Source organism: Arthrobacter sp. CDRTa11, assembly GCF_026427775.1.
GTDB lineage: Bacteria > Actinomycetota > Actinomycetes > Actinomycetales > Micrococcaceae > Arthrobacter.
In genome coordinates this window covers 2,575,417-2,803,870 of sequence record NZ_CP044532.1, presented here as the reverse complement: position 1 = coordinate 2,803,870, position 228,454 = coordinate 2,575,417, and the positions used below count along the sequence as shown (strand labels likewise).

General features: G+C 64.0%; 201 protein-coding genes and 2 pseudogenes (1 of these 203 cut by a window edge). 103 read left to right on the top strand and 100 right to left on the bottom strand.

Going from position 1 to position 228,454, the window contains the following annotated elements; translation table 11 throughout:
• Positions 1-16 carry the start of a VOC family protein gene (locus F8G81_RS12525; protein WP_267275067.1) on the bottom strand. It extends 419 nt beyond the left edge of the window, so 16 of the gene's 435 nt are visible here — the first part of the coding sequence; it begins with the start codon at positions 14-16; the stop codon falls past the left edge of the window.
• A gap of 118 nt (positions 17-134) precedes the next feature.
• Here F8G81_RS12525 and F8G81_RS12520 point away from each other — a divergent pair, with 118 nt between their 5' ends.
• The gene (locus F8G81_RS12520) at positions 135-755 is read left to right on the top strand and encodes an L-threonylcarbamoyladenylate synthase (RefSeq protein WP_267275066.1); all 621 of its coding nucleotides are present in this window, start codon (positions 135-137) and stop codon (positions 753-755) included.
• Between the two features lie 5 nt (positions 756-760).
• Here the strand turns inward: F8G81_RS12520 and ligD are convergent, their stop codons facing one another.
• A complete protein-coding gene (ligD, locus tag F8G81_RS12515; protein WP_267275065.1) occupies positions 761-1,783 on the bottom strand; it encodes a non-homologous end-joining DNA ligase in 1,023 nt (340 codons plus the stop codon).
• A gap of 129 nt (positions 1,784-1,912) precedes the next feature.
• Here ligD and F8G81_RS12510 point away from each other — a divergent pair, with 129 nt between their 5' ends.
• Positions 1,913-2,578 carry an alpha/beta family hydrolase gene (locus F8G81_RS12510; RefSeq protein ID WP_267275064.1) on the top strand — a complete coding sequence of 222 codons (666 nt, stop codon included), beginning with the start codon at positions 1,913-1,915 and terminating at the stop codon, positions 2,576-2,578.
• An 11-nt stretch (positions 2,579-2,589) separates the two neighbouring features.
• Here F8G81_RS12510 and F8G81_RS12505 read toward each other — a convergent pair whose 3' ends face one another.
• The 4 genes from F8G81_RS12505 to F8G81_RS12490 form a co-directional block, all read right to left on the bottom strand.
• Complete coding sequence (locus F8G81_RS12505) at positions 2,590-4,770, bottom strand: elongation factor G-like protein EF-G2 (RefSeq protein WP_267275063.1); 2,181 nt, start codon at positions 4,768-4,770, stop codon at positions 2,590-2,592.
• Positions 4,771-4,897: 127 nt separating this feature from the next.
• Positions 4,898-6,394, bottom strand: coding sequence for an HNH endonuclease signature motif containing protein (locus tag F8G81_RS12500; RefSeq protein WP_267275062.1), 1,497 nt, complete (start codon positions 6,392-6,394; stop codon positions 4,898-4,900).
• 160 nt (positions 6,395-6,554) lie between these two features.
• A complete protein-coding gene (locus tag F8G81_RS12495; protein WP_267275061.1) occupies positions 6,555-6,704 on the bottom strand; it encodes a hypothetical protein in 150 nt (49 codons plus the stop codon).
• Positions 6,705-6,891: 187 nt separating this feature from the next.
• A complete protein-coding gene (locus F8G81_RS12490) occupies positions 6,892-9,678 on the bottom strand; it encodes an ATP-dependent RNA helicase (RefSeq protein WP_416377049.1) in 2,787 nt (928 codons plus the stop codon).
• Between the two features lie 96 nt (positions 9,679-9,774).
• On the opposite strand from F8G81_RS12490, the gene F8G81_RS12485 reads away from it, so the two are divergent.
• Positions 9,775-10,035 (top strand): hypothetical protein, encoded by a 261-nt coding sequence (locus F8G81_RS12485; RefSeq protein WP_267275060.1) that lies wholly within the window; start codon positions 9,775-9,777, stop codon positions 10,033-10,035.
• A gap of 3 nt (positions 10,036-10,038) precedes the next feature.
• Here F8G81_RS12485 and F8G81_RS12480 read toward each other — a convergent pair whose 3' ends face one another.
• The 4 genes from F8G81_RS12480 to F8G81_RS12465 all read right to left on the bottom strand — a co-directional run bounded on the left by F8G81_RS12480 (position 10,039) and on the right by F8G81_RS12465 (position 14,660).
• Positions 10,039-11,139: a hypothetical protein gene (locus F8G81_RS12480; RefSeq protein ID WP_267275059.1), complete on the bottom strand. Its 1,101-nt coding sequence runs from the start codon at positions 11,137-11,139 to the stop codon at positions 10,039-10,041.
• Positions 11,140-11,213: 74 nt separating this feature from the next.
• Positions 11,214-12,182, bottom strand: coding sequence for an alpha/beta hydrolase (locus F8G81_RS12475; protein ID WP_267275058.1), 969 nt, complete (start codon positions 12,180-12,182; stop codon positions 11,214-11,216).
• Positions 12,183-12,366: 184 nt separating this feature from the next.
• Positions 12,367-14,187 carry a DUF5671 domain-containing protein gene (locus F8G81_RS12470; protein WP_267275057.1) on the bottom strand — a complete coding sequence of 607 codons (1,821 nt, stop codon included), beginning with the start codon at positions 14,185-14,187 and terminating at the stop codon, positions 12,367-12,369.
• Positions 14,184-14,660, bottom strand: coding sequence for a hypothetical protein (locus tag F8G81_RS12465; RefSeq protein ID WP_267275056.1), 477 nt, complete (start codon positions 14,658-14,660; stop codon positions 14,184-14,186). Before F8G81_RS12465 ends, F8G81_RS12470 begins: the two co-directional genes overlap by 4 nt.
• Before the next feature lie 249 nt (positions 14,661-14,909).
• On the opposite strand from F8G81_RS12465, the gene F8G81_RS12460 reads away from it, so the two are divergent.
• Complete coding sequence (locus tag F8G81_RS12460) at positions 14,910-20,201, top strand: family 43 glycosylhydrolase (protein WP_267275055.1); 5,292 nt, start codon at positions 14,910-14,912, stop codon at positions 20,199-20,201.
• Positions 20,202-20,290: 89 nt separating this feature from the next.
• On the opposite strand, the gene F8G81_RS12455 is transcribed toward F8G81_RS12460, so the two are convergent.
• From F8G81_RS12455 to F8G81_RS12435, 5 genes are all read right to left on the bottom strand, one after another.
• Positions 20,291-21,955: an ATP-binding cassette domain-containing protein gene (locus tag F8G81_RS12455; protein WP_267275054.1), complete on the bottom strand. Its 1,665-nt coding sequence runs from the start codon at positions 21,953-21,955 to the stop codon at positions 20,291-20,293.
• A complete protein-coding gene (locus tag F8G81_RS12450; RefSeq protein ID WP_267275053.1) occupies positions 21,955-22,785 on the bottom strand; it encodes an ABC transporter permease in 831 nt (276 codons plus the stop codon). The genes F8G81_RS12455 and F8G81_RS12450 overlap by 1 nt, the downstream gene beginning before the upstream one ends.
• Positions 22,778-23,719: an ABC transporter permease gene (locus F8G81_RS12445; RefSeq protein WP_267275052.1), complete on the bottom strand. Its 942-nt coding sequence runs from the start codon at positions 23,717-23,719 to the stop codon at positions 22,778-22,780. The genes F8G81_RS12450 and F8G81_RS12445 overlap by 8 nt, the downstream gene beginning before the upstream one ends.
• Positions 23,720-23,738: 19 nt before the next feature.
• On the bottom strand, positions 23,739-25,217 hold the full coding sequence (locus F8G81_RS12440) for an ABC transporter substrate-binding protein (protein WP_267279200.1): 1,479 nt from the start codon (positions 25,215-25,217) through the stop codon (positions 23,739-23,741).
• Positions 25,218-25,448: 231 nt separating this feature from the next.
• Complete coding sequence (locus tag F8G81_RS12435) at positions 25,449-25,739, bottom strand: hypothetical protein (protein ID WP_267275051.1); 291 nt, start codon at positions 25,737-25,739, stop codon at positions 25,449-25,451.
• A 132-nt stretch (positions 25,740-25,871) separates the two neighbouring features.
• Between F8G81_RS12435 and F8G81_RS12430 the strand changes: the two genes are divergently transcribed.
• Positions 25,872-26,348: a hypothetical protein gene (locus F8G81_RS12430; protein WP_267275050.1), complete on the top strand. Its 477-nt coding sequence runs from the start codon at positions 25,872-25,874 to the stop codon at positions 26,346-26,348.
• The gene (locus tag F8G81_RS12425) at positions 26,345-28,246 is read left to right on the top strand and encodes a glycoside hydrolase family 15 protein (RefSeq protein WP_267275049.1); all 1,902 of its coding nucleotides are present in this window, start codon (positions 26,345-26,347) and stop codon (positions 28,244-28,246) included. The genes F8G81_RS12430 and F8G81_RS12425 overlap by 4 nt, the downstream gene beginning before the upstream one ends.
• Here F8G81_RS12425 and ggt read toward each other — a convergent pair.
• The gene (gene ggt, locus F8G81_RS12420; RefSeq protein ID WP_267275048.1) at positions 28,243-30,072 is read right to left on the bottom strand and encodes a gamma-glutamyltransferase; all 1,830 of its coding nucleotides are present in this window, start codon (positions 30,070-30,072) and stop codon (positions 28,243-28,245) included. The two genes, F8G81_RS12425 and ggt, sit on opposite strands and share 4 nt — an antisense overlap.
• 206 nt (positions 30,073-30,278) lie before the next feature.
• On the opposite strand from ggt, the gene F8G81_RS12415 reads away from it, so the two are divergent.
• Entirely contained in the window at positions 30,279-31,655 is a 1,377-nt protein-coding gene (locus tag F8G81_RS12415; RefSeq protein ID WP_267275047.1) for a dihydrolipoyl dehydrogenase family protein, read from the top strand.
• A 43-nt stretch (positions 31,656-31,698) separates the two neighbouring features.
• On the opposite strand, the gene F8G81_RS12410 is transcribed toward F8G81_RS12415, so the two are convergent.
• A complete protein-coding gene (locus F8G81_RS12410) occupies positions 31,699-32,358 on the bottom strand; it encodes a GntR family transcriptional regulator (protein ID WP_267275046.1) in 660 nt (219 codons plus the stop codon).
• 206 nt (positions 32,359-32,564) lie between these two features.
• Here F8G81_RS12410 and F8G81_RS12405 point away from each other — a divergent pair, with 206 nt between their 5' ends.
• The gene (locus F8G81_RS12405; RefSeq protein ID WP_267275045.1) at positions 32,565-33,146 is read left to right on the top strand and encodes a hypothetical protein; all 582 of its coding nucleotides are present in this window, start codon (positions 32,565-32,567) and stop codon (positions 33,144-33,146) included.
• A gap of 39 nt (positions 33,147-33,185) precedes the next feature.
• Here the strand turns inward: F8G81_RS12405 and F8G81_RS12400 are convergent, their stop codons facing one another.
• Both F8G81_RS12400 and F8G81_RS12395 read right to left on the bottom strand, forming a co-directional pair.
• A complete protein-coding gene (locus tag F8G81_RS12400) occupies positions 33,186-33,611 on the bottom strand; it encodes a ChaB family protein (RefSeq protein ID WP_267275044.1) in 426 nt (141 codons plus the stop codon).
• Positions 33,612-33,739: 128 nt separating this feature from the next.
• On the bottom strand, positions 33,740-34,507 hold the full coding sequence (locus tag F8G81_RS12395) for a cation diffusion facilitator family transporter (protein WP_267275043.1): 768 nt from the start codon (positions 34,505-34,507) through the stop codon (positions 33,740-33,742).
• Positions 34,508-34,752: 245 nt separating this feature from the next.
• Between F8G81_RS12395 and F8G81_RS12390 the strand changes: the two genes are divergently transcribed.
• Positions 34,753-35,652: an SDR family NAD(P)-dependent oxidoreductase gene (locus F8G81_RS12390; RefSeq protein WP_267279199.1), complete on the top strand. Its 900-nt coding sequence runs from the start codon at positions 34,753-34,755 to the stop codon at positions 35,650-35,652.
• A 122-nt stretch (positions 35,653-35,774) separates the two neighbouring features.
• Entirely contained in the window at positions 35,775-37,931 is a 2,157-nt protein-coding gene (locus F8G81_RS12385; protein WP_267275042.1) for a glycogen debranching N-terminal domain-containing protein, read from the top strand.
• 29 nt (positions 37,932-37,960) lie between these two features.
• Here F8G81_RS12385 and F8G81_RS12380 read toward each other — a convergent pair whose 3' ends face one another.
• From F8G81_RS12380 to F8G81_RS12370, 3 genes are all read right to left on the bottom strand, one after another.
• A complete protein-coding gene (locus tag F8G81_RS12380) occupies positions 37,961-38,758 on the bottom strand; it encodes an IclR family transcriptional regulator (RefSeq protein WP_267275041.1) in 798 nt (265 codons plus the stop codon).
• 139 nt (positions 38,759-38,897) lie between these two features.
• Positions 38,898-40,259: an MFS transporter gene (locus F8G81_RS12375; RefSeq protein WP_267275040.1), complete on the bottom strand. Its 1,362-nt coding sequence runs from the start codon at positions 40,257-40,259 to the stop codon at positions 38,898-38,900.
• A gap of 3 nt (positions 40,260-40,262) precedes the next feature.
• Positions 40,263-41,822, bottom strand: a complete 1,560-nt coding sequence (locus F8G81_RS12370; protein ID WP_267275039.1) for a bifunctional 3-(3-hydroxy-phenyl)propionate/3-hydroxycinnamic acid hydroxylase — start codon at positions 41,820-41,822, stop codon at positions 40,263-40,265.
• 121 nt (positions 41,823-41,943) lie between these two features.
• Here F8G81_RS12370 and F8G81_RS12365 point away from each other — a divergent pair, with 121 nt between their 5' ends.
• From F8G81_RS12365 to F8G81_RS12355, 3 genes are all read left to right on the top strand, one after another.
• Positions 41,944-42,948, top strand: coding sequence for an amidohydrolase family protein (locus F8G81_RS12365; protein WP_267275038.1), 1,005 nt, complete (start codon positions 41,944-41,946; stop codon positions 42,946-42,948).
• A gap of 103 nt (positions 42,949-43,051) precedes the next feature.
• Positions 43,052-44,149 carry a maleylacetate reductase gene (locus F8G81_RS12360; protein ID WP_267275037.1) on the top strand — a complete coding sequence of 366 codons (1,098 nt, stop codon included), beginning with the start codon at positions 43,052-43,054 and terminating at the stop codon, positions 44,147-44,149.
• Positions 44,142-45,068, top strand: coding sequence for a dioxygenase (locus tag F8G81_RS12355; RefSeq protein WP_267275036.1), 927 nt, complete (start codon positions 44,142-44,144; stop codon positions 45,066-45,068). Before F8G81_RS12360 ends, F8G81_RS12355 begins: the two co-directional genes overlap by 8 nt.
• A 19-nt stretch (positions 45,069-45,087) precedes the next feature.
• Here F8G81_RS12355 and F8G81_RS12350 read toward each other — a convergent pair whose 3' ends face one another.
• Entirely contained in the window at positions 45,088-46,026 is a 939-nt protein-coding gene (locus tag F8G81_RS12350) for a 5'-3' exonuclease (protein ID WP_267275035.1), read from the bottom strand.
• 171 nt (positions 46,027-46,197) lie between these two features.
• Here F8G81_RS12350 and bioB point away from each other — a divergent pair, with 171 nt between their 5' ends.
• The 7 genes from bioB (at position 46,198) to F8G81_RS12315 (ending at position 52,600) form a co-directional block, all read left to right on the top strand.
• The gene (gene bioB / locus F8G81_RS12345) at positions 46,198-47,292 is read left to right on the top strand and encodes a biotin synthase BioB (protein WP_267275034.1); all 1,095 of its coding nucleotides are present in this window, start codon (positions 46,198-46,200) and stop codon (positions 47,290-47,292) included.
• Positions 47,289-47,579 (top strand): hypothetical protein, encoded by a 291-nt coding sequence (locus tag F8G81_RS12340; protein WP_267275033.1) that lies wholly within the window; start codon positions 47,289-47,291, stop codon positions 47,577-47,579. The genes bioB and F8G81_RS12340 overlap by 4 nt, the downstream gene beginning before the upstream one ends.
• On the top strand, positions 47,576-49,018 hold the full coding sequence (gene bioA, locus F8G81_RS12335; protein ID WP_267275032.1) for an adenosylmethionine--8-amino-7-oxononanoate transaminase: 1,443 nt from the start codon (positions 47,576-47,578) through the stop codon (positions 49,016-49,018). The genes F8G81_RS12340 and bioA overlap by 4 nt, the downstream gene beginning before the upstream one ends.
• An 8-nt stretch (positions 49,019-49,026) precedes the next feature.
• On the top strand, positions 49,027-50,184 hold the full coding sequence (locus F8G81_RS12330; protein WP_267279198.1) for an 8-amino-7-oxononanoate synthase: 1,158 nt from the start codon (positions 49,027-49,029) through the stop codon (positions 50,182-50,184).
• Complete coding sequence (gene bioD, locus F8G81_RS12325) at positions 50,181-50,858, top strand: dethiobiotin synthase (RefSeq protein ID WP_267275031.1); 678 nt, start codon at positions 50,181-50,183, stop codon at positions 50,856-50,858. Before F8G81_RS12330 ends, bioD begins: the two co-directional genes overlap by 4 nt.
• Positions 50,855-52,039, top strand: a complete 1,185-nt coding sequence (locus tag F8G81_RS12320; RefSeq protein ID WP_267275030.1) for a cytochrome P450 — start codon at positions 50,855-50,857, stop codon at positions 52,037-52,039. Before bioD ends, F8G81_RS12320 begins: the two co-directional genes overlap by 4 nt.
• A gap of 84 nt (positions 52,040-52,123) precedes the next feature.
• Positions 52,124-52,600 carry an SRPBCC family protein gene (locus F8G81_RS12315; RefSeq protein ID WP_267275029.1) on the top strand — a complete coding sequence of 159 codons (477 nt, stop codon included), beginning with the start codon at positions 52,124-52,126 and terminating at the stop codon, positions 52,598-52,600.
• 25 nt (positions 52,601-52,625) lie between these two features.
• Here F8G81_RS12315 and F8G81_RS12310 read toward each other — a convergent pair whose 3' ends face one another.
• Entirely contained in the window at positions 52,626-53,255 is a 630-nt protein-coding gene (locus tag F8G81_RS12310) for a dihydrofolate reductase family protein (protein ID WP_267275028.1), read from the bottom strand.
• A 201-nt stretch (positions 53,256-53,456) separates the two neighbouring features.
• Between F8G81_RS12310 and F8G81_RS12305 the strand changes: the two genes are divergently transcribed.
• The 8 genes from F8G81_RS12305 to F8G81_RS12270 are packed head-to-tail and all read left to right on the top strand — an operon-like array spanning position 53,457 to position 62,893.
• The gene (locus F8G81_RS12305; protein WP_267275027.1) at positions 53,457-54,755 is read left to right on the top strand and encodes an SWIM zinc finger family protein; all 1,299 of its coding nucleotides are present in this window, start codon (positions 53,457-53,459) and stop codon (positions 54,753-54,755) included.
• The gene (locus F8G81_RS12300) at positions 54,752-56,206 is read left to right on the top strand and encodes a DUF5691 domain-containing protein (RefSeq protein WP_267275026.1); all 1,455 of its coding nucleotides are present in this window, start codon (positions 54,752-54,754) and stop codon (positions 56,204-56,206) included. The genes F8G81_RS12305 and F8G81_RS12300 overlap by 4 nt, the downstream gene beginning before the upstream one ends.
• Positions 56,203-57,309, top strand: a complete 1,107-nt coding sequence (locus F8G81_RS12295; protein ID WP_267275025.1) for an ATP-binding protein — start codon at positions 56,203-56,205, stop codon at positions 57,307-57,309. The genes F8G81_RS12300 and F8G81_RS12295 overlap by 4 nt, the downstream gene beginning before the upstream one ends.
• Before the next feature lie 9 nt (positions 57,310-57,318).
• Positions 57,319-59,658 carry a DUF5682 family protein gene (locus F8G81_RS12290; RefSeq protein WP_267275024.1) on the top strand — a complete coding sequence of 780 codons (2,340 nt, stop codon included), beginning with the start codon at positions 57,319-57,321 and terminating at the stop codon, positions 59,656-59,658.
• Positions 59,655-60,842, top strand: a complete 1,188-nt coding sequence (locus F8G81_RS12285; RefSeq protein ID WP_267275023.1) for a VWA domain-containing protein — start codon at positions 59,655-59,657, stop codon at positions 60,840-60,842. Before F8G81_RS12290 ends, F8G81_RS12285 begins: the two co-directional genes overlap by 4 nt.
• Before the next feature lie 47 nt (positions 60,843-60,889).
• Positions 60,890-61,315, top strand: coding sequence for a DUF1801 domain-containing protein (locus F8G81_RS12280; RefSeq protein ID WP_267275022.1), 426 nt, complete (start codon positions 60,890-60,892; stop codon positions 61,313-61,315).
• A 22-nt stretch (positions 61,316-61,337) separates the two neighbouring features.
• A complete protein-coding gene (locus tag F8G81_RS12275; protein ID WP_267275021.1) occupies positions 61,338-62,249 on the top strand; it encodes an SDR family oxidoreductase in 912 nt (303 codons plus the stop codon).
• Positions 62,250-62,308: 59 nt separating this feature from the next.
• Positions 62,309-62,893, top strand: coding sequence for a histidine phosphatase family protein (locus F8G81_RS12270; protein WP_267275020.1), 585 nt, complete (start codon positions 62,309-62,311; stop codon positions 62,891-62,893).
• Between the two features lie 26 nt (positions 62,894-62,919).
• On the opposite strand, the gene F8G81_RS12265 is transcribed toward F8G81_RS12270, so the two are convergent.
• From F8G81_RS12265 to F8G81_RS12250, 4 genes are all read right to left on the bottom strand, one after another.
• Positions 62,920-63,837, bottom strand: a complete 918-nt coding sequence (locus F8G81_RS12265; RefSeq protein ID WP_267275019.1) for a carbohydrate ABC transporter permease — start codon at positions 63,835-63,837, stop codon at positions 62,920-62,922.
• A complete protein-coding gene (locus F8G81_RS12260) occupies positions 63,834-64,790 on the bottom strand; it encodes a carbohydrate ABC transporter permease (RefSeq protein ID WP_267275018.1) in 957 nt (318 codons plus the stop codon). The genes F8G81_RS12265 and F8G81_RS12260 overlap by 4 nt, the downstream gene beginning before the upstream one ends.
• A gap of 73 nt (positions 64,791-64,863) precedes the next feature.
• Positions 64,864-66,216 (bottom strand): ABC transporter substrate-binding protein, encoded by a 1,353-nt coding sequence (locus tag F8G81_RS12255; protein WP_267275017.1) that lies wholly within the window; start codon positions 66,214-66,216, stop codon positions 64,864-64,866.
• A gap of 71 nt (positions 66,217-66,287) precedes the next feature.
• On the bottom strand, positions 66,288-68,390 hold the full coding sequence (locus F8G81_RS12250) for a beta-galactosidase (RefSeq protein ID WP_267275016.1): 2,103 nt from the start codon (positions 68,388-68,390) through the stop codon (positions 66,288-66,290).
• 154 nt (positions 68,391-68,544) lie between these two features.
• Here F8G81_RS12250 and F8G81_RS12245 point away from each other — a divergent pair, with 154 nt between their 5' ends.
• The 3 genes from F8G81_RS12245 to F8G81_RS12235 all read left to right on the top strand — a co-directional run bounded on the left by F8G81_RS12245 (position 68,545) and on the right by F8G81_RS12235 (position 70,508).
• Positions 68,545-69,618, top strand: a complete 1,074-nt coding sequence (locus tag F8G81_RS12245; RefSeq protein ID WP_267275015.1) for a LacI family DNA-binding transcriptional regulator — start codon at positions 68,545-68,547, stop codon at positions 69,616-69,618.
• Between the two features lie 102 nt (positions 69,619-69,720).
• Positions 69,721-70,089, top strand: a complete 369-nt coding sequence (locus F8G81_RS12240; protein WP_267275014.1) for a nuclear transport factor 2 family protein — start codon at positions 69,721-69,723, stop codon at positions 70,087-70,089.
• Between the two features lie 17 nt (positions 70,090-70,106).
• The gene (locus tag F8G81_RS12235) at positions 70,107-70,508 is read left to right on the top strand and encodes a RidA family protein (protein WP_267275013.1); all 402 of its coding nucleotides are present in this window, start codon (positions 70,107-70,109) and stop codon (positions 70,506-70,508) included.
• A gap of 28 nt (positions 70,509-70,536) precedes the next feature.
• Here the strand turns inward: F8G81_RS12235 and F8G81_RS12230 are convergent, their stop codons facing one another.
• On the bottom strand, positions 70,537-71,370 hold the full coding sequence (locus F8G81_RS12230; protein ID WP_267275012.1) for an alpha/beta fold hydrolase: 834 nt from the start codon (positions 71,368-71,370) through the stop codon (positions 70,537-70,539).
• Positions 71,371-71,475: 105 nt separating this feature from the next.
• Between F8G81_RS12230 and F8G81_RS12225 the strand changes: the two genes are divergently transcribed.
• From F8G81_RS12225 to F8G81_RS12210, 4 genes are all read left to right on the top strand, one after another.
• Complete coding sequence (locus tag F8G81_RS12225) at positions 71,476-72,099, top strand: TetR/AcrR family transcriptional regulator (protein WP_267275011.1); 624 nt, start codon at positions 71,476-71,478, stop codon at positions 72,097-72,099.
• A gap of 154 nt (positions 72,100-72,253) precedes the next feature.
• On the top strand, positions 72,254-72,613 hold the full coding sequence (locus F8G81_RS12220) for a YciI family protein (RefSeq protein ID WP_267275010.1): 360 nt from the start codon (positions 72,254-72,256) through the stop codon (positions 72,611-72,613).
• A 20-nt stretch (positions 72,614-72,633) separates the two neighbouring features.
• Complete coding sequence (locus F8G81_RS12215; protein ID WP_267275009.1) at positions 72,634-73,905, top strand: RNA polymerase sigma factor; 1,272 nt, start codon at positions 72,634-72,636, stop codon at positions 73,903-73,905.
• Between the two features lie 141 nt (positions 73,906-74,046).
• Positions 74,047-74,934, top strand: a complete 888-nt coding sequence (locus tag F8G81_RS12210; RefSeq protein ID WP_267275008.1) for an oxygenase MpaB family protein — start codon at positions 74,047-74,049, stop codon at positions 74,932-74,934.
• A gap of 20 nt (positions 74,935-74,954) precedes the next feature.
• Here the strand turns inward: F8G81_RS12210 and F8G81_RS12205 are convergent, their stop codons facing one another.
• Together F8G81_RS12205 and F8G81_RS12200 are read right to left on the bottom strand one after the other, a co-directional pair.
• The gene (locus F8G81_RS12205) at positions 74,955-76,211 is read right to left on the bottom strand and encodes an FAD-dependent oxidoreductase (RefSeq protein WP_267275007.1); all 1,257 of its coding nucleotides are present in this window, start codon (positions 76,209-76,211) and stop codon (positions 74,955-74,957) included.
• A complete protein-coding gene (locus tag F8G81_RS12200; protein ID WP_267275006.1) occupies positions 76,204-77,532 on the bottom strand; it encodes an MFS transporter in 1,329 nt (442 codons plus the stop codon). The genes F8G81_RS12205 and F8G81_RS12200 overlap by 8 nt, the downstream gene beginning before the upstream one ends.
• A gap of 114 nt (positions 77,533-77,646) precedes the next feature.
• On the opposite strand from F8G81_RS12200, the gene F8G81_RS12195 reads away from it, so the two are divergent.
• The 7 genes from F8G81_RS12195 (at position 77,647) to F8G81_RS12165 (ending at position 83,217) form a co-directional block, all read left to right on the top strand.
• A complete protein-coding gene (locus F8G81_RS12195) occupies positions 77,647-78,435 on the top strand; it encodes an IclR family transcriptional regulator (protein ID WP_267279197.1) in 789 nt (262 codons plus the stop codon).
• Between the two features lie 111 nt (positions 78,436-78,546).
• A complete protein-coding gene (locus F8G81_RS12190) occupies positions 78,547-79,701 on the top strand; it encodes a cupin domain-containing protein (RefSeq protein WP_267275005.1) in 1,155 nt (384 codons plus the stop codon).
• Positions 79,701-80,540, top strand: coding sequence for a fumarylacetoacetate hydrolase family protein (locus tag F8G81_RS12185; RefSeq protein WP_267275004.1), 840 nt, complete (start codon positions 79,701-79,703; stop codon positions 80,538-80,540). Before F8G81_RS12190 ends, F8G81_RS12185 begins: the two co-directional genes overlap by 1 nt.
• Positions 80,540-81,295: a maleylpyruvate isomerase family mycothiol-dependent enzyme gene (locus tag F8G81_RS12180; protein WP_267275003.1), complete on the top strand. Its 756-nt coding sequence runs from the start codon at positions 80,540-80,542 to the stop codon at positions 81,293-81,295. The genes F8G81_RS12185 and F8G81_RS12180 overlap by 1 nt, the downstream gene beginning before the upstream one ends.
• 34 nt (positions 81,296-81,329) lie before the next feature.
• Entirely contained in the window at positions 81,330-81,752 is a 423-nt protein-coding gene (arfB, locus tag F8G81_RS12175) for an alternative ribosome rescue aminoacyl-tRNA hydrolase ArfB (protein WP_267275002.1), read from the top strand.
• 106 nt (positions 81,753-81,858) lie between these two features.
• Positions 81,859-82,455, top strand: coding sequence for a dihydrofolate reductase family protein (locus tag F8G81_RS12170; protein WP_267275001.1), 597 nt, complete (start codon positions 81,859-81,861; stop codon positions 82,453-82,455).
• Between the two features lie 117 nt (positions 82,456-82,572).
• Complete coding sequence (locus F8G81_RS12165) at positions 82,573-83,217, top strand: GntR family transcriptional regulator (RefSeq protein WP_267275000.1); 645 nt, start codon at positions 82,573-82,575, stop codon at positions 83,215-83,217.
• 48 nt (positions 83,218-83,265) lie between these two features.
• Here F8G81_RS12165 and F8G81_RS12160 read toward each other — a convergent pair whose 3' ends face one another.
• From F8G81_RS12160 to F8G81_RS12100, 13 genes are all read right to left on the bottom strand, one after another.
• Complete coding sequence (locus F8G81_RS12160; protein ID WP_267274999.1) at positions 83,266-83,901, bottom strand: dihydrofolate reductase family protein; 636 nt, start codon at positions 83,899-83,901, stop codon at positions 83,266-83,268.
• A gap of 113 nt (positions 83,902-84,014) precedes the next feature.
• The gene (locus F8G81_RS12155; protein WP_267274998.1) at positions 84,015-84,449 is read right to left on the bottom strand and encodes a DoxX family protein; all 435 of its coding nucleotides are present in this window, start codon (positions 84,447-84,449) and stop codon (positions 84,015-84,017) included.
• 129 nt (positions 84,450-84,578) lie between these two features.
• Complete coding sequence (locus tag F8G81_RS12150) at positions 84,579-85,721, bottom strand: ABC transporter permease (protein ID WP_267274997.1); 1,143 nt, start codon at positions 85,719-85,721, stop codon at positions 84,579-84,581.
• On the bottom strand, positions 85,718-87,313 hold the full coding sequence (locus F8G81_RS12145; RefSeq protein WP_267274996.1) for a sugar ABC transporter ATP-binding protein: 1,596 nt from the start codon (positions 87,311-87,313) through the stop codon (positions 85,718-85,720). Before F8G81_RS12145 ends, F8G81_RS12150 begins: the two co-directional genes overlap by 4 nt.
• Positions 87,310-88,458, bottom strand: a complete 1,149-nt coding sequence (locus tag F8G81_RS12140; protein ID WP_267274995.1) for a sugar ABC transporter substrate-binding protein — start codon at positions 88,456-88,458, stop codon at positions 87,310-87,312. Before F8G81_RS12140 ends, F8G81_RS12145 begins: the two co-directional genes overlap by 4 nt.
• A 248-nt stretch (positions 88,459-88,706) precedes the next feature.
• Complete coding sequence (locus F8G81_RS12135; protein WP_267274994.1) at positions 88,707-89,816, bottom strand: alcohol dehydrogenase catalytic domain-containing protein; 1,110 nt, start codon at positions 89,814-89,816, stop codon at positions 88,707-88,709.
• A 36-nt stretch (positions 89,817-89,852) separates the two neighbouring features.
• Positions 89,853-90,170 (bottom strand): 2Fe-2S iron-sulfur cluster-binding protein, encoded by a 318-nt coding sequence (locus F8G81_RS12130; RefSeq protein ID WP_267274993.1) that lies wholly within the window; start codon positions 90,168-90,170, stop codon positions 89,853-89,855.
• 48 nt (positions 90,171-90,218) lie between these two features.
• A complete protein-coding gene (locus F8G81_RS12125; protein WP_267274992.1) occupies positions 90,219-91,448 on the bottom strand; it encodes an NAD(P)/FAD-dependent oxidoreductase in 1,230 nt (409 codons plus the stop codon).
• A 2-nt stretch (positions 91,449-91,450) separates the two neighbouring features.
• Positions 91,451-92,008, bottom strand: a complete 558-nt coding sequence (locus F8G81_RS12120; protein WP_267274991.1) for a cupin domain-containing protein — start codon at positions 92,006-92,008, stop codon at positions 91,451-91,453.
• Positions 92,001-92,672, bottom strand: a complete 672-nt coding sequence (locus F8G81_RS12115; protein WP_267274990.1) for a 4-carboxy-4-hydroxy-2-oxoadipate aldolase/oxaloacetate decarboxylase — start codon at positions 92,670-92,672, stop codon at positions 92,001-92,003. The genes F8G81_RS12120 and F8G81_RS12115 overlap by 8 nt, the downstream gene beginning before the upstream one ends.
• A gap of 14 nt (positions 92,673-92,686) precedes the next feature.
• Positions 92,687-93,622 carry an ABC transporter substrate-binding protein gene (locus tag F8G81_RS12110; protein ID WP_267274989.1) on the bottom strand — a complete coding sequence of 312 codons (936 nt, stop codon included), beginning with the start codon at positions 93,620-93,622 and terminating at the stop codon, positions 92,687-92,689.
• Positions 93,623-93,658: 36 nt separating this feature from the next.
• Positions 93,659-94,696: an amidohydrolase family protein gene (locus F8G81_RS12105; RefSeq protein WP_267274988.1), complete on the bottom strand. Its 1,038-nt coding sequence runs from the start codon at positions 94,694-94,696 to the stop codon at positions 93,659-93,661.
• The gene (locus tag F8G81_RS12100; protein WP_267274987.1) at positions 94,684-95,865 is read right to left on the bottom strand and encodes a cytochrome P450; all 1,182 of its coding nucleotides are present in this window, start codon (positions 95,863-95,865) and stop codon (positions 94,684-94,686) included. The genes F8G81_RS12105 and F8G81_RS12100 overlap by 13 nt, the downstream gene beginning before the upstream one ends.
• A 260-nt stretch (positions 95,866-96,125) precedes the next feature.
• Between F8G81_RS12100 and F8G81_RS12095 the strand changes: the two genes are divergently transcribed.
• Both F8G81_RS12095 and F8G81_RS12090 read left to right on the top strand, forming a co-directional pair.
• Complete coding sequence (locus F8G81_RS12095) at positions 96,126-97,706, top strand: FAD-binding oxidoreductase (RefSeq protein WP_267274986.1); 1,581 nt, start codon at positions 96,126-96,128, stop codon at positions 97,704-97,706.
• A gap of 93 nt (positions 97,707-97,799) precedes the next feature.
• A complete protein-coding gene (locus F8G81_RS12090) occupies positions 97,800-98,399 on the top strand; it encodes a TetR/AcrR family transcriptional regulator (RefSeq protein WP_267274985.1) in 600 nt (199 codons plus the stop codon).
• A gap of 103 nt (positions 98,400-98,502) precedes the next feature.
• Here the strand turns inward: F8G81_RS12090 and F8G81_RS12085 are convergent, their stop codons facing one another.
• Positions 98,503-99,813, bottom strand: coding sequence for a response regulator transcription factor family protein (locus F8G81_RS12085; RefSeq protein WP_267274984.1), 1,311 nt, complete (start codon positions 99,811-99,813; stop codon positions 98,503-98,505).
• A gap of 139 nt (positions 99,814-99,952) precedes the next feature.
• Between F8G81_RS12085 and hxlB the strand changes: the two genes are divergently transcribed.
• The 4 genes and pseudogenes from hxlB to F8G81_RS12065 all read left to right on the top strand — a co-directional run bounded on the left by hxlB (position 99,953) and on the right by F8G81_RS12065 (position 103,906).
• On the top strand, positions 99,953-100,576 hold the full coding sequence (hxlB, locus tag F8G81_RS12080; RefSeq protein WP_416377048.1) for a 6-phospho-3-hexuloisomerase: 624 nt from the start codon (positions 99,953-99,955) through the stop codon (positions 100,574-100,576).
• Between the two features lie 71 nt (positions 100,577-100,647).
• A complete protein-coding gene (gene hxlA / locus F8G81_RS12075) occupies positions 100,648-101,271 on the top strand; it encodes a 3-hexulose-6-phosphate synthase (RefSeq protein WP_267274982.1) in 624 nt (207 codons plus the stop codon).
• A gap of 214 nt (positions 101,272-101,485) precedes the next feature.
• Positions 101,486-102,995: pseudogene (gene zwf, locus F8G81_RS12070) on the top strand (glucose-6-phosphate dehydrogenase).
• A complete protein-coding gene (locus F8G81_RS12065) occupies positions 102,992-103,906 on the top strand; it encodes a glucose-6-phosphate dehydrogenase assembly protein OpcA (protein ID WP_267274981.1) in 915 nt (304 codons plus the stop codon). Before zwf ends, F8G81_RS12065 begins: the two are co-directional and overlap by 4 nt.
• A 42-nt stretch (positions 103,907-103,948) precedes the next feature.
• Here the strand turns inward: F8G81_RS12065 and F8G81_RS12060 are convergent, their stop codons facing one another.
• Complete coding sequence (locus tag F8G81_RS12060; RefSeq protein ID WP_267274980.1) at positions 103,949-104,194, bottom strand: hypothetical protein; 246 nt, start codon at positions 104,192-104,194, stop codon at positions 103,949-103,951.
• A gap of 257 nt (positions 104,195-104,451) precedes the next feature.
• Between F8G81_RS12060 and F8G81_RS12055 the strand changes: the two genes are divergently transcribed.
• From F8G81_RS12055 to F8G81_RS12035, 5 genes are all read left to right on the top strand, one after another.
• Complete coding sequence (locus tag F8G81_RS12055) at positions 104,452-105,054, top strand: TetR/AcrR family transcriptional regulator (RefSeq protein ID WP_267274979.1); 603 nt, start codon at positions 104,452-104,454, stop codon at positions 105,052-105,054.
• Positions 105,055-105,241: 187 nt separating this feature from the next.
• A complete protein-coding gene (locus F8G81_RS12050) occupies positions 105,242-106,183 on the top strand; it encodes a siderophore ABC transporter substrate-binding protein (RefSeq protein ID WP_267274978.1) in 942 nt (313 codons plus the stop codon).
• A gap of 20 nt (positions 106,184-106,203) precedes the next feature.
• Positions 106,204-107,211 carry an ABC transporter permease gene (locus F8G81_RS12045; protein ID WP_267274977.1) on the top strand — a complete coding sequence of 336 codons (1,008 nt, stop codon included), beginning with the start codon at positions 106,204-106,206 and terminating at the stop codon, positions 107,209-107,211.
• Entirely contained in the window at positions 107,204-108,229 is a 1,026-nt protein-coding gene (locus tag F8G81_RS12040) for an iron chelate uptake ABC transporter family permease subunit (protein WP_267274976.1), read from the top strand. The genes F8G81_RS12045 and F8G81_RS12040 overlap by 8 nt, the downstream gene beginning before the upstream one ends.
• Entirely contained in the window at positions 108,226-108,984 is a 759-nt protein-coding gene (locus F8G81_RS12035) for an ABC transporter ATP-binding protein (protein WP_267274975.1), read from the top strand. The genes F8G81_RS12040 and F8G81_RS12035 overlap by 4 nt, the downstream gene beginning before the upstream one ends.
• A gap of 35 nt (positions 108,985-109,019) precedes the next feature.
• Here the strand turns inward: F8G81_RS12035 and F8G81_RS12030 are convergent, their stop codons facing one another.
• Positions 109,020-109,841 carry an IclR family transcriptional regulator gene (locus F8G81_RS12030; protein WP_267274974.1) on the bottom strand — a complete coding sequence of 274 codons (822 nt, stop codon included), beginning with the start codon at positions 109,839-109,841 and terminating at the stop codon, positions 109,020-109,022.
• A 210-nt stretch (positions 109,842-110,051) separates the two neighbouring features.
• Here F8G81_RS12030 and F8G81_RS12025 point away from each other — a divergent pair, with 210 nt between their 5' ends.
• Entirely contained in the window at positions 110,052-112,223 is a 2,172-nt protein-coding gene (locus tag F8G81_RS12025) for a glycogen debranching N-terminal domain-containing protein (protein WP_267274973.1), read from the top strand.
• A gap of 47 nt (positions 112,224-112,270) precedes the next feature.
• On the opposite strand, the gene F8G81_RS12020 is transcribed toward F8G81_RS12025, so the two are convergent.
• Together F8G81_RS12020 and F8G81_RS12015 are read right to left on the bottom strand one after the other, a co-directional pair.
• Complete coding sequence (locus tag F8G81_RS12020; RefSeq protein WP_267274972.1) at positions 112,271-112,876, bottom strand: cupin domain-containing protein; 606 nt, start codon at positions 112,874-112,876, stop codon at positions 112,271-112,273.
• Positions 112,869-114,002 (bottom strand): alcohol dehydrogenase catalytic domain-containing protein, encoded by a 1,134-nt coding sequence (locus tag F8G81_RS12015; RefSeq protein WP_267274971.1) that lies wholly within the window; start codon positions 114,000-114,002, stop codon positions 112,869-112,871. The genes F8G81_RS12020 and F8G81_RS12015 overlap by 8 nt, the downstream gene beginning before the upstream one ends.
• Before the next feature lie 146 nt (positions 114,003-114,148).
• On the opposite strand from F8G81_RS12015, the gene F8G81_RS12010 reads away from it, so the two are divergent.
• The 10 genes from F8G81_RS12010 to F8G81_RS11965 all read left to right on the top strand — a co-directional run bounded on the left by F8G81_RS12010 (position 114,149) and on the right by F8G81_RS11965 (position 127,497).
• Positions 114,149-114,991, top strand: coding sequence for an IclR family transcriptional regulator (locus F8G81_RS12010; protein ID WP_267274970.1), 843 nt, complete (start codon positions 114,149-114,151; stop codon positions 114,989-114,991).
• Positions 114,992-115,110: 119 nt separating this feature from the next.
• Positions 115,111-116,895: an FAD-dependent monooxygenase gene (locus F8G81_RS12005; protein WP_267274969.1), complete on the top strand. Its 1,785-nt coding sequence runs from the start codon at positions 115,111-115,113 to the stop codon at positions 116,893-116,895.
• The gene (locus F8G81_RS12000) at positions 116,892-118,475 is read left to right on the top strand and encodes an FAD-binding oxidoreductase (protein WP_267274968.1); all 1,584 of its coding nucleotides are present in this window, start codon (positions 116,892-116,894) and stop codon (positions 118,473-118,475) included. The genes F8G81_RS12005 and F8G81_RS12000 overlap by 4 nt, the downstream gene beginning before the upstream one ends.
• Positions 118,472-119,503, top strand: a complete 1,032-nt coding sequence (locus F8G81_RS11995) for an amidohydrolase family protein (RefSeq protein WP_267274967.1) — start codon at positions 118,472-118,474, stop codon at positions 119,501-119,503. Before F8G81_RS12000 ends, F8G81_RS11995 begins: the two co-directional genes overlap by 4 nt.
• A 23-nt stretch (positions 119,504-119,526) precedes the next feature.
• Positions 119,527-120,438 carry an ABC transporter substrate-binding protein gene (locus F8G81_RS11990; protein ID WP_267274966.1) on the top strand — a complete coding sequence of 304 codons (912 nt, stop codon included), beginning with the start codon at positions 119,527-119,529 and terminating at the stop codon, positions 120,436-120,438.
• A gap of 2 nt (positions 120,439-120,440) precedes the next feature.
• On the top strand, positions 120,441-121,118 hold the full coding sequence (locus F8G81_RS11985; RefSeq protein ID WP_267274965.1) for a 4-carboxy-4-hydroxy-2-oxoadipate aldolase/oxaloacetate decarboxylase: 678 nt from the start codon (positions 120,441-120,443) through the stop codon (positions 121,116-121,118).
• A 52-nt stretch (positions 121,119-121,170) separates the two neighbouring features.
• Positions 121,171-122,943 (top strand): thiamine pyrophosphate-dependent enzyme, encoded by a 1,773-nt coding sequence (locus F8G81_RS11980; RefSeq protein ID WP_267274964.1) that lies wholly within the window; start codon positions 121,171-121,173, stop codon positions 122,941-122,943.
• A gap of 71 nt (positions 122,944-123,014) precedes the next feature.
• Positions 123,015-124,496 (top strand): NAD-dependent succinate-semialdehyde dehydrogenase, encoded by a 1,482-nt coding sequence (locus tag F8G81_RS11975; protein WP_267274963.1) that lies wholly within the window; start codon positions 123,015-123,017, stop codon positions 124,494-124,496.
• 282 nt (positions 124,497-124,778) lie between these two features.
• The gene (locus F8G81_RS11970; RefSeq protein WP_267274962.1) at positions 124,779-125,894 is read left to right on the top strand and encodes an alcohol dehydrogenase catalytic domain-containing protein; all 1,116 of its coding nucleotides are present in this window, start codon (positions 124,779-124,781) and stop codon (positions 125,892-125,894) included.
• A gap of 73 nt (positions 125,895-125,967) precedes the next feature.
• On the top strand, positions 125,968-127,497 hold the full coding sequence (locus F8G81_RS11965; protein WP_267274961.1) for an SLC13 family permease: 1,530 nt from the start codon (positions 125,968-125,970) through the stop codon (positions 127,495-127,497).
• A 145-nt stretch (positions 127,498-127,642) separates the two neighbouring features.
• On the opposite strand, the gene F8G81_RS11960 is transcribed toward F8G81_RS11965, so the two are convergent.
• The 3 genes from F8G81_RS11960 to F8G81_RS11950 form a co-directional block, all read right to left on the bottom strand.
• Positions 127,643-129,136 (bottom strand): MFS transporter, encoded by a 1,494-nt coding sequence (locus F8G81_RS11960; RefSeq protein WP_267274960.1) that lies wholly within the window; start codon positions 129,134-129,136, stop codon positions 127,643-127,645.
• A gap of 142 nt (positions 129,137-129,278) precedes the next feature.
• Positions 129,279-129,707, bottom strand: coding sequence for a hypothetical protein (locus tag F8G81_RS11955; protein ID WP_267274959.1), 429 nt, complete (start codon positions 129,705-129,707; stop codon positions 129,279-129,281).
• Between the two features lie 23 nt (positions 129,708-129,730).
• Entirely contained in the window at positions 129,731-131,746 is a 2,016-nt protein-coding gene (locus F8G81_RS11950) for a primary-amine oxidase (RefSeq protein ID WP_267274958.1), read from the bottom strand.
• 120 nt (positions 131,747-131,866) lie between these two features.
• On the opposite strand from F8G81_RS11950, the gene F8G81_RS11945 reads away from it, so the two are divergent.
• The 3 genes from F8G81_RS11945 (at position 131,867) to F8G81_RS11935 (ending at position 134,738) form a co-directional block, all read left to right on the top strand.
• Positions 131,867-132,475 carry a TetR/AcrR family transcriptional regulator gene (locus F8G81_RS11945; protein WP_267279196.1) on the top strand — a complete coding sequence of 203 codons (609 nt, stop codon included), beginning with the start codon at positions 131,867-131,869 and terminating at the stop codon, positions 132,473-132,475.
• A gap of 62 nt (positions 132,476-132,537) precedes the next feature.
• A complete protein-coding gene (locus F8G81_RS11940) occupies positions 132,538-133,599 on the top strand; it encodes an alanine racemase (protein ID WP_416377142.1) in 1,062 nt (353 codons plus the stop codon).
• Positions 133,600-133,781: 182 nt separating this feature from the next.
• Positions 133,782-134,738 (top strand): helix-turn-helix domain-containing protein, encoded by a 957-nt coding sequence (locus F8G81_RS11935; protein ID WP_267274956.1) that lies wholly within the window; start codon positions 133,782-133,784, stop codon positions 134,736-134,738.
• A 166-nt stretch (positions 134,739-134,904) separates the two neighbouring features.
• Here the strand turns inward: F8G81_RS11935 and F8G81_RS11930 are convergent.
• The 5 genes and pseudogenes from F8G81_RS11930 to F8G81_RS11910 form a co-directional block, all read right to left on the bottom strand.
• Positions 134,905-135,340 (bottom strand): annotated as a pseudogene (locus F8G81_RS11930) (integrase core domain-containing protein); the annotation flags it as partial.
• Positions 135,341-135,531: 191 nt separating this feature from the next.
• On the bottom strand, positions 135,532-137,112 hold the full coding sequence (locus F8G81_RS11925; protein WP_267274955.1) for an HNH endonuclease signature motif containing protein: 1,581 nt from the start codon (positions 137,110-137,112) through the stop codon (positions 135,532-135,534).
• A 160-nt stretch (positions 137,113-137,272) separates the two neighbouring features.
• Complete coding sequence (locus tag F8G81_RS11920; RefSeq protein WP_267274954.1) at positions 137,273-138,751, bottom strand: APC family permease; 1,479 nt, start codon at positions 138,749-138,751, stop codon at positions 137,273-137,275.
• 111 nt (positions 138,752-138,862) lie between these two features.
• Positions 138,863-140,167 carry a flavin monoamine oxidase family protein gene (locus tag F8G81_RS11915; protein ID WP_323809182.1) on the bottom strand — a complete coding sequence of 435 codons (1,305 nt, stop codon included), beginning with the start codon at positions 140,165-140,167 and terminating at the stop codon, positions 138,863-138,865.
• Between the two features lie 9 nt (positions 140,168-140,176).
• Entirely contained in the window at positions 140,177-140,521 is a 345-nt protein-coding gene (locus F8G81_RS11910) for a cupin domain-containing protein (RefSeq protein ID WP_267274953.1), read from the bottom strand.
• A 182-nt stretch (positions 140,522-140,703) separates the two neighbouring features.
• Between F8G81_RS11910 and F8G81_RS11905 the strand changes: the two genes are divergently transcribed.
• Together F8G81_RS11905 and F8G81_RS11900 are read left to right on the top strand one after the other, a co-directional pair.
• Positions 140,704-141,291, top strand: a complete 588-nt coding sequence (locus F8G81_RS11905) for a TetR/AcrR family transcriptional regulator (protein WP_267274952.1) — start codon at positions 140,704-140,706, stop codon at positions 141,289-141,291.
• A gap of 145 nt (positions 141,292-141,436) precedes the next feature.
• Positions 141,437-142,846 carry an aldehyde dehydrogenase family protein gene (locus tag F8G81_RS11900; protein ID WP_267274951.1) on the top strand — a complete coding sequence of 470 codons (1,410 nt, stop codon included), beginning with the start codon at positions 141,437-141,439 and terminating at the stop codon, positions 142,844-142,846.
• 88 nt (positions 142,847-142,934) lie between these two features.
• Here F8G81_RS11900 and F8G81_RS11895 read toward each other — a convergent pair whose 3' ends face one another.
• Positions 142,935-143,540, bottom strand: a complete 606-nt coding sequence (locus F8G81_RS11895; protein ID WP_267274950.1) for a TetR/AcrR family transcriptional regulator — start codon at positions 143,538-143,540, stop codon at positions 142,935-142,937.
• Positions 143,541-143,754: 214 nt separating this feature from the next.
• Between F8G81_RS11895 and F8G81_RS11890 the strand changes: the two genes are divergently transcribed.
• Positions 143,755-144,480, top strand: a complete 726-nt coding sequence (locus F8G81_RS11890; RefSeq protein WP_267274949.1) for an SDR family oxidoreductase — start codon at positions 143,755-143,757, stop codon at positions 144,478-144,480.
• Between the two features lie 160 nt (positions 144,481-144,640).
• Here F8G81_RS11890 and F8G81_RS11885 read toward each other — a convergent pair whose 3' ends face one another.
• The 3 genes from F8G81_RS11885 to F8G81_RS11875 are packed head-to-tail and all read right to left on the bottom strand — an operon-like array spanning position 144,641 to position 147,379.
• Complete coding sequence (locus F8G81_RS11885; protein ID WP_267274948.1) at positions 144,641-145,435, bottom strand: strictosidine synthase; 795 nt, start codon at positions 145,433-145,435, stop codon at positions 144,641-144,643.
• 32 nt (positions 145,436-145,467) lie between these two features.
• The gene (locus F8G81_RS11880; protein WP_267274947.1) at positions 145,468-146,334 is read right to left on the bottom strand and encodes an alpha/beta fold hydrolase; all 867 of its coding nucleotides are present in this window, start codon (positions 146,332-146,334) and stop codon (positions 145,468-145,470) included.
• Between the two features lie 49 nt (positions 146,335-146,383).
• Positions 146,384-147,379 carry an NADP-dependent oxidoreductase gene (locus F8G81_RS11875; protein WP_267274946.1) on the bottom strand — a complete coding sequence of 332 codons (996 nt, stop codon included), beginning with the start codon at positions 147,377-147,379 and terminating at the stop codon, positions 146,384-146,386.
• A 78-nt stretch (positions 147,380-147,457) separates the two neighbouring features.
• Here F8G81_RS11875 and F8G81_RS11870 point away from each other — a divergent pair, with 78 nt between their 5' ends.
• A complete protein-coding gene (locus tag F8G81_RS11870) occupies positions 147,458-148,075 on the top strand; it encodes a TetR/AcrR family transcriptional regulator (RefSeq protein WP_267274945.1) in 618 nt (205 codons plus the stop codon).
• A gap of 107 nt (positions 148,076-148,182) precedes the next feature.
• On the opposite strand, the gene F8G81_RS11865 is transcribed toward F8G81_RS11870, so the two are convergent.
• Both F8G81_RS11865 and F8G81_RS11860 read right to left on the bottom strand, forming a co-directional pair.
• Positions 148,183-149,226 (bottom strand): NAD(P)-dependent alcohol dehydrogenase, encoded by a 1,044-nt coding sequence (locus F8G81_RS11865; protein WP_267274944.1) that lies wholly within the window; start codon positions 149,224-149,226, stop codon positions 148,183-148,185.
• A 7-nt stretch (positions 149,227-149,233) separates the two neighbouring features.
• Positions 149,234-150,739, bottom strand: a complete 1,506-nt coding sequence (locus tag F8G81_RS11860; protein WP_267274943.1) for a CoA-acylating methylmalonate-semialdehyde dehydrogenase — start codon at positions 150,737-150,739, stop codon at positions 149,234-149,236.
• 434 nt (positions 150,740-151,173) lie between these two features.
• Between F8G81_RS11860 and F8G81_RS11855 the strand changes: the two genes are divergently transcribed.
• A complete protein-coding gene (locus F8G81_RS11855; RefSeq protein ID WP_267274942.1) occupies positions 151,174-151,674 on the top strand; it encodes a helix-turn-helix domain-containing protein in 501 nt (166 codons plus the stop codon).
• Between the two features lie 3 nt (positions 151,675-151,677).
• Here F8G81_RS11855 and F8G81_RS11850 read toward each other — a convergent pair whose 3' ends face one another.
• Complete coding sequence (locus F8G81_RS11850) at positions 151,678-152,217, bottom strand: CGNR zinc finger domain-containing protein (protein WP_267274941.1); 540 nt, start codon at positions 152,215-152,217, stop codon at positions 151,678-151,680.
• A gap of 52 nt (positions 152,218-152,269) precedes the next feature.
• Here F8G81_RS11850 and F8G81_RS11845 point away from each other — a divergent pair, with 52 nt between their 5' ends.
• From F8G81_RS11845 to F8G81_RS11835, 3 genes are all read left to right on the top strand, one after another.
• Positions 152,270-152,413 carry a hypothetical protein gene (locus F8G81_RS11845; RefSeq protein WP_267274940.1) on the top strand — a complete coding sequence of 48 codons (144 nt, stop codon included), beginning with the start codon at positions 152,270-152,272 and terminating at the stop codon, positions 152,411-152,413.
• A 127-nt stretch (positions 152,414-152,540) separates the two neighbouring features.
• Positions 152,541-153,404 carry an AEC family transporter gene (locus tag F8G81_RS11840; protein WP_267274939.1) on the top strand — a complete coding sequence of 288 codons (864 nt, stop codon included), beginning with the start codon at positions 152,541-152,543 and terminating at the stop codon, positions 153,402-153,404.
• A 181-nt stretch (positions 153,405-153,585) separates the two neighbouring features.
• Positions 153,586-154,956: an MFS transporter gene (locus tag F8G81_RS11835; RefSeq protein ID WP_267274938.1), complete on the top strand. Its 1,371-nt coding sequence runs from the start codon at positions 153,586-153,588 to the stop codon at positions 154,954-154,956.
• An 86-nt stretch (positions 154,957-155,042) separates the two neighbouring features.
• Here F8G81_RS11835 and F8G81_RS11830 read toward each other — a convergent pair whose 3' ends face one another.
• Both F8G81_RS11830 and F8G81_RS11825 read right to left on the bottom strand, forming a co-directional pair.
• On the bottom strand, positions 155,043-155,843 hold the full coding sequence (locus F8G81_RS11830) for an alpha/beta fold hydrolase (RefSeq protein ID WP_267274937.1): 801 nt from the start codon (positions 155,841-155,843) through the stop codon (positions 155,043-155,045).
• 81 nt (positions 155,844-155,924) lie between these two features.
• Positions 155,925-157,286, bottom strand: coding sequence for an MFS transporter (locus F8G81_RS11825; RefSeq protein WP_267274936.1), 1,362 nt, complete (start codon positions 157,284-157,286; stop codon positions 155,925-155,927).
• A 202-nt stretch (positions 157,287-157,488) separates the two neighbouring features.
• On the opposite strand from F8G81_RS11825, the gene F8G81_RS11820 reads away from it, so the two are divergent.
• The 7 genes from F8G81_RS11820 (at position 157,489) to F8G81_RS11790 (ending at position 165,799) form a co-directional block, all read left to right on the top strand.
• The gene (locus F8G81_RS11820) at positions 157,489-158,322 is read left to right on the top strand and encodes a PaaX family transcriptional regulator C-terminal domain-containing protein (protein ID WP_267274935.1); all 834 of its coding nucleotides are present in this window, start codon (positions 157,489-157,491) and stop codon (positions 158,320-158,322) included.
• 121 nt (positions 158,323-158,443) lie between these two features.
• Positions 158,444-160,018, top strand: a complete 1,575-nt coding sequence (locus tag F8G81_RS11815) for an FAD-dependent monooxygenase (RefSeq protein ID WP_267274934.1) — start codon at positions 158,444-158,446, stop codon at positions 160,016-160,018.
• On the top strand, positions 160,011-162,047 hold the full coding sequence (locus F8G81_RS11810; protein ID WP_267274933.1) for an acetate--CoA ligase family protein: 2,037 nt from the start codon (positions 160,011-160,013) through the stop codon (positions 162,045-162,047). The genes F8G81_RS11815 and F8G81_RS11810 overlap by 8 nt, the downstream gene beginning before the upstream one ends.
• Positions 162,044-163,723, top strand: a complete 1,680-nt coding sequence (locus F8G81_RS11805; protein ID WP_267274932.1) for a (2,3-dihydroxybenzoyl)adenylate synthase — start codon at positions 162,044-162,046, stop codon at positions 163,721-163,723. The genes F8G81_RS11810 and F8G81_RS11805 overlap by 4 nt, the downstream gene beginning before the upstream one ends.
• Positions 163,724-163,778: 55 nt before the next feature.
• Entirely contained in the window at positions 163,779-164,348 is a 570-nt protein-coding gene (locus F8G81_RS11800) for a TetR/AcrR family transcriptional regulator (protein WP_267274931.1), read from the top strand.
• Between the two features lie 109 nt (positions 164,349-164,457).
• Complete coding sequence (locus F8G81_RS11795; RefSeq protein ID WP_267274930.1) at positions 164,458-165,273, top strand: oxidoreductase; 816 nt, start codon at positions 164,458-164,460, stop codon at positions 165,271-165,273.
• Between the two features lie 40 nt (positions 165,274-165,313).
• On the top strand, positions 165,314-165,799 hold the full coding sequence (locus F8G81_RS11790) for a GNAT family N-acetyltransferase (RefSeq protein ID WP_267274929.1): 486 nt from the start codon (positions 165,314-165,316) through the stop codon (positions 165,797-165,799).
• Positions 165,800-165,931: 132 nt separating this feature from the next.
• Here the strand turns inward: F8G81_RS11790 and katG are convergent, their stop codons facing one another.
• Positions 165,932-168,226, bottom strand: coding sequence for a catalase/peroxidase HPI (katG, locus tag F8G81_RS11785; RefSeq protein WP_267274928.1), 2,295 nt, complete (start codon positions 168,224-168,226; stop codon positions 165,932-165,934).
• Positions 168,227-168,454: 228 nt separating this feature from the next.
• On the opposite strand from katG, the gene F8G81_RS11780 reads away from it, so the two are divergent.
• Positions 168,455-170,614 carry a glycogen debranching N-terminal domain-containing protein gene (locus F8G81_RS11780; protein ID WP_267274927.1) on the top strand — a complete coding sequence of 720 codons (2,160 nt, stop codon included), beginning with the start codon at positions 168,455-168,457 and terminating at the stop codon, positions 170,612-170,614.
• Here the strand turns inward: F8G81_RS11780 and F8G81_RS11775 are convergent.
• The 8 genes from F8G81_RS11775 to F8G81_RS11740 all read right to left on the bottom strand — a co-directional run bounded on the left by F8G81_RS11775 (position 170,611) and on the right by F8G81_RS11740 (position 179,543).
• Positions 170,611-170,832, bottom strand: a complete 222-nt coding sequence (locus tag F8G81_RS11775; protein WP_267274926.1) for a hypothetical protein — start codon at positions 170,830-170,832, stop codon at positions 170,611-170,613. The two genes, F8G81_RS11780 and F8G81_RS11775, sit on opposite strands and share 4 nt — an antisense overlap.
• 51 nt (positions 170,833-170,883) lie before the next feature.
• Positions 170,884-172,257 (bottom strand): L-serine ammonia-lyase, encoded by a 1,374-nt coding sequence (locus F8G81_RS11770; protein WP_267274925.1) that lies wholly within the window; start codon positions 172,255-172,257, stop codon positions 170,884-170,886.
• The gene (locus F8G81_RS11765; RefSeq protein ID WP_267274924.1) at positions 172,257-172,895 is read right to left on the bottom strand and encodes a sarcosine oxidase subunit gamma; all 639 of its coding nucleotides are present in this window, start codon (positions 172,893-172,895) and stop codon (positions 172,257-172,259) included. The genes F8G81_RS11770 and F8G81_RS11765 overlap by 1 nt, the downstream gene beginning before the upstream one ends.
• Positions 172,888-175,830: a sarcosine oxidase subunit alpha family protein gene (locus F8G81_RS11760; protein ID WP_267274923.1), complete on the bottom strand. Its 2,943-nt coding sequence runs from the start codon at positions 175,828-175,830 to the stop codon at positions 172,888-172,890. Before F8G81_RS11760 ends, F8G81_RS11765 begins: the two co-directional genes overlap by 8 nt.
• Complete coding sequence (locus F8G81_RS11755; protein ID WP_267274922.1) at positions 175,827-176,255, bottom strand: sarcosine oxidase subunit delta; 429 nt, start codon at positions 176,253-176,255, stop codon at positions 175,827-175,829. Before F8G81_RS11755 ends, F8G81_RS11760 begins: the two co-directional genes overlap by 4 nt.
• A 14-nt stretch (positions 176,256-176,269) precedes the next feature.
• Positions 176,270-177,490, bottom strand: coding sequence for a sarcosine oxidase subunit beta family protein (locus F8G81_RS11750; protein WP_416377047.1), 1,221 nt, complete (start codon positions 177,488-177,490; stop codon positions 176,270-176,272).
• Positions 177,487-178,785 carry a serine hydroxymethyltransferase gene (gene glyA / locus F8G81_RS11745; protein WP_267279194.1) on the bottom strand — a complete coding sequence of 433 codons (1,299 nt, stop codon included), beginning with the start codon at positions 178,783-178,785 and terminating at the stop codon, positions 177,487-177,489. Before glyA ends, F8G81_RS11750 begins: the two co-directional genes overlap by 4 nt.
• 170 nt (positions 178,786-178,955) lie before the next feature.
• The gene (locus F8G81_RS11740; protein ID WP_267279193.1) at positions 178,956-179,543 is read right to left on the bottom strand and encodes a GntR family transcriptional regulator; all 588 of its coding nucleotides are present in this window, start codon (positions 179,541-179,543) and stop codon (positions 178,956-178,958) included.
• 226 nt (positions 179,544-179,769) lie between these two features.
• On the opposite strand from F8G81_RS11740, the gene purU reads away from it, so the two are divergent.
• From purU to F8G81_RS11720, 4 genes are all read left to right on the top strand, one after another.
• Complete coding sequence (gene purU / locus F8G81_RS11735) at positions 179,770-180,687, top strand: formyltetrahydrofolate deformylase (protein WP_267274920.1); 918 nt, start codon at positions 179,770-179,772, stop codon at positions 180,685-180,687.
• A 52-nt stretch (positions 180,688-180,739) separates the two neighbouring features.
• Positions 180,740-183,232 (top strand): GcvT family protein, encoded by a 2,493-nt coding sequence (locus tag F8G81_RS11730; RefSeq protein WP_267274919.1) that lies wholly within the window; start codon positions 180,740-180,742, stop codon positions 183,230-183,232.
• A gap of 136 nt (positions 183,233-183,368) precedes the next feature.
• A complete protein-coding gene (locus F8G81_RS11725) occupies positions 183,369-183,995 on the top strand; it encodes a cyclodeaminase/cyclohydrolase family protein (protein ID WP_267274918.1) in 627 nt (208 codons plus the stop codon).
• The gene (locus F8G81_RS11720; RefSeq protein WP_267274917.1) at positions 183,992-184,867 is read left to right on the top strand and encodes a bifunctional 5,10-methylenetetrahydrofolate dehydrogenase/5,10-methenyltetrahydrofolate cyclohydrolase; all 876 of its coding nucleotides are present in this window, start codon (positions 183,992-183,994) and stop codon (positions 184,865-184,867) included. The genes F8G81_RS11725 and F8G81_RS11720 overlap by 4 nt, the downstream gene beginning before the upstream one ends.
• Before the next feature lie 12 nt (positions 184,868-184,879).
• On the opposite strand, the gene F8G81_RS11715 is transcribed toward F8G81_RS11720, so the two are convergent.
• Entirely contained in the window at positions 184,880-185,575 is a 696-nt protein-coding gene (locus F8G81_RS11715; RefSeq protein ID WP_267274916.1) for a GntR family transcriptional regulator, read from the bottom strand.
• A gap of 544 nt (positions 185,576-186,119) precedes the next feature.
• On the opposite strand from F8G81_RS11715, the gene fdhA reads away from it, so the two are divergent.
• The 8 genes from fdhA (at position 186,120) to F8G81_RS11675 (ending at position 194,973) form a co-directional block, all read left to right on the top strand.
• On the top strand, positions 186,120-187,337 hold the full coding sequence (fdhA, locus tag F8G81_RS11710) for a formaldehyde dehydrogenase, glutathione-independent (RefSeq protein WP_267274915.1): 1,218 nt from the start codon (positions 186,120-186,122) through the stop codon (positions 187,335-187,337).
• 135 nt (positions 187,338-187,472) lie between these two features.
• Entirely contained in the window at positions 187,473-188,768 is a 1,296-nt protein-coding gene (locus F8G81_RS11705) for a molybdopterin molybdotransferase MoeA (protein WP_267279192.1), read from the top strand.
• Positions 188,756-189,637 carry a formate dehydrogenase accessory sulfurtransferase FdhD gene (gene fdhD / locus F8G81_RS11700; RefSeq protein ID WP_267274914.1) on the top strand — a complete coding sequence of 294 codons (882 nt, stop codon included), beginning with the start codon at positions 188,756-188,758 and terminating at the stop codon, positions 189,635-189,637. Before F8G81_RS11705 ends, fdhD begins: the two co-directional genes overlap by 13 nt.
• Before the next feature lie 207 nt (positions 189,638-189,844).
• The gene (locus F8G81_RS11695; protein ID WP_267274913.1) at positions 189,845-190,648 is read left to right on the top strand and encodes an IclR family transcriptional regulator; all 804 of its coding nucleotides are present in this window, start codon (positions 189,845-189,847) and stop codon (positions 190,646-190,648) included.
• Between the two features lie 535 nt (positions 190,649-191,183).
• The gene (locus tag F8G81_RS23510) at positions 191,184-191,363 is read left to right on the top strand and encodes a hypothetical protein (RefSeq protein WP_323809181.1); all 180 of its coding nucleotides are present in this window, start codon (positions 191,184-191,186) and stop codon (positions 191,361-191,363) included.
• 39 nt (positions 191,364-191,402) lie between these two features.
• Positions 191,403-193,385, top strand: a complete 1,983-nt coding sequence (locus F8G81_RS11685; protein ID WP_267274912.1) for a BCCT family transporter — start codon at positions 191,403-191,405, stop codon at positions 193,383-193,385.
• A 108-nt stretch (positions 193,386-193,493) separates the two neighbouring features.
• Positions 193,494-194,618: a GTP 3',8-cyclase MoaA gene (gene moaA / locus F8G81_RS11680; RefSeq protein ID WP_416377046.1), complete on the top strand. Its 1,125-nt coding sequence runs from the start codon at positions 193,494-193,496 to the stop codon at positions 194,616-194,618.
• A gap of 130 nt (positions 194,619-194,748) precedes the next feature.
• Positions 194,749-194,973 carry a hypothetical protein gene (locus tag F8G81_RS11675; protein ID WP_267274911.1) on the top strand — a complete coding sequence of 75 codons (225 nt, stop codon included), beginning with the start codon at positions 194,749-194,751 and terminating at the stop codon, positions 194,971-194,973.
• Between the two features lie 394 nt (positions 194,974-195,367).
• Here F8G81_RS11675 and F8G81_RS11670 read toward each other — a convergent pair whose 3' ends face one another.
• Positions 195,368-196,645, bottom strand: a complete 1,278-nt coding sequence (locus F8G81_RS11670; protein WP_267274910.1) for an acyl-CoA dehydrogenase family protein — start codon at positions 196,643-196,645, stop codon at positions 195,368-195,370.
• A gap of 379 nt (positions 196,646-197,024) precedes the next feature.
• Here F8G81_RS11670 and F8G81_RS11665 point away from each other — a divergent pair, with 379 nt between their 5' ends.
• The 4 genes from F8G81_RS11665 (at position 197,025) to F8G81_RS11650 (ending at position 201,058) form a co-directional block, all read left to right on the top strand.
• Positions 197,025-198,893 carry a vWA domain-containing protein gene (locus F8G81_RS11665; protein ID WP_267274909.1) on the top strand — a complete coding sequence of 623 codons (1,869 nt, stop codon included), beginning with the start codon at positions 197,025-197,027 and terminating at the stop codon, positions 198,891-198,893.
• Positions 198,894-198,957: 64 nt separating this feature from the next.
• On the top strand, positions 198,958-199,788 hold the full coding sequence (locus F8G81_RS11660; protein ID WP_267274908.1) for an endonuclease/exonuclease/phosphatase family protein: 831 nt from the start codon (positions 198,958-198,960) through the stop codon (positions 199,786-199,788).
• A gap of 88 nt (positions 199,789-199,876) precedes the next feature.
• Entirely contained in the window at positions 199,877-200,668 is a 792-nt protein-coding gene (locus tag F8G81_RS11655; RefSeq protein ID WP_267274907.1) for a PIG-L deacetylase family protein, read from the top strand.
• Between the two features lie 3 nt (positions 200,669-200,671).
• Positions 200,672-201,058 carry a VOC family protein gene (locus tag F8G81_RS11650; RefSeq protein WP_267274906.1) on the top strand — a complete coding sequence of 129 codons (387 nt, stop codon included), beginning with the start codon at positions 200,672-200,674 and terminating at the stop codon, positions 201,056-201,058.
• Positions 201,059-201,069: 11 nt separating this feature from the next.
• Here F8G81_RS11650 and F8G81_RS11645 read toward each other — a convergent pair whose 3' ends face one another.
• From F8G81_RS11645 to F8G81_RS11635, 3 genes are read right to left on the bottom strand one after another with little or no spacing between them, the layout of a single operon-like run.
• Positions 201,070-202,476 carry an amidase gene (locus F8G81_RS11645; protein WP_267274905.1) on the bottom strand — a complete coding sequence of 469 codons (1,407 nt, stop codon included), beginning with the start codon at positions 202,474-202,476 and terminating at the stop codon, positions 201,070-201,072.
• Positions 202,473-202,670, bottom strand: coding sequence for a hypothetical protein (locus F8G81_RS11640; RefSeq protein WP_267274904.1), 198 nt, complete (start codon positions 202,668-202,670; stop codon positions 202,473-202,475). Before F8G81_RS11640 ends, F8G81_RS11645 begins: the two co-directional genes overlap by 4 nt.
• Complete coding sequence (locus tag F8G81_RS11635) at positions 202,667-204,040, bottom strand: amidohydrolase family protein (protein ID WP_267274903.1); 1,374 nt, start codon at positions 204,038-204,040, stop codon at positions 202,667-202,669. Before F8G81_RS11635 ends, F8G81_RS11640 begins: the two co-directional genes overlap by 4 nt.
• A gap of 93 nt (positions 204,041-204,133) precedes the next feature.
• Here F8G81_RS11635 and F8G81_RS11630 point away from each other — a divergent pair, with 93 nt between their 5' ends.
• The gene (locus tag F8G81_RS11630; RefSeq protein WP_267274902.1) at positions 204,134-205,039 is read left to right on the top strand and encodes a polysaccharide deacetylase family protein; all 906 of its coding nucleotides are present in this window, start codon (positions 204,134-204,136) and stop codon (positions 205,037-205,039) included.
• A 41-nt stretch (positions 205,040-205,080) separates the two neighbouring features.
• On the opposite strand, the gene F8G81_RS11625 is transcribed toward F8G81_RS11630, so the two are convergent.
• From F8G81_RS11625 to F8G81_RS11550, 15 genes are all read right to left on the bottom strand, one after another.
• Positions 205,081-205,731: a hypothetical protein gene (locus F8G81_RS11625; protein WP_267274901.1), complete on the bottom strand. Its 651-nt coding sequence runs from the start codon at positions 205,729-205,731 to the stop codon at positions 205,081-205,083.
• A 73-nt stretch (positions 205,732-205,804) separates the two neighbouring features.
• The gene (locus F8G81_RS11620; protein WP_267274900.1) at positions 205,805-206,422 is read right to left on the bottom strand and encodes a cupin domain-containing protein; all 618 of its coding nucleotides are present in this window, start codon (positions 206,420-206,422) and stop codon (positions 205,805-205,807) included.
• Positions 206,423-206,533: 111 nt separating this feature from the next.
• On the bottom strand, positions 206,534-207,256 hold the full coding sequence (locus F8G81_RS11615; protein ID WP_267274899.1) for an aldolase/citrate lyase family protein: 723 nt from the start codon (positions 207,254-207,256) through the stop codon (positions 206,534-206,536).
• Positions 207,257-207,307: 51 nt separating this feature from the next.
• Positions 207,308-207,733 (bottom strand): cupin domain-containing protein, encoded by a 426-nt coding sequence (locus tag F8G81_RS11610; protein ID WP_267274898.1) that lies wholly within the window; start codon positions 207,731-207,733, stop codon positions 207,308-207,310.
• Entirely contained in the window at positions 207,730-208,662 is a 933-nt protein-coding gene (locus F8G81_RS11605) for a polysaccharide deacetylase family protein (RefSeq protein ID WP_267274897.1), read from the bottom strand. The genes F8G81_RS11610 and F8G81_RS11605 overlap by 4 nt, the downstream gene beginning before the upstream one ends.
• A gap of 58 nt (positions 208,663-208,720) precedes the next feature.
• The gene (locus F8G81_RS11600; RefSeq protein WP_267274896.1) at positions 208,721-209,545 is read right to left on the bottom strand and encodes an MBL fold metallo-hydrolase; all 825 of its coding nucleotides are present in this window, start codon (positions 209,543-209,545) and stop codon (positions 208,721-208,723) included.
• Positions 209,542-210,339, bottom strand: a complete 798-nt coding sequence (locus F8G81_RS11595; protein WP_267274895.1) for an MBL fold metallo-hydrolase — start codon at positions 210,337-210,339, stop codon at positions 209,542-209,544. Before F8G81_RS11595 ends, F8G81_RS11600 begins: the two co-directional genes overlap by 4 nt.
• Positions 210,340-210,361: 22 nt before the next feature.
• Positions 210,362-211,036 carry a cysteine hydrolase family protein gene (locus tag F8G81_RS11590; protein ID WP_267274894.1) on the bottom strand — a complete coding sequence of 225 codons (675 nt, stop codon included), beginning with the start codon at positions 211,034-211,036 and terminating at the stop codon, positions 210,362-210,364.
• Positions 211,037-211,126: 90 nt separating this feature from the next.
• Entirely contained in the window at positions 211,127-212,722 is a 1,596-nt protein-coding gene (locus tag F8G81_RS11585; protein ID WP_267274893.1) for an ABC transporter substrate-binding protein, read from the bottom strand.
• Positions 212,723-212,749: 27 nt separating this feature from the next.
• Complete coding sequence (locus F8G81_RS11580; RefSeq protein ID WP_267274892.1) at positions 212,750-213,577, bottom strand: MBL fold metallo-hydrolase; 828 nt, start codon at positions 213,575-213,577, stop codon at positions 212,750-212,752.
• A gap of 9 nt (positions 213,578-213,586) precedes the next feature.
• Positions 213,587-214,414 carry a hypothetical protein gene (locus F8G81_RS11575; protein WP_267274891.1) on the bottom strand — a complete coding sequence of 276 codons (828 nt, stop codon included), beginning with the start codon at positions 214,412-214,414 and terminating at the stop codon, positions 213,587-213,589.
• A gap of 62 nt (positions 214,415-214,476) precedes the next feature.
• Positions 214,477-215,592, bottom strand: a complete 1,116-nt coding sequence (locus F8G81_RS11570) for an ABC transporter permease (protein WP_267274890.1) — start codon at positions 215,590-215,592, stop codon at positions 214,477-214,479.
• A complete protein-coding gene (locus F8G81_RS11565) occupies positions 215,589-216,392 on the bottom strand; it encodes an ABC transporter ATP-binding protein (protein WP_323809180.1) in 804 nt (267 codons plus the stop codon). The genes F8G81_RS11570 and F8G81_RS11565 overlap by 4 nt, the downstream gene beginning before the upstream one ends.
• A 2-nt stretch (positions 216,393-216,394) precedes the next feature.
• Positions 216,395-217,276 carry an ABC transporter ATP-binding protein gene (locus tag F8G81_RS11555; protein WP_267274889.1) on the bottom strand — a complete coding sequence of 294 codons (882 nt, stop codon included), beginning with the start codon at positions 217,274-217,276 and terminating at the stop codon, positions 216,395-216,397.
• The gene (locus F8G81_RS11550) at positions 217,276-218,064 is read right to left on the bottom strand and encodes an ABC transporter permease (protein WP_267274888.1); all 789 of its coding nucleotides are present in this window, start codon (positions 218,062-218,064) and stop codon (positions 217,276-217,278) included. The genes F8G81_RS11555 and F8G81_RS11550 overlap by 1 nt, the downstream gene beginning before the upstream one ends.
• Positions 218,065-218,570: 506 nt before the next feature.
• Between F8G81_RS11550 and F8G81_RS11545 the strand changes: the two genes are divergently transcribed.
• From F8G81_RS11545 to F8G81_RS11535, 3 genes are read left to right on the top strand one after another with little or no spacing between them, the layout of a single operon-like run.
• A complete protein-coding gene (locus F8G81_RS11545) occupies positions 218,571-219,545 on the top strand; it encodes a branched-chain amino acid transaminase (RefSeq protein ID WP_267274887.1) in 975 nt (324 codons plus the stop codon).
• Positions 219,546-219,554: 9 nt separating this feature from the next.
• Positions 219,555-220,505: an acetamidase/formamidase family protein gene (locus F8G81_RS11540; protein WP_267274886.1), complete on the top strand. Its 951-nt coding sequence runs from the start codon at positions 219,555-219,557 to the stop codon at positions 220,503-220,505.
• Positions 220,498-221,922, top strand: a complete 1,425-nt coding sequence (locus tag F8G81_RS11535; protein WP_267274885.1) for an amidohydrolase family protein — start codon at positions 220,498-220,500, stop codon at positions 221,920-221,922. Before F8G81_RS11540 ends, F8G81_RS11535 begins: the two co-directional genes overlap by 8 nt.
• A 53-nt stretch (positions 221,923-221,975) precedes the next feature.
• Here the strand turns inward: F8G81_RS11535 and F8G81_RS11530 are convergent, their stop codons facing one another.
• The 5 genes from F8G81_RS11530 to F8G81_RS11510 are packed head-to-tail and all read right to left on the bottom strand — an operon-like array spanning position 221,976 to position 228,424.
• A complete protein-coding gene (locus tag F8G81_RS11530; protein WP_267274884.1) occupies positions 221,976-223,007 on the bottom strand; it encodes a sugar kinase in 1,032 nt (343 codons plus the stop codon).
• 3 nt (positions 223,008-223,010) lie between these two features.
• On the bottom strand, positions 223,011-223,676 hold the full coding sequence (gene eda / locus F8G81_RS11525; protein WP_267279105.1) for a bifunctional 4-hydroxy-2-oxoglutarate aldolase/2-dehydro-3-deoxy-phosphogluconate aldolase: 666 nt from the start codon (positions 223,674-223,676) through the stop codon (positions 223,011-223,013).
• Positions 223,673-224,506: a 5-dehydro-4-deoxy-D-glucuronate isomerase gene (gene kduI, locus F8G81_RS11520; protein ID WP_267279104.1), complete on the bottom strand. Its 834-nt coding sequence runs from the start codon at positions 224,504-224,506 to the stop codon at positions 223,673-223,675. The genes eda and kduI overlap by 4 nt, the downstream gene beginning before the upstream one ends.
• Entirely contained in the window at positions 224,503-225,651 is a 1,149-nt protein-coding gene (locus tag F8G81_RS11515; RefSeq protein WP_267279103.1) for a glycoside hydrolase family 88 protein, read from the bottom strand. Before F8G81_RS11515 ends, kduI begins: the two co-directional genes overlap by 4 nt.
• Positions 225,641-228,424, bottom strand: coding sequence for a hypothetical protein (locus F8G81_RS11510; RefSeq protein WP_267279102.1), 2,784 nt, complete (start codon positions 228,422-228,424; stop codon positions 225,641-225,643). Before F8G81_RS11510 ends, F8G81_RS11515 begins: the two co-directional genes overlap by 11 nt.
• Positions 228,425-228,454 lie beyond the last annotated feature (30 nt).

Here is a 228,454-nt window from a genome sequence, read left to right as displayed (position 1 = left end):
TGAGCACTGTGGGCATGGCTGGTTCTCCTTGAGGTCTTGGTACAGGAAAGAACAGTCAATATCCTGCCCCAAACACGGCGCTGTTGATAGGGGTGAACTGCACTTATCAGCCGTGGCACCGTAGGCTCGGGGTCATGGCCAGATACTTCGACGTTCATCCGCAGGATCCGCAGCCGCGGGCCATCACCCAGGCAGTCCGCATGGTGCTCGACGGCGGGCTGATCGCCTACCCCACGGACTCCTGTTACGCGCTGGGCGCCCAGTTGGGCAACAAGGATGCCCTGGACCGTATCCGGACCATTCGAAAACTTGACGCCAAACACCATTTCACCCTGGTCTGCAAGGATTTCGCCCAGCTGGGCCAGTTCGTCAACATCGGCAATGACGTCTTCCGCAGCATCAAGTCGGTGACACCCGGCAGCTACACCTTCATCCTGCCCGCCACCAAGGAAGTTCCCCGGCGGCTCCTGCACCCGAAGAAGAAGACCGTGGGCGTGCGCATCCCGGACAACAGGGTGGTGCAGGCGTTGCTGGCCGAACTCGGCGAGCCGCTGCTCTCCAGCACGCTGCTGCTTCCGGATGAGGCAGATCCGCTCACCAATGGCTGGGAGATCAAGGAAAGGCTCGAGCATGAGGTGGACGCCGTGATTGATGCCGGTGACTGCGGGGCCGAACCGACCACGGTCATCGACTTCTCCAGCGGCGTGGCCGAGGTGGCCCGTTATGGCGCCGGGGATCCGTCCCGGTTCGAATAGGCCCGCTAGTCCTGTTTGCGCGCCCGGCTGGGCTGCACACGCGGCGGCTCACCCGGCATCTTGGGGTAGTCGGGCGGGAATGGCATCTCTCCCAGTCCTGATGCAAGGTCGCGTTCCCACCACTCCAGCAGGGTGTCGATGGTGCCGGGCTTCGCACCCATGTCCGCCCACGGGTCTCCGACAGTCTTCAGGCGTTCCGGGACGGTGAGGATGGTGAAGTTCTTGGGGTCGGCGGTGCCCAGTTCATCCCACGTGATGGGGCACGATACCGGGGCATGCGGCAGTGCGCGCGGGCTGTAGGCGCCGGCGATGGTCCGGTCGCGGTTGGCCTGGTTGAAGTCCAGGAACACCCGCTGGCCGCGTTCCTCCTTCCACCACGCGGTGGTCACCTTGTCCGGAATGCGCCGTTCCACCTCCCTGGCTGCGGCGATCACCGCGTGGCGGACCTCCAGGAATTCATGAGTCGGCTCGATGGGCGCATAGACGTGAAGCCCACGGTTTCCGGACGTCTTGATAAAGCAGTCCAGTCCTGCCTCCGCCAGCACTTCCTTCAGCACCAGCGCGGCGGGAACAGCGTCATCGAAGTCCGTCCCGGGCTGGGGATCCAGGTCGATGCGCAGCTGGTCTGGATTGTCCGTGTTCTCGGTACGGGAGGGCCAGGGATGAAAGACCACTGTGTTCATCTGCACCGCCCACACAGCGGCTGCCGGCTCGTCAAGGACCAGTTGCGGATGCGAACGCGCGCTCGGGTAGACCACTTTCACCGACCGGACAAAGTCAGGGGTCCCTTTGGGTGGGTTCTTGGAGAAGAACATTTCGCCATCGATGTTGTCCGAGTACCGCTGCAGCGAGACCGGCCTGTCACCGTTGGCCGCTATGAAGGCTTCCCCCACTTCGACGATGTAGCGGGCCAGGTCCAGCTTGGTCAGGCCGAGGTCCGGCCAGAGAACCCGGCTTGGACTGGAGATGCGCATTTCGCGGCTGCCGCTGGGGCCGGGGACGGAAAGGGTGGTCTGTTCGCTGGCCATGGGGACAAGCTACACCCGAACTGCCATATCAGACAGATCCGGCTCAGACAGAGGCGGGCCAACAGGGAGGGCAGACACTTCGGGCTCTGCCGGGAAGGCCCCGGCATCCGGATCGGGCATGATTAGTCCATGCCCGTTCCAGAGTCCTCCCTCACCATTCCCACCGGAGAAACAGAAGTTTCCGGGGTTTATGCCCGCCCTGACAATCCTTCCGCCACGCTGGTGGTCGCCCATGGCGCCGGCGCCGGAATGGAGCACCCGTTCATGCGTGGCTTCACCCGGGCACTGAACGACGACGGCGTGGCCACGTTGCGCTTCAACTTTCCCTACCGTGAAGCCGGCAGGAAGTTCCCCGACAGGCCACCGGCCGCGATCGCCGCCTGGCGCTCAGCCCTCGACGCTGCCCGGTCACGGTCCGGCGGGGAGCCCGTGTGGGCGGCAGGAAAATCCTTTGGCGGCAGGATGGCCTCCATGGCCGTCGCAGAGGGCATGGACGCCAAAGGCCTGGTTTACCTCGGATACCCGTTGCATCCACCGGGCAAGCCGGAGAAGCTTCGGGATGAGCATCTGTACGGACTGGAACTTCCCATGCTGTTCCTGCAGGGAACCCGGGATACGTTCGCCACTCCCGAGCTTCTCGAGGGGGTGGTTGCCCGGATTGGTTCCGGCGCGACGCTTGAGTGGGTAGAAGGCGGCGACCATTCCTTCGCCGTGGCGGGCGCCAAGCGCAGCGCTGAAGAGATCGGGGCCTCACTCGCAGGGCGGGTGGCGGCGTTTATGCGGGCTCATGCCTGAAACAGGGCCGTTCAGGCATGGTTGCCGGCCGGGGCAACGTTGCCCGGCACCGGTTCGTGACGCAGGTAGCTGCGCCGGAAGCGGCCAGTCCCGGCGGTGAGCGCCCGCAGCTGGACGGCGTAACGCAACAATTCGCCGTCGGGCACTTCGGCGATGACTTCCGTGCGTTCGCCGCCTATCGACGTGGTGCCTGTTACCCGTCCCCTGCGGGAGGACATGTCACTCATGACCGGGCCGACGTACTCATCCGGAGTGGTGATGACCACTGAGGAAACCGGTTCGAGCAGCTGGATACGGCCCGCGGCGGCCGCTTCACGCAGTGCCAGCGCGCCCGCAGCCTGGAACGCGGCGTCCGACGAGTCAACGCTGTGTGCCTTGCCGCCCACCAGGGTCACCCGGATGTCCACGACCGGGAATCCTGCCGATACGCCCTTCTGCATTTGGGTACGGACGCCTTTCTCCACGGAAGGAATATAGTGGCCGGGAACGACGCCGCCAACTGTCTTGTCGTGGAACTCAAACCCCGCGCCGCGTTCCAGGGGCTCGACTTCGATATCGCAAATGGCGTATTGCCCGTGTCCTCCGGACTGCTTGACATGGCGGCCGTGGCCCGCGGCCGGTGCCGCGAATGTTTCGCGCAATGGCGTGATCACCGGAACTGTTTCCAGTTTCACGCCCTGGTCCCGCAGCCGGTCCAGGACCACCTCGCCGTGTGCCTCCCCCATGCACCACAAAATCAGCTGGTGGGTTTCGGAGTTGCGTTCCACCCGGAGGGTGGGATCGCCTGCCGCCACTTTCCCCAAGCTCTTGGCAAGGGCGTCTTCGTCACTGCGCGAGGCCCCCTCCACCGCGAGCGGCATCAGCGGCTCCGGCATATCCCACGATTCCACCAGCAGCGGGTTGTCCTTGGCCGATATGGTGTCACCGGTCTCGGCATTTGCCAGTTTGGCGATGGCGCAGATATCCCCGGCAATGCAATAAGGCACGGGTTTGAGGCTGGCCCCCACAGGCGAGTAGAGGTGGGTGAGACGCTCATCGCTGTCGTGGTCCTCATGGCCGCGTTCGGCCAGTCCGCGGCCGCCAACATGCACGGCTGAGTCCTCCCGCAGCGTGCCGGAGAAAACGCGGACCAGGCAGACCCGGCCCAGGAAGGGATCGATGGTGGTCCGGACAACCTCCCCGGCCAACTGTCCCGCAGGGTCGCAGGTGAGCGGGCCGGCAGGTTTGCCGGCCAGATCCGTCGCTTCCGGCAGGCTGCGTTCCACCGGCGAGGGAAACGCACGCGTCAGCATTTCCAGCAGTTCAGTGAGGCCCAGACCGGTTTCCGCGGATGTGGCCAAAACGGGAAAAAAGGAACCGCGTGCCACAGCAGTCTCCAGGTCATCCACCAGGACGTCGACGTCGATCTCCTCGCCGCCGAGGTAGCGGTCCATCAGGGATTCGTCTTCGCTCTCGGAGATGATCCCCTCGATGAGGGTACCGCGCTCGCCCACCGAGGCCGCAAGCTCGTCCGGTGTTGCGGCCCGCACTTCCGGGACAGGGCCACCGCTGGTGTAGTCGGATACGGTGCCGGAGAGCAGCCCCAGCAGCCCTGTGATGGCTGATCCCGTGCGCACCGGCAGATAAGCCGGAACGACGGCGTCGCCGAAGGCCCGGCGGCACGCCTCCACGGTTCCTTCGAAGTCCGCCCGGGGATGATCGAGCCGGCTGATCACCACTGCACGGGGCACATCAACCTGGTCGCATTCCGCCCACAACGCTGTGGTGGCCGCATCGATATCGTCCAGGGCGGACACCACAAAGAGTGCCGCATCCGCCGCGCGGAGGCCAGCGCGCAGCTCGCCGGTGAAGTCCCCGTAGCCCGGGGTGTCCAGAACATTGACCTTGATGCCTTCGAACACCAGCGGGGCAACAGATAACACCACTGAGCGCTGCTGGTGGATCTCCGAGGGCTCGGCGTCGCTGACCGTGGTGCCGTCCTCGATTGAACCCTTGCGGGAGATCACGCCCGTGGCGGCCAGCAGAGCCTCAAGCAGCAGGGTCTTTCCCGCGCCTGAGTGTCCCACGAGCGCAACGTTCCGGACCTTTTCCGGTGCATCTGCCGGCCCTCCCCCGGACCCGTCGGCCCGCCGGAGATCAGAATTAGTGCGGCCGGGGGCCTTGCCCCGGCCGTTGGTGCCTTTCACCGACATGACTGTCTCCTGCCGTCTCAATCGTCAGCCGCCACGCAGCCTTGGTAAGACGATTCGACACCCTCAGGTGACTGAACAGCAAGAGGAAAACGGGTGCCATCGCAAACCCGGGGCAGCGGCGCCGATGTCAGGTGAGACGCTCGGTGAGTGAGTTGTCCGGCCAGGTGGGTGGTTCCCAGTCTTGGTGTTCGCTTTTGTAGTGTCGGCCGGTGGGTGAGGTCCAGCCGGGTGGTTGGTTTTTGCTGGCTGGGGTTGGTTGCCAGGCGGTGTTGTGTTTGAGGTGGTGGTGTTTTCGGCAGGGTTGGCCGAGGTTGCTGATGCCGGTGGTGCCGCCGTCTGCCCAGGCGAGGAGGTGGTCTGCTTCGTTGTCGAGGGAGTGGTTGTTGCAGCCGGGGAAGGGGCATTTGGCGTCGCGGAGTCTGAGCCATTGGCGCATGGCTGTGGTGAGGCGGTAGCTGGTTCTGCCGATTTCCAGTGGTGCGCCGTCGCGGGGGTCGGTCAGGACGCGGTGGAAGGAGTCGGCTCCGTTGGCGACCAGGTTCCGGGCCATGGAGGCGGGGATGGGGCCGTGGCCGTCGAGGGTGGCAGGTTCATCGGTCAGGCCCAGGAGCGAGAAGACGGGCACGGTGACCAGTACCTGGGCCCGCGGCGGCGGGACCTGCCCGGCTGTGCGCTCTGCGTCGTCATCACGAGTGCGCTCTTCGCCGCCAGTGGGCCGGTTCTTTTCGCCGTTCGTGGTTTCTCCGCTGAGGAGTGCGGTGGCGAGGGTGTCGGCGCGGAGTTGGATGAGGGTGCGGGGCTCGGTGGGGCTTTGGAGGGCCCGGGCTGTGGTGGTGGTGTGTTCCCAGATGGCGGCGGCCTGGTCTGCGGGGAGGTAGGCGGAGAGCCAGGCCATGCCGTCGCGGTCCGGGGTGTATTCGACCCGGCGGTCCAGGACGCACTTGGTGTGGCGGGTTTCGATGGAGACGGGGTGGTGGCGTTCGCGCCAGGTCCGGGCCCTGGCGCGGAACCGGGAGGGTGTGAGGTCCCCGGCAAGGCAGCTGCGGGCGGCGTTGGGGGCGTCGGGGTCCAGGAAGTGGGTTTCGAGGGCTGCGGCGCCGGCGGGGCCCAGGCCGGTGGTTTCATCGCAGAGGATCCGGGCGTGCTGCCATGAGATGGCCCCGGCCTGTAGGGCTGTCAGGGTGCGGGGCAGTTCGGTGCTCAGTTGGCGGGACTGGACCAGGAAGGCTGAGGCGGTGCCTTCGCTGATGGTCAGGACACAGGCGACCTCGGCGACCATGCCCATCTCCGCCACAGACTGGTCGTGCAGTGAGGCCGACGGGGGAAGCAGGCGGCGGCAGGCGTCCGCGTAGGTGGCGGCCGCGCGGGCCTTCCGGGCAGCGGCCCGGGCCTCATCACGGGCAGCCTCCGCCATGTCGGCCAGGCATTCCTCGGCCAAATCCCGCAACGGATCAGAACGTGCGTCAGGATCAAAACCGGCGCCAGAGCCTGGCTCAGCATCAAAGTCAGCGCCAGAACTATAACCAGAATCAGAACCTGTGTCGGCAGAGGAGGAGGCTGCTTCGATCAGGACCAAGGCAGCGCCAGGTGCGTCTACTGCCTCCACGACGTCCCCGTTGTCCATACCCTTAGCTTGTCAGTGGGCACCGACATTAACGGTCCCGAACCTCGCCTGCTCCCGGAGACGTCCCGCACCCGCAAACGCAGCAGGAAGACGCACTGAGCTGCTGCGGGGATTATCGGCCCCGCTCGTGCTCGATCCGCCTCGAGTTCATTTGTCTAGCCTAGGCGTCGTCGTGCCACCACCCTTCCCAGGCGGTGGAGGTCAGCTGGCCATGGGGGAACCCGGTCTTGCCGCTTCCGGCCCCATGCGCAGGGCTGTCGTCATTCCGGCGGGCATCGAGCAAGAAGTTAAGGCTGGTAAAAAGCAACATCATTGCGTCCTTCCGTGTCTTGTGTGGACCACGTTGTCCAAGTAACCACGAGCCTAACGGGGGCATGTTTCAGCACGTCGACGCCACGTTTCGTCTATGTATCGGAGTTCTCACGCAGGGCGGAAACCCGCATGAGACTTTGCTGCGTTTCCGCCGACCTCGCTCCGATTGATCTGCCCCAGGCAGGTTACATTTTCCGTTTGGTCCGTGCGGTGGCCGGCGCTGACCACGGGTCCTCAGGCCATGGATGCCTGGGGTAGCGGCCCCGCATCTCCGCCCTGACCTGGGCATAGGGCCCGGACCAGAAAGAAGCAAGGTCGCCCGTCACGGCAAGGGGGCGCCTGGCGGGCGAGAGCAGATGGAACAACACAGGCACCCGCCCGTCCACCAGCCGTGGAGTCTCCGCCCAGCCGAAGCACTCCTGCAGCTTCACGGCGACAACAGGGCTGCTAGCCTGTTGCCGCGCCGCATCTGCCGTAGTTGCAGCATCCGTCGTTGCCTTCTCCGACACCGCGTCCTGCTCAACCGGGGACTCCGACAGGTCAGGGTAATCGATCCTTACCCTGGAGCCGCTGGGCACCTCGAGCCACTCCGGCGCGAGTTCCCCGAGCCTCGAGGCCTCGGGCCACGGCAGCAGCCGCCGGAGTGGGTCGGTGAGGTCTATTCCGCCGGCGGAAGCGCCAGCGGCCAGGGCTTCAAGCTCCGGACCCAGCCAGGTGGTCAGCTTCGCCAGCAATGCCCGCTCGGAAACATCCGGCCAGGGATCGCCGAGTTCCCGGTGCAGGAGGGCGAGCCGACGGCGCAGGGCGTCCGCCGCCGTCGACCAGCCGATCACGCCAAGGCCTTCGGCTGCCAGCGCACTTGCCACGGCCATTCGTCCCTCCTCCGCGGACGGGCGCACCGGCGTTGAGGAGAGGCCGATCGCGCCCAGTCTTCGTTCGCGCCGGGCGGTGATCCGGCCGTTGCTGAATGATGCCGCCACGGAATCGGTGAGCAGGCCGGCAGCCGCCGACTGGGCTATCTCCGCCGTGATGGGCGCGGCGGAGCGGATAACGGCGCCCGTCCCGGCGGCGTCGCGGCCCTGGGCCCGCGAAACTTCAGCGACCGCCAGCCATTCGTGCCCGGAGAGAGTGCTTGCCGCCGGCAGCCCGGCGCGTGTGCCCGAGGACAGCAGGTAACGCTCCTGCACTCCGCCCGGAACGCGCCATGCCACGCGGTCCGGAAACGCCAGGGCGACGACGGCGCCAACAGCTTCCGCTCCGGCGACAGTTCCCATGGCAATGGAAGGCCCGACGCCGGCCCGCTCCTGGCGTGCGATGGCTTCCAACCGCCGGACCTCCTCCGCCCAGCGCCGGGCGGCGGGGTCCTTGCCCCCGCGCAGGATGGCCAGGAGCCGGGTAAGGTCAGCGCCGGGAGCGCGCTGGTCGCCTGAGACCAGGGCGACAGCCTCCGCCGCAGCCCGGTGACCTGTCATGGCAGCGCCATCCAGCAAGGCGCGCGCAAGCCTCGGATCCACAGGGATCCTGGCCAGGATCTTTCCGTGTTCGGTGGCGGTGCCGTCCGCCCGCACGGCACCAAGTTCCCGCAAGACCTCAACCGCGTCGTCCATGGCCTGGCGCGGTGGCACGTCCGGGAGCTGCAGTCCCCGCCCTCCGGGTGAACCCCAGCAGGCCAGAACCAGGGCAGCCCCGGTCAGGTCGGCCACGGCGATCTCAGGGGTGACGTGGGCGGGGGCAGCGCCGAAGGTTCTTTGGTCGTAGCAGCGCACCACCGTGCCAGGCCCCTGGCGTGCGGCACGGCCCGCCCGTTGGTCGGCCGATGCCCGGGAGCAGGAAACAGTCACGAGGCCGGACATTCCGCGGCCGGCGTCGCGCCGCGGTTCACGGGTCAGTCCGGAATCGATAACCAGACGCACGCCCGGAACGGTGAGGGAGGATTCGGCGAGGTCGGTGGAGACGATGACGCGCGGGAGGCCGCCGGGACCCCGCCCTGACACGGCCCGGTCCTGGTCGGCAGGGCTTGCCTGCCCGTGAAGCTCCAGCACCTCCATCCCGGCGCCCACCCGGTTGCGCACCCGGGCAGCAACATAGGACACCTCCCAGGCGCCAGGGACGAAAACGAGGGCGTCGAGGCCGCCGTCGGCCGCGGCTGACTGCAGATACGAGGCCGCGGCGGTGTCCGCCACATGGTCCAGGAAAGAGCGGGTGACGCCCCGGCTGTCCAGCCGTGGCGCCGCGGGAGGTGACCATGCGATCTCCAGGGGGTACAGCGCGGACGGACAGTCGACGACGGGGGCCGGGCGCCCGCCGTCGTCCTGGCCGCCGTCTTCATCGCCGTGGTCCTGATGATCGCCGCTGTCCTGGGGATCAAAGCCCAGCAGCGCCGCGAACCGGGGCGCATCCAGCGTGGCGGACATCGCCACCAGCATAAGATCACCGCGCAACTGGCGGACCTCGGCAAGCATGCCGAGCAACAGGTCGGTTTCCAGGCCGCGTTCGTGGACTTCATCGAGGATCACGGCGGAGGTGGTTTCCAGGCCCGGATCTGCGAGCAGGCGGCGCAGCAGGATCCCTGGTGTCACGAACTCCACCAGGGTCCCCGGGCTCACCTGGCGTTCGCCCCGGACGGTGTATCCCACCCGGTTCCCCACCCTGCTGCCATCGAGGGAAGCCAGGCGCCGGGCCGCCGCGCGGGCTGCCACCCGCCGGGGCTGCGTGACAACCACCCGCGCAGGAGCAGGAGATCCTTCCGCGGCAAGGTTGGCGAGCAGTGGCGGTACCAGCGTGGTTTTGCCCGTGCCGGGAGGGGCCTGGACCACTGCCGTTCCCGCGGCCCCTCCCTGCCGCAGCACCGCCGTAAGCTCCGCCAGCGACTCCGCAAAGGCCAGGCCCTCACCGATACGGGAAAGCTGGAAGAATCCGCTGCCCGGACTGGCCGGGGCATTACGGCGGGGAGGGGTACTCGAAAAGGTCACCAGTCCATTGTGCGCACAGGCCCGCTGACCGGATGCACGGTCAGGAACCAATATGGGTCAGACTTGAATCCGACTACCAGGAAAGCGTGAACAACAGTGATTACCCTCCAGCAGGATTCCGAAGGCTTTATCCGCATGAGCAGGCACTTCCCGGGCAGCGCCGCCATCACCGTCGTCTTCACTGACGGAACACAGGAAGTATTGACCGGGCGCCGTCTCAACGAGGCGTACGACGACGCCCTGGCGGCCTACCGCGCCGGGAATCAGCTGGACGCCAAAGGCTTCTCGCGGGGTCCCACAAAGAAGGTAAATCCGGGGATTGAGTTCGTGCCCGTTCAGCCCGGGATGGCGGAGTAGCGGTTACGGCACTTCCTGGCCGAACGTGGCCGTACGGAGCCTGTACAGCGCGAGGGCCAGCGACAGGCGTACCCGGCCCGGCGCAGTGCGGACGTCAAAGTTGAGCTCCGTGGAGTAGTCAGCAGCCCGGGCCTGGACGCTGGAGTGGTGGAGGCCGGCCTCGTCTGCGACGGCGCGCAGGCTGTTCGCGGAGGCGATGGATTCCAGCAGGCCGAGCGCTTTGGGGTGCTGCCCCACAAGGCGTTTGAGTGCCGTGAGGTCGGGCGTTTCATACGCGGAGGCATCGGCCGCCTCCGCAAACACGAGCAGGCTCCCCAAATCGTCCGCAAGCTGCCGGGGGTGGCGCGGGCTCGTCAGCCGGAGGGCCAGCAGGGCAGTTGCCCACGAGCGGTGGAGCGACTCCGGGGTCATGGCCAGGCCGATCCCCGCCGGGGACGCGTCCGGCGTATTCCGGGCGGTATTCAGGCCGGTGTTCCGGGCGGTATTCCGGGCGGTGTTCCGGCCTTCGCCCCCGTCTGTTGCGGAGGACCGGAGCACCCCTGCACGCACAGGACCTGCGTCTGTGTAGATGACGGCCCTTGGCCCTGCGAGGTCCGTGGACGCCGGAACAGCAATCACCCGGTAGGACGTTTGACGGTCAAGGTGGAGCATGGCGGCCGCATCCATCCGCCTGTCCAAGGGCGCGCTGCCATCCAGGAGCGTTTCGACTGCCCGGCGTGAAGCGGCCACCGGACTGGTGCGGTCCAGGGAGATCCCCAGGGCGATCGCCACCCGCTCAAGGATCATTTCGTCGTTGGCAAAGGGCGGGCCCGAACGCTCGATCCACACCCGGCCGCCGTCGCCGAAAGCGTGCCCGGGCCAGCCGCCGTCGGGTGCTCCGGGAGCCGGAGCCCCGGCGTCGGTCTTCGTTCCGGAGGCGTCAACCCGGAAGGCGGTGCCATCACTGGCATATCCTGCTGGGCAGCCACTCAGGACGGCAGCACCGCTGAGCAGGACCTGGGCGCTGGCATGTCCGTCAACCAGCGCGTCAAAGTACGCGATGACCTTAAGGCTTTCGGACGCCTCAGGATCCAGCGCTTTGAGGCGCCATACCAATCCCTGCATATCTGCCGCTCGTTGATTTAGCTTGTAGCCCGAATTTTACTCCGCCACTAAGGTGCCGGCCTTTGCCGGACGCGTCAGGCGCCCAGGATGCGGCGAACCCACTTCGTCCGTACATCGCGGGCCTGGATCGACAATGCGGCCTGGGGCACGATCATGTCGAAGCCGTGGAATCCGCCGGCCCACACATGCAGTTCGGCGACGCCTCCCACCGCCCAGATACCGGAAGCGTAGGCCACCACTTCATCCCGGAAAACTTCTGCGGTGGCTACATCGATGAACGCGGGAGGAAGGCCTGAAAGATCAGTTGCGCGTGCCGGTGCTGCGTAGATGGACACCTCGGCGGTCTTGCGCCGGTCACCCAGCAAGGCATCCCAGCCGGTGTCGTTGCTGGTGCGGTCCCAGAGTCCAAAGCCGTCAATTTGGTAGCTGGAGACTGTTTCATTGCGGTCATCCAGCATGGGGCAGATCAGGACCTGGCCCGCGAGCGCCGGACCACCCCTGTCCCTCGCCAGAAGGGACACGCCTGCCGCCAGGCCGCCGCCGGCACTCGCGCCGGCGATGATGAGCCGCTGAGGGTCAAATCCAAGCTCTTCCGCATGCGCAGCTGTCCACACGAGGCCCGCATAGCAATCCTCTACCGGGGCCGGGTCCGGGTTTTCAGGCGCCAGCCTGTACTCAACCGACACGGCGACGGCGTCCATCAGCTCGACCCACTCGATGAGCATGTCAGCGCCAAGGAAGCGGTCGCCGATGATCATCCCACCGCCGTGGGTGTGATAGATCCCGGGGCCACCGGGAACGTGCCCGATTTTGGTGAAGATAGACACGACGATGTCAGGAGCGCCCTCGGGGCCTGGGATTATCCGCTCCTCGTGACGGACCGCGTGGCCGGCCAGCTGATCTTCGATGGGGGCGGTCAACGGACCGCCGCGCATACCGGAGATCATGTCCGGCGTCAGGGTTGGATTGAGCAGATCTCCCAACGCAGCGAGAGTTGAACCGAGCTCAACATCGAAGGGTGGGGCTTTGGGGGTTGGAATCATGGTGTCTCCTGGATGGCCGGCCACCGCGTTGTGACCTGAAATTCAGCCTAGGTATTGCCTCCTGGGATTCTAACCGCCAGCCACTCGCAAAGGGCTTCCCTTGAACCGCCAACTGGCGGTCCGGACGCGGGCGGAGGCGGACCCAGGCCCACCGTCTAAACCCTCCTGTCCTAACCTGCAGGCCTCAACTCGGGTGCCGCGCCTTCTGGCCGTCGACGGCCAGGGGAATGACCTCTATCTGTGCATCCGCTCCGGTGTCATGGCCGATCACCAGCAGGACATGGCGGGCGACGGTGCCTTCCAGCGCTTGCGTCACGCGGGCCGCGAGCGCGGACTCCTCATCAGACTCCCCCGGCCCTGAAGGCGCGGGCGGCTGGTGACCGACCTGCTGGGGAATGGCCCGCGGGTGACTGACGCCGTCGGCCCGTCTCCAGACGGTGACTTGCGCGCCGGTGGCCGTTGCAATGGCTCTGGACAAGGCCTCGGAATGGGAACCGCTGACGAGCGTGACGTGGCCGATGGATGGTCTCTTCTCCGTCTTGTCCGTCAGGTCAGCCGCCCCTGCCTCTGCCCCTGCCTCTGCCTGCGGCACTGCCTCCGATTCGCTGTGCTCGTGCCTCCAGAGGGAATAGTGATAGCCCGCAACGAGGCCGGCGGCCACCAGCAGGCCCAGTGGTCCCCGGATACGGTCTACGACGCTGCCCCCAGACACGTCGCCGAGGAAAAATTCGAAGAGACGGTATCCGACAACCAAAAGCGCAACGAGCGCCACCACTGCGCTGATTCCGAAGAAGGCCACAAGGTACACACGCCTGCCCGGAGGATGGGCGGCGCCCGGTTCGTGTTGTTTTGCCGGCTTCCATGCGAGCCACCAGATAGGGCCGCCCACCACCAGCGAGCTGACTCCCCCCAGCAGCAAGGAACGGGAGCCGTCCCCCGCCAGTGCGGCGACTGCAAGCGCCAAGGCGGCGTTGACCACCACGCCAATGCCCGACGCTGCGGCCGCGAGGGCGACGCCTGCTGTCACCAGCCGGCTGGCGCGGACGGTTCCGGCTGCACGGTCAGCGGCGAGAGTGCGGTGGTACCGCCAGATCAGGGCGCCGATGGCGGCGGCAGCCACCGCCGGACCAAGGGGTGCCAGCATTACCGTGTCAGGGTCCGTCCTGTCGAACGCCAGCCTCAGGAGGGCAAACAGCGCGACGCCGGCGCCGCCCAGTGCCGTGATGCCGGCGGCGAAGACACCCACGGCGACAACCGCGACGTCGGCCAGGCCGGTCTTGAGGCGGCTGCCGGGATCCCGTTTCCAGTGCCACCACCACACGGCAGTTCCGCCGACGGCCCAAACTGAAGCCTGAAGCACAGCCTGCCACCACGGCTCCACCGCCGTCGTGAGTAAGGTGATGCCGCGGATGGCATCGTCGAGCAACCTGCCCAGCGCTGTGATCCCTCCGGCCGCGCCGACCATCAGCCCAAAAACTGCACCCACAACGGACGGGACGTCCTCAAGGCTTCGCGGTCCCCTGGCCGGATGCCGCCACATCCACCGGTGCCAGGCCCACACCGCGCCCCAGACAACTCCGGTGGCCAGTGCCGAAGACCACCGCGGCTCCGAGCCGTCGACTAAGGACGCGGCCCATCCCAGCAGCGCCGTGGTGAAGATGATGAGGGCGATCGTGTACATGGCGGCAACGTAGAGGCCCCAGCCCACCGTGCCGCGTTCGTCGCCGTCGTCCAGCTTTTTCCAGACCAACCACCAGAGCAGAAGCGCCAGCGGCCCTCCAATCAGCGTGAACGCCAGCGCGCGGGCAAGCCCGGTGACATCGGTGGACGCCATTTCTGAGCCTGAACTGAAAAGGCGCTCCAACAGGCCGGCGAGGCCTGTGGCCGCCACGAGCACCAGGATAAACAGCAGCACGTACAGGATCAGTCGCCGCAGCACCTGTTGGGCTGTGCCTGCCACCGGGACAGCGGACGGTGTGACGTCAGGTGCTGCCGAAGGGTTCATGGCATTGGACTTGCTGGCCTGGCAGGCGCCCCGCCGCAGGACATCAGCTGGTAGGGCGCCTGGTTCACCTTCCACCTGCCGCCATCCTTCACAAGGGAGAAGGCCTCTTCCATCTCGAACTCGGAGGGCCCAAAGGGTCCTCCCGGAGAGGAGTGGACGATGGAGACTCTAACCGTAGCCGAGTCCCCGCGCTCGCTGGTGGAGACCAGAACCACCCTGGTGGCTTCGGGTGGCCCGAAATATCCGTTGCAGCGGCCCCGGGCTTCTTCTGTCAGGAACGTATCGGCTGTGGCGGTGTCCCCGGTAATGACCGCTGTGCTGTAGCGCTGGACTACCCCTGCCGGCGTCGATTCGTCCAGCTCCTGCGGCGCTCCGCGGAAGAAGACGACGGCCAGCGCGGTGATTACCAGCAGCGCAATGGCGGCCAGGATGGCGAGGAGGATCCGGTCTGGTTTTCTCGCCGCAGCGTTCATGCCGCCAGTATGACCTACCCGGCCGCCTCGGGACCATGCTCTTGTGTGACGGAGCACGCTGCAGTCGACCCATCCCTGGCAGTAATGTGACCGGCATTACTTGACGACCTCATTGTTAGCGTTCACACTTGCTGGCAGAGCGATCGCTCACTGATGCAGCAATGGTGTTGTTGGGGGTCCTGCCTGCCCGTCAGTACCGAGTCACCACTTACCTGATCCTCGGCCTGCGGGCAGAAAGAAGGCGCACCGATGCGACCCGTACGTTTGCTAACCAGGGCTGCTGCCGCAGGGGCCGTCGCCTCTGCGCTTGCCCTGACCCCACTGGTCCCGGCACTGGCCGAGACGTCCCCGGATCCCAGGCTTGTACTCCAATACGCGCTGGACCAGACCAGCGGGAGCGTCGCCGTGGACACCTCCGGAAACGGGCGCAACGGGGCGGTGGTCAACGGCGGCACCTGGACAGGCAGCGAAGGCCTGAAGCTGGACGGGGTTAATGACTACGTACGCCTTCCCGACAACATCATGCAGGGCCTGTCTGCCATCACCGTCAGCACCGAGGTGCTGATCGCGCCTGCCCAGGCCACGCCATACTTCATCTACGGCCTGGGCAACACCACATCCAACGCCGGCAACGGATACCTGTTCACCACCGGTGACAGCTACCGCACCTCCATTGCCTCCGGCAACTGGTCCACCGAACAGACGCTTTCCCAGAACCAGGCCCTGGCCCGCGGTGTCTGGAAGACCATCACGTACACACTTTCCAATGGGACAGCGACGCTCTTCCTGGACGGTGTGCAGGTGGGGCAGAAGACGGGAGTCACCATTACGCCGGGGAGCATCGGAAGCGGCCTGACCACCGCGAACTACCTGGGCCGCTCGGTCTACACAGCGGACAGATACCTGTCCGGATCGGTGCGCGATTTCCGGATCTACAACACCGCCCTGACGCCAAGCGAGGTGGCCGCATCCGTCGCGCCAAGCGACCAGCTCCGGAAAGACCGGGACGTCGCCGCCCTCAGCCTGGGCGACCTGTCAGCCGTCACAGCCAACCTGTCCCTGCCCGCAAGCGGCGTCAACGGCTCCACGGTGGCCTGGGCCTCCAGCGACCCATCAGTGGTTACTGCTGCCGGAGTTGTTACCCGCCCGAGTGCTGCGCAGGGTGCCGCAACCGTGACGCTGACGGCGACCGTTACCCGCGGTGAGGCATCCGGAACCAAGGTGTTCAGCGCAACCGTGCTCCCCGCCGAATCCGACCAGGAAAAGCTTGCCGCCGCCACCGCTGCCCTGGTGCTTCCCGCCGTCGATGACGTCCGCGGAAACATCACCCTGCCGCCCACCAGCGGCCAGGCAGCGGTAACGTGGCAGTCTTCAAACCCCATTATCGATGCCACCGGCATTGTTAACCGCCCGGCCGCGGACACCGACGTCGTCCTGACCGCAACCCTGACCGTCGGGGCAGCCAGCGGAACAAAACAGTTCACGGCCCGGGTGAAGGCAAAGCCGGCAGTTGCCCCCTACGCCGGATACGCGTTCGCGTACTTCACGGGCAACAGCATTGCCGGCGAAAACATCTATATGGCCGCCAGCCGCGGAAACGATGCCCTCCACTGGGACGAGACCAACGGCGGCAAGCCGATCCTGACCTCAACCATGGGAACGAAGGGCCTGCGGGATCCCTTTGTGATCCGCGCCCCCGAAGGCGACAAGTTCTACATGATCGCCACCGATCTTTCCATCGGCAGCGGCACGTCCTGGGATTCCTCCCAGCGCCAAGGCAGCCAATACCTGGAAGTCTGGGAATCCTACGACCTCAAGAACTGGTCGGAGCAGCGGCACGTCAAGGTGTCCCCGGCCACGGCCGGCAACACCTGGGCGCCGGAGGCCTACTATGACCAGGGCATCGGCGCGTACGTTGTGTTCTGGGCATCGAAAATCTACGCCGAGAATGATCCCGGCCACACCGCCGGCGTCGTCAACAAGATGATGTATTCGACAACCCGGGACTTCCGCACCTTCTCCGAAGCCAAGGTCTGGAATGACCCCGGCACGTCCGTCATTGATTCGACGGTCATCAAGGACAAGGACACGTACTACCGCTTCACCAAGGACGAAGGCGGAGTTTCGGGCTGCGTGGACATCATGCAGGAAAAGTCCAACAACCTGCTGGCCGTCGACCTGCCCGGCAGCAACCCAAGGAACTGGGCACTCCAGAGCTCCTGCATCGGCAAGAACGCAGGAACGGCAGCGGTGGAAGGTCCAACCGTGTTCAAATCCAACACCGAGGAAAAGTTCTACCTCTTCCTCGATGAGTTCGGCGGCCGCGGCTACATCCCGCTGGAGAGCCCGAGCCTTGAAACACCGGCCTGGAAGCTCTCCGCCAACTACGATCTTCCCGCCAGCCCCCGCCACGGAACCGTTCTTCCGGTAACCCAAACCGAACTGGACGCGCTTCGGCAGACACCAAAACCCGTCCAGGCGAACGCAAACGGTGAAATCCTGCGCTATGCCTTCGATCAGGGATCCGGAACGGACGTGGCCGATTCCTCCGGCAACGGCCTCAACGGAAAGATCGTGGGCGGCGGCAGCTGGCAGCCGGACGGTGCCCTCAAGCTCGACGGCACCACCGGTTACGTGGATATCCCGGACAACATCCTCTCCGGCGTCCAGGACATCACAGTGGAGGCGGACGTGCTGGTCAGCGCCGCGCAAAGTGGGGCGTACTTCATCTACGGATTCGGCAACACCGACGCCGCCGGCGTGGGCAACGGGTACATGTTCGCCACGGGAAATTCCGTGTACAAGACGGGAATCGCCTCCGGAAACTGGACCACCGAACAACTCGCCAACAGCACTTCAGCCCTCCCCCGGGACTCGTGGAAGCATCTGGTGTACACGCTCAAGGGCACCGTCGCCACCGTGTACCTTGACGGTAAAAAGGTGGGCGAGAACCTGAACGCCACCCTGAACCCCGGGGACATCGGATTCGGCAGCACCACGTCGAACTACCTCGGCAAGTCCGTCTACAACGCGGACAGGACCCTCAACGGCTCCCTCCGCGAATTCGCCATCTACAACCGGGCATTGTCAGCGGAGGAAGTACAGAAGATTTCAGGCGACCAGGCCGGCCTCGGAGATGTTTCCCTGGCTGACCCCAGCCTCCTGAAGGTGGCGCCCATCGTGGACAGCACCAGCAGGAAAGTCACTTACCCTGTCAAGCCGGGAACGGATGTGGGCAAGCTGGCTCCCACCTTCAGCCTCTTCCCCGGGGCCGTCTCCAGCCCGGCTTCCGGGGCAGCCGTGGACCTGGGCAGCCCGGTCACCTACAAGGTGACAGGGCCCGATGGTTCGACGGCGGAATGGACCTTTGCCGCTCTCGAAATGAAGAGCCCGGTCCTGCCCGGCTACACGGCCGATCCCAACATTGTGGTGTACGGCGACACGTACTACATCTATCCCACCACCGATGGAATTGCCTCGTGGGGAAGCACTAAATTCTCTGTCTACTCCTCGAAGAACCTTGTGGACTGGACAGATGAAGGCGTAGTTCTGGACCTGGCGAACGTCAGCTGGACGCATTCCAACGCATGGGCACCAACGGCAACATCGAAGAATGGAAAGTACTACCTCTACTTCTCTGCGGGTCAAAGCATCGGTGTGGCCGTGGCTGACTCACCCAAGGGGCCGTTTGTGGACTCCGGCGCTCCCCTGGTGGACAAGGCCGCGTACGGCGGCGCCCAACAAATTGATCCTGCCGTTTTTACCGATAACGACGGCGTGTCCTACCTGTTCTGGGGCAACGGCACGGCGCGCTACGTGCCCCTGAACGCGGACATGGTGTCCTACACTGCAGCGAATGTGAAGACCATTTCCGGCCTGAGCCAGTTCCGGGAGGGCCCGTTCGTCCACCAGCGCAACGGCACCTTCTACATGACCTATTCAATCGATGACACCCGGAGCGAGAACTACCGCGTCGGCTACGCCACGGCCAGCAGCATCGCCGGTCCGTGGACCTACAAGGGTGTCATTCTCGAAAAGAAGCCCGAACTGGGAATCCTTGGCACCGGCCATAACTCCGTTGTCCAGGTGCCGGGCACGGACGACTGGTACATCGTCTACCACCGTTTTGCCATTCCGGGCGGAGACGGGATGCACCGGGAGACCACCATCGACCGCCTGACCTACGCTGCGGACGGATCCATCAAACCGGTGGTCCCCACCCTTGAAAGCGTCGGGCCCCAGTTCGCTGACACGTCCGCCCCGGTGGTAGCCCTGGCCACTTCCCCTGCAGCACCCAACGGTGCCGACGGCTGGTACCTGGATCCTGTCACCATGAGCGCCAATGCCACTGACAACTCGGGCGCAGCTCCCACGGTGGAGGTAGCTGTCGACGGCGGCGCCTGGGTTCCGTACTTGTCCTCCTTCGAGGTGGCGTCCGACGGTGCCCACACCATCAGGGCACGGGCAACCGACGCGGCCGGAAACACCTCCGCGGAAGCATCCGTCGCTGTGAAGATTGACAGGACGGCACCGCAGGCAGGCGCAAGCCTGGATGAGGACCGGACGCTGACCCTCACCGCCACCGATCCGTACTCCGGCGTCGCTTCGCTGGACTACCGGGTCGGGACTGCCGAATGGCTGCCTTACACAGCGCCTGTTCCCGCGGGGCGTACGGCGGCCACCGTGGAGTTCCGGGCCGTCGACAAGGGAGGCAACGCCGCCACCGGCACGGTGGATGTGCCCGCTCCGGCCGGCCAGTCGATCTCCTTTGGTGAGATCACGCCCAAAACCCTTGGCGATTCTGACTTCACCATCAGCGCCACTGCAACGTCCAACCTGCCCGTCACCTTCGCAGCCTCCGGAGCATGTACCCTGCTGGACGCCTCGGTTCACCTGACGGGGGCGGGCACGTGCAGCATCACCGCCCGGCAGGAAGGCAGCGCGCGCTTCCTGCCTGCACCTGAGGTGGTTCGTTCATTCGAGGTCAAGGCGCCTGTCCTGGACAGCTTTGACCGGGCCAACGGCGGCGTCGGCAGTGCGTGGGGCGGCGAGAACGGACGCCAGGCCTACGTCATCAAGGACAAAGCCTTGAACCCGCTCCTGGGCGGCACCCTGCTCCATTCCGCGACCTTCGGATCAGACCAGACAGCGTCACTGACCTTGAAGACCATCGCGGCCAAGTCGGTCCAGGGCGTGGTACTCAAAGGGCAGTCCGGCAAGTCCTTCCTGACGGCAGGTGTGTCGGCGCTCTACGACGCATCCGCCAGGACCGTCCGGGTCTCCACGCTGGGCGTTGATAAGAACGCCTGGTACTCCTATGGCGACATTCAGGCCTCGTTCGCGGCCGGCGACGTCCTGACGGCGAAGTACGTGGATGGGACCGTCACGGTCTACCGCAATGCCGACGTCGTGGCTTCGGTTCCGCTGCGAACGGCGGATGTCCAGTTCTTTGCCGGGAAGGCCGGAAAGACCGGGATCTCGTCCACGCTGGCAACGGGCAGCATCCTGGATGATTTCCGGGCCGCGGCAATCGCCCGGTAGCGCAATCGCCAGGTAGCCAGGCACGCCAACCACGCCAACAAAAGCGGCCATCCGTCATTCTGATGGATGGCCGCTTTTGTGTTGTCCGGTTACGCCGAAGCAGCAGCCTGGGCGTGGGTGATTTTCTTGAGGTGCAGGCCCCGGCACGGAATGGAGGCCGACACCAGGTCCTTGCTGTGTTCGTGCTTCGGATCGGCGAAGAACTCGGACGTGCCGGCGACTTCCACCAGGCAGCCCTTGAACAGGACGGCCACCCTGTCGCACATATGCCTGATGACGTCCATGTCATGGGTGATCAGGATCAACGACAGCCCCCTGTCCCGGTGCAGGCGTTGCAGCAGGTTCAGGATGGTCCGCTGGGTCAGCGTATCCAATGCCGAGGTTGCCTCGTCGCAGATCAGCACCTGGGGATCCAGCAGCAGGGCCCGTGCGATGGTGATCCGTTGAAGCTGGCCCCCGGAGCACTGCCCGGGACGCCTGTCCAGAATGGCGGGGTCCAGCCCCACTTCCTCCATGGCGGCATCAAGGCGCCCGGACCTGCCGGCGGGGGTGAGGTCACTGCCCCGCAGGAGCGGAGCTTCAAGGCTGGTGCGGAGCGTCATGCGCGGATCGAAGGCATCGTGCGGTTCCTGGAACACCAGTTGCACAGCCGTGGCGGGTGTCGTCTTCTTGCCGTCCTGGGCAAGGTTCCTGGTGATCCTGCCGCCGTCGATGTCCTCGAGCCCCACAATCGAGCGCGCCAGGGTGCTCTTTCCTGACCCTGACTGGCCCAGGACACCCAGGATCTCCCCCCGCCGCACGTCCAGCGAAACGTTGTCCAGGGCTGCGCGGCGGCGCGCCTTACCGAAACGCTTAACGACCCCGAAACGCTTAACCACACCGTTCAGGTTAAGGACGTTCAGGTTCAGGACGGACCGGCCGGCAGTTGTGGAGCGGCGGATCGTGGCGGGCAGAAGGTTGGAAGCCTCCAGCAGCTGTTGGGTGTAGGCAGCGCGGGGACGGGCGAAGATTTCCCGGGCAGGGCCCTGCTCCACTATGTGCCCGGCGTCCATCACCACCACGCGGTCGGCGAACGCTGCCACCGAGGCAAGGTTGTGCGTGATGTAGAGGATGCCAAGTCCGCGTTCGTCCCGCTCGCGGTCCAGCAGGTCCAGGATCTGGCTCTCCAGCACCTTGTCCAGGGCTGACGTCGGCTCGTCCGCCAGCAGCATGGCCGGCCGCCCGGCCAGGGCAACGGCAGTCATGGCCCGCTGTGCCATTCCGCCGGACAGCTGGTGCGGGTAGGCCCGAAGACCCCAGGACGCGTCCTCGAAGCCCACTTCTTCCAACAGTTCAAGCGCCTTCGCCCGGGCCTGTTTGCCCTGCAGGCCGCCGTGCAGCTTCAACGGCTCCCGGAGGTGGCTGCCAATGGTTTTGTTGGGATTGAACATCCGCTTCGGTTGCTGGAACAGCATGCCCAGGCGTCCGCCGCGGACTGAGTTGAGTTCCGCCTCGGAGGCGGTGGTGAGGTCCAGCGGGCCCAGGCGGATGGAACCGGACTCAATTCTCAGTTGTGGGGGCAGCAGGCGGAGGGCCGACATTGCCGTCATGGTCTTTCCTGACCCTGATCCTCCGACCAGCGCCACGAACTCCCCGGGGGCCACTGAGAGACTGACCCCGGCGAGGATGGGCCGGGATACAGGCGATGCCCCTTTCCCGGTGGCCGGGGCGGTGCTGCTGACATGCAGGTCTTCGATGAACAACTCTTTGGGCATTATCCGCGCGCTCCTACGGGGAGTAGCAGCGGCGCGGCGGCCATGTGCGCGGCGCGCTGCCCGATCAGGGTGACACACAGTGCCACCGTGAAGATCGCCAGGCCGGGCGCGATGATCCCCAACGGCGCCCTGTCAGCGAAGGGCTGCGCGGCGGCCAGCATGGAGCCCCAGTCCGACTGGGGCGGCTGGACGCCGAGGCCCAGGTACGACAACGCGCCGACACTGATGAGCAGCTGGCCGAACCTCAGTGTGGCCAGGCCCAGCATGGGACCGGCCAGGTGCGGAAGGATGTGACGGAAGATGATGAACGACGGCGTGCATCCCACCACGCGCGCCGCCTCCACGAATCCCCGGGCGGACACGTCGTACGCCAGTGTCCGGGCCAGCCTGGCGAAGGGCGTCCAGCCCGTCACGGTGAGGGCCACCAGCAGGGACTGGAAGCCTGTGCCCATCGCGGCGACGATAAAGAGGGCCACCACCATCTCCGGAAGAGCCAGCAGGACGTCATTGGTGCGGGTAAAGAACTCGTCCAGCCAACCCCGGCGGCGGGCGCTGATGACGCCGACTGTTATGCCCAGGACGGCTGTCAGCAGTGTTGCCAGGGCCGCCATCAGCATCGAAAAGCGTCCGCCGTCGAGCAGGCGGCTGAGGGTATCCCTGCCGAGATGATCTGTTCCCAGCCAGTGCCCCGGCTGGGGCTGGGCAAGCCGGGCCACGAGATTCTGTTCGTCAGGCGGAAACGGCGCCAGCCACGGGGCCGCGGCGACAGCCAGCACCAGAAGGCCAAGGATGACGACGGCGGTCCTGTCCACAGGTGTCCAGCTACGCAAACTTGCCTCCTACTTTGGGGCTCAGGAACCGATGGACAAAGTCCGCCAGGGTGGTGATGCCCACCGCGAGGGCAACAACCACAACAACGCCTCCCTGGGCCAGGGGTATGTCACCGTTGACCACGGCGTCGTAGAGGAGCCGGCCCATCCCCGGAACGGCAAAGATCACCTCCACAATGACGGAACCGCCCAACAGGCCGGCAAACCAGACTGCGACGAGCGTTACCAACGGGACAAGCCCGTTGGGCACAACATGCCTGAGCACAGCCTGGGTTTGGGTGAGCCCACGCGCACGGGCGGCCGGAACGTGATCGGCTTCCAGCGCGTCGATCATCCCGGACCGGACGGCCGCCGTGAAGTAGCTGATGGGGCGAAGGGCCAAGGTGGCGGCCGGCAGGACTGCCGACCAGCCGTTGGCCCAGCCTGCTGACGGCAGCACGGACAGCTTCAGGGCGAAGACCAGCACCAGAAGCGGGGCCAGCCAGTATTCGGGCATGGCAATAAACGATTGAGTGACTGTGGTGATCAGCCTGTCGGCCCGGCCCCCTTGCCGGAGTGCTGACGCGATTCCCAACGGGAGGGCGATCAGCGTGGCTGCGGCGAGGGCCATGACAACCAGGCTGACGGTGACGGCGAGGGCCGGCATGACCTGATCGGCCACGGGGGTCCGGCTCACATGGGAGAGGCCCATATCGCCGCTGATAAATGAGCCCAGCCATCGAAAGTACTGGACCGGGAGCGGGTCATCGAGGCCAAGACTCCTGCTGAGGGCCTGAACTGTTGCTTCGTCCACCACGTCTCCGGCTACCCGGGAGCGGATAATCTTGCGGACAGCATCGCCAGGCGTCAGATAGGGAATCAGGAACACGGCGAAGGACGACAGAAGAACGGCGACCGTCAGGGTCGCCGTTCTTCTGGACAGAAAGGCAATCATCTGTGGAGTTTGTCCCTGGCTAGGAGCCGGTCTTCGCGGTCTGGGCGGTCAGGACATACCGTGACAGCGGATCCTGGACGTAGGACTGGACCTTGCTGCCGATGGCGTCGGTTGCCTGTTCGTTGACGAGCCAGATGTTGACGGCCTCGGATTCAAGAATGTTGCCGGCCTGCTCATAGAGCCTGTACCGGTCCTCCGTGCTTTGGGTCTGGGCGGCCTGGCGGATGAAATTATCGTATTCCTCGTTGCAGAAGTGGCTGAGGTTGTACGAACCCTTGCAGGTGTAGTCCGCCGTCAGGAAGCCGATGGGATCCGCGATGTCGATCAGGCGGTTCCGTTGGCTGAGCAGCATGTCGTAGTTGCCGGCGAGTACGTCCGGTTCGGCCGCCGCGTACTCCTTGGTCTGGATGGTCAGCGGGACGCCGATGTTCTTCAGGTTCTCCTGGATCACTGCAGCGACGTCTGCGAACTCGGCACGCTCCACGATGGCGATGATTTCCAGTGGCCTGCCCGCCGTGTATCCGGCTGACGCGAGCAGTTTTTTGGCTTCATCAAGGTCCTGCTTGGGTGACTCGGCTTTTCCGGACGCCCAGGGTTCTGATGGCGCGAAGGGCCCCGACGCCGGAAGCGCCGCACCCTCGTAAACGCTGGCTGCCAGTGCATCGAGGTCAAGCGCTGACCGGAGCGCCTTCCGGAAATCGGCGTTGTTCAGCGGTTCCCGGCCGTTGTTCAGGTAGAGGGTTGCTGTTCGTGGCGAGTCTGCCTTGAGTACGGTGACGTTGGGGGCAGACTCAAGCGCAGAGAGGCTCGAGACCGGGATGGAGAGGGAAATATCGGCCTCGCCTGTCTGGACCTGGGCCGCGCGGGTTGCTCCGTTCGTGACGAACCGGACCTCGGCACCGGCGAGCTGGACTTTGCCTCCCCAATAGTTTTCGTTGCGATCCAAAGTCAACGACTGCTTGGGTTTTTCCGACACAGGGGTGAAGGGACCGGTGCAGTGGCCAAACGGGTCCACTACAGCGTCTTTGTAGGCTGCCGGCGCGAGGATGCCGGTGTTGACGCTGGCCAGCCGGTACGGCACCAGAGGGCTCTCGGTGGCGGTGGTGATTCGGACGGTGCTGGCATCGGTCGCCGTGACTGCGCTGACCGTGGTCTTGTTGAAAGCCCTGGCCGGCACCTGGGCGTTAAGGACATGCTGAAGCGAGGCAACAACGGCCTCGGCCGTGAGGTCCGTGCCGTCCTGGAACTTCACTCCGCTGCGGATGGTGAAATCCCATTCCAGTGGTGAGGCCTGCTTCCATTCTGTGGCCAGGAAAGGAACCACCTTGCCTTGCTCGTGATCGTACTTTGTCAGGGTCTCAAGGCAGCCTGAAAGCGACAGGATGTAGGCGGCATCAGACTCCGGTGCCCAGTTCGCCACCGGTGCCCGGAAGTTGTTCACCACAATCCGCTGATTCAGATCCACGGGGCTGGCGGCCTGGCTGCCCTGGCCACTCATTCCACAGCCGCTGAGGACAAGCAGGGCTGCCAGGCCCAGGGCTGCTTTGGACCAAGGGAGTACACGCAAAAGAAACCGCCTAGAAGAACACCCGGCTGCAAAGAGGGGCGGGAAGGGAAACAGGAACGGTTTAGGTTAGCCTTACCTCTACTTAAAAGGAAAGTCGGGCATACCGGGTGCGTCGTAACAATGAACGTTCCGAAGGTCGCGAACGGCGTGCCGCGCCAAGGATCAGGCAGGCGCCGTGGGCACGTGCAGCGTCTCCTGGAAGTTCTCGTCGTACTTTTCTTCCCGTGCCTCGTCGCTGGGGAAGCCCCCGGGAAGTGACCCTTCGGCAAGGCCTATCATCACCAGCCGGTGCAGGGACGGCTGGCCGTCCGCCGATGCCTGGACGGCGAAAAGGGCGGAATTCTGCGTTTTCGAGTTTGCCATCTGATCCAGCCCGGCAGCGCCTGCCGCCCCCAGCAGGACAACCGCCAGAGCGGCGAGTACAGGCACGATGCTCGTTCGCCAAATCCTCATGAATCGATCCTGCTCCCCCACCATGTGAACAGGGGTTGAAAAGCATAGGCAAAGGCTGTGGTCTTCTAAACTCAAGATCCTTAGCTTTAGAATGGATGCCCGGCAAGCTTCTGGACCTGCGGAGCATGTGAGATGGATTGGCAAGGTTGGGCCGTTTTCGGTCTGTTGGCCACCAGCGCCCTGACCGTGGTGATGATTGCCGCGCAAATGGCTGGCTGGACGCGTCTTGACCTGCCGCTTGTCCTGGGCACTGTCCTCACTCCGGACCCGGACAGGGCGCGGATCGCGGGCTTTTTCATTCACTTGGCGGCCGGTCAGGTATTCGCCTTGGGGTACGCGGCAACCTTCGCCCTCCTGGGACAGGCAACGTGGTGGATTGGGGCGCTGCTCGGGCTGCTTCACGTGGCAGTTGCCCTGACGGTGATCCTGCCCCTCTTACCCGGTGTCCATCCCCGGATGGCGTCCACCCGTGCGGGGCCGTCCAACCGGGCTGTGCTGGAGCCCCCCGGCCTGCTGGGCCTGAATTACGGAATCCAGACACCAGCCGTCGCCGTCGTTGCCCACGTGATTTACGGCGCCGTCCTGGGACTGCTGCTGGGGGCGTCATGAGGGCCGGGCCCGTCAACACTGCGCCGGAGCCTGCCGGCAGCCGCGCTTCCCGGCGGGCTGAGCGCCAGGTTGGACGGCAGGTGCGGCCACGGCGCGAACTTCCCATCGCGGACTACGGTCTGCTGGGCGACACGCGGACCGCCGCACTGGTGTCCATCGAAGGCGGAGTGGATTGGTTTTGTGCCCCCACATTCGACGGCGAGCCTGTCTTCGGTGCGCTCCTGGGAGGCACCGAAGCCGGCACCTTCCTGATGGGACCGGCCGTGCCTTCCAGGCCTGCCAGCCGCCGTTACCTTCCCGGAACCGCCACCCTTGAAACAGCGTGGGCCTCGGATCACGGAACGCTTGTCCTCACCGAAGCCATGGTGGCAGAGGTGGCAGGCCAGTTGCTGCCGACGACAGTGCTGGTCCGGCGCCTGACGGCGGAAGGGGCGCCGGTGGCAGCATCGGTCTGCTTTGACCCCCGGCTCGGTGAACGCCACCGCCGCCCGCGCGTCCGCCATGGCGGGAACCTGGTGTGCGAATGGGGCCCCCTGGCCCTTTCCCTCGGCTGCAGTCCCGCACTGCAGCTGGAGCCGGGCAGGCCGGAAGCTGTCACTGTCGTCCCCGGCCAACCTGTGACCCTGGTCCTGGCTGTGGCGTACGGCGAACCGCTTATCCACGTTGATCCGGCGGCCGCGTGGGAGCTGGTGGAGGCTGATTCCGCCCGCTGGCGGACATGGACTGAAGAGGTGGACACGAGGATTCCGTTCCGCGAACCCGTCCTCCGCAGCCTGCTGACCCTGCGGCTTCTCACCTACTCCCCCTCGGGCGCGCCCGTGGCGGCACCCACCACCTCACTGCCCGAGGACATGGGCGGTATCCGCAACTGGGACTACAGATATGCATGGCCGCGGGACGCGAGCATCGGCGTCGGGTCTTTCCTGGCCGCAGGAAAATCGGCCGAAGCGCTCAACTTCCTCGGTTGGCTCCTGCATGCCAGCAGGCTGGAACGGCCCAGGCTGCCAGCCATCCTCAGCCTGTCCGGCAGGCACGTGCCACGGGAACGCACGCTGCAAGGCTGGCCGGGGTATGCCGGGAGTGCCCCCGTCCGTACCGGCAATGGCGCCGCCAACCAGCACCAGCTGGACGGCTACGGTTGGGTACTGGATGCCGCCTGGGTGCTGGTGAAGGGTGGACATCCGCTGTTTTCGGAGACGTGGCGGGCCATGCGCGGCTTCACTGATCTTGTAGCTGGCCGCTGGCAGGATCCGGACGCGGGAATATGGGAGATCCGGGGGGATGAAGCGCAGCATGTCCACTCAAAAATGATGGGCTGGCTGACGCTGGACAGGGCGCTGCGCATCGCAGAGACCCACCGCCTGCGTCGACGGCAAAGACGCCGCTGGCACGAGGCAAGGGAGTGCTTGTCCGAAGAGATCAGGGCCAAGGGCTTTGACACCGGGAAAAATTCCTACACACGCACCTACGGGTCCCCGGACCTGGACGCGGCCTTGCTCGTGCTGCCGCTTTTGGGCCTGGACGAACCGGGATCAGCCCGGATCAAAGGTACGGTGGACGCCATTGGGCGTGAACTGTCCGCCGGATATCCACTCCTTTACCGGTACCCGCCGGGCCAGGATGGGCTGCCCGGGACCGAGGGCGCCTTTCTGCCCTGTTCCTTCTGGCTGGTCCAGGCCCTCGCCCATACCGGCCGCCATGGCGAAGCCACGCAACTCTTTGAAGCCCTCCTTGGGAAGGCTAATGAGCTGGGCCTCTACAGCGAAGAAATCGATCCGGCCAGCGGCATGTTGCTGGGGAACTTTCCCCAGGCCCTGACGCACGCGGCGCTGGTCCAGGCAGCCCTGGCCCTCCGCGATACCGGGCCCGGGGAAAGTGCCCCTAAGCCATCACCCTAAGGAGCCGGCGTGACCACCATGGCAGAGCCGCCGCCACGCCTTTCCGGCTCGGCGGCGGCAACCATCCGGTTTCCCGGTCCAAACTCGATGGCGGTGGCAGCTCCGATTTCGGGCAGCGAGGTGAACGAGTCCCCTGCTTTGGTGAACACATGGCCGAGAGGCTCAAGTTCGGACGCATAGGCATCGATGAACTCCTGCTCGGCGCTGATATTGGCCGTGTTGCGCTGGGCTGCGCGCGGTGCGGCCAGCGCCTCGGAGATGGTCATCCCCAGGTCCACCCGGTTCAGGATGGTCTGCAGGACGGTGGTGATAATGGTGGATCCGCCCGGCGAGCCAAGCGCAAGGAACGGTTCACCCTCCTTCAGGATGATGGTGGGGGACATAGAGGAGCGTGGCCGCTTCCCCGGCTCGATCCTGTTGGGATCGGCGGGGTCGTACACGGTGGAGAAATCGGTCAGCTCGTTGTTGAGGATGAACCCCCGGCCGGGCACCACAATCCCGGACCCGCCGGTCTGCTCAATGGTCAGGGTGTACTCCACCACGTTGCCCCATTTGTCGGCGACTGTCAGGTTCGTCGTCGAGATGTTTTCGGTGTCCTTTTCGTCGGCGAGCGGGGCCACGGAAGCCGGGCATGCGCCGTCGTAGTTGGTTACGTCCCCGGCCGGTACCGGCTTGGGAACTGCCGCCTGCGCCGGGTTGATCTGGCAGGCCCGTTCCTTGCCGAACAGCGGGTCCGTCAGCGCGGCGGTGGGCACGTTCACAAACGCCGGATCCCCCACGTACTTGGCCCGGTCGGCGAAGGCAAGCGCACTTGCCTCAAGATAGTGGTGCAGTGCCCCGGAGGCTGGCATGTCGGCCAGGTTGAACGGCTCCAGGATGTTCAGGGCCTCACCCACTGTGGTTCCGCCGCTGCTCGAGGGCGCCATGCCGTAAACGTCATAACCGCGGTACTCCACGTGGGTGGGATCCTGGTCCAAGGCCTTGTACGCAGCCAGGTCAGCCGCCGTCATGTGCCCCACAGGGACTGGCAGCTCAGTGTCGGGCGACTTCGGGGGCGCCTGGACAGTGGCGGCGATCTCCTCTGCGAGGGGGCCCGTATAGAAGCCGTCAGTTCCCTGCTTCGCGAGGGTCCGGTACGTTTCGGCAAGGTCATGGTTCTGGAAGATACTGCCGACGGCGGGTGCGTCGCCACCCGGGAGGAAAAGGCTGCTGGTTGACGTGAACGCCTCGAAGCGGACCTTATTCTCCAAGGTCTGCTGGCGGAACGTTTCGTCCACCACAAAACCCCGGTTTGCTACCTTGATGGCCGGCTTTAGGGCCTCGCCGAGGCTTAACGTGCCCCAACGCTCCAGTGCCCGCTCCCAGGTGGCGGGTGTGCCGGGGACGCCTACGGAGACGCCGCTCGTCACCAGCTCTGGAGTGAAGGGATACGGTTTTCCGGTGGCCGGATTGATGAACGCATCATGGGACATAGCTGCCGGTGCCGTTTCGCGGCCGTCGATGGTGCCCACCTTGCCGGTTTTGGCATCGTAGAAGACGAAGTAGCCGCCACCGCCGATCCCAGCGCTGTACGGCTCGGTTACGCCAAGGGTTGCTGCTGCTGCCACGGCCGCGTCAGCCGCGTTGCCCCCCTTGCGCAGGACTTCGATTGCGGCGGCAGATGCCTCCGGGTCTACCGTACTCACCGCCCCGCCGTACCCGGTGGCGGTGGCCGATTTTTCGGTTTCGCGGGGATCGGCGAACGCAGGACTTGCGACAGCCCCGGTGGTTGCGGTCATGGCCAAGACTGCGGTGGCGGCAGCGAGTCGGCGTCTCACATGTGGCATGGTCTCTCCCAAAGTCAGAGTGCTGCGAGTGTGGTGTGGGCCACACTACTTGGGCGCGCTGCGACACTCAAAGCCGGAGGGCAGTACCGTGTCTCCTGGCCGTAGATTCCCTGCTGTGGTGCCTGCTGTAATGACCGCCTGGGTGCCTGCCTTTCTTCAAGGGCAGGTCCGGTACGGTGGGAACCAGCCAACTGAGGGGACAGCTGATGGACTACACGTACGATGTTCTGGTCATCGGCGGCGGGCCCGCTGGCATGGCGGCAGCGGAACGGGCTGCCGAACTGGGCGCCAGGACAGCTGTGGTGGAACGTGCGGCGCTCGGAGGGACATGCCTGAACTCCGGCTGCGTTCCCACGCGGGTGCTGGCCAAGACGGCAAGGCTGTACCGCGAGGTGAGGACCGCGTTTGACTACGGGATCGTGGTCCAGGAACCGGCGGTGGATTGGGAAAAAACGGTCACCCGAGTCCGTGAGACAGTGCAGCGCGTGCTTGCGGCCAAGCAATACGACGCCATGATGGAACGCCTCGGCATCCACCTCATCCCAGGACGGGCGCTCTTTACGGACCAGCACACTGTCAGCGTCGATGGGCAGGAGTTCACTGCAGCCTCCATCATTCTCTGTGTTGGCGGAGCCGCCAGGCGGCTCCCGGTCGCAGGAGCCGGGCACGCCATCCTTCCCGACGAGTTGCTGACCCTCAAGGAACTCCCGCGGAGGATGGCCATCATAGGGGGCGGTCACACCGGGGCGCAGCTGGCCACCATCTTCAACGCGCTGGGATCCGAGGTGCTGCTCCTGGATGTGGCGCCCCGCCTGCTGCTGACCGAGGACCATGACGTTGCCGCCTATGTAGGGCAAAGCTTCGCCGCCAAGGGGATCCGGGTTGAGACCGGAATTTCCGGCATCGAAGAGATCGCCAGGAACCAGGACGGGGATCTCGGAATCTCCTGGACAAAGAACGGCGGACGCTCCGCCGTCGATGTCGACGCCGTGGTGATGGCCGCCGGCTGGCCCGCCAACATCCCGGGCCTGGGCCTCGAGGCCGCGGGGGTGGCGACGGCGGGATCCTTCATTCCCGTGGACGGGTACCTGCGTACCAACGTGCCGCACATTTTTGTCGCCGGGGACGCGAACGGCACCAGCATGCTGGTGCAGGCTGCGGTGTTTGAGGGCGAAACGGCGGCGGGCAACGCGGTGCTGGGCGCCCACCGGACCACACCCCACCACCTGCTGCCGGAAGGCGGATTTACCGACCCCGACTACGCCGGGGTGGGGCTCACCGAGGAACGGGCGCGGGAACGCGACCCCGAATGCCTCTCGGTGACCGTCCCCTACGGCACGGTAGAGCGTCCCATTATCGATGACCGGGAAGCGGGCTTCCTCAAACTTGTCACTGACCGGCACCAGGAACTGATCCTGGGCGCCCATGCAGTGGGGGAAAACGCCGTCGAGGTGGTGCAGGCCGTGGCCTCAGCCATGGCGGCAGGTACAGACCTTGCCACCTTGGCGAGGGTCAAGTTCGCCTACCCCACGTACAGCGCCATCATTGGCCAGGCAGCCCGTGCGGCCACACGCACCGCCTGACTGGTTCACCGCCGAAAGGGGCACTGCCTCTGTCGGGGCTGTGTCAGCCCTGGGGCCCACGGATGGCGTCCGCCACGCTTTCCAGATGGAGCCTCATTGCCTCGGCCGCCCCTTCGGAATCGTGCCGGCAGACGGCGTCGATGATGGCCAGGTGTTGTGGAAGGGAAACAGCCGGCCGGCCTGGCTGCCGCGCAAGCCGGAACTGAAACCGCACGGCCTGGCCACGCAGCCGCTGAATTGTTGAGGCGGCGGTCTCCTGGCCGCTTACGGCAATGATCTTGGCGTGAAGCCGCTGGTTGCAGTCGGAGTACGATTCCCGGTCGCCCCGCGCCACAGCGTCCTCCATGTGCCTTGCAAGCTCCCGCAACTCCTCAGATTCAAGATCAGAGATTCGCTGCGCGGCTTTCCGGGCACACAGTGCTTCCAGGGCGCCGCGGACCTCGGTGATCTCAACGGCTTCCTCCACCGAGACTGCCCGGACCCGGGCGCCGCGGTTCTGCACCCGCTCCACCAGGCCCTCAACGCTCAGTTCCGACAGCGCCACACGGATGTTTCCGCGGCTGGCACCGTACTCGGCGGCAAGATCGGCTTCGACCAGCCGCTGCTTGGGTACCAGTTCACCGGTGATGATCGCCTGGCGAAGGACGCTGACAAGCTCGGACGCCGAAAGGCCTGTCCGCGTGGTCTCATCAATAATCGTCATACTCTCCCCGCTGGATTGCTTTCGGCACGTTTCCCTTTATTGTAAACAATTTCGTCAGAACGTCCCCGCCATCGCGCTGCCGATCTCGGAAATGTCGGCGGGCCTTCGATACTGACGGATTTCCATACCGGCCATCCATATGCTCCGAGTAGAGTGACATCGCTGAATCCGTTAGAAGCACGCGGAGAGGGTTTGAGGAGGCCTGGATGCAATCACTCCCCCGCATCACCGTGGAGGTGCCGGTGCTCAGCGTGGGCTCCGGGCTTTCTGACTACGAGCAACTGGGCAGCTACGTCCACGGTTTGCGCAGGCCGCAGGGGCTGCACCTGACCCTGCTGCACATCGGCATCCTCGAGGACTTCTCCCGGGACGTCGCTGAGTGGACCAACGGCATCACCAGCCCCGACGCTGTGATCAGCAGGACCGTTGGCTGGCTGCGGTCCCTGCCAGTGCTGGAAGGCTTTTCCGGGCGGGCGGAAAGACTGATCCTGCTCGGAGGGGGAAGCATCTCCGGACTGGAAGTGGACGTGCCGGAACGGGTCCATGATTACCAGGCGTCCCTCCTGCAGGGCCTGCGCGAACTTCTCGACGGGCTGCTGGTGGACCACGTGGACGACTTTATCCTCAGCTCCAGGGCGCTCGGCTTCAGGCACCCCCGCTGGACCCCGCATGTAGCGGTGGGGCGCCCCCAGACCAAAGATCGCGGACCATGGCCGATTCCCCCGCTGACCGTCCAGTGCGGCGAATCACGGATCAGGAACGCTCGATTCCTGCCCGCCGTCGCCTAGGCCCCGCGCCTGGTTTTGGTGCAGCAGGCTTTGGAGCGCTTAGTCTCCACGCGCCTTCCGGGTGGCGGTTTCATTGGCCTTTTGCAGCGCCTGGACCAGTTCGTCCTTATTCATCCTCGAGCGGCCGTTGATGTGCAGTTCCTGCGCACGCTTGTAGAGGTGTTCCTTTGACGCGTTCGCATCCACGCCGCCGGCGGTGGGTGCCGATGAATCAAGTCCGCCCTCGGCCCGCTTGTCTGAAGGGCCGCGCTTCTCTTTCGGCTCCCAGTGGTCGCCCACCTTCTCATAGCTGTGCTTCAGCGAGGCGAAGGCGGCACGGGCAGCCCTGCTCTCGTCGTTGTCGTAGGTGTCAAGGGCGGAATCGTAGGTTTTGGCAAACGTGTCCTGGGCCTTCTGCTCAGAGCGCTGCAGGGTCGAGGGAAGCTCTTCCTTGCGGGCGTGGTTGTTTTTGCCGGTCTTGGGCATGGCACTCACACTCCTTGGGGGCCGCTGCGCATCATCGCCGCCTCGAATCAGTTGGCTGGCGGGGAAGGCAGCTTCGCTGTCAAGACATCAACTGTCCATACAACAACTCTAGGCCGCTCCTTCCAGCTTCAGGGGCAGTCTGCCGGCTTCGTCCCAAGGTCCAGGGCGGCAGGCGCGGCGGAGGCGTCTGATCCACACCCTGCGCAGCAGGCTTCATCCTCGCACGGTTCGTCCCGGCCAGCTTTGCCGCCGGCTGCAGACGGGATGGGGCAGCAAGCTTCTCCCCGCCAAGCATTGATGCCTTCCCGGACGGCGATGCCGGCAATGACCAAAGCGGCGCCGGCATCTGCCCACCACCAGCCCAGGGTGCTGTTGAGAACCAGGCCAGCCAGCAGGACGGCTGAGAGGTAGGTGCAGAGCAGGGTCTGCTTGGAGTCGGCCACCGCTGTCCTGGATCCGAGCTCCCGCCCCGCACGGCGCTGGGCCCATGACAGGACAGGCATGATGGCCAGGCTCAGGGCAGCAATGACAATGCCCGGAGTGGAGTGCTGTGCCTCTCCGGCGCCGGTAAGTGACCGAATGGCGTCAATGCTCACGAATGCGGCAAGGGCGAAGAAGGAGATGGCAATGATCCGCAACGTCAGGTGCTCACGCCGTTCCGGATCCTTGGCAGAGAACTGCCAGGACAGTGCCACAGCGGAAGCCACCTCGACTATCGAATCCAGGCCGAAGCCGATCAACGCCGAAGAGTCTGCGACGCCGCCGGCCCAGAGCGCCACAACCGCTTCGATGGCGTTGTACGTGATTGTCGCGGCCGCGAACAGCCTGATCCTCCGGCTCAGTACGGCGCGGCGATCAGGACGTGATGCATAGGGTGTCCGCCGATCAGGTTCCACCTAGCCAAAGTACAGGCCGAGATGTATTCATGCATCCTGTGTTGTATCCGGGCCCTGTCCCGCCGCCTCCCGGCCCCCGGCTGAACCTGTCTCTCGCCATCGGGGCGGATTCGTGTTGAGATGTTGCTCAGTCCACAGCGCCGGCCGCTTTAACGGGGAGCCATCATGAAGGAATCGAAAAGGCGGATCGTTGCCGCTGGTGCCGCGGGGAACGCAGGCAACCGGGGGCGACGGCGTTGACCGCCATGGAGGGAAAGGTTGCCCTCGTTACGGGCGCAACAGGCGGCCTCGGGCGGGCGATCGCCACGGCCCTGGCGCGCGAAGGCGCGGCTGTCGTCGTCGTCGGACGCTCCACCGCGCGGGCAGAACAAGCGGTCCGTGACATCAGCGCTGTGGTGCCCAACGCAACCTTGGAGCCGCTTGCCTGCGACCTCTCACTCCAGGCATCCATCCGGTCCGCAGCGGACGAGTTCCTTTCCCGCCACGACAGACTCCACGTGCTGGTCAACGCCGCGGGCGTGTTCCGCAAGGAACGCCAGGTTACCCCGGAAGGGCTTGAGGTCACCTTCGCTACCAATGTGATGGGCTACTTCCTGCTGACCACCCTGCTCCTGGAAGCGCTCAAGAAAGCGGCAGCCCCCGCAGGCCAGGTCCCCGGGGACACCAACCGGCCAGGCAACACCTCCAACACTTCACGGATCGTCAACATCGCCTCCAGGTATTCGGGTGGGCCATCCGGCACAAAAATCGACTTCGACGACCTCCAGACCGCCAAGGGCAAATACAGTTTCATGCGCGCCACACCTCCCACAATGCTCGCGAGGATTCTCTTCACCCAGGAACTGGCGGAGCGCCTGAGGGGGACGGGAGTGGTGGCGAACGCCGCGCATCCCGGCCTCGTCAAGGACACCACCCTGCTGCAGGACGTCGGCGGCCCGTTCCGCTGGCTCACCAACACTTTCGGCGCGTCCGCGGAAAAGGCGGCTGACACTCCCGTGTGGCTCGCCACCTCACCCGAGGCGGCGGCCGTCTCAGGCAAACTCTGGGCGAAACGCAAGGAGCTGCCTACTCCTGGCATGGGGTCAGATCCAGTGGCCCGGAAGCGTCTCTGGGAGGAATGCTCCCGCCTGTCCGGCCTCACCTGAACAGGACTCCAATCCGGTAGGAAAGCGGCGCCGCGGAAAATTGAAGCGTCTGGCATGAGCCCAGCCATCGGCGTAGATTCAACTACACGCACGGTTTGTGATGTTTTTCAAAGGAGCCTGGGATGGCCGGATGGAATGCAGACAACGCCGCAGGATCCACCGGCCAGGGCGCGGTAACCCTTGTCGCAGGATCGTCCTTCTGCATCTCCCTTCCCAACGGTGACATCTTCCCGCACCATCCGCACGGCGTTTTCTACCGGGATACCAGGATCTTGTCGCGCTGGGCGATCACGGTAAACGGCCAGCCGCTGGAGCCGCTGGGTGCGTGGACCCCTTCCCCGTACCAGGGCACCTATATCGGGAGGGCAGCCCGCTCCGACGGCCGGGCCGACAGCCCCCTGACGGTCCAGCGGAAGCGTGAGCTGGGTGCCGGCATCGTGGAGGACATCACTGTCAGCAACTATTCCCTCCAGCCTGCGCCCTGTGAGATTGCGCTGTCACTGGAAGCGGATTTCGCCGACCTGTTCGAGGTTAAGGACGGCCGGTTCCACCGCGTCTGGGAACAGAGCAGGCGCTTTAAGTCCGGTTCGGTGACGATCGAGGCGGCCTGGCAGGAGACACGCAAGGGCATCGTTGTCCGCATGCGCGATGCCGAAGCCAGCGCTGAAGGCTTCGTGGTGGGGATGACCATCCCGCCGCATGGAAAGTGGACAGTGCGGGCCACCGTTCTGCCGCTGACAGCAGAAACTGAAGTGGACGCCGGCCTGCCGACGGTCGCCCTCTCTGCCGCCATGATCTCGGCGCAGGAGCGGCTTCAGCGGACCTGGGAGGCACGAATCCCGCTTCCCCGAGTGGGCAATCCGTCCATCGAGCGGAGCCTGCTGCGCAGCCATGACGACATCGGCGCACTGCGCATCGTTGACCCCGACCATCCTGACCGGATGGTCGTCGCGGCAGGGGCCCCGTGGTTTATGGCCCTGTTCGGGCGGGACTCGCTGTTGTCCTCCTTTATGGTCCTTCCGGTGGACGCAACGCTGGCCCTGGGAACGCTGCAAACCCTGGCGGACCGCCAAGGTGCCAAAGTGGATCCGCTGACCGAAGAGCAACCGGGACGGATCCTGCACGAGGTGCGGCTCGACGTCGGGACCGGCCTTGCGCTGGGCGGCAGATCCGCCTATTACGGCACCGCCGACGCCACTCCCCTGTTCGTGACCCTCTTGGGCGAAGCGAGCCACTGGGGGCTTGCCGCCGGGGACATCGCCGCCCTGGTGCCGCATGCCGACCGCGCCTTGGACTGGATCCGTGATTACGGCGACCGTGACGGCGATGGGTTTGTCGAGTATGAGCGCCTGAACGAGCACGGCCTCATCAACCAGGGCTGGAAGGACTCCTGGGACGGGATCAATTTTGCCGACGGCCGCATTGCCGAGGCGCCCATCGCCCTGTGCGAGGTACAGGGCTACGTCTACAGTGCGTACATCGCCCGGGCGTGGATGGCCTACGACGCCGGTGACCTGGCGCTCGCAGCCGACCTCCGGAACCGGGCAGAGCGGCTGAAGAAGCAGTTTAACGAACAGTTCTGGCTGCCGGAGCAGGGGTATTTCGCCATCGCACTGGACGGGGACAAACGGCCGGTTGATGCCTGTGCCTCCAACATGGGCCACTGCCTCTGGTCCGGCATCGTGGATGAGGACAAGGCGCGCCTGGTTGTCCGCCGGCTGATGTCCCCGGAGATGTTCAGTGGCTGGGGCATCCGGACCCTGGCAACAGACATGGGTGCCTACAACCCGGTCAGCTACCACAACGGATCCGTGTGGCCGCATGACAACGCGCTCATCGTGGCGGGTTTCATGCGCTATGGCTTCGTCAAGGAGGCGCAGCAGCTCTCCTCGGCCCTCATGAAGGCAGCCGAATACACGGATAACCGGCTCCCCGAACTGTTCTGCGGATTCAGCCGGTCCGAGTGTCCGGAACCTCTGCCCTATCCCACCGCCTGTTCCCCGCAGGCGTGGGCGTCGGCCACCCCGGTGATGATTATGCGCAGCCTGCTGCGCTATGAGGCGCACGTCTCCCGGGGCGCGCTGTGGATGGATCCCGTGCTGCCAAAGTCCTGGGGAAGTCTGCACACCACCAACCTGCCCGTGGGCGGGGCACGGGTGACCATCGATGTGTCCGGATCACGCGTCGCAGTAGAGGGGTTGCCGGAGGGGATGATGTTCCGCAGGGGAACAAGGCCTCCGCTGGCAGCCCTGCTGGATGCCCCTGACCAACGCGTCTAGGCGCGTGGCTTCCTGACTTGGGGCCTCCGTCAGGACGCCTTGTCGGAGGAGACGCCCAGCTCCTGGGAAATGGTGCGTGCGGTCTGCAGCAGCTCCGCTGTCACCCTGTCCATTTCCGCCTTGTCCACGTCTTCGGCCGGGAAGACCACGGTGATGGCCAGCGGAAGCGAGTCAACGGACGAGAAGACGGGAGCCGCCACCGAAGAAACCCCGGGGATAATGCCTCCGGACGTGACCGCATATCCCGCCTGCAGGACTTCCCGGCGCTTTCGGCTGACATCGGCATCGGAGTACGCTTCAGCGCTCAGGCGTGCACGGTCGGCAGCCAACACCGCCGCTGACATGGATTCCGGCAGGTAGGCAAGAAAGATCAGGCCACCGGACGAAGTCAGCATGGGCAGCTTGGCCCCTACCCGGACGTTGAACGGCAGGACATGGGAGCCATAGTCCCATCTGACCACCACCGGCCCGTCCTCGCCCCAGACAGAAAGATTGACCGAGTGCCCGCAGGCGTCGCGGAGCCTCATGGCGTAATCCGAGGCCACCGATACTTCATTGGTCCGGCGCAGCGACTCGGCGCCAAGGCGGCGCATCGCGGCGCCAAAATCGTACCTCCCGGTCTTGGGCGACTGTGAGGCAAGTCCGGAGCGGACCAGGCTGACGAGGTAGCGGTGGGCTTTGTTGGGCTGGAAGCCGCTCCGCTCGGCAATTTCGGACAGCGGCATGGGCCCACCCCCGTCTTCCAGTGCCTTGAGTATGCGCATCGCCAACTCAACAGACTGGATGCCTTGCCGTTCGGCGGCTGACTCCTGGTCCGATTCGCTCAAAACCGCTCACTCCCCTGTGTCTGTTTCCGGCGCCTGGTCATTTCCCGGATCTGAAAAGCAGAAATGGACGCACCCCGGCCGGCCTGAAGGCAGGGACGGGGTGCGGCCAGTGTACTTGTTACGTGTGGACTTGGCCGAGCTACGCCTTGGGAGCGGGCACCTTGAGGGCGGGCAATTCCTGGGCAGGCAGTTCAGGAGCAGGGACTGCTGCAGCCTTAACCTTCACCTGGGGAACAAGGACCGACGCGAAAGCCCCGATCACTGCCGGGATGGCGAAGGCGTAGAAGTTCCACTCCACTGACAATCCTGAGGTCATGACCCAGGCACCCAGGGACGGGCCCACAATGGCACCCATCCGGCCAAAGGACAGGGCCCAGGCCAGTCCGCTGCCACGGATATCATCCGGGTAGCGGGTCAGGATGAATCCGTTGACCAGAATCTGGGACCCGATGAAGCCCACGCCGCTGAGGAACATAAAGATGAACAGGACCACGACGTTGGGATTCAGGCTCATAACCAGGAGGCTGACAGCCCCGGTGAGGAACGCGACAACCACCACGGGCTTCGCGCCGATCGCATCGGCGATGCGTCCGCCGATGATGACGCCCACGGCCACGCCGATCCACATGGCGGCCGTCTGGAGCAGGGCCGATCCCAGGGAATAGCCGCTGGCCTGCATCATGGTGGGAAGCCAGGCTGTGATGCCGAAGACCAGGAGCAGTCCGCAGAAGGTCATCATCCAAAAGAGCAGCGTGGCCACGCCCACGCCGGGGGAAAACAGCGGGCCAATGCCGGCGAGGTGCCGCTTTCCTGCCAAGGCGAGCACCGGCGTCGGGAGCCCCATGGCCTCGCTCATGCGGTGCGCCTGTGCTGTTTGGCCGATCCGGAGGAGGTGGACCGGCGGCACGGGCAGCAGTTTCCAGGCGAAGGGCAGGATGACCAGGACCGGCAGCACACCAATGATGTACAGCCACCGGAAAGAGGTGGCCGGAAGCAGCGCCGCGCCGAGCAGGGGCGCTGCCAAACCGCCGGCCGCGTACCCGGCCATCACGATGCCGGTGTTCCGGTTACGGTGCTGCGGGACGGAGAGGTCCGCCACGTAGGCCAGCAGGGTGGGCAGGACGATGCCAAGTCCCAGGCCCACGAGGGCCCGGCCCGCCCCGAAAAGAACAACGTTCTGCGCGACTGCCGAGATCAACATGCCGGCTGAGAAGACGAGGCAACTGGCCAGGATCAGCCGCAGTGCGCCAATCCGACGCATCAGGGCACCGGCGAGGCCCGCGCCTATCAGCATGCCGGCGCCGACGACTGAACCCAGCGCGCCGGCCGACGCCTTGTCTACGTTCAGCGACGTGTCACCCAGCAGAGCGGGGACGGAAACGCCGTACACGGCAAGATCGTAGCCTTCCAGCGCGGCGATAACGAAGGCGATGGCGAGCAGGGTCCGTTCGGTGATGGTGCGGAGATTCCCTTGGACGTCACTCTTATTGGTTGTTGACATGGTTCAGACTCCTACTGATGTGGCCGTGCTGCTCACCGTTGAGCAGGCTTTGCGGTAATCGCGGATCAGGGTTTGGTACCCGCTGGTGATACTGGCGGCCCCGAAGACATAGAAATCGGGGCGGACAAGGACGGCGGCGCAGGCGTTGTCCCTGAACCACCCCAGGTAGGTGCCGTTGGTATCGGCAAAGGATCCGCTGACGTCCCCTGTGTCCGGGTCAATAACGACGACGTCTCCCGGGCTGCCGTCGAGGACGTCAGCGCCAGGCGCGATGTTCTTTGAATACCACTGGGCATCACAGAGCAGCCGGAATCCGTAGCCGAAGATTTCGTCGAAGCGGCCGGCGGCAGTGTTGGTCCGGACCTCATCCTGGATGAACAGCCGCCCGTTGGCGGGATGCCCGGTTGTTGCCAGGAACCCCGGTCCCAGCCCCGGAAAGCGAAGTTTTTCCGGCTTCATATTGTTCCGGCGGTTCTCCAGGAACTGGACGTCGCGCTGCCGGGCTTTCTCAGGATCACGCATGGTCTGGACCTTGCCGAGCTCGATACCCTTGTGGACAACCGCCGCAACATGGGGCTCGCGCTCGGTCTGGTAGCTGTCAAGGACAGTCTCCTCGGCCCTGCCCGTGAGTACAAGGTCCAGTTTGAACGCCAGATTTTGGGCGTCCCGGATCCCGGAACACATCCCCTGGCCGAGGAACGGCGGCATCTGATGTGCAGCGTCTCCTGCCAGCAGAATCCTCCCCTGCCGCCAGGATGCGGCGATCAGGGAACGGAAGGTGTACGTGGCCACCCGGATGAGCTCCGCCTGGTCCGGTGCAAGGTAATTGGCCACGCGCGCCCACACTCTTTGCGGATCACGCTCCACCAGGAAAGCCTCTTCGGAGTCCAGCATGAAGCTGAACCGGTGGTGGGACGGCCCCAGCGAAATGATCGATTGGGGCTGGCGGGGATCGCAGACCTGCCGTGCATGGGGAAGGTCCACGTCACCGGTGAGCCGGAAATCACACACCAGCCAGGGCTCGGAAAAGCCGAAGTCTTCCATCCCGGATCCAAGCCAGCCGCGCGTGAAGCCGTTGCCGCCGTCGCACGCCACAACGTAGCCGGCCACCACTGCGCCGCCGGGTCCCTTCACCGCCACACCGTCGGCCGTTTCGGCGTACCCGTCAACGGGCGAGTTGAACCGTACTGTCACATTCGGCATGGAGCGGCACAGCCGGTCAAGCGCCTCCTCCAGCTCGGGCTGGTACATCATGTACCACTCTGCCCAGCCCGAGGCGCCCTTCAGCGCGAACTCATGCTCGATCAGAAGTTCACCGGCGGCGTTGCGCCATTCGTAATTGCGCTGGGCGTTGACCTTGGGAAGCAGCGCGTCAGCGATGCCAAGCCGGGCGAAGGTGCGCATGGTCTCGTCGTCGAAGATCGCAGCGCGGGGCAGGTTATACAGGCCGGCGTATCTCTCCAGCACCACCACTGTGTGGCCTGCCTGGCCCAGCAGCGCTGCCATGGCCATCCCTACAGGGCCGTACCCCACAACGGCAACATCAAATTTCTCCATCGTCATCCCTCAAGTCCTTGGATCGGACCACTGCTGTGATCCTTGACACACTCACAGGTTAGGATTCATTATTAGTGAAGTCAATGCATATAAGTGAATTGATTGTCAGTGGACAAAGGAGCTCGTTTTGAAGAAGATCGCCCTCGAAGAACACTTCGTCACCCCCGACCTCGTCGGCTACGGGAACAGCACCAGTTCCATTGCCCAGCCCCATGCCTGGGCGGATGCCTCCCGGCGCCTCCTGGACTTCACGGAGGAGCGCCTCCCGGAGATGGACCTGCACGGCATCGACATGGAAGTCCTGTCCCTGAACTCCCCCGGCATCCAGGCCGAGAGGGACCCGGCCACGGCGGTAGCCAAAACCAAAACAGTGAACGATTTCCTTGCCGGAGTCATGGCTGAACGCCCTACCCGCTTCTCCGGCTTCGCCGCCCTCCCGCTGCAGGATCCACAGGCAGCGGCACAAGAGCTGGAACGAGCTGTCAAGGACCTCGGCATGAAAGGGGCGCTGGTCAACGCCCACACCAACGGCATGTACCTTGACGACCCCCGGCTGCGTATCGTCTGGGAGATGGCCGAAGGGCTGGACGTTCCCCTGTATCTGCACCCGGCCAATGGTGTGGACACCGCCGACGTGCTCAGCGGCCATCCGGAGCTGGTAGGACCCATGTGGAGCTGGGGCATTGATACGTCCACCCATGCCCTGCGGCTGATTTTTGGCGGGGTCTTTGACGATTTCCCCAACGCCAAGCTCCTGCTGGGGCATATGGGCGAGGGGCTGCCCTACGTCCTCTGGCGCCTTGATTCCCGCTGGGACTTCCACAACCACCATGGCATCGAGCTCGCCAAGGGCAAACCGTCGCAATACCTTCGGGACAACCTCTACATCACCACCAGCGGTGTGTGTTCGCCGGCTCCGCTGCTGTGCGCCATGCTCGCGATCGGTGCGGACCACATCCTCTTCGGAACGGACTACCCGTTCGAAACCATCGAAGACGCCGCGAAGTTCCTGGACAACGCGCCGATCAGCGAATCCGACCGGGAGAAGATCAGTTTCCGCAACGCCGAGAAGCTGCTGCGCCTGGGTGACTCTGCCACTGCTGCACCCGGTCTGGTGGCGGCGGCCAGATAGTGCCCTGGCCGGCAGCCTTCAGGAGACGATGAGAGCAGGAGTAAGCAGGAAATGGCTGCGACACCGAAAATGACAGTGATTCCGAAATGACAGTGACACCAAAATGACTGTGACGTTTGAGCATGTGACCCTTGGGCAGCGCGTCCTCTTTGGCGCAGGAAAGGCTGCGGCCCACCTGAGTGCCGAAGTGGGCCGCCTGGGCGCCGGACGGGTGATGGTGATCGCCGGAAGTTCCGAAGCACCCTTGGTGGAAAAGCTGTGCGCGGGGATCGACGTCGTCCTGTACTACAACGATGTGGCACCGCATGTGCCGGTTGGGAAGGCGGAGAAGGCGCGCGCCGCCGCGCTTGCGCACGGAATCGATCTGGTTGTTTGCGTTGGCGGCGGTTCAACCACTGGCCTGGCGAAGGCCATCGCCCTGACCACCCATCTTCCGATCATTGCTGTGCCAACCACGTACGCCGGATCCGAAGCCACCAATGTGTGGGGCCTGACGGAGGCGTCCCGAAAGACAACGGGCGTGGACGATCATGTCCTGCCTGTGTCAGTGATCTACGACGCCGAACTGACGTTGTCGTTGCCCGCCGGGTTGTCGGTCGCATCCGGACTGAACGCCCTGGCGCACTGCATCGATTCCATGTGGGCACCGCGGGCTGATCCCATCAACCAGGCACTGGCCGCCGAAGGCATCCGCGCCCTTGCGGGCGGCCTCCCGTTGATCAAGCACAACCCCCAGGATCTGGCCGGGAGGGAGCAGGCCCTTTACGGCGCGTACTTGTCAGCGGTGGCGTTTGCCTCCGCCGGTTCCGGAATGCACCACAAGATCTGCCACGTCCTGGGCGGGGCGTACAACATGCCGCACGCCGAAACCCACGCCGTGGTCCTGCCCCACGTCCTGGCCTATAACGCCCCGTTCGCCCCTGACGCGGAGCGCCGGATTGCCGCCGCGCTGGGAACCGCCGACGCCGTCGCCGGGCTTGAGGCCCTGCGTTCAGTTTTGGCGGCGCCCACCGCTTTGAAAGACCACGGTCTTGCAGAGGCCGCCATCCCCCAGGCCGTGGAGCTGATCCTGCCGGCCATCCCGGGCTCCAACCCACGTCCTGTCTCCGCGATGGAGCTCGAACACCTCCTCCGTGCCGCTTACGTCGGAACCACGCCTGCCGCTCCGAGCATGCCCAGAAAGGAATCCAGCCATGCCTGAAACATCCAGCACCGCCGCGGCCGCGCTGATGCCGTCCGTCACAGCCGCGCAGGCCGCCGTCGAACAGGAACTCGTGGACACCGTCGTCGCGTCCTTCGACAACACCGAGGACCCCCGGCTTAAGGACCTGATGCAGTCCCTGACCCGGCACCTGCATAACTTCATCCGCGAAGTCCGCCTGACGGAGGAGGAATGGAATGCCGGGATCGCGTTCCTGACAGCCGCCGGACATATCACGGACGAAAACCGGCAGGAATTCATCCTGCTGTCCGACGTCCTGGGGGCCTCCATGCAGACCATTGCGGTGAACAACCAGACCCACAAAACCGCTACCGAGGCCACGGTTTTCGGTCCGTTCTTCGTCAATGATGCCCCCGGGATTCCGGTCGGCGGCGATATCGCGGGAGATGCCGCAGGCCAGCCCTGCTGGGTGGAAGGCACCGTTACCGATACCGAAGGCAAACCCGTCCCGGGTGCGCGGATCGAGGTGTGGGAGGCGGACGAGGACGGTTTCTACGATGTGCAGTACACAGACAACAGGGTGGCCGGACGGGCCCACCTGTTCGCAGACCAGGACGGGAAGTACGCGTTCTGGGGACTGACGCCCACCCCTTACCCCATCCCGCACGACGGGCCGGTGGGGAGATTGCTTGAGGCCACCCACCGCTCACCGGTACGGGCCTCCCATCTGCATTTTATGGTCACGGCGAAAGGGCTGCGAACTCTGGTGACGCACATCTTCGTTGAGGGTGATCCCCAAATCGACATCGGCGACAGTGTCTTCGGGGTTAAGGAATCGCTGATCAAAAGATTCGAGCCCCAGGCTGCGGGAACCCCGGCTCCCGGCGGCCGGAACCTCGAAGGCCAGGAATGGGCGCGTGTACGCTTTGATATCGTCCTCGCCCCGGCCACGAGTTGAGCCGGGGCGAATCCCTTCCTCAGCTGTGCCGGTCGAGCGCCTCGAGGAGCCGCGTGACTGATCCGCCGAGGTTCCACTCGGTGGCGAGCCGTTGCAGTTCGGCGCGCGGCTCGCCGGCCACCGCGCGCAGCTGCGCGCCGGATTCCTCCAGGGTGGGCAGCTCAAGGTCGCGCACGAGGTTCACGACGGCGGGGGCGACCTTGAGGTATTCCGCTGCCGCCGCAAGCTTGGACCCCACGGATGCTGACAGCCCGCTTCCCGGATCTGCCGCCGCTTCGAGGAGCCGCTCGAGCGTCCCATACTGTTTGAGCAGCGAAGCCGCGGTTTTCTCACCGATGCCGGCAACGCCCGGCAGCCCGTCTGATGCGTCGCCGCGCAGGGTTGCGTAGTCCGCATACTGCTGCGGCAGCACACGGTACTTGCCCACCACCACGATTTCGGTAATGACTTCAAGGTTCCTCATCCCGCGCGCGGTGTAGATGACCCGCACCTGGCGGGCGTCGTCGACGACCTGGAAGAGATCCCTGTCCCCCGTGACAACGTCCACCGGCAACGCGGCGTGGCTGGCGTAGGTGCCCACAACGTCGTCGGCCTCATGCTCGGCAGCCCCCACCACGGCGATCCCGGCCAGGTCAAGCACCCGCCGGATCATCGGAAGCTGCGCCTCCAGAGCGTCCGGCACCACCTCCACGTCGGAGGCGCCAACTATCACCTCTGCCACCCGATGCGACTTATAGCTGGGGAGAAGGTCCACGCGCCACTGCGGACGCCAATCGTCGTCCCAGCAAGCAATGAGATGCGTTGGCCCGTAGTCGGTGGTGAGCCGGGCGATCATGTCCAGCAGCCCGCGGACGGCGTTCACCGGCGTGCCGTCGGAACGGCGGATGGTGTCCGGTACGCCGTAGAAGGCGCGGAAGTACAGCGAGGCAGTGTCCAGCAGCATCAGGCGGTCAGGCATAACTGATCCTGACACAGATAGGTCCTGCGGGGTTGGACCGCCGGCGTTTCGAACAGGACCGGCCGCCCAACTTCTGGCCGTCCTCCTTGTAGGTACCCTCCAAAATCCATCGGTCAGCGAAAAACTAGCGTCAGCTGTGAGGCATTTTCCCGCCAGCGCAAAGGACTATCAATGACGATTCAGGCAGATCCTCCCATGACCCCCGGCCCCACACTTGAGGCATCCAACCTTCAGCCCAGCCTCGAGCCGAGCCTCGAGCCAGCGATACCCGAGCCGTCCATCCTGGGGATTGCAAGGAAACAGGTCCTGGAAGACGGCGTGGGGCTGACCGAAAGCCAGCTGGTGGAGATTCTCCGGCTCCCGGACGAGGCACTTCCGGCGGCCCTTCAGCTGGCACACGAGGTGCGGCTCAAGCACTGCGGCGAGGACGTCGAGGTGGAAGGCATCATTTCCATCAAAACGGGAGGATGCCCCGAGGACTGCCACTTCTGCAGCCAGTCCGGCCTGTTCGACTCCCCCGTCCGGGGCGTCTGGCTCGACATTCCCGAACTCGTCAAGGCCGCCAAAGAAACGGCAGCCACCGGAGCCACCGAATTCTGCATCGTGGCAGCCGTCCGCGGTCCGGACATCAAGCTCATGAACCAGATCAAGTTCGCGATCGATCGCATCAACGAAGCAGTTGAGATCAACATCGCCTGCTCCCTTGGCATGCTGACCCAGCGCCAGGTGGACCAACTGGCTGAGTGGGGCGTGCACCGCTACAACCACAACCTGGAAACGGCGCGCAGCTACTTCAGCGAGGTAGTGACCACGCACAGCTACGAAGAGCGCCTCGAGACCTGCAACATGGTCAAGGACGCCGGAATGGAACTGTGCTGCGGGGCCCTCATCGGCATGGGCGAATCCTTGGAGCAGCGGGCCGAACTGGCCGCCCAGCTCGCGGCCCTGGAACCGCACGAGGTCCCGCTGAACTTCCTCAACCCCCGGCCGGGAACGCCGCTGGAGAACCAGCAGATCATGGATGGAAAGGACGCCCTCCGGGCAATCGCCGCATTCCGGCTGGCCATGCCCCGCACCGTCCTCCGCTATGCCGGCGGACGCGAACTGACACTTGGCGATCTGGGAACGCGTGAGGGGCTGATGGGCGGGATCAACGCCGTCATCGTGGGCAACTACCTCACCACGCTGGGCCGCCCAGCCACAGCTGACCTTAACCTGCTGGTCGAGCTCAACATGCCCATCAAGGAACTCCAGAAGTCGCTATGATGCCCAACCGCTCCCTCACCCCGCAGGTCCCCGACGGCTCCCCGCCTTCGCAAGATCAGGCCGGGTCCCTCGCCGGTGTGGGCCCAGCCGGCGGGTTTTGCGGGCACTGCGGCCAGCCGTCCGACGGCGGCGACGGCCCGGCGTCGGACGTCCACCACCGCTGCGGCGAGCGCCTCGCGATGGAACCGCCGCGCTACTGCGTAACGTGCCGGCGCCGGATGAAAGTACAGGTGACTCCACTGGGCTGGTCGGCCGATTGCTCGCGCCATGGGGTTATTGCGCCATGAGCAAGGAGGCTCAGAGAGGCCTGATCCAGCGGGACCGCGCACGGTTATGGCATCCGTATGCCCCGGCTTCTCCCGACCTTCCGCTCTGGGAGGTTGAGGCAGCCGACGGCGTGCGGCTGCGGCTCAGGGGCGAGGACGGCAGCCGGCATGAGGTGGTGGATGCGATGTCGTCGTGGTGGTCCGCGATCCATGGCTACCGCCACCCGGTGCTGGACGCCGCTGCCAGGGAGCAGCTGGACAGTTTCAGCCACGTGATGTTCGGAGGCCTCACCCATGCCCCGGCAGTGGAGCTCGCCGAGCGGCTGGTGGAGATGGCGCCGGCTGCCGGCGGACGATCACCCCTGGAGCGGGTGTTCCTCGCCGACTCGGGCTCCGTCTCAGTGGAGGTTGCACTGAAACTGGCGGTGCAGTTTCAGACAGCACGCGGATTTCCGCAACGGCAGCGCTTCCTGAGCATCCGGGGCGGGTACCACGGGGACACTTTCGCGGCGATGGGCGTCTGCGATCCCGTGGACGGAATGCACTCTGCCTTCCCGGGTTTGCTGGCGGGCAACGTATTTGCGCCCCGTCCGCCGGCGGCTGCCTGCGCCACCGCAGACACCACCGGTGGCGCTGCCGCAGGCGCCACCGCAGACACCACCGGTGGCGCTGCCGCAGGCGCCACCGCAGACGCCACTGCTGGCAACATCAAGCAGTGGGCGTCGGCGGTCCGGGACATCGTGGCCTCCGGCTTCGAGGGGCTTGCGGCCATCATCGTCGAACCGGTCCTCCAGGGTGCGGGCGGCATGTTCGCGTACCCGCCCGAATGCCTGCGTGAACTGCGGCTCATCGCGGACAGCTACGGCCTGCTGCTCATTTTCGATGAAATCGCCACCGGCTTCGGCCGGACCGGGGAGCTTTTCGCTGCCGATCATGCCGGCGTGGTTCCGGACATCATGTGCGTGGGAAAGGCGCTGACCGGCGGTTACCTGACCCTCGCTGCCATGATCTGCACCGCCGACGTGGCCAGCACGGTATCCAACGGCAAAGCCGGCGCCCTGCTGCACGGGCCCACGTTCATGGGCAACCCGCTGGCCTGCGCGGTGGCCAACGCGAGCCTGGGCATTCTCGCCTCCGGAGACTGGCGGGAGGATGTGGCCCGGATCGGCGCCGGCCTTGAGGCAGGGCTCGCTTCCGCGCGGGACCTCGACGCCGTAGCCGGGGTCCGGACCATCGGCGCCGTCGGCGTCATTGAACTGCACGACGCCGTCGACGTCCCCTCCGTCACCGCGGCCGCCATCCGGCACGGTGTCTGGGTGCGTCCGTTCCGGAACCTCGTCTACACCATGCCCCCGTACATCAGCACCGCGGCGGACATCGAACAGATCACCGCGGGCATGAGGGCCGCCGTTGCAGAAGTCCATGAGCGCGTCCCTGTGCCGGCTGGAGGCCGGGCATGAGTACCTCCATGACGCAGTGGCTGGAGCGGCAAGCCGCGGTCCGGGACCGGCGCGGGCTGGTCCGCCGGCCCGTTCCCCGGTCTGCCGACGACCGGTGCATCGACCTCGCCAGCAACGACTATCTGGGGCTTTCCATGGACTCCCGGTTAACGAAGGCAGCCGCCGAAGCCGCGTCCCGGTGGGGTACCGGTGCCACGTCCTCGCGGCTGGTGGCGGGGACAACCCGGCTCCACCTCGAAGTGGAGCAAGAGCTGGCCCAGTTCACCGGGATGGCCGCAGGGCTCGTGTTCTCCTCCGGCTACCTGGCCAATCTGGGTGTAATCACCGCGCTGGGCGGGCCGGGAACCCTGATCGTGGCTGATGAGCACTGCCACGCTTCGATGATCGATGGATTCCGGCTCAGCCGCTCGCGGACCGAATTCTTTGAACACAACCATGCGGGCGAAGCGGGCCGGCTGCTCGCGGAACGGACCGAACCGCGTGCGCTCATCGCCGTCGAATCCGTCTACAGTGTGCTGGGCGATGAGGCGCCGCTCCAGGACCTTCTCTCTTTCGCGCAGGAATACGACGCCACGCTGCTGATTGACGAGGCGCATAGTTTGGGAGTGGCCGGTTCCGGCGACTTTCAGGGCCACGGTGCGGTGGCAGGAACCTCTCTTGCCGGGCATCCCAGCGTGATTGTCACTGCCACCTTGTCCAAGGCACTGGGCAGCCAGGGCGGTGTGGTCCTGGGCCCGGAGCTGTTGCGCGAACACCTGGTCAACCGTGCGCGCAGCTTTATGTTCGACACAGGACTGGCCCCGGCATCGGCGGCGGCGGCCCTGGCTGCGGTCCACGTCATCCGGGATGAACCGTGGCGCGCCGCATCCGTCCGGAGCATTGCCGCAGCCCTGGGCTCCGGCCTGGCCGACGCGCTGGAGAACATGGGCACCACCATGGCGCCTTCGGCGGGCGCTGTTCAATCCATCGCCATGCCCTCCTCGGAGGCGGCCCTGAAGGTTGCCGACGCTGCACGGGCCGCCGGCGTGCACATCGGCTGTTTCCGCCCGCCATCCGTCCCTGACGGAATTTCACGGCTTCGGCTCACGGCCAGGGCCACCCTTACGCCTGAGGACATCGAACACAGTTGCGCGGTGTTGCGCACCCTTTTGGAGGATCACCCATGAACCTGCCCCCCATCATCCTGATCACCGGAACGGACACCGGCGTCGGCAAGACAATAACGACGGCGGCCCTCGCAGCCGTCCTCGGCGGACTGGGACGCAGTGTTGCCGTCTACAAGCCATGCCAGTCCGGAGCGTCAGCGGGTGACTCCGACACAGCCGAAATCCTCCGCCTGGCCGGCGCCGTGACAGCCGAAACGGGAGTAGTGCTGGGTGAGCCGCTGGCACCAATCGCCGCTGCCGCCGTCGACCGGATGCCCCTTCCCCCGCTGGCAACGCACGCGGACAGGATTCTGGAACTCGCAGGATCCCATGATCATGTCCTGGTTGAAGGTGCCGGCGGCCTGCTGGTGCAGCTCGATTCCTCAGGCGGCACCATGGCGGAGCTTGGCGGCCTTTTGGCTGCGGCCTTCGTTCTTGTGGCGCGTCCTGCCCTCGGCACGCTCAACCACACAGCACTGACGCTCGAGGCGCTGGCAGCCCGAGGGCTTCGAGTGCTGGGCATTGTGCTGGGCAGTTGGCCCGGTGAACCCGGGTTTCTGCACCACAGCAACCTTGAAGTCATGAGATCCCTGCCCGTTCCCTTTCTCGGCGCCCTTCCCGAGCAGGCGTCAACCCTGCATCCGGTCCGCTTTCGGGCCGAAGCACCGCACTGGCTGAACGGACTGCCCGCATGACCCCGGGACCTTCAGCCACGGGAACCCTCACGCCCCCAGCCCAAACCCGCTGCCCGTACATGGTGGTGCGCAACCCGGATGATGTCCGTGAAATCCTCAAAAGACCCGCCGACTTCAGCCCCGCCAACGCCCTGGTTGCCGTGACGCCCTTGACCGGGCCCGCCCTGCGTGCGCTGCAGCGCGTGCGGTTCGCGCTGCCGCCGGTTCTGGCCAGCAACGACACTGATACCCACGCCGGGATCCGCAAGGTGGTGGCGGGCTACTTCACGCCCGCCAAGGTTGCGGCGATGGAACCCCGTATCCGTGAACTGGCCCGCGAGGCAGCGTTCAAGGCTGCCCAACAGCTTGACCGCGCCGAACCGGTTGACCTTGTCCAGTCCGTCGCGGCGTTTACCCCGGCCATTGTCATGCTGGAGCTGCTGGGGCTGCCCGTGCGGGACCTGGTGAGCCTGAAGCGCTGGGGACTTGACTCGATGGAGCTGTTCTGGGGCTGGCCAGACGAAACCCGCCAGCTGGAGCTCGCCCGGAGCGCGGCCGAATTCTATGTGTGGATTCGGGACCTGGTAACGGAATCCGTGCGGGCACCCGGGCGCAACCTGTTCAAATCGCTGGCGGAGCACGGTCTGTCCGTGTCGGAAATCTGCTCGCTTGGCTACTTCCTCCTGATTGCCGGGCAGGAAACAACCACCCAACTGATCAGCACCACCCTGTTCCGCCTCCTCGACGGAAACGCTGTCCAGAGCTGGCGGGATGCGGGGTCTGAGGCCGGCGCCCGTTCGATGGTCCGGCACGTACTGGCCACGGAATCGTCCGTTCCGACGTGGCGCCGGGTGACCAGCCAGGACACGGACCTCGGCGGGGAGCCTGTTCCGGCCGGAACCGAAATCCTCCTCGAGTTGAGCGGCAACTCCATCACTGGCTCCTTCGAAGCCGGGCCGGGGGCCCGAACCGCCAACTCTATGACCAACGGTCTGGTTTTTGGCTTCGGCATCCACCGCTGCCTCGGCGCCAAACTGGCGGAACTCGAGGCCACCATCGTTGTCCACGAAACGGCTTCGGTGCTGCCCGGGATACAGCTGCGGGACTCCGAGCCGGCATGGATCAGGCTGTTGTCCTTCCAGGCACCCAGGGCAGTTCCGGTGAAATATTCGGTTCTGGACACCAATAGTCAGCAGGCTTAGTGTTCAAGTGAGGGCGCTGGCCGGTCGACTCGCGGACCGCCGTGGTCCGTGACCGCGCGCTCTTTGTTAAATGGAGGAAGCGCCATGGAATCCGTCAAAGAGACCATCGATGTAGCCGTGCCGGTATCAACGGCCTACAACCAGTGGACGCAGTTCGAATCATTTCCGCAGTTCATGTCCGGTGTTGAATCCGTGACACAGCTGACCGACATCACCAATCACTGGGTCACAAAGATCGGCGGCGTGGAGCGGGAATTCGATACCGAAATTGTGGACCAGACGCCCGACGAACGCATCGCCTGGCGCAGCGTCGACGGGAAGTCCCACGCCGGCCTGGTCCACTTCACGCCGCTGGATGCCGGGAACACCAGGATTTCTGTCCACTTTGAATGGGGACCCGAGACTTTCACCGAGAAGGCCGGAGCTGCCCTAAATCTCGACGATATGCAGGTCAAGGCTGACATGCGCAGGTTCAAGGAGTTCATCGAATCCCGGGGAACCGAGACCGGTGCATGGCGCGGCGAAGTGAACGACACCGGAGCCACCGGTCAGGCTCTATGACCCCTGCCGACGTGGAGTCCCGGCGTCAGCCGGCTGACTGGTTCGGAGACTGACGGGCTGGGGACTGACGGGCTGGGGACTGACGGGCGGCAAGCGTGTAAACAAGCTCCACCAGCCCGGCGTCGTAGGTTGTGGCGCTCTGCAGATGCAGCAGGGCGGGATCCTTGCCGGCGGGAAACACACCGCGCCCCGCACCGATCGCGACGGGCATCGTGACCAGCCGAACGCCATCCACTTCGCCCGCCGAGAAGAACGCCTCGCTGAGCGTCAGGCTGCCCCACAGCACAATGGTGCCCTCGATCTCGCTCTTGATCCGGCGGATCGCCTCAACGGCGTCCCCGGATTCAAGAGTGGCCTCGGGGAGGTCCCCCCACGGTGCCCGCCCGAGTCGCCGGGAAAACACGAAGCGGCGCAGCCCATTGAGTGCCGGGGCGATGATCTCGCCCTCTGATGCCGGCGTGGGCCAGTACTCGGCGAACATCCGGTAGGTGGCGGCCCCCAGCACCATGGCGTCCACGGTCTCAAGCCATGCGAGTTGGCTTTGGTCGAACTGGGCCGTCCCGCCTTCCAGCAATTCGTAGGCGTTGAATTCGTTGTTGCTGTTGGCGGCAAACCCGTCGGCGGTTACGAACTGCTGGACAATCAATTGCCCCATGATTGACTCCTCACGTCATCGTTCGACGGACTTTACGCCGCGCAGGAAAGGCCCTCAACCCCTCAGGCTTGGTTCGGAGCCCTGCTGCCAAGCGCCGCTGCCCCATTGCTTCCCACCGGTTCCCACCGCTTCGTTCCTTCCGCACCGCCACGCTGCCCCGTCTCGCCCGCGGTCCTTGACTCATCGGGCACAATGAGCATCATGGTGCGTTGGAGCGAGGAGAAGGTGACCGGCGCCGCCCCCGATGATTCTTCGATGGCGGCCGCCCGCAAGCTGGCTCGTCCCGGCCCGTGGTCCGAGACCGGCAGCAACGACGTCCTGGTGTGGGGAAAATGCCAGGGCAGCGGCAAGACCCCGTACCAGGTCAGCGTTGACCTCGCCGCCCCGGCCTACCGGTGCTCATGCCCCAGCCGGAAGTTTCCCTGCAAGCATGCCCTGGCCCTCCTTCTCCTGTGGTCCCGTGGCCAGGCGGCCGACGCCGGCGCGGAGACCGCCGATTTTGCCCGGGAATGGGCGGACCAGCGGGGGGAACGGGCTGCAGCGCTTGAACGGCGCCAGACCGGCCAGCAGTCCGATCCGGTGGCGCAGGCCAAGCGCCGCGCCGACCGGTTGGCCCTGATGGATTCCGGGGTATCCGACTTCGCCCGGTGGCTGACGGACCTCGTACGGACTGGCCTGGCTGCCGCCCGCAACCAGCCGTATGCCTGGTGGGACGCTGTAGCCGCGCGGTTGGTGGACGCCCAGCTTCCGGGCCTGGCCGAGCAAGTCAGGGCGATGGGCTCAGACGTGCACGCCCGCGCCGATTGGGCCGATCATCTGCTCCTGCACGCGGGCCGCTGGTGGGCACTGACCAAAGCGTGGGGCATGCGGGATCAGCTGTCACCCACCGAGTTTGCCGACCTCCGGGTGGCCGTCGGATGGGCGATGGCGTCCGCCGATGTCCAGGGCACGGAGGCATTGCGGGGCCCATGGCTGGTGCTGGGAGCTTACCGGACCGACGACGGACGGCTGCAGCAACAGCGCACCTGGCTTCGCGGACCTGACGGAACGGTGGTCGTCGTGCTCGATTTTGCCGCCCAGGGACAGGCGCTCACCGCGCCCCAATTGGCCGGGGCGGAACTGGATACCAGCGTTGCACGGTATCCCGGCACCCCGCCGCAGCGGGCCATGTTCACAAGCCCTGTTAACGCGCGCGGGCTGGCCCAAACCCTCGGTGAAGGGTGCAGCATTGCCCAGGCACTGGAATCGGAATCGGCAGCCGTTGCCGTCTCGCCCTGGCGTGGGCGTCACCCGGTGCTGTTCGGCAAGGTCCGCGTCTCCCCTGGCGGCCACGGCTGGCTCCACGACAGCTCCGGCGATGCACTCCCCCTGGTGGACGCGCCCCTGGACTCGCTGCTGGCCCAGACCGGCGGGCATCCCGTGGACCTGTTTGGTGAGCTGGAGGAGGGCCGCGTGCGGCCGCTGTCCGTCGTCGTCGGGCAACGGGTGGTAACCCCATGACCTGGCTGGCAGACCTCCGGACGTCGGCGCTTCTCGGCACGGGACGCCACGCGGCGCCCGAGCCGCCTGCCGAATTGGGGTTTCGGCCGCCGGAGGGCCTGTCCCGGGAGGAGTCATTGCTCGATCAGGCGGCCATGGCCGACGTCGCCACCCGTGCTGCCCGCCGCCCGGGCGCTGCGGACTCCGATGAGCGGCCGGCCCCGGCCCCGCCTGACGATGTTCCGGAAGCGTCCGGTGAGTCCGCCCGGTTGCTGGACCTGCTGCTCAATCAGCCTCCGGTCAGTCAGGAACTCCGGAGGCAGCTGGTGATTGATTGGCTGCAGCTCGCGGAAGGCGCCCGACGCCGGGTGCCCCACCGCCTGCTCCCGGCGCTGCTCACGCTGGCCGACACCCGGCCCGGCGTGGCTGAGCATCTTTATCCGGCCATCGGTGCCCGTGGCCGCTGGCTGCAGGACCTCGCCCGGCATGGGGCTTCCGGCCCGCCTTCCGCCGCCGGCACCGATTGGGAGGTGCTGGGGAGCGCCGACGCCACGCTGGAACTGGAACGGCTCCGGCGCAGCGACCCCGCGGCCGCCCGCGGCCTGCTGGCCGGCCAATGGGACACCCTGGGCGCGCGGGAACGGGCCGCGCACTTGGGCACCTTCGCCGTCAACGTCCAACCCGACGACGAAGAGCTGCTGGAACTGGCCCTGGATGACAAGGCAAAGAGCGTGCGGGAGGTTGCCGCCAACCTGCTGGAGAGGCTCCCCGGCAGCGCCCGGGCCGGCCGCATGGCCGCACGGCTGCGCCCGCTGCTTCGAATCAAAGGGGTGCTGCGCAAACAATTCGAGATCGAGCTGCCACCGGACCCGGACGAGGCATCCGTGCGCGACGGGATTCCCGGGGATCCGCGCAGCGGCGAACCCGACAGGCTCGGCTGGCTGGAAACGATCATCCGGGGTGCCCCGCTCGATGTGTGGACAGCGGTTTCTGGGCGCGGCCCGGCCGCAACGCTGGCGCTGCTCGAGAATGAACCCCGGATCGTTGCAGCCATTCTCGAAGCCGCCGTGCTGCGCGCCGACCTTGACTGGGTGCGCGCGCTGGTGGAGCTCCGCCAGGAGCCGCGGCTGCTCAATTGCCTGCCCGCCGTCGAGCGTGAATCTGCACTGCTGCGGCACCTCAGCAGCAGCGGCCGGAATCCGTTGACGCTGGTCCCGTTGCTGCGGGACCAGCCAAGGCCGTGGGGCCAGCGCCTGGCTGACGAAGTGCTCAGGCTGATAACCGCCAAGAACGGCGGGCAGCTGGCAGCAATGCTGGCGGACGTTCTGCCCACCGGGCTTCCGCTGGAAGCGGCAGATGAGTGCCGCCGCCTGCTCGAGCGTTCAGACGACGATGCCGCCCGGCGCCGCGTGCTGCGCGATGTCGTACAGTACCAATCATTCCGAAAATCGCTGACGGAGGCCTTCCGATGACCGATGCCCAGTCCACCACTGATGTTCTGCGCGCCCATGCCGAGGACGCTTACGCGGCGGAACTCAGGGAGCTGGCAGCTGTGGATGACCGGCCCCGCCCGCCCAGCTGGCGTCTGTCTCCCTGGGCGGTGGCCACCTATGTCCTTGGCGGCACCTTGCCCAACGGGACTCAGATCAGCGCGAAGTATCTAGGCTCGGCGCGGCTGGTGGAAATCGCCGTGGCATCTCTGGCCACTGACCGCGCGCTGTTGTTGCTCGGCGTTCCGGGCACCGCGAAAACCTGGCTCAGCGAGCACCTGGCCGCCGCCATTTCGGGCACATCCACGCTGGTAGTGCAGGGTACGGCCGGCACCCCCGAGGAAGCACTGCGGTACGGCTGGAATTACGCCAGGCTGCTGGCCGAGGGCCCATCCAGGGCGGCCATGGTTGCCGGGCCCGTGATGCGCGCGATGGAAAGTGGCAGCCTGGTCCGGGTGGAGGAGCTCACCCGCATCCCCTCGGATGTGCAGGATTCCCTGATCACCATCCTGAGTGAAAAAGTCCTGCCCATCCCTGAGCTGAACCAGGAAGTACAGGCACGCAAGGGATTCAACGTCATCGCCACGGCCAACAACCGCGACAAAGGCGTCAACGACCTCTCCTCAGCCCTGCGCCGTCGGTTCAACACCGTGGTGCTGCCCCTCCCGGACAGCCTCGAGCAGGAGGTGGAGATTGTCAGCACCAGGGTACGCAGCCTGGGCGCGGCCCTGGAACTGCCCGCTGATCTTGCCGCGCTGTCTGAAATCCGCCGTGTGGTCACTGTGATGCGCGAACTGCGCGCCGGCGTCACCCAGGATCAACGCACCACCATCAAATCGCCGTCGGCAACCCTTTCGACGGCGGAAGCCATTTCGGTGATGACCAACGGGCTGTCCCTGGCAGCGCATTTTGGAGACGGAACGGTCCGGGCCCCGGACGTGGCGGCCAGCCTGGTGGGCGCCGTGGTCAAGGATCCCGTGCAGGACCGGGTGATTTGGCAGGAGTACCTGGAGACCGTCGTCCGCAACCGCCCGGAGTGGAAGGACCTGTACCGGGCCTGCCGCGATCTTGATTCGTCCAACTGAGGCTGGTCAGTGACAGACGTCCACGTCCTGGGCATCAGGCACCACGGACCCGGTTCGGCGCACTCGGTCGCTGAAGCCCTGGCGGCCCTCCGGCCGGACCTGGTGCTGGTGGAGGGTCCGCCAGAGCTGGACCAGATCCTGCCGCTGCTTTCGGATCCCGAGATGACCCCGCCGGTGGCCGGGCTGATCTACGCTGTCGAGCAACCGCGGCTGGCGTCGTTCTACCCGCTGGCCGGCTTCTCCCCCGAATGGGTGGCCATCCGCTGGGCGCTGGCAACAGGAACAGGGGTCCGGGCCATCGACCTGCCGGCAGCCCACAGCTTCGCGCTGCACCTGGCCGCCGCTCCCCCTGCCGCTCCCCCCGCCGCTGGTTCAGACGCTGACACTGATGCTGATGCTGATGAAGCAGAGGCTGACCCGGCAACCCCCGCCGAGCCCACCGAACCAGCCCCGGACCTGCAGCAGCCCTACCGGCCGGATGCGGTGGCGATGCTGGCTGAGGCTGCCGGGTACAGCGACGCCGAACGCTGGTGGGAGGACGCCATCGAGCACCGGAATGAGGGCCCGCTGGACCAGTTTGCCGCCGTCATCGATGCCATCGCGGAAATTCGGGCCATCGACACGAGGCCCCCCGACCATCCGGACGTGGTGGAGAACAACCTCCGGGAGGCATCCATGCGGCGGCTCCTGCGGGCGGCGATCCGCGAAGGGCACGGACGGATCGCTGTCGTATGCGGCGCCTATCACGCGCCGGCGTTGGTCAGCGCTGCTTTTCCTCCAGCCTCGGCCGACAACAGGCTGCTGGCCGGCCTGACCAAGATCAAGGTCGCGGCCGCCTGGGTGCCCTGGACCTCCGATCGGCTCAGCCTCCGCAGCGGATATGGGGCGGGAGTGACCGCACCGGGCTGGTACCAGCATCTCTTCAGCCACCGCGCCGCGCTGGATCCCCACACTGATGTAGCAACTACCTGGCTGGTCCGCGTTGCCCGTACCTTGCGCCGGGAAAACCTCGACGCATCCACGGCGTCGGTGGTGGAGGCAAGCCGGATGGCGAGTGCGCTGGCCGCGGTGCGGGGGCGGCCGAGCCCGGGGCTATCCGAACTGGATGACGCCGCCCAGGCAGTGCTGTGCGACGGCTCGCCGCTTCCCTTGGAACTGGTGCACCGCCAACTGACCATCGGACTGGAACTGGGGAACGTACCGGCATCCGCGCCCACCGTTCCGCTGGCAGCCGATCTCGCTGCCGCCCAGCGCAGGCTGCGGCTGAAACCCAGCGCGATGGAAGAGGTCCTGACAATTGACCTGCGCAAGCCGAATCAGCTGGCCCGCTCGGTGCTGCTGCACAGGCTGGCGCTGCTCGGCGTGGACTGGGGCGTCCCCAGCGAGACCGGCCGCACGACGGGAACGTTCAAAGAGGCCTGGACACTGCGGTGGGAGCCCGAGCTGGCCATCGCAGTGGTGGAAGCCAGCCGCTATGGCACCGCCATCGAATCGGCGGCAGCGGCATACGTGTCTGAACGGGCCCAGCTCACCAGCAGCCTGACGGACCTTAGCGACCTCCTCACGCGCTGCCTCCTTGCAGACCTGCCGGATGGAATCAGTGGCGTGGTGTCCGTCCTGGCGGAGCGCACGGCCCTGCAGCATGACGTTCCGCCGCTCCTGGAAACCATTGCTCCCCTTGCCCGGACCTGCCGGTACGGCAACGTGCGCGGCGTGGACGTCACTGAAGTGCGGAAAATCCTTGACGCCACGGCAGTGCGGGCGTGCGTTGGACTGCCGACTGCCTGCGCCGGGCTGGACGATGAGGCAGCAGCAGCGATGCGCCGGGCCATTGACTCGGCCCAGCATGGTTTGTCGCTGCTGCCGGACCTGCCCCAGGATGACTGGCACGTGGCGCTGGCTTCCGTTTCCGGTTCAGACGCCATTCACGGAGCCGTCGCAGGGCGGGCCACCAGGCTGCTGCTGGATGCCGGCCTGGTGGACAGGGACGACGTCGCTGCCCGGCTCAGCCGCCGGCTGTCCATCGCCACGCCGGCCCCGCAGGCCGCCGCTTGGCTTGACGGCGTCCTGTCAGGCGACGCTGTGCTGCTGATTCACGATCCGCGCCTCCTGCAGATCGTCGACGAGTGGGTGGCCGGTGTGCCCGACGACGTCTTTGAGGATGTTTTGCCCTTGCTGCGCAGGACATTTTCATTGTTCAGCCCTCCCGAGCGGCGCGAGATGGGTGAACAGGTGAGCCGCGGAAGTGCGGTCGCCCGGACTCCGGATGCATCAGCGCTGGACTTCACGGGCGCGGACAAGGCGATCCGGACGATGGCCAGGTACCTGGGATGGAAGGCAGTGCGGTGACCGAAACGAACGCTGAAGGCCGGGACAGGCTGAGCCGCTGGCGCCTGCTGCTCGGCGGTCACGAAGCGGACGGTGTCAGGACAGCCGACGGCCAGAGTGTGGTCCTCTCAGCCGAGGACCACCTCCGCGACAAGGCGTTGGAAGACTTGTACGGGGCAGCAGGCAAGGGGGCGGGAGGCCTGGGCGCGTCCAGTCCCCGGGTGGCCCGCTGGCTCGGTGACATTCGAAGCTATTTCCCCTCCAGCGTGGTCCAGGTGATGCAGGCCGACGCCATGGACAGGCTGGGCCTGCGCCAGCTGCTCCTTGAACCGGAGATGCTGCGCACGGTGCAGCCGGATATCGGCCTCGTCAGCACGCTCGTGGGGCTGGGCCGCGTGATCCCGGAGCATTCGCGCGAGACAGCCAGGGCAGTGGTCCGCCAGGTGACGGATCAGCTCGAGGACCGTTTGCGCGCCAAGACAGTCCAGGCCGTTTCCGGTGCGTTAAACCGGGCAGCACGGACCAGGCGGCCGCGGCACCAGGACATCGACTGGAACCGCACCATCGCCGCAAACCTGAAGCACTATCAGCCGGAATACCGGACCATTGTGCCTGAACGGCTGGTGGGCTATGCCCGGCGAAGCACCCAGGTGCAGCGTGAGATCATCCTGTGCATCGACCAATCCGGGTCCATGGCCGAGTCGGTGGTGTACTCCAGCGTGTTCGGTGCGGTGCTCAGCTCGCTGCGGTCCGTGCGGACACGGCTGGTGGTCTTCGACACCGAAGTTGTGGACCTGTCGGACGAGCTGGAGGACCCCGTGGACGTGCTCTTCGGCGTGCAGCTGGGCGGCGGCACGGACATCAACCGGGCACTGGCCTACTGCCAGGATCAGATCACGCAGCCCACCGAGACAATCCTGGTGCTTATCAGCGACCTCTACGAGGGTGGAATAGCTGAGGAGATGCTGCGCCGGGCCGCCTCCATCGTCGGAGCCGGGGCCACCATGATTGCCCTGCTGGCCTTGAGCGACAGCGGACACCCGACGTTCGACGCCAACCACGCCGCTGCCCTTGCCGGAATCGGCGTCCCGGCCTTCGCCTGCACACCGGACCTGTTCCCTGAGCTGATGGCCGCGGCCATCGAACGCCGGGACGTGGGCGAATGGGCCGCCTCCCGCGACTTTGTCACGACTCACGAAACCTAGCAGCCGATTGTCGCCCCACCAGCCCTGTATTTTGCGACACTACGTGTATGGCTGAAAACATCACCGTCCCCACTGGCGCCAGCGTGGAGGAGTTCCTTTCCAACATTGACCATCCCACCCGCCGTGAGGATGGCTTCGCCCTTCTCCGGATCATGTCCGACGCCACCGGGCAGCCCGCCGTCATGTGGGGTCCCAGCATCGTGGGCTTCGGAAGCTATCACTACAGGGGCGCCAGCCGCGAGGGCGACTTTGCCGCCGTCGGCTACTCCCCGAGGAAAGCCAATCTGGCGCTGTACGGGGTGATTTACCGCTCCGATACGTCGCTGCTGCTGCCCAAGCTCGGAAAACACAAACTAGGCGTCGGCTGCCTCTACATCAACAAGCTCGACGACGTGGACACTGCCGTCCTCGAGCAGCTGGTCCGCGAGGGCTATGAATACGTCATGACGGAACTGGACGTGCCAAGGAGCTGAGTTCCAGAAAACGGAGACGGCGATGACTGACAATGGACCCGTCCTGGTGGTGGGCGGCACGGGCATGCTTGGCGGTCAGGTGGTGGCCGAACTCCTGGCGCGCGGAAAACAAGTTCGTGCCCTCGTGCGTGTGGGCTCGGATGCTTCCCGTTTGAAAGCCGCCGGGGCCACCATTGCCCGGGGCGACATGATGATCCCGGGTTCGCTGCGGCGGGCGATGGACGGCGTCGACTGTGTGATTTCTACAGCGGCGGGCTATACCCGGCACCGGAAGGGGGACACACCGGAAACGGACATCGTAGGCAACGCGAACCTTGTTGACGCCGCGAGTGCCGGCAAGGTTCGCCGGTTCGTCCTGACCAGCATCCTGACGTGTGACCAGGCGCCCGGGGTTCCGCACTTTTGGCACAAGAAGCTGACCGAGGACCGGCTCGAAGACCGGGGCGTGCCATTCGTGGCGCTGCGGCCGGGCGCCTTTTTTGACCAGGTCACCCGTTTCGGTGGCGACCCCATCAGCAAGGGCCGCTTCAGATGGCTCGGGGACCCTCACGTCCCGCTGACGTTCGTTCTCACACCCGACGTTGCCGGCTATCTTGCCGCGGCAGTCGACGCACCCGGCGTCGAGGGTCAACGGATCGATATCGGATGGGACCGGCCGGTAAGCATGCAGCAGGTTGCCGAGATCTCCGGCCGGCTCCTTGCCAAGCACATTGGCGTGCGGGCGGTCCCCGCGAGGCTCGTCCGCACCATGAGCACCGTCTTTGGGCCGGTTAATCCGATGCTGAAGGACCTGGGTGCGATGATCGACTATTTCCAGACCGGCCGCTACGTCGCCGACACTACCCGGCAACGGGAGGTCTTTGGCGCCGTGCCTACGGCCGAAGATGCCATCGGCCGCCTGATAACCAGCCTGGGACACTCCCTCGCCCGTTAGCTGTCTCATCACGGGAGCGGCTGTTTCGGTGCCTGCCGCGCTCAGGGCAGAATGAGGGCGTGACTCTTACGACTTTCGCCCTCGTCCGCCACGGTCAGACAGATTGGAATGCGCAGCGCCGGTTGCAGGGATCCACTGACATCCCCCTGAACGACGTCGGCCGTGGCCAGGCGCGCGATGCCGTCGCTGTCCTGTCCGGCTACGAGTGGGACGCCATCGTGTCCTCACCGCTGAGCCGCGCCGCGGAAACCGCCGACCTTATCGCCGAGGGGCTGGGGCTGGACGTGATCCGGCGTGTGCCCGGGCTGACTGAGCGCAGCTTCGGATCCGCGGAGGGCCTTCAGGCCGGACCCGAACTGGACGCCTTGCGCGTCCCCGGTGGCTACCTCGGCGCAGAAGGCGAGGACGTCGCCGCGTGCCGCGGGCTGGCTGCATTGGAAGCACTGGCCGAGGAATTCCCGGGCCGCCGTATCCTTGCCATCGCCCACGGCACGCTCATCCGCGTCACTCTCAGCCGCGCCATGGGCCGCGCCTTGCAGAAGATCGACAACGCCGCCCTCAACCTTGCCCACCACCATGCTGTTGATGGCTGGCAGCTCGAATATTTCAACGGCGAACTGGTAACTGCCGGCGTTCCAGGCTGACCGGCGGGTTGGGCCGCGGCGGTGAACTACTCCTTGACTCCCCCGGTCGCCAAACCCGTCTCCCAGTAGCGCTGCAGGAACAGGAAGGCGATGATCAGCGGAATAACGCTGATCAGTGAGCCGGTGATAACCGTCGAGAAGAGGGCTTGGGCGCCGCCTCCCGCGGCGCTCGCGGACTGTTGCTGCGCCAGCCCGACAGTCAGCGGGTACAGCGAGGAGCTGTTCAGCATGATCAGGGGCAGAAAGTAGTTGTTCCAAGTGGCCACCAGCGCGAACAGGAAGACGGTCACTACCCCGGGGCCCAGGAGACGGAAGGACACCTGCCAGAAGATCCGGAACTCACCTGCCCCATCAACGCGGGCGGCTTCGATCATGGAGTCCGGTACGGCGTCGGCTGCGTAGACGCGCATCAGGAAAACCCCGAACGGGCTCACCAGCGAGGGCAGGATGATCGCCCAGGGTGTGTTGGTGAGGCTGGCCGCGTTGAACAGCAGGTACGTGGGCAATGCCAGGGCCGTGAGCGGAATCATGATGGCCCCCAGGGTGAGGCTGAACAGGGCCCGTGACCCGGGGAACGTGTACTTCGCAAAGGCATAACCGGCCATCGTTGCAATCAGTGACGCTCCCACAGCGCTCACCCCGGCATAGAGGACTGTGTTGAGCGTCCACCGGAGGTAGAGGCCGTCGCGGACCGTGAACACCGACGCGATGTTGTCCCAGAGCGAAAACCGGTCGCCAAACCACAGCCCGAAGCTGCTGAACAGATCAGAGTTGTCTTTTGTGCTGGCAATGAACAGCCAGAACAGCGGGAGAAGGAAATAGAGGGCGCACAGCCACAACAGGATGGTCAGCGGCAGGCTGCGCTCTTTCCTGTGGCGGCGGGCGGATGGCTTGCTCGGGACTGTCCTGGTTTTGGGACTGGGAGCGAGCGTTGTGGAGGTCATCGGACGGCCTTTCGCTGTTTGCGTTCGCTGCGCTGCGTGCCCAGCTGGACAACATAGGAGACGACGGCGATGATCGCCCCGAGGAGGAACGCCACGGCAGCGGCATAGTTGACGTCCTGGTTGACGAACGCAAGGTTGTACGCGTAGAAGTTCGGGGTGAACCCGTTGGTGATGGCACTGGGGGCGATGGCGTCCAGCAGGCTTGGCTCGTTGAACAGCTGGAACGTCCCAATGATCGAAAAGATGACGGTCAGCATGATGGCGGGCCGGATGGCCGGGATCTTGATGCTCCACGCGATTCTGTACTGGCTGGCGCCGTCGATGCCCGCCGCCTCATAGAGTTCGGCGGGAATGGAGCGGAGGGCCGCGTACAGGATGATCATGTTGTAGCCCACGAACTCCCACGTGACGATGTTCATCATCGATCCGAGGATGTTCTGGGAGTTGAGCAGGTTCGGGGACTCAAGGCCCACGGAGCGGAACAGCTGCGAGATGGGGCCGAAATCGGGGCCGTAGAGGTATCCCCACATCAGCGTCGCGACGACGCCGGGAACGGCATAGGGCATGAAGTACACGAGGCGCAGGGCCTTGGCACCGTGGGCCCTGCCGCTGTCGAGGCCGAGGGCTAGGAACAGGGCTACGCCGAGCATGATGGGCACCTGGACGAGCAGGAAAATCAGCATCCGGCCAATCCCTCCCAGGAAATCCGGGTCGGAGAAAGCCTGGATGTAGTTGTCCAGGCCGATGAATGAGAGTCCGCCGACCAATTGGTTCTTGAACACACTGAGGTAGCCCGAGTATCCGAGCGGGATGACAAGCATGGTGGTGAAGACCACGAAGAACGGCAGCACAAAGAGGTAGGCGGCGGTCGTTTGCCTGCGCTTGCTGACGGATGAACGCCTGGCGGTGTTTGTGCCGGCCGGATTCGCGGCGGAGATAGACCTGATGGCCACGGCTGATCCTTTACTTAGGGAAATGGGAAGGACGGGAGACGCCGCACCCGCAGGCAGCGGCGCCTCCCGCGTCTTATGTGACGGTGAATCCCTGGGCCTTCGCGTATTTGACGAGGACGTCCTGCCACTGGTCAAGCGCAGCGCCCAGGTCCTTCTTCTCGCCGATGGCGGTACCAACGATTTCGTTGAACTGCGAGTAGGCGTATTCGGTGAACGGAAGCCACTGGAACTCGGTATCCACCGTGCCTGAGATCTCGGCAAAGAGGTCGTTCACCTTTTGGCCGCCAAAGAACTGCACCGCTTTGTCGGTGAATTCCGGACTCTCGAGAACGCTTTTCGCTGCCGGGAAGAGGAACTGCTCGTTGGCGAACATCTTGGTGGATTCTTCATCATGGTTGATGAATTTGGCCAGTTCCTGGGCTGCGATGGGGTTCTTGGTGGTTGACAGCACGGCGTCCGAGGAGCCGCCCCAGTTTCCCGAGACTTCCTTGCCCGTTTCCCATTGCGGAAGGGGTGCGGCGCTCCACTTTCCCGAGGTGTCAGCGGCCGTGCCCTGGAGGAAAATGGGAGCCCATGCCGCCGTCAGCCATCCGGCATACTTGCCGCCGGCCAGGCCCTGGTAGAACTGGTCATTGAAATCCGCATCCGTGGACACGAGATCCTTTTCGATCAGGTCCTGCCAGTAGCCCAGGACCTGCTTGGCTTCGGGGCTGTTGACGTTGATGCTGACGGTTTTGTCGCCGTCGTATCCGAAGGGCTTCACACCGGCCTGCCAGAGGAGTCCGACCACCTGCGCGGGGTCGTTGGTTGCAAGGTTGGATATGTACGAACCCGTTGAGTCCTTTACTTTTTGGGCTGCTGCGGTGTATTCCTCGTAGGTCTTCGGGGCCTCCGTGACGCCTGCCTGGTTCAGGATGTCGCTGCGGTAGACGTTGCCCATGGGCCCGATGTCCTGCGGAATAGCCCAAACGCCGTCGTCGGTGGAGACCTGGCTCCAGACCCAGTCCACGTAGTCACCGGAGAGGTCCGCTGCGCCGTAGGGAGTGAGGTCCAGAATGGAATCGGTCAGGGTGAATGACGGGATGTACTGGTACTCCACCTGCACAACGTCCGGGGCGCCCTCTTTGGACTGGAGAGCCGTGCGGACCTTTTGGTAGTGCTCCAGTCCCTGGCCGACGTTCTCCACCGTGACATCGATCGCCGGGTATTTCTTTTCGAACAGGGCGACTTCCTTTTCGATGTCAGGCACCCAGGTCCAGAACGTCAGCTTGGTAGGTGTGCTCAGCGCCTTGTCGATCTGGTCCTGCGACACTTTCTCCGGTGCCGTGGTTCCGGCCGGTGTACTGCTGCTGCAGCCGGAGAGGAGCATTGCGGCCACCGCTGCGCTGCTCATCAGCGCCATTGCTGTTTTTGGTGCCTTTTTCATCGTTACTCTTTCTGTGTATTTGTTGATGCTGATGAGTTGTTTCGGATCGGTATCGGGCTGCGCCGGACGCCTCACTGGCTGACGAAAGTTCGTGTTGACCATGGGCTCAGGGAAATCTCAGCACCCGGTTCGAACGCGGTACCGGTGACCACCTCGGTGACGCGTCCGGCGAGGGCAACCGTTTGAGGGTCCCATCCCCAGTTGAAGACAAACCACACCCGGCGCCCGTCCGGCAGCGAACCCGAGGATACGGTGATGGGACGCTGGACCTCACCCACCAACCGGGACTCCGGAGCGTGCGGGACGGCCCAGCGGATCAGCGACGTGGCGAGTCCCGGCGAGGGCACGCAACCAACCACCGTCACCCTGCCGGCACCATGGATCTGCGTGGTGACCGCGGGAAAGTCCCCGAACCGGGGGTGCTCATAGGAGGCCAGTGTCTCGGCCCCCTGCAGGATGAGCCCGTCCACCCACAGCCGGGCATACGACGCATCACCGAGCTCAAGACCGGACGTACCGGTGACGGCAACATCCCGTTCAAGGTTGGAGAATTCCTCGAACCGCACGCCGGCAGCCTCGTGCAGGAAGTCAGGCGCGACGGCGACGCGGGCTCGCGCTTCCTCATCGGCATACCCTGTGCGGACGCCAAGGATGAGATGGCCGCCCAGTTCGGCGTACTCCCGCAGCAGCTCCAGGTCCTTGTCCGAGGCGATATAGACGCCCGCAGCCACCAGTACAGGGAATTGCTTGACCAGCTGCGCGGCGCCGAGCGCCGCTGCCTGGGCAAGATGGAGCACCCGGGACTGCCGGCCGGCGTCGATGACCCCGCGGTGAAACGAGTCAATGATGTGCTCATAGGATTCTCCGTCCGGCTGGCCACCGGCAGCAAAGGGAGGCATGAACTGGAAGGCAAACCGGCTGGGGTTCGACCACAGAATGGCGACGTCGGCGTCCGGCTCATAGCCGTCCAGCAGCGTCCCGATCTGGCCGAGTTCGGACCCCAGTTCGGACAGTTCCGCGTAGACCCGCCCGGGCACCAGGCTGTGGGGCAGGACTCCTCCCCAATACGTTTCCGCCCCGTACGGCAGGGTGTGCCAGTGCCAGTATTCGATCATCGCCGCACCCCGGGAAATGAAAGCGTAAGCCGCCTGCTTCAGCTGACCCGGATACGGTGGCAGGTTCGTCTCGGCGGCACCTATGGCCTGGGCGTTGGTCTCTGTGACCAGGTAACGTCCCTGCTTGGCTCCGTAGAGCCGGTCAGCCTGCCTGAACAGACCCGCCACCCCAGTGGTGGTCCAGTAGTTGGGTTGGTCGAGTTCTTCGAGCCCGTCAAGGTGGTCCTGCATACCGTAATAGGGGTTTCCGGCAGCAATATCGAGTCCATTGAAAAGCTTTTCGTCGTCGATGCCCCGGCGCGGGAACTGCAAACACGTTGTCACGAATTGATCGCCCCGCCGATACTCGGAGACCAGGTCAGCCTGCCATGCGATGAACTCCGTGGTGAGGTCCGCCTGGTAGCGCCGCCAGGCCAGATCGTACTGCGGGAAGGTGTTGCCGTCCGGCCGCCAGAGTTCGGCCCACTCCGTGATCCGGTGCGACCAGTACGTCAGGCCCCACTCCCTGTTGAGGGTCTCAACGTCGCCGTACTGCTTCTTGAGCCGCCGCACGAACCGTGTGAAGGCGCCGTGGTTATGAATGAGTTCCAGCCCGGGCTCGTTGTCTACCTGGAAGCCAATAATTGCAGGGTGGCTGGCATGCCGTTCCATGACCCTGCGGATGACGCGTTCTGCGTGGAAGAGGAATGCGGGGTGGGAGTAGTCCACTTCCTGCCGTGCGCCCCACGGAATCCTGGTTCCGGTGCTTCGTTCGGCGGCGATTTCAGGGTAGGCAGTCTGCAGCCATGGCGGGACAGCGTAGGTCGGGGTACCCAGGATGACGTTGATGCCGCGTTCATGGGCGCCGTCCAAAACGGGGGTCAACCATTCGACGTCGAACTCTCCATCCTGGGGCTCCCACGAGGACCAGACCGACTCGCCCACCCGGATGACGGTAAACCCAGCGTCCTTCATCAGGTCCAGATCCACTTTGAGCCGGTCGTTCAGGTGGTATTCGGCGTAGTAGGCGGCACCAAAGAGGATGCCGTTGGGGACGTGGGCGGAGGCGGTCGAATCCATGTGGGTGGGTACTCCATTAGTTGGGGTGTGAACGTTTAATGAATGTTAGCGCTCACTGTTACCGGAAACATAGACCCTGGAGGATAAATGTTTCCGGTAAACTCCTATGACGGGCAAGAGTCCGTGACCGATCACTCGTGTGGGGAAATCCGGAATGGACAACAAGGGGGCTGCACCAGGGGCGGCTGCGGGCAGTGGGACCGTTCCGCCGTCACCGGCAACCAGGCAGGCCACGATCTATGACGTGGCTGAAGCGGCAGGAGTTTCACATCAGACGGTCAGCCGCTTCCTTCGCGGTTTCGAGGGAATCCGGCCTGCGACGAAACAGCGGGTGGTTGACGCCCTAGAGAAGCTCAACTACCGGCCCAACCTGTCGGCCCGCTCGCTGACAACAGGTCAGTCCCATCGGATCGGTGCCCTCACCCACGAGATCGCCCATTTCGGGCCAAGCAAGGTCCTGCAGGGCGCAAGTGCCGCGGCAAGGGAGGCCGGATACCTGCTCGACATCGTCACTTTGGATGTCAGCGACCGCGGTTCAATCGAAGAAGCGCTGGCCCTTGTGATGCAACACGACCTTGCCGGCGTCGTCGCCCTCGCCTCGACCGACGAGATGAGGGAGGCTTTCGAGCGAACCGAATTCCGCGTCCCCTCATACATCGGTTCCGAAGAGGACGATGCCCTGACCGGCCGTCCGTCACAGTTGACCACCATTGGCTTTCCAGCGCTCATCGGGCACCTGGCGTCCCTCGGACACCGCCGGTTCCTCCACGTCGCAGGGCCCACCACGTTTCCTGCCGCCCGGAACCGCGCCCGGGCCTATGAAGCAGCGATCGCAGAACAGGGCCTCCGGTCTGAAGGAATCGTCTTCGGCGACTGGTCCGCCAAATCCGGGTATGAGGCAATCGCTGGAATGCCCAGCACTCTCCAAGCCACGGCCGTGGTCGCCGCCAACGATCAAATGGCGCTCGGCGCCATGCTCGCCCTCTCCGAACGGGGACTCAGCGTCCCGGGAGACGTGAGCGTGACAGGGGTGGACGACATCCCCGAGGCCGCCTACTTTGCCCCTCCCCTCACTACGCTCCGGGTTGACTTTGCCGCCCAGGGGCGGACCGCTGTGCAAGAGCTTCTGGGGCAAATCAACAGGACCACGCTGCCGCCCGGTGATGTGCTGGCCTCTGAACTTGTCCCGCGGCGGTCCACCGGGCCGGCGCCTGCACCGCTGCCGTAGCTGCCGAAACAGCAAACGGATTCTGCTTTGCTTCCACCCCTTGTCCGCGTTTCCCCGCACGCGTAACCTGTGAGCCACGTTGTTCGGCAGGAAAGGTCCGTCATGGCGTCAACAGAATCAAACAAGGAAGCCGTGGCTCGGCTGTTCGAAGCTTTCCGGGCGGGTGACACGGAGGCTTTCGACCAGCTGATTGTGGACGACTACAAGCAGCACAATCCGCTGGCTGGCAACGGACTGCAAGCAGTCAAGGGCTTTTTCGCCCAGTTCGGGCCCGTCGACGTCGAAGTCCACCGCGTGATCGCCGAAGGCGACTTCGTTGCCGTGCATTCGCACTACCGGACGTTAAATTCCGCTGCTGTTGACATCTTCCGCTTCAACGAAGCAGGCAAGATCATTGAGCATTGGGACGTTCTCCAGGAAGTCCCCACAGCGACAGCGAGCGGGAACGACATGTTCTCGCAACTCACCTAGACTGCAGCTTCCACGGCATGGCATCCATCCAGCGCATCCGTCCCCAGGGGCTCGTCTCGAGCCCAGCATTCAGCCACGTCGCCATTGTTCCGCCGGGCGCCACCACCGTCTATGTCGGAGGTCAGAACGCCGTCGACGCCGAGGGCTCGCTCATTGGCGAGGGCGACGTTGCTGTGCAGTCTGCCCGTGCCCTGGCGAACGCCAAGACCGCGCTTGCCGCGGCCGGCGCAACCCTCGGCGACGTCGTGCAGTGGACGGTACTCTTTGTGGACGGCGCAGACCTCGCCGCGGGATACGGGGCGATAGCGTCGGAGCTGGCCTCCGACGAGCCGGCACTGGTCACCGCAGCCCGTGTAGCAGGGCTGGGGGTTCCAGGTGCCCTCGTGGAGATCAGCGCCGTCGCAGCCGTGATGCAGTAAGCGGCACCGTGCAGTCCCGCGGAAGAGCCTACTTGGCGAGGAAGGCCAGCAGTGCCTCGTTGACTTCCTCGGCGTGGGTCCAGAGCAGGCCGTGCGGAGCCCCCTCAACCTCTACGTAGTCGGCCGTGGGCAGAGCCTTGTAGAACGGACGCCCGGTTGCATCGATGGGCAGGATGTTGTCGGCCGTTCCATGCAGGATGAGCGCGGGAACGTCAATCTTGGCAATGTCAGCCCTGAAGTCCGTGGTCCAGGTGGGCACGGCCGCACTGGAGGCGTACCAGGAGGCGCCGGCGGCAACGTTCCAGCTGTTGCGCAGCGCCTCTTCCGACAGACGTGTTCCCAGGGTGTCGTCGGTGTTGTAGAAGTTCTTGTAGAAGTCTGTGAAGTAGGCGTAGCGGTCGGTGGTGACGGCGTCGAGGATCCCGTCGAATACTTCCTGCGGGACACCCTGGGGGTTGTCCCCGGTCTGCAGGAGGAACGGTTCCAGGGAGGCCAGGAAGGCTGCCTTGGCAATGCGGCCGGATCCGTAAGTGCCAAGGTACCGGCCCACCTCGCCGGTTCCCATGGAGAAACCGACCAGGACGACGTTGCGGAGATCAAGGGTTTCCAGGAGGACGTTCAGGTCAGCGGAGAACGTGTCGTAGTCGTAACCGGTGGTGGGCTGGCTTGAGCGGCCAAAGCCGCGGCGGTCATAGGTGATGACACGGTACCCGGCGCTGAGCAGGGCTGCGCTCTGCTTTTCCCAGGAGTGTCCGTCCAGTGGGTACCCATGGATCAGCACCACCGGCTGGCCCGCTCCGTGGTCCTCGTAGTAGAGCTCGATGTCGGTGCTGTTTTCTGTTCCAACCGTAATGAAAGCCATGGGTGATCCTCTCAGAAATAGAGAACGACCGTTCTCGGTGTTCTTGCTCTACTATAGAGAACGATCGTTATCCGCGCAAGTGAACCTGGGAAAGGAGGCCTCCCGATGCCGAACCAGAGCGCTCCGCAGAGGAAGCAGCCCTCCGGCTCCACTGAAGACGACGTCCTGCGCGGCGCTGCCCTTGAGGCCGCGGACCGCCTCTTCTACGCGAAAGGTATCCAGGGCGTGGGAATGGATGAGCTTCGCAGCGCCTCGGGAATTTCGCTCAAGCGGCTCTACCGGCTTTTTCCGTCCAAGGACGCGATCGTGGAGCAGGTCCTGCTTGCCCGTCACCGCAAGTGGACCGAAGGCGTGGCCGCAGCGGTGGCCCGTGCGACGGAACCACGGGAGCGGCTCCTGGCCGTCTACGATTTTCTTGCTGAGTGGTTTATCCAGGAGGACTTCCGCGGATGCGCCTTTATCAACTCCTTTGGCGAACTGGGCGGCACGTCTCCCCGTATTGCTGAAATCGTCAGGAGCCACAAGGCGGACTTCCAGCAGTACCTTTCCACGCTGGCCGCGGAAATCGGCGCCCCGCCCGCGCTGGCGCCCCAACTCGCCATCCTCGCCGAAGGGGCCCAGACGACTGCTGCCATCTCGGGCAGTGCCGAGCCGGCCAGGCAAGCTCGTGAGGCCGCGGAGGTGCTGATTGGCTCTGCGCTGGCCCGCGGGCAGGCTGGTCCACACTGATGGCTGCGGGAATCCGGTTCCATGCCCTGCCGGGCGGCCTGCCGCCGTCGGACATTTTCTTCAGATTTTTTCCGGACCATGTAGAGATCCACCTGGCGGCTCCGACTTATCCATGAAGACACCATCAGGGGTGTACTTAAACCAAGGAGCCAAGATGAAATACATGATCATGATGTTCGGTTCGGCAGAAGGCATGATGGAAACTGCCGATCCGGCATGGATCCAGGAGATGATCGGCTTTATGATCCAGATCGACAAGGATCTCACCGAATCCGGCGAGCTGGTATTCAACGCCGGACTGGCCGACGGCAGCACCGCGAAAACGGTCAAACAGGCGGGCAACGGCGTGATCACCACCGACGGTCCGTATGCGGAGTCCAAGGAGTCACTGATCGGATACTGGGTGGTGGATGTGGCCAGCGAACAGCGGGCCATCGACATCTGCTCCAGCATCGTCAAGTACGCCGGAGCTGTGGAGCTAAGGGCAGTCCAGGACGGGCCGCCCGACGTCTAGGGCCACCAGAACGAAACACCATGGAACCGGGACGCCTTCGGCTGGAGGACCTGCTGCGCACCCTTGCGCCGCAGGTCCTTGGCATGCTTGCCCGCCGCCACGGGCAGTTCGATGCGTGCGAGGACGCCGTCCAGGAAGCGCTCCTGGAAGCCTCGCTCAGATGGCCGCAGGATGGCGTTCCGGACAACCCCCGCAGCTGGCTGGTGACGGTAGCCGGGCGGCGCCTGGTTGACCAGTGGCGCAGCGACAGCGCCCGGCGTCGCCGGGAAGAATCGTTCGCCCTGGAGACACTCCCCTTGCAGGCCGGGAGAGCTGTTACCGGTGCCGGAGGGGACGACGACGCGCTGGCGCCTGACGCCGATGACACCCTGACGCTCCTGTACTTGTGCTGCCATCCGGCGCTCTCCCCGCCGTCCCAACTGGCCCTGACGCTGCGGGCCGTCGGCGGCCTGACCACTGCGGAAATCGCCAGCGCCTTCCTGGTTCCCGAAGCCACCATGGCCCAGCGGATCAGCCGGGCCAAGGGCAGCATCAGCCGGGCGGGCGCCCGTTTCGAATCGCCCGCTCCCGACGAAGCGGTGGCGAGAACCTCCATCGTGCAGCAGGTGCTTTACCTGATCTTCAACGAAGGTTACGCCGCGAGTTCAGGGCGTTCCCTCCAGCGCTCGGACCTCACCGGCGAGGCCATCCGGCTTGCCCGGCTGCTGCTGGCCGTGACCCCGGCCGGATCTGCCGCCAGGGGCGAAACTGCCGGCCTCCTTGCCCTGATGCTGCTGACGGATGCCCGGCGGCAGGCCCGCACCCTGCCCGACGGCGGCCTGGTGCCGCTTGCTGAACAGGACCGGACCCTCTGGGACGCGGACAGGATCCGTGAAGGCGTCATGCTCCTGACCGGAACCCTGGGCAAATCTCCGGTAGGTCCGTACCAACTGCAGGCGGCAATAGCGGCGGTCCATGATGAAGCCTCAGCCGCCGTGGCTACGGACTGGCCGCAGATCCTGGCGCTTTACGGCGTCCTGGAGCAGGTGGCACCCAGCCCGGTGGTGACGCTGAACCGTGCCGTCGCCGTCGCGATGGTCCACGGACCCCTCGCCGGGTTGGCGGTGCTGGGGACAGTGGAAGAGGATGCGAATCTGGCCCGAAGTCACCGCCTGGATGCGGTGCGGGCGCACCTCCTGGAACTTTCCGGTGACGCGGCCGCTGCACGCGCAGCCTATCTCCGGGCTGCGGCCACCACGGCGAGCCTCCCCGAGCGCCGCTACCTCGCTGCGCGGGCCGCCCGGCTGACCTAGGTCCCTGGAACGGCGGGATTGCGGCCCGGTCCGGCAGTTCTGGAATCTCAAACAGCCCTGGCCTACCATTGAAAAGGCGTCGTCCCGTGCGTATTCGGTGAGGACGATGCCGGAATTCTTTCCACCCATAGGGGTCCGGGTATGTCGCGTCTGCATCCATCGTTAGCCCAGAGCCTTGACGTCCAACGGGCCAGGGAACCCGAGGAGTGGGAAGAAACATTCCGGCAGATGGTGATGTTCGATCTTGCCGAGGATATGGAGTTTGGCTTTTTCCTGGCCTACTACCGGAACTTCGCGATTCCTTCGGGCGCTGCGACGCTGGTGGGGAACGGAGAAATACCACAGCGGCCCATGAAGCGTTCCATCGATACCGGTGTAGTGATCTACGAGCTGGTTGCCAACGGATTGGACAGCGAGCGTGGGCGGAAGATGACTGAGTTGCTCAACCGGGTCCACCGGCACGTTCCGGCCAGCCAGGAGGATTTCCTGTATGTGCTGATGACGCTCCTGGTTGTTCCGATCCGGTGGACCCGCCGCCACGGCTGGCGGCCGCCCACGCAGGCGGAAATTGATGCTGCAACACGTTTCTTCCGGGAGCTGGGAACACGGATTCACATCGCACGGTATCCAGCGACGTTCGAGGACGCCGAGGCCTTTCTCGATGACTACGAGAACCGGCGGGTCAGCCCAAGTCCAGCGGGCCGGACGCTGATGGACTCAACTGTCCAGGTCCTGCAAAGCATGCAGCCCAGGATTCTTCATCCGGTAACGCGGCTGATGATCTCCACCATGCTGGACGACGAGCGTCTCACCAAAGCGCTTGGACTTCCCGGGAGCACCTGGTGGTCAAAAGCTGCGCTCGGAGCCGGGCTGGCAGTCCGCAACGCCGCCCGGCGCCGCCGCCCCTTGAACACGGAACCGGGTTTCCGCCCCGGTCAACCGGCTCCTCCGGTCTATCCCCGGGGGTACGACCTGGCTGATATCGGGCCGGAAAACGTGCTTGGTCCACCCGGCCGCAACACCCCATGATGTAACTCCGGGGCCGCAGGTCAGGCAGGAAGCCGGCGTGCCTGGCTGGTTCGAGCAGCTTCGGCGGCCGGAACGCCTTCGCCATCCTGGCCGTACAGCCAGTCGTTGTACTGGAAGTCGTTGTCCTTCCGGCTCTTGAAGAGCAGATTCCGTAGTGTCCTCGCCAGGCCGGAGACGTGCCAGGATTCGCCCCAGACGCGTGCGGTGCGCTGAACCCGGGCGGTACGGCCCGCGCGGATGGTGTTGAATTCCTTGATGGCGACGTCCCAGGCGGCCGGGTTCACGCCGTCCCCGGTGAAAACGCTGCCGGCGCTGACATCCTGGAGGATCGCTGCGTCTTCAAGGGCCTGGCAGGCCCCCTGGGCCAGATACTGCAGCATGGGGTGGGCGGCATCCCCTACCAACACCATTCGGCCGGCAACCCAGTTTTCGATCGGGTCGCGGTCATACATGGGCCACCGCATGCCGGTGCCCAGGTTCTTCAGCGCTGCCCGCACGGCCGGGACACAGTCCTTGTACGCAGCCTCGAGCTCGTCCACTCCCCCGTACTGCTCTTCCCCGCGCTCAAAGGAGGCGGACTTGAAAACGGCCACGGTGTTCAGCAGCTTGCCCTTGCGCAGCGGATACTGCACCAGGTGGCAGTCCGGTCCGAGGTAGACGATGACGTCCTCAAGGTCGGTTTTTGGAGTGTTTTCGGTGATGGGTACCGTGCCGCGGTAGGCCACGTAGGCCGAGGAGACCGGTTCGTCATTGGCTACCAGCGGGCGCAGGGTGGATTTGAGTCCATCGGCGCCGATCACAACGTCGGCCTCGTAGTCCACACCGGCGGCGGTGTGCGCCACACCCCGGCCGTTTACGGTCTCCACGCTTTCGACCATAACGTCGTTAACAAGCTTGACGCCGGCCGCCTCACAGCCTTCGAGCAGGACCCGGTGCAGGTCGCTGCGGTGGATCACCACGTACGGTGCTCCGTAGCGTTCCGCGAATTCCCCACCCAGCGTCTGCCGGGTGAGTTCCTCGCCGGTGATGGCGTCGCGGAACACCAGGTGCTTGGGCTGGACGCCAATCTCCAGCGCCTTTTCCAGCAGCCCCCAACGCTGCAGGACACGGGACGCGTTGGGGGCCATCTGCAGCCCTGCGCCTACTTCGCCGAATTCGGGCGCCCGCTCCACCAGCGTGACGTCGGCTCCATTTTCACGCAGCGCGAGGGCGCCGGCCAGGCCGGCCATGCCCCCTCCGATCACGAGGACATCAGTGGACGTTGCGTGCTCAGACATTGTTTGCTCCTGTTGGTGAGGGGTGGATTGAGGGGCTGGTAGAGAGTTTCGACGCGAGTTTGAGGCCGACGGCGGCCAGCAGGACTGCCGCGATGGCGGCTGCGCCGTCAAAGGCCAGGAAGTTCGAATTGACGCCCAGCCCGGCGGCCAGCAGAAGGCCACCAACCTGGGGTGCAGCCACCGCTCCGATGCGGCCTGTCCCCAGTGCCCAGCCGAGAGCAGTCCCCCGCAGGTGTCCCGGATAGTGGCTGGCCACAGCGGCAATGATCAGGCATTGCGTGCCGTGGGTACCTACGCCAGCGAGAACCAGCATCAGGTACACGATGGTGACGGACGGTCCTGTGACCAGGACCAGCAGCGCTCCGGCCGCAACTGCGGCGGCGGCGATCGCCGTCGGAATCGGTCCGAACCGGGTGCCGGCCCAGGCGGTGATGACTGAACCGGCCACCGCACCCAGATTCAGGGCCAGGGCGAAGGTCAGGGCGGAGCCAAGGTTGTAGCCGGCCAGTTGCATCAGGTTCGGCAGCCAGGTTCCCAGCCCGTACCAGGCGAAAAGTGTGGCGATGGTGGCCACGGCGAACAGTACGCTGATCCCCAGATAGGGTGCGCGGAGCAGTGACTTGAAGCCGGCGGGCCTGCTGACTGTGGTGCTGGACGCCGTGCCGGCGGCCAGTGTCTCAGGCAGGTACTTCAGGCCGAGGGGAACCACGATCAAAAGAGCCAGCACGGCAACAAGGAACATGGACTCCCAGCCGAAGGCCGGAATCATCTGGATGCCGACGACGGCGGCGATCGATCCGCCGATGGGGACACCGGACATCATCAGGGTGGCCACGATGGACCGCCATTTGCTGGGGACAAGTTCGGCCACCAGGGCATTTGCCGACGGCACCAGGCCGCCGAGGCCGATGCCGGCGAGGAGCCGCAGGATGCCGAAGATGGCAGCACTGGGTGCGAATGCGCAGAGGACCGTGAATACCGAAAAGACAATGGCGCAGCCCAGAATGGTGCGGCGGCGGCCCCACGAGTCGGCCATCCGGCCGGCGAAGATCGCTCCGATCATCATGCCCACGAAGGCCATGGACCCTATGGTTCCGGCCGTGGCCTTGCTCAGTCCCCATCCGGTGTCGGAGATCAGCGAGGACTGGACGGTGCCGTAGACGATTAGGTCGTAGCCATCAAAGACCACCAACAGCCAGCAGACCAGGACGGCCGCGGCAGAGGCTTTGGTGAACTTCGAGGAGGGACCCTCAGGGATCTCGGCGGCGGGATCCCCTGTTGAGGACCGTTGCGGCGCTGCAGCGGGAAGTGTGTGGTTCATTCCCCTACTGTCATGGCCAGCGGAGTTGGACCACCATAGAATTCTGATGTGCAGAAGAATCCTCCGGGGCAGCGGGCGTCCAAGCCGGCCCGCAAGCCAGCTCAGAAGAATCCCGTGCAAAAACGGCCGGCCTACTCCATCGAGGCGGTGGACAACGCCCTGCAGCTCCTCCAGCTGCTGCGCGACGGCGGGGCGCTTCGGCTCAAGGACGCCGCCATGGAACTGGGGGTTGCCCCCTCCACGGCCCACCGGCTCCTGGCGATGCTGGTCTACCGCGGTTTTGCCGTGCAGGATGAAAACCGGCGGTACGTTCCCGGGCCGGCCATGGGCGTCGGACCGGCAGGGCTGGGGTGGACCAGGCTGCTGCGCTCCCTCGCCCAGCCCCACATGGAACTGCTTTCTGCACAGCTCAACGAGACCGTGAACCTCATGGTGAGGGTGGGCACCAAAGTGCGTTTCCTGGCCACCGTGGAGGGAAACAACGTGTTGCGTGTGGGTGACAGGCAGGGAACGGTCATGCCGGCCAACAGGACTTCCGGCGGCAAAGCCATGCTGGCGGAACTTGAAACCCCGCTGATCGGCCAGCTTTTTCGCAGCAATAACGCCGAAATCGGAGGGGACACCATCTCGGATGAGGAGTATCCGGTATTCCTGCGCGAGCTGGAGACTATCCGCAGCAATGGCTTCGCTGCCAATTTCGAGGGAACGGAGGAAGGCGTATGCGCCCTGGGGATGGCACTGCACAACCGCCACGGGCACGTGGTGGGGGCGCTGAGTGTCGCCACCCCGGCAACACGTTTTCGCCGGGTGTTCGACGCCGGGCTTGTACCGGTCCTGCGTGAGAGCTGCCGGCAACTGGAGATCGATATCGCGGCGAACCCGGCCGAGCCCGACGCCGGCTAAAATACCTGTCAGCTCAAAAATTCTGGTCAGCAGAATGTGCTGTGGTTTAGATGGCCTGCGTCCATAGAGTCGGAGTACGCCAAGAACCGTTTCTGACCTCAGGAGGCCTGCGTGTCCATCAGCGCCGAGAACACGACCCACGAATCAGTTGCCGCCGGGCACTCCCTCCCGGAGCCCACGCCTGAAGAGGCTGCCCAGCTGGAGCAGCTGTACCGGGACTTCGACAAAGAGAACCTGATCCCGTTGTGGACCGAGATCGCGGACCTGATGCCCATGGTCCCGTCCCCGAAGGCTGTGCCGCATGTCTGGCGGTGGAACGACCTGTACCCGCTGGCCGCCCGTGCCGGTGACCTGGTGCCCGTTGGCCGGGGTGGGGAACGCCGCGCCATAGCCCTGGCCAACCCGGGCCTGGCCGGCACTCCGTATGCCACGCCCACGCTCTGGGCCGCCATCCAGTACCTCGGCGCCCGCGAAACGGCGCCTGAGCACCGCCACTCCCAAAACGCCTTCCGCTTTGTGGTGGAGGGCGAAGGCGTCTGGACCGTGGTCAACGGTGATCCGGTCCGGATGTCCCGCGGCGATTTCCTGCTCACGCCGGGCTGGAACTTCCATGGCCACCATAACGACACGGACCAGCCGATGGCGTGGATTGACGGCCTGGATATCCCGTTTGTGCACTACGCCGACGCCGGGTTCTTTGAGTTCGGCACCGAGCGCGTCACCGACGAGGCCACTCCTGACATCTCCCGCTCGGAGCGGCTTTGGGCCCACCCCGGCCTGCGCCCGCTTTCCGGCCTGGATGACACCACCAGCTCTCCCATCGCCGCCTACCGCTGGGAACACACTGACAGGGCCCTGGCCGAGCAGCTGCTCCTGGAAGACGAGGGCCACCCTGCCACTGTGTCCCAGGGCCACGCCGCCGTCCGCTTCACCAACCCGACCACCGGCGGGGACGTGATGCCCACCATCCGGGCCGAGTTCCACCGGCTACGCGCCGGCGCCACCACCGAGACCGTCCGCGAGGTTGGCTCCAGCGTCTGGCAGGTCTTCGAAGGCACCGGTTCCGTGACCCTGAACGGCGAAACAAGGCAGGTGGCCAAGGGTGACCTGTTTGTGGTCCCGTCCTGGGCTGCCTGGTCACTTCAGGCCGACGCGCAGTCAGAGACGCCGGCCGGCGCCGGGTTTGATTTGTTCCGTTTCAGTGACGCCCCCATATTTGAGCGCCTGAGCTTTAACCGCACCTACATCGAAGGACGCACCAAGTAATGAGACTCCTCACCCTCCGCACCGGCAACGGCACTGCAACCAAAGGCACTGTGGCGGTCCGCCAGGACGGCGACACCCTTACCGAGATCAACGGGTTCGCCGACGTCGGCGCCCTGCTGCAGGACCCCACCTGGGAAACCACGGCGAAAGCCGCCAGCGGCGCAACGCACCCGCTCGACGGCGCCGACCTCGCCGCCGTCGTGCCCTCCCCTGGGAAAATCATCTGCGTGGGCCACAACTACCGCAACCACATCAAGGAAATGGGCCGGGAAGTCCCCGAGTACCCCACCCTCTTCGCCAAGTACGCAGAATCACTGATCGGACCCAACGATGACCTGGCCCTGCCGCAGGAATCCGACGCGGTGGACTGGGAAGCCGAACTCGCCGTCGTGATCGGCAAGACCGGGCGCCGCATCCCGGAGGCCGAAGCCGGCAACCACATCGCCGGTTACGCAGTCCTGAACGACGTCTCCATGCGCGACTACCAGTTCCGCACCATCCAATGGCTCCAGGGTAAAACCTGGGAAAAGTCCACCCCGTTCGGCCCCGCCCTGGTCACCAAAGACGAATTCACCGCCGGCCCGCTGATGACCTCCGCCGTCGACGGGGACATCCAGCAGAGCACCCCCACCGGCGACCTCGTCTTCACCCCGGAATACCTGGTCTCCTACATCTCGACCATCATCACGCTGAACCCCGGCGACGTCATCGCCACCGGCACCCCCGGCGGCGTCGGCCACGCCCAGGACCCCAAGCGGTACCTGCAGGAAGGCCAACTCCTGGTCACCACCATCGAAGGACTGGGCCAACTGAAAAACCGCGTGGTCAAGGAAGCCTGATGGTAGCCCGCACCGACCAAACCACGGACCCGGTACTGCTGGAGGGGCTCCTGCAGGCGCGCCGCGGGACCGCGTTCTTCGCCCGGAAACTCAACGAGCTCTCCGACGCGGACCTTGACGGGCCCTCATTGCTGCCGGGCTGGACGCGCCGCCACGTCACCGCGCACATTGGCTACAACGCGCGCGCCCTGGCCCGGCTCATCGAATGGGCGGCGACGGGAATCGAAACGCCCATGTATGCCTCCCCGGAAGCCCGCAACCAAGAAATCGCGTTTGGTGCCACCCTGTCCCCGATCGCGCTGCGGAACCTCTTTGACCACTCCGCCGTGCACCTGAATGTTGAGTGGCGCGACCTCCCGGCCGACGCCTGGCACCATAAGGTCAAAACCGCCCAGGGCCGCATTGTTCCGGCAGAGGAAACGGTTTGGATGCGTACCCGTGAAGTCTGGATCCACGCCGTCGACCTGGACAACGGCGCCACATTCGCCGACATCCCGGTACCCGTCCTCACCAGGCTCCTTAAGGACATCACCGGCGCCTGGGCCACCCGCGGCACCGATACCGGGCTGCTTATCAAAGTGACAGGTACGGATACGGACCTGACGTTCGGCGACACGAGTGCTACTGACCAGACGGTCATCACGGGACCCCTGGCCGCCGTCGTCGAATGGGCCGCGGGCCGCGGCAGCACGGGAGTAACGGCCTCGGGCCCAGGAACAACGGAAGGTACGCCGGCCGCCCCCGCCTGGATTTAGAGGCCAACAGCGCATCTTGTGCAAGGCTGATGGCATGGATCTGGAGGTGTCACCCGCGCTGACCATTCCCGCCTCGGAACTCGGCTGGCGGTTTTCGCGTTCGTCCGGGCCAGGCGGTCAACATGTCAACACAACGGACAGCCGCGTAGAGCTGCTGTGGAATATCGGCGACTCTGCGGCGCTTACCGAGGGCCAACGCCTGATGCTGCTCACACGTCTCGGGCAACGCCTCGTGGACGGCATCATCACCGTGACCGCCTCGGAGCAGCGCTCCCAGCTGCGAAACCGAGAGATCGCCCTGAGCAAGCTCCTGGACATTGTGACGGAAGGTCTTGCACCTCCGGCGGCTCCTCGCCGGGCGACCAAACCAACCCGGGGCTCGAACCGCCGTCGTCTGGCTGCGAAGGAACAGCGGGCGGCGACGAAGCGGCAACGAAAGCGGCCGTCTGCGGAGTAGCATCGCAAAAGTTCAGGGGAACGGCGCTTCCAGCACCACCGGAATGCCGTTAGGGTTGGCGGTACCCAACCCAGTGCCCGCAAAAACAAGCCACCGGTAGGACATCATGGACAGCGTCACCTGCGATCTCACCATTTCCCTCGATGGATACCTCGCCGGGCCGAACCAGAGCCCGGAGAATCCGCTGGGCGAAGGCGGCGAGGACCTGCACCGGTGGATGTTCGAAGAGCCCGACGCCAATGCGGCGGAGATTGCCGGGATCCTCTCGTCGGGCGCCTACATCATGGGCCGCAACATGTACGCCGGGCCCGGACCGGGGCCGTGGGCTAAGGACTGGCGCGGCTGGTGGGGTGAGGACCCGCCCTACCACGCCCCCGTATTTGTCCTCACCCACCACCCGCGCCCACCCCTGCAGATGCAGGGCGGCACCACCTTCCATTTCGTGGCTGACGGGATCGGATCGGCACTGGACCAGGCACGGGAAGCAGCAGCAGGCAAGGACGTTGCCGTAGCCGGGGGCGCTGAAACTGTCCGCCAGTTCCTTTCGGCAGGGCTGATCGACGAGTTGCGGCTGCACATCGCACCCATCCTGCTCGGAGCCGGTGAGCGGCTGCTCGACGGCGTCCAAAACTTCAACGTGGAGCCCACATACGTCAGCGGAACACGCCTGGTGACGCACGTCCATTACCGCTCGATCCGCTAAGACTCAGCTAGTCATACATTTTCCTCAGGGACCTTGAAGCTCTCAAAGTCAACTGTCAACTGTTTACAGTTGTGCTAGGCTGAATCGCATCGAGCTTCGGGAAGGACGTGTGGAGATATGAACAGCGGAGCTGCCTTGAGTGCCATGACCCGCCAGTCAACACCCGTTAAAATTGCGGAGCAGTTGCGTGAGCGGATGATTGACGGGCACTTCGCCCCGGGCCAGCAGATCAATGAAGTTCTCGTGGCAGGCCAGCTCAATCTGTCGCGTGGTCCGCTCCGGGAAGCCCTGCAGCGCCTGAGCCAGGAGGGATTGCTGGTCAGCAGGCCGAACCGCGGCGTGTTCGTGGTTCAACTGACAAAGGACGACGTCGACGAGATCTACCGAGTACGGGAGATCCTTGAACTTGGCGCCGCCGAAATCATCGCTGCCCAGCCGGCCCTGCAGAGAAGGCAGACGTCCCGGAAGCTCCTTGAAATTGCCGTGAAGCTCGCAGAAGCTGCCGAGGCCGATGACTGGGCCCAGGTGTTCAGGCTGGACCTTGAGTTTCACACCACCCTGGTGGCAGAGTCCGGAAAATCACGTTTGCTCCGCGCCTACACCACACTGGCCACTGAATCCCTGATGTGCATGACCAATCTGGACCAGGCGTATCCAGCCCTGAGCAGCGTGAGCAACCACACCGTTATGGCAGAGCTGATCGCGACAGGCACGTTCCCGGAGATCCGGGCGGCATTCCACAGGCACCTGTCTGTCCAATAAGGTCTCCCCGGACCTGACATACCGAGACCTGACTTACCCGGACCCGTCTTATGTCGGACCGCTGCCCGGCGGACCGCTGAGCACGGTGGGCACGTACTCCAGCAGCTGGAGCCGGCCATCAAAGGTCCGGCTCTCCACCATCTCCAGGGCAACGTCCGGATACCCGTCGTAGATCCGCTCCCGCCCGGTACGGCCTGTAATCACGGGGAAAACAACCAACCGGAACCTGTCCACGAGGCCGGCAGTCAGGAGTGAACGGCAGAGGCTCAGGCTGCCCAGGGTGCTCAGGGGGCCGGCAGCTGTTCGTTTCAGCTCCCGCACAGCCTGGACCGCGTCCCCGGTGACAAGGATGGAGTTCGGCCACGTGAGCGGCGCCGGCAGGGTGGAGGAGAAGACAACCTTCGGCACGGCTGCAAGGCCTGTCAGGCTGGCCCCCTCCTCCTCAGAAAACTCGGAGTCCTCCGCCGCGGCCTCCTCCGACATACTGGACATCACCCGGTATGTGTTGGCACCGAGCAGGAAGGTGTAGCCCTTCTCCCCCTCCTCCCCGAGCCACGCCAGGTACTCCGGGCCCTCCAGACCCCACCAGCCGGGCCATCCCTCAGCTGAGGCATACCCGTCCAGGGAGATGATCAGGTCCACCATCAGGTCCGCTGAAGACCCTTCAGAAGTTGTCTCGCCCATAGCCGCCTCCTCGATCTAAACGGCGTCAGTCCGCTGTGTGCCCGGCGCCCCGTGCCGGTCATGCTAAGTCCGGAGCGATCAGGCATTCAAGGCCCCGTGGGTAAATCGAGGGTTCAGGCCAGGACGCTCAGCTTCGAGCCTCTCCCGCCAAAGAGTGTGGCATCCGCAGAGAAGCGCCCAGCGCCGGTCAGGACAATTGCCAGGGCCGCGGCGGCGAGGGCCAGAACGAATTCGAAGCCGCCTTTCTCCACGAAGATGCCAGCCGGAGCGTGCACCACCACCAGGGCGCCAAGCATGTCCAGGACCAGGAGCGCGGCGAAAACCCGTGCCAGGACGCCGGCAATCAGGGCGATCCCTCCCAGCAACTCAAGAGTGGCCACAACGGGAGCCACGATCTGGGCTGCAGGAACACCCATCTGGGCAAAAGCGGCCTGCGTACCGGGAATGGTGAACTCGATGAATTTCTGCAGGCCGTGGGCGGCGAAAATAAATCCGACGGCGACGCGCAGGATGGTCAGGGCAGTGTTTGTCAGGGTGGACTGGTTCATAAGAATATTTCCGTTCGCTGGCTGTTGGATGGCTGGCACCTCGCGGCAGCGCCGCAAGGTGGAAGCCGTGATCTGAACTGCGACTCTGAAAAGTTCGAGCTGTTGGAATGTTCACCGCGGTTCCAGGGGCTAGTGGGCGTCCGCCTTCTCCTTCTTGCCCTTGCCGAAGGGCAGGATGCGCCGGATGGCTGATGTCCGCTTGGACGTCGCCTCCCATTGGGAGAGTCCGACGGCGGCGAGCAGCGCAACGCCGTTGAAAAGATCGTTGATCCAGGGTGCGGCACCGATGAGCTGAAGGCCCTTGATTCCGGTGGCGAGCACGTAGACCGAGATCAGGGTGCCCCAGACGTTAAGGCGGCCGCCGCTGAACTGCGTTGAACCGAGGAATACGGCAGTCAATGCCGGCAGCAGCAGGCTGGGGCCCACCGTGGGGTCGCCGGTATTGATCCTGGACGTGAGCAGCACCCCGGCAACGGCTGCGATGGCACCGCCGGCCATCAGCGCGCAGATCTGGATCCGTGCGACATTCACCCCCGCGAGCCTTGCCCCGTCCGGGTTGTAGCCCGCTGCATACATGCGGCGGCCCACCGGCGTCCGCTCCAGAACGTACCAGACGACGAACGCCAGGACGATCATGATGTACGCGGAGTTCGTTACCCCCAGGAATTTCCCTGTCGCCACGAGCCGGAAACCATCCTGGAGACCAGTAATCTGCTGGCTTGACGAGAGCCACGCAAGGGCGGCGAGCAGAACCGAGCTCAGGCCCAGGGTTGCGATGAATGAGTCGATTTTGCCCTTGGTGATGAGGAGGCCTGAGACGAGGCCCACCAGCGCGCCCACAAGCAGGGCCAGGGGGATCGCGACTGCAAACGGGATGCCTGCCTTCACCTGCAGGGTGGCAATAAGGATTCCGGCGAACCCGATTTCCGCGCCAATGGCGAGGTTGAAGGCGCCGGTCACCAGCGGGATCAGGACGGCGATGGCCGCGATAACGGTAATCGCCTGCGCGTCGAGCAAGGTGCGCCACACACCCGCCTGGAGAAAGGTCTGCGGCGTCACCAGCGAGAAGATCACAAAGATCGAGATGAAGATATAGATGGCGCTGATGTTCCGGAAGGAGAGCGCCTTCCCCCAGGCACCCGGATTCATGTCGCTCGGCTTCGTAGCGGCCGGTTTCATCCCGGCCGTGTCCGTACCTGCAATGTTCGTGTCTCCAGAGGAGCTTGCGTTCGCCTCGCCTGCGGCGGTGCTGGAGGTTTCGGTGGTGGTCATTGCTTTCCTTTGCTCATTTCACGGGCGGCGCCGGCAGCCGGCGCCGGCATGGCGTCAGCGCCGGCGTGGGCCAGTCCGTATCCGGCCAGCACCAGATCGGTCTCTGTCAATCGGTCCCCGGACAGCTCTGCCGCTACTGTTCCGTTCCGCAGGACAAGGACCCTGTCACACAGCCGCACCAGTTCCTTTGCGTCCGAGGAGCACACCAGAACGGCGGCGCCCTGGTCTGCAGTAGTTTCGATGGCGGTGTAGATGGCCTGCTTCGCACCAATGTCCACACCCTGGGTCGGCTCCTCGAGGAGAAGAACCTGCGGCCGGTTGCGCAGCCATTTCGCCATCACGATTTTCTGCTGGTTACCGCCGCTGAACTGCGAGAACTTCTGCTCCAGCCGTGGCGGCCTGACGCCGAACTGCTCCATGAGCGCGCGGGTGTGGGCGCGCTCCTTTTTTCTTTTGATGCCGCCGAAGCGGCTCCGGAGGCTTGCCAGCTCGGGCAGGGTGATGTTCTCGCGGGCCGTCAGGGCGCGGACAGCACCAAAGCGGGCCCTGTCCCCTGCCACAAACGCCATCCCGCGGCGGATACTTTCCGCCGGCCGGCGCTTCCGATACGGCTGCCCTCCCAGGACGTAGCTGTCAGCGCTTGACTCAATGGCCCCGAACATCAGGGCAGGCAGTGCCTCCCGGCCCGAGCCCAGGACACCGGCGACGCCAACCACTTCGCCGGCGTGGAGGGTGAGGTCCACGGACTCCACACCGGCACCTCTGAGTCCCGATATTTCCAGGATCGCAGCACCCTTCTCCCGGTTCGATTGCCGGGCCAGGGCAACGCCTTTGGCCACACCCGTCACATGGGCAATGAGCTGGTCATGGTCCAGGGTCTCCCGCTGCTCATCGGCTACTTTCCTGCCGTCGCGCAGGACGACTGCACGGTCCGCCATCTCCAGTACCTCGTCAAGCCGGTGGGAAATGAAGATGACACCGGCGCCGTCTGCAGCCACACGCTTGACGGCGTCGAAGAGGATCTTGACTTCACTGGCGTGGAGCGCCTCCGTCGGCTCATCGAGAATGAGGACGTTGTGGCTGTGCTGCCAGCCGTCCAGCGCGCGGGCGATCGCAATGATCGCCCGCTGGGCCGGAGTCAGCCCGCTGATGGGCACGTCGACGTCGAATTCCTCACCGAACCGGCGGATCAGCTCAAGCGCCCGGACACGCTCCTGCTTCCTCTTGAAGGGTGTCACCGCCGCCGCGCCTTTGTAGTGGGTCATGCCCAGGTTTTCGATGGCGTTGAGTTCTGAGACGAGGCCCAGGTCCTGGTGGATGATGTGCAGTTCGGTCTGCCTGCCCTCCTTGGCCGCCAATTCAACAGTTCCACCATCGGCCACGTAGAGTCCAGCCAGAATCTTGACAAGGGTCGATTTGCCGGAGCCGTTGTGGCCCACCACCGCAACAACCTCGCCGCTGTGAAGGTCCATCGACACGTCATCCAGGGCCCGCAGCGCCGGGAAGTCCTTGGTAACGCCCTGGATTCTCAGCAGAGGCCCGGAGCCAGGGCTCACCAGGTCAGCTGGCGTGCCGGCAGTCACGTGGTTCACTTGCCCCAGAGCTTCTTGAAGTCCTCCACCATGTTGGGGTAGGCAACGAAACCGTGCGGGTACTCGCCGGCATTCTGCGCGGTGAGTACTCGCGACATGTGCTGGGTGGCGTTGGCCCAGTCGTCGTAGGTCACGGTTTCACCCATGTGGCGGCGGAGTCCCTCGTCCATGAGCAGCCAGGCGTACATGTTGTAGTCGGCTGCGTAACCGGCGGACTGGAGTCCGCTGGCGATCTGCTCGACGTTCGGCGGGAGCGAGGAATGTCCAATGCCGGGAACATTTATTCCGGCGAGCTCCTGCTTTGCCTTCAGCCCGATCTGCATCTGGTCGGCAACTGTCATGAAGTACTGCGTTTCCGGATGCGCCTGCAGGTCACTCACAATTGCGTCACCGGCAGTGGTGTCCATGGTGGCTACCGGGATCTCCGCCACGCGGAGCTTGCATTCAGGGCACAGCGTCGGCAGGTACTCCCGGATCGCCTCAAGCTGCACCTGGGAGAACGTGAATTCAGGGACGTTGTAGAACACGAATTCCGTCCCCGTGCCACAGGTAAAGTTCACTGCGCTGGCAGCAAGAACCTTGCCGTTCTCGATCGACGCGCCGTGGCCGGAGAAAGAGTCGAGCAGGCCAAAGTCTTCCGCGTTGGTAGACCCCGCGTACACAACGGTGGTGCCGGCGGCCTCGAGTGCCTTGAGCTGGTCCTGGAAGAACGTGGCATCCGTGGCGGCCGCAACCAGGATGTCAGGAGCTGTTTCAACAACCGAGCTGAGCGCCGTGTTGATGCTTTGGGCATTCGTCCCGGTGGCTACACGCTGCATGGTCACGCCGGCTGTCTTGCCTGCTGCCTCCATGAATCCCCAGATAAGTCCCGAGACAGCCGAGCCGTTGTCCAGGTAGGCGACGGTGGTGCCGGGGTTGATGGGCTGTGGCAGCGGCTTGGTCACAAGCAGCCCGGTTGCCTTCTGCTCGAACGGCTTGAGGAATGCCTGCGCAGCACCGAAATCGACTCCCGCCAGCGGAGGTGCGGCACAATTGCCGCTTGCGTCACGGTAGGTGACCCCCGCCGTCGGCCCGTCACTGGCGCCGTCCGCGGCGCAGCCTGCGGCGGCAAGTGAGATGGAGGCGATGACTGCGGCAGAACTCAAGGCGCGTTTAATGCGTCGTTGCATAATGTTGCTCGCTTTCTGGTGACTTCTTTGTCATACCGCCCGGCAGGACGTGCCGGGATGATGGGTTTTGCTGAGCTGTGTGGATGTGTCGCTGTGCGGTTTTTCTCGTAGATACCGCTAGGACTTCAGATACTGAAGAGTATCTCAGGTCACATGGTGAGTCAATGGATTTCTGCCCTATGGCAGCGGTTTTATTCGGATGCGTTTGCTGCTCCCAGGGATGCTCAGATTTCGACGAGATAGCTGGTAAAACCGCCGTCGCCACTGGCGACCCCTGAGATGGCTTCATTGATGTCATCCAGTGGCCAGCTCTTAGGAGTCAGCACGGAGATGTCGATAGTCCCGTTGCGCAACAGCTCTGCAAGTTCGATCGCCTCAGCCGACGTGAACCACACCGAGCCAAGGAGTTCCATCTGCTCGTCCATCCACCACTTCACGTCAATGCTGAGGTCCCCCGCGGTTCCGCCGATGTTGATGATGCGTCCACCGCGCCGTACACCGTGCATGGCATCCTTGAGCGAGTCGAGCGAGGCAACGGCACCGAGGGTATCCACCATCAAATCCGCTCCCGCTCCCCCGGTCCTGGACTTGACCCAGGTTGCGGTGCTGCCTTCGGTGTTGGAGAAGATTTCGATGCGCTCCGGGGCAAGGGCCTGCAGCCTCTGCAGCAAGGGCAGTCCCCTGGCGACGGCGTAGATGCGGGAAATGCCAAGGGCCAGGGCCACCAGGGTGACACCCACTCCGAGCGTTCCCGACGCGCCGTTGATGATGAGGGATTTACCGGCCAGCGGGCCCATCTTCTTGACTGCAGCGTAGGACGTTCCCAAGTAACCCATCCGGGTTGCCTGGCGGAACTCTATGTTGTCCGGAAGCTTGACGATGGCGGTCTGGGGAGCCCGCATGTATTCGCAGAAACCGCCGTGGGGATAGCGCTTGAACATCTCAAGGCTGTTGGGGTTGTAGCCGAAGTAGCCGTTCAATGTCCAGTAGTCGCATTTTTGCGGTGTCCCGGCGGCGCAGGACTGGCATGCCCCGCACGAACGCCCCGGATTGACATAGACCCTGTCTCCCGGCTTCACGTTGAGCACCATCTCCCCGACCTCATGCACGATGCCCACCGGGTCGAGGCCAAAGATCGCGGGACGGGGCGGAAGCGGCATCTGCGGGTACCAGGTTTCCCAATTTGCCAGGACGTTGCCCAGGTTCGGCACCATTCCGCATCCTTTGACTTCAACCACTACGTCCGTGCCGGTTGCCCTGGGCCGTTCGACGTCCTCAATGACCATCTTTTCGCCGACGGCGTGGAGCCGCGCGGCGCGCATTAGTTGCTGCATAATTCCTCTTTCTGATTCAGCTGGACGCTGGATGGGTCAGTCCTCAGGCGCTACGGTGACCCGCATGCCGCTCAGGGGTGTGTCAAAGACCAGTTGGCAGGACAGCCGGGAATGGGATGTCAGGCAGTCCGAGGCGTCGAGGAGGTCTTCCTCGTCCCGGGACTTTGCGGGCAGTTCGGCACCGGCGGGCAGGCTCTGCACGTAGACGTGGCAGGTGGCGCACGACAGCGCGCCGCCACAAATGGCCTCAAGTTCCTCGATGCCGGCGTTACGGATATTCTGCATTAGCGAAATGCCGGTGCGGGCCTCGATGGTGTGGTCGACGTCGTCCCGGGTAGTAACAGTAAATTCCATGACTTTCCTCCTTCTGGGTAAGTTTCAAACCTGCGCTCGTGCAGCAGGTCAGATGGCAGCGGCCATCTCTTTGAGTGGTTTCCCTTGGTCCGCCAGGATGGCGGGATCGATGCGGGAGCTGGCTTCGACAAGCTTGCGTCCCTGCATGTAGTCCTTCGTGGCGTTGATGCAGTCCAGTGCAATGACGGCGCCCTGCTTCAGGTAGATCAGCGAGAAGCTCCGGCTTTCCGGGTCACCGCGCAAGACCGTCTGGTCATAGCCGAGGCTCAGGCCGATGGTCTTGAGCCGCAGATCGTACTGGTTTGACCAGAACCACGGGAGCAGATCCAGGGGTTCAGCCTGGCCGCTGATCGCTTTGGCCGCGGTTTGCGCCTGCTCAGTGGCGTTTTGCCTGGATTCGATGCGGATACCGGGTCCGCTGCTCAAGACTGCGCAGTCACCAATGCAATAGATATCGGCCAGTGAGGTGCGGCAGAGGTCGTCAACCAGCACACCGGTGGAACCCGCTGTCGCTTCCGCCCCCGCGAGGACAAGAGGCTGGATGGACGGAACAATCCCAATCCCCACGATGACCTGGTCAGCGTCAATGACCCGTCCGTCATTAAGGCGGACACCACTCACGGCACCATTGCTGCCCACGATTTCCGAAACACCCGTTCCGAGGTGGATGTCCACACCGCGGCTGCGGTGCTCAGTCTCATAGAACCGGGACACAGGTTCCGCAGCCACCCGTGCCAGGAAACGGTCAAGGGCTTCGATGATCACCACCTCCTTGCCGAGTTCCCGGAGGACGGCAGCAGCCTCCAGCCCGATGAAACCGCCGCCGATGACTGCGATGCGCCGGCTTTCGGGTAGTACGGCCATTAGCCGGTCGCAGTCAGCCAAATCCCGGATCGCGTGGATGCCTTCCAGGTCATGACCCGGGCAATTGAGCGTGCGCGGGCTGCCCCCGGTGGCCCAGACCAGGACGCCATAACCCATCTCGGTGCCGTCTTCACAGGTCACGGTCTTGCCCGGAGCATCTATCCCAATCACCTGCTGCCCGAGGCGGACGGAGACGTTGTGCTGGCCCCAAAAGTCCGACGGCCGCAGGAGAAGCTGGTCGAAGGTCTTTTTGCCGGCCAGGTATTCCTTTGACAGCGCCGGACGCTCGTAAGGGAGCACGGTCTCGTTGCCCACCAGGCCGATTGTTCCCGCGAATCCTGTCTGGCGGAGGGTAATCGCTGCCTCTGCCCCGGCATGTCCCGCGCCGATAATGAGGCAATCAAAACGTTCCATCGTCATTTCCACTCACCGCCGATCAGTACAAAAAGCATCTTCGCGGTGCGGTCGCCGGCGTTCCGCCAGGCGTGCCGGGTACCGCACTGAACCACCACATCGTCCGTCCGCAGGTGCGTCCGGTCTCCTTCGTCGAGCTCAAGCCAGATTTCGCCGTCGAGGACGACGCCGTAGTCCACCGTCTCGCTTCTGTGCATTCCGGGAGCGTCCTGCTCGAACAGTTCGGCAAGGCCCGGGATGAACTCCCGCTGTTCGGCATCCGCGGCGGCGGGATCAAAGCCGGGCAGCGCCAGCGACGAATCCGGCGGGAAGGTCACGATCATCAGCCGGGTTTCACCCGGCGGCGGAGGGACGTGCATCCGCAACGGCGCGGTCTCCACCTCTTCCTGGGGCAGCCCTGGTGAAGCGGCAGTCGCGTAAAGGACGGAGGTCATCATGCCCGGGATGGACGTGTAGTGGTGGGCATTGGGCACGGGGCCGTCGCTCACGACGACGGATCTGCCGTTCCTGACTCCCGTCACCACCCGGCGCGGGACAGCGGGCGCATCAGGCTTACTCATGGATAAGGCCTTTCTCTCTCAGTCGGGGCCGCATGTCATTGACGTCCAGGCTCAGGTGGCCGGCCTCATAGAGCTGTCGTTTCTCTTCCTCCATCGCGGCGCGGGCGCGGGCCTTCCCAAGCACCGTTGCTGCGCTGCCCTGCGGCACTACGCAGATGCCGTCGTCGTCAGCAATGACCACATCTCCCGGGATGATCAGGGCGCCGCCGCAAACAATAGGCACCTGGACGTCGGCGAGCGTTTCCTTCACCGTTCCCTGGGCGCTGACTGCCTTGCTCCAGACAGGAAAGCCCATGGCGCGCAACTGGGCGACATCGCGAACTCCCGCGTCAATGACCAGCCCCCGGATGCCCCTGGCCATCGCCGAGGTGGCGAGAAGATCCCCGAAATAGCCGTCATCACAGGGGGATGTCGGTGTCACCACCAGGATGTCTCCCGGCTGCGCCTGTTCCAGGGCGACGTGGATCATCCAGTTGTCTCCCGGTGCCACCTCGCAGGTCAGTGCAGGCCCCGCAATGGTTGTTCCTGATTGCCGGGGGCGCAGCCTGGCGCCCAGCAGCCCGGTCCGGTTCTGTGCTTCATGGGCGGTGGCCACACCGAGGGCGGCGAATCCTTCGCAGATCCCGGCCCCGGTCCGTTTGGTTTCTGTCACTACTTTTGCCATGACTTTTCCCTTCCTTATGCAGTTGCCGGCGTGGGTGCGGTGAGCTGCCGGACAAAGCCGGGGTCGAACGCGCCTTCTGCTGTGGTTCGGTGTTCGGACCCCAGCAACCCGACGCGGATCATCAGGTCAACGGTTGCCTGCAGCGCAGTGGGCACGATCTGGAGATTGCCCGGCCACATCCCCATGTCCCTGGTGTATGCGAGTCCCTGGGTGGCCAGTTCCACGTCTCCGGGTGTCGTCAGCCGCTGATAAATCGGCAGGGTAACGGCATCGTTGGCGGGATCATTGACGAACTCGTGGGCCTCGGCCAGCGCTGCCACGAGCTTCCCCACCGTCTCCGGGTTCGCAGAGACCCAGCCGGAATTGCCGATGAGGGCCGCGAACACAAGCTCAGGGATCACGTCATTCGTCTCGCCGATGAGGCGGTACCCCTCGCGTTCGGCAAGGAAGTTCCATGGAGCGGGCTGGGGTGCGGCATCGATCTCGCCATTCCTCAGCGCCGCCCACCTGGTGGTATGAACACCGGCAAGGACAAAGTCATAGTCAGCGGGGTAGCTCAGGCCTTCCTGCTGAAGCATCATCTGTGTGTAGATGGCGGTTCCCTCGGTCAGGGACGATGTTCCAATCCGCTTACCACGCAGTTCTTGGATGCCCGCGACGTCCGGCCGTGCCACCAGTGACATCGGGAGGCGGACGGCGTTGGCGCCGATGATCCGAAGGCTGCCACCGGAGACGAAGTCCGCGATGGCCCCTTCCGGCGGGGTGATGGCAAGGTCTGCCGTTCCTTCACGCACCGCGGTGGTGGCCTTGTCAACGGATCCAAGCTTCAGATATTCAATCGTCAGCCCATTCCGTTCGAAAAGGCCCTGCTCTTCGGCGACAAATACGGGAAGCCAGTTGAACCCCTGGGCACCTCCCGCAAGGCGCACTTGAGTCAAAGATGGTGTCATGGTGAGAACTCCTATGTTCCGGAAAGTTGTACTTCTCTAGCGGCCCTGGGCCGTAAGCAGCGCATCAAGCCGCGGGTAGACCTGCCGGGCGTTTCCGCCCAGGACCGCGTGATGCGTGTCTTGACCGAGGTTCAGGGCGTCGATGTAGCGTTTGGTGTCGTCAAAGCTGTGGCCTGTTTCCGGGTCATCGGCGCGCACCGCTCCCAGCAGTTCCGAGCCGAAGAGGATGTTCTTGGGCTCCACCATCCGGAAGAGCAGGTCGATCCCCGCCTGGTGGTAGACGCAGGTGTCGAAGAACAGATTCTGCATCACGTGTTCTGCCAGGGGCTGCTTGCCCAGCATCATGGACAGGCCCCGGTAGCGCCCCCAGTGATAGGGAGCCGCGCCGCCGCCATGGGGGATGATCAGACGCAGGTTTGGATGGCGTTCGAAGAGATCCCCTTCGATCAACTGCATAAAAACAGCGGTATCGGCAGCCAGGTAGTGCGCCCCCGTGGTGTGCAGTGCGCGTTCGCAGGAGCCGGAGACGTGGATCATGCCCGGGACGTCGAGCCTGGTCATGGCCTCCCAGAGCGGGTCCCACCAGGGATCGTAAAGCGGCGGAGCCGACCAGTGCCCGCCGGAGGGATCCGGGTTGACGTTGCAGCCAACGAAGCCGGCAGAGACGCAGCGCTCCAGTTCGGCTATGACAGGGCCAAGGCCGCCGTCGACGGTTTGCGGCAACTGGCAGACGGCGGCGAAGTTCAGCGGGAAGAGTTCACAGATTCGCCGGATCGTATCGTTGGACAGGCGGGCCCAGTCCACCGCCGTTTCCTGGCCCGGTACATGATGGCCCATTCCGGACGCCCGCGGCGAGAGGATGGTGAAATCCGATCCCCGTTCCTGCTGGATCCGTAGCTGGTTGTCCGTGATGATCCTGCGCAGGTCTTCGTCCGGGATGCCCGTATACACCGGCCGTTCTTCTGATCGTCCTTCAGCGAAGGCGACCTGGTCCTTCCGGAATGAGTGGAACTCCGGCGGCTCGGTGGTGAAGTGGCCATGGCAATCGATGGCCAGCGTGTTCAGGCGTTCCATGTGCCGGGAAGGTCTGACACGCCACGGAAACGCCAGCCCTTGAACTTCATCTCGCGGCTGCCATCGAGGCGAAGGCCTGGCAGCTGCAGGAAGGCTTCTTCCAGCGCGATCTCGCCCATGGCGCGGGAAAGTGCATGGCCGGAACAGAAGTGGGGCCGGAAGCCGAAGGAGAAGTGCGGGCGCTTCTTCCTAAACATGTTGAAACGGTCCGGGTCCTCGAAACGGCTCTCGTCGCGGTTGGCCGACGCCATGACAATGGCGATTGAAGAGCCAGCCGGAATGTGCGTGCCGGAGATCTCCACGTCCTCGGCGGCAACGCGTGGAGTGACGCCAATGGGTGAGACCCAGCGCAAGCCCTCATCGAACGCGCGCAGGGCATGTTCCTTGGGGTCGGCAGCCATGGCCTGGGTCTGCTCAGTGTCCAGGAGGAGCCCTGCGGCAGCATTCGCAGCAGCGTGGCCCGGCTCCTGAAGGCCTCCCAGAATGATGACCTTCATGGTGGGCATGATCTCTTCGATGCTGCGCACCTTGCCCTCCGGCATGCCGCCATGCATCACATGGCTCATCAGCGTGTGGTTGGGCTTTGACACCGCCTGCTCGTACAGATCCCCCAACTGGGAATCGATATCGGCCAATGCCCGGTCCAGCCGGCCCCATACAGCTGGGTCGTCATTGACGTTCTGCAGGCCTGCGCTCATCGCCTGGAACCATTCCACCAGCGTCTCGTTTGGCGTTTCCGTCAGGCCTATGACATCGCCGATGCAGCGGACCGAAATCGGTTCGAAGAGGTCGGCCGTGAGGTTTGCCTCGCCGCGGGGCAACAGCTCGGCAAGGTACCGCTTCACCACCGGCCGGGTCAAAGCGTCAACGAAACGGCGCACTGCCTCCTGGGTCAGGTTCTGGTCGATCGCTTCACGAAGACTGCTGTGTTCTTCACCCGTCATGCTCAACACGTTCGGCATACCCATAACACGCGCCTCTGGCCTTTCCGGGCTGTCCGACGGGCCAAAAACCCGGTCATTGGATCCTGCTGCACGGCAGTCGTCGAAACGGGTAATGAAGTATTCCTTGGTGCCCTCAAAGAAGGCGACCGGTTCTTCCCGGCGCAACCGGGCATAGACGGGATAGGGATCCCTGTACAGGTTGTCTCCTGTTAATTCTGTCGACATATCTCCTCCATCGCAGCAGTCTCTTGGTGCCTGTTGATCCGCTTTAGATACGGTCTGGCATTCAGATACTGAACGGTATCTCTGTGAATCATGCTTGTCAATGGATTGTGGAAGCCCGGGCGAGGGCCGCCGGATTGATTCGGAGGTTGACGCCGGACAGTGCGCTTGGGATACCCTCTAGTATCCCAATACTATTTCGCATATGTTTTGATACCCTCCCGTTGGCCCCCGGGACGGTCCATCTTTCAAAGGAGAAAGACATGAACAACCTCGCGGTGAACCTACCGACTATCCCGGACGACATGATCCGCGAGCTTTCAGCGGTAGTGGGCAAGGAATCGGTCCACATTGAGCGCGCCAAGGTAGACGAGTTCAAGGACCCCTACTGGCTCCCGGGAGACGAGACGTACGCCGCGTCGGCGGTCCTGCAGCCGACGTCGACGGAACAGGTGCAGGAAATCATGCGGATCGCCAACAAGTACGGGATTCCCGTGTGGCCGCACAGCCAGGGCCGTAACGTCGGACACGGCGGGCCGTCGCCCAGGGTACGCGGTTCTATCCAAATCGGCTTCCAGAAGATGAACCGGATACTCGAGATCAATGACGAGCTCGCCTATGCGGTAGTTGAGCCGGGCGTACGGTGGTTCGACCTCTACGATGCAGTGAAAGCGGCCGGCTACAGCCTTATGGTGCCCTGCCCCGACCTCGGCTGGGGATCGGTCATCGGCAATTCGATGGACAGTGGACACACCTACCAGTTCTACGGCGCGGACTACATGTTCCCCACCGGCTTTGAGGTGGTACTGCCTGACGGGGACCTGTTGCGGACCGGTGCCGGCGCGGTACCGGGCAGCAAGGCGTGGCACCTCTACAAGCGAAGCCTTGGGCCGTCCCTGGATCCGTTGTTTGTACAGTCGAACCTGGGCATCGTCACCAGGATGGGGGTCTGGCTGAAGCGACTGCCCGAGGCGTACGCCCCGGTGATGCTCTCGATCGGGGAGGATTCGGACCTGGAGCTTGCGATCGATACGCTCCGGGAGTTGAAGATCGAGGGCCACCTGGAGGGGGTTCCGACCTTGTATTCGGCCCTGCGCGCCGCCGTGATGCTTCGCGATGAGCCGGGTGCAGGCGGCCCCGGGCAGCTCACGGCCGATGAGGTTCGGGAGATCGGCGAACGGGCAGGAGTGGGCGCCTGGGCCACGCGTGCGGCGGTTTGGGGCGACGCCGAGATCGTCCGAATCAAGCTTCGCCGCATCCAGGAGGCGTGGGCCAAGATCCCCAGCGGACGCGTTGACGCTCCCCGCACCTATGCCCCCCATGAGTATGACGAGATTGTTTATTCGGCTGATCAGATCATGGCAGGCATTCCCACGCTTAAGGCGATCGAAAACACCCCCGACCATATTGCGCACGTCGATTTTTCCCCGATTGTGCCGATGCAGGGCACCGAGGTGCGCCTGGTCACTGACGAGATTCGCAGGCATCTCGAGGCGGCCGGGCTGAACTTCTCGGCAGCCATTATGCTGACCGGCGAGAGGTCAGGCATAGTCCTGGCGGGCGTTCGTTACGACAAAACGAACGCTGACGCGGTGCGCAACGCGTTCAACGTCGTCAAGCTGATGGTTTCCCGACTCGGCAGTCTTGGCTACGGCGTCTGCCGCCCCCACCTTGATTTTATGGACCTTGCGGCGGACCAGTATTCGTTCAATGGCCATGCCTACCGGCGTTTCGTCGAGAAGCTGAAGGACGCCGTGGACCCAAACGGCATTCTGTCCCCCGGCCGCCATGGCATCTGGCCGGCCGCGTACCGCGACGGAAGCGAGTGGAGCAGCCGCACCTAGGGCGGCCTGATTGAGAGAACTTCCGGGCATTGTTTGCCAGGGATCCCGCCCATCATGAGGCCGGCGGGTGGAAACGACGATAAGGGGGGACCAATGGCGCGGTTGACACGGGAACAGAGCCAGGCACTGACACGACAGAAGCTCCTGAAATCGGCGGGTGACGTGGTGGCACGCTACAGCTACGATGGTGCATCTGTGGAGCGCATCGCCGAAGAGGCAGGCTTCTCCAAAGGTGCGTTCTATTCGAACTTTGCCTCCAAGGAGGACATTCTTCAACAGCTGCTGGAAGGGAACGCGGGCAACGACGTGCGGGACCTGACGCGGCGGCTAAAAGGTGTCCAAACGACTGAAGAAGCAATAGATGTCGTGGCCGAGTGGAGCGATTCACGCGCCGAGGAACAGAAATGGGGGATCATCGCCATCGAAATGCTGCGCAGGGCGCAGCGCGATGGCACGCTGACTGACCGGCAAAGGCAGCTCTTCGCCAGCCAGTGGGAAGAGGTGGGTGAGCTCCTGCGCAGCAGGCTCTTTCCGGACAGCGACATCGACATCAGCGCTGTTGATCTTGGCGGCATAGTCCTGGACCTGACCTACGGCGGTATTGCCGTTTTCCTTAAGGTCAACACCGCCGGCCAGATGGTGCGCCAGGTTCTCACGGCGCTTCGCGGATCGGTGCGTGTACGCAACCAGTGAACGCACCCCACCCTATGCCTGGCTGCGGGGATGCCGCCAGCCCAGGCAGCTCGTAGTCCATCCGAAGGGATAGGTACAACCGCGTGCGAGGCAGAGGTAAACGTCAGCGCATTCCATGACTGTTGGCCAGGGCGATTGCCTCGGTGCGTGAACCGACGTCGAGCTTCCTGAAAAGATTCCGCACATGGAATTTCACGGTGTTCTCGCTAATACCCAGGGACGACGCGATGGTGCGGTTCCGTTTCCCGGCAACCAGGTGCTGAAGGACTTCCAGTTCGCGTGCGGCAAGATTCCACGCCGTGACATCACCGGCAGGAAGGGCCGGTGGGTCCAGTGGCAGCGTGACACTGACGTCGGCGCCCCAGCCGGCCATGACGTCGAGTTGCATGCGGCCGGACAGTGCCTGGACCCGGCGGTCCAGCCGGCCAATACTCGGGGCGTCGGCTGAAAGCGCGCCCAGGCCGTCGTCGCGTACATTTATCAGCAGGTTCTCCCCGTCGCAGTCCCACTGCGCCCGGACCCGCCTGACTTCCGGCTGTTCCATCATCGCCAGCAGCAGTCCCCTGACGATCGCCCTCGCCGCGTGGGCAACCTCACCGGGAAGCGCCCTCCCACTCAGGGGCGGTTCAATGAACTGGACGTTGATGCCGCTGAACCGGGTCAGCGGCCGCAGGTCCTCCCGCAGGCGTTCGAAGGCCTTTGCAACCGGCTCCTCCACCAGGTCGGCTGTGCGGTCACTGAGTGTCCGTAGCCCCACCAGTGCCTTGGCCGTCAGTGCGGTAACCGACGACCGCGCGGCGGCATCGTCCAGGGACGACGATCGAAGGGCGGCCAGCTGTGTTTCCAGCGTGGTGGAGTGCTGGTCCACCAGTTCGGCCGTGACGCGGATCCGCTCGGCCGACGCCGCCCGTGATTCAAGCAAGTACGACGGCGGAGCGTCCTTGACCTTTTCCTGGATCCTTTGGGCCGCGAGTTGCCAGAAGTACTGCACCAGTTTCAGTGCGGGGTCTGCCGCCGCATCCATGTCCAGGCAGGGATCAGTAATAACAAGCAGGGCGTTACTGGCCATGTGCCGCACGGCGAGTACCTGCCGTGGCTCAGCCGCTATCCCAGCCTCCCCCAGCCAGGGACTTCCATCGGCCAGGGACTCGCGCAGGCCCTGCAGTTCAGCGATGGACACCCGGGAAATAATCCCTTCTTCGCCGGCCTTCTTTTGCGGACGCCCCGTGCAATCCTCGGTGAAAATCACCAGTGCGGTCCCGCCCACTAAGGGAAGCAACGCCTCGCGCTGGCGTTCCGCGATGGAGGTGAGGGGGGCTTGGGCCACGGCGGACACCGCGTTCAGTAGGGCCCACGTCGCATCCGGGAGGTCAGGGACCGGCGCTGTGCCGAGTGGCTTTCCGGCTGTGTTCATCCGGACAGACTACCCGGAACAGCCAACTATCCCAAAGTGTAGGCACAACAGTTCAAAATCAGCGTTACGCCTACCCCGGATCTTGGAGAGGATGAATTCCAGAGAATGAAAAAGCTTCTCATCTGGCACAGCGTCGCTGATGACGAATGAAGGAACGAACACAGTGAATTCAACAACAGCCGGTGCATCGACAGCGGAGGACACTGTCGGTCCCATTGCTTACAACCTGTCGCTCGTCCGGAACGAGATCGCTGACACGGCAGCCCGGATAGATGACCGGCAACTTGCCGGGCTGGCAGCGAAAATCAGCCAGGCAGACCGCGTCTTTGTGGCCGGGGCAGGCCGCAGCGGCCTCGTCCTGAGGATGGCCGCCATGCGCTTAATGCATTTGGGCCTGACGGTCCACGTGGCTGGCGATACCACCACCCCCGCGATCAGCTCCGGTGACCTGCTCCTGGTTGCTTCCGGGTCCGGCACCACTTCCGGAGTGGTGAAGGCAGCAGAAACTGCAGTCAGCGCCGGGGCAAGCGTCGCGGTGTTTACCACCAACCAGGGATCACCGTTGGCGGGTCTCAGCGACGAGCTGGTGATTATTCCCGCCCAACAAAAGACCGACCACGGATCAGGGGTCTCCCGTCAATACTCCGGAAGCCTGTTCGAGCAGGTGCTTTTCCTGGCCACCGAAGCCGTTTTCCAAACACTCTGGGGCAACGCAGATGTGCCGGCGGAGCAACTCTGGCTGCGGCACGCCAACCTCGAGTAGCCGCCCCTTTCCCTTTCCCAACACAATCGTTCCAAAAATCACGCAGTTCCCAACAGAAAGAAAACAACGTCATGAAACTTCAGGTTGCCATGGACCTTCTCACCGTCGAAGACGCCCTCGAACTGGCCGGCAAAGTCGCCGAATATGTTGACATCATTGAGCTCGGCACGCCCCTGATCAAAGCCGCCGGCCTGGGTGCCGTCACCGCCGTCAAGGCTGCGCACCCGGACAAGACCGTGTTTGCTGACATGAAGACGATGGATGCCGGAGAGCTTGAAGCCGACATTGCCTTCAAAGCCGGCGCCGATCTGGTGTCCGTTCTCGGCAGCGCCGACGACTCCACCATCGCAGGAGCCGTCAAGGCTGCAAAAGCCCACAACAAGGGCATCGTGGTGGACCTCATCGGCGTTCCGAACAAGGTTGCCCGTGCGAAAGAAGTCCGTGCACTCGGCGCCACCTTCGTGGAGTTCCACGCAGGCCTGGATGAGCAGGCACAGCCCGGCTTTGACCTCCACGGGCTGCTCAGTGCAGGCGAAGAGGCCCGCGTTCCCTTCTCTGTTGCCGGTGGCGTCAACCTCAGCACCATTGAGGCTGTCCAGCGTGCAGGCGCTGACGTGGCCGTAGCAGGCGGTGCCATCTACGGCGCCGCAGATCCGGCCCTCGCAGCGAAAGAACTGAAGGCCGCCATCATCTAGCACCACCCCCATCGGGACGGCGGCGGCCTGCACCTATATAGGGTGCAGGCCGCCGCATCCATGTCAGAAACAGAAAGCCCCAATGTCGGAAACGAATCTGCTGTCCCGCACCCCGCTGCCGCCGGCTACGCCCTCCCCCACTGCGGCCTGTTCCGGCGCGGGCTCTTCCATCAGGACAAATGAATTGCGTCCGGGTAAATCGGGGCGTAATCCGTTGCGGGATGCGCGGGACCGCCGCCTGAATCGGATCGCCGGGCCGTCCTCGCTGGTGCTCTTTGGGGTCACTGGTGATTTGGCGCGGAAGAAGCTCATGCCGGCCGTGTATGACCTGGCGAACCGGGGGTTGCTGCCGCCGAGTTTCGCGCTGGTCGGCTTCGCTCGGCGCGAGTGGGACAAGGAGGATTTCGCCGCTGAAGTGAAGGCTTCCGTGCAGGCGTATGCGCGGACGCCTTTTGACGAGGCGGTGTGGAACCAGCTTTCGGAGGGCATCCGTTTTGTCCAGGGCGAGTTTGATGATGACGGCGCTTTCGAGCGGCTCGGCGAGACCATTAAGGAACTCGACGATGTCCGCGGGACCCGGGGGAACCATGCGTTCTACCTCTCGATCCCGCCGAAGGCGTTTGAGCAGGTCTGCCGGCAGCTGTCCAAGCACGGACTGGCGCAGGCCGAGGGGGATAAGTGGCGGCGGGTGGTGATTGAGAAGCCGTTCGGCCATGACCTGGAATCTGCCCGGAAGCTCAATGACATTGTGGAGTCGGTGTTCCCCGCGGACGCGGTGTTCCGGATCGATCATTATTTGGGGAAGGAGACGGTGCAGAACATTCTGGCGTTGCGGTTCGCGAACCAGTTGTTTGAGCCGTTGTGGAACGCGAACTACGTGGACCATGTCCAGATCACGATGGCTGAGGACATTGGTACCGGCGGCCGGGCGGGGTATTACGACGGTGTGGGCGCGGCCCGCGACGTGATCCAGAACCACCTGCTGCAGCTGCTGGCGCTGACCGCGATGGAAGAGCCGATTTCGTTTTAATGCCGATGATTTGCGCGCCGAGAAGGAAAAGGTCCTGGCCGCCGTCAAGCTCCCTGATGACCTGTCCACGCATTCAGCGCGCGGCCAGTTCGCCGGCGGCTGGCAGGGCGGGGAGCAGGTCCAGGGCTACCTGGAGGAAGAGGGCATCCCGGCCGATTCCACCACCGAGACGTTCGCCGCGATCCGGGTGGACATCCATACCCGGCGCTGGGCCGGAGTGCCGTTTTATCTGCGCGCGGGCAAAAGGCTGGGACGGCGGGTGACGGAGATCGCGGTGGTGTTCAAACGCGCCCCGAACCTGCTCTTCCGTGATCATGGTGAGGATGACTTCGGTCAGAACGCTGTGGTGATCCGGGTCCAGCCCGATGAGGGCGTGACCATCAGGTTCGGGTCCAAGGTCCCGGGCACCCAGATGGAAGTCCGGGACGTGACGATGGACTTCGGCTACGGGCACTCCTTCACCGAATCGTCCCCCGAGGCGTATGAGCGGCTGATCCTGGACGTGCTGTTGGGTGAGCCGCCGTTGTTCCCGCGGCATGAGGAAGTGGAGCTGTCCTGGAAGATCCTTGACCCGTTCGAGGACTACTGGGCCGAACTGAATGAACAGCCCGAACCCTACGCCCCGGGTTCCTGGGGCCCGGCCAGCGCTGATGAGCTGCTGGCCCGTGACGGACGAACCTGGAGAAGGCCATGATTGTTGATTTGCCGGACACCACCACTTCGAAGGTGTCCAAGAAGATCATGGCCCTGCGCGAGCAGGGCGGCGTGATCGCGCTGGGCCGGGTCCTGACCCTGGTGGTCGTGACCAAGTCCGGGCTCGAGGAAGAAGCGATCGAGGCCGCGAACGAGGCCAGCCGGGAACACCCCTGCCGGATCATCGTGCTGGCCGACGCCGGCAAGGACGCCCCGGACCGGCTGGACGCGCAGATCCGGGTCGGCGGGGACGCCGGCGCGTCCGAGGTGATCGTGCTGCGCGGCTACGGCCAGCTCGCACACGAGTCCGAGTCCCTGGTCGCCGCGCTGTTGCTGCCGGACGCCCCGATCGTGGCGTGGTGGCCGCACGGCGCCCCGGAAAACGCCTGCGAAACCTCGATCGGGCGGATCGCGCACCGCCGGATCACCGATTCCGCGAATGAACCGGACCCGCAACAGGCCCTGGAGAACATCCGGACCACCTACAAAGCCGGTGATACCGACCTGGCCTGGACCCGGCTGACGAACTGGCGGATCCAGCTCGCCGCGGTCCTGGACCAGGTAGACCCCTCCCCCGTGACAGCCGTCGCGGTCGAAGGCGCCTCCGACTCCCCCTCCACCATCCTCCTCGCGGCCTGGCTCACCCTGTCCCTGGACGCCCCCGTCACCATCGTCGCGGACCCCGCCGGAACCGGGATCCGCCGCGTCCGGCTCAGCCGCCCCGGCGGCGACGTCCAACTCTTCCGCCCCGGACTCTCCATCGCCGAACTCACCCAACCCGGACAACCAGCCCAACGCATCTCACTCCCACGACGCAGCCTCCGCGACTGCCTCGCCGAAGAACTCCGCCGCCTGGACCCCGACGAAGTCTTCGGCCAGGTTCTGCAGACGGCGACTCCCGCCGGCCGCTGACTACCCCAACGCAGGAGCACTGATGGGCGACCCGTCGCGACGTCATGCGACAAGTACGTGGTCCTCCGGCCGGCAGACGAAGAAGTGCGGCTGTTCCACCGGTTCGAATGGCACAATCAGCCACTGGTTTCCGTAGTACTCGACATAGGAGTCCTCCGGGCAGAGCAAATAGGCCTCCTCGCGGGTCATTCCGTCCGCCCACTGGCTTGGCAGCGAAAGCAACCGCGGGTGCGGATCGAGGCCGCGGTACAGGTCCCGGGCCGGGTTGCCTGCTGCTGGTAACGACATAGCTCCTCCATTGAAACTCTGCGGGCCTCTTCCCTGGGCCGGGGCTTACGGAAAGGACAACGATTTGACATTCCACTAAGAATTCAGATACCTGATCGTATCTCGATGGGAGGGGGGCGTCAATGCCCTGCTGAAGGCCAAGTGTGTTTCAAGCACAGGCTGTCAGGGACGCGGCAACCAGCTGCTAAATCCGGCCGGGCAGGCTCGCATACTAGTGTTAGACAGACTTGGACTGAACGAATATCTAAGGGGCATCGATGGCGCGGCTGACACGGGAACAGAGCCAGGCACTGACTCGGGAGAAGCTCCTCCGATCTGCAGGCGACGTGGTGGCACGCTACAGCTACGACGGCGCCTCCGTAGAGCGCATCGCCGAGGAAGCAGGGTTCTCCAAAGGCGCGTTCTACTCGAATTTCTCCTCCAAAGAAGACATTCTTCAACAGATGCTCGAAGGAAATGCCGGCTTCGATGTCAAGGATCTGACCCGGCTGCTCAATGGAATCGATGATCCCGGCGAGGTGATCGACGTCGTTGCCCAGTGGAGCGATGCACGGGCGGGCGAAAAAAAGTGGGGCATCATCGCCATCGAAATGCTGCGGCGGGCGCAACGCGATGGCACGCTGACTGACAGTCAGCGCCAGCTTTTCACCAGCCAGTGGGAACAGATAGGACATCTCCTCCGCAGTAAACTCTTCCCAAGCGGCCACCCGGAAATAAGCGACACGGATCTCGGCGGAATGATCCTGGACCTGACGTACGGCGGCATCGCGGTCTACCTTGAGGTCAACACGGCCGGGCAAATGGTGCGGCATATCCTGTCCGCACTTCGCGATTCCGCCCGGGTAACACACGGCAAATAACCTTCCCCGGATCCCTGGCAGGCGGTATGAAGCGCACGTTCGGGGCGCCGTCGTGCGCTTCTGTGATTTAACCCACAAAACGCCGAAAAGCGCCCGACTTGTTTTGAACTTAGCCTCTCCTTGCCCATAGAGTCACAGCCATTAGGCAACACCTCTGTGACCTATTTACCTGACTGGAGAATCCGACGTGACGAAGAAGCTCTCGAGGTGCCTTGCGGCCCTTGCGGCCGGGGCGGCCCTTCTGGCCATGTCCGCGTGCAGCGGCAATGCAGCCGCCACGTCCAATGCGAGCACCATCACCATTGACCACGTGCAAGGAAGCACCTCCGGCATACCGGTGAATCCCACAAAAGTATTCACCTTCGACCTCGGGGTCCTGGACACCCTTGACGCCTTGGGCGTGGAGCCCAGCGGCGTGCCCGAGGCCAGCTACCCGGAGGCGCTCGGAAAGTACTCCGATGCAAAGTACACCAAGATCGGATCCCCCACAGAGCCTGACTTCGAGGCCGTCAGTGCCGGAGCCCCGGACCTCATCATCATTTCCGGCCGCACCGCGGGGGCCTACGAAGAGCTGAGCAAGATCGCCCCGACCATCGATTTGTCCATTGACGCCGCCGGGCCGATGGAAAGCTTTAAGTCCCAAACGAAAACCCTGGGGACCATTTTCAAGAAAGAAGCAGAGGTCGAAGCCAAGCTGGCTGCCGTGGACGCAACGATCGCTGTGACGAAAACCAAAGCGTCCGACGCCGGTAAGGGACTGATCGTCCTGACCTCCGGTGGCGAGGTGACAGCCTACGGCGCCGGATCACGGTTCGGGCTCATCCACGACGTCCTGGGAGTGCCCGCCGCCGCGGATATCAAGCTTGAAGGAGCACACGGCCGGGCCGTTTCCTTTGAGTACATCAAAGCGGCCAACCCGGACATCCTCTACGTCATCAACCGCGATACGGCCATCGGCTCGACGGCCGCAGCCTCCAACCCCTTGCTGGAGAACGAACTGGTCCAGTCCACCAACGCGGCCCACAACAACAGGATCATCAACCTGGACCCCGCCGGCTGGTACGTCGTGGGCTATGGCCTGAACAACATCAGGACCATGGTGGACGCTGTCGCCGCCTCAGTTTCCTGAGCCGACTGACTGACCATCCCATGTCCACCACGGTCCGGCCTGCGGAAGCAGCGGTGCGGGGCGGCCGGACCCGCGAGCATCTGAGCCTGGCGGCGGTCGCCACCGTTGTCCTGGCATTGGCTGCTGGAAGCATGTTCGTTGGGGTCAGCGATGTGTCCCTGCCTGCCCTGCTCAGCGGGGATTCCGCCACAGCAGATGTCTTCTGGGTTTCCAGGGTCCCGCGCACCCTCGCGGTGGCCCTGGCCGGGATGTCAGTTGCCGTTGCCGGCCTGATCATGCAACTCATGGCGCGAAACCGGTTTGTGGAGCCGTCCACGGTGGGAACGGTTGAGTCAGCCACACTGGGGATCCTGGTGGTCACTGTCTTCCTGCCGGGAGCCCCGGTCTTGCTGACGATGGGCGTTGCCAGCATATTCGCCGTGCTGGGAACCGGCCTTTTCCTGGCCATCCTGCGCCGCCTGCCCGCCCGCAACACACTCCTCATCCCGCTCGTGGGCATCATGCTGGGCGGCGTCATTGCCGCCGTCACCACTTTCTTCGCCTACCGTTACGATCTTCTCCAGACGCTGAGCAACTGGATGATCGGCGACTTCTCCGGAGTCCTCCGCGGCCGGTACGAACTGCTCTGGATCGTCGCCATCCTGACGCTGGTGGGACTGTTGGCCGCGGACCGTTTTACAGTGGCCGGGATGGGGCAGGAATTCACCACCAATCTTGGCCTGGACTACGCGCGGACCATGCGGCTGGGCCTGGTGATTGTCTCGCTGATCGCCGCCGTGGTTGTCACGACAGTGGGTGCTGTGCCTTTCCTCGGCCTGGTGGTGCCCAACATCGTCTCCTTGCTGTTCGGTGACAATCTGCGCAGGGCCGTCCCGTGGACTGCCCTGTTCGGGGCAGGGTTCGTGCTCGTCTGCGATGTTATCGGCAGGACCATAAGGTACCCCTATGAAGTCCCGGTGGGTGTGGTGATGTCCGTGGTGGGGGCCGTCCTGTTCCTGTTCCTGATCCTGAGGAAACGCAATGCCTGATACAGCTACAGTCCGGCAGGTACCGGGCAGGCCTGCCCGTGCCCTGCGCAACCTGTCACCGCGGCTCGTGACAGGAATCCTGCTTGCCGCGGCCCTTGCCGCCGTCGCATATTTCCTCTTCAGCGACCTCAAAGGCAACGTGGGCTACGTGCTGACCCGGCGGAGCCTCAAGGTGGCCGCCATGCTGCTGGTGGCTGTGGCTGTGGGCGTTTCCACGCTGCTGTTTCAAACAGTCACGGCCAATCGGATCCTGACGCCATCCATCATGGGCTTCGACTCATTGTTTATCCTGCTGCAGACCGTGCTGACCTTCACTCTGGGGGCGGCCACGGTGGTGGCCGCCCCGCCTTCCCTGCGGTTCGGGCTGGAGGTGGTCCTCATGGTCGCCTTTAGTGCCCTGCTTTACCGGTGGATGTTCACCGGCGCAACGCGTTCCCTGCACTTGCTTCTCCTGGTGGGTGTCATCCTGGGAAGCCTCTTCCGTGGTCTTTCCTCGCTGCTTCAGCGGCTGATGGAGCCGAGCGAGTTCACCATCCTGCAGGATCTCTTTTTTGCGAGCTTCAACAACGTGGAGCCCTCGCTTTTGGGAGTCTCCGCCGTGATCATCGCCGTTGTGTGCGGGGGTGTCTGGAAGTCCCGCCATACTCTGGACGTGCTGGCCCTGGGGCGGGAGATCGCCATTAATGTGGGCGTGGACCACCGGCGCGCAGTCATGCGTATCCTGCTGGCCTGCTCACTCCTGGTGGCCGTCTCTACTGCCTTGGTTGGTCCTGTGACGTTCTTTGGCCTGCTGGTAGTCAGCCTTGCTTATCAGCTGTGCCGTGGCTTCAGTCACGCCCGCCTCTTCCCGATAGTGGCGCTCATCGGCGTCATCGCGCTGGTGGGCGGCCAGGTGGTGCTGGAGCGCGTGTTCGGCTTCGCCACCGCCCTCAGTGTGGTCATCGAGTTCACCGGCGGCATTCTGTTCCTTTTCCTCCTCCTGAAGGGCTCCCTGAAAATGACCGGGACACGCCAATGATTGACATCCGGAACGTTTCCAAGGCGTACGGAGGCCAGCAGGTCCTCGACGACGTCAGCTGTGTTATTCCCCGCGGCGGCATCACCTCGATCATCGGCCCGAACGGTGCCGGAAAGTCCACCTTGCTTTCACTGATCAGTCGGCTGCAGCCGCTGGAGAGTGGCACAGTAACCGTGTCAGGCCTGGACGTGGCCAGCACGCCGGGCAGGGAGCTCGCCCGGACCATGGCCATCCTGCGCCAGGAAAACCACCTGACCATGCGGCTCACGGTCCGCGACCTGGTTGCTTTTGGCAGGTTCCCGCATACCGGCGGCAGTCCCACGGTGGAGGACCTGGCAGTGGTGGAGGAATCGATCCGGCAGCTGGATCTGACCGCCATGGCAGACAGGTTCGTGGACGAACTCTCGGGAGGCCAGCGGCAGCGTGCCTACATCGCGATGGTCCTGGCGCAGGACACCGAATATCTGCTCCTGGATGAACCCTTGAACAACCTGGACATGAAGCATTCAGTGGAAATGATGCGGTTGCTGCGCCGGCTGGCTGACGAGCTGGGCAAGACCATTGTCCTGGTGGTCCACGACATCAATTTTGCGTCCTGCTACTCCGATACGATCCTGGCCATGAAGGACGGGCGCCTGATCCATCAGGGCAGCCCCCAGGACATCATGCACGGCTCCATGCTCCAGGATGTTTATGACATCGACATCAGGATCGAAGAGATCGACGGCAACCGCATTGGCGTCTACTTCGCCTAAGAACTGACTCTTGGGAACCATCATTTCGGGCGGGTTCAATCCGTGTGGGCCATCGGCCGCAGCCCGGCGTGGAACGATGCACGTGAGCCCACAGCAGATTCGGGGGTAGCCAGGAAGTCCGTGAGACCCTTGGCAGCCTTCCTGACGGCACGCTCCATGTCCGCCATTTTGTAGGTTCCCGTCGCCGCGATGCCGGCTATGGCTCCGGCTACCCGTTGATCAGGCCAGAAGACCGGCGCTGCACAGGCATCCATGCCCGCTACAAGCTGTTCCATGCTCCTGGACACCCCCTCCTGCCGGATCACAGCCAACAGTCTCCGGAGAACAAACGGATCTGTTGTGGTCTGAGGCGTGAAGGCATTCAGGGGAGCCGCCAGCACAGCTTCCTGAAACGCACTGGGGGCATACGCGAGTAGGACCAGTCCGGCAGCGCTGGCATGCAGCGGCATTTTGCTCCCGGTCCGGGAGATGGTCTTCTCGGCATGGGGCCAGGACAGCTTTTCCAGGACCAGTGCGCCGTGTCCGTGCAGCGCAGCCAGGTGGACATGGCCATGCGTTGATGACAGCACCTGCTGCATGTAGGGCGTCGCCGCGTCACTCAGGGCGTAATTGTGCGGTGAACGGGCCGCAATACCCCACAGCCGCAGGCCGATGACGTAGCGGCCGGCAGCGGTTCGCTCCAGGGCTCCGCATTCCACCAGCTCCTGGACCAGGCGATGGACGGTGCTGGTGGGCATGGCCGTTGCCCGCGCCAGGTCTGACAGCGCCAACTCCGTGCGCTCTTCCGAGAAGACTCCCAAGATGTTTACGGCCTTGCTGACCACTGACAGCCCGGGGTGGGTGCTGTTTCCAGCCATTGCATTTTCCTCTCGAGGGAGTGCGTTTTCCCCCAATGCGATCTTAGATCCTCAGACCGCGCCGGTCCTCCTCACGGACGTTGCGGCGTCGTACTCCACGACGGATTATCCGATTCACGAGCGCTGCAGATCATCTGGCGCGCGTTCGTTGTGAGGCGTAGATTCAGTCAATCTGATGCGATGACGCGGCGTTCTACAAAGGGGGCCAGGATGGCCGGATGGAATGCGGACAATGCTGCCGGTTCTACGGGACTGGGAGCTGTAACACTTGTAGAGGGTTCATCCTTTTGCATTTCGTTGCAGAACGGAGACATCTTCGCCCATCATCCCCATGGTGTTTTCCACAGGGACACAAGAATCCTGTCCCGCTGGTGCCTCACGGTTAATGGCCAGGAGCTGGAGCCGCTGGGGGCATGGACTCCTTCACCCTTTCGCGCAACCTACATTGGCCGGGGAGTTCGCGCCGATGGGAGGGCCGACAGCCCCCTGACAGTAGTCCGCAACCGGGAGTTGGGCGCCGGAATACTGGAGGACATCGCTATCTACAATTACTCCCCGCACCCGGCCGCCTGTGAGGTTGTGCTCTCCGCCGATGCGGATTTCGCTGACCTCTTTGAAGTGAAGGACGGGCGTTTCCATCGGCAGTGGGCACAGACACGCCGGGCGGAGGACGGCGCGCTGAGGATCGAGGCGCTTTGGCAAGGGGTGAAGAAGGATGTCATTGTGCGGGCACCCGGCTGCGAGGCCAGCACTGATGGCCTGCTGTTCAGCACCGTCATTCCTGCCCAAGGCGAGTGGAGCGTCCGGGCCTCGGTGATGCCCGAACTGGGGGAATCCGCGGACGGGCATCCTTTCCATCCGGGTGTGGCCTCGGATTCTCCCCAGGACAGGCGGCAGCAGGCCTGGGCCAGAACTATCCCTGATGTCACCATGGGAAATCCTTCCGTGCAGCGAACCATGATGCGCAGCCACGCCGATCTGGGGGCCTTGCGAATCGTGGATCCGGATCATCCCAACCGCATGGTTGCCGCCGCGGGTGCGCCGTGGTTCATGGCACTGTTCGGGCGGGATTCACTGCTGTCCTCATCCATGATCCTGCCGCTCGACGCGTCCCTGGCCCTCGGAACGCTGCAGACCCTGGCCGACCGGCAGGGGACGGTGGAGGACGTCCTGACGGAAGAGCAACCGGGGCGGATCCTGCACGAGGTGCGGTTCGGCGTCGGGACGGGCCTGGCGCTTGGCGGCAAATCCGCCTACTACGGCAGCGCCGACGCAACGCCCCTGTTCGTGGCACTGATGGGCGAAGTCTCCCGCTGGGGCGTCTCCGCGGAGGACATCGCCGCGCTGCTGCCCCATGCGGACCGTGCCCTTGACTGGATCCGGGACTACGGCGACCGTGACGGTGACGGGTTCGTCGAGTACGAGCGCCTCAACGACCAAGGCCTGATTAACCAAGGCTGGAAGGATTCCTGGGACGGAATCAATTTTGCCGACGGCCGCCTCGCGGAGGCTCCCATTGCGCTGTGCGAAGTTCAGGGTTACGTCTACAGCGCCTACATCGCCCGTGCCTGGATGGCCCATGATGCCGGTGACAGCGAGTTGGCCGCGGAGCTCCAGGACCGCGCGGCACGGCTGAAAGAGCGGTTCAACGAGGCATTCTGGTTGCCCGACCGCGGGTACTACGCCATCGCCCTTGACCGGGATAAGCGGCAGGTTGATGCTTGCGCTTCCAATATGGGCCACTGCCTGTGGTCCGGCATCGTCGACGCCGACAAGGCGCAACAGGTTGCCGATCGGCTCATGTCTCCGGAGATGTTCAGCGGCTGGGGTGTACGTACCCTGGCCAGCGACATGAAGGCGTACAACCCGGTGAGCTACCATAACGGCTCAGTCTGGCCACATGACAATGCGCTGATCGTGGCCGGCCTGATGCGCTACGGGTTCGTCGAGGAGGCCCAGACCCTGTCCGTTGCTTTGTTGGAGGCGGCCGAATATACGGACAACCGGCTTCCGGAGCTGTTCTGCGGGTTCAGCCGCGACAAGTGCCCTGAGCCACTGCCCTACCCCACGGCCTGCTCTCCCCAGGCATGGGCCTCTGCTGCCCCGGTGATGTTGCTCCGAAGCCTGCTGCGCTATGAGGCCCATGTCTCCTTGGGCGGGCTGTGGATGGATCCCGTGCTGCCGGAATCCTGGGGCGCCATGCATGGGTCAAATGCACCGGTGGGTACTGCGCGGGTTACCGTCGACATTTCCGGCAAGGAGGCAACGGTCAAGGGATTGCCCGAAGGAATGGTGCACTACAGGGGAACACGCCCTCCGCTGGACAACTTTTCCGAGCTGGAAGTACTTCGCCGGAACAGGGTGCCCGGGCTCAACGGCTAGCTGCACGTCATGGCCGGGCACCCGTTGCCGACAGGCACCAGGAGGGCTTACGCCGGCTTCCTTCCGATCAACACGAAGAAGACAGTCGCCGGCTGATCGGTATGGTTCCGCCATGCGTGTCTCGTTCCGTTCTGCACGATAATGTCGCCCTGCCGCAGGACAGTTGTTGCGGATCCAAGGTCAAGCACGACCTCACCGCTCACCACGACGCCATAGTCGACGGTGGGAGTCGTATGGAAGCCTGGATTGTCCTGCTCGAACAGTTCAGCGAGGCCAGGTGTGATCTCCATCTGTTCCCGCGCCGCTTTCGGGCCGTCGAAGAGCGGGTCCGCGAACACGGTATCCGGAGGAAAGGTGACCAGCAGGGCAACCGTTTCCCCGGCACCCGGAACAAGAGTGACGAGGTCCGGCGTGAGGTCACGGTACCCGGACTCCGGGGGCGCCGCCGTCGCCCAGACGACGGAATTGACCATGCCCGGAACCGCCACGTGTGCCCTGGAGCGGGGCGGTGGACCGTCGCTTACGATCTGTGGCTCACCGTGGGTGGAGACACCTGTGACAACCCGACGCACGGCCGAAGCCTGCCCGTCTGCGCCCTGAAAGTGGTTGTGGTCCCTCCCCTGGATCGCGTCAACAAGAAGCGGTTCAGACATGCTCCCGCCCACCGGTCGGCGAGACGATGTAATTGCTGAAGCCTCCATTGCGGTTTTCCAAACCGTTGATGGCGTCATTGACATCCTCGAGGCCAAAGACGACATCTTCGAACACCGACAGATCGACGGCACCTGAACCGGCAAGGGCCGCCATCTCCTGGCCTTCGCCGGGCGAGAACCAGCAGGATCCGATCAGGGATTGCTGCTGGTCCATCAGGTGATGAACATCGACGGGGACGTCGCCGGCCGTTGCACCGACGTTGACGGCGCGGCCGCCCCTGCGCAACGACCGAAGACCCTCGAGGAAGGGAGCGTGCGGGGTATTCGGTCCGAGGGCGCTGATATAGCCGTCCACTCCACCGTCGGTTACCCGGCGGACCCATTCATCGATGGGGCCATCATCCGTGGAGAACACCTGGATCCGTTCCGGGGAAATGGCACGCACCCGCTCGAGGAGCTCGCGGTTCCTGCCCGTTCCCAGGATGGTGGTTACGCCCTGGGCGAGGGCAAACAATGCGGTGCCGAGTCCGAGGGTTCCGCTGATTCCGTTGATCAGCAGGCTGCTGCCTGGTTCCAGGCGAGCCTTTTGCAAGGCTGCGTAGCCGGTACCGAGGTATCCGAACCGTGCGGCCCGGTTGAAACTGAGGTTGTCCGGCAAGCGGACCAATGAACCTGCAGGAGCAAGCATGGCCTCGGCCAAGCCGCCATAGGGGTACCGGTCCAGCATCTGCCCCGAGGTGGGCGTCAGCCCGAAGTAGCCCGCAAAAGCAAAATGCTGGCAGTGCATGATCTTCCCGCTCCGGCATTCCTTGCAGGCACCGCAGGATCGGCCCGGATTGACGTAAACACGGTCGCCGGGCGCAAATTCCCGGACGTCCGGGCCTACGGCTTCCACAACGCCCGCCGGATCCAGCCCAAAGATGGCCGGAAGCGCCGGCAACGGGTTCTGCGGAAACCAGGTGGTCCAATTCGCGAGGATGTTGGCGAGGTTGGGCACGATGTTGCAGCTGTGAACACGCACCCGGACATCCGCGCCGGTAGGTATCGGCAGCGGTACTTCTTCAATCACCATCGGTTCGCCGACGGCATGCATTCGGGCCGCTGTCATTGTCTGAGTCATTGTCATTCTGATCTCCTTTGATCCGGTGCGGACGCAATCCGTTGCCATCGTTCGATGTAACTGCTACGGTTCATTCAGTGAATCTCTTAGGTTCAGTGAATGAACTCAGTGAGGAGCATAACATCGGATTCGTTGAAAGGGGAAGAGAGACAGTGGAGACCTCGACTACCAGCAGCAGGGCTTTCCTGGCAGGTGAGGCCGGAGAGGCCGCACCCCTTGGCACCCTCGAGCGCGGCCTTTACCTGTTGGGGCTCTTTTCAACGGAACGGCCGGAATGGACGCTGCGTGAACTGCGGGAGGAATCCCAGTTGCCGAAGGCGACTGTGCGCCGCCTGATGCTCACGCTGGAACGGCTCGGATGGGTGGAGCAGGACGTGGCAGGCAACTACGCCCTTGGTCCGCGAATGCTTCAAAGCCTGTACGCGAAGACGTCGGCCAGTGTCCTCGTCAGCGAAGCCCGGCCCTACCTCGAAAGGCTGGCCCAGAGCACCACTGAATCCGCCCTCCTTTCGGTATGGGGCCACGAGGGAACACTGTCCCTTGACCTCGTCACAACGGAGCGCCATTTCAAACCGTTCACCTCGGCCGGCATGGTGGTCCACGGGCTGATGTCGGCCGACGCGAAGGTCCTTGTGGCGTTCGCGCCCGAGATGCTTTGGGACGCGCGCTATGCTTCCCTCTCACAAGCCATGCCCGCCGGAGTCACAGTGGATTCCATGCGGGCGAAATGGCGGGAGGTCCGCGCTGCCGGCGTCGCTTTCGACAACGAGGAATGGAAGCCAGGCGTCTGTGCAGTGGCGGCGCCGGTCCTCGGTGCCGACGGCTTTGTTCTCGCCTCCATCTCCCTGGTCATCCCCAGTGAGCGCGGTGGCAAGCAGGAGCTCGAACGCTACGCAGCCGCCGTCCGCGACGCTGCTGCAGCGCTCTCGCGGGTCCACATTGAGCGGAACCAGGCATTGGGAATGACTCCTGATGATGGTGATTCACAGGGCTGATTACTGCCCCAATTTGGGATGACTTCCCGTGATGCCGCGGCGCACGCATATGCGCAGGGGCATCACGGAGGCGCCCTACTGCCCTACGACGTCGAAATGATCTCCAATGAAGGATGCACATGACACTCGAAAATTCGCCGTTTGACTCGGATGTGCTGGTGGTCGGCACAGGTCCGATGGGCGCGACGACCGCGCTTGCGCTCGCGACATACGGCATACGCACACTGGCGGTCAGCAGGGAAAACTGGCTGGCCCACACTCCACGGGCGCACATCACCAACCTCCGTGCCATGGAAGTGCTCCGCAGCCTGGGCATCGAGGAGGAGGTGAAGCAGCAGGCAACCCCGTGGAACCTCATGGGCGAGACAAAGTTCATGACCAGTCTCGCGGGTCCGGAGATCGCGCGTCTTAGCAGCTACGGAACCGGAGACGACCGGCAGGGAGACTACCGTCAATCCAGTCCCTGCTCCATGGTGGACATCCCCCAGTCGGACCTGGAGCCGATTATCCTCAACAGTGCGGCGAAGCGGCGTGCATCGTTCGAATTCAACACCCTCTACCGCTCCAGCGTGCAGGACGACGACGGTGTCACCGTTACGCTTGAACACCGCCCCAGCGGGCGCGTCTACCAGCACCGCACCCGCTACCTGGTGGGTGCCGACGGGGCGCGGTCCCAAGTGGCCCAGGATGCCGGAATCCCCATCGAGGGCGTCCTGGCGCGTGCCGGCACGGTGTACGCCCAGTTCCGTGGCGACCTCTCCAAGTACGTGGCGCACCGGCCATCGATCATGAACTGGATCGTCAACCAGGAGGCAGCCGTTGGTGAAATCGGCCTGGGGCTTCTGCGGGCCGTGCGGCCCTGGGACAACTGGATCGCAGGATGGGGGTTCGACATCTCGCAAGGAGATCCTGACCTCAGCTTTGAGACAGCACGGACCCGGATCAAGGCCTACATCGGCGACCCCGGCTTCGAGCCGGAAATCACCTCGGTAGGGCCTTGGTACGTCAACGAGGCCTACGCGCCCTACTACTCAAACAACCGCATCTTCTGCGGAGGGGACGCCACCCACCGCCATCCCCCGACCAACGGGCTCGGTTCAAACACCTGCATCCAGGACGCATTCAACCTGGCCTGGAAGCTTGCCTACGTCATCAAGGGCGATGCGGCCCCGTCACTGCTGGACTCCTACACCGAGGAACGGGCACCGATCGGTCGGCAAATCGTTGAGCGCGCGAACCAGTCGCGGCGGGAGTTTGCTCCCCTGAAGCAGGCATTCGCGGCAGAGCGTCCCGGCGGTCCGTCGGGTCTCGAAAAACTGACAGCCCCTACCGCGGACGGAGAAGCTGCCAGAGCAGAACTTGCACGCGCCCTGGAGCTCAGGAATTACGAGTTCAATGCCCAGGGCGTGGAGATGAACCACCGCTACGAATCCGGGGCAGTGGTTCCGGACACCGATGAGCCCGAGGTGTGGGCCCGCGACAAGGAACTATACGCGCAGGCCTCAAGCCGTCCAGGCGCGAAACTCCCCCACGCCTGGCTTGTGGACGCCTCCGGACACAGGGTCTCAACGCTGGATCTCGTGGGCGACGGCTATTTCACCCTATTAACCGGGCCGTCAGGCAGAGCATGGGTGGAGGCAGTCGTCGGGCTCGGGCACCCCCGCGTGCGGGCGAAGGTCATCGGTGCACCGGACTCGCAAGACCTCTATTTCGCGTGGCACAAGCTCCGCGGGACGGATGAAGACGGGGCATTGCTGGTGCGTCCCGACGGCGTCATCGCGTGGCGCTCCGTGCATTCGGTTGGAGAAGGGGCCCAGCAGGCGCTGTCCGAGGCCCTGACGGCCATCCTCGGAGTCAACATCTCGGACTTAAGCCATCAGGCCCCCATGGTGAATGTCCCGTGAGCAAACCCGAGGCCCTGCCGACGATCCCCGACGCGATGGCGCAGGAACTGGCCGCACTGTTGGGACAGGATGCCGTCCACGTCGAACGGACCCGGATCGACGACTTCAAGGACGATTATTGGCTCACCGGGGATGAAACCTACGCGGCGTCAGCCGTTGTACAGCCCACCACCACCGAACAGGTGCAGGGAATCCTGGAGATCGCACGGCGCTACGCCGTTCCGGTCTGGCCCCACAGCCAGGGGCGCAACCTGGGCCATGGAGGTGCGTCCCCGAAAGTCCGGGGGTCCATCCAGCTTGGTTTCCAGCGCATGAACCGGATCCTTGAAATCAACGAAGAGCTCGCCTATGCAGTGGTGGAGCCCGGAGTGACCTGGTTCGATCTGCACGACGCCGTACGCAGCAAGGGTTACGATCTCGCCACACCCTGTCCCGACCTTGGCTGGGGCTCCATCGTGGGCAACACCATGGACGGTGGCCACACGTACCAGCGCTACGGCGCAGACTACATGCTGGCCGCCGGCCTTGAAGTCGTGATGCCGGACGGTGCCATCCTGCGCACGGGGCAAGGCGCAATTCCTTCCAGCCCTGCCTGGCACACCTACAAGCGAAGCCTGGGCCCAAACCTCGAACCGATGTTCGTGCAGTCGAATTTCGGGATCGTCACCAGGATGGGCATCTGGCTGACGCGCCGGCCGGAATCCTTTGCACCCTTGCTCCTTGCCATCGACGACGAGGCGGACTTCGAGGCTGCCATCGACACCATCCGTGAGCTCCGCCTTGCCGGGCACCTGGAAGGCATGCCGGCGCTGTACTCCACTCTTCGGGCATGCCATATGTTGCGCGATGCACCGGTTGCAGGGCAGGAGCACCCTTTTACGGACTCAGAGCTGCACGAGATCGGGTTCCGTGCGGGAGTTGGTGCCTGGGCAGCACGCGCGGCTGTCTGGGGTGCACCGGAAATCGTAGATGCGAAAGTGCGCCGGATCCGTGAGGCCTGGGAGGCGATCCCCAGTGGCCGGGTAGAGGCCCGACGCACGTACTCGCCTGACGAGTACAACCAACTTGAGTCATCCGCCGAGCAAATCATGGCCGGCGAACCAACACTGAAGGCCATTGAGAACACTCCACCCAACATCGCCCATGTTGACGTATCCCCCGTGGTGCCCTTGCAGGGAACTGCGATGCGCGGCGTCATCGATGTTCTGCGGCGGGAGTTCAAGGCCGCCGGCCGCGATTTCGGCGCCGGCATCATGGTCACAGGGGAACGTTCTGCAGTGGTGATAGCCGGCGTCCGTTACGACAGGACGGATGAAAACTCCACCCGCTCGGCATTCGCCCTGGCCCGCAGCCTGATCCTCGAACTCGGAAAGCTGGGGATTGCTGACAGCCGCCCCCACCTGGAATTCATGGACCTGGCCGCCGCGGAGTACAGCTTCAACGACAACATCTACCGGCGTGTGGCCACCCAGATCAAGGACGCCCTCGATCCCGACGGGATCCTCTCCCCCGGCAGGCATGGCATCTGGCCAACCAACTTCGGCCAAGCCGGAACCCATACTTCGAAGGACCCCAGATGACACAGACACTGACCATAGACTGCCACGGCCACTTCACCACTGAGCCGGCTGACTTCCACGCCTACCGTGCCGAGCAGATCGCCCACGCCGAGGGCCGGGGGGAGGCTCCGGACCCCTACGGTGGAATTCCCGATGATGAACTGCGGGAGATCATTACGGCCAACCAGCTGAGGCTGCAGCGCGAACGGGGTTCAGATGTCACCATCCTTTCGCCCCGGGCAGCGGGGATGGGCCACCACGTACCCGGGCAGGACGCGGCCAACGAGTGGGCCCGGCTGTCCAACGACACGATCGCGAGGATCTGCGACCTCTTCCCGGAGAACTTCGCCGGCGTGTGCCAGCTCCCTCAGACTGTCGAAGGAGGACTGGGGCCGGTCATCGCCGAACTGGAACGCTGCGTCGAAGCCGGCTTCGTGGGGTGCAACCTCAATCCGGATCCCTCCGGGGGACGATGGTCCGCACCGCCGCTGACAGACCTCTGGTGGGACCCGCTTTGGGATGCCATGGAACGGCTCGACGTTCCGGCGATGATCCACGTTTCAGCTTCGTGTTCTCCGGCGCTCCACACCACCGGGGCACACTACCTGGCCGCCGACACCGCAGTGTTCATGCAACTGCTGGCCGGGGACCTCTTCGAGCGGCATCCCAACCTGCGCCTGGTGATACCCCATGGTGGAGGCGCCGTTCCATATCACTGGGGGCGCTACCGCGGCTTGTCAATCATGCTCGACAAGCCGCCACTGGCTGAGCACCTGATGCGCAACGTCTTCTTCGACACCTGCGTCTACCACCAGGAGGGTATCAACGCACTGTTCTCGGTCATTGACCCCTCAAACATCCTGTTCGGCTCGGAATTGCTTGGCGCGGTCAGAGCTGACGATCCGGAAACAGGCCACCCATTTGACGACACCAAGCGGTACGTGGAAGCCCTGCACCTTGACCATAAGGAACGTCAGGCCGTCCTCGGCGGAAATGCCCGCCGGATCTACCCCCGCCTCGATGCCCGACTCGCCGCCCAAGGGCGGTAAACCCCATGACACACGGAGGACACATGAGCAATTCATTCAAGAAAGTACGCTTTGCAGGGGCCGCCCAGGGATTCAACTGGCTGCCCGTATTCGTCGCCGACGAGCAGGGAATCTTCGCCCGGCATGGAATCAGCATCGAATACATGCGGCTGGGCTCAGTCGATAAAGCGACGGCGGCCGTGCGTGAAGGAACAGCAGACCTTGCGATCACCCCACCGGAAGGGGCCGTCGCCGATTTCGTCTCCGGTGGCACGCTGCGCATCGTCGGCTCCAACTCCGAACGCCTCCCGATGTCACTCGTGGCGCGGGCGGACATCGGGACACTTGAGGAGCTGCGCGGCAAGCGGATCGGCACGTCATCGCTTACCGAAGGCACCGCCATTTACACGCAGCTGATGCTCCGGGAAGCCGGCCTCAGCTATCCCCAGGATTACAGTTTCGTCCTCGCGGGCGTGCACACCACCCGCTGGACTGCCCTGCAGGAAAACGGGATCGACGCCGCCCCGCAGCCTGCACCCTGGAACTTCCTGGCGGAACGGTCCGGCTACAACCTGCTCGGCGAAGTTGCCGATGTTATTCCCGAAATCATCTTTGCTGCCATCATCGGCAATGAAGACTGGCTGCGTGAAAACAGCGAGCTGGTGCAGGACCTTGTCTCGGCCCTGTCCGAAGCCCATGACTTCGTCAACGACCCTGCCAACGACTCCGTCACGCTGCCCATTTACCAGCGCCTCACCACACCGGATGACGCAGAGCTCGCCGCCCGCGGCCTGAAGTACACCCGCGACCTCGGCATGTGGCCGGCAGGGCTCCGGGTGTCTCCCGTTGCGTTAGAGGCAACGATTGACGTCATGATCGGCTCCGGCCTTCTCCAGGACTCCGACAGGACCAACGCCGGCGGCGTCGTGGACAGCAACTTCACGGTAGGGGCATAACCATGGCACGCGTCATCAACACCATTGAACGGACCCCATCCGAAATCGCCTCGGCCTTCGCAGGGCTGGGAGTGGCCACAACACACGAGGCCCAGGAGCGCTCCGGACTTCTCCACTCGCGATTGCAGCCCCGCCAGTCGGACGCCGCCATTGCCGGCACGGCTGTCACCTGCGAGGTTGCCCCGGGCGATAACTGGATGATCCACGTGGCACTCGAGCAGGCACAGCCAGGGGACATCCTCGTGGTGACACCCACCTCGCCGTGTGACGACGGGTATTTCGGAGATCTGCTCGCAACGTCCGCCATGGCGCGCGGCGTCCGCGGCCTCGTCATCGATGCAGGCGTCCGGGACGTCGCGATACTCAGGAGTATGGGTTTTCCCGTCTGGAGCAAGGCGGTCAGCGCGCAGGGCACCGTCAAGGAGACTCTGGCCAACGTCCAGGTTCCCATTGTGTGCGGCGGCCAGCTCATCACTCCAGGCGACGTCATCGTCGCGGACGACGACGGTATCTGCGTTGTCCGCCGGGAGGATGCCGCTGCTGTCCTTGAAGCAGGCCTGCGCCGGGAGGCCGCTGAGGAAGAGAAGCGCGCCCTCTATGCCCAGGGACTCCTGAGCCTGGATGTGGTGAATGGAATGCGCACCCGCCTTGAGGCCAAGGGCCTGCAGTACCTTCGCTAGCCGACCCCACTTATCCCACGTTCGCTTGCGAACAAGGAAACGGAAATTTCAGATGACATCACAGGTAGAAACCTCAAGCGGCGCAGTTGCGTCCCTATCCCCCGACCCGGCCCTGCCGGCCCAAACAGCGCCCCAAACAGCGCCTCAAACAACGACGGGCACAGGAAGCGCATCACCCCGTACGGCCGCCCCGGCAACGAAGTCTGCAGGGCACGTCATCGTTGACGCCCTGGTGGCCCACGGCGTCAAGCGCACCCATATCGTTCCGGGCGAAAGCTTCCTTGACGTCCTGGACGGGCTGCACGGCTCGGACATCGAAACGATTGTTTGCCGCCACGAGGGCGGAGCCACCTACATGGCGGAAGCCGACGGGAAAATGAACCAACTGCCGGGTGTCGCGATGGTTACCCGGGGACCCGGTGCCGCCAATGCTCACGTCGGCCTGCACACCGCCTGGCAGGACTCCACGCCCATGGTCCTGTTTGTGGGGCTGATACCCTTCGCGCACCGGGACCGCGAGGCGTTCCAGGAATTCGACATCAAAGCCTGGTTCGACACCGGCGCCAAGCGTGTGATGGTCCTGGACCACGCCGAGCGTGCTTCCGAAATCGTCGCTGAGGCCTTCTTCGCCGCCATGAGCGGCAGGCCCGGCCCGGTGGTCATCGGCCTGCCCGAGGACGTCATCCGCAAACAGATTGATCCGACGCCGCACCCGCCCATCCCGGTGGCAACCGGCGGAATGACAGGCACCGATTCAGACGCCCTTTCCGCAGCCCTTGCCGCCTCAACCAAGCCACTGTTTGTCACCGGCGGGAACGACTGGACCCAGGAAGGCGCCGACCAGCTCACCGAATGGCTGGAAAAGCACCACATCCCTGCCGCCGCAGAGTGGCGCACCGAGGGTACTGTTCCATTCGATTCCCCCTCCTACGTTGGTCCTATCGGTTACGGCCGGCCCCGCCCCACCTACGACCTGCTGGAAGAAACCGACCTGCTCATCTTCGTTGGCACCGTCCCCGGCGACGTCATCACCGACGGATTCCTGTGCCGCCAGGACTGGAACAAAAAGAACTTCCTCGTCACCATCGATCCCTCCCTCCGGGGCCGCTCCGGCCCCGTTTCCTATCAGATCGTGGCCAAACCCGACGTGTTCATCCGCGACCTTGCCAAGATCCAGCTTCCGGTGAAAGAAGAGTGGAAAGCCTGGACAGGAAGGATGCGGGCCGAGCAGGTTGCCTTCGCCGCGCTCCCGCCGGCGACGCCGTCGGCCGGTCCGGCACGGATGGACACGCTGATGGCCAACCTCGTGCCCACGCTGCCTGCCGACGCGATGGTTACCCTCGGCGCCGGGGAGCACACCAACTGGGCACACCGCTACTTCCCTACCCAGCGTTATGCCTCGATGATCAGCGCCCGCAACGGCTCCATGGGCTACTCCGTTCCCTCCGCCATCGCGGCCTCCCTGGAATACCCCGGCAGGCGCGTGGTGACCATCGCCGGCGACGGGGAATTCCTCATGAACGGCCAGGAACTAGCCACCGCCGCGCAGTATGGAGCCACTCCTTTGGTCATCGTGATGGACAACCAGGAATACGGGACCATCCGCACCCACCAGGAACGGCACTACCCCGAACGGGTCTCCGGAACCCAGCTGAAAAACCCGGAATTCGCGCTCATGGCGCAGGCCTTCGGCGGCTTCGGAATAAAGGTGGAACGCGACGCCGATATCCCCGCCGCCATCGAAGCGGCCCTCAGCGCCATCGATGAAGAGCAGAGGTTCGCGCTCATCCACCTGGTGGTTGAGCAAAGGGTTAGAGCCTACTAAAGGCACCGCGGCAGGAAGCCGGCCTGCAGCTGCTTTCCACCTCCTGACTCCCCTTTTATGAACGGAAAAACATGTCTGTCCCCGTACTTAACGAACTGAAATTGCTGGACACCGTGCCCACCGGCCTGCTGATCGGCGGGCAATGGCGGGACGCGTCCGACGGCGGCACGTTTGACGTGCACGACCCCGCAACCGGTGACGTGCTCGCCACCCTCGCCTCCGCAACCAGCGAAGACGCCCTCGCCGCGCTGGACGCGGCTGACGCAGCGCAGGCATCCTGGGCCAGGACCGCACCCCGGGTTCGGGCGGAGATTCTCCGCCGTGCCTTTGACCTGGTCACCGAACGGGCCGAGGACTTCGCCCTGTTGATGACACTGGAAATGGGCAAACCCCTGGCCGAAGCCCGAGGCGAAGTCACCTACGGCGCCGAGTTCCTGCGCTGGTTCTCCGAAGAAGCCGTCCGCGACTACGGCCGCTACCTCACCACACCCGAGGGCAAGAACAAGATCCTGGTCCAGCACAAACCCGTCGGACCCTGCCTGCTCATCACGCCCTGGAACTTCCCGCTCGCGATGGCCACCCGCAAAGTCGCCCCGGCCGTCGCCGCAGGCTGCACCATGGTCCTCAAACCCGCCAAGCTCACCCCGCTGACCGCCCAGTACTTCGCGCAGACCATGCTCGACGCCGGCCTGCCCGCCGGCGTCCTGAACGTCGTGCCATCATCCTCCGCGTCGGGGATCTCCGGGCCACTGCTGAAGGATTCCCGGCTGCGGAAGGTCTCGTTCACCGGCTCCACCCCGGTGGGCAAAAGACTGATGGCCGACGCCGCACAGAACGTGCTCCGCACCTCGATGGAACTGGGCGGAAACGCGCCCTTCATAGTGTTCGAAGACGCCGACGTCGACAAGGCCGTCGAAGGCGCCATGGCTGCCAAGATGCGGAACATGGGAGAGGCCTGCACCGCCGCGAACAGGTTCCTCGTCCACGAATCCGTCGCCCAGGAATTCACCGCCAAATTCGCCGCCGCAATGGGCGCCCTGACCACCGGCCACGGAACCGACCCCAACAGCCAGGTGGGCCCGCTCATCGACGCCGGCGCCCGCGACGACGTGCACGCCCTCGTGGCAGCCGCCGTCGACGCCGGAGCAACAGCCGTCACCGGCGGAGCACCCGTAGACGGCCCCGGCTACTTCTACCACCCCACCGTCCTGGCCAACGTCCCCAACGACGCCGCCATCCTCCGCCAGGAAATCTTCGGCCCCGTCGCCCCCGTCACCACCTTCAGCACCGAAGAAGACGCCATCAGGCTCGCCAACGCCAGTGAATACGGCCTCGCCTCTTACGTCTACAGCCGGGACTTCAACAGGCTCCTGCGGGTGGCCGAACAGATCGAATTCGGCATGGTGGGCTTCAACGCCGGCGTCATCTCCAACGCCGCAGCACCCTTCGGCGGCGTCAAGCAATCAGGCCTCGGCCGCGAAGGCGGCTCCGAAGGCATCGCCGAATACACCACCACCCAATACATCGGCATCAACGACCCCTACACCAGCTAGTCCACACCGAAATGCCCTGACTTTCGACGGTGTGCAGAGTCACCTGCGGACGGGGCGGTCAATGGCCGCCCCGTCCCTTTTGCTGTGCGCTGATGTTGGCCGCCTCAGGGCCTGAACATCTTTCCCGTCCAGTGGGAAAGCGATGGTGACGCACTCTGTGACCAGCAAAACTTATAGAACATTGCAACGGACTTCCTGCATCGTTGGGAATCCCCGCAGTTCCTCCCCGATTTATCTTGGCGCGGCACTTCCGCGCACCCTGATTTCTCTCTAGGACCAGACATGACTGAAACAACAACGATGTTGGCAGCCCGGATGCACGACGTCTCTGCCCCGATGACCCTCGAACGGGTACCTCTTCCATCCCCCGGACCCCTGGACGTACGTATCAGGATCAAGGCCTGCAACATTGTCCCCAACCTGGCCAATGTGCTGCGGAACTGGACCACCTGGTTTCCGCAGAATCCGCTGCCCGCCCTTCCGGCCATCTTCGGGCTGGACCCTGCCGGCGTCGTGGATGAAGTTGGCCCCGGCGTGCAGGGCTTCAAGCCGGGAGACCGCGTTTATGTCAACCCGGGCCGCTACTGCGACTCCTGCCGCGAATGCCGTTCGAACAACCGGATGCACTGCCAGAACTTCGCGTTCGCCGGATACTTTGGCCTGACGCCCACCAGCGGAATGATGCTGGACCGGTATCCCTACGGCGGACTGGCGGAGTACATGATTGCCCCCCAGTATTCGCTGGTAAAGCTTCCGGCAAACGTGGGCTTTGAAACAGGGGCACGGCTTGGCTACCTGGGAACCGGCTATGCGGCCCTCCGCAAAGCGGGAGTCGGTTCCACCACCACAGTGCTGATCAACGGGATCAGCGGAACCCTTGGCCTGGGCGTTGCCCTGTTTGCCCTGGCCATGGGGGCACCGGCCGTGCTGGGTACCGGGCGCAACCGGGAACTGCTGGAGAAGGTCCAGGCCCTGGCCCCGGACCGAATCCGGACTCATTCCCTGTCCGATGGGCCCGTCAGCGACTGGGTAAAGTCCGTCACCGGCGAAGGCGTCGACGTTCACATCGACGCGCTGGGTCCGGGCGCTGACCACGAAATCTTCAATGAAGGGCTGAAATCGCTCCGGCGTGGCGGCGTGGCAGTCAACATCGGGGCCACGGCCGGCCTGGTCCCCATTGATGTGCACCACATGATGGACCAGCAGCTGCGTTTGATCGGATCGTGCTGGTTCAGCGCCGGCGAGGGCCAGGCGATGGCTGACATGGCCGGCTCGGGCGCCGTGGACCTTTCAGTTTTTGAGCACGTCGTTTTCCCGCTGGAAAAAGTCAATGAGGCCATTTCCGGCATATCGGCCCGCAACGGCGGATTCAGCAATTTCATTATTTCCCCGTCCTAACTGACGGACCTCAACTGCCACGCCTCCCGGATCACGTCGATGTGATCCGGAACAACTTGTAAAGGACCCGATGATGATTCCAACAACGCTCCGGCGTACCGAGACAGCAGCACCCACTCCACGCACCAAATCGTCCTACCTTCTGAACACGCTCATCGGCCTGGCCCTGATGGCGGTCATTTCGTTGCTCCCCGCACCGGCTCCCCTGACACCCACAGGCATGGCGGTGGTGGGTGTTTTCGTGGGAACCCTCTACCTCTGGACTACCGTTGACCTGGTGTGGCCCAGCGTCCTGGGCATCGCGCTGAGCGCCTTCTTTATCAACTCAGTCATGGAGCCGGCAGCGCTTCACGGAATTTGGAAGTCGCTGCAGGAGTCGGTGGGCAACTGGGTGGTGGCCTTTGTGATCGGCAGCCTGCTCCTGACCTACGCCCTCAATGAATCGGGCCTGACCAGCAGGATCGCCGATTGGTTCCTCTCCCGGCGGTGGGCGCGTCGAAGCCCCTGGGCTTTCACGTACACCTTGTTCGCCTGCGCGTTCTTCCTGGGCATGTTCCTTGACCTCATTCCCACGCTGGTGTTTATGATCGCCCTCCTCAATGCCGTCTTCCGCAAGCTCGGATACACCTACGGCGAGAAGTATCCGCTCGTGGTGATCATCGGCTGCACGTTCCTAATCAACATCGCATTCGCCATCACGCCGATTTCGCACCCCGTTACACTCATCGGCCTGGGTGTGTTTACCGGAGCTTCGGGAGGTGCTTCGATCGGATTCGTCGAGTACATGCTGGTAGGCATTCCGGTGGGCGTCGTCGCAGCCTGCCTCATTATCCTGTTCCTCCGCTACGTCGTTAAGCCGGGCATGGAGCGCTTCAACGACGTGGACTTCGCCGAACTGGCCACAGAAAACGCCACACCGCTAAGCCGCCGTGAAGTGGCCACGGCAGTCATTTTCTCCCTGGTGGTCATCACCTGGATCCTGCCGGGGCTCGTCAGCCTCATCGATCCGCAAGCGGGCATCGTCACCTTCTTTGACGAGATCACGCTGATTGTCCCCACACTCTTCGGCGTCATCCTTTTGATGCTCCTGCGCATTGACGGCAAACCACTCCTGGATCACACGTCGGCGCTCCGCACCGTCCCGTGGGGCGTCATCTCGCTGGTGGCCTGCGCGATGCTCTTTGGCACGCTGCTCACCGAGGATGCGGTGGGGCTGAACACCTTCCTGGTGGGCGCCCTCAGTCCGCTCTTCGCCTCCGGTATGAGCCCGCTCCTGGTAATGCTCGTAATGGTGCTGGCGATCGCGTTCATCACCAACGTGGCCAACCATGTTCCTGTGATCATCATGTTCGTCGCGGTGTGCGTTCCCCTTGCCGAAGTGCTGGGTGTGGACAACAGGCTGGTCGGCACGCTGGTGATCCTGGCAGCGCAGATGGGCTTCGCCCTGCCGTCATCCCTCGCATCGGTTGCCCTGATCTTCGGCGATCCCTGGGTCAAGCCGGGAGCCGTTGTACGGTACGGCGTGTATGCCACCCTGGTGTCCGCCCTCAGCATCGTCGTGATCGGGTACCCGCTCGCCACCCTGGTATTCGCCGGCGGATAGCCGCTGCCGGAAGCCAAGACCGAAAACCCGATGGAAAGGAGGGGAGGCTAAAAGCCTCCCCTCCTACTTCATCTGGTGCCTTCCCGCTATTGTTTGCCGCTCGGCGGTTCGTCATCCCGGCACATCCTGCGCTGATTAATGGCGCTCAAACAGTGTCCGTTGTCGCTTTCGCGTCTGTAGCCGCCTGCGCATATGACGCCGAAACCCGGCGGTACACCGGGGTCAGGAAGGCAAGCAACGCAGCCACCACCATGATGATCCCGGCGATCAGGAACACCAGGGCGATGCCGCGGGAGGTGCCCTCGCCCAGCAGCGGTGCCAGCTGGGCCGCGCCGTCGGCGGACCGCGCGTAGGGGATGATCCAGAACTGCGCGATGGGCGCAATCAGGAAGGAGGTAATCGGCGCTGCAGCCGACTCGAACGCCATGGCGAACCCGAACACCCTGCCCTGCCGCTGAAGCGGCACCACCTGCTGGATGACCGTTTGCTCGGCCGCCTCCACAACGGGTATCAGGACCAGGTACAGCCAGATGCCGGCGATGTACAGCCACGCCCATTCGCGCACCGTAAAGACAGCACCGAGGACCCCCATCACCACCACAGCGAGAAGCATGGTGCGCAACGGGTTGGGCCCCAGCCCGAACTTGCCCACCAGCGCGCCGCCAATGATGAAGCCGGTGGACCCCAGCGCAAAGACGGCTCCCCAGATCTCCACGGGGAACATCTCCAGCCCATACGGATCCATCAGCGCCATGTAAACGCCGCCAATAAAGTTGTTGAACGTTGAGAACAGGATCAGCGCAAACAGCCCGGCAACGGCCAACACCGCGGCGATGGAACCGCGCAGGTCGAAGGCGCCGTGCGCGTCCGTGGCGGCAACCCGTACTTCCTCCGGCATGCGCAGGAAGAGCAGGTGCGCGAAGGCCAGTACGGTGAGCACCACGGCGACAACAATGGTCCAGCCCATGCCCAGCAGCCCGATCGAGAGCCCCGAGAGCACTGAGGTGACGATAAAGGCCAGCCCCTGCACCATGCCAACCATCCCGTTCGCGTTGGCGCGCCGGTCCGGCTCGATGAGGATGGTGACGATGGTGGAGAGGGCCACGTTGCGCATGTTTTCCACGACAGCGCCCACCAGGATGATCAGCGTGAAGATCCAGAACCACGGCTGGGTCAGATCCAGCAGCTGTGCGGTGGGGGTCAGCAGGAACATGACCCCGGACAGCACGAACATCACCAGCGTGAAAGCGGCGGCGAAGCGCATCACAGCAAGCTTCCGGTAGCGGTCCACAAAGGTGCCAAAGCTGATGCTGGAAAGGGCGATCAACAGCATGTATGCGCCGCCAACCACCCCTGTGGCGATCACGTTGCGCGTCTCCAGGTACACCCAGAAGGTCAGGGCGAACCATAGATAGCTGGTGGTGATGTTCGCCAGGGCGGTGTTCACCAGAATCCCGGTGAAGGTGCGGGACCGCTCCTGCGTACTGCGCAAGGACGTGTCGACGGCGTCCGGGTCAACCAGGCCAGGGGCCTCCCCGTCCTCCACAGATGTGGAGGCGAAGGCCGAATCCTCGGGGTGGCCTGCACTGCTTTCTGAATCCGCAGCGGCCCTGCGCGGGGCCGGTTCCTGCTCGGTCATGCGTCCCAGTGTACTGAGAACCAGGACGTGCGGACAGGGTTGCCCGGTCCTCAATTACCGCAGTTTGGGTGGCCTTCGGACTTCTATTTATAGCGACTGCTTATGCCGACATATTCTGACTGTTTATGCCAACTGTTTATGCCTACGGCAGTATGCGCCGAAGGCGGGCCAGCAGCGTGGCGGCGAGCAACGCCGTCGTGATTTCCAGGGCGATGACCAGCAGGAGTCCGGCGGCGCCATTGACGCTTGCAGCGTCCGACGCCGGAACACGGCCATGCGCGTGGCCGCCTGCACCGCTGCCGGCCAGCAGCAGCCCGTGGAGGGCAACCATGCAGAGAGCACAGGCCATCACCCTGCGGAGGGCGCCCACCCTGCTGTGCCCCCAGATGTGCACAACGCAGGGCAGGCAGACCACCGCAAGAACCAGCATGAGGGCACCCAGCCAGGCGCCATGCCGGTTCGTGGCGGCAAGCCACAGATGCACGGCACTGGAGCCCGCCACCACCATGGCGCATAACCGCGGATGCAGGACGGGCCTGCCGGCTCGGGCCCGCCCCGGCGTCGTCGTCATTTCCCCGGTCCCGGCGGCCTGTACTAGTGGCAGGAGCCGGCGTTGCCGCCGCCGGCGCTGTGGCAGGTGCCTGAGGCCTGGCTTGCGTTGGCAGGAACATCCAGGACGGGGCTGCGGCCAAAGAAGCCTTCGGGGCGGAGCTTGAAGCCGACCGTGTCCACGGGCATGATGGGCCAGTCCTCCACGCGGGGGAAGTGGGTGAGGCCGAAGGTGTGCCAGAGGACGATGTCCTGGCCGTCGATGTCGCGGTCCTGGGCAATATAGGCGGGCAGGCCGGCTCCGCCGGAGTGCTGGTTCACGAAGTCCCCGGTTGGGTAGCGTTCCTCGTCTCGGTAGCGGGTGACCCACAGGTCCTTGGTGGCAAAGGCGGCACGGCGGGCGATGGAGGATTCCGGATCGGCCAGCAGGGTGGGCTGGTTCTGGCTGTGCAGCTTGTAGCCCACTGGCTCGCCCAGCCGGTTCTTCGACTCCGGGTTGGAGATGATCCAGGTCCTCCCTGCCCGGGCGTCGGCCTCCCGGCTGCCTTCACGCGTCAGGAGGGTGCGCTTCCGGGAAAAGGCGTTGCCGCGCTCATTGCCCGGGCCCATGGGCTGGCGGACCACGTCCTCCTCTTCCACCCTGTTCGTGAAGCCGTCGATGGCCATGTCCAGCCGGGCACTGAAGAGGTGCTGGTGGAAGGGTGCGCCAAGGCCGGGTGCCAGCTGGGAAATGTTGTCCGAGCCGCCCTCGGGGAACGCAGAGGTAAAGACGACGCCGGTGGCCTTGGCTTCGAACTCGATGGTGCCGTCCAGGTAGAGGTACCAGTAGAAGCCGTAGTCGTAGTTGCCGATGGTGGTGAAGAAGGAGATCACCAGGCGGCGGTTGCGGCGGGTGTAGTTGATCCCTGTCCAGAGGTCGGAGTGTTTGGACAGGATGCCCCAGTCCTCCTCGTGCATGCAGATGCCGTTGCGGATCTCCCGGGGGTTGCCGAAGGCGTCGCTGATCACCGGGCTGAGGTACGTGATGTCGCCCAGGCAGTCGCAGCCGAGCTCCAAGGAGTTGGCGTACTGGCCCACGAGGTATTCGCCGGTGTCAAAGTAGTTCTGCCAGGATCGGATGGGTGAGGGATCGCCGTACGGGACCACCATCTCGGCGATCGAGGCCCGGTTGATGATGGGACGCTTTCGGCCACCGTCCTGGAAGGCGAGGTTGTGGAGCACAACTCCTTCGCGGACATCGAAGCCGACGTCCACGCTCCATTTTTCCCACTCCACGTGGTTTCCGCCGGTCACGGTGAAGCTGGGGCCTTCGGGCTGGGTGATGCTGATGGGCTTCTGGGTGGTACGCAGGGGCCCGGTCAGTTCCGGATCGGTGTAGTTGCCGTGCTCCGACGGGATGGGCATCGCGCCGAGGTCGATGACCCGGGTGACTTCCTTGCTGACGACATCGACGTAGGCCACCAGCCCGTCCACGGGATGCGCCCAGGCGCTGTCCTCCGGGAAATCCTGCACAAAGGCCAGGCCACGCAGGATGCGCCGGCCCTTCTCTTCGGCGTACTCGAAAACCCCTGCGGAGAGCGGGGCAACGCGTACCTTGGTGACGTCGAGCCCGCGGTCCGCCAGCGCCTTTAGCCAGCGGTCATCCGCGGCCAGGAGCTGCTCCACCACCTCAAATTCCTCTTCCAGGACCGGCAGTTCGCCGGTCATCCCGGTATCCAGTTCGACGGCGGACACCACCTCCCGGCGGGTCACGGAGACCACTACGTCCGCGGGAGCTCCTCCAGAGATGTCATGGATAAAGATCCGGAACCGGCGGTCCCCGTCAGGGCCCGCGACGGCGGCGTCAGCATCGCCGTCGGCAGTCCCGTCGTCCACGGCAGCCCCGCCGTCGACAGTCCTCATGGCGGCAGCCCCACGGGCGGGGTCAAGCAGGCCCAGATAGGCGATGCGCTTCTCCGGGCCCAGGTGGCCGGCAGCGTGAAGGATGGCCTGGACCTCGGTGACCTCGCCGGCTGATGCCAGGCGGTACGGGGTTGCGGTGTCAGCTGCTGCAAGCGTCATGGGTGACCTTTGTCCGGGACCATGGCTGGTCGCGTTTTTATTTTCTATACTTGTAGAGAATAAGCGGTACGTAAGATGGCTCACAAGAGTCTGTGCGAAATATTTCCGGGAGCGGCCGCCGTGCCAAAGATTGTTGACCATGACGAACGCCGGCTGGAACTGGTGGATGCCACGTGGCGGATCATCGCCCGGCTGGGCATCGAAGGCGCCACCATGCGGGAAATTGCGCTGGAGGCAGGCTTCGCCAATGGCGCGCTCAAGCCGTACTTCCCCACTAAGGACAACCTCTTGGAATTCGCGTTCGGGCACGTCTTCAATAGGACCAACCAGCGCATAGCCACAGTGACAGAAGGAAAATCCGGGCTGCCCGCATTGCGGGCCTTTTGCCTGGAGGTGCTCCCCCTGGACGAGGAACGGGTGAACGAGGCGCGGATCGTCATCCCCTTTTGGCAGAAGGCTGTCAACGATCCGCAGAAGGCGGAGATCCACCGGCAGTCCATGGATGAGTGGCTTGCCGCCATCCGGCAATACCTCGCGCAGGCGCGGGAGGCGGGGGACGTCAAGGCAGACGTCGACGACGCCACACTGGCGAGCCAGCTCCTGAACATGCTGCTGGGCGCACAGATCGGGGCAGCATTGGGTCCCGGTCCCGGTCCCGGTGCCGGTGCCCGTGCCAGTACCGGCCTTGCCGATCAGCTGGAGGGGTTTCTTGCCCTGCTTGCCCGATAACTGAGCCCAACCAGGAGAACTCCGACGTGACCATTCCCCCTGAGATCGATACTCCGGAGATCATGATCGATCTCGACATCCTTGAACGGAATATCGAGCGGATGGCTGCTGCTGTCCGGGACAAGGGCCTCACCCTTCGCCCCCATGCCAAAACCCACAAGATCATCGAGATCGCGGCCCGGCAGATGGCCGCCGGGGCAGCCGGCCTGACCGTGGCAACCATTGGCGAGGCGGAGGTGTTCGCTGAGGCAGGAATCGAGGACATCTTCATCGCCTACCCGCTCTGGATTTCAACCCAAAAGGCTGAGCGGCTCCGGCGCCTGGCGTCAACCGCGAGGATCTCGGTGGGCGTGGACTCCGCAGCGGGGGCCACCAGGCTGGGATCAGGCCTCGGGCAAGCGTCCGGGAGGGTCAGTGTCCTGGTTGAGATCGACAGCGGCCATCACCGCAGCGGCACCATGCCAGAGGCAGCGGCGGCGGTTGCCGAAGCCGCGTCGCGGGCCGGACTGCAGGTTGCGGGCGTCTTCACCTTCCCCGGCCACAGCTACGCCCCTGGAATGCCGGCAGAGGCCGCCGCACAGGAGCAGCAGGCGCTGTTCCTGGCAGCCGAATCACTGGCGGCGGCAGGGTTCGAGGCCACCTGCCGAAGCGGAGGATCCACCCCGACGGCGTTGCTGACCGAGGGGTCTGTGGCCACGGAAGTGCGGCCCGGGGTTTACGTCTTCGGCGATGCGCAGCAGCTGGAGCTTGGACGCTGCGCCGTGGAGGACATTGCGCTGACGGTCGCTGCCACGGTGGTGAGCCACCATGAGACGTCCCCGGATGCCCCTGCTCGTTTCATCATCGACGCCGGCAGCAAGATCCTGGGCAGCGACAGGCCCGCATGGGCCACCGGCTTCGGGCGCCTGATGGACCACCCGGATGCCCGGATCACTGCCCTTTCAGAGCGCCATGCCACCGTGGAATGGTCTGAAAGCACAGTCAAGCCGGCCCTCGGTGACGGGGTGCGCGTTATCCCCAACCACGTCTGCCTGGCGATCAACCTGGCGGACGACGTCGCGGTAACCAGCCGTGGCACCCTCGTGGACCGTTGGGACGTCGTGGCGAGGGGCAGGAACAAGTAGCCGCCGGTAACCCCGCAACCGGGCACCGGCAACCCGCAAGCCGGCGACGCCCGGCGGCGGAAGGTCTTTTTTCGCCAAGCGTTGAAAAAAGACCGTTCCGGCGTTACCCTGAGTGGACTGTGTCTCAGGACACAGCCATGGGGGAACCCACGCTAAGCGGCCATCCGTCGTCAGGAACATCCATGCCAGCTGCAGTCCAGCCCGCCAGCCAGAACCTCACGTCCAGCGTTGCGCTGACGTTTGACCACTGGAAACACCTTGTTGCGGAGTCCTTTGTGCCACTCGCAGCCAGGACAGCAGACGTTGACGGGTTCCGCGGGCAGATGCGCGCCCGCGTGCTGGACCGGATGTCCGTCGTCGAAGTCTCCGCCTCCTCCCATGAGGTCCACCGCACCCCTGCCCTGATCGCCCAGACCAGCGAACGCTACTTCAAGCTCAACCTCCAGCTGGAGGGCACGGGACTGCTGATCCAGGACAACCGCGAGGCCCTTCTCCAGCCCGGCGACCTGGCCATCTACGACACCAGCCGCCCCTACACCCTCGCCTTCGAGGAAGAGGCCCGGATGATGGTGGTCATGTTCCCCTGCGATGCCCTCTCACTGCCCACCGACTATGTGGGCCAGCTCGCGGCGGTTCGAATGGCCGGCAGCACCGGCCTCAGCGGAATTGTGGGGCAGTTCATCCGGCAACTCTCAGAGAACCTTGACGTCCTGAGCGGACCCAGCGGTTCGCGGCTGGCAACAAACGCCCTGGACCTCGTGGCCACCATGCTGCACGCCGAAATGGACATCGCCCCGGACCGGATGAAGCCGCAGGCCCTCCTGGCCGTGTCGGTGCGCGAATACATCGAGGCCAACCTGTCCGATCCGCTGCTGTCACCGGCCAGCATTGCGGCCGCGCATTTCGTCTCCACGCGGCACCTGCACAACGTCTTCCACGAATCCGGAACCACCGTGGCCAGCTGGATCAGGACCCAGAGGCTGGAGGGTGCTCGCCGCGAACTGCGGGATCCGCTGCATGCCGGTCAGTCAGTAGGCGCCGTCGCTGCCCGTTGGGGTTTCCTCGACGCAGCGCATTTCAGCCGTATCTTCCGCGACGCCTTCGGCGTCTCCCCCAGCGACTGGCGCCGGAGCGCCTGACCGGCCCTGCCCAGCCTAAATAACCGCCACCGCAGAGCGATAAGCGACCTGCCGCAGTCGGGCGGTAAAACATCGTTCAATGGAAAGCATCCGGTGTAAGCAAATGGCCGGACGCGGAGTACTTCCGCGCCGGGCCGTGGCCGGTTTTGCTTCCCCCAGGGGGCACCTAGGTGTACCCAGGGAGGTTGGTAACGCGGCTGGCCGGTGGCTGACCTTTGAGTGAGGTGTGGCCTCGGCTGTGATTGTAGTGGTGCAGCCAGGATGGACAGGCGGCGACTCGCTCGCTTTCTGATCCGTAGGGTTTTGCGTATGCCCACTCTTCGAGCATGGTGCGGTTGAACCGTTCGACCTTGCCATTTGTTTGGGCCGGTGGGACGGGTCCGTTTGTGTTTGATGTCCGGGCCGAGGGCTTGGGCGAAGAGGCGGGAGCGGTAGCAGGAGCCGTTGTCTGTCAGGACCCGCGCCACTGTGATGCCGGCGGCTGCGAAGGCTTCGTTGGCCCGTTTCCAGAACGCTGCTGCGGTCTCCTTCTCGTCAGGCAGTATCTCGGTGTAGGCAAACCGTGAGTGGTCGTCGACCGCGTTGTGAAGGTAGCGTATCCCGGGCGCCGGTTCGTGACGGTGCCAGTCTTCTGGGGCGAGGGCGCTCGTCAGGAAGGGGCATCGTCCGGAACCGGCTTGGGTCGGATGGAGGGCGTGGTCCAGCCCCGGTCGGGTTCGGTGCGGCGGGCGCGACTCAGGCCCGAGTCGGGTTCGTACGGTTGGCGCGGCTCATACCCGATCAGGGCTTCACGTCAGGTGAGACGCTCGGTGAGTGAGTTGTCCGGCCAGGTGGGTGGTTCCCAGTCTTGGTGTTCGCTTTTGTAGTGTCGGCCGGTGGGTGAGGTCCAGCCGGGTGGTTCGTTTTTGCTGGCTGGGGTTGGTTGCCAGGCGGTGTTGTGTTTGAGGTGGTGGTGTTTTCGGCAGGGTTGGCCGAGGTTGCTGATTCCGGTGGTGCCGCCGTCAGCCCAGGCCAGGAGGTGGTCTGCATCGTTGTCCAGGGAGTGGTTGTTGCAGCCGGGGAAGGGGCATTTGGCGTCGCGGAGTCTGAGCCAGCGGCGCATTGCTGTGGTGAGCCGGTAGCTGGTTCGGCCGATTTCCAGTGGTGCGCCGTCGCGAGGGTCGGTCAGGACGCGGTGGAAGGAGCCGGCTCCGTTGGCGACCAGGTTCCGGGCCATGGAGGCGGGGATGGGGCCGTGGCCGTCGAGGGTGGCAGGTTCATCGGTCAGGCCCAGCAGTGAGAACACAGGCACGGTGACCAGTACCTGGGCCCGCGGCGGCGGGACCTGCCCGGCTGTGCGCTCTCCGGCGCGATCGGCAAGGCTATTTGCGCCCGTGGCGCTTCCTCCACCAATGAGTGAGCCGCTGTTGCTATGCCAGCTGGTAATTCCGTTGCTGCCGCCGCCGCTGCTCCCACCATCAAGGAGTGGGCCACTGTCGCTGGTGGTGGTTTCTCCGCTGAGGAGTGCGGTGGCGAGGGTGTCGGCGCGGAGTTGGGTGAGGGTGCGGGATTCGGTGGGGCTTTGGAGGGCCCGGGCTGTGGTGGTGGTGTGTTCCCAGATGGCGGCGGCCTGGTCTGCGGGGAGGTAGGCGGAGAGCCAGGCCATGCCGTCGCGGTCCGGGGTGTATTCGACCCGGCGGTCCAGGACGCACTTGGTGTGGCGGGTTTCGATGGAGACGGGGTGGTGGCGTTCGCGCCAGGTCCGGGCCCTGGCGCGGAACCGGGAGGGTGTGAGGTCCCCGGCAAGGCAGCTGCGGGCGGCGTTCGGGGCGTCGGGGTCCAGGAAGTGGGTTTCGAGGGCTGCGGCGCCGGCGGGGCCCAGGCCGGTGGTTTCATCGCAGAGGATCCGGGCGTGCTGCCATGAGATGGCCCCGGCCTGTAGGGCTGTCAGGGTGCGGGGCAGTTCGGTGCTCAGTTGGCGGGACTGGACCAGGAAGGCTGAGGCGGTGCCTTCGCTGATGGTCAGGACACAGGCGACCTCCGCGACCATGCCCATCTCCGCCACAGACTGGTCGTGCAGCGAGGCCGACGGGGGAAGCAGGCGGCGGCAGGCGTCCGCGTAGGCGGCGGCCGCGCGGGCCTTCCGGGCAGCGGCCCGGGCCTCATCACGGGCAGCCTCCGCCATGTCGGCCAGGCATTCCTCGGCCAAATCCCGCAACGGATCAGAACGTGCGTCAGGATCAAAACCGGCGCCAGAGCCTGGCTCAGCATCAAAGTCAGCGCCAGAACTATAACCAGAATCAGAACCTGTGTCGGCAGAGGAGGAGGCTGCTTCGATCAGGACCAAGGCAGCGCCAGGTGCGTCTACTGCCTCCACGACGTCCCCGTTGTCCATACCCTTAGCTTGTCAGTGGGCACCGACATTAACGGTCCCGAACCTCGCCTGCTCCCGGAGACGTCCCGCACCCGCAAACGCAGCAGGAAGACGCACTGAGCTGCTGCGGGGATTATCGGCCCCGCTCGTGCTCGATCCGCCTCGAGTTCATTTGTCTGACCTAACTGACGGAGTGCCCCAGGGTGGCAGCCACCCGGCGGCGCTCCACCTGGCCTTCCACCAGCACACCGGCCAGGAACAACACCGGAACCGCCACCAGCAGGGCAACTGCCGTCTCTGCGCTGCCGCCGATCAGCGACGTGAAGTTGCTGACCACAAGATACAGGACCCAGGCGAGCAACACGGACGCCAGCGCCGGGGCCAACAGGGTTTGCCAGAGCTGCCCGGAAACCCGTTCGCGGCGGAAGAAGGCGACGACGGCGAGGGAGCAGAGCATGTACAGCACCAGGAGTGCCGCAACCGCCAGCCCGCTGAACCACGAGAAGAGGGTCAAGACCGGGTCCAGTGCCAGAACGGCGAAGGGCGCCAACAGTACGACGGCGGTCGCCGTCTGGATCCAGGCAGCCGCGGCGGGTGCCTGGTGCCGGTTGGTCCGGGCAACGATTGCGGGCAGGGAACCGCGCAGAGCCAGCGAATGGAGGTAGCGGTTGATGCCGTTGTGGAAAGCGATGATCCCGGCAAGGAGGGAGGTAACCAACAGGATGCCGGTGGTCACTCCCGCCCAGGGCCCAAACAGCTCCACCATGGGCGTCAGGACAAAGGCGGTGGAGTCGCCGGATTCCAGGGCCGCACCGGCGGCATCGATCACCTGGGACGGGCCGTAGTAGCTGACCAGCATCCACGAGATGAAGGAGAAGAACACCGCAATAACACCCACCGACAGATAGGTAGCGCGGGCCACCGTCTTGTGGGCATCCTTGGCCTCGGCGGAGTAGATCGCCGTGGATTCGAAGCCGAACATGGAGGCCACCGCGAACATGATGGCAACACCGGGCGCACCGGACGCGATGGCTTCCGGCGAGAAGGACGCGGCCAGGCTCAGGCCCTCGGGACCACCGCCCCGGAACAGGACGGTGAAGCCGAACATCAGCAGGACGGCCACCTCCAGTCCCACCAGCAGGGCCAGGACCTTGGCGCCAAGTTCGATGTTCAGGGATCCCAGGACCTGGACGCCGGCCATCGTCACCAGAGCCAGCAGCCACCAGGGAATTTCCAGTCCGATTGACGCCAGCAGGCCGGAGAACGCGGCGCCGTAGAGTCCGTACATGGCGGCCTGGACCGTGCTGTACGCCAGCAACGCAAGCCAGGCCGCGCCGGCGCCGATCTTCCGCCCGAACGCGGCGGTGACGTAGGCGTAGAAGGCGCCGTTGGCCTGGATCTTGCGGCTCATCGCGACGAAGCCCACCGCGAAGATCACAATCACGATGCCAACAATCAGGTAGGCACCCGGGGCACCGGCGCCGTTGCCGAGTGCGGCCGCGAGCGGCGAGGCCCCGACGATCCCGGTGAGGGGCGCCTGGGCGGACAGGACAAAGAACAGGATGCCCATGACGCCGATGCTGCCGGCGCGGAGGGCTGTTGAGTGCTCGGTGCGCGGAGCGGCTTCGGTGGTCCGGGACTCGGAATTCGAAATACTCATTGGATCCTTCTTAACGGTCATGAGTGTTGGGGAAAGGGTGCCACCCGAGGGGGAAGGCAGCGTGAAATCCAGCATGGCAGCGGACGCGTGGTTCGCCTTGTCGAGCAGCGATCAGTTGTTGTTCCTCAGCGCAGCAGCAGTGGTGAGAGCGGCCTCCATGCCGCTCTCGATGGCGCCGTCGATGAAACCGCCCCAGCCGTTGGCGATGTCCGAGCCTGCAAACCGGACCAGGCCATGGGCTTCCTGCATGGCGGGCAGATGCCGGGACAGGAATCCGGTGGCGTGCATGGGCCACGTTTCACCGGACAGCGGATCCTCCACCCAGTTGTGGCTGGCCACGCCCGCCACTTCGGCTTCCGGGACAAGGCGCGCCAGCTGCTCCTGGACGGCTGCCGCGTCCTCCACATCGATTTTCGCGGCGTCCGGACCGAATCCCACCACGATGGTGTCGCCGTCGATGCCGTATTCCGCCTGGAAGAAATTCAGGGGCCAGTCGGCGCCGCCGAGGGCAACGAAGGGTGGGTGCTCCCCTTTCAGCCTGATCCAGACCTTGGCTCCCTTGGACACCTGGCCGAGGCTGAGTCCTTCGTTCTTGGCGGCGGACAGCGGCGGTTCGAAGCTCACCGCACGCATGGCATGCAGGGGCACGGTGATAATCGCGGTCCGCCCGCCGACGGTCCGTCCGTCGGTACTGTGGAGGGCCACCGAGGTGCCGGCGTCGTGCACACGGCCTACCGTGAAACCGTGTTCGACGCCGGCCCCCGAGTCCCGCAGGATCGCGTCGGCGAGGGCAGCAGTGCCGCCGACGATCTTGTAGGTGGCACAGGCCTCGAAGTTGACCGTCCAGTCCCCGTTGGTCAGGGCCACCCAGCGAAGGGCCTGGGTCAGGGCCGCATTGGCCAGCGGACCGTTGAAGTTTAAGGTCCAAAAGGACTCCAGGATGTCACGCTGGGCGCCGGCAGGGAACTGGGCGCGGATCCGGTCCTGGACGGACACATCGTCGATTGCCTTGAAATTGTCGCGGGACAGCGGCCTGAACGGCTCCGGAAAGTACTCGCGGGAGGACTTCACGAATTCGCCGTTCATCCCGCCAATGAGCCCGAGCAACTCCTCCGGCCCGCCCTCATGGCGGCGCCCGTCCCCCCACCAGAAGGCCCGTTCCGGCTCGGGGCTTGGCGTAGTGTCCAGGCCGTAGCGCTTCAGTTCGGCCCAGACATAGGGCTGGGTCCAGTGCACCCACGTGCCACCGATTTCCAGGTCGCGCCCCAGCCGGCGGTCCAGCCACGTTCGTCCTCCGATCCTGTCGCGGGCCTCCACGATACGGACGGACAGTCCTTGCCTGCTGAGTTCGCGGGCGGCCGTGAGTCCCGCGAAGCCGGCCCCGACCACGACAACGTCGTACAGATCTTCGTCCACTGCAGCCCCCTAGGAGTACACAAAGAATTCGACGGTGGGCGCCAGGACTTCCCACCTGGTGCGGACTCCCTTGTTGAAGGACGCTGCGCACCCGGCGGTCAGGTCATAGGAGTCCCCGTCCTCCAGATCGATGCGGAGGTGCCCTTCAACAAGGGAAATGGTCTCGTCGGCGTGGATCACCAGGTCGAAGGGCTCGGGCGCCTCCGCTGGAGTGACGTGCCAGTATCCGCAGGCGAGGTCCGGGCGGCCGCCCTCCCCAAAGCGGCGGACCCATTGGACCTGGCCAAGTTCGAAGGATTCATTCTTGTGGGGGTCGAGGGCGGAGGAAGTGGTGAAAGCAGGAGTTTCTGACACGTTGGGCTCCAAGGGGGACGGTACCGGCGGTTGGGCCGGGGCGGTAAGGGAGTTTCAGATGGGGCAGCGATGCGGTACTGGCAAACAGTGATCCGCATCACTTGTGAATCGAATCTAAGCACTTGCTTAGTTTAAGTCAAGAGGCGCTGCCTGAAGCTGGAGGCAATGGCTAGACTCGGCGTATGAAAAGCTCCGACGCCCCTGCCGCTCCATCCAAATACGGGACCGGCAAGGAAGCCCTGCTCCGTGCAGCCGTCGGAGTGGTGGCGGCCAAAGGCCTGCGTGGGCTCACATATCGTTCGGTGGCGGAAGCCGCAGGGGTGAACAACACACTGGTGGCCCACCATTTCGGGTCCCGCGACGCGTTGATCGCCGCGGCGCTGGACTGGGCGGCGGACCAGTCCATCAATGCGTCACAGCTGCGGGAAGCGGCAGCCGTGGGGCATTCCTTCACGAAGTCACTGCTGGAGCTCTTGCTGGCCGAACCGGAACTCCAGGTTTTCCAATACGAGATGATCCTCGAGGCCCGCCGCCGGCCTGAGCTGGCGGGCGCGGTCACCTCCCTCTACGAGAACTACGTCAACGCCCTGGCCGAGGGCCTCATGGCCTCCGGAGTCACGGAGAACGTGAGTGTTGTGGCCCGGACACTCTTCGCCGCGCTGGACGGCCTGGTGCTCCAGTACCTCGCGGGTGTGGACCGCGCACTCATCGCGGCGTCCCTCGAGGAAGTCCACGAAGTGCTGCTCCTCCGGACGGGCCCGCAACACTAAAAGGGAACCCCTGGGCAACTGTTCGCTTCACGTCAACCTCCATTCGCGGAGATACAAGACTGCCCGTGGGCGGCGGGGCAGACTCGGGGCATAGCCTCAGGCCATGCCGGCCGGTGCGCACTGCCTACTCGAAGTGGAGTAACCCATGGAAACGTACGACGCCCTGCTGGCCTCGATCACCCCGGACTCTGGCGAAACCCGGACCATCCTCGACCCCGCCACCGGCACGGTTGTCGGCCAGGCGCCGGTCCACAGCATTGAAGACCTTGAGAAGGCGGTTGCCGCCGCCCAGGCTGCGCAACCGGCCTGGGCCGGACTGGGCCACGACGCCCGGTCCGCCGCGCTCCTTAAGGCGGCCGACGCCGTCGAACGCTCAGCCGAGGAACTCGCCCGGCTGCTCTCCCGCGAGCAAGGAAAACCCCTCAATGGCCCGAACGCCAGGTTCGAGGTGGGCGCCTGCGCCGCCTGGCTGCGGGCAGCCGCCACCCTACCCCTGGAACCCGAGACGGTGGTGGACGACGGCGAAACGTACGCCGAGCTGCATTACCGGCCCATCGGCGTCGTCGGTGCCATCGGCCCATGGAACTGGCCCATGATGATCACCATCTGGCAGATCGCCCCGGCACTTCGGATGGGCAACGCCGTGGTGGTCAAGCCTTCCGAATACACCCCGCTCAGCGTCCTTGCCCTGGTCCACGTCCTGAACCAGGAAGTGCCCGAGGGTCTCCTGACCGTTGTGTCCGGCGGCCCGGAGGTGGGGGCGCGGCTGGCCGAACACCCGGCGATCGGCAAGATCATGTTCACCGGCTCCACCGCCACCGGACAGGCCATCATCAGGTCCTCGGCGGATACCGTGAAGCGGCTCACCCTGGAGCTGGGCGGCAACGACGCCGGCATTGTCCTGCCCGACGCCGATCCCGCCGCGATTGCCGAGGGCCTCTTCTGGGGCTCCTTCATCAACACCGGCCAGACCTGCGCTGCGCTGAAGCGCCTTTACGTCCACGACGACATCTATGACGCCGTCTGCGACGAGCTCACCAAGGTGGCCGCAGCTATGCCGATGGGCGTGGGACTCGAGGAAAGCAACGTCCTGGGCCCGCTGCAGAACAGGCAGCAGTTCGAGGTCGTGGCGCGGCTCGTTGAAGCTGCGCGCGGCTCCGGCGCTCGTGTACTGCTGGGAGGGAACCCGGACGCGGACCAGGCGGGCTTCTTCTACCCCGCCACGCTGGTGGCGGACATTAACAACAACAATCCGCTGGTGACCGAGGAGCAGTTCGGCCCCGCCCTGCCGATCATCCGCTACAGCACCGTAGACGAGGCTGTGGAGATGGCCAACGGGCTCGACGCCGGCCTGGGCGCCTCCGTCTGGTCCGCCGACGTCACCGAAGCCCGCAAGGTTGCCGCCCGCCTCGACGCCGGCACGGTCTGGATCAACAAGCACGGCGCCGTGGACCCCCGCGTCCCGTTCGGCGGTGCCAAGCAATCAGGCTACGGTCTGGAGTTCGGCGTCGAAGGGCTGAAAGCGCTCGGCGTTCCCCAGGTCATCAACGGCTGAGCTGCGCCCGCTGTACCACCAAAAGCCGCGCCCCCTCAGCAGGGGGCGCGGCTTTGTTGAATTCTGGGCAAGGTGGCCCGGCGCACATTTACTGTGCCGGCAGCACGGCCTTCACGTGGTCTGAGATCTCGGAGAGGATCTCCTCAACGGAGGCCGAGATGTTGATGGTGGCAGCCATGCTGATGAACATGACCGCGGAGACGAGGTGCGCGAGCTTTGCAGCATGCCCGGCCTCGACGCGCGGGTCCCGCCGCAACACCTCCGCAATGGCCTCTTCGGTCTGAACAGTCAGGGTGAGGGCGCTTCGGTGGTGCGGCTCCTCGGGGTCTCCGAACACCACTTCGCGAAGGTATGTCCGGCCATTGTCGATCTGCTTGCGGTTGCACTCCACCACAGGGCGGACGATGGCCATGACTGCCTGAAATACATCAGGGGTCCCTTCGGCGGCTTTTTTGCCACTCACCAGCGCTTCGGCGTAGGCGGAGTTCTGGACCAGCAGGAGCAGTTCAGCCTTGGTCTTGGCGTACAGGAACAAGGTCCCGGTGCCAATATCGGCCTTGTCGGCAATCTGCTGGGTGGTGACGTCATCGACACCATGCTGGGAAAAGAGCTCCAGTGCGGCGGCCGTGATGCGGTCCAGTTTCTCCTGCTTGTTCCGCTCACGCCGGCCAACCGATTGAGGGGCGACAGACATAAAGGTCTCCTCCGGGAATACATTCTGATCATGCTCAGTTATGAGTACAGTCACTGCTGATGGGCTCAAGGTTATTAGCCCATTCTCCCACGGCGGTACGAAGCCCTTGGGGGGCGGTGCTGGCACACGCCTAACCACGTGCCCCGGAGCTTTACCCATCAACACCAGCCGCGCCGACCGGTGCGGATGCAACCGTCACAAGAAAGTTCGTAAAATGCCCTCACTCAATGGAGCAGTTGTCCTCGTCACCGGAGCAAACGGCGGCATCGGAACCCACTTTGTCCACGATGCCCTCGCCCGAGGCGCCAGCAAGGTCTACGCCACCGCCCGCACGCCCCGAACCTGGGAGGACGAGCGCATCGTCCCGCTCACCCTCGACGTCACCGACCCCGCCTCCATCCAGGCAGCCGTGTTGGCGGCCGGCGATGTCACAGTCCTGATCAACAACGCCGGAGCCAACGTTTCCAGCCCCGGGATCCTCAGCCACACCGATGAGGAAATCCGGACCAACGTTGAGACCAACTTCCTCGGTCCGCTGTTCCTTGCCCGCGCCTTCGCGCCGATCCTCTCAGCGAAGGATGAATCGGCGATCATCAACATCCACTCCGCGCTGAGCTGGTACGCCGTCGCCGGAATCTACAGCGCCACCAAGGCAGCCCTCTGGTCGGCCACCAACTCCCTGCGCCTCGAACTCGCGCCCGCGGGAGTCCATGTGGTGGGAGTTCACGTCGGGTGGGTGGACACTGCCATGGCTGCGCACGCCACCGATCCCAAGATGGACCCGGCCGATCTGGTCCGCACCGTCCTGGATGCCGTCGAAGCGGGCGAGTACGAAGTCCTCGCGGATGAGACATCCGTCCAGCTCAAGGCCGGGCTCAGCGCTCCGATCGAGGCACTCTACCCGGAACTGACGGGCACGAAGACGGCGAGCCATTCATAACAGCAACCCGGCTGGCCCACCAGGACTAGGTGGAGGGAACAAGCCTGAAGGCGTAGCGGACGTCTGGACCACAAAAGTCTCGCGTGCATAGCCTACATCCCCCATGAGCTGACATGCCCTGAGTCTGATCCCCCCGCATCCTGCAGGGGCAGTAGCCAGGCTAGTCCTGGTAGTGCGGGAGGATGTGGCCATCCATCACATAGGTCAGGGCCGCGGACACGTCGTAGCCGTGGACGGCGGAGGCGTAGCCCGGTAGCCTCTCCGACAGCGCGGCGATCTCGTCGCCGGCGAAGAATGCCGCGCGGGTGGCTGCGTCGTTGAAGCCGAGGCTCAGCGAGGCGTGGAATCTCTGGTCGGAAGGGTTGTCGTGGGTGACGTTCGGGGTGGCCCAGAGCTTTTCGTTCCAGGGCATGAATACCTGGGTTCGGAGTTCTGTCATCGCGCCCGTGTTCGCGATCGTGGAGACAAGCTCGTCGGTGATGAACTTCCGGAACGCACGGGTGCCGGTGCCCTCCCGCCTCCTGAGGTAGATCAGGGCCCGCGCCCCGGTCTTCTGGCCGGGGCCGGCGACGTCGTACCAGCGAGTCGAGTTCGGCGGCCCGGCGTAGAGCAGGGTTCGGCGGAACACGTTGATCTCGTCCTGGTAGGCGAGGCGGGTCTGCTTCCGTCCCCGTAATGGCGAGAGGATGGAGGTGAAGGTAACCTCGGCCACCCCATCGATCCGCCGGTCTTCGGGAATGGCGGTCTGGACGCCGGGGGTGGCGGGCCACAACCCAGGATTGGTCGCGGCAAGGTGGATCTGGCGGTACTCGTCGAACCCCGGCGTCGGGGAGATGATCGTGGAGTGGGGACCCTTCCAGTAGTCCATCCCCTGCTGCCGGGGCTGGTCGCTGCGGATCCATAGCAGGATCGACGATGCGAATGGCTTCTTTTTGTGCGGAATCGTTGTGGGCATGTGCCCGTCCTTTCAGTGGGCTGCGGTTGCTGTCAGCGGGCGAGGAACTCGGCCGCGACGGGGGCGAACTTCTCGTGGAACTGGAAGATGCCGCCGTGGCCGGAGCCGGGGTAGATGATCAGTTCGGAATCTGTAATGCGGCGGTGAAGGTCCTCGGAGAGAACCGAGGGGACCATGCGGTCGTTGTCGCCGTTGGCGATCAGGGTGGGCTGGGTGATCGTGGACAGGTCAGCAGGCGTCGCGCGCCCCCACTTGCTGATTGCTTTGAGCTGGGTCTGGAAGGCTTTGATCTTGATAGGGGCGTCGCGGTGCTCCGTACGCTCCCCCAGCCGTTTCACGAATGCCTTCGCGGCCCGCTTGCCTTCGGCGTCACGGTTGAAGAAGAGAAATTCCTTGGCGTCGGCCCGGGTCAGGGCTGCGCGGAGGATGTCGAAGTAGGTGGTTCCGATGACCTTGTCCATGTCTTTTCCGCCCTTGGGTCCGGTGCCGGTGAGGACGAGCCTGCGGACGAGGCCGGGGTGTTTGAGGACCAGGGCCTGGGCCACCATGCCGCCAAGGGAGAAGGAGAAGATATCGATCTTCTGGTGCCCGAGGGCTGTGATGAACGAGTAGGCATCATCTGCCATTGCCTCGATGCTGTCGGGCACCTGTCCGGTGGAGGCGCCGACACCCTGGTTATTGAACGTGATGACGTGATGATTTTTGGCGATGGGATCGATGATCCGGGGGTCCCAGTTATCCAGGGTTGCCGCGAGGTGGACGAAAAAGATGACCGGAACGCCGCCCCTGGGCCCAAGTTCACGGTAGGCGTAGCTCACGCCGCCGGCGCTGATGGTACGGGCCGGGGCATTGGCGTAGGAGGTAATGACGGGCTCTTGCGGGGTTTCCTGTGTATTCATGATGGTGCTCCTGTGATGAGGGTTGCTGCGGTGGGTTGCGCTGTCGCGGTTAAGGGATGCTGATCACGGCCTTGCCGCGGATGCCGCCCTTTTCCAGGCCCTGAAAGGCTTCAACGGTCCGGTCGAAGGGGAAGACCCGTCCGACGACGGGACGCAGGGTGCCGTCCTCGATCAATGCGGTAATCTGGCGCAGCTGGTCGCCGCTGGCGCGCATGAACAGGAACTCGTAGCCGACGCCCAGCTTCCTGGCCTGACGGCGGATGCCTGCGCTCAGGGCCGCGACGGCAAGGCGGAGCACCGGATTCAGGCCTGCCTCACGGGCAAATGCCGGGTCGGGAGGCCCGGAGATCCCGATCGCCTTCCCGCCGGGCTTGAGCACGCGCAGGGACTTCTGAAGGTTTTCTCCGCCAAGGCTGTCCAGGACCAGGTCATAGCCGCTCAGTAGCTGTTCGAAGTCCTGGCTGCGGTAATCGATGACAGTGTCGGCGCCGAGTTCCCGCACGAAGTCCAGGTTGGCCGCGCTGGCTGTGGTGGCCACTGTTGCACCGAGATGCTTGGCCAGCTGGATGGCGATGGACCCAACTCCGCCGGCGCCGGCGTGGATCAGGACCTTCTGCCCGGGCCGAACCTGGCCGCGCTCAACGAGCGCCTGCCAAGCAGTCAGCGCCACCAGTGGAAGGGAGCCTGCCTCCTCCATGCTGATCGATTCCGGCTTGAGCGCCAGATCAGCCTCCGCAACGGCGATCCGCTCGGCGAACGTGCCGATCCGGTCCTGGTGGGGCCGTGCGTAAACCTCATCGCCCGGTTTGAATGCGCGGACCTTCAAGCCAACGCTGATGACGGTTCCGGCCACGTCGTTGCCCGGAATCAAAGGAAGCTTGTACGGCAGGATCTGCCTGAATTCACCCGCACGGATCTTCTCGTCAAGCACGTTCAAACCTGCTGCCTGCACTTGTACCAGCACATCCTGGTCCCCCATGGTGGGCTCGGGCACATCCGATTCCTGCAGTGGGCCTTTGTACTTCCTGATGACGAACGCTTTCATGGTCCGGCTCCTTTTCGGCTTCGTTGGTGAGTATACTCAATTATGAGTCCACTCAATATTAATGTCAAGGAGGTCGTCATGAGCCTAAGCGCGTCGCCCCTGGGACGTCGGGAGCGTTCTAAGCAGGACAAGAAGGAAAGAATCAGGGCAGCCGCCGGCGAACTGTTCGCGCTGCACGATGTGGGTACCGTGACAACCCAGCAGATTGCGGACCGGGCCGATATAGCCATCGGAACGCTCTATCTGTATGCCGCGACCAAGGCGGAGCTGTTAATCATGGTGCAGAACCAGAAATTCGCGACGGCGATCGATGATGGTCTGAGTGCGGCAGCGGCCGTTAAGGGCAGGCTGGACGCAGTGCTGGCGCTGCTCCACCCCGTGGTGATCTGCGTGCTCGAGCATGTTGAGAACGGCCGCTTTTATCTGAACGAGCTGGTATCCGGAGACCCTACCGAACCGTATCGGCGGGAAGGCCTAACGCTGGCGGCCCGGCTGGAGGATGGCCTCCGCGCCCTGCTCGGGCGAGACGGACGAATACGCGCCGGAGACGCCCGGATGCTGGCGCGGGTTATCACGGCAGTCCTCCACCTCAGCATCACCGGAACGGTCAATAGAGACCGTGCCGTCGATGACGTCATGGCAGACATTCAGGGGCAAATCCGGGCCGTCCTGGGTCAGTCCCCGCCGCAGGGCTGAGATTGAACGTCCAGGAACCTCCCTGCGCTTAGGCCGAGGAGCCTCACCAGCCGGAAAGCGCCATGATGGACGCCATCATAGCGTCAGGTCTGCTTCGCTGAGGGTGTTCACAACGTTCCGGCGTCAATGACAAAGCGGTAGCGCACGTCACTGGTGAGGACGCGCTCGTAGGCTTCGTTGATCTTGCTTGCCGGAATAACTTCCACCTCGGCCCCGAGGCCGTGGGCGGCGCAGAAGTCGAGCATTTCCTGGGTCTGGCGGATGCCGCCCATTTTGGATCCGGTGAGGTTGCGCCGGAACCCTGCAAGGGACCAGGTACGCAGGGTCAGCGGCTTCGGCGGCAGTCCGACCATAACCATGGTCCCTCCGACGGCGAGCAGCGACAGGTATTCGTCGACGTCGATTTCGGCGGAGACCGTGTTGATGACCAGGTCGAAATGATCCCTCAAGGCCTCGAAGGTGCCAGGATCCGCGGTGGCGTGGTAGCCCTGTGCTCCGAGCCGGAGCGCGTCATCCTGCTTCTTCAGTGACTGGCTGAGGACGGTGACGTCGGCGCCCAGGGCGGCCGCGATCTTGACGCCCATGTGTCCCAGCCCGCCCATCCCAATGATCCCCACGCGTTTGCCGGGTGCGGCGCCCCAGTTGCGCAGAGGTGAGTACATGGTGATCCCGGCGCATAGCAGCGGCGCGGCGGCTTCCAGCGGGATTCCATCAGGGATCCCCAGCACATAGTTTTCTTCCACCACGATGCTGGTGCTGTAGCCGCCGGCGGTCGGCAGGCCGTCCCGGCCCAGCGAGTTGTAGGTACTTACCGATCCGGCGAGGCAGTGCTGTTCCTCCCCCGCCCGGCAGTTGACGCATTCGCGGCAGGAATCCACAAAACAGCCCACGCCTACCCGGTCGCCCACCGCATGACGCGTGACCTTCTCCCCCACAGCCTCCACGACACCGGCAATCTCATGCCCAACGACCAGCGGATACTTCACCCCGGCCCAGTCGCCCCTCGCCGCATGGATGTCCGAGTGGCAGATCCCCGTGAACTTGATGGCGATCAGCACCTCAAACTCGCCCGGATCACGGCGTTCGATAGTGCCCGGCTCCAGGGGCGACGTGGCCGATGCGGCGATGTAGGCCTTGGCGAGGGTAGGCATTGGTTTCCTAGTTGGAGGGGAAGTTGTAGGAGGCGCCGGAGGCGTGGGTGGGTTCTGGCCAGCGGGAGGTGACTACTTTGCCGCGGGTGTAGAAGGAGACGCCTTCGGGGCCGTAGATGTGCTTGTCGCCAAAGAGTGAGGCTTTCCAGCCGCCGAAGGAGTGGTAGGCGACGGGGACGGGCAGGGGCACGTTGATGCCGATCATGCCGACGTTCACGGAGCGCTGGAACTTCCGGGCATGCGCGCCGGAGGAGGTGAAGATGGCGGTGCCGTTCCCGTACGGGTTGGCGTTGATCAGTCTGATCCCTTCCTCGAGGTCCTGAACGCGGACGACGACGAGGACGGGGCCGAAGATTTCCTCGGTGTAGGCGGTCATTTCGGTTTTGACGTGGTCGATCACGGTGGGGCCGACCCAGAAGCCGTCCTCGTGGCCGGGGACCACCAGGTCCCGGCCGTCCACCACCATCGCCGCGCCCGCGGTTTCGGCTTCGGTGACGATCCGTACGATCCGGTCCCGGGACTCGGGCGTGATGACGGGGCCCATTTCGGCGCCGGGTGCGGTGCCGTTGTTGACCTTCACGGCCAGGGCGCGCTCTTCGACCTTTTTGACGATCAGGTCCGCGGCGTCTCCGACGGCGACGGCGACGGAGAGGGCCATGCAGCGTTCCCCGGCGGAGCCGAAGGCGGCGGCGGCGAGGTGGTCTGCGGCGTTGTCCAGGTCGGCGTCCGGCATGACGATGGCGTGGTTTTTCGCCCCGCCCAGGGCCTGGACGCGTTTGCCGTGTTTGGTGGCGGTTTCCTGGACGTACTGGGCGATGGGGGTGGACCCAACGAAGGAGATTCCGTCCACGTCCGGGTGGGTGAGCAGCCCGTCCACGGTTTCCTTCCCGCCGTGCAGGACCTGGAACACGCCGTCGGGCAGGCCGGCGTCCTTCCACAGCTTCGCGAGCAGCATCGACGCTGACGGGTCGCGTTCGGACGGTTTCAGGATGAAGGCGTTGCCGGTCGCGATCGCCATTGGGGCCATCCACAGCGGCACCATCACGGGGAAGTTGAACGGGGTGATGCCGGCGACGACGCCGAGCGGTTCGCGGAAGGAAAACACGTCGATCCCGGTGGAGACCTGGTCCGAGTAGTCACCCTTGAGCAGCGTGGGGATCCCACAGGCGAACTCCACCACCTCCAGGCCGCGGGCGATCTCGCCCTTCGCATCCGAGAGGACCTTGCCGTGCTCGGCGGTGATCAGCGCCGCGAGCTCATCCACATGCGAAGCAACCAATTCGCGGAACTTGAACAGCACCGCCGTGCGCTTCGCCAGCGAAATGTCACCCCACGAATCAGCGGCGGCACGGGCAGCGGCCACCGTGGCCTCAAGATCCGCACGGTTCGCCAGCCGCAGCTCCCCTGACACCGCACCCGTAGCCGGGTTGAACACTGGCCGGGTGCGGTCGCCTTCACCGGGGCTTTCCGCGCCGTTGATGAAGTGGTTGATCAGTGTAGTCGTTGTTGACATGGTCACGGAAAAGCTCCTTATAAGCGAAGGGGTTCACGAAGTTTTGGTGCCCAGGCGGAATATGGACGGTAGTTGGCGGACTTCCACCCGCCGCCGAGGGCCTGTCGCGCCCCTGCTCCTAAAATCGATATTTGTTCTACTAAACAAATATTTAGTAGTCCCACTATGGGCTGGCAGGGCGTGCGATGTCAAGGAAACTCTGCCGCCTAAGCGTGTCGCTGGCAGCAGCTCAATGGACGAAGTCCGTTCAATAGCGTGACGGTCGAGCCCGTCACCTTGACAGTGTCGCGCTCTTCGGGCCACACTGTTCCTGACTTATCCAACTAAACTTAAGTTTAGTACAGGCAACCGGAAGTTTCCCCATGGCCAGCGAAACCGACCTTACTCAATCCCAACTAGGTGAACGGGTCCTCCAGTTTCGCTCACTTCGGCGCATGTCGCTCAAGGAACTGGGCGAAGCGAGCGGGACCACAGCCGGGTTTCTTAGCCAGCTTGAACGTGGCCTGACAAATGCAAGCGTTGGTGTCCTGCGGCGGATCGCGGCAGCTTTGGGCATGACACTGGCGGACCTTTTCGAGGAGCTGCCCGCGGGCTCTCCCCGCCTGTTGCGCCGCGAAGTCCGGCCGGAACTGCAGACTAGCGCGGGCATCCACAAATTTCTTATCTCCCAGCGGCCGCTGAGGCACCTGGAAGTTTACGCCGGAGAGTTTGAGCCGGGATCATCAACCGGGGACGAGCCGTATACCCACGGTGACGCGCAGGAGATCCTTTATGTGACAGCCGGCGAAATTGTCATCGAGCTGGATGGAGAGCCATACGCCATGCAGCAGGGCGACAGCATGGATTACATGTCCTCCTTACCGCACAGGATCATCAACAACAGCAGCAAGCCTGCTGAGGTTCTTTGGATAGTGAGCCCACCAACAAGCATCTAGTCCTCACCGTGCCGCATCGGCACGGACACGTGGTTTCCTTTGCAGCTGCCGGTGCCGGGCGACGGCGTCGGTGTTTCCACACCGGGCGCTGCAGTACCGCTGCCTGCCTGCTTTTGAGTTATCAACAAAAGCATTAAAACAACTCGGCCGGGCGCAGGTGCCTATCCGTTCGCCACCGCTCCAGGCAATAAACAATGCGAGCCCGCCGGCCGTGACAGCCTTGACCCGGGACAGGACGTCATCGCCTTCGGGGAAAAGGTGGAGGTGCGGCCGCGAGCCGTCATGGGTGGTGAGGGACACTCTCCCGGCGGCGCTGTCGAGGAGCGCATTGATGGCGGTGCATCTCTCCTCCACGGATTCGGCTGCAAAGGCCGGTTTCAGTTCCTCGGCCCATACCCGCAGGCCTCGTTCAGCCGTGTCATCCAGCCGGGGCTCCCGAATGCTGAATTCTTCCAGCACAGCCTCCAGATCCTGAGCTTCAGGGGCATTCACCAGGGCAGCTGCCAATTGAGCTCCCACCTGGTTTTCGTGACTGTAGGCCATCCCCTAACTGTAATGGTTGAACGGCATCAACCCATTACGAAATGCTTGATTCATGCACACACATCACTGGCAAGTCCAATCCCGGCACTCCACGTCCTCGGGGACCGTCACCTACTCCCACTGCCCCTGCGGCGCCCACACCATGCGGCTGAGGGAGGGCACTGAAAACCTCCTTGCCGCCGTCGTGAAAAAGTGACTCGCGCCCATCAGCCAATGACACATCAGACAGCCTCAGCTGCGCCACGGAAGCCCACGAACCGTTGGTAGCCGAAAGTCTTGTGGCTCTGCTTCCTGTCCTCGGACTCATCGGGGCCGGATTTGCCATGAGGGCCAGGAAGTTTCTCACATCCGAGTTCTGGCCCCAGGCTGAAAAGCTCTGCTACTACGTTCTCCTCCCCGCCCTGTTTGTCCACGGGACCGCTAACGCTGAACCCTCCCACCTGCCGATCGGTGCGATGGCCGCCGTCCTGGCCGGATCTGTGGTCCTGACTGCCACCGCACTGGTCCTGGTGCAGCGCCGGATCGGCTTCAACGGGCCAGCCTTCACCTCAGTGGTGCAGGGAAGCATCCGGTTCAACAACTACCTGGGGCTTTCCGTCGCTGTGGTCCTCTACGGGGAACATGGGGTGGCCCTGGCAGCCGTCACCAACGCAATTCTGGTCCCGGTGGTCAATGTGCTGTGCACCATCGCCTTTGCCCGCTATGGCAGCAAACCACTCTCGATCACCGGAACACTCCGGAGCCTGGGCACCAACCCCCTGATCCTCGCCTGCGCGGCCGGATTGGTACTCAACCTCTCAGGCTCCGGATTGCCGGCCGGGATACAGGACCTGGTCCGTGCACTAGGCAGCGCTTCGCTGCCCGTGGGCCTGCTCTGCGTCGGAGCTGCCCTCAAAATCAGCAGTCTCGGACGCAATTTACCACCCATTGCCTACGCCTCGGCCGTCAAATTCCTCGTCCTGCCCGGAATCGCCGCAGCAGCATGCGTTCTCATCGGGCTGGCCGGGCCGCCGGCCGGAATCATCGTCCTGTTCCTGGCGCTCCCTACCGCGTCCTCTGCCTACGTCATGGCCCAGGCCCTCGGCGGGGACTCCACCCTCATGGCATCGACTGTCACGCTGCAAACGATCGCCGGCGTTCTCTACCTGCCTTGCCTGCTGTTCCTGATCGCGTCCTTCACCGGATAGCGACCGGAGCGAAGGTGGCGGCGAGCTGCGCGCCAGTTACCTTTCGAGCCTGTCGGGTTTGTGACTTACTGCGACACAAGCACTCTATTGCGAATGATTCTTGATAAGTTGAGGAGTATTCCCCGGCACCCCGCACTTAAGGATCCACCATGTTCCCGGCCCTCCCCCTCGGCGGCAAAAGATGAGCCCGACGGCGGCGCGGAAGCCGCGCCCGAAACTCACCCGTCGGCGTCCTGCCAGGGTTGAACCTGCGCCGCAGCTGCTGCTGGCCAGCCAGCTGATCTTCAATATCGGCTTCTATGCAGTAGTGCCGTTCCTGGCAGTAGCCATGCGGAACGACTTCGGGATGGGCGCGATGGCCATCGGCATCGTACTTGGCGCTCGTACCTTCGCCCAGCAGGGTATGTTCCTGTTCGGCGGGGCATTGGCCGACCGGTGGGGAGCTCGGCAGTCAATGATCACGGGCTGCCTGGTACGGATTGCCGGCTTTCTGTTGCTCGTTTGGGCCACGGACTTTCCGCTGTTCCTGCTCGGTGCCATCATCACGGGTATCGGCGGGGCACTGTTTTCGCCTGCGCTGCAAAGCCTGGTGGCCGCCGCCGCGGAGGGCGGCACCGGCCGGGCGGGCAACCAGGAACCGGGAACCGAAGACGAGCGTGCGAACAGCGGCGCCGCACCGCAGAACAACAGAGCCTCTCTCTTTGCCTTGCTGGTGATCTGCGGCGAAGTAGGCGTGGTTGTCGGTCCGCTGCTGGGATCCCTTCTGCTCCATACCGGCTTCGACACTTCCCTGCTGGCCGGGTCCGCTGTCTTTGCAGTGATGGCCCTGGTCTTCTGGCTCTTCCTGCCCAAGGCTCCGGCCCAAGCGCCCAAAACCTCAGCGGACCTTTCGGGTCACGCGCCGCCGTCAGGCCTCTGGTCCTGCCTCAAGGACAAAAGGTTCATCGGGTTCGCCGCCTTCTACAGTGTCAACCTCCTGGCCACCAACCAGCTCTATTTCGGGCTTCCGGTAGAGCTGGAACGCACCGGGGCAGGGGTCCAGGCCCTGGCCGTCGTGTTCGCCTACGCGTCAGTCCTGACCATCACGCTTCAATGGCCCATAGCCCGGCTCATGCGCAAAGCCGGGCCGAAAACAGCGCTTCCCCTGGGATTTGCCCTGCAGTCCATGGGCTTCGCTTCCCTGGGAGTCCTGGCAGTGGTCCCTCCGCCCAGCGAACTTCCCATCCTGCCTGCCCTCCTGCTGGTGACAGGCCTCGCCCTCGGCAACATGTGCGTCACACCCATGGCGATGGGGCTGGTCCTGGAATTCTCCGCCGGACGGTCCACCGGCGCCTACTACGGCCTGCTCGCCAGCGCCGGGGGGCTCGCCGTCGTGATCGGCAACGCGGCCCTGGCCCCGCTTTACGAACTCGCCTACACGCCGTCGAGCACTGCACTCGCTCCATGGCTCCTGCTGTCCCTGCTGGGGGCGATAACGGCCACATTCATCCGCCGGTTCGTCCCCAAAACGCCCGCCAGGGTAAGCGTTCTGCGGGAAGCCCAAAATGCGTGACCTTCGTTCGCTTGGTCGGAAGGGTTAGTCGGCGGGGCTCCCGGCCACTTCCCGGGAGCCCGGCCAACTGCTGCTACTTTGCGGGATCAGCGGTTGATGAACGCCTGGATGGCACCGGCCACACCTGCAGGGTCCATGACATGGGCAAAGTGGCTCTGGCCTGGCATGCGGTGCCCGGTAACGTTCGCCAGTCTCTGCTGAAGATGCGTTGAGGCGCCAACCAGGTGTGTTGGGCTCGCCTCGCCAACCAGCAGCAGTGTGGAAACGTCGAGGTCCGCGTACTGCTGAATGAGGACATCGGTCAGATCAATTTCCCTGAGTTCACGTGTCCAGGTGGCGCTGAGGCCAACCATCCCTGCCCACAGCGGGGATGCAGCAAGTCCCTCGGTTTCCTCCGGGCTGATCCGCAGGAAGTGGGCGGCGGCGATCCGCATGGCCTTGTCCCCGTCACCCTCGTTCACCGCAGCGGCGTAATCCTCCAGCGCTGCTCCTGCCGTGGGTGCGTCGACAGGCAGCGGAGGCTCATAAAGCACCAGCGATGAAACTGACGCTCCGGTCCGAACAGCCTCAAGGGCGCAGATCGCGCCGTACGAGTGCCCCAGCAGTGCGGAACCCTCGCCGGCCACCTCCAGCAGGGCTTTGATGTCATCGGATTCTGTACCAAGAGCGTACTCCTCAGCGTCCGCGCTCAGCCCGCGGCCGCGGCGGTCCATCACGTACACCGTGTTGGTCCGGGCCAATTCAGCGGCAACGCCATGCCATTGGTCCCCGGTTGAGATGCTCCCGTGGACAAGGACGATGGGGCTGCCTGACCCTAGCCTGCGGTAGCCGATCAGCGTGCCGTCGGCGGATTGAACAGTGTGGGTGGTGATGTTCTCGGTTTGCATGGGACGCCCTTGTCATTTGATGGGTTGTTCGTTTGTTACGTGCGCGGGATTTAGCTTCTGCCGGCCGTGAACGGCCGGGCCTCAGCGTGCGACGGCGTCGGTGGAGGCAGCAGCAGGTTCTGCGGCTGCCTGCGCCGTGGTGGTGACGGCGGCCGCCTGAAGCCGTGGCACGGTCATGACCGCCAGCACGCCCACTGCTGCCGCAATGGCCCAGACCGAGAAGTTGATGAACGTTCCCAGGGATGCGGCCACAAGAACGCCGCCTCCCGAAATGGCCAGCACGGCGCCGATCCTGCCGATGCCCAGGGTGATGCCCAGTGCCGTGGCCCGTGTTGCCCCTGAAAAGTACGTCGCCACGAAGCCGTTGACCAGGATTTGTGCCCCCACCGAGCCGAATCCCACCACGGCGACCAGCAGGTACATCACCGGGAGTGGCATGATGCCGGATCCCATCAGGACCAGGGCGGCCCCGGAACTGGCGAAGGCTGTAGCGGTGACCGGCCGCGGGCCGAAACGGTCCGCGAGGCGCGATGAGACGAGCACCCCGATCACGGCACCGATATTAACTGTCAGGAGGAACGTCAGGGATGAGGCGAGCGAGTACTTGGCAATCACCATGAGCTGCGGAAGCCACGTGTTGAGGCCGTAGACCAAGGTCTGGCCACAGATTCCGGCCAGGCAAAAGAGGATCATCGCAGCCAGCAGGCGCCCGGTGAGCAGAGTGCGGAAGCGGCCGGCGACCGGCGCATCGCCTTCAACCCGCGCCGGCGGCAGCGGCTCCAGTCCATAATCGGCGGTGAGCCGTTCTGCCTGGGCCCGGTAGCCCCTGGCTGCGAGATAGGCAGGCGATTCGGGGAGGAACCAGAACAGCAGCGGGACGACGGTGACGAGGGGCAGGCCCCCCAGCGCAAGCATGCCCTGGAATCCAAGCATGCCGAGGAAAGCGAGGGACAGCAAAGCGGCCAGGATTCCCCCAACTGCGTAGCCGGAGAACATCAGGGCATTGTTGAAGTTGCGCCGGTTCGATTTGGAGAATTCCACGGTCAGGGCGATCGCCGTCGGGATGACCCCGCCCAGTCCGAGACCGGCCAGGAAGCGGAACAGCCCAAAGAGTTCCGGGGTGGGCGCCCAGGCGGTCAGCAACATCAGCAGGGAAAAGGATGCGATGGACACCATCATGACTTTCCTGCGGCCGACAATGTCGGTGAGGTAGCCGATGAGGATGGCACCAATGAACATGCCGGCCAGGGCGTAGCTTCCGATGGCGCCGGTCTGCACGGGGGTCAGTCCCCAGGGTTCATAGGCCAGCAGCTTGGGAACGATGGCCCCGTAGACCACCAGGTCATAGCCGTCGAACACGATGGCCAGGAAGCAAAGGAAGATAACGACGGCGGGAGATTTACGCGGACCGGCCGGCGCTGAATTTTGTGGGGAGAAAGCCATAAGGGACTCCAGGTGATATACACGACGTTGTGGCTGTGCCAGGGATGTGAGGGCCGTCTGTGATCTGACCCACATTGAATGTAACATAATTTAGAGGTCCGTCAAGAAGTTTGTTTCACTTCGATCGGTCGGACCGTTTTTGGCGGGTCTAATCGCCTTTGGCGGCTTGAATCGCCTTGGCAGGCCCAAGTTGGAGGATCTTATGCAGTGGAAGCCCAGAGCCCTGGTCCTGGACCTTTTCGGAGACTACCTCCGCTATGCGGGGAGCGAGGCCAGGCTTGCTGACCTCACGGAGCTGCTTTCCGTCTTCGATATTGAACCGGCGACGGTCCGCGTCACCCTCTCCCGCCTCCGCAACGAGGGCTGGTTCACCACCCGACGCGTCGGCCGCGAGACCGTATATTCGCTCACTCCGCACATGCTGGAGATTCTCGATGAGGGCCGTGAGCGGATTTTCCGGTACCGGGACGACAGCTGGGAGGGCCGCTGGACGATGGTGATCTACCAGGTTCCCGAATCCGAGCGGGCCGTCCGCGAAGAGCTGCGGAAGCGGCTTGCCTGGCATGGCTTTGGCCAGCTGTCACCGTCCACCTGGCTGAGTCCGCACGAACTGATGCCCGAAGCACGGGATTTGGCCGCAGAATATCCCTCGGCACGGATTGACGTCTTGTGGTGCGGAACCGGAGACCTTGAGCAGGACAGGGACCTGGCGGCGCGCTGTTGGGATCTTGAACAGCTGGGCGCCGATTATCAGGAGTTCATCAGCAGCTACTCCGCACTGAATGATGAGACTGGGAACGCGGTCAAGGACGGGCGCACAGCACTGATTGAGCGCATGCACGTGATCGGCGACTTTCGCCGGTTTCCCTTCCGCGACCCTCACCTGCCCCCGGCGCTGCAGCCACAGAACTGGCCCAGCAGTGAAGCGTATGGCCTTTTTGGCGCAATCCACCGCCAACTCGGGCCTGCGGCTACGGAGTTTGTGTCCGGCGTCATTGGCCAGCCGGTAGCGCCGGGCAGGGAAGTGCTGGCGTAGGCCGGACGTTCCGGTTACACTGTGGATATGTAACGCCAGCTTGACGGTCAACGGAAGTTAGTTACATACTGGGGAAGAGGCGTATCTCAACGGCTCCCCCACAACGTATTAGGTGGCAACGATGGCACTTCGCATAGCCTGCATAGGCGGCGGTCCCGGCGGACTCTTCTTCTCAACCCTGTTCAAGCAGACTGTTCCCGAGGCGGAAGTGGTCCTTTTCGAACGAAACCAGGCCAGCGACGCCTTCGGGTTCGGCGTTGTCTTCTCGGACGCAACACTGCGCCGGATCAACGATGCCGATCCTGTGGTCCTCAACGGCCTCCGGGACTATGGGACCCACTGGGATGACATCGAGGTGTGGCTCAAGGATGAGCGAAAGAGCTTTGCCGGCAACGGCATGGCCGCCATCTACCGCAAAACACTGCTGAAGCTCATGCAGGAACGGGCCGCGGAAGTCGGCGTCGACATGCGTTTCGGCGAGTTCGTACCCGACCTTTCCCGCCTGGACGGTTTCGACGTGATCGTGGGTGCCGACGGCGCCAACTCATCCACCCGCGAGCAGCTTGGCGAGAGCCTGGGCCACACCTCCGAGACGGCCACGGCCAAGTTCATCTGGTTCGGCACAACCTACAAGTTCGGCGGCCTGACCTTCGTTCACCGGCAAAGTGAGTTCGGCAACTTCGCCGTGCATGGCTACCCGATCAGCGAAGACCTCAGCACCTTCATTGTCGAAACCGACGAGGAGACGTGGCGGAAAGCTGGCCTGGACGAATTCGACGTCAGCCAGCCGCCAGGAACGTCGGACCTGAAGACGCAGCGGTTCCTGGAGAAGCTGTTCGCCGAAGACATTGCCGGCGAACCTTTGGTGGCCAACAACTCCCGGTGGGCGAATTTCCGCACCCGCCGTACGCGCAGCTGGCACAAGGGCAACGTTGTCCTGCTGGGCGACGCGGTGCACACGGCCCATTTCTCGGTTGGTTCCGGGACCAAGATGGCCATGGAAGACGCCATTACCCTGGTACGCGAAATCGCGGCGCACCAGGACGACCTGGAAACGGCGTTCACCAACTATGAAACCGAGCGCCAGCCGCAGGTGGCCAAAATCCAGAACCAGGCACGCGGCGGCCTGAGCTGGTGGGAACACTTCGCGAGGTACTACAACTCCTTCGAGCCCACACAGTTCACCTTCCACTTCTTCTCCCGCAGCATCGACGTCGACAAGATACGCCAGCGCGATCCAGGCCTGGTTGAGTCGGTGGAGCGGGATTGGCTCGCCCGGCACGGACACGCCCCGCTGGAAACACCCCTCCCGGCCGGATCCGTGCGCTTCGATTCGCGCCTGCTCACACTCACGCGCCATGCCGGCCGAGTTGCCCTGACCGGCAAGGGCGGGGTGGTTCCCCTTGTCATGAACCCGGCCGACGCCGACGCCGACACAGGCCTGCTGCTCACCGCACCGGACACCGAAGCAGGCCTGGCCGCCGCCTTCGATCAGCTGCCGGCCCGGGCAGCTGTCATTGTTGTCACCGGCGGTAACCCATTCACCCGCATCCTGCTCTCCGAGGAAGCCCGCCTGGGCCGTGGCCTGACCAGCGTCATCGTGGACGATCAAGGCCCGGCCTCAGCTTTGACACTGGTCCTCTCCGGCCGCGCAGACGCCACCGCAACTTCCCTTCCGGAGGCCTCGAATGCATAATCTCTCTCCCCTGTTCGCACCCCGCGGCATCATCGTGGTGGGCGCCTCATCCAGCCCTGCAAAGTTGGGGGCGGTCATGGCGCAGTCCTTGCTGGGCTATGCCGGCCCCGTGGAACTGGTGAACAGCCGCGGTGAGAACGGCATGCATGACAGCATCGCCAAAGCCTCGACCGCCATCCCGAATGGACCCGATCTGGCCGTGCTGTGTGTGCCCGCCGCAGCCACCGCCCAGGCACTGCGTGAGAGTGCAGCCAACGGGGCCAAGGCAGCGCTCGTCTGTGCCGGCGGGTTCGCCGAAGCCGGCGGCCCGGGCCTCGAATACAGCCGCGACGTGGAGGCAGCCGTCCAGGAGACAGGTATCCGCCTGCTGGGACCGAACACCTCCGGCTTTTTTGTGCCGCACCGGAACCTGCGGGCCAGCTTCGTCCCCGGCGTCGCCGGGCTGGAACCCGGCTCGGTGGCCGTAGTGGCCGCCAGCGGCGGGGTCAACCACGTCCTGGCCTTCCAGCTGCAGCGGGCAGGAGTGGGCGTCAGCCTCGGCGTCGGCATCGGCGCGGGCACGGACATCACCGCCCCGGACGTCCTGGACTACCTGATCTCCGACGTCCAGACCAAAGCCGTGGCACTGCACCTTGAAACGGTGGCGGATGGCCCGGCCCTTGTCGACGCCGTCTCACGCCTGAGTGCCGTCAAACCGGTGGTTGCGCTGGTGGTGGGACGCAACGACGTCTCCGAATTTGCCCAGTCCCATACCGGAGCGCTGGCCACGTCCTGGCGCTCCACCCGTGCTGTGCTTAAGCAAGCAGGCGCGGTGATCGTCGACGACGAAAACCAGCTGGTTGCCGCCGTCACCGCCCTGGCAGGCCGCCGTTTGGCACCCGCCGCCGATCCCGGCGTCGGACTGGTCACCGGGCAGGCAGGCCCGGGCCTGCTGATCGCCGATGCCCTGCACAGCGCAGGCGTGGCCATGCCACGCCTTTCCCAGCGCAGCCAGGACATCTTCGGGACGCTGCTGCCGCCTCTGACGTTCCAGGCCAATCCGGTAGACACCGGCAGGCCGGGGCCAGGCTATGAAAAAATCCTGGCGGCAGTTGCCGGGGATCCCGCCGTCGACGTCGTTGCGGTTTACGGGCTCACGGAGCCGGTCACGGATCTCCCCATGTCTGTGGCCGCTTCGGGGGCGGCCAACGACCTGCCCTTCCTGGTGGGAGTCGACGGCCCCGACGGCGATGTTGAACTCGCCCGGAAGTCCGCCCAGCAGCATGACCTGCCGCTGATCAGCGGGCCGACAAACCTCGCCCACGGCATTACCGCCCTGGTGAACGACGCACGGGGCCAGTTCCTGCGGGCCCAGCCGGCAGCCGGAGCATTCGTTTGGCCCGACATCCAGGGCCCGTGGGACGAAAACCGCGCCAAGGACCTGCTCGGTGCACTGGGCATCGCCACCCCCTCCCGGCGCAGCTGCGGCAGCCGGGCAGCCGCCCACGAAGCCCTCGCCGAACTTGGCGGACCGGTTGCCGTGAAGTTGCTCGACGCCGCCGTCCTGCACAAAACGGAGATCGGCGGGGTGCACCTCGGGGTCAAATCCGCTGAGGCCATGGACCACGCCCTGGACGCGCTTGAATCCGCAGGCGCACACGAATTCCTGATCGAGGCGATGGCAGCCCCCGGCGTCGATTTGGTGGTGGGAGCGCGCCGCGATCCGGTCTTTGGCCCCATCATTGTCCTTGGCCTGGGCGGAACTGCCGCCGAGGTCATCGCAGATATTTCCATCCGCTCGGCGCCGCTGCCGGCCCGAACCGCTGAGGGCATGCCGGGAGAGCTCCAGTCCCGCGAACTCCTGTACGGTTTCCGGTCAGGCCCTACGCTCGACACCGCGGAGCTGGCCGGCATCCTGGCAACGCTCGGAGACGCCCTCTGCGCAAACGAAGACATCGCGGAGATCGAAATCAACCCCCTGCGCCTCACGCATGCCGGGCTCGTCGCGCTGGACGCCGTAGTAATCAATGTCAAGGAGGACATGAAGTGACAAGTCGAACCAGCGAAGGCACTGTCCCCTGGCCGGCAGACCTCGCTGCGGAATACCGCCGCAAGGGGTATTGGGAAGACCGTCCACTGGGCGCCTACATCCTGGACACTGCCGGCAGGCTCCCTGAAAAGACCGCGGTGGTGGACGGTGACGTGCGGCTCAGCTACGCAGAGCTGGCGGACAGAATGGATGCCGCGGCAGAACGCCTGCTGCAGCTGGGCCTCCAACCTGATGACCGCATGATGATCCAGCTGCCCAATGGCTGGCAGTTCGCCGTGCTGACGCTCGCCTGCTTCAGGGCCGGAATCATCCCCGTCATGGCACTGCCCGCCCACCGGAAATACGAACTGTCCTTCCTGACAGAACTGTCCGAATCCCGCGCGATCGCCGTGCCGGACATCATCAAGGACTTCGACCACCAGGCTCTTGCCGAAGAGCTGGCGGGAACCGTCTCCTCCCTGGAGACCATCCTGGTTTCCGGAACGGCGCGACCTGGCAACATCATGCTCGAGGAGATTCTGGCCCCCGGGGACGACGTCTCGGGCGCCCGCGCCAGGCTGGACGCCAACCCGCCCTCGCCGGATTCGCCGGCGTTGTTCCTGCTGTCAGGCGGGACAACCGGACTGCCCAAACTCATCACCCGGACCCACAACGACTACGCCTACAACATCAAGGCCACGTCGGTGCCCACTGCAGTCACAGAAGACACCGTCTACCTGGGAACGCTGCCCGCAAGCCATAACTTCCCGCTCGCCTGTCCGGGCATCCTGGGCATCCTGTTCGCCGGCGGCCGCGTGGTGATGCTGCCAAGCCCCGAACCGCGCAAGGCCTTCGCCACCATTGAACGGGAGAAAGTGACGCTGTCCACTGCCGTCCCGGCGGTGGCACAGCGCTGGATCGAATACCAGCAGGAAACGAATTCTGACCAGCTCGCCAGCCTGCAGGTGCTCCAGGTGGGCGGATCGCGGCTGGCCGACGAAATTGCCCTGAAGGTGAAACCCGTCCTGGGCGCCGTCCTGCAGCAGGTCTTCGGCATGGCGGAGGGCCTGATCAACACCACCAGGCTGGACGACCCTGAAGACGTCATCTGCCGGACCCAGGGCCGCCCGGTCTCCGAGGCAGATGAGATCCGGATCGTTGACGAGGCCGGCAACGACCTGCCTGACGGGGTCCCCGGGTCCATCCTGACCCGGGGACCCTACACCCCGCGCGGCTACTACCGCGCACCGGAAGCCAATGCACGCGCCTTCACCCCGTATGGCTGGTACGCCAGCGGGGACATCGTGGAACGCCGCCCGGACGGCAACCTGATTGTCCAGGGCCGGGACAAGGACATGATCAACAGGGGCGGCGAGAAGATCTCGGCCGAGGAAATCGAAAGCCTGGTCTACCGCATCGAGGATGTGACCATGGCAGCCGCTGTGGCCATGCCGGATCCGCTGCTGGGTGAAAGGTTGTGCCTCTACATCACCGTCAAGCCCGGCCGTGCCGTCACCCTGGAGCAGGTCCAGGAACTGCTGCGGAATACAGGGGTGGCCGCCTTCAAGATTCCCGAGTACCTCGTGGTGCTTGATGAGCTGCCCACCACAAAGGTTGGCAAGATCAACAAAAAGGACCTGCGCGCAGACATCACTGAGCGCCTCGCCGCCACCAGCGCCGAGAGTGGACGAATCTAAACCCTTCTGAAACCGATCGGTTTATGGTTCGCCCGCATCGTGTTAACCTCTCAGTGTGACCACTGAGACTAAGCCAAGTACCCGAGAACGTCTGCTCGAGGCGGTGGCAACGCTGACGTACCGCGACGGCGTGGGCATCGGTGTCGAGGCGCTGTGCAGGGCTGCGGGGGTATCGAAACGCTCCCTGTACCAGCTCTTCGAGAGTAAGGACGAACTGCTCGCAGCAAGCCTGAAAGAGCGCGCGTCTGCCTTCGTGGCTGGGCTCCTGCCCCCAGCCGATGATGGCCGTCCTCATCGCCAGCGGATCCTCTACGTCTTTGAGCGCGTGGAATCGCAGGCAAGTTCGCCCGAGTTTCGCGGCTGCAGGTACCTGGCCGTGCAGGTCGAACTCAAGGATCCGGGCCACCCTGCAAGCAGGGTGGCCCGGCAGGTCAAGGCAAACCTGACTGAGTTTTTCCGTTCGGAAGCCGAACAGGGCGGCGCCAGCGATCCCGAGCTGCTGGCGCGGCAGCTAAGCCTGGTTTTCGATGGAGCCAGCGCCAGGGCGGGAATTCAAGTGGACAATCTGACCGGCCTCATCGTTCCCACGGCAGCCACGCTGCTGGACGCTGGAGACATGCACTGAGAGCTGTTGATTTGCGATATGGAAACCGATCGGTTTACAGTAGGTGAAACCGATCGGTTTCTTTATTCCCCGGACAGCAGAGACGGCAGAAACGTTCATGGAGGCAGAAATGGCATCACCACAGAAGGTAGCGCTCGTAACGGGGGCCTCTACAGGGATTGGCAAGGCGGCCGCCGTCGCGCTTGTTGAGGCAGGTTTCAACGTCATCGGCACAAGCCGCAACGCGTCGAAGGCAGAGCCGCTTGCCGGCGTAAAATTTGTCGACCTCGACGTGGCCAATGACGCATCGGTCAAAAACGTAGTCGCGGAGATCATGCAGTCGCACGGGCGCATCGATGTCCTGGTGAACAATGCAGGTATCGGATCTTCCGGCGCAGCGGAGGAAAGTTCCACGGCGCAGGCCCAGCACGTCTTCGATATCAACGTGTTTGGCGTCATCCGTGTGACCAACGCAGTCCTTCCGATCATGCGGGCCCAGAAGAGCGGCCGCATCGTGAACCTTTCGTCGATCCTTGGGATCATCCCGCAACCGTACATGGCCGTGTATTCGGCATCGAAGCATGCTGTGGAGGGGTACTCCGAATCCCTCGATCACGAGCTCCGCGAGTTCGGCGTGCGCGTCACGCTGGTCCAGCCCGCGTGGACCAACACCTCCTTTGAGGCCAACGCCATCAGGCCTGACCGGCCGCTACCTGTGTACGCCGAGCGGCGCCGGGTGTTTGAGGAATTCTCAATCAGCCAGATCAAGGATGGTGACGACGCCACGACGGTGGCAAAGGCGATCGTCGCCGCCGCTACTGACACCAACCCCAATATGCGGTACGCAGGCGGCTCACGGACCGCCAGCGTGTCCAAGATGCGCCGTTTTGTGCCCGCCCGCATGTTCGACAGGCAGCTGCGAAAGCTCAACAAACTGCCCGCCTGATGCTGTTGCGCAGCTTCCACGTCAAGAATGGGAGCTTCCCGTGTCAGCCGTGACCTTTGAACAAGTCCTCTGGACCGATAAGCGTGCCGTGGCGCTCCAGCGGATACTCGAGGAGGACCTTCATGGCAGGTATGCCCACCATCTGCAGCCGGGTCCCGGACGGGACGCTGCGCTCCGGGCCTTGGCTGTTGATCCGGATGACGTGCTGGCCACCGTACTGGCCATATCGGGTGATACGGGACCGGTGGCCCACGCCGCCCTGCGGTCGCTCAACGGGGAGTGGGAAGTCAAGCGCGTCGTGGTGCTGAAGAGTGAGCGCGGCCGCGGAGTTGCCAGCATGCTGATGGGTGAGATCGAAGCGACCGCTGCACGCGGCGGAGCCCTGCGGGTCATTCTTCAGACCGGTGATAATCAGCCGGAAGCTGTGGCCCTCTACGCGAAGCTGGGCTACAAGCGCATCCCGGTCTACGAGCCCTATGCAAGTGCCATACCCTTCTCTTTTTGCTTTGAAAAGCGTCTTAGATAGCCAAGGTCTTTGCAGCTCCCGCACAGGGCAACGTGCTTCCATCGCAGCCCCGCGGCCGTATCTGAGGAGCGCTGGCGCCCGGGCCGGCCGCAGATGCAGCCGGCCCGGGATCCATGAGCTAGTAACCCGCGGTCAGTGCAGGTCGAAGCGGTCCAGCTCCATGACCTTCACCCAGGCCGCCACGAAGTCGTTCACGAACTTTTCTTTGCCGTCCTCACTCGCGTAGACCTCGGCCAGTGCCCGGAGCTGGGAGTTGGAGCCGAACACCAGGTCCACCGGTGTGGCGGTCCACTTCAGCTCGCCGGTGCCCACGTCGCTGATCTCGTAGACGTTCTCCTCGCCTTCAGACGCCTTCCACTTGGTCCCCGGCGAGAGCAAGTTGACGAAGAAGTCATTCGTCAGGACCTGTGGCCTGTCGGTCAGGACACCGTGGCTGGAACCGCCAACGTTGGTGCCGAGGGCACGCATGCCGCCGATGAGCGCCGTCATCTCCGGCGCCGACAGGTCCAGCAGGTACGCCTTGTCCAGCAGGAGGGTCTCCGGCTGGAGCTTCTCGCCCGGGCGTACATAGTTGCGGAACCCGTCCGCCCGAGGCTTTAGGTACTGGAAGGACTCGACGTCGGTCTGCTCCTGCGCGGCGTCGGTCCGGCCCGGCCGGAACGGCACCGTCACGGCGAAGCCGGCGTCGTTCGCTGCCTTCTCCACCGCGGCGCAGCCACCAAGAACGATCAGGTCCGCCAGCGAGACCTTCTTGCCGTCCGCCTCGCCGGAGTTGAACTGCTGCTGCACCCTCTCAAGCGCCTGTACCGCCGTCGCTGTCTGCCCGCCTTCGTTGATCTCCCAGCTGCGCTGGGGTTCCAGCCGGATGCGCGCACCGTTGGCGCCGCCGCGCCTGTCGGTCTTGCGGTACGTGGATGCGGCGGCCCAGGCCGTGCCGGCGAGCTGGGAAACCGACAGGCCGGAGTCCAGGAGCTGGGCCTTGAGCGAGGCTATGTCCTGCTCGCCGATCAGCTGGTGGTCTACCTCCGGGACAGGGTCCTGCCAGAGCTGGGCCTCCGGCACCCAGGGCCCGAGCATGTGCGGCCCAACAGGGCCCATGTCGCGGTGCAGCAGCTTGTACCAGGCCTTCGCGAACGCGAGGGCGAACTCGTCCGGGTTCGCCAGGAAGCGCCGCCCTATTTCCCCATAGATGGGGTCGAAGCGCAGCGACAGATCCGTGGTCAGCATCGTGGGCCGGTGCTTTTTCTCGGGGTCGTGGGCGTCCGGGATGATCTCCGGGGCATCCTTGGCAACCCACTGGTGGGCGCCGGCGGGACTCTTGACAAGCTCCCACTCGTATTCGAACAGGATTTCCAGGAAGCGGTTGCTCCACTGCGTGGGACGGTCCGTCCAGGTGACCTCGAGGCCGGAGGTGATCGTGTCGCCGCCCTTGCCGCTGCCGTACGTGCTGAGCCAGCCCAGTCCCTGCGCCTCGAGGTCCCCGGCCTCCGGCTCGGGACCCACATGCGCATCGGCGTCACCGGCGCCGTGGGTCTTGCCGAATGTGTGGCCACCGGCGATCAGTGCGAAGGTCTCCTCGTCGTTCATCGCCATCCGCTTGAACGTCTCGCGGATATAGGCTGCGGCGAGTTTGGGATCCGGGTTGCCCATCGGCCCCTCGGGGTTGACGTAGATCAGGCCCATTTCGGTGGAGCCGACATCCTCAGCCATCTTGCCTTCGCCGATGTACCGCTCGTCGCCGAGCCAGGTGTCCTCTGGCCCCCAGAAGATCTCCTCGGGTTCCCACACGTCCTCGCGGCCGAAGGCGAAGCCGAAAGTCTTGAAGCCCATCGATTCGAGGGCGACGTTGCCCGCGAGGACGATCAGGTCGGCCCAGGAGATTCTTTGGCCGTACTTCTGCTTCACAGGCCACAGGAGCCGGCGGGCCTTGTCGAGGTTTGCGTTGTCCGGCCAGCTGTTGAGCGGAGCGAACCGCTGGCTGCCGTCCCCTGCACCCCCGCGGCCATCGTGGACGCGGTAGGTGCCGGCGGCGTGCCAGCTCATCCGGATCATCAGGCCGCCGTAGTGGCCGAAGTCAGCAGGCCACCAGTCCTGCGAGGTGGTCAGAACCTGAACGATGTCCTGCTTGAGCGCCTCGACGTCGAGCTGCTGGAACGCCTCGCGGTACCTGAAGGTGGGGCCCAGCGGGTTGCCCGCCTGGTTGTGAGCGTGGAGCACCGAGAGGTCCAGCTGGTTGGGCCACCAGTCGGCGACAGTCCGGGGCCGGTGCCCCTTTGGCTGCGGCGAATCGATCGCCGGATTTTCGCTCTCGCTGCCGTGCGAGGTGACGCTGTCGTGGTCAACCGGGCACCCGCCATCAACCTTGCGGTCCAGGCCTTGGGCGCTTCCCGGGGTGGGGACCGGGGGGCGGTCCTGAGGATCGGTCATGTGCTTCCTTCCATATGGCCGAGGCCGTGGTCGGACTCGGGCAGCCGGTTCAACTCTCCTATTGGATCACTTATGCATCAGGGCGTGTAGGGGGCAATGGCCAACATGCAGGTGCACTGGCGTTGTGAAGGCGTCAGGAGTAGCGTCGTTTGCGTCCACGCGGTCAGCAACGAAACGCCGGGGGCTGGCCGCCGCTCAGGTGTACGAAGTCTGTTGAAGGAGCCGGCAATGGCTGGTTGGAATGCCGACACGGCGGCCGGGCCGCTTGGGGCAGGGACAGTGACGTTGGTTGAGGGATCGTCCTTCTGTATTTCTTCGGCCAATGGGGACATCCATCCTGACCTTCCGCATGGAGTCTTCCACCGCGACACCCGCATCCTCTCACACTGGACCCTGACCGTTAACGGCCTGGCGCTGGAGCCCCTGGCTGCGGAATTGAAGGAGCCATACCGGGCGTTGTTCGCATGCCGGGTGCCCCGTTCGGATGGATATGCTGACAGCCCCCTGATTGTGGAACGCCTCCGCGAGGTGGGAGCCGGGATTCTGGAACGGATCACCATCCGCAACTATTCGGGGGTTCCTGCCGAGTGTGAGGTGGCACTGGCCGTGGGTTCGGATTTCGCTGATCTCTTTGAGGTGAAGGAGGCAAGGGTTCAGCGGCGCTGGGAAGAGAGCCGTTTCCCGGAAGGCGATTCGTTGTCAGTGCGAGGCATGTGGGAGGGCGTCCACAAGGCGGTCATGGTCAAAGCCGAAGGAGCCAGTGCTACAGCCGACGGCGTGACTTACCGCGTAACCGTCCCGGCCTATGATCAGTGGACAGCCCAGCTGACTGTTGTTCCTGCACTCGAGGACGCTGATCCTGAACCCAAGGCGTTCGGCCATCCGACGCCCGGCGAAATGTCGCCCCGGGACAGACGCCGCCAGGAGTGGGTGGCGAAGATTCCGGTGCTGCAGATGGGAAACCGCTCCATAGAACGTACCCTGCGGCGCAGCTACGACGATCTGGGTGCGCTGAGAATCGAGGACCCCGAGCATCCGGAGCGCGTGGTGGTGGCGGCCGGTGCGCCATGGTTCATGACCCTGTTTGGGCGGGACTCGCTGTGGGCGTCGGAAATGGCTTTGCCCGTGGACCCTTCCCTGGCGTTGGGCACGCTGAAGACGTTGGCCGACCGGCAGGGCACTGTGGTGGACCCCATGAGCGAGGAAGAGCCGGGCAAGATCCTGCACGAGGTCCGCCTCGGAGTTTCCAGCGGCCTGGCGTTGGGAGGCAAGTCCGCCTACTACGGCAGCGTTGACGCAACCCCGCTGTTCGTGCTTGCCGTGGGAGGTGTAAGCCGCTGGGGATTTGCCAAGGAGACGATTAACGCGCTGCTGCCCAACGCAGACCGGGCGCTGGACTGGATCAGGGACTACGGGGACCGGGATGGTGACGGGTTTGTTGAGTATAAGCGCCTGAACGAACACGGATTAATCAACCAGGGCTGGAAAGACTCCTGGGACGGGATCAACTTCGCCGATGGCCGGCTGGCCGAACCTCCGATCGCACTGTGCGAGGTGCAGGCATACGTCCACGGGGCCTACGTGGCGCGGGCCTGGATGGCCTATGACGCCGGGGACCTGGACCTCGCCGCGGATCTTCGGGACCGCGCCGCACGGCTGAAGCAGCGCTTCAATGAACAGTTCTGGCTTCCGGACAAGGGTTACTACGCCGTGGCCCTGGACCGGGACAAACGGCCGGTGGACGCCTGCGCATCGAATATGGGGCATTGCCTCTGGTTTGGACTCATTGACGAGGATAAGGCGCCGCTGGTTGTGGAGCGGTTGATGTCTCCGGAAATGTTTAGCGGCTGGGGTGTCCGGACGTTGGCCAGCGACATGCGCGCCTACAACCCCGCAAGCTACCACAACGGCTCGGTGTGGCCCCACGACAACGCCCTGATCGTGGCAGGGCTGATGCGCTACGGATTTGTGGAGGAAGCGCAGAAGATTGCCACGGCATTATTGGAAGCGGCTGAATTCTCTGACGGCCGCCTCCCTGAATTGTTCTGTGGCTTCAGCCGTGACCAGTTTGCGCGGCCTGTTCCCTACCCGACCGCCTGCTCGCCGCAGGCATGGGCCGCCACCACACCGATCCTTCTGGTCACCAGCCTCATGCGCTACGACGCCCACATTTCCCAGGGCGGCCTGTGGCTTGACCCCGCGCTTCCAGACTCCTATGGCGACGTCCATATCAGCAACGCCCCCATGGGAGCCGGCAGGATCACCATCGACATCTCCGGGTCCACAGCCTCAGTGCACGGGATGCCCGAAGGCGTTGAAGTACACCATGGCCAACGGCCCTGGATCACCGACCTGGTGGAACAGGCCAAACTCCGCCCGGAGGATTAGGCCCACACCTGGTAGCCGCTTCGCTTGTCAAACAGCTTTCGGGTCCGGCTGCCTTCCGCCGCGATCCAAAGAATCGCATCATCCTCAGCCGCTTGCTCCACCCTCCCGGTCAGGATGTGCTCCCCCAGCAGCCAAACCTCCACGGTGCGCCCGGCGAGCATACGCCAGTCATTGCGGAGGCCGCGGCCCTCTTCAGTCTTGATTGCGGACCCTGCCATCGGATTACCGTCACCTGCCGCGTTCGGCGGGGCGGTGCGGCTCCGGGCAGGTCAGCATTCGATCACGTTCACCGCGAGGCCACCCCGTGAGGTTTCCTTGTATTTGTCCTTCATGTCCGCGCCGGTTTCCCTCATGGTCTTGATGGCCTTATCCAGGGACACTTTGTGGCTGCCGTCGCCGTGCAGGGCAAGGCGCGCGGCGTTGATGGCTTTGACACTGGCGATCGCGTTCCGTTCGATGCAGGGGATCTGCACCAGACCGCCCACGGGGTCGCAGGTCAGGCCAAGGTTGTGTTCGATCCCCACTTCGGCGGCGTTTTCCACCTGTGCAGGCGATCCGCCGAGGACCTCACAAAGGCCGGCTGCTGCCATGGAGCAGGCAGAACCCACCTCACCCTGGCAGCCCACTTCGGCGCCGGAGATGGAGGCATTGATTTTGAACAGGATTCCGACGGCGGCCGCGGCCAGCAGGAAGCGGACCACACCGTCGTCGTTGGCGCCGGGAACGAACTTCTCGTAGTAGTGCAGCACCGCCGGGACGATGCCTGCCGCGCCGTTCGTCGGTGCGGTCACAATCCGGCCGCCGGCCGCGTTCTCCTCGTTGACCGCCAGGGCGAACAGATTCACCCATTCCATCGCACGGAGCGGGTCGGTCACCCCAGTGTCCGCTGTCAGGGTTTTGAATAACGACGGCGCCCGCCGCCTGACGTTCAGTCCGCCCGGAAGGATTCCTTCCGCGGCGCAGCCGTTGTCCACGCATTGGCGCATCACGGCCCAGAGAGCCAGCAGCTTCTCACGGAGTTCCGCTTCGCTGCGCCAGGTGAGTTCGTTGGCGAGCATTACATCGGAGATGGACATGCCTTCGCGGCTGCAAATCTCCAGAAGCTGGTCCGCCGTGGTGAACGGATAGGGCAGGACGGTGGTGTCGGCCACTACCCGGTCCCCGGCGTCGGCGTCCCCGTCAACGACGAAGCCGCCCCCAATCGAATAGAAGCTTCGCTCGCTGAGCACGGCTCCTGAATGGTCCAGGGCGCGGAACGTCATGCCGTTGGGGTGGGCCGGGAGGGACTTGCGCCGGTGCAGCACCACATCCTCGTCCCAGTTGAAGTCCACCCGGTGGTCCCCGCCCACCCACAACTCAGCGTCGAGGGCGGCGGCGGCCACCTGGTCATCAGCCGTGGAGGTGTCCACGGTTTCCGGATCCAGCCCCTTGAAGCCCAGGACCACGGCCTTGTCCGAGCCGTGGCCCCGCCCGGTGGCCCCGAGGGAGCCGTACAGTTCGGCCTGCACGCGTTTGGTGGAGCTCAGGTGTCCGTCGTCTTTGAGCCCGTCGGCGAACAGCTTCGCTGCCCGCATCGGGCCGACCGTATGTGAGGACGACGGCCCGATGCCAACGGAAAACAGGTCAAGGACGCTGAGCGCCATTAGGGAACCTCAGGGGACGCGTACTCCCGCATGCCGTCGAGGAGCCAGCGGCCCAGGAACTCGGCGAACGAGGCACGGGGGAAGATCCGGTAGCTCTCGTCGCCTGTCTTCCACAGGATCGCGGGGATGTTGCCGATCTCCGTGGACAGCGCCGTGCCGGCCTTGAACCCGCGGGGGTGCAGGTCCAGGGCGCAGCCCTTTTCCAAGACTGCCCGGGCCCGCGGGCCGGTGAGTTCGAAGGTGGTGCGGTTGGCGGACAGGTCCAGCACCTGGCCTTCGCCGTCGCCGAGGGCTTCCTTCAGTGCCTGGATGAGGTCACCGCCGAGCGACTCGTGGGCGTCCACTGGTGCCACCACCAGGAATTCCTCGGGTCCGAGCCAGAGCACGGAGGTGTCGCCGGTTCCGCTCACGGCCCCGCATGTTTCGGGCAAGCCGCCGGTGACTGACGCGATCCGCTGCCCGGCCTCGCTGTCCCGGCTAGCCCGGAGGCCCACCATGGTCAGGAAGGTGATTTCGCTCAGTTCCACAATGCCGAGGACGGAGCCGGTTTCAAAGGCTGTCCGAAGCACTGCGGCCGGGCTGGTTCGCAGGGCCAGGTTCGTCTCGTGCGAGGTTTTGGGTGCTGCTGTTTCAGCCATCTTTACGGGTCCCTTCAGGGTCAAAAAGTACGGTTTCTGCGACAACAACGTCAACGAGCTGGTTGCCGGCGGCGGCCACCAGCGTCTCGCCGATCCGGTTGCGGCCGTTCTTGACCAGTGCCAGGGCGAAGGACCTGCCCAGGGCCGCGCTCTGGTAGCTGGAGGTGACAAATCCCTGCATGGGCACGGGGCCGTAGGCCTGCGTCACCGGGATGCCCTTTTCCACCAGCTGGGTGCCTTCCGGCAACCGGATGGTGCCGTCAACGGGCAGCACGCTGACCAGGTGCTTGCGGTCCTCGCGCCGGGCGTCGGCACGGGCGTAGGAGCGCTTGCCGATAAAGTCCTTGGCTTTGGAGACGATCCATTCCATCCCGGCATCCTGCGGGGTGACGGTGCCGTCCGTGTCCTGGCCAACGATCGGGTAGCCCTTTTCGGCGCGGAGCACGTGCATGGTCTCGGTGCCGTAGGGGGTGATGTTGAACTCGGCGCCCGCCGCGGCCACGGCTTCCCAGGTGTTCAGCCCGTACCAGGCCGGTACGTTGATCTCGTAGGCCAGCTCACCGGAGAACGAGATCCGGCAGACCCGGGCGCTGACGCCGGAGGCCAGCGTGGTTTCGCGGAAGGTCATGAACGGGAAGGCTTCTGCTTCCAGTCCACCGTTGGCGGCGAGCTCCGGTGCCACCTTCGCCAGGACCGCGCGGGACTTGGGTCCGACGACGGCAATGGTGCTCCACTGTTCGGTCACCGAGGTGCAGTGCACGTCCAGTTCCGGCCACTCGGTCTGCAGCCATTCCTCCAGCCAGTCCAGCACCTTGGCGGCGCCGCCGGTGGTGGTGGTCATAAAGAAGCGGTCCTCGTCCAGGCGCAGGGTCACGCCGTCGTCGAAGATCATGCCGTCTGCCTGGCACATCACGCCGTAGCGTGCGGAACCGGGCGCGAGCTTCTTGAAGGCGTTGGTGTAGATCCGGTTGAGGAACTCGCCTGCATCCTTGCCACGGATTTCGATCTTGCCGAGCGTGGTGGCGTCCATAAAGCCAACGGATTCGCGGACGGCGGCGCATTCACGCAGCACAGCCTCATCCATGTCCTCGCCGCCCTGCGGGTAGTACCAGGGACGCTTCCACTGTCCGACGTCCTCGAACAGGGCGCCCTTGTCTACGTGCCACGGGTGGATGGAGGTGACGCGGGCGGGGTCGAACAGTTCGCCGCGCTGGCGTCCTGCGAGGGCCGCGAACGCCACGGGGGTAAACGGTGCCCGGTACGTGGTGGTGCCGATGTCGCCGATGCCCCGCGAGGCTTCGCCTGCCTGGCGCAGTGCCGCGGCAATAACGCCGATCGCGTTGACGCCGGAGGTCTTGCCCTGGTCATTTGCCGTGCTGATGGAGGTGTAGCGCTTGATGTGCTCCACGGACCGCATGCCGGCGCCGGTGGAGCGCAGGACGTCTGCGACGCTCTGGTCCCGCTGGAAGTCCACGAAGTGGTGGTGCCAGTCATCCGGAGTGCCGTTCTCCCCCGGAACCAGCCACAGCTGGCGGGTGGGGGCTGAGGCCTTCGGCTCGGCGATCGGAGAAGGCTCGACGGTAGATTCGAAGCCGGCGGCAATGGCGGCCATCGCACCGCCCGAGATGCCCTCGGTGAGGCAGTCGGCGAGTTCGAAGCTGCCGCGGCCGGAGCCGATGGTCTGCTGGTTCGGGACGACGGTGCTGGGCACGAAAGCTGCCAGGTCATCGTCCCAGCGCAGCTTGCCCTGCCGCTGGGAGTGGAGGTGCACCAGCGGGCTCCAGCCGCCGGACACGGCCAGCAGGTCGCAGTCGATCTCTTCGACACCGGAGGTGAGTTCGCCGTCGTCGTTGATGCTTCGAACGGTAACGCCGTCCAGCCGGCCATCGGCAGAAGCGGACGTGTTGGCCACCGCGCTGCCAATCAGCACGCGCGTGCCGGCTTCGACGGCGGCAGCAGCCACCGCTGTCAGCTGGGTGCGGGCGTCCACGACGGCGGCGATCCTGACGCCGGCGGCGCGCAGGTCAGCGGCCAGGGCGTAGGCGCTGTCGTTGGTGGTGCTGATGACCACGCGCTGCCCGACTGCTATCGCGTAGCGGTTGAGGTAGCTGCGGACGGCCGAGGCGAGCATGATGCCGGGGCGGTCATTGTTCTCGAACACCAGCGGGCGCTCGTGGGCGCCGGGGGCCAGCACCACCTGGCTGGCGCGGATGTGCCAGATCCTCTGCCGGGACACACCGGAGGCGGCCGGTGTGGACAGGTGGTCGGTGCGGTTCTGGACGGCGATCACATAGTTGGCGTCGTAGGCGCCGAAGGCGGTGGTGCGGTTCAGGACGGTGGATTCGGCGCCGGAGACGAGCTCGGCTTCGACGTCTGCCACCCATTCGAGCGCGGGCTTGCCTTCAATGGTCTCGGCCAGTCCGGCTGCGGTGGAACCGGACAGCAGGGAGCCGCCCAGTTCGGGCTGGTCGTCGAGCAGCATCACGCGGGCGCCGGTGCGGACAGCTTCACGGGCAGCGGCCAGGCCGGCAGGCCCGCCGCCGATCACCAGGACGTCGGTGTGGACGTACTTCTTGTCGTACTCGGCCCGGTCCTCTTCCGGATCCAGCTTGCCAAGGCCGTTGAGGAGTTCCGCCTTGAGGCCGTCCACCAGGGTGACAGCGGTGGCGGGGAGCATGGACTCAGCGACGTGGCCGGGGAACCGGGGAGCCACCTTGACCAGAGCGTTGGATTCCTCCACACCCGCGGACATGATGCCGCGGGGCCGGTCTTCGTAGAGCGAGTTGCCGACGGCGATCCGGCCGTTGGCGAGCAGGGCCGAAGCCAGCGTGTCACCGGGGTGGCCGGTGAATTCTTCGCCGTCCACGGTGAAACGCCAGGAGATGGTGCGGTCAATGCGTCCGCCGGCGGCGAGGCGGGCGTTCTGGGAAGTCACTTGGTTGCTCCTTCCGGGGCGGTGGTGCTGGGGGGTGCTGTGCTTGTGGCAATGCTGGTTGCAGCGATGCTCGGCCCGGCACTACCTGTGGTGGTGCTGTCCGGGGCCGTACTGGCGGTACCGGATTCGCTGGCTGCCGGGGCCGGGGCGGCTTTGTCCGGACGGGGCGTGCCCATTGGATAGACCGCCTGGATTTCGTAGGTGACCGTGTCGCGGAGCATGTTGAACCACTGGCGGCAGCCGGTGCTGTGGAGCCAGCGTTCGGCGAAGGCGCCCTTGGTGTTGTCCCGGTAGAACAGGAACTCGGCCCATTCGCGGTCGTTCAGTTCGTTCGGGTTTTCCGGGTAGGCCACGTGGGCCTGGCCGCCGTAGTGGAACTCGGTCTCGTCGCGGGAGCCGCAGTTGGGGCATGAAATGAGGAGCATGTCCGGACTCTCTTCTAGTGGGCCACGGCGGCTGCGCCGTGTTCATCGATCAGGGCGCCGGTTTCGAACCGCTCCAGCGCAAACGGCTTGTTCAGGTGGTGCGGCGTTCCCGTGGCGATGGTGTGGGCAAAGGTGAGGCCCGCGGCAGGGGTGCCCTTGAAGCCGCCGGTGCCCCAGCCGCAGTTCACGAACATGTTGTCCACCGGAGTGGTTCCCACGATCGGGGAAGCATCCAGTGTGGTGTCAACGATGCCGCCCCAGGTCCGGAGCACATGCGCCCGGGCAAAGATCGGGAAAAGCTCGACGGCGGCAGCCATCTGGTGCTCGATCACATGGAAGGACCCGCGCTGGCCGTAGCCGTTGTAGGAGTCCACGCCGGCGCCCATCACCAGTTCGCCCTTGTGTGCCTGGGAAACGTAGACGTGCACGTGGTTGGACATCACCACGGTGGGGTGCACCGGTTCGTGCAGTTCGGAGACCAGCGCCTGCAGTGGGTGGGACTGGATAGGAAGCCGGAAGCCTGCCATCTCGGCCAGGACCGAGCTGTGCCCGGCGGCGCACAGGCCCACCTTTTCCGTATTGATGGTGCCTTGGTTGGTCTTGACGCCGGTGACGCGGTTGCCGTCCTTGATGAAGCCGGTGACTTCGCAGTTCTGGATGATGTCTACGCCCAGTTCGTCGCACTTGCGGGCGAAGGCCCAGGCCACGTGGTCGTGCTTGGCGATGCCTGCCCGGGGCTGGTAAGTGGCGCCCATGACGGGGTAGCGGATGTTATCGCTGATGTTCAGGATGGGGCAGAGTTCCTTGACCTGCTGCGGGTCCAGCCACTCGGCGTCCACGCCGTTGAGCTTGTTGGCGCCCACCCGCCGCATGCTTTCACGGACGTCACCCAGGGTGTGGGCGAGGTTCATGACGCCGCGCTGGCTGAACAGGAAGTCGTATTCGAGTTCCTCCGGCAGGATTTCCCAGAGTTTGAGGGCGTGCTCGTAGATGGCCGCGCTCTCGTCCCAGAGGTAGTTGGAACGGATGATGGTGGTGTTCCGGGCCATGTTGCCGCCGGCCAGCCATCCCTTTTCGAGGACAGCGATGTTGGTCATGCCGTGGTTCTTGGCCAGGAAGTAGGCGGTGGCCAGCCCGTGTCCGCCGCCGCCAACGATCACGGCATCGTAGGAAGATTTGGGCTCGGGGTTCCGCCAGAGGAAATCGGGGTGCTCCGGAAGCAAATCGGCCATCATGCCACCTCGTTCGAGTCAGAGGAAAGGTTGGGGTAGAGCGGGAACTTTCCGGCCAGGATTTCAACCCGCTGCCGAAGTTCTGCCACGGTCTCTTCATTGAAATCGTGCTTAAGGGCTGCGGCGATAATGTCCGCGACCTCGGTGAACTCGGCCTGCCCGAACCCACGCGTGGCCAGTGCCGGCGTGCCGATACGAAGACCGGAGGAAACCATCGGGGGACGCGGGTCGAAGGGCACAGCGTTCCGGTTAACGGTGATCCCGATCCGGTGCAGGCGGTCTTCGCCCTGCTGGCCGTCCAGTTCCGAATTGCGCAGATCGACCAGGACCAGGTGCACGTCGGTACCACCGCTGACCACGGTCACACCGGACTCTGCAACGTCGGCAGCCAGTATGCGTTCTGCGATGATGCGGGCGCCTTCCAGGGTGCGTTCCTGGCGGTCGCGGAACTCCGGCTCAGCAGCGAGCTTGAACGCCACGGCCTTCGCGGCAATGACGTGCTCCAGCGGGCCGCCCTGCTGTCCCGGGAACACTGCGGAGTTGACCTTCTTGGCGATGCCGGCGTCGTTGGTCAGGATCACTCCACCGCGCGGGCCGCCAAGGGTCTTGTGGGTGGTGCTGGTAACGATGTGGGCGTGAGGCACGGGGTTGGGGTGCAGTCCTGCAGCCACCAGGCCGGCGAAGTGGGCCATGTCCACCATCAGGTAGGCGCCCACCAGGTCAGCGATGCGGCGGAATTCGGCGAAGTCCAGCTGGCGGGAGTACGCGGACCAGCCGGCGACGATCAGCTTCGGCTTGTTCTCAACCGCCAGGCGCTCCACTTCCGACATGTCGATCTGCATGGAGTCTTCATCGACGCCATACGGGACCACCTTGTAGAGCTTGCCGGAGAAATTGATCTTCATGCCGTGCGTCAGATGGCCACCGTGAGCCAGGTTCAGGCCCAGGATGGTGTCACCGGGCTGGATCAGGGCGAACATCGCCGCTGCGTTGGCCTGCGCACCGGAGTGGGGCTGGACGTTGGCGAATTCGGAACCGAAGAGGGACTTGAGGCGGTCGATGGCCAGCTGCTCCACCACGTCAACGTGTTCGCAGCCGCCGTAATAGCGCTTGCCCGGGTACCCCTCGGCGTACTTGTTGGTCAGTACGGATCCCTGCGCCTCCATGACGGCAGTCGGCGCAAAGTTTTCGGAGGCGATCATCTCCAGCGTGCCCTGCTGGCGCAGCAGTTCCTGCTCCACAGCGGCGTGGATAGCAGGATCCGTCTCTGCAAGCGTGCGGGTCAGAACGTCGACCATCATTTCTCCCTAGCTGTTGCCTAATATCCTGTTGATATATTAGTTGCGTGACTCAAGTATGCTATCCGGATATGTGGGTGTCAACAGATTCGGCGCGATATTCCGGAAACGCCAAAAGCGCAGCCCGAGGGCCGCGCTTGAAGGTAATAGCCGGAAGGGCGAGGCCCAGGCTAGGTGAAGAGAGCCCTGCGGACGGCATCCTCGAAGCCGCTGACGTGAATCCTCGCGAGCTCGGCGGCGCGCGCCTCGTCCCCGTCAATCACTGCACCGAGCAGATCCACATGCTCATGCACGTGGCGGGCGAGGTCAGGAAGGCGATCAAGCACCATGCACCAGATACGGGTGGCGAGGTTGTCATAGCGGACCAGGACGTCTTCGAGGTGGGGATTGGCCGCAGCAGCGTAGATCCCCTGGTGCACACGTGCATCCAGCCGCAGGGTTTCCACGACGGAGGCGGCATGCGTATCGAACGACTCAACCGCCCGCAATACAGCGCGCAGCTGCTCGCGCTGCTGCTCTGTGGCAACCCGGGCAGCACGGGATGCTGCAAGCGGTTCAAGCTGGGTCCGGATTTCGGAAATAAAAGCGAGATCAGTGACCTCCACCCGGGTGGCAAAAGTTCCCCTGCGCGGATACGAAACAACCAGCCGGTCCAGCTCCAGCCGCTTCAAGGCTTCGCGGACGGGAGTACGCCCCATGCCAAGGTCCCTGGCGAGGTGGTCGTCATTGAGGAGATCCCCCGGCTTGATGTCCAGCATCAGCAGGCGGTCACGGATGCGCTCGTAGGCCACTTCCGCCAACGACTTCTTAACAGCCTCATCTGCAGGTGCCAAAACTTCAACTGCCACAACCGGGCCCCTTTCCGTTCGGGCAAACAGCCTATTGACCTTGCCCACTGACCAGTATACGCTGATTCACAACCCTAATATATCAGTTCATGAACTGCGAATATATCTAATGGGAAGATACCTAAAAGGAGGAGACATGACCCTAATGGCTACAGACTCATCAACCAGCACGCTGACTCACACAGAGCCTCGCGTGGAAGAAGCCAAGGCCCAGAAGTTCGTACTCACACTGTCGTGCGTCGAACGTGCCGGAATTGTCCAGGCGGTCACCACTTTTCTCTTCGAACGTGGCTTCAACATCGACGAGCACCAGCAGTTCGACGACGGGCTGCGCCAGACGCTGCACCTGCGCACCGCATTCTCGGGTTCCCCTGACTACACGCCGGAGAGGCTCCAGGAGGAGTTCAACGCGATCGCGGACCGTTTCGAGATGAAGTTCAGCTTCCATGACCAGACCAAGCAGCGCGTCCTGGTCATGGTGTCCAAGTTCGGTCACTGCCTCAATGACCTGATCTTCCGCTGGCGGGGTGGCAGCCTGGGCGGCGACATCGTCCTCATTGTTTCCAACCACGAAACCCACCGGGCCATGGCCGAGGCCGCCGGCCTCCCCTTCCTCTACGTCCCGGTGACACCCGAGACGAAGGCAGATGCCGAACAGCGCCTGCTGGACCTCATCGACGAATATGACATCGACCTCGTGGTGCTGGCCCGCTACATGCAGGTGCTGTCCGACGACCTCTGCCGCGCCCTTGAGGGCCGCGCCATCAACATCCACCACTCGTTCCTGCCCGGGTTCAAGGGTGCACGCCCGTACCACCAGGCGTACGATCGTGGCGTCAAGCTGGTGGGCGCTACAGCCCACTACGTGACCGCAGAACTGGATGAGGGGCCCATCATCGAACAGGAAGTCATCCGGGTGGACCACAGTTATGGACCGACCGCCCTTTCCACAGTTGGGCAGGATGCCGAAGCCCTGGCGCTGTCCCGTGCCGTGAGGTGGCACTGCGAGCACCGTGTGTTGCTGGATCAAACCAGCACCGTCGTGTTCCGGTAAGCACCACCACCACATCAGCAGAGAACACACGAAAACCAGCAGGAGAAACCACATGGCTTCCACGCCAAGCATTGTCATTATTGGAGCTGGAATCGTCGGCACGAACCTTGCCGATGAACTGGTCACACGGGGTTGGAACAACATCACTGTCCTGGACCAGGGACCCCTGAATATGCCCGGCGGCTCCACGTCCCACGCCCCCGGCCTCGTTTTTCAGACCAACCCTTCGAAGACCATGGCACTTTTCGCCAAGTACACGGTGGAAAAGCTCCTGTCCCTCACGGAGGACGGCCAAAGCTGTTTCAACCAGGTGGGCGGCCTTGAAGTTGCCACCACCGAGACCCGCCTCACGGACCTGAAGCGGAAGCTTGGCTATGCTGCCGCTTGGGGTATCGAAGGCAAGATCCTCTCCCGCGCCGAGTGCAAGGAGCTTTACCCGCTTCTGAATGAAGAGGACATCTTGGGCGGCCTCCATGTACCTACCGACGGCCTGGCCCTGGCTGCCCGCGCAGTCCAGTTGCTCATCAAGCGCACCGAAGCAGCCGGCGTGAAGTACATCGGCAACACCGAGGTGACCGGGATCGAACAGTCCAACCGCCGCGTCACCGGCGTCGAGACCGCCGACGGCGTGATCCCGGCGGACATCGTGGTTTCCTGCGCAGGCTTCTGGGGCGCCAAGGTGGGCGAGCTGATCGGCATGTCCGTCCCGCTCCTCCCGCTGGCCCACCAGTACGTCAAGACAACGCCGGTTCCCGCCCAGAAGGGTAAGAACGAACTGCCCAACGGCGCCCAGCTCCCCATCCTGCGCCACCAGGACCAGGACCTCTACTACCGCGAGCACGGCGACCGCTACGGCATCGGCTCCTACGCACACCGGCCCATGCCCGTGGACCTGGACGAACTGGGCAGCTACGAGCCCAGCAGCATCAGCGAACACAACATGCCTTCCCGCCTGGACTTCACCCTGGATGACTTCCTTCCCGCATGGGAAGCAACCAAGCAGATCCTGCCGGCACTGCGTGAAAGCGAAATCGAGGATGGCTTCAACGGCATCTTCTCCTTCACCCCGGACGGCGGCTCCCTGGTGGGCGAGTCCAAGGAAGTGGACGGCTTCTTCGTTGCCGAGGCCGTGTGGGTCACACACTCCGCCGGCATCGCCCGTGCCGTGGCAGAGCTCCTCGTGGACGGAAAGTCGCAGATTGACCTCGGCGACTGCGATATCCACCGCTTCGAAGAGGTCCAGCTGACCCCCGAGTACGTCAGCGAGACCTCCCAGCAGAACTTCGTGGAAATCTACGATGTCCTGCACCCGCTGCAGCCCAAGCTCTCTCCGCGCAATCTTCGCGTCAGCCCCTTCCACGCCCGCCACAAGCAGCTGGGCGGCGTCTTCCTGGAGGGCGGCGGCTGGGAGCGCCCCTACTGGTTCGAAGCCAACGCGGAACTGCTCAAGGAGATGCCTGACGAATGGCAGCCGCCGGCACGTGACGCCTGGTCCGGGATGTTCAGCTCGCCCATCGCCGCCGCCGAAGCCTGGAAGACCCGCACCGCGGTGGCCATGTACGACATGACTCCGCTCAAGCGCCTTGAGGTCTCCGGCCCCGGAGCCATGAAGCTGCTGCAGGAGCTGACCACCGCCGACATGACCAAGAAGCCGGGGGCCGTCACCTACACCCTCCTGCTGGACCACGCAGGCGGGATCCGAAGCGACATCACCGTGGCCCGCCTGAGCGAAGACACCTTCCAGCTCGGAGCCAACGGAAACATCGACACCGCCTACTTTGAGCGGGCCGCCCGCCACCAGACGGAAAACGGGACCGCCAGCGACTGGGTCCAGGTTCGCGACACCACCGGCGGCACCTGCTGCATCGGCCTGTGGGGGCCCCTCGCCCGGGACCTCATCAGCACCGTCAGCAGTGACGATTTCTCCAACGACGGCCTGAAATACTTCCGGTCCAAGAAGGTGGTCATCGGCGGCGTCACCGTCACGGCAATGCGCCTGTCCTATGTCGGCGAGCTGGGCTGGGAACTGTACACCAGCGCAGACAACGGACAGCGCCTGTGGGATGCACTGTGGAAGGCCGGGCAGCCGTTCGGCGTTATCGCCGCGGGCCGTGCCGCGTTCAGCTCGCTGCGCCTGGAAAAGGGCTACCGCTCGTGGGGCACCGACATGACCACCGAACACGACCCGCTGGAAGCCGGGCTTGGTTTCGCCGTGAAGATGACCAAGGACAACTTCGTCGGAAAGGCAGCGCTGGAAGGCCGGACCGAGGAAAACTCCGCCCGCCGTCTTCGCTGCCTGACCGTCGACGACGGCCGCAGCATTGTGCTGGGCAAGGAACCTGTGTTCTACAAGGACCAGGCAGTCGGCTACGTCACCAGCGCCGCTTACGGCTATACCGTAGCCAAGCCGATCGCGTACGCGTACCTCCCCGCCGCTGTGTCCATTGGTGACTCGGTCGAGATCGAATACTTTGGCCGGCGTATCCAGGCCACAGTCACGGCCGATCCGCTGTACGACCCCACCATGACCAGGCTCCGCGGCTAACAGCGCCGGGCCATTCACAGGCACGCGGCCCGGACTCATTTCCCTCGCAACCAGAGTCCGGGCCGCTGCTTTGCCATGGCCTGCCACTACCCCAGTCCCCAGCCCGGTCGACTCGAGCCTCAGCCCAGGAAGACACATGATCAGTTCAGAAACAATAAACGGCTACCTCACCAGACTTTCCTCGCGTGAACCCACCCCTGGCGGCGGCGCAGCCGCGGCCGTCCACGCAGCCCAGGGGGCGGCACTGGTCGCCATGGTGGCCAGGTACTCCACCGGCCCGAAGTACGAGCAGCACGCCGAACTCGTGACCAGGGTCATCGCCTCCGCCGACCAGCTGGTGGTCGAGGCCCTGCGCCTCGCAGACGCGGACCAGCATGCCTTCCAGGGCGTCATCGATGCGTACAAACTTCCCGCCGGCACTGACGAGCTCAAGGCTGCACGAACAGCATCCATCCAGGACGCGCTGATCCTGGCCGCCACCACGCCGGCGCAACTCATCCTTCTTGCCGGGGCCGTTGTGGATCTTGCCACCGAACTTTTCGAGGTGGCCAATGCCAACGTAATCAGTGACGTCGCTGCCGCCGTCGACGCAGCACGGGCAGCCGCCACCACTGCGCGGGTGAACATCGACATCAATGTGGTTGCCATCAAGGACACTGAAGCCCGCTCCCGGCTGGCTGGCCAGACAGACGGCCTTGAGGAAAAGGTCATCCTGGCAGCCGACTCACTGGCGAAGCGGGTTCGGGAAAGGATCCTCGGTTGAGCACCACACTTCTCTCCGGACGTGCACTGGCCGGCCTCACGCAGCAAAAGGCCTCCGACGCCGCCAGGGCTCTCGAAATCGACGGCCTCCGCCCTACGCTTGCGGTGGTTGTGGCCACCGACGACGGCTCCACACACTGGTATGTGCGGTCAATCGAACGGGCCGCAGAAAGCGCAGGCATCATGTGCCGCATTGTGGACCTTGGCCACGATGCCACCGGACAGGTTCTGGCGTCTGTCCTTAAGGATCTCAGCGCCGAGCCATCGGTAAACGGCATCATCCTGCAGACGCCGCTGCCTCCCGGCGTCGATGCAGATGCGCTGGTTGGACACATCGCCCCTGAAAAGGACATCGACGGCGCGAATCCACTGAGCCTGGGCCGGCTGGCAGTCGGCCAGCCCTCGTTTGCCCCCGCAACGGCACGGGCCGTCGTCGAGATCCTCGATCACTTCGACATCCCGGTGGCGGGCCGGAACGTCGTGGTGATTGGACGTTCAGCCGTTGTGGGAAAGCCGCTGTCGCTGTTGCTTATGGAACGTGACGCCGCGGTCACCGTCTGCCACTCCCGGTCAGGGCCGCTGGAGAAATACACCAGGACGGCCGACGTCGTGGTCGTCGCTGCCGGGCGCATCGGCCTGCTCACCGGCAGCCATATTTCCTCCGAGGCCGTAGTGATCGACGTCGGCACCAACGTCCTTCCCGACGGATCCCTGGTGGGGGACGTGGATCAAGCCAGTGTCCGGGGCGTCGCTGCGGCACTGACACCTGTTCCGGGCGGTGTCGGGTCAGTCACCACGTCCCTGCTTCTCCTGCACACCGTTGAGGCCGCGCGGGAACAGTCGCGGGCCTTGCTCACGGCAACGGCCGGGTAGTCCTGCCCAGGGCTACAGGACGGCCCTGATCAGGTTCTCGAAGTCCGCCACGTGCTTGCTGGTCAGCCGGGAAGCAGCGTCGGAATCCCCATCCGCAATGCATTCAAGAAGCTCAATGTGCTGGGCAATATGCTCAGAGACAGGAGGCAGTTTCTCCAGCACAAGGCTCCAGATGCGCGTCGCCAGATTGTCATAGCGGATGAGGACGTCTTCAAGGTGCCTGCTTCCTGTAGCCCGGTAGATCATCCGGTGGACGCGCATATCGAGGCGCATAAGGTCCCGCTGGGAATGCAGCTGCGGCAGGACCTCACCCACCTCATTGGCGAATTCCTTGATCTCCTGCCGCAGCTGCGGCGAAGCCATCCGTGCGGCCCGCGCTGCTGCGGCAGGTTCCAGAAGCTGCCGTATTTCGGAGATTTCCGCCAAGTCGGTGATGTCCACCCCTGCCGCGAATGTTCCGCGGCGGGGATAGGCCACCACCAGATGGTCACTTTCAAGGCGCTTCATGGCTTCGCGAATGGGCGTCCTTCCCACGCCGAGCCGACGGGAAATCGCGTCGTCGTTAAGGGGCTCGCCAGGCTTGATGTCCAGGAGTATCAGTTCATCGCTGAGTGCCCTGTAGGCGAAGTCGGCGAAGGACTCGTCCTCCTGCCTCTCTGACAGGTACGAGCTTGCTGTGTCCGACGGTAATTCTCCACCGCTTGCCATTGTTATGTCTCCTCCTGAGGTAAGCACGGGGCCTTGACGCGAAGGCCTCATGAACATAGTAGAACTGATATATCAATATCTCCTAACTAATTTCTCAACCGTCTGGGGGTTCTGCTGAAGATCCCCTATCTCGGCAGAACTAAAGGGAGGATTTTTGTTGCTTTCCAGCTCCAGATAGAAGGCTGAGTCCGATGGTTAGAGGTCAAAAAATCTCTGGACAATGGCTGGGGGCCTGCCCTACGATGTATCTGATATATCTTTAGTAACCAAGTAGAAATATCAGCTACTTCATGTCTGGTGATTGGGGATGCTGTGCCACACGGCACGGCATCTTACTGACAGCCTTCATCCTCGCGAAGGATGAGCTGTCCCGTGCCCGTGAATGGTGCTTCGGTGGCCTGAAACCTGGGGAGGTATCCTCATCGAAGCACCGCTTTCGGGCAACGGGGCAGCGCCGGCAACTTAGCCGGACACGTGCAAGGCAGGCCGAGATGGCAGGCCTGGCACCAAATCCCAGCACCACCCCCAAGCCCAAGGAGTGTCCATGTCCGGAAACAGAGCAGTCGCCTACAAAGAACCCGGCGTTGTTGAAATCATCAATACCGACTACCCGTCGTTCGAACTCAAGGACGGCCCCGGCGTCAATCCGGAGAATGTGGGCCGGAAAGTGCCCCACGGTGCCATCCTGCGCACGGTAACCACCAACATCTGCGGCTCGGACCAGCACATGGTGCGTGGCCGGACCACCGCTCCCAAGGACCTCGTCCTCGGCCATGAAATTACCGGCGAAGTGGTGGAAGTCGGCCCGGACGTGGAGTTCATCAAGGTGGGAGACATTGTCTCCGTACCGTTCAACATCTCCTGTGGCCGCTGCCGGAACTGCAAGGAGCGCAAGACGGGCATCTGCCTGAACGTCAACCCGGACCGCCCGGGAAGCGCCTACGGTTATGTGGACATGGGCGGCTGGGTGGGTGGCCAGGCAGAATACGTGCTGGTCCCCTACGCTGACTGGAACCTGCTCAGGTTCCCGGACCGCGACCAGGCCCTGGAAAAGATCATGGACCTGACCATGCTTTCCGATATCTTCCCCACTGGCTTCCACGGCGCAGTGACCGCCGGAGTCGGCGTCGGTTCCACTGTCTACATCGCCGGGGCAGGTCCTGTCGGCCTGGCGGCTGCCGTCGGTGCACAGCTGCTCGGTGCCGCGGTGGTCATTGTCGGTGACATGAACGAAGGCCGCCTGGCCCAGGCCAGGTCCTTCGGTTGTGAAACAGTGAACGTGTCCAAGGGCGATCCCAAGGACCAGATTGAACAGATCCTTGGCGTGCCGGAAGTGGACTGTGGCGTGGACGCCGTGGGATTCGAAGCCCGCGGACATGGCAAGGACGCCTCCCACGAAGCGCCGGCCACTGTGCTGAACTCCCTTATGGACATCACCGCCGCAGGTGGCGCACTGGGCATCCCGGGACTGTACGTGACCGGGGATCCCGGGGGAATCGACGATGCAGCCCAGCATGGATCCCTCTCCCTGTCGCTGGGCACCGGCTGGGCAAAATCCTTGTCCTTCACCACCGGACAGTGCCCCGTGATGAACTACAACCGCCAACTGATGATGGCCATCCTGCATGACAAGGTGCAGATCGCCAAGGCAGTGAACGCCAAGGCAATCCCGCTCGAAGAAGCGCCGCGCGGCTACGCCGAATTCGACGCCGGTTCGGCAACAAAGTTCGTCCTGAACCCGAACGGATACGTCAAGGCGTAGGACGCCGGCTGACGGGGCCGGGGAACGGCGGGGTTCGCACTACGTGGTGCCAGCCCCGCCGTTCCCCTGCCCGCACCTTTGAGAGCATCACCATCTTCAGAAAAGGGGGCACCATTGCTCGCCGAAGACATCGCCATGAGTGGCGGCACCTTGGAGTTCTCCCCTGCCTCTAGCGCTTCCGGACGGGCCTCCCCCACTTGGGCAGAGGCCCGCCAGCTGGCGTTCGATTGCGCTGTCCCGCTTCCGCCGGTGGATGTTCCGCTCTCATCGGCAGCCGGCCACACGCTGACCCGCGATGTCGCCGCCCTGCAAGAGCTCCCCCATTACCAGTCCTCCGCCATGGACGGCTGGGCCGTCAGCGGTTGCGGCCCGTGGCTCCTCACCGACGATGAGCACTTCCTGCCGCCCGGGCGGGCCAGGGTCATAGCCACCGGCGGACTGGTACCTGCGGGCGCCACGTCAATACTCCGCAAGGAGAGCGGCGCGGTCCACCAGGACGCTGACGGCAGCGCCCTCCTGGAGCTCAACGGCAGCGCCAAGGATGGCGAACCTGGACGGGGCCAGCACATCCGTCCTGCAGGCGAAGAAGCTGCGGCCGGTGACGTGCTGATCCCTGCCGGCACAAAACTGAACCCTGGCCACATTGCGCTTGCCGCTGTGGCTGGGCATGACACTCTGCAGGTGCAGCGCAAACCGGTGGTCGGAATCGTCCTGACCGGTTCCGAAGTAGTCACCGAGGGCGTTCCGGAACCGGGACACGTCAGGGACACTTTTGGTCCCCAGCTGGGCACAGTCATTTCCCTGCTGGGCGGCACATCCGCCGGTTCCCTGCGGATCGGGGATTCCTATCATGAATGGCTAGGGGCACTTGGCGGTTCAGAATCAATCCCCGGGCCCCTGCCGGACGTGACCATAACCACTGGCGGAACCGGGTGTTCCGGGACAGACCATTTCCGAGGTGCCATCAGCGCTCTCGGCGGTCAGTTGCTCCTGGATGGCATCGCCATGCGGCCCGGCCACCCGGCTGTCCTGGCCGTCCTCCCGAACGGCCGCTTCGTCGTCGGACTGCCCGGTAATCCCTTGGCAGCAATGATGGCCCTCATCACCATTGGCGCGCCACTGCTGGAGGCACTCGGAGGACAGCCCCTGGGCGCCGTCGGGCAGGTGACATCAGCCGCTGACGTTGATCCCTCCCCCGGCCGTACGCGCCTGATTCCCTGCAGGTTCATCGAGGGCCTGGCCTTCCCGGCCTCGCATACGGGGCCCGGCATGGTCCGGGGACTTGCCTGGGCCGATGGTGTCATGGCAGTTCCTTCCGCAGGGGTTCTGTCCGGCGAGCCGGTTCCTGTGCTCCCCCTCCCCTGGACGCAGCACAACGAGATGATCCTTTCCGCTACCAAGCACCTACGGAGCACCACATGGCACGCATGACGCAGCGCCGCAAAATCCATCGCTTCCACCTGGACGGTTCCGGCACCGAATACCCGGTACGGTTCAAGGAGGACGTACTTGCCGCCGAGGAGCCCCTGGAGATCCGTATCGGCGGCCGGTCTTTCGCGGTCACCATGAGGACCCCTGGGGACGATTTTGACCTTGTGGCGGGGTTCCTGGTCTCAGAAGGCATCATCAGCTCCCACTCCGAGCTGGTGTCGATGCGCTTTTGCGCCGGAGATGCCGGCGGAGAACAAACTTACAACGTCATCGAGGCCCAGCTGGCGCCTGATGTGGCCATGCCAGACACGATGCGGCATGTCTACACGTCAAGCTCCTGTGGCATCTGCGGGACGGACTCCATCGAATCCGTCCGCAAGACACTTCGCTTCGATCCTGCCCAGGACCCACTGCGGATTCCTGTGGATGTCCTGGCCGAACTCCCGGAGCGGCTTCGCGAGGCCCAGGCAGTGTTCGACAAGACGGGCGGCGTCCACGCTGCCGGCCTGTTCAGGGTGGACGGCGCCGGCCCGGAACTCCTCTGTCTCCGGGAGGATGTTGGACGCCACAACGCAGTGGACAAGGTTGTCGGTTGGGCGCTGCGCCAAAACCTGTTGCCATTGAGCGGCACCGTCCTCCAGGTTTCGGGGCGCGCTTCCTTCGAGCTTGTCCAAAAGGCCGCCATGGCCGGCATCCCCGTCCTGTCTGCCGTCAGCGCGCCCTCAAGCCTGGCCGCCGACCTCGCCGTCGAGACCGGAGTGACCCTGGTTGGATTTAGCCGGGGACACAGCCTGAATGTCTACGCAGGCCGGGAACGGCTGGGCCGCCCGCAAAAGCTCAGCCGGGAGGAGGCCTATGCCGGGCCCTGACAGACCACACAGCAGCCGTCACGACGATTCGTGACGGGTGCGCGGTTAAGGCAGCTGTGGCCTAAGGTAATGGGCAATTTTCGGGCCACCCCGGCACAGGCGATGTTTCGGGGCAATTGCGGCCCGCTCACCATTCCGGTCTAGGATCAATCACAAAGAGGACGTTTCACCCTCTTGATTGGCCACAGGAAGACGCAGGTGTGGATCATGGCCTCAAATGACCCTGACGTCCCAAAGGGTGCCAATGGGCAGGCCGGGGGTGTGCAGTCCGTCGACCGTGCCCTCCAGATCCTCGATATCCTCTCCCGGGACGGACACGCGGGCGTCAGCGACATCGCGGAGGAAATGGGCGTCCACAAGTCCACCGTCTTTCGGCTGCTCGAATCACTGGTTGGCCCTGAGATGGTCCAGCAGAACACCGGACGCGGCAAGTATCAGCTTGGCTTCGGCATCCTCCGCCTCGCCGCCTCCATCCCGGCGCGCCTCAGCCTGGTGCGGGAGGCCAGGCCAATCCTGGAAGACCTGGCGCAGCAGAGCAAGGAAACGGTTAACCTGGCAGTCCTGCGATCAGGCTATGCCGTCAACGTCGACCAGGCCCTGGGACCCTCCAGCCTCGCCACACACGACTGGGTAGGTGGACTGACCCCACTCCATGCCACGTCCAGTGGCAAGGTTTTTTTGGCCGCACTGCCGGCTGATGAGCGTCGGCGGATCCTGGATGAGGTCGGGCTGTCCGCCCGGACGCCGCGCACCATCACGGACCGGGATGTCCTGGAAAAGCAGCTGCTCGATGTGGCCCGCAACGGATATGCGGAGACAAGCGAGGAACTCGAGATCGGCCTGAATGCGATCGCCGTTCCCGTGTTTAACCACGTGGGCGCGGTCATCGGATCAGTAAGCATTTCGGGACCTGCGTTCCGCTTCGACACCGCAAAACTGCCGGGGCTCATCACGTCCCTCCGCGAGGCGGGACTGCAGATCAGCGCGAAAATGGGCTACACACAAAGGTAACCCCGCACTCCGGCAAGTTGGGGTCACCGTTGAAATGGGGATCTGACCGACAGACCAGGGCGCTTCATTTCGACCTGCTCGTTGATGCACACCTTGCCACCACCGGGCCCGCAGATGTTGCAAATCTGTGCATCTTCCCATTCAAAAAGCGCTTCTTACGCAACAACACTCACGATATGCAACAGCGTGGCGCATGCCACGCTTGGTGTCAAGATCCGCTAAAGGTGACAGAAATGTCTTGACATCTTGGTGTGGCGTAGCGCACTCTGTTGCTGAGCGCGAATTGTGTTGTTCCATGCGGAACGACACGAGGCAGCCGACCTTTACCGTTTTCAACCTGATTCCTGACCCCGAAGAGGTGCACCATGCACAAGGCCTGCACGCTCAGTGAGCTTGCGCCAGGGGAGGCGCTGTGGCTGGATACAGCTCCACCGATTGCCGTCTTTCACACGGAAGACGGCAATCTATTTGACATGGATGACACCTGCACTGATCAGGATGCATTATTGGCAGAGGGCATGTGGAGCATTGCTGGGTGGAGTGCCCGTTACATGCATCCCGCTTCAAACTGCATTCAGGCAAAATCGATTCGCCGCCAGCCAAGCGGCCGGTCCGAACCCATGAGGTCATGGGTGCCGGTGGCGACATCATGGTCGTCAAGCTCAGGGAAGCCCCCAACCTTCCTCCCGGCCGGACAGTCAACGGCCACATCTAAAAACACGCAGTCCATGACTCCCAAGCAAAGGACGAAATCATGGCTATAAACAGTGACATCAAACCCCCCAAGAAACCTCCCGTCAGCGAAAGCAATGCGGAGAGCCAAAGAATCGGGGAGCTGGCTTCAGACGATGGGGTCGAAGCAGTTCTCCTCATTCCTGCGGACGGAGCTGCCAGCACTTTGCCGGATTCAGAAGAATACGACCAGATCCTCGAAGAGCTGCGCTCCGCCAAAACCGAGCACGCCGTTTCGGCACGCCGGAATACCAAACTGACCCTCGATAAGGTCACCTTCGGGATCACGGGAGTCATCGCCGTTGCCTTCGTGATTTGGGGATTCGTCGGCCGGGACAGCCTCTCCGCGTCCTCGACCGGTGCCCTGAACTGGGTGATGGAATACACAGGATGGCTGTTTATGGTCCTGGCGTCCCTGTTCGTGGTGTTCGTCCTGTGGCTTGCCCTGGGCAAGTTCGGCAACATCCCGCTGGGCAAGGACGGCGAGAAGCCTGAATTCCGCACCATCTCCTGGGTGGCGATGATGTTCGCTGCAGGCATGGGCATCGGGCTTATGTTCTACGGCGTTGCCGAACCGCTCTACCACTACATTTCGCCGCCGCCGGGAACAGTTGACGGCAGCACTCCGGCTGCCATCCAGACCGCCATGGCCACCTCAATCTTCCACTGGACGCTGCACCCCTGGGCCATGTACGCCGTGGTGGGCATCGCCATGGCCTACGGAACCTACCGCTTGGGCCGCAAACAGCTGATCTCCGCCGCGTTTACCTCCCTGTTTGGCATCCGCGTAGTTGAAGGTCCGGTCGGCAAATTTATCAACATCCTTGCCATTTTCGCGACGCTTTTCGGCACAGCGGCATCGCTGGGCCTTGGCGCCCTGCAAATCGGCAGCGGCATGACGTCCAACGGCTGGATGGGAGAAATCGGCACCCCGGTGCTCGTGGCCATCGTGGCCGTCCTGACAACCTGTTTCGTCGCCTCCGCAGTTTCCGGCATCAGCCGCGGAATCCAGTGGCTCTCCAACATCAACATGGTCCTGGCCGTGGTCCTGGCCCTGATCGTCTTCGTTGCAGGACCCACCCTGTTCATTCTCAACCTGATCCCCGCAGCTGTTGGCGACTACGCCAGGGACCTGGCGGAAATGTCTTCCCGCACCGAAGCAGTCGGCGACGAGGCGCTGCGCAGCTGGATGTCTGGCTGGACCATCTTCTACTGGGCCTGGTGGGTGTCCTGGACGCCCTTCGTGGGCATGTTCATTGCCCGCATCAGCCGCGGACGCACCATCCGCCAGTTTGTCACCGGCGTACTGCTGGTGCCCAGCGTCGTCAGTGTGATCTGGTTCGGCATCTTCGGCGGCACCGCCTTCCATGTGCAGCAGGAAGCCGACAAGGCTGGCACCCCCGGCCTGGTAACCATGGTCGACGGCGCCCCGACCGTTAGCTTCGACGGAGCCCTTTTCGATCTGGTCAAGAACCTGGGAATGCCCGCCTGGGCAGTCGGCGCAGTCATCGTCCTGGCGATGGTCCTGGTGGGAATCTTCTTTATCACCGGCGCAGACGCGGCCTCCATCGTGATGGGATCACTCAGCTCCAATGGCGCCGAGGAACCCCGCCGGGGAGTGGTCATCTTCTGGGGCACCCTCACCGGGGCCGTAGCCGCCGTTATGCTCTTGGCGGGCGGAGACGTACCCTCCGAAGCCCTGTCCGGGCTCCAACGCATCACCATCGTCGCTGCCCTTCCGTTCGTGATCGTGATGCTGCTGCTCTGCTTCGCCCTCGTCAAGGACCTCCGCCGCGACCCGCTGGCACTGCGGCAGCGTCTGGCCACCAACGTCATGGAACGTGCAATCCGTACCGGCGTGGAGCAACACGGCCTTGTCCAGTTCGACCTCGTAACAAGGCACGAGTGCGCGGAAAAGTGCTCGGAATCGGACTGCATTGGCGGGACTCCCACCGGAAGCGTTCCGACCGTCGGTGCCAAGCATGCGGACCGGGACAGTAACTAGCTGTCCACCCGTCAGTAGCACCTTGCGCCCCGGTGGCACGGGCCTTCCAGGCCCGTGCCACCGGGGCGCACCCACTCCCCCGAAAAAGCAACAGCAAAGGTTATGTACATGGCGGTTCAGCTGGGCATCCCGGTACTGCGCCAGGACAACAACAGTCAGGGGTCCGCGGCCGAACCGCGCCTGATGGGACTACCTGCGGGGCTCCTGGATCGCTTCGGGAGGCAGGCCACCGACATGCGCCTGTCGCTGACCGACAAATGCAACCTGCGCTGCACCTACTGCATGCCCGCCGAGGGCCTTCAATGGCTGTCGAAGCAGGCTGTGATGACGGCCGAGGAGATCGTGCGGATCGTCGGTCTGGGAGTGAACCGCCTGGGAGTCCGGGAGCTGCGGCTGACCGGCGGCGAACCACTGGTCCGTGCTGACCTGGTGGATATCATCAGGACCCTTCGCCAACACCATCCGGACCTGCCCATCTCCATGACAACCAATGCAGTGGGGTTGGACAAGAAGGCCGGCCAACTCAAACGGGCGGGCCTGACACGCATCAACGTATCGCTTGACTCCCTGCATGCGGAGACCTTCGCGCAGCTGACCCGCCGCCCGTTCCTGGACCAGGTCCTGGCTGGGGTTGAGGCTGCCGATGCTGCTGGTCTTGGACCCATCAAACTCAATGCAGTGCTCATGCGCGGGATCAATGACACCGAATCCCCCAGATTGTTGGCGTGGGCGCTGGAGCGCGGCTACGAATTGCGCTTTATCGAACAGATGCCGCTCGACGCGGACCATGGCTGGACCCGCCGGGACATGATCAGCGCGTCCGAGATCCGGGACCTCCTCGCCGACGACTTTGTGCTGTACCCGGATCCCAGGGAGCGTAGCGGCGCCCCCGCCGAACGGTTCCAGGTCCAGCGGCGCGAATCGGCGACGGGCCAGCCCAGCGGCGCCGTCCTTGGCACCGTAGGCATCATTGCCTCCGTCACCGAACCGTTTTGCGGTGACTGCCGCCGGACGCGCATCACCGCCGACGGAAAGATCATGAGCTGTTTGTTCTCGCGCCAGGAATTCGACCTGTTGGGGCTGCTTCGCTCCGAGGCCGACGACGACCAGCTCATCAGCCGCTGGCAGGAGGCCATGTGGGCCAAGCCCAAGGCCCATGGGATGGACCACGCGGGATTGGAAGCGGACGACTTCGTCCAATCAGACCGCAGCATGAGTGCTATCGGAGGCTAAGCGAGGCCTTAAGCAGAACTTAGGCAAATCCTGCTTAAATCTGGCCCGTGGCCTGTCCGATTCTTGATCCCGGCCCGGCAATGTGGCATGTAGCAAAGCCAATGCACAGGGCCAAGCGAAGGACAGGATCATGAACAGCAAGGCGCTACTCACCAGTCAGCATTCCGACAGCCACTGGACCGCGAACGACCTGAAGGAAAAGCTTGGTCGGGGGCTGGAATCCGATCCGGGGCTGGCTGAATTCCTCGCCGCAGCCCCTGACATGGCACGCGCTCTCAAAGCCGTCCTGAACCTGGACCTTGGCGTCATTGCCGAGCGGCTGGTGCGGGCTGAGATTGGCGCCATCCTGCACTAAGGACGTACGGCACGGATCGGCCTGTGTCTATGAACTTGGCTGCAACGCGGATCCGAGTCCCAGGCCGTGGAGCCCGCTGACTGCCGCCCTCAATGTCCAGAGCGCAGGGGTGCCGCTCAAGGCAGGCATTACCTCTCCCCTGATGATGAACCTCGCGTCACTCGGATCCCCAGCGGCTGACCACCATCCGGTGCTCGGGCAGTGGTGACCAGTGCGTGTGGCTTCATCGAGCAGGAGAGTCGAAGTGGCCGGGCGACGTTTCTTCATGACAATTCCTTCACTGAGAGGGCCGGCGGGTTCCGGCTTGGTACTGCATGTGCCCAGCGTACCAATTGTCAACAATCTACGATAGCCCCGGTCGTGATTTTTATTTTGCCTCCGGAAGGGATGTGGTTCAACGGGTAAAGGCACTCTCGCCCGTCAGGGCGCGGCCGATGATGAGTGCATTGATTTCGTGGGTGCCCTCGTAGGAGTAGACGGCCTCGGCGTCAGCGTGGAAGCGGGCTACGTCGGTGTCCAGGGTAATGCCGTTGCCGCCCACCACTTCACGGGCCAGCGCCACGGTTTCGCGCATCAGCAAGCTGGTTTGCATCTTGGCCAGGGCAGAGTCCTGGTCCCGGTAGATGCTCCTGGCCTGCTGCTCCGTCAGGCGGACCACCAAAGACAGGCTGGCGGTGATGTTTCCTGCCATCCGGGCCAGTTTCTCCTGGACCAGTTGGAAGGAACCTATGGGCCTGCCGAACTGGCGGCGTTCCTTGACGTAGGCCAGGGCGGCCTCGAACGCGCCGGCCTGCATTCCGGTCGCGATCCAGGCAACATCTGAACGCATCGCCCTCAACATCGCGGCGACGTCCTTGAACGAGTTCACGTTCTGCAGCCGCATGGACTCCGGAACCCGAACACCATCCAGGGTGATGTGTGCGTTCTGCATCAATCGCAGCGCGGTCTTACGGTAGATCTTCTCCAAGGTCACGCCTGGCGCGGTCCGGTCGACGAGGAAGGCCTTGACCTGGCCATCTGCGACGTCGCGGGCGAACACCGCGAGCACGTCGGCGGTGGACGCACCACCGATCCAGCGCTTGGCGCCGTCAATGACCCAGCTTCCGCCGTCGGCGTCTGCCTCGAAACGCGCGGTGGTGGCGAGTCCTCCGGCGATGTCCGAACCGTGCTCAGGTTCGGTCAGGGCGAAGACGCCCTTGAGGGAGAAGTCGATGACCTTGGGCATCCACTCGCGCTGCTGCGCCTCAGTGGCACCAACGCGGATGGCGGTCCGGAAGAGTCCGGCCTGCGCGGTGTACCAAGTGGCCAACGAAGCGTCCGTTCGGGCAAGCTCAAAGACCCGGAAGCCATGGTACATCCCCCGCACCGGGGTTCGTTCTGCACCTTCGGCGCCGGTCAGGTCCGCGGGCTCCATGATGTCAAGATCGATCAACGGCTGCGCCAGCTGCTCTGGGAACTCCCCCCGCTCCCAGTACTCGGCCAGCAGCGGCTTGGCCTGTTCGTCAAGGAAATTCCGGAGCCGCGCCAAAACCTGGCGTTCGTCAGAGGTGAGCAGAGCCTCAGCGTCATAGAAATCCGAGATCTCATACAGCCGTTCGGACGCCCCCGGTCCCGCTGGCGCGTGTTGTGCGGCACCCAAACCGGGTCCCGCCGTCGTACTGGTGCTGTTCATTTCAGGCTCCCGGTCCAACCAGCGCGTGGCAGTATGCAACATTGCTGTTCAAACTCATAGACTGCTCCCTCGTATGCAGTAACCGGCGCATGCAGTAACCGGCGGAGACCGGTTGGGCGATCCCATCCCGTTGGTGAGGCCCTCATAATCAATGAAGCAATAGACTATTGAGAAAGTCAATGATCTTGGAGGCATCAGAAACCCACAAAAGTTCAACAAAAATGTGAATTTGAATGCTCACTGGGCACCGTCAGAGTTATCCTCAAAGTGCGTATCCGGATGCGGGGGCTAGGCGCACCCGCGGTGCAGCTGCCGCGGGCAAGTTTCATGATGTACATCCACACCGGGGAAACCCGGCGGATTTCAAAAGGAAACGAGCATGGGCCGTCGACGCGCAGCAATTGACCCGAGCTATCCGCGCTGGGTCTGGATCACTGCGGGGGCAACCGTTGCCCTCCTCATTGTTGGCGGCGCATTCATACTGCGAACGCTCCTCTTTGCCCCGGGGCCGGGGCTGGGCGGGCCTTCAGCCGGGCCTGGCAACGTACCTCCGGCCGGCGAGCCTTTGGCGCAGGACAGTCCCGCCGCCGTTGCCGGGGCCTCTCCCTGCATTTCCCTGAACATCTTCACTTCGCTGGAGAATGCGGAGATGGTACGGTCCATGGCGGCCGAGTATACGGCGAAGCCCCGCAGCGTGGACGGCAAATGCGTGACACCGGCCGTGACCCAGGAAAAATCGGGGGTCGCAGCCAGCAAGGTTGCCGCTCAGTTCCCGGGGGTTCCGGCCGGCGAGAGGCCAGCCATCTGGCTGCCCGACTCCTCCGCGTGGTTACGAATCGCAAGGGAAGGTGCCGGCGGAAGCCCTGTCCCTGAGGAGGGAACCAGCCTGGGGCGGAGTGCGGTGGTGGTGGCCATGCCCGAGACGATGGCCGGTGCCCTCGGCTGGGACAGCAAACCGCCGTCGTGGTCTGAGGTGTTCAAGATGGCGGAGGACCGGGACGCCTGGGAGCGTCTCGGCCATGCCGACTGGGGGAAGTTCAAGTTCGGGAAGGCCAGTCCGCTCGTCTCGACGGCGGGCCTGATGGCTCTTACTGCTTCCTACGGTGCCGCCGGAGGCAGCCTTGGGGGTGTGGACGCCATGGACCTGGAAGCATCGTCCCTTAAGGAGAAAGTGCGCGCCGTGGAATTGGGTACCAGCCACTACATGGCCACCCCCGAGCATTTCCTGTGGCACGCCAGGGAGGCTGACGACGCCGGGAACGTCTCGGAATTCCTCTCCGCCGTGATCGTGGATGAAAAGTCTGTCTGGGACTACAACCGGGGAGTGGTCAGCGAGGACGGAATCACGAAGAAGTCCGCTCCCCCACCCAAGCAGCCCCTCCGTGCCATCTATCCCAACGACGGCGTGCATGTGGCTGACAACCCGGCAGTAATACTTGACGGGGACTGGGTGGGGAGCCAGCAGCGCCTGGCAGCCGAGGATTTCCTCAGGTTCGCAGTGACGGAACAGGGCCAAAACGTTGTGAAGGCGTCCGGCTACCGGACAGTCCAGGGGAAGCTGGATGCCGCAGTGGCGGGAACCGGACGGTACGCTGAGGCGCTGCAGCCGCTGCCACTGCCCAAGGCGGGGGCGCTTGTAGCCATGCAGGACAGTTTCCCTGAGGTCCGCAAGCGGGCCAGGGCCCTGTTCCTGCTGGATGTCTCGGAGTCCATGGTGCAGGAAGCCGGCGTGACCAAGCTGCAGCGGGCCAAGGATGCCGTCCGGAAGGCACTGGATCACTTCACGGGTGATGATGAGGTTGGACTGGCTGCTTTCTCCCATGTGGGCGACGGCCCCTTGCAGCCTGGCGTTGTCAGCCCGGTGGCACCATTCAAGACCAACAAGGAAGACCTCCTCGCCAAGCTCAACGAGCTCAAGGCCGTGGACGCCACGCCTCTCTTCGAAGCGGTGAGCCGCTTCACCGGCGAACAGGCCAAGGACTACAAAGACACCTTCATCAACACCATCGTGCTTTTGAGCGACGGCAAGAACGACACAACCCACCCGGGAGACCTGGGCGGGCTCTCCGAACAGTTGGGCCATCAGAACCACTCGACGCCGGTGCTGGTCTTTACGCTCGCTTACGGGCCCGACGCCGACGTCCCCACGCTGCTGGAAATCGCCCAGGCCAGCGGGGCGCACTACTACGACGCCACCGATCCGAACAGGCTCGAAGAGGTGCTCGGCGAGCTGGTGACCAGTTTCTAGGCCGTGACTCACATGCGCCATCAGGGGCTGGCACTGAGTGGTTGCCCTTGGGCATTATGGATGAGTGACCCGCGACGAGGACATCCCTCCGCACTTCTACGGCGAGCTGATCGAGACGACGGCCCGGTTTGTCGCGTGGAATGTCTGGGGGCTGTACGGTCCATGGCAGGAGCGTGAGGCCGCAATCATCACCACCTTGGCAAACGCCCGCCCTGACGTCGTAGTTCTGGCCGAGTCGTGGGCACGGGCCGAAGACAGCCAGTGCGCGAGGCTGGCCGGCCCGCTCGGGTTGCCGCACTATGCCTTCAGCGGCGTGCCGGCGCAGGAAGACGCCTCCGCGCTGTCCGGCGTCGCGGTGATGTCGCGGTGGCCCATCACCTCCCAAGCCAGCATTTCGTTCGGTGGCCTGCGTGCGCAGCACGCCAAACTGTCCGGGCCGCGCGGGCCGATCCAGGTGTGTGGCGTGGTGATGGACGCCTGGTGGCTCGATCAAAGCCAGCAACGCCAGGAAGCAGTGAGGGGTTTGCTCACCGACCTGCACGAGTCCCAGGACGATCGAACCCCGCTGGTCGTCTGCGGAGATTTCAACGCCGATCCGGACAGTGACGAAATGCGCATGATGACGGGCCGGGCAGCGGCGCCCGTCCCCGGTATGGCCTTCTACGACGCATGGGAAGTGGCCGGCCCAGGTGGCCAAGGCTTTACCTGGTCCAACAGCAACCCCTGGGCCACCCAACTGCTCTGGCCGGACCGCCGGATCGACTACATCTTCACGGCCACACCACGGCGCGGCGGAGCCGGCCATCCGCTCTCCGCGGCGCTGCTTGGCACCGGCCCGGCGCACGGCACGTACGCGTCGGACCACTTCGCGGTACAGGCCGACGTCCGCTATTAACAAACCCTCACAGCAGCCGATCCCGCGACCGGGCTTGACCGCTACCATGGTCTGTTTTTCTGAGCCAGAGGAGTTTAACCTCTGTCGTATGGACGAACCACATTCACTGGCCGTTGTGGTTGCGCATCCGGATGATGACGCGTACGGCTGCGCGGGCTCGATCGCCCTGCATGAGAACGACCCCGGGTTCCGGTTCTGCCTGGTGCTGGCGACCGACGGAGGGGCCGGGCAGATCGCGGACGGCGTCCCCACCACGCCTCAGGAGCTGGGTGCCTGGCGGCGAAGGGAAAGTATCAGCGCATGGCAGGCCCACGGCACCATTCCGGACCGGCACGAGTGGCTGGACTACCAGGACGGTCACGTCGCCGAAGTGGGCTTCGAGGAGCTGGTCGGGAGGATTCTGGCCATCCTGCTCCAGGAACGCCCGCAGGTAGTGGTGACGTTCGGGCCGGACGGAATTACAGGGCACCGGGACCACATTGCGGTGGGCAGGGCCACGGATGAAGCCTTCGCACGGGCACGTGAGGTGCCTGGCCCTGGTTTGAAACGCCTCGTTCACGGTGCCTTACGCGCGTCCACCTTTGAACGCTGGAACCAGAGGCGGCAACAACTGGGCCTGGAGCCCTGGGACCCTGCCCGCGAGTACCACCTGCGCCCGGTTCCCGACGAATGGATCGACATCGAGGTGGACACCAGCCAGGTAGCGCATCGAACAGTCGCAGGCCTCATGGAGCACAAATCCCAGCGGCACGTCATCGTCGACCCCGGGGTGACTGAGCGCCGGTGGGCCAGAATTGTGTCCCGGGAATCGTCGGTCATGGTGTGGCCGGCCAGGCAGCCCGGCAGTCCACTGCTGACCGACCTGTTTGAAGGACTCTGAGCCATGACTGTTACTTTCAACCACACCATCGTTTATGCAACAGACAAGCACCGTTCGGCGGAGTTCCTGGCCAGCGTGCTCGGGCTGCCGGAACCCCAAGCCGTATGGTCCTTCATGACAGTTAGCCTCGAGCATGGAGTGGCCCTCGATTTCGCCACCGCAGACCGGCCCATCGCCCCGCAGCACTACGCCTTCCTGGTCAGCGAGGAGGACTTCGACGGAATCTTCGGAAGGATCCAGGCCCAGGGCATCGCCTACTGGGCGGACCCGGGACGGTCCCGCCCGCAGCAAATCAACCACAACGACGGCGGCCGTGGCGTCTATTTCGCGGATCCTGACGGGCATTTCCTCGAGGCGATCACCCGTCCGTACGGATCGGGTGCTGCCTGAGGTGCTGGTACTCAATCTGCGATCTCCGGTAATAACCTCACCGGCACGTGCCCTCGCCATGGCACTGCACGTTCGTAGGCTAACGCGATAGCCAGTATCTGGGCATCCGCGAACTCGTGCCCCATGAGGTGCAGGCCCACTGGATGCCCGCCGGCGAATCCGCATGGCACACTCAATCCGGGCATGCCCAGGAGGTTTGCGGGTGAGAGCATCCGGAGGGCGGCAGCCAGTGAGTCCTCCCCCGTCGCCCCTGTCAGCTCAGAGGACATTGCAGAAGCGAGGGGTGCGATCGCCGGCAAAGTGGGCGACACCAGAGCATGGACCTCCGCTCGCCGCATTGTTTCCGCGACTTTGTCCTGAAGGTACTTCCGTACGTCCCAAGCCAAACGAACGTCTGCTGGTGAAATGAGGGCTCCTGTCTCAATCATGATGCGTGTGCCCGAAAGATACCGGGCGGGGTCCCGGCGCAGCCGTTCGCGGTGATGCCCGATGGCTTCGGAGAGGGAAATGGCCAGGCTGGCAGGCAATGCCATATCGAGTTCGGGCAGGGGTACGTCCACGATTTCCATCCCGAGATCCTGCAGGACGGTGAGGGCGCCTTCCACGCACTTCACCACTGCGGCTGAAACGCCCCATTCGCCCCAGATGCCCCGGTCGACGGCGAGCCTCACGGGAGTTGGCAATTCTTCGCCTGGCAACAACGTCGAGCCGCCGAGCCGGGACAGCGCCATTGGGTCCAACATCCCCTCGAAGAGGATGGCACAGTCCTCGACGCTGCGGGCGATCGGCCCTATGTGGTCGAGGGAGTGGCTGACGTTAAGCACACCGGAAGTATCCACCAGGCCTGTTGTGGGCTTGAGGCCCACCAGTCCATTGACGGCGGCAGGGTTGCGGACGGATCCTCCCGTATCTGTCCCCAGGGCACCCAGCGCACTGCCCACGGCAACAGCCACCCCGGACCCAACGCTCGATCCACCGGCGTAACGATCGTGCCCCCAAGGGTTCCGGGGCGGAGGAGTCCCCTGTCCGAAGGCGAACTCATGTGTCTCGAGCTTTCCAAGGATCACGGCCCCATGACCTCGGAGTTGTCGGACGGCACCGGCATCCCGGTCGGCGATGTTGCCGCGCAGGGAGATTGAGCCGCCCTCTGTTGGCATGCCCTGAACGTCTATCACGTCCTTGATCCCAACGGGAATGCCGTGAAGGGGACCGCTCAACGCGCCTGTCCTGGCTTTAGTGTCAGCTGTCATTGCAGCAGCGCGTGCCGCAGGTTCATCCACGTAGGCCCAGGCACGGGCATATTCCTCGGTGTCCTGCAGCCTCGAAAGGACGGAGTCCAGAAGATCAGCTGCTGAAAGCTGGCCCTCCCGGATTAGACGGCTTGCCTCTTCGATGCCGAGTTCCCACGCTTCAGTCATTGCTGGTCCCGTTCTTCTTCTGCCCTGACGCTTTCGAAGGTCCTGCGGAGCTGGTCCATGCCGCTGCGGAAATCGGTATAGGCACGTTCCACCGCGGGCAGATCGTCCCGGGCGATGGCATCGCCGACGATCTCGCTGATGATCTTGAAATGCTGGCTTTCCCGCACTTCGCGCGAGTCTTCAGGCTGGATCATCTGTGTGCCTCTGATGTAAGGTGTCCATCCCTGACCACACAGACGCCGTCAACAAAGACGAACCGCACGTCGCGAAAATCCTCCGAGTTTGTCACAACAACATCCCCCATACGGCCGGCTTCCAGCGTGCCGCTGTTTGGCGCGATCCCCGGAATCAGTGCGGCCACTGCAGAGGTGGCCATAGCAATGGCGCCTGCGAGCGTCCGATGGCCCCGGGACATCACGTCCTGTACCGCTGAGATGAGTTCGTCGTGTTCTCCATCCCGCCCATAGTCAGTGCCAAGGACTGAAACCAGGTTCGGGCTGCTGAGGAGCAGATCCCAATGCTCCCGAGTTGTGACGGTGTGCTTACGGTGCAAAAGGTCAAAAACTGATGCCTCGGCAGCCCAGCCGTAATCCCGGCCCAATGCAGCCAGCTCCCGGGCTTCAGAAGGAGTGTGGGATGGGTGATTGGCGTGCGCTGCTATCACTTGCATTCCGTTTCCGTGGGTTTCCGTCATCAGCTCCCGCAGCACCTTTGAGGTTGCAGACGCACTGTGCACGATGGCCGGTACACCGAACCGGGCCGACTCGATCACTCCCTCCCTGATGCCATTGATGGCAGGAACGAATGACGGCAGCACGCACTCCGCCACCAGCGTTTTTAGCGCCTCAATCGTGATGCGGCCGGATAGTCCGGCGTCTTGGGCCGCAGCTGTCAGTTCAGCCTGGTCAAAAGCCTCGACGTCGATAAACCGGCCCAGGACTGCTTCCTTGATCCGCCGCGACTGGGAGATTGAAATTCGGACTCCGGTCAGCTTCTCGATGGCAGCCGGGATATAGACAAGGTCCTGGCCTCCTCCGCCGAGCGTTTGCCCTCCCCCAAGTTCGCCGATTGCAATGGCTCCGTCTTCAAGCATCCTTTCAACAGTCAGCCCACGCACCTGCGGGGTCAGGCCTCCTCCATCCGCCATTGATGCAGCTACAAGGCATTCCGGAAGGTGGGTTGTTGCCCCACGCACATGGACGGCATGGCGACGGTCAGCCACACGGACGTCTTCCATGCTGGCGAAGCCGCAAAGGTTAAGGACAGTGGTTGTGCCGGCTAGGAGGTGGCGGTCAAGGTTGCCCATCCACTTCTCCTCCGGCAGAGCGGCCGCGGCGCTCGGAAAGAGGGCACCGGGCGTCACACCATGAGTGTGGCAATTAATCAGGCCAGGCATCACCAGGCAACCGCTGGCGTCGATGGTTTCTCCCTCGAAGTCCGTCTCCGGGCTCCAGCGCTCCGCTACTTCAACGATCCGCCCGTCGCGAATCACAACAGCCCCCGAGGTGATCACTCCGCTGCCGTCACCGGTGACAACGGTGCCGTCCCGAATAAGCGTGGACATCTGCTTCCTCCTGCGCTATTTTCATCATATCGAAGTTGCTTCACTATAGCGTCCGCTTCCACGTTTTCGGAACCCTCGAAGGAGAGTGCAGAAATGGCCCAATCGAGTTCCTCCCGCGACTTCATTGGCTATGGTGAGTCTCCCCCCGAGTTCCTCTGGCCCGGAGATGCGCGCGTCGCCGTGTCCCTTGTTATCAATGTTGAGGAAGGCGCGGAGCGAAGCATTGCGCGGGGCGATCCCGCCAATGACCTGGGTGCGCACTGGATCCCGGCCCGGGCATCGGCAGAGCGGAATCTCACGCTGGAGTCCGCCTTCGAATACGGCTCCCGGGCCGGCATCTGGCGGCTGCTGAGAATCCTTCGGAAGCACGATGTCCGGGCCACCGCGTTCTGCTGCGCAATGGCGCTCCAGCTAAATCCGGAAATCGGTGCGGCGCTGGTGCGCGACGGCCATGAGATTGCTGACCATGGCTACCAGTGGGACACCCATACCGGTCTCACTGACGAGGAAGAAGCGCGGTTAGTAGCGTCTTCCTGCGAGTCGATCAAAGCCGCCACAGGGCGTGAACCCACCACCTGGTATTCCCGCGACGGGCTCAAGCCCGGAACGAGGCGGCTGCTGGCGGACGAAGGATTCGCGTACGAGTCGAACAGTTTTAACGACGATCTCCCCCATTGGGGATCAGGACCGGAGAATCCTCGCCTCCCGGTGCTGCCGTATGCCGGAGACACCAACGATTCGGGCCTGCTCAGGCAGTTTCCCACCGGCGATTCGTTCGCCAATCACCTCGTGGGAGCCCTCGAAATGATGCTTGTCGACGCACGGAGCGGCGCTTCGGTCATGAGTGTGGGACTTCATCCACGACTCATCGGAAGGCCTGCCTACGCAGGCGCCGTGGATAAGTACCTCACGCACGCTCGGGGCAAGCCGGTCTGGTTCGCTACACGCGTGGAGATTGTCAGCGCCTGGTTGAAGACCATGGAAAAGGCTTCCAGGTAACCAGCCCGCCAACTGACGCGGGCGCTTCACCCAAGCTGCGCCTAAGACGCTGCCAGCAGCTTTCCCCACCCCTGGATCGGCCGGCCAACTCCGGCGACCCGAAGCAGCTGCCAGAGCGTGGCAAGCGCACTATCGATAACCGGCACCCCGAAACGCCGCTCCAAATCGGCCGCTAGATACCCCGAGCGCAGATTTGTCCCCACGCAAACTACTGCCTCGGCGTCGTACTCAAACGCCGGCAGCATCAGGTTCTGAATATCGCTGTGGCCCAGCCTGGAGATCTCAGGGTTTGACATGGTGTAGGCCGGCACGGAGACAGCGATGACGTTCACGCCGTGGCCGGCGTACTCTCGCTGGATCATGTTGGCAATGCCAAGCGGACCCGGAAATACGACGGCGATACGGCTCACCGCGAGCGCGCTGCAAGCCTCAAGAATGGCAAGCGAAGCTGTGGTTGCGGGAGCGCCGGTGACATCTTTTAGTTCTTGGCAGAGGGCGCGGTCGCCGTCGATGCCTGTCCATGAGCCGGAGGTTCCGTGAAAGGCAGCCGCGTCTATCTCCGCTTCGGCAAGCAGTGCGGGGGCGGCGCCCAGCACGCTCAGGTCGACGGCGTCGTCGAGGTTTGGCGGCAGCCGGAACCGGCTGTAGTGGACTCCAAGGTCGGGCTGCTGCGCCAGGACAGCGGCGGTCATCGACTCCGCATTTGAGTTTGATGAGGGCACAAGAATGCCCAGTCGCGATTTCGGCCCGGGGACGTCCATGCCCCTAGTGGGCCTTGCCCAGGGAAGGAGGGGTGGAGATAGCGAGCATTACCGCAGCCGAACTCGTGTGGTTGCTCCACCAGTGTGGAAGGGAAGCGTCGTAGGTCAGGCTGTCCCCCGTTTCAAGAACGAAGTCCCTGCCTCCAATAGTTGCGACCAGCGTGCCGGCTTGGAGAATGACACACTCTTCCCCCTCATGGGAGTGCGGGACGTGGGAGCCGTCGAAGTTTGCGGGGATTGTCATGGTGATGACTCCGAGCTTCCGCTCGGCATCGGGAACGATCAGCTCCATGATGATCCCCTGCGAGGGGATCTCTATCCGCCGCCTGTCTGCGCGGCGAACCAGCATGTGGTCTTCGCCGTCGTTGGGGTCGGTAAACATACTGGCCAACGGCAGGTCCAGTGAATTCGCCAGGCGTAGGAGCGTAGCGAATGAGGGATTGCCGATACCCCGCTCGATCTGGCTGATCAGCCCAGCACTGATGCCCGCCCGCTCCGCCAGTTCCTCAACCGTGAACCTCCCCAGCCGCTGCTGTTTCACCATTGCTCCGAGGTGGGTGATCCAGAAGTCGCGTTCGACCGATTCGGTTGCCTCATTGCTTGCTGTCTCTGTGGCTTCCACAACGACTCCTTCATTAGTCCTTGGCTGTCCGTCAGTATATCGAAGATGATCAGGCGCAGGAGGCATGCAATGCAAGGGTTTTTTGACTCCTGCCAGCCCGCCCAAAGTACGTCACGCGTTACGCGATTCTGCATAGCCGGTGAGCACCACGCCCAACTCCTTTTCCCAGTAGACTGCGCAGCGATCAGCTCCCCGGTCAAAGACGCTGGTTGCCGAGGCTATGCCCGGCGCTGGGAGACCGATGCTGCCACCTACTGCGGAAATGACATCCACTACGCGCTGAACAGCCTCCTGCACTGCCTCCGGCCGCGGATCTCCGTGTCGGTAGAGATCGGCGGCAAGATCAGTCGGACCCACCCATCCGCCGCCAAAGGCCTCACTTGCGGTAAATTCCTTCACCCGGTTCACGGCTTCCACTGTTTCGAAAAGGACAGTCAGCAAGGGAGCGCGGGAAAAGTCCTTGCCAAACGCTGAAGCCGGAGTTACCTGCTTTGGGCGGGAACCAGCCGGTGCGTACGTTGTAGCCACCTGGGCCTGTTCCAGTTCGTCCACAGTCCGCACCTGGGGCAACACGATCTCCGCGACCCCAGTGTTCGCGAAAGCCACGAGCGTGTTCACCTGAAGGTCCGGCACGCGCACTGCTACGTGAACCCCGGAGCCCGCAAGACGCTGCACAACGTCAGCACACTGGTTAACTGTCATCCCGGTCTGCTCAGCATCGAGAACTACGAAGTCCACGGCAGCATGTGCGAGGAGTGCGAGCAGGGTGGGAGTCGGATCAGCGGTGATGATCCCAACACTCCTCTTGGGTGCAATCCCGGACTGCAGAGTCATGATGCTCCTCCTTTTATTGTGCGGGGGTATACGTGGAGCGGAAAGACTTGGTCACTCGTCCGGTACGAATTGCCAGTCCGCCGGCTTGCTGACTCCCACCACCAGGTCCACGTTCTCCTGGCTGTCGTTGGTGATGCCATGAGTCGTCCCCCGCGGAATATAGATACCGTCGCCCGGCTTGGCTCTGTACGTCGTGTCGCCCAAGTGGACAATGGGAGCCCCTTTAAGCACAACGTAGAACTCTGAGGCATCCGGATGGTGGTGGCACAGGTGGTGCTGCCCTGGGAGGATCCTTCCCCAGCTGACACATAGGTCATCGGAGCCACTGAGGTCCCTGGAAATGAGCGTGCTGACCAGCCCTTGGTCCTGTTGACCCTTTAGCCCAATCTTCTCCAGGGGTTGGAAGCCTTGCTCATGGACGTTGTGGACGAGCTTTTCCAGATTGATCACGGACGTTTCGCCCCTTCCCTGTTTCATGCCACGCCTTCAAATGCTGATTCAGACCGGACAGCGTCCGCCGGGACCGGCGGGTGCTCAATCCACCAACGGGCGATGTCCTCGCGGGTAGCAAACCAAACGCCATCCTGGGCCAGCGCATACTCAAGGAATCGACGAACCCCATGCGCCACGCTGGGGCGGCCGCCGATCCTCAAGTGCAGCCCTACGGACATCATCTTCGGTACGGTCTCCCCCTCGATCAGGAGGCAATCGAGGGTGTCCTTCAGAACGTTGAAGAAGTCTTCTGAGGTGCCTAAGCTGCCATTTCCCCAGAAACGGGCATCATTGGTGTCCCCCGAGTAAGGGACCACCAGATGCTTCGAAGAACCTGCCTGCACATGGTAGGGAAGGTCATCGGCGTATGAGTTGGAGTCGTAAAGAAAGCCTTCCTGGACAAGAAGGGCCCGGGTGTTCTCCGTGATGCCTTCCCGGACGTACCATCCCACCGGCTTTACGCCCGATACAGTCTCAATGGCTGCCAGTGCCTTGCGAAGTTCAGCCTGCTCCTCTGCCGGCGTCATACCCACAGTGCCACGCCACTTGTAGCCGTGGGCGCAGATCTCATGACCATCCCGCACGATTGCACGGGCCGCCTCAGGGTTCCTTTCAAGGGCAGCCCCGCAAGCCATGACAGTTGCCGGGATGCTGTACTCGCGGAACATGCCGAGGTAGCGCCAGATCCCCACACGGCTGCCGTATTCGAAGAAGGACTCCTTCATCAGGCTCCGGCGCGAGGGATCCGCGGACCAGCCGCCGAAGATCGATACATCCTCGTCCCGCTCGTCACCGGCTTCGATGGAGCTCTCTGCCCCCTCCTCGTAGTTCAGCACCATGGAAACAGCCACCTTGGCGCCATGGGGCCACGTAACAACGGGAGGGTTCTCCCCGTATCCAATCAGGTCCCGCATTGTTTCACTCCTTGGTGTTCGTGGCATATCGTTTTCATTATATTGACGAGTCTTCACTTTACAATGCCAGCCCTTCATAGACCTCTCGGTGGGCGGCGAGCGACGTCCTCAACATTCCTTCGACGTCGTCTATGACGTTGCCGTGCGCGGGGCCAATAAGCCTGGTGGGAAATGTCGCCAGTGTCTCTTCGATGCCTTGAAAGGCTTTTCCCACATCGACGAACTTGGTCCAGTAGAGGGCCCTGCCGGTTCCATAGGCGGCCTGGTCCACGGTCGGCGGAACCGGCATCTCGCTGCTGAGCAGGCGGCACTGCCCCGGAAGATGCACGGGCTCTTCGTCGTCATCCGGCGCAGGAATGTCGTGGATGTAGGAAAAGCCATCGGAAACAAACATCATCCCTGCACCAGAGTCGTGGCCCCAAAGGGTGTTCTCGAGATCCCGGATGAATGCCGGGAGAAAGCGGAATTCCCGGCCGCCAAGATCCAGGACTTCCCCAGCGGCTTTGGCCACGAGCCGATCCCGGTATTCAGGGAAATGCAGTGCGTAGTCCCGGATATCCCCGACCAGGAGAGCCGAGGGGTACCGGGCCAACAAGGTTGGAACATTGCCTGCATGCGGGATCTCCGGATGGGTGGGGAAGATGAAGTCCAGGGGACGCCCGGCCAGTGCTTGATCCAGTTGTGCCAGGACGGTATCCCGGTGGGCCGGATCCCCCGTGTCCACCAGGATCGAAGCCCGGGACCCGACCACCAGATAGGCGGAGACATGATAATGGACTTCCTGGCCTTCCGCGTTGGCCGAAAGGCATCCACCCAGCCAGCTGACGCCGTCGCCGATGACCCGGCCTTCTGTGAGGTCCGTCCCGGTGATGTCGCCGCTCATTGGAGTCCTGACTTTCGAATTGCTGAAGCCAGCGCGTCCGCCTCGGCGGCACATTCTTCAAGCCCAAGGAACGGCCCGCCATAACCTGGCCCTATTGCCGCCACGTTCCGTTCCCGCACTATCTTCGAAACGTCGTCGGCGATGCCCCGGGTGTCCGCTTCAGTGAACCAACGGAATTTCCGCAACCCGTCCTCAGGCCGGGAAAGGCCGTCGGAACGAGTGTAGGAGCCATGTGTGAACGCATCCGAGGTGAGGAGCGCACCGGAGGCTTTGTCAAAGATCCACAGCGTTGGGAGGAGCCGCATGAGTGGCGACACGAACTCCAGCGTCACGCCATCAGCTACCTCCGATTCCAGCGAGGTTCCCGGGCTGACCATGATCCGGCGGGCCGCCGCCGTCGACCTTGGCACCGTTATTCCGCCTGTGTACCAAACAGCTTCCACACGGAAGCGGGCTTCAATGGCAGGAAGGTTCAGGCAGCATTCCATCTCGGTCCTGGTCAGGACGACGACGAGTGGCTCCCCCGGCTCAACCAGGGACTCGAGCTGCCGGATGACCTCGGCTTCATGGAGGCGGATACCAGTGTCCACCAGGACCGAAGCATCATTTCCTTTTATCAGGTAGCAGTTGACTGGTTGCCTGGTGCGAAGCCCCTGCGGGCACCAACTGACCAGATCGTCGAGTTCGATGTCTGCGCCCAGCCGGTACACCCGGTCTCCGATGAGGTTATACGCACCGCTTCTCAGCCTCGCCGCGCCCGCATCCGGGACCGTCTGGGCTGTGTTTGGCTTCATGGCGTTCACCTGGTTCCTGGTTTCAGGCCGCGCCGGCCGAGTCCCAAACAGTAATCGCCTGGTCCAAGGTACACACGTCGTGCCGGGCCCTCATCACGGTCAGTGCCGCATCGTGAATGACGGTGTCGTAAGCTCCCACCGCGTCTTCGATGAGGACCGCGTAGAAATCGTTGTGCACGGCGTCGCGCAGGGTAGCCTCGACGCATCCGCCGGTTGAGACTCCAACCAGTGCCACCGATTCAATGCCCTGGCTCCGAAGGAGCAGCGACAGTTCAGTACCAACAAAGGCACTGGGCCGCCGCTTGGTGATGATCACTTCGTCTTCTTCGGGCTTGCACTCGGCACAGAACTCGGTGGCCGGGTCACCCTTCAGGCTTAGCCTGCCCAGATCGATGGGCCGGCCATTGGCAGCCGTGTACAAGGCACGGAGCCATGCGGGCGGAGAGCTGGCGCCGTCGGGCAGGTTTTCGACCCGGATATGGAAAACAGGGACCCGGTTCTTCCTGGCTGCAGCGATGGCGCGGCCGCAGCGTTCGGCGACTGCGGGCATCATGCTGAGGTCGTGGCCGGATTCACCGATCACGCCGCCTGCATGGACCGCACCCTCCTGCATGTCGATGACAACGAGGGCTGTGGTGGACGGGTCGAGCAGTTCCTGCAAAGTGTCGCGGACCTGCTTGCCGCAGATAGTAATCATGGGAGGTTCCTTTGATGTGGGGTGCCGGCCGGGTTCGACGGCCGGCACCACGCGTGGGACTCGGACCTTGCGGGGTCTGGACTTTTCCGCTTACCGGCCGAGGGCGTTGAAGTAGATCTGTCCGTTGGTCAGGGGAACGGCTCCTGGAAGCCCATCCTTGGTGACCAGCACTCCCCGGGTCTCGACCAGTGACAGGATTGCCGCACCCTCGTCCACCAGGGAGGCCATCTTCTTGAGGAGTCCGTCCCGCTTTTCGGCTTCTTCGTCAGGAGTTGCAGCCAGCTCGCTGCGCGCCTTGTCGAATTCGGGGTTCGACCAACCTGTGCTGTTGCTCGGGGCGCCGGTTCCATAGAACGCGTAGCTGTAGAAGGCCGGGTCCGCAATCACGATCGGCTCCGCGTAGAGGACCGCCTGATAGCGGCCTTCCAGGAGTGCCGTCGAGAAGTCGGTGGAGCTGGCCACATTCTGCAGCTGGACGTCGATGCCCACTTCCTTGAGCATGGACTGGATGAGGACTGCCGACTTGGCAGCCACAGGCCCGGGGCGGGTAGCGCTGTAGCTCAGGGTCAGCGGGAATCCGTTGCCGTACCCTGCCTCGGTCAGCAGCTTCTTGGCTTCGGCCTTGTCGAATTTGTAGGTGGGGGAACCCTCGACCATGGGGAAGATGGATCCGGCGGGTTCACCGAAGCCGGCGTATGCGCCCTTGACCAATGAATCCCGGTCAATGGCCATGGACAGTGCATGGCGGACCTTGGGGTCAGCCAAGGGGCCGGTCTTGGTGTTGATCATCATCGTGTCACGAGTCTGGCTGGGGCAGTTCAGGACAGTAACGCCAGGTGCCTTCTCCAAGGACTTGTACTGGTCGTACTCGAATCCGTTCGCTACCTGCACTTCGCCTGTTTCAACCAGTTGGCTACGGGTGGCAGTACTTTGGACGGCTTTGACCGAAACACGCTTAACCGCACCCCGCTCGCCCTCCCAATTCGGATCCGCTGTCAGGGTCAACGATGCGCCGGGCGAGAATTCTTCAAGCTTCCAGCCGCTGTAATCAGCGAGGTTCTTGGAGAGCCAGTTGTTGGCCGTGGGATCTTCCGGCGTGATGTGCTTTTTGGCCTCGGTGCTGTCGTGGACATAGAACAGGTTGTTCTGCAGGGATTCTTCCGTGTACGACGTCAGTCCTGCAGTGTTGAGTTGGATGGTCCGATCATCAATCACCTTGACCAGGTCCTCAACGTTGAAGCCACTGCTCTTGAGGGTTCCGCGCATGACGGGCTGGCGCTGCATGCCGATATCGAAGCTCCACCGGACGTCCTCCGCCGAAAGCTTGTTGCCGAACTGGCTGGTGAGGTCGCGCAGCTTGACGACGACACCTGTGCCGTCCTCACTGGGCTCCGCACTTTCGGCCAGCCTGCCGGCAACCTCGGTGGAGGGCTCTGGGCATGTCTTCCCGTCGCTCTCTCCGACTTTGTACTGTAGGAGCTGGGAGCCGAGGCCGCTGAGCACGACGTGCGAAGCGCTGCCTCCCCAAGGTGCTGGTGTGAGGCTGTCCGGCAGTGCGCCGACCGCTACTACGATGTTTTCGACGGCGGTGTTGTCTTGGGTCTGTGGGCTGGAATTCCCGCAGCCAACGAGGGACGTGGCGAGGGCAACGGCTGCGCCCCCGGTGATCATACGCAGAGTTTTCATTACATGACTCCATTTATTGGGTGGATGCTACGGCTGTGCGGTCTCGTAGCGGTAAGCCCGCTTGTGGCCTGCCCGAATGATGGGCTCCACCTCGCGGATATTGCTGATGAAGTTGCCATGGGTAGGGGCAACGGACTGGACGCCAAGGTCATCAATAAGATGAAGAACACGGTCGTATACTGCGTCAGCGTCATTGGCGAAACGTGCCCAGTAAAGGGCGCTGCCGGTAAAGAACGCTGCATTTTCGACGGCGATAGGGACCTGCAGCTCCCCGGTGGTGAGTCCACACTCCCCGGGAAGATGAACCGGGTCTTCGTCGTCCAGCTCCGGACGGTGCATGTAGCAGAAACCGTCCGCAGTGAAGAGGACTCCAGCCTGTGGCGCAAAGCCCCACTGGGTGTTGGGCAGGTCCCTGATCAGGGCCTCCACCACCATGAACTCCTGTCCGCCAAGGTCCACCTTGTCCCCAGGCACCTTTGCGTGGAGGTTTGGCTCGATCTGCGGATAAAAGAGGTGGTAGTCGCGGACGTCGCCAATCACCTGGATCTGCGGATATTTCTCCACAAGCCGGGGGAGGTTGCCTGTGTGGGGCAACTCAGGGTGCGTCGGGAAGACGTATGTCAGCTCCTTTCCGTCCAGAAGCCCGTCCAGTGTGCGGGAAATGATGGGCCAACTCGATGGGTTACCGGTGTCGACCAGGATTGACGAATGGTCGCCCTGGACCAGGTAGGTGGAGTTGTGGCCGTGGATGACACGGTCTTCCAAATGGAAGGGAAGGCAGGAGCTCATCCATGTGACGCCCTTCGCGACGGTTCGCGGCAGGTCACTGCTCATAGTTTCAACGAGTTCTTCCATGATGGTCTCCTAAACCAGCTGCGGGGTAAGCGCGTCGAGCATGAAGCCAAGGTGGCGGCGGACCACGTCGCGTCCTTTGAGTACGCATCCGCGGGACGGGGCGATGATTTCCGGATCTAAGGCGTCGAACTTCTCCTGCAGCCATTCCCGCAGGGGTCCGCACGTGGAGCGCGGAATCCATTCATATTTCGCGTACAGATGGCCGGCGACCTGTTCCACTGTGGTGGCGTCCTCCACCGTCGAGTCGATGATGCGCGCGCCATCCGGGCGCTCCATCATGCCATGCGTGAATGTGTCAGAGGTGAAGAGGGTGCCGGTCTCCTGGTCCCAGCCCCAGAAGGTAGGCAGCAGGCGAAGCAGCGGCGATTCGACCTCAAGGACGCGGCCGGGAGCTATTTCGATTTCTGCGGCACGGGCGACGGAGTCTCCTTCTTCGGTCCGCTGGGCGTCGATCTGGTGGCGGCGCCCGCGCAGTGCCAGGCGGCTCAGGTCATCGAAAGCGTCAAACGGGTTGATGACCCCGCCGGTGAAGAGCCTTTCGATGTCGAACCTGCCGGCTATGGGCTCGAGGTTTGACACACAGTCCATCTCACTCCTGGTGAAGAACATGGACACTCCCCCGCCTTCGCCAATCAGCTGCGCGAGATCCTCGAGGATTTCCTGGCTATGGACTGCAAGTCCTGAATCGACGAGGAGCCGGGAGGAACCTTCTGTAAGGAGGTAGGCGTTGGAGGGCTGAAAGCCTGTTGCACCTTCGGGCACCCAACTCACCCTGCCATCAAGCGGAATGATTCCGCCCAGGACCACCAACTTGTCTTCATACAATGTAGTGAACATATCTTCAATCTATTGAATATGAGGGGAATGTCAAGGGTTTTCTGGAGGGTTAGTTCGACTTTTTAACCCTGAGGCACGTTTGGCGGCACAACCGGTTCAACAACAGGCGTTGCAGCTTGGGCAGCCGGGTCCGATGCAGAGCTTCTGAGGGGGCGCTTGGCACTGCGGAGCACGTTGTTGCGCGTGCGTGGATCCAGCAAAGTGATGAGGGAATCCAGGAGCACGTACCCGAGGAGGCTTGTAGCGCCCATAATCAAGACGAAGCCCTGAATGACAGGAACGTCGCCCTTAAGTACGCCATCCAGGGACCAGCCGCCAACGCCGGGCCACGAAAACACGCTTTCCACGATTGCGGCACCACTGAGGGCAGCGGCAAACAGCAGAACCATGTACGTCATCAATGAACCGCGGACGTCGCTGAGGGCGTATCGGAACACCTGCAGGGGTCTGAGGCCGCAGGCCCTCGCGAATTCAATCTGAGGAGAATTGAGGACCTGGAGAAGGCCGGTGCGAACGGTTTTACCGAAGGGCGCAGCGAAGAACAATCCCATGGTGATGATGGGCAGGACGGCCCTGCTGAGGATGGAGTTCACGGTGCTCCACTGACCGGCGATCACGGCATCCAGCGCCACGGAGCCGGTCACCTTGGGTGGCGGAATTTCGGAGCTCGAAAGCATCCCGAGCGGGGCTGGAGCCAAATGCAGTTGCTGATAGAAGATAAAGAGCAGAAGCAGCGCCAGAACAAACTCCGGCATTGCCATAAGGACTGATACGCCGGCAGTGAAGGCTTTGTCCGCTCCACGACCGTAGCGGTATGCAGCGAGTGTTCCCATTCCCATACCGATCACCAGGGCCAGGAGGAGGCCGGGCACCAGATAGACGAGGGTGTTTGGCAAGCGGGTCCAAATCTCCGCTGAGACGGAGCTTCCGGTGAAGAATGACTGTCCCAGATCGCCCTGCAGCGTCCTGCTGATGTAGTCCAGGTACCGCTCCCAGAATGGCTTGTCCAGGCCAAGCTGGGCATGGATCCGTGCGACATCAGAAGGAGTGGCGTATTCGCCCAAAAGTGCTACTGCGGGATCACCGGGCAGCAAGGATACGAGGCCAAAACTAAGTGTGATCAGGCCCAGGAGCAGCAGGAAGGCTATGACAAGCCTGGACAGGATGTAGCGGATCATGCCGTTGCCGCCTTAGCTTCAGGGGAATACGGAACGGGAGGCAGTGCTGCAGCCATAAGCGCCTGCGTGTAGGGCTGTTGGGGATTGGATAAGACCTCATGAGTGGTGCCTGTTTCGACGAACTGTCCGTGGTGCATCACTGCCACACGCGAGCAAAAGTGCCGGACCGTCTCAATGTCATGGGAGATGAAGACGTAGGTAAGGTCCCTCGCCACCTGCAGCTTGGCGAGCATGCGGAGGATGGAGGCCCGGATGGTCAGGTCCAGGGACGACGTCGGCTCGTCCAGCACCACCAAGGTTGGATCCGTGACGAGGCACCGCGCTATGCCTACCCTTTGCTGCTGTCCCCCGCTGAGGTTGGCCGGGCGCCGATTCAGGAACTCTTCCGAGAGCCCCACCTCATTCAACGTTTCGATCACGCGCTGCAACCGTTCCGTGCGGGAGCCGTAGGTCTTCGAGACGACGAGCGGCTCCTCAACGATCTGACGGATGGTGAGCCGCGGGTTGAGCGAAGCAAATGGTTCCTGGAAGACGATCTGCCATCTCCGTCGCCTCTTCCGCAACTGCGCCTTCGACAGCGCCCTGATGTCCTCGCCTTCGAGGAATATCGAGCCGGAGTCGGCTTCGTTGAGCCGGAGTATCAAGCGGCCCAGAGTGGACTTACCGGAGCCACTTTCGCCGATGATCCCGAGCGTTTCGCCGCGCTCCACCCCGAAGGAGACTCCGTCGACTGCAGTCACGGTGGTTCCCTGGGGAGTGCGAAAAGTCTTGCGCACGTCCTTCATTTCAATGATGGCCACAGTCACACACTCCTGGACTCAGTAAGCTGGGAATTGTCTGCATCCCCCGGCGTTTTAGTCTCCGAAGGAAAAGCATGCTTGGCGCCGCCAGGCTCCCCAGCCTCCGGCCGGACCACTGAATCCAACAGCGAGACGGTGTAGGGGTCCTGCGGGCGCACGAACACCTCTGAAACGGGACCTTGTTCTACGATGTTTCCCCGGTACATCACCAGGACCCGGTCGCAATAGTTCGACACCACACCAAGATCATGGGTCACGATGAGCATGGAGCGCCCATTGTCTCTCGTCAGCCTCGTGAGGGTATCGAGGACCTGCCGCTGAACGGTCAGGTCGAGGGCAGTCGTCGGTTCATCAGCAATGATCAAACCCGGGTTCAGATACAAAGCCATGGCAATCACAACGCGCTGGGCCATCCCGCCGCTAAGTTCATGAGCGTAGCCGCGCAGCACGCGCTCCGGATCGTTGACTCCCGTTGAAGCCAGCAGGTCCCGGGCCCGCTCCCTTGAGGAACGGTCTGTGGGAAGCCCGTGGGCCTTGGCAATGTTTGCGAATTGTCGCTCAATGCGCACCACTGGGTTTAACGCACTGAATGGATTCTGCGCCACGAACCCGATTTCCTTGCCGCGAATTTGGCGGATTTGGTGTTCCGAGAGGCTGATAAGGTCCTGGCCGGCAAACTCGGCAGTGCCCGACATGACCCGCCCGGGCGGCATCAGCAGCTTGATCACTGACCGCACCACTGTGGACTTTCCTGATCCTGATTCACCTACAATGCCAACGATTTCGTTGCCGCCGATCTCGAAGGAGATTCCGTGGAGGGCCCTGATGACCTGATCCCGGGAATGGAACTCGGTCACGAGGTCCCGTACCTGAAGTCCTGTCATTACCGCACCCGCTCCACTCGTTCGATCTTTGTTTCGATTGCGCCGGCGATGATGTTCAGTGATCCGATGGCTAGGAGCATAGCTGCGGTGGGAAATGCTGCAGCCCACCACTCGCCCCTAATCAGCATGCTGACTCCGTCGTTGATCATGGCTCCCCACGTCGGCGTAGGCGGGCTGACACCTACCCCCAGGAAGTTCAGGGCCGCGATGGTGCCCAGCGCGTTGGCAGCGGTAAGTGTCGCCTGCACCAGGACTACGCCATAGGCGTTGCGGAAGATGTGGTTGAAGGCAATCCGGATCGGGGAACACCCGATTGCGGCTGCCGCTTCAACGTATCTGGCGGATCGGAGGGCCATGGCGGCTGCCCTGGATAGCCGCACGAAGCGTGGGGCAGCCACAACGGCAATCGCCAGGATGACGTCGGTTGGCCCGCCGCCCATGAGCTTAATGGAGACAACAGCGATAACGATGATTGGCAGCGCGGCGAACGCATCGATGACGCGCATGATGGCGTCCCCCAAACGGCCGCTCGTGGCGAACAGCCCGAGTGGGACACCAACTATGAGCGACAGCCCAGTTGCCGCCAATGCGATGGGAAGGTCCAGCTTTGCGGCCTCTATTGTTCGGGAGAAGATATCCATCCCGTTTCCATCCGTGCCGAACCAGTGGGTCCCGTTGGGCGCGATGCCGATTGAGTTCGTATCCGGACGGAAGGGATCGTGCGGCATCGGTACCACCAGCGCCATGACCGGCAGGAGCACAATAATGGCGACTGCGACGGCGGTCATGATGGCGCTCGAGCGACGGAACAGAAGGGTCTGGCCACGCCGGGCCCACCCAGAGACACGCAGTCCCGGAGATGTGCGTGGGAGTCCCTGAATACTCATGGCGCCTCCCCATTGGGGCTCACCGAGTCTAAAGCAAACCCGTAATGGGTGATGACCAGCGGCTGTTGCATGTGCAGCTCCCTCATCGACGGCTTTACATGCGGGTATGCCGCATCCCAAAGCCTCATCACTTTATTGAATTCGACTCTAGCGCGATGGTAGGAAGAATGCACCCCCTTTCATGCAATTTATTGAAGACCAGCGAACTATAGCCTTCAGGGGGCGCGGCAAGACTTGGCACGAGGGGCCACTTTTGGCTGGAGCTAATGGGAATCCATTGACACAAAGGCCCGAGGGTCTTCATTATAGTGATTAACCAACAACCTTGAATGAAGATGCCCCGGCATCTTCCAGTTGACCAGCCGCCAAACGCGCTTCAACGAGCAAAAGAGGAACGGAAGAGAGCCATGCCGAGCACGCAAGAAGCCGCAGCAATCGCCAACACGAAGCCCACTATGACAAGGCAGCACGTCAAGTATTTGCTGAAGGATGGCGAGCTGGTGGAGTACGACGACGCCCGGCTCCATGTATTGAGCACAACACTTAAGTACGGAGTCGGAGTTTTTGAAGGCTTCCGTGCGTACTGGAGTGAAGATGACCAGCAGCTTTACGCGTTCCGGGTGGCTGACCATATGCGCCGTCTAGTTGACTCCATGAGGGTAGTTGAGATCGACGGACCGCAGGATACGGAAGCACTGGTGCACCAGCTGCTCGGACTGATCCGGGCCAACGAGCTCCGTGGGAACCTGCACATGCGGGCGCAGGTTTTCGTCGACTCCGATGACGGGAAGCCTGAGGACACCGGACCGTCCACTGTTTTCATGGCGGCGATTCCCATGGGCAACTACTTCGGGGCCACCGGACTTAACGTGCAGATCAGCTCCTGGGCACGCCTTTCGGACCGCTCCATGCCACCAAGGATTAAGTCCATCGCCAATTACCAAAACGGCAGGCTCGCGCTATTGGAAGCCAAGCGGAACGGCTACGATGCCGCACTCTTGTTGACAGAAAACGGCCATGTTGCCGAAGGGGCAGGCTACAACGTCTTTATGGTGCGCCAAGGACGCCTGTGCACGCCGCCCGTTACTGAAAGCATCCTTGAAGGAATCACCCGGGACAGCGTGCTGCACCTGGCCCGGACTGAGCTGGGCATGGACGTTGACATCCGTCCTATTGACCGTACCGAGCTCTACTCCGCGGATGAGATTTTCGTTTGCGGAAGCGCGGCCGAGGTCAACCACGTGGCCTCTGTTGACCGCACCACCATTGGCCAGGGAACAGCAGGAACTGTCACACAAAGTCTGCTGGACCTGTACCGAAAGGCCGTGATCGGCAGGGCTGCCGCGGACCAAGGCTGGGCAAGCCCGGTCTACCCCTCCTAGGACGTGACCATGATGCATAAGTTTCAGACGCTCAACCACTCTGTCCGTGCTGGTTTTGAAGATGCGTCCGGATCCTTCACTGCAGAAACAGCCCCAATCCTCGAGGTGCAGCAGGGGGAACCCTTTTGGCTTGATGCCAGGAGTCTGCTGACCGGTGGCCTTTTCGAGCGGACCGGTGAGTACGAAAAACTCTCTATCCCGGTTACTGGCCCTGTCGCTGTCCGTGGAGTGAAGCCCGGAGACACCTTGCGAATAGATGTCCATGAGATCAGCATCGCGGAGCGCGGGGCCATGGTTACCCTTCCCGGACGGGGCGGCTTCAGCGGCGGCTTGGGCCGTGCTGGCCGCGTTGTGGAGATCGCTGACGGCGACGTCCTGTTCGACGAAGGCATCACCATCCCGGTTCGTCCAATGGTGGGCAAAATCGGCGTCGCACCCGCCGGCTCAGCCCCGAACTCCAGCACGGTTGGAATCCATGGCGGCAATATGGACTGCAAGGACCTGACGGCGGGGTCCGCCGTCGTCCTCCCGGTTCAAGTGCATGACGCAATGCTTTTCGCCGGCGATCTGCATGCCGCCCAAGGGGACGGCGAGTGTTCGCTGACTGCCGTAGAGGTTGAGGGCAGCGTGCTCCTTTCTTGCGCAGTGGTCCCGGACGCCGGAATCCGCCGGCCAGTCATCCTCTCCAGCGGGTCGGTGATCACCATTGGCGACGGCGACACGCTAGACGAAGCGGCAAGGCTTGCCCTGGACGACATGCTGGCCCTCCTCCAGACCGACCGCCAGTGGTCCCGGGAAAAGACGGCGATGCTGTTGAGCGCTGCAGCCGACGTTTCGGTGTCCCAACTCGTCAACGCGAGGGTTTCGGCAAAAGTCTCCCTCGCTATGCGGTACTTCAGCTCAGCGCCTTTCACCATCGACCCTTCCGACTCTACGAATGCGCAGGTCTCCGATGCTTGATCTTCTCCTGACCAATGGACTGGTCGTCACCCCCTCCGGCGCCCGGCGCCTTGATATCGGCATCTCCGATGGACGGATCGTCTCCCTCCGTGAGCCCGGTGTTGGTACACCCGACCAGGCGATCCGCCAGGTCGACCTTCGCGGCCAGCTGGTTGTGCCCGGAGGCGTGGACCCCCATGTGCACACAGGAGATGTACTGCCGACCGCGGCGGAGAGCGGAATCAGGGCCTTCGGACCGGACCGGGTGAGTGAAGGCGCAATCTACGGCGGAACAACCACCCTGGTTGACTTCGCCCATTGGAAGCCCGGCGATGAACTCTCGGAATCGTTCGCGCGAAAGTCCGCAACGTGGGAAGGGATTACCTACACGGACTACGCATTGCACGGGACTTTCAAGGAACCGGAAATCCCCTTCGAGGTGCTTGAGCAGATCCCCGACGCCATCGCCGCCGGCCATGGCAGCTACAAAGTGTGGATGACCAACACCACTCCGACGCGTCCCCGGCAGAAGACCGACCTCGGAAACATGTGGGGGCTCATGGAGCAGACCGCCGCCGCCGGTGCGATGCTGGCGGTCCATGCGGAGGACGACGACATCGTCATGTACTCCTACAAGAAGCTGCAACGCGAGGGCAAGATCGGCCTGGAGTACATGCACCACGCCCACAACAACCTGTCTGAAAAACTCTCGTTCCAGCGGGCAATAACCCTGGCCGAACATGTGGGAGCACCCATCTACCTGATGCACGTGAGCGCCCGTGAAGGCGTGGAAGCCATTCAGGAGGCACGCGGAAAGGGCCAGCCCGTCTACGGTGAAATCCTCCCCCACTACGCCTACTTCACCGCGGATGACTACCGCCAGGAGAATGGCGCGATCTACCATACATACCCCTCGCTGAAGTCAGCCGAGGACCGGGATTCAATGTGGAAAGCCTTGCTGGACGGCTCGCTCAGTACCCTCGCCACTGACGGCGTATGCACAGATTTCGAAGTGAAGACCCGCGGAAAGACCATTCTCGATGCCACCGGCGGCCATGCCGGCGTCGAAATGCGGATGGCCGTCGCCTATACCGAGGGAGTCTCCAAGCGAGGGCTGGACCTCACGCGGTTTGTCGACATCACCTCAGCCAATGCCGCCAAAATCCTGGGGTTGTATCCGCAAAAGGGAGTGATCGCGATCGGCAGCGATGCCGACCTGGCCGTACTCGACACAACCGTGGATCGAAGGATCACGGCATCGGACCTGCATGAAGCGGACTACACGCCGTGGGAAGGCTATCGGGTGGCAGCCTGGGCGAGCATGACGATCCTTCGGGGACAGGTCATTGTTGAAGAGCGCCAACTGAAAATGGGTCCCGAAGGCAGGCTCCTCAAGCAACGTGTGTCCAAGGACGTGCTTAACAGGCCAGCCTGCTGAAAGCTGGACATTTTCTGCGGTTGGGAGGAGCGCCCCGGTTTAGGCCGGCATGTTTACCTGGTTACGGGTTCGGTGGCATCGAGCAGGGAAAGTTCGTTTCGATAGGGCATGCCTTCCCAGTCACCTGGCACCAGGCAGGCAAACGCCCCGGTGCGGACTGCGGTGAGCAGCCGCTGGGAAACGCTCTCGTCACGGAGCCACTCCGCCAGGTAGCCAGCGACGAATGCATCACCGGCTCCTACCGTGTCGATGGCCTCAACCTGGATTGCGGGCTGATGGTATTCAATGCCATCGACAAGAGCGGCACATCCCGCCGCGCCCAGCTTGATCACAACTTCGGCGGGGCCGAGTTTCGCCAGCCGCTCGGCAAGGTGAAGGGGATTTTCGGCGCAGTCCACCACGATCGCCGCCTCCTCTTCGCCTGCGAAAACCACGTCCGCCTGACTGATCAGACTCTTATAGGCGGATTTCGCCTCCTGCATGGACCACAGAGACGCGCGGTAGTTGAGGTCAAAGGAAACCTTGACACCAGCGGCTTTTGCACAGTCGATGGCGTGCTGCACCGCTTCGGCTGCGGATCTGGACAAAGCGGGCGTGATGCCTGTCAGGTGCAACAGACGTGCCCCGGCAATGAGGCCGGTGGGAATGTCATCCACGCAGAGCCGTGAACCCGCGCTGTTGGCCCGGTAGTAGGACACCCTGGTGCTGGATGCTGTGCGGCGCTCCTTGATCATGAGCCCCGTGGGGGCGCCGCCGTCCCGGGCGCAGACAACTTCCACCCCCTCCGCCAGGAGTTCGCGGCGGACCAGGTTTCCGAGCGTGTCATCTCCGAGTCGGCCTACCCAGGCCACGGAGATGTCCAGCCGTTTGAGGGCAATGGCCACGTTGCTTTCCGCACCGCCGATGCCGAGCGTAAACGACCCGGCGTGTGGCAATGGACCGACCGTCTCCGGATTGAAAAGAGCCATGGACTCGCCCATAGTCACAACTTCGGGCGCGCCTGTTGCACGCTCGCGTGGCAGCGTTGTCCTTGCGGCCGCTGGGGCTTCAGCATCCGGGCCGGTGTTCCAGGTAGGTGTGGTCATGGCTCAGTCCTGCCGGATTGCCGTGGCAAGGGCAACCGCTTGTTCGCTGAGTGCACCGATCCGCGCGAAGTCCTTGGACTGGATTGCGGCCCGCGGCACCATCCAGCTGCCGCCCGCTGCCACTACGTTGGGTATGTTCAGGTAAGTGGCGAGGTTGTCCGGGTTTATTCCGCCTGTGGGGATCACCTGCAGGGAACCGAACGGTTCCAGCAGTGCTTGGACGGCGGACGGACCTCCCGAAACTGACGCCGGGAAAAACTTCACAGTCTGCAGACCCATTTCCAGGCAGGCCAGGATCTCTGTTGCCGTCACGGCCCCCGGCACTATCGGGACACCGTGTTCCTGGCAGCGTTCCACTACGCTTCGGCTGAACCCCGGCGAGACGATGAACTGAGCGCCGGCGTCGACCGCTTTGTCCACCTCCTCAACGGTGGTCACCGTGCCGGCGCCGATGAGGACAGGGGCGGGTCCTTCCGTGAGCCCGGCATCGACGGCGGTTCGAATGGCTTCTGATCCTGCAGGTGTCCGGAACGTAATTTCAGCCACAGGCAGTCCGGCCTGGCTGAGCGCAGCCAGCAAGGGCACGGCATTCGCTGCATCGTCAATGACGACAACAGGAATCACCCCCCACTTTCCAAGGGTGGATATCACCTCGGTTTCGGCTTTCACAGCATGTCCGTGACGTGGACGCTGTCCATGTCGTTGTAGGTGGTATTTTCGCCCGCGGTTGCCCACACGAAGGTGTAGGGTCCCGTGCCGGAGCCAAAATGAAGCGACCAACTGGGGGAAACTACGAGCTGGCGGTCAGCGACGATCAGGTGGCGGGTTTCGAGGGGTTCACCCATGATGTGGAAGACCCGATCGTCGGGAGCCAGGTCGAAGTAGAGGTAGGACTCCGTGCGCCGGTCATGGGTATGGGCCGGCATCGTATTCCATGAGCTTCCGGCGTGAACCTTGGTGTATCCGAAGGCGATCTGGGAGCTCCGGGTTCCGCCTTCGTAAATGCACTGGTGAAGGGTGCGTCGGTTGGCTCCGTCCTGCGAGCCCAACTCCACGACGTTCATCATTTCGGGCTCGATAAGCGCCGTGGGCAGGACCTGATGCGACGTTGCGGTGAAGACGTAAAACGCAGCCGGATCCGTTGGATCTGACGAAGCAAAGGATACTTCTGAGGCGCCGCGCCCCAAGTACATGGTGGAAGTATGGCCCAACTTGTAGGCCTGGCCGTCAGCCGAAACCACGCCTGGGCCACCAACGTTAATCACTCCCGCTTCCCGGCGCTGAAGCAGGTGCTCGGCTCTGATCTGGTCCGGAACAGGCAACCCAAGCGGCTCCGCCAACGGCACGATTCCCAGGGCCAGGATCCTATCGTGATGGCTGTACAGGCCATGAACCTCGCCGGGCCGAAAGAGATCCTCTCCGAGGAAGGCATCCCTCAGTTGCCGGCTGGTCATAGTGGCAACGTGCCCAGGGCTGTGGGCGTATTTAGTGGTAATCATAGGTTTTCCCCCTGTTGGCCCACGGGCATATTCATGCTTTTTGTCGTCTCGCGCCAGGCGGCGATTGCCTCAAGCGCAAGGCCCTGTCCCCAAGGCTGGATACGGTCGTCCCTGATGACTGAGTAGCCGAACGGAATGAGCTGCAGAACGGTTCCGGCGCTGACCCGGGTCAGGGTGCCTTCATGGACGTATGCCAATGCACCGCGGACTGCCCGCTCCCCCGCCTCACGCAGGACAGACCACGGCGATGCTTGGTCAGGCGTCCGGTTTGAGGTGGCTTCCCTGACGGCTGTGAGGGCATCGGCCCGCAGCATTGCTGCCCCGATTCCGGCGGCGGCGGACGTTTCGAGCACGCCCCGCACCTCAACCTGACGGTCAACCAGAACATCCCAGACGCCGTGCTCGGGCTGGAGTTGCGCAAGGGTCCGCAGCTGGCGGTCCAAACGTTCCCGCACTTCTCCCAGCCGCTCGGCCGTGCCTCCCAGGGCCAGAAGATCGGCCCCTGCCAGAGCAGTCCAGGCGTTGGCCCGGCCCCAGAAACTGTCGATGCGTACACCGGAGTGCGTACCGTGAACGAACAGACCGGAATCCGAGTCCTGCAGCAGCTCGGCATGCGCGAGCCACTGGTCCACTGCCTCCTGAACCAGGTCCTGCCGGCCCAGGACGTTCCCTGCGCGCAAGAGGAACTCCCCGGCCATGTAAACGGTGTCAGCCCACACACCGCCGGGCCAGTGTTCCAACGCGCCGTTCGGGGCGCGGGTAGCTTCGGGGGCATGCAGATACCAGTCCAGGCAAGCCTCCAGGAGCGCCCTGACGGCCGGGTCGGGGGCGCGGCTATACAGCTCGGCCACCGCGGCGCCCGGTGCCAGGTTATTAACGTGTTCCAGGATCGGCGGGCTGGCCAGAAACCTATTCGTGAAGGCAGTGACGAGTTCGGGTATCTCAGCTCCGCGCGCGGCCGCGGCCCGCCATGCTGCAAGCAGGCACACGCCTTCGCCCCAAAACCAGCGTTCCACCGCCATGCTGGCAGTCCGGGAAATCAGTGCCGCCTCGATCGAATCAAGGTCCGTGACCAGATCTGCGCGTTCCAATGGACGCACAGGAGGAGCAGAGAGCTCAGCTGAGGAAGTGTCTTCACCGGCCATTGGACATGCTCCCTACCAGCTTGGTGGCGCTTGAAGCACTGCCGACGGCGTACGCCTCAGCGAGGGCGGAGAGTGAACCGGCGACATCGAGGCTCAGCGTCTTTCCACGCCAGGCGACGTCGATTCGGCCGTCGTCGAACTCTGCATGGACTGCCGGGTTGTCCAGGTGCGGCTCATTCTCGGGGACGCCATCGACGAGGCCAACGGGAGTACCGTCCAGCAGGAACGCGGTTTCGAAAGTCACTTCCATAACGGCTGCATTCTCCCTGGCGAAACGGACCCCGGGATCAGCTTCACCGCGCGGGTGCCACTGCACCTCGCTGGATGCGAGCGAATTGACCCAGGCCCGGAAGTCGCCGTCGGCCTGTTTGCGTCCGACGACGGTAATCCAGGCCGCGCCTCCTTCCACCGGGAGCCATTCCTGCCAGGCTGTCTCACCCTCCAGGACCGGGCGGACGCCCCCGGGAGTGGCAATAGCGACATATCCCTCGCCGCGGCGTGCTGCGATCCATTCACCCTGCTGGATGTATTCATCCGTCTGGGACAGGGGAAGCCACAGGTGTGTGGAACGGATTGGATCCGTAGTGGTGAACCTCTGCAGGTGGATCAGCGCATTTCGATGCTGATGTACACGAGGGAGAATCCGATGGCCTGCCCAGGCGTTCGGGCGGGCAGAAGATCCGGTGTCAGAGTTGGCCGGGTGGGTAACGAACACCTGCAGCTCCCGCCCGAGGGTGACACCCCAGATGTGTTCCTGGAGGCCAGGAAGGCCGGCCCGGTAGTCCTGCACGCTGGAGAGCATGACATCAGGTGTTCTCCAGACCCGCAGGTCGGAGCGGTAGGGCCTCTCCAGGAGGTCCCGTTCGAAGGCAAGCTCGCCGCGGTAGACCTGGCGCCCCCACCATTCTTCGGGTTCGTTCCCGGCCAGTTCGCGGACAACATCAGGAATCGTGTACTTCTGTGCCAGCGCCAGCGCCGTCACCGGAAGTACGGCGTCGTTGAGGGTTCCCACGCCGGCCACCAGCCGAAGGATCGGGGAGGTCTCCTCGAACCGTGAGCTGCGCAGGGTGTGCACGTAGGAGCGGCCATGGGCCGCACCATGGGTGCCGCGCCAGGAGTTGGAAGCCAGCGTCACCAGGACCTTGTCCAAAAGCGTGCGGGCTGCCGTTATCAGCGCCTGGTCTTGGCCCAGCTCGATGAGCGCGCACAGAGCGTAACTGTCGATGGCCAGATATGCGTTGGAATCGAACTCGCTGAAGCCGCCCCGCAGTTTCCTGGTCAGCCAGCCCGCAGCCCGGGAACGGGCCTCCGCTCCGTGCTCGGATCCGGTACGGCCGTCCACGGTGAAGACTGAGTCGGGGAAGGCCTCTCCTGCGAGCGCCTCCGCCACGTGCCAGACGAACTGATGGTTCTCCGTGAAGTAACACATGGCATCAAGGCCAGGCTGGGTGATCCAGTACTTCATCCCGGTGATTGCCGCGGAAACCTCCTTCCGCAGCTCAGGTGACCAGCGGTCCTCGGGAATCCAATGCCATGCAAGCAGCAGGGACACCACTTCGAAGTCGGCGCAATCGCCTCGCGTCAGGATCCGGTGCAGGGAAGAGCTCAGGTCCTCCACCTGGACGGTGGTCTGGGAATCAAGGGCGTAACGGGCGAGGAGGCCAGCGACTCCTGGCTCGCGGATCGCGGCTTCGCCGTGTCCGGCGACGTGCCGAAGGACATCGTTTCGCCAGGATGCGGTGTCACCTGCGGGGCTTTCGGTGCTCAAGGGCGGGAGGACAGCCACCCGCATCCGCATCGTCTGCGGGCAGCGCTCGTCGTCCAGGCCGACTTCGACGATGCTTTCTCCGCTGGAGAGCATCGATGCCCCTGCCGTCCTGGCGACGTCGCCGCCTTCGTCCTGCTCCTCCTCCGTTGCATGATCCAGGCGGTATGTTGCTTTTCCGGTCGGGTCGGCCGCTATGTGCTGCCAGGGCGAATTCTCCCCCACGCGCACCCTCAAGGCAGCGCCCGGAGGAGCTAACAGGGTGGCCTCGGCCGCGTCCTGCGCCCAGGACGGCGAGCCGATTTTAGCCAGTACGGTCTGGGCCAGCCTGGCTGCGTGTTCATCTGCCCCCGGTGAGGGGATGACGACTCGTACGGGCAAGCCTGTGACCCGCATCCGGGCAATCTGGCGGCACTCGCGGAAGGCCACCTGCCATGTCGCCAATTGGACAGTGGAGGTCCGAGAGGGGAGGCGTACCCGGGCCGTGTGCACTTCGGGTTCCATGTAGGAGACCCTGCCGCCTTGGAGCGCCACCTCTCCATTGAGCCACAGGACGAACGGGCCGGTTGTATGGAGTTCAATGGTTCGCCAGTCGCTCTGGTCTATCTCCAGCACTGTGCTTGCCAACGAATACCTGTATTCCGGTGTGAAGCAGAATGCCGACCAGTCCAGGAACCCGTCCTCCCCCGTGCGGACCCGCCGCCACGAAGCTTTGTAGGTGGAATCCCCCGCCAGCCAGCTGACGGCACCGCCTTCCACGGGCGGCTCGATTGACTGCCCGATATCGATGGGATGTGCTTCCGCCAGTCGTTCCTTCAGCCCGCCGACGTCGGGCCCGTTGGTCAGGACCCACCGGCCATCCCCCCAGGGCTCACCTTCGGCGGGAAGGAATTTCTCCAGGTCCCCGCACGGGGATGCCCATACGGGCGAGACCAGCCAGTCGCGGACGGTGCCGTCGGCGTCGGTGGTGTGGGTGGTCCTGTTGGTCGGCATAAAACTTTCACTCATGGTGCCTCGTTTGTTCTTGGTCGGTCGGGC

Excerpts from the sequence above, each read along its gene's own strand:
- F8G81_RS12520 (WP_267275066.1), top strand. The coding sequence starts at position 135 with ATGGCCAGATACTTCGACGTTCATCCGCAGGATCCGCAGCCGCGGGCC.
- ligD (WP_267275065.1), bottom strand. The coding sequence starts at position 1,783 with ATGGCCAGCGAACAGACCACCCTTTCCGTCCCCGGCCCCAGCGGCAGC.
- F8G81_RS12510 (WP_267275064.1), top strand. The coding sequence starts at position 1,913 with ATGCCCGTTCCAGAGTCCTCCCTCACCATTCCCACCGGAGAAACAGAA.
- F8G81_RS12505 (WP_267275063.1), bottom strand. The coding sequence starts at position 4,770 with ATGTCGGTGAAAGGCACCAACGGCCGGGGCAAGGCCCCCGGCCGCACT.
- F8G81_RS12500 (WP_267275062.1), bottom strand. The coding sequence starts at position 6,394 with ATGGACAACGGGGACGTCGTGGAGGCAGTAGACGCACCTGGCGCTGCC.
- F8G81_RS12495 (WP_267275061.1), bottom strand. The coding sequence starts at position 6,704 with ATGTTGCTTTTTACCAGCCTTAACTTCTTGCTCGATGCCCGCCGGAAT.
- F8G81_RS12480 (WP_267275059.1), bottom strand. The coding sequence starts at position 11,139 with ATGCAGGGATTGGTATGGCGCCTCAAAGCGCTGGATCCTGAGGCGTCC.
- F8G81_RS12475 (WP_267275058.1), bottom strand. The coding sequence starts at position 12,182 with ATGATTCCAACCCCCAAAGCCCCACCCTTCGATGTTGAGCTCGGTTCA.
- F8G81_RS12470 (WP_267275057.1), bottom strand. The coding sequence starts at position 14,187 with ATGAACCCTTCGGCAGCACCTGACGTCACACCGTCCGCTGTCCCGGTG.
- F8G81_RS12465 (WP_267275056.1), bottom strand. The coding sequence starts at position 14,660 with ATGAACGCTGCGGCGAGAAAACCAGACCGGATCCTCCTCGCCATCCTG.
- F8G81_RS12460 (WP_267275055.1), top strand. The coding sequence starts at position 14,910 with ATGCGACCCGTACGTTTGCTAACCAGGGCTGCTGCCGCAGGGGCCGTC.
- F8G81_RS12455 (WP_267275054.1), bottom strand. The coding sequence starts at position 21,955 with ATGCCCAAAGAGTTGTTCATCGAAGACCTGCATGTCAGCAGCACCGCC.
- F8G81_RS12445 (WP_267275052.1), bottom strand. The coding sequence starts at position 23,719 with ATGATTGCCTTTCTGTCCAGAAGAACGGCGACCCTGACGGTCGCCGTT.
- F8G81_RS12440 (WP_267279200.1), bottom strand. The coding sequence starts at position 25,217 with ATGAGTGGCCAGGGCAGCCAGGCCGCCAGCCCCGTGGATCTGAATCAG.
- F8G81_RS12435 (WP_267275051.1), bottom strand. The coding sequence starts at position 25,739 with ATGAGGATTTGGCGAACGAGCATCGTGCCTGTACTCGCCGCTCTGGCG.
- F8G81_RS12430 (WP_267275050.1), top strand. The coding sequence starts at position 25,872 with ATGGATTGGCAAGGTTGGGCCGTTTTCGGTCTGTTGGCCACCAGCGCC.
- F8G81_RS12425 (WP_267275049.1), top strand. The coding sequence starts at position 26,345 with ATGAGGGCCGGGCCCGTCAACACTGCGCCGGAGCCTGCCGGCAGCCGC.
- ggt (WP_267275048.1), bottom strand. The coding sequence starts at position 30,072 with ATGCCACATGTGAGACGCCGACTCGCTGCCGCCACCGCAGTCTTGGCC.
- F8G81_RS12415 (WP_267275047.1), top strand. The coding sequence starts at position 30,279 with ATGGACTACACGTACGATGTTCTGGTCATCGGCGGCGGGCCCGCTGGC.
- F8G81_RS12410 (WP_267275046.1), bottom strand. The coding sequence starts at position 32,358 with ATGACGATTATTGATGAGACCACGCGGACAGGCCTTTCGGCGTCCGAG.
- F8G81_RS12405 (WP_267275045.1), top strand. The coding sequence starts at position 32,565 with ATGCAATCACTCCCCCGCATCACCGTGGAGGTGCCGGTGCTCAGCGTG.
- F8G81_RS12400 (WP_267275044.1), bottom strand. The coding sequence starts at position 33,611 with ATGCCCAAGACCGGCAAAAACAACCACGCCCGCAAGGAAGAGCTTCCC.
- F8G81_RS12390 (WP_267279199.1), top strand. The coding sequence starts at position 34,753 with ATGGAGGGAAAGGTTGCCCTCGTTACGGGCGCAACAGGCGGCCTCGGG.
- F8G81_RS12385 (WP_267275042.1), top strand. The coding sequence starts at position 35,775 with ATGGCCGGATGGAATGCAGACAACGCCGCAGGATCCACCGGCCAGGGC.
- F8G81_RS12375 (WP_267275040.1), bottom strand. The coding sequence starts at position 40,259 with ATGTCAACAACCAATAAGAGTGACGTCCAAGGGAATCTCCGCACCATC.
- F8G81_RS12370 (WP_267275039.1), bottom strand. The coding sequence starts at position 41,822 with ATGACGATGGAGAAATTTGATGTTGCCGTTGTGGGGTACGGCCCTGTA.
- F8G81_RS12360 (WP_267275037.1), top strand. The coding sequence starts at position 43,052 with ATGACTGTGACGTTTGAGCATGTGACCCTTGGGCAGCGCGTCCTCTTT.
- F8G81_RS12355 (WP_267275036.1), top strand. The coding sequence starts at position 44,142 with ATGCCTGAAACATCCAGCACCGCCGCGGCCGCGCTGATGCCGTCCGTC.
- F8G81_RS12350 (WP_267275035.1), bottom strand. The coding sequence starts at position 46,026 with ATGCCTGACCGCCTGATGCTGCTGGACACTGCCTCGCTGTACTTCCGC.
- bioB (WP_267275034.1), top strand. The coding sequence starts at position 46,198 with ATGACGATTCAGGCAGATCCTCCCATGACCCCCGGCCCCACACTTGAG.
- F8G81_RS12340 (WP_267275033.1), top strand. The coding sequence starts at position 47,289 with ATGATGCCCAACCGCTCCCTCACCCCGCAGGTCCCCGACGGCTCCCCG.
- bioA (WP_267275032.1), top strand. The coding sequence starts at position 47,576 with ATGAGCAAGGAGGCTCAGAGAGGCCTGATCCAGCGGGACCGCGCACGG.
- F8G81_RS12330 (WP_267279198.1), top strand. The coding sequence starts at position 49,027 with ATGACGCAGTGGCTGGAGCGGCAAGCCGCGGTCCGGGACCGGCGCGGG.
- bioD (WP_267275031.1), top strand. The coding sequence starts at position 50,181 with ATGAACCTGCCCCCCATCATCCTGATCACCGGAACGGACACCGGCGTC.
- F8G81_RS12320 (WP_267275030.1), top strand. The coding sequence starts at position 50,855 with ATGACCCCGGGACCTTCAGCCACGGGAACCCTCACGCCCCCAGCCCAA.
- F8G81_RS12315 (WP_267275029.1), top strand. The coding sequence starts at position 52,124 with ATGGAATCCGTCAAAGAGACCATCGATGTAGCCGTGCCGGTATCAACG.
- F8G81_RS12310 (WP_267275028.1), bottom strand. The coding sequence starts at position 53,255 with ATGGGGCAATTGATTGTCCAGCAGTTCGTAACCGCCGACGGGTTTGCC.
- F8G81_RS12305 (WP_267275027.1), top strand. The coding sequence starts at position 53,457 with ATGGTGCGTTGGAGCGAGGAGAAGGTGACCGGCGCCGCCCCCGATGAT.
- F8G81_RS12300 (WP_267275026.1), top strand. The coding sequence starts at position 54,752 with ATGACCTGGCTGGCAGACCTCCGGACGTCGGCGCTTCTCGGCACGGGA.
- F8G81_RS12295 (WP_267275025.1), top strand. The coding sequence starts at position 56,203 with ATGACCGATGCCCAGTCCACCACTGATGTTCTGCGCGCCCATGCCGAG.
- F8G81_RS12280 (WP_267275022.1), top strand. The coding sequence starts at position 60,890 with ATGGCTGAAAACATCACCGTCCCCACTGGCGCCAGCGTGGAGGAGTTC.
- F8G81_RS12275 (WP_267275021.1), top strand. The coding sequence starts at position 61,338 with ATGACTGACAATGGACCCGTCCTGGTGGTGGGCGGCACGGGCATGCTT.
- F8G81_RS12265 (WP_267275019.1), bottom strand. The coding sequence starts at position 63,837 with ATGACCTCCACAACGCTCGCTCCCAGTCCCAAAACCAGGACAGTCCCG.
- F8G81_RS12255 (WP_267275017.1), bottom strand. The coding sequence starts at position 66,216 with ATGAAAAAGGCACCAAAAACAGCAATGGCGCTGATGAGCAGCGCAGCG.
- F8G81_RS12250 (WP_267275016.1), bottom strand. The coding sequence starts at position 68,390 with ATGGATTCGACCGCCTCCGCCCACGTCCCCAACGGCATCCTCTTTGGT.
- F8G81_RS12245 (WP_267275015.1), top strand. The coding sequence starts at position 68,545 with ATGGACAACAAGGGGGCTGCACCAGGGGCGGCTGCGGGCAGTGGGACC.
- F8G81_RS12240 (WP_267275014.1), top strand. The coding sequence starts at position 69,721 with ATGGCGTCAACAGAATCAAACAAGGAAGCCGTGGCTCGGCTGTTCGAA.
- F8G81_RS12235 (WP_267275013.1), top strand. The coding sequence starts at position 70,107 with ATGGCATCCATCCAGCGCATCCGTCCCCAGGGGCTCGTCTCGAGCCCA.
- F8G81_RS12230 (WP_267275012.1), bottom strand. The coding sequence starts at position 71,370 with ATGGCTTTCATTACGGTTGGAACAGAAAACAGCACCGACATCGAGCTC.
- F8G81_RS12225 (WP_267275011.1), top strand. The coding sequence starts at position 71,476 with ATGCCGAACCAGAGCGCTCCGCAGAGGAAGCAGCCCTCCGGCTCCACT.
- F8G81_RS12220 (WP_267275010.1), top strand. The coding sequence starts at position 72,254 with ATGAAATACATGATCATGATGTTCGGTTCGGCAGAAGGCATGATGGAA.
- F8G81_RS12215 (WP_267275009.1), top strand. The coding sequence starts at position 72,634 with ATGGAACCGGGACGCCTTCGGCTGGAGGACCTGCTGCGCACCCTTGCG.
- F8G81_RS12210 (WP_267275008.1), top strand. The coding sequence starts at position 74,047 with ATGTCGCGTCTGCATCCATCGTTAGCCCAGAGCCTTGACGTCCAACGG.
- F8G81_RS12205 (WP_267275007.1), bottom strand. The coding sequence starts at position 76,211 with ATGTCTGAGCACGCAACGTCCACTGATGTCCTCGTGATCGGAGGGGGC.
- F8G81_RS12200 (WP_267275006.1), bottom strand. The coding sequence starts at position 77,532 with ATGAACCACACACTTCCCGCTGCAGCGCCGCAACGGTCCTCAACAGGG.
- F8G81_RS12185 (WP_267275004.1), top strand. The coding sequence starts at position 79,701 with ATGAGACTCCTCACCCTCCGCACCGGCAACGGCACTGCAACCAAAGGC.
- F8G81_RS12180 (WP_267275003.1), top strand. The coding sequence starts at position 80,540 with ATGGTAGCCCGCACCGACCAAACCACGGACCCGGTACTGCTGGAGGGG.
- arfB (WP_267275002.1), top strand. The coding sequence starts at position 81,330 with ATGGATCTGGAGGTGTCACCCGCGCTGACCATTCCCGCCTCGGAACTC.
- F8G81_RS12170 (WP_267275001.1), top strand. The coding sequence starts at position 81,859 with ATGGACAGCGTCACCTGCGATCTCACCATTTCCCTCGATGGATACCTC.
- F8G81_RS12165 (WP_267275000.1), top strand. The coding sequence starts at position 82,573 with ATGAACAGCGGAGCTGCCTTGAGTGCCATGACCCGCCAGTCAACACCC.
- F8G81_RS12160 (WP_267274999.1), bottom strand. The coding sequence starts at position 83,901 with ATGGGCGAGACAACTTCTGAAGGGTCTTCAGCGGACCTGATGGTGGAC.
- F8G81_RS12155 (WP_267274998.1), bottom strand. The coding sequence starts at position 84,449 with ATGAACCAGTCCACCCTGACAAACACTGCCCTGACCATCCTGCGCGTC.
- F8G81_RS12150 (WP_267274997.1), bottom strand. The coding sequence starts at position 85,721 with ATGACCACCACCGAAACCTCCAGCACCGCCGCAGGCGAGGCGAACGCA.
- F8G81_RS12135 (WP_267274994.1), bottom strand. The coding sequence starts at position 89,816 with ATGCAGCAACTAATGCGCGCCGCGCGGCTCCACGCCGTCGGCGAAAAG.
- F8G81_RS12130 (WP_267274993.1), bottom strand. The coding sequence starts at position 90,170 with ATGGAATTTACTGTTACTACCCGGGACGACGTCGACCACACCATCGAG.
- F8G81_RS12125 (WP_267274992.1), bottom strand. The coding sequence starts at position 91,448 with ATGGAACGTTTTGATTGCCTCATTATCGGCGCGGGACATGCCGGGGCA.
- F8G81_RS12120 (WP_267274991.1), bottom strand. The coding sequence starts at position 92,008 with ATGAGTAAGCCTGATGCGCCCGCTGTCCCGCGCCGGGTGGTGACGGGA.
- F8G81_RS12115 (WP_267274990.1), bottom strand. The coding sequence starts at position 92,672 with ATGGCAAAAGTAGTGACAGAAACCAAACGGACCGGGGCCGGGATCTGC.
- F8G81_RS12110 (WP_267274989.1), bottom strand. The coding sequence starts at position 93,622 with ATGACACCATCTTTGACTCAAGTGCGCCTTGCGGGAGGTGCCCAGGGG.
- F8G81_RS12105 (WP_267274988.1), bottom strand. The coding sequence starts at position 94,696 with ATGGAACGCCTGAACACGCTGGCCATCGATTGCCATGGCCACTTCACC.
- F8G81_RS12100 (WP_267274987.1), bottom strand. The coding sequence starts at position 95,865 with ATGTCGACAGAATTAACAGGAGACAACCTGTACAGGGATCCCTATCCC.
- F8G81_RS12095 (WP_267274986.1), top strand. The coding sequence starts at position 96,126 with ATGAACAACCTCGCGGTGAACCTACCGACTATCCCGGACGACATGATC.
- F8G81_RS12090 (WP_267274985.1), top strand. The coding sequence starts at position 97,800 with ATGGCGCGGTTGACACGGGAACAGAGCCAGGCACTGACACGACAGAAG.
- F8G81_RS12085 (WP_267274984.1), bottom strand. The coding sequence starts at position 99,813 with ATGAACACAGCCGGAAAGCCACTCGGCACAGCGCCGGTCCCTGACCTC.
- hxlB (WP_416377048.1), top strand. The coding sequence starts at position 99,953 with ATGACGAATGAAGGAACGAACACAGTGAATTCAACAACAGCCGGTGCA.
- hxlA (WP_267274982.1), top strand. The coding sequence starts at position 100,648 with ATGAAACTTCAGGTTGCCATGGACCTTCTCACCGTCGAAGACGCCCTC.
- F8G81_RS12065 (WP_267274981.1), top strand. The coding sequence starts at position 102,992 with ATGATTGTTGATTTGCCGGACACCACCACTTCGAAGGTGTCCAAGAAG.
- F8G81_RS12060 (WP_267274980.1), bottom strand. The coding sequence starts at position 104,194 with ATGTCGTTACCAGCAGCAGGCAACCCGGCCCGGGACCTGTACCGCGGC.
- F8G81_RS12055 (WP_267274979.1), top strand. The coding sequence starts at position 104,452 with ATGGCGCGGCTGACACGGGAACAGAGCCAGGCACTGACTCGGGAGAAG.
- F8G81_RS12045 (WP_267274977.1), top strand. The coding sequence starts at position 106,204 with ATGTCCACCACGGTCCGGCCTGCGGAAGCAGCGGTGCGGGGCGGCCGG.
- F8G81_RS12040 (WP_267274976.1), top strand. The coding sequence starts at position 107,204 with ATGCCTGATACAGCTACAGTCCGGCAGGTACCGGGCAGGCCTGCCCGT.
- F8G81_RS12035 (WP_267274975.1), top strand. The coding sequence starts at position 108,226 with ATGATTGACATCCGGAACGTTTCCAAGGCGTACGGAGGCCAGCAGGTC.
- F8G81_RS12030 (WP_267274974.1), bottom strand. The coding sequence starts at position 109,841 with ATGGCTGGAAACAGCACCCACCCCGGGCTGTCAGTGGTCAGCAAGGCC.
- F8G81_RS12025 (WP_267274973.1), top strand. The coding sequence starts at position 110,052 with ATGGCCGGATGGAATGCGGACAATGCTGCCGGTTCTACGGGACTGGGA.
- F8G81_RS12020 (WP_267274972.1), bottom strand. The coding sequence starts at position 112,876 with ATGTCTGAACCGCTTCTTGTTGACGCGATCCAGGGGAGGGACCACAAC.
- F8G81_RS12015 (WP_267274971.1), bottom strand. The coding sequence starts at position 114,002 with ATGACAATGACTCAGACAATGACAGCGGCCCGAATGCATGCCGTCGGC.
- F8G81_RS12005 (WP_267274969.1), top strand. The coding sequence starts at position 115,111 with ATGACACTCGAAAATTCGCCGTTTGACTCGGATGTGCTGGTGGTCGGC.
- F8G81_RS11995 (WP_267274967.1), top strand. The coding sequence starts at position 118,472 with ATGACACAGACACTGACCATAGACTGCCACGGCCACTTCACCACTGAG.
- F8G81_RS11990 (WP_267274966.1), top strand. The coding sequence starts at position 119,527 with ATGAGCAATTCATTCAAGAAAGTACGCTTTGCAGGGGCCGCCCAGGGA.
- F8G81_RS11985 (WP_267274965.1), top strand. The coding sequence starts at position 120,441 with ATGGCACGCGTCATCAACACCATTGAACGGACCCCATCCGAAATCGCC.
- F8G81_RS11980 (WP_267274964.1), top strand. The coding sequence starts at position 121,171 with ATGACATCACAGGTAGAAACCTCAAGCGGCGCAGTTGCGTCCCTATCC.
- F8G81_RS11975 (WP_267274963.1), top strand. The coding sequence starts at position 123,015 with ATGTCTGTCCCCGTACTTAACGAACTGAAATTGCTGGACACCGTGCCC.
- F8G81_RS11970 (WP_267274962.1), top strand. The coding sequence starts at position 124,779 with ATGACTGAAACAACAACGATGTTGGCAGCCCGGATGCACGACGTCTCT.
- F8G81_RS11965 (WP_267274961.1), top strand. The coding sequence starts at position 125,968 with ATGATTCCAACAACGCTCCGGCGTACCGAGACAGCAGCACCCACTCCA.
- F8G81_RS11960 (WP_267274960.1), bottom strand. The coding sequence starts at position 129,136 with ATGACCGAGCAGGAACCGGCCCCGCGCAGGGCCGCTGCGGATTCAGAA.
- F8G81_RS11955 (WP_267274959.1), bottom strand. The coding sequence starts at position 129,707 with ATGACGACGACGCCGGGGCGGGCCCGAGCCGGCAGGCCCGTCCTGCAT.
- F8G81_RS11950 (WP_267274958.1), bottom strand. The coding sequence starts at position 131,746 with ATGACGCTTGCAGCAGCTGACACCGCAACCCCGTACCGCCTGGCATCA.
- F8G81_RS11940 (WP_416377142.1), top strand. The coding sequence starts at position 132,538 with ATGATCGATCTCGACATCCTTGAACGGAATATCGAGCGGATGGCTGCT.
- F8G81_RS11935 (WP_267274956.1), top strand. The coding sequence starts at position 133,782 with ATGCCAGCTGCAGTCCAGCCCGCCAGCCAGAACCTCACGTCCAGCGTT.
- F8G81_RS11925 (WP_267274955.1), bottom strand. The coding sequence starts at position 137,112 with ATGGACAACGGGGACGTCGTGGAGGCAGTAGACGCACCTGGCGCTGCC.
- F8G81_RS11920 (WP_267274954.1), bottom strand. The coding sequence starts at position 138,751 with ATGAGTATTTCGAATTCCGAGTCCCGGACCACCGAAGCCGCTCCGCGC.
- F8G81_RS11905 (WP_267274952.1), top strand. The coding sequence starts at position 140,704 with ATGAAAAGCTCCGACGCCCCTGCCGCTCCATCCAAATACGGGACCGGC.
- F8G81_RS11900 (WP_267274951.1), top strand. The coding sequence starts at position 141,437 with ATGGAAACGTACGACGCCCTGCTGGCCTCGATCACCCCGGACTCTGGC.
- F8G81_RS11895 (WP_267274950.1), bottom strand. The coding sequence starts at position 143,540 with ATGTCTGTCGCCCCTCAATCGGTTGGCCGGCGTGAGCGGAACAAGCAG.
- F8G81_RS11890 (WP_267274949.1), top strand. The coding sequence starts at position 143,755 with ATGCCCTCACTCAATGGAGCAGTTGTCCTCGTCACCGGAGCAAACGGC.
- F8G81_RS11885 (WP_267274948.1), bottom strand. The coding sequence starts at position 145,435 with ATGCCCACAACGATTCCGCACAAAAAGAAGCCATTCGCATCGTCGATC.
- F8G81_RS11880 (WP_267274947.1), bottom strand. The coding sequence starts at position 146,334 with ATGAATACACAGGAAACCCCGCAAGAGCCCGTCATTACCTCCTACGCC.
- F8G81_RS11875 (WP_267274946.1), bottom strand. The coding sequence starts at position 147,379 with ATGAAAGCGTTCGTCATCAGGAAGTACAAAGGCCCACTGCAGGAATCG.
- F8G81_RS11870 (WP_267274945.1), top strand. The coding sequence starts at position 147,458 with ATGAGCCTAAGCGCGTCGCCCCTGGGACGTCGGGAGCGTTCTAAGCAG.
- F8G81_RS11865 (WP_267274944.1), bottom strand. The coding sequence starts at position 149,226 with ATGCCTACCCTCGCCAAGGCCTACATCGCCGCATCGGCCACGTCGCCC.
- F8G81_RS11860 (WP_267274943.1), bottom strand. The coding sequence starts at position 150,739 with ATGTCAACAACGACTACACTGATCAACCACTTCATCAACGGCGCGGAA.
- F8G81_RS11855 (WP_267274942.1), top strand. The coding sequence starts at position 151,174 with ATGTCGCTCAAGGAACTGGGCGAAGCGAGCGGGACCACAGCCGGGTTT.
- F8G81_RS11850 (WP_267274941.1), bottom strand. The coding sequence starts at position 152,217 with ATGGCCTACAGTCACGAAAACCAGGTGGGAGCTCAATTGGCAGCTGCC.
- F8G81_RS11845 (WP_267274940.1), top strand. The coding sequence starts at position 152,270 with ATGCACACACATCACTGGCAAGTCCAATCCCGGCACTCCACGTCCTCG.
- F8G81_RS11840 (WP_267274939.1), top strand. The coding sequence starts at position 152,541 with ATGAGGGCCAGGAAGTTTCTCACATCCGAGTTCTGGCCCCAGGCTGAA.
- F8G81_RS11835 (WP_267274938.1), top strand. The coding sequence starts at position 153,586 with ATGAGCCCGACGGCGGCGCGGAAGCCGCGCCCGAAACTCACCCGTCGG.
- F8G81_RS11830 (WP_267274937.1), bottom strand. The coding sequence starts at position 155,843 with ATGCAAACCGAGAACATCACCACCCACACTGTTCAATCCGCCGACGGC.
- F8G81_RS11825 (WP_267274936.1), bottom strand. The coding sequence starts at position 157,286 with ATGGCTTTCTCCCCACAAAATTCAGCGCCGGCCGGTCCGCGTAAATCT.
- F8G81_RS11820 (WP_267274935.1), top strand. The coding sequence starts at position 157,489 with ATGCAGTGGAAGCCCAGAGCCCTGGTCCTGGACCTTTTCGGAGACTAC.
- F8G81_RS11815 (WP_267274934.1), top strand. The coding sequence starts at position 158,444 with ATGGCACTTCGCATAGCCTGCATAGGCGGCGGTCCCGGCGGACTCTTC.
- F8G81_RS11810 (WP_267274933.1), top strand. The coding sequence starts at position 160,011 with ATGCATAATCTCTCTCCCCTGTTCGCACCCCGCGGCATCATCGTGGTG.
- F8G81_RS11795 (WP_267274930.1), top strand. The coding sequence starts at position 164,458 with ATGGCATCACCACAGAAGGTAGCGCTCGTAACGGGGGCCTCTACAGGG.
- katG (WP_267274928.1), bottom strand. The coding sequence starts at position 168,226 with ATGACCGATCCTCAGGACCGCCCCCCGGTCCCCACCCCGGGAAGCGCC.
- F8G81_RS11780 (WP_267274927.1), top strand. The coding sequence starts at position 168,455 with ATGGCTGGTTGGAATGCCGACACGGCGGCCGGGCCGCTTGGGGCAGGG.
- F8G81_RS11775 (WP_267274926.1), bottom strand. The coding sequence starts at position 170,832 with ATGGCAGGGTCCGCAATCAAGACTGAAGAGGGCCGCGGCCTCCGCAAT.
- F8G81_RS11770 (WP_267274925.1), bottom strand. The coding sequence starts at position 172,257 with ATGGCGCTCAGCGTCCTTGACCTGTTTTCCGTTGGCATCGGGCCGTCG.
- F8G81_RS11765 (WP_267274924.1), bottom strand. The coding sequence starts at position 172,895 with ATGGCTGAAACAGCAGCACCCAAAACCTCGCACGAGACGAACCTGGCC.
- F8G81_RS11755 (WP_267274922.1), bottom strand. The coding sequence starts at position 176,255 with ATGCTCCTCATTTCATGCCCCAACTGCGGCTCCCGCGACGAGACCGAG.
- F8G81_RS11750 (WP_416377047.1), bottom strand. The coding sequence starts at position 177,490 with ATGATGGCCGATTTGCTTCCGGAGCACCCCGATTTCCTCTGGCGGAAC.
- glyA (WP_267279194.1), bottom strand. The coding sequence starts at position 178,785 with ATGGTCGACGTTCTGACCCGCACGCTTGCAGAGACGGATCCTGCTATC.
- F8G81_RS11740 (WP_267279193.1), bottom strand. The coding sequence starts at position 179,543 with ATGCTGGACATCAAGCCGGGGGATCTCCTCAATGACGACCACCTCGCC.
- purU (WP_267274920.1), top strand. The coding sequence starts at position 179,770 with ATGACCCTAATGGCTACAGACTCATCAACCAGCACGCTGACTCACACA.
- F8G81_RS11730 (WP_267274919.1), top strand. The coding sequence starts at position 180,740 with ATGGCTTCCACGCCAAGCATTGTCATTATTGGAGCTGGAATCGTCGGC.
- F8G81_RS11725 (WP_267274918.1), top strand. The coding sequence starts at position 183,369 with ATGATCAGTTCAGAAACAATAAACGGCTACCTCACCAGACTTTCCTCG.
- F8G81_RS11715 (WP_267274916.1), bottom strand. The coding sequence starts at position 185,575 with ATGGCAAGCGGTGGAGAATTACCGTCGGACACAGCAAGCTCGTACCTG.
- fdhA (WP_267274915.1), top strand. The coding sequence starts at position 186,120 with ATGTCCGGAAACAGAGCAGTCGCCTACAAAGAACCCGGCGTTGTTGAA.
- F8G81_RS11705 (WP_267279192.1), top strand. The coding sequence starts at position 187,473 with ATGAGTGGCGGCACCTTGGAGTTCTCCCCTGCCTCTAGCGCTTCCGGA.
- fdhD (WP_267274914.1), top strand. The coding sequence starts at position 188,756 with ATGGCACGCATGACGCAGCGCCGCAAAATCCATCGCTTCCACCTGGAC.
- F8G81_RS11695 (WP_267274913.1), top strand. The coding sequence starts at position 189,845 with ATGGCCTCAAATGACCCTGACGTCCCAAAGGGTGCCAATGGGCAGGCC.
- F8G81_RS11685 (WP_267274912.1), top strand. The coding sequence starts at position 191,403 with ATGGCTATAAACAGTGACATCAAACCCCCCAAGAAACCTCCCGTCAGC.
- moaA (WP_416377046.1), top strand. The coding sequence starts at position 193,494 with ATGGCGGTTCAGCTGGGCATCCCGGTACTGCGCCAGGACAACAACAGT.
- F8G81_RS11675 (WP_267274911.1), top strand. The coding sequence starts at position 194,749 with ATGAACAGCAAGGCGCTACTCACCAGTCAGCATTCCGACAGCCACTGG.
- F8G81_RS11670 (WP_267274910.1), bottom strand. The coding sequence starts at position 196,645 with ATGAACAGCACCAGTACGACGGCGGGACCCGGTTTGGGTGCCGCACAA.
- F8G81_RS11665 (WP_267274909.1), top strand. The coding sequence starts at position 197,025 with ATGGGCCGTCGACGCGCAGCAATTGACCCGAGCTATCCGCGCTGGGTC.
- F8G81_RS11655 (WP_267274907.1), top strand. The coding sequence starts at position 199,877 with ATGGACGAACCACATTCACTGGCCGTTGTGGTTGCGCATCCGGATGAT.
- F8G81_RS11650 (WP_267274906.1), top strand. The coding sequence starts at position 200,672 with ATGACTGTTACTTTCAACCACACCATCGTTTATGCAACAGACAAGCAC.
- F8G81_RS11645 (WP_267274905.1), bottom strand. The coding sequence starts at position 202,476 with ATGACTGAAGCGTGGGAACTCGGCATCGAAGAGGCAAGCCGTCTAATC.
- F8G81_RS11640 (WP_267274904.1), bottom strand. The coding sequence starts at position 202,670 with ATGATCCAGCCTGAAGACTCGCGCGAAGTGCGGGAAAGCCAGCATTTC.
- F8G81_RS11635 (WP_267274903.1), bottom strand. The coding sequence starts at position 204,040 with ATGTCCACGCTTATTCGGGACGGCACCGTTGTCACCGGTGACGGCAGC.
- F8G81_RS11630 (WP_267274902.1), top strand. The coding sequence starts at position 204,134 with ATGGCCCAATCGAGTTCCTCCCGCGACTTCATTGGCTATGGTGAGTCT.
- F8G81_RS11625 (WP_267274901.1), bottom strand. The coding sequence starts at position 205,731 with ATGACCGCCGCTGTCCTGGCGCAGCAGCCCGACCTTGGAGTCCACTAC.
- F8G81_RS11615 (WP_267274899.1), bottom strand. The coding sequence starts at position 207,256 with ATGACTCTGCAGTCCGGGATTGCACCCAAGAGGAGTGTTGGGATCATC.
- F8G81_RS11610 (WP_267274898.1), bottom strand. The coding sequence starts at position 207,733 with ATGAAACAGGGAAGGGGCGAAACGTCCGTGATCAATCTGGAAAAGCTC.
- F8G81_RS11605 (WP_267274897.1), bottom strand. The coding sequence starts at position 208,662 with ATGCGGGACCTGATTGGATACGGGGAGAACCCTCCCGTTGTTACGTGG.
- F8G81_RS11600 (WP_267274896.1), bottom strand. The coding sequence starts at position 209,545 with ATGAGCGGCGACATCACCGGGACGGACCTCACAGAAGGCCGGGTCATC.
- F8G81_RS11595 (WP_267274895.1), bottom strand. The coding sequence starts at position 210,339 with ATGAAGCCAAACACAGCCCAGACGGTCCCGGATGCGGGCGCGGCGAGG.
- F8G81_RS11590 (WP_267274894.1), bottom strand. The coding sequence starts at position 211,036 with ATGATTACTATCTGCGGCAAGCAGGTCCGCGACACTTTGCAGGAACTG.
- F8G81_RS11585 (WP_267274893.1), bottom strand. The coding sequence starts at position 212,722 with ATGAAAACTCTGCGTATGATCACCGGGGGCGCAGCCGTTGCCCTCGCC.
- F8G81_RS11580 (WP_267274892.1), bottom strand. The coding sequence starts at position 213,577 with ATGGAAGAACTCGTTGAAACTATGAGCAGTGACCTGCCGCGAACCGTC.
- F8G81_RS11575 (WP_267274891.1), bottom strand. The coding sequence starts at position 214,414 with ATGTTCACTACATTGTATGAAGACAAGTTGGTGGTCCTGGGCGGAATC.
- F8G81_RS11570 (WP_267274890.1), bottom strand. The coding sequence starts at position 215,592 with ATGATCCGCTACATCCTGTCCAGGCTTGTCATAGCCTTCCTGCTGCTC.
- F8G81_RS11555 (WP_267274889.1), bottom strand. The coding sequence starts at position 217,276 with ATGACAGGACTTCAGGTACGGGACCTCGTGACCGAGTTCCATTCCCGG.
- F8G81_RS11550 (WP_267274888.1), bottom strand. The coding sequence starts at position 218,064 with ATGACCGCCGTCGCAGTCGCCATTATTGTGCTCCTGCCGGTCATGGCG.
- F8G81_RS11545 (WP_267274887.1), top strand. The coding sequence starts at position 218,571 with ATGCCGAGCACGCAAGAAGCCGCAGCAATCGCCAACACGAAGCCCACT.
- F8G81_RS11540 (WP_267274886.1), top strand. The coding sequence starts at position 219,555 with ATGATGCATAAGTTTCAGACGCTCAACCACTCTGTCCGTGCTGGTTTT.
- F8G81_RS11535 (WP_267274885.1), top strand. The coding sequence starts at position 220,498 with ATGCTTGATCTTCTCCTGACCAATGGACTGGTCGTCACCCCCTCCGGC.
- F8G81_RS11530 (WP_267274884.1), bottom strand. The coding sequence starts at position 223,007 with ATGACCACACCTACCTGGAACACCGGCCCGGATGCTGAAGCCCCAGCG.
- kduI (WP_267279104.1), bottom strand. The coding sequence starts at position 224,506 with ATGATTACCACTAAATACGCCCACAGCCCTGGGCACGTTGCCACTATG.
- F8G81_RS11515 (WP_267279103.1), bottom strand. The coding sequence starts at position 225,651 with ATGGCCGGTGAAGACACTTCCTCAGCTGAGCTCTCTGCTCCTCCTGTG.
- F8G81_RS11510 (WP_267279102.1), bottom strand. The coding sequence starts at position 228,424 with ATGAGTGAAAGTTTTATGCCGACCAACAGGACCACCCACACCACCGAC.